The 225,914-nt window shown below is 61.1% G+C and carries 216 protein-coding genes, 2 tRNA genes and 2 pseudogenes (1 of these 220 running past the window's edge); 91 read left to right on the forward strand and 129 right to left on the reverse strand.

Going from position 1 to position 225,914, the window contains the following annotated elements; genetic code table 11:
• Positions 1-53 precede the first annotated feature (53 nt).
• The 4 genes from NPS47_RS00005 to NPS47_RS00020 all read right to left on the reverse strand — a co-directional run bounded on the left by NPS47_RS00005 (position 54) and on the right by NPS47_RS00020 (position 2,659).
• Positions 54-821 (reverse strand): FecR family protein, encoded by a 768-nt coding sequence (locus tag NPS47_RS00005; protein WP_274293094.1) that lies wholly within the window; start codon positions 819-821, stop codon positions 54-56.
• 167 nt (positions 822-988) lie between these two features.
• The gene (locus tag NPS47_RS00010) at positions 989-1,324 is read right to left on the reverse strand and encodes a DUF2790 domain-containing protein (protein WP_274293095.1); all 336 of its coding nucleotides are present in this window, start codon (positions 1,322-1,324) and stop codon (positions 989-991) included.
• Positions 1,325-1,400: 76 nt separating this feature from the next.
• Complete coding sequence (locus tag NPS47_RS00015; protein ID WP_274293096.1) at positions 1,401-2,153, reverse strand: anti-sigma factor family protein; 753 nt, start codon at positions 2,151-2,153, stop codon at positions 1,401-1,403.
• Positions 2,150-2,659 (reverse strand): sigma-70 family RNA polymerase sigma factor, encoded by a 510-nt coding sequence (locus NPS47_RS00020; RefSeq protein WP_274293097.1) that lies wholly within the window; start codon positions 2,657-2,659, stop codon positions 2,150-2,152. Before NPS47_RS00020 ends, NPS47_RS00015 begins: the two co-directional genes overlap by 4 nt.
• A gap of 131 nt (positions 2,660-2,790) precedes the next feature.
• Here NPS47_RS00020 and NPS47_RS00025 point away from each other — a divergent pair, with 131 nt between their 5' ends.
• From NPS47_RS00025 to NPS47_RS00040, 4 genes are all read left to right on the forward strand, one after another.
• Positions 2,791-3,837, forward strand: a complete 1,047-nt coding sequence (locus tag NPS47_RS00025) for a catalase family peroxidase (RefSeq protein WP_274293098.1) — start codon at positions 2,791-2,793, stop codon at positions 3,835-3,837.
• The gene (locus tag NPS47_RS00030; RefSeq protein WP_274293099.1) at positions 3,834-4,388 is read left to right on the forward strand and encodes a cytochrome b; all 555 of its coding nucleotides are present in this window, start codon (positions 3,834-3,836) and stop codon (positions 4,386-4,388) included. Before NPS47_RS00025 ends, NPS47_RS00030 begins: the two co-directional genes overlap by 4 nt.
• Before the next feature lie 68 nt (positions 4,389-4,456).
• Positions 4,457-5,689: an MFS transporter gene (locus tag NPS47_RS00035; protein ID WP_274293100.1), complete on the forward strand. Its 1,233-nt coding sequence runs from the start codon at positions 4,457-4,459 to the stop codon at positions 5,687-5,689.
• Between the two features lie 58 nt (positions 5,690-5,747).
• Positions 5,748-6,296: a helix-turn-helix domain-containing protein gene (locus NPS47_RS00040; RefSeq protein WP_274293101.1), complete on the forward strand. Its 549-nt coding sequence runs from the start codon at positions 5,748-5,750 to the stop codon at positions 6,294-6,296.
• A 42-nt stretch (positions 6,297-6,338) separates the two neighbouring features.
• Here the strand turns inward: NPS47_RS00040 and NPS47_RS00045 are convergent, their stop codons facing one another.
• Positions 6,339-7,829 (reverse strand): DASS family sodium-coupled anion symporter, encoded by a 1,491-nt coding sequence (locus tag NPS47_RS00045; RefSeq protein ID WP_274293102.1) that lies wholly within the window; start codon positions 7,827-7,829, stop codon positions 6,339-6,341.
• A gap of 363 nt (positions 7,830-8,192) precedes the next feature.
• Between NPS47_RS00045 and NPS47_RS00050 the strand changes: the two genes are divergently transcribed.
• Both NPS47_RS00050 and NPS47_RS00055 read left to right on the forward strand, forming a co-directional pair.
• On the forward strand, positions 8,193-8,525 hold the full coding sequence (locus tag NPS47_RS00050; protein ID WP_274293103.1) for a hypothetical protein: 333 nt from the start codon (positions 8,193-8,195) through the stop codon (positions 8,523-8,525).
• 111 nt (positions 8,526-8,636) lie between these two features.
• Positions 8,637-9,059, forward strand: a complete 423-nt coding sequence (locus tag NPS47_RS00055; RefSeq protein ID WP_274293104.1) for a group II truncated hemoglobin — start codon at positions 8,637-8,639, stop codon at positions 9,057-9,059.
• On the opposite strand, the gene NPS47_RS00060 is transcribed toward NPS47_RS00055, so the two are convergent.
• The 3 genes from NPS47_RS00060 to NPS47_RS00070 form a co-directional block, all read right to left on the reverse strand.
• Positions 9,050-9,352: a hypothetical protein gene (locus NPS47_RS00060; RefSeq protein ID WP_274293105.1), complete on the reverse strand. Its 303-nt coding sequence runs from the start codon at positions 9,350-9,352 to the stop codon at positions 9,050-9,052. The two genes, NPS47_RS00055 and NPS47_RS00060, sit on opposite strands and share 10 nt — an antisense overlap.
• Positions 9,353-9,494: 142 nt before the next feature.
• A complete protein-coding gene (locus NPS47_RS00065) occupies positions 9,495-9,683 on the reverse strand; it encodes a hypothetical protein (RefSeq protein WP_274293106.1) in 189 nt (62 codons plus the stop codon).
• 163 nt (positions 9,684-9,846) lie between these two features.
• Positions 9,847-10,167, reverse strand: coding sequence for a YbjQ family protein (locus NPS47_RS00070; RefSeq protein WP_038611801.1), 321 nt, complete (start codon positions 10,165-10,167; stop codon positions 9,847-9,849).
• A gap of 183 nt (positions 10,168-10,350) precedes the next feature.
• Here NPS47_RS00070 and NPS47_RS00075 point away from each other — a divergent pair, with 183 nt between their 5' ends.
• Positions 10,351-11,781 (forward strand): MFS transporter, encoded by a 1,431-nt coding sequence (locus NPS47_RS00075; protein WP_274293107.1) that lies wholly within the window; start codon positions 10,351-10,353, stop codon positions 11,779-11,781.
• Between the two features lie 78 nt (positions 11,782-11,859).
• Positions 11,860-12,531, forward strand: a complete 672-nt coding sequence (locus tag NPS47_RS00080) for a helix-turn-helix transcriptional regulator (RefSeq protein ID WP_274293108.1) — start codon at positions 11,860-11,862, stop codon at positions 12,529-12,531.
• 84 nt (positions 12,532-12,615) lie between these two features.
• On the opposite strand, the gene NPS47_RS00085 is transcribed toward NPS47_RS00080, so the two are convergent.
• From NPS47_RS00085 to NPS47_RS00100, 4 genes are all read right to left on the reverse strand, one after another.
• Entirely contained in the window at positions 12,616-13,506 is an 891-nt protein-coding gene (locus tag NPS47_RS00085; RefSeq protein ID WP_274293109.1) for an EamA family transporter, read from the reverse strand.
• Between the two features lie 108 nt (positions 13,507-13,614).
• Positions 13,615-14,631: a cytochrome d ubiquinol oxidase subunit II gene (gene cydB / locus NPS47_RS00090; RefSeq protein ID WP_274293110.1), complete on the reverse strand. Its 1,017-nt coding sequence runs from the start codon at positions 14,629-14,631 to the stop codon at positions 13,615-13,617.
• A 13-nt stretch (positions 14,632-14,644) separates the two neighbouring features.
• Complete coding sequence (locus tag NPS47_RS00095) at positions 14,645-16,036, reverse strand: cytochrome ubiquinol oxidase subunit I (protein WP_274293111.1); 1,392 nt, start codon at positions 16,034-16,036, stop codon at positions 14,645-14,647.
• A 102-nt stretch (positions 16,037-16,138) separates the two neighbouring features.
• Positions 16,139-18,463 (reverse strand): FdhF/YdeP family oxidoreductase, encoded by a 2,325-nt coding sequence (locus NPS47_RS00100; RefSeq protein WP_274293112.1) that lies wholly within the window; start codon positions 18,461-18,463, stop codon positions 16,139-16,141.
• 364 nt (positions 18,464-18,827) lie between these two features.
• Between NPS47_RS00100 and moaA the strand changes: the two genes are divergently transcribed.
• The gene (moaA, locus tag NPS47_RS00105) at positions 18,828-19,859 is read left to right on the forward strand and encodes a GTP 3',8-cyclase MoaA (RefSeq protein ID WP_274293113.1); all 1,032 of its coding nucleotides are present in this window, start codon (positions 18,828-18,830) and stop codon (positions 19,857-19,859) included.
• A gap of 10 nt (positions 19,860-19,869) precedes the next feature.
• Positions 19,870-20,769, forward strand: coding sequence for a bestrophin family protein (locus NPS47_RS00110; protein ID WP_274293114.1), 900 nt, complete (start codon positions 19,870-19,872; stop codon positions 20,767-20,769).
• A gap of 54 nt (positions 20,770-20,823) precedes the next feature.
• Here NPS47_RS00110 and moaB read toward each other — a convergent pair whose 3' ends face one another.
• Positions 20,824-21,369 carry a molybdenum cofactor biosynthesis protein B gene (gene moaB / locus NPS47_RS00115; RefSeq protein ID WP_157192985.1) on the reverse strand — a complete coding sequence of 182 codons (546 nt, stop codon included), beginning with the start codon at positions 21,367-21,369 and terminating at the stop codon, positions 20,824-20,826.
• A 240-nt stretch (positions 21,370-21,609) separates the two neighbouring features.
• Between moaB and NPS47_RS00120 the strand changes: the two genes are divergently transcribed.
• From NPS47_RS00120 to NPS47_RS00135, 4 genes are all read left to right on the forward strand, one after another.
• Positions 21,610-22,497: a LysR family transcriptional regulator gene (locus NPS47_RS00120; RefSeq protein ID WP_274293115.1), complete on the forward strand. Its 888-nt coding sequence runs from the start codon at positions 21,610-21,612 to the stop codon at positions 22,495-22,497.
• A gap of 135 nt (positions 22,498-22,632) precedes the next feature.
• Positions 22,633-24,054, forward strand: a complete 1,422-nt coding sequence (locus NPS47_RS00125; protein ID WP_274293116.1) for a purine-cytosine permease family protein — start codon at positions 22,633-22,635, stop codon at positions 24,052-24,054.
• A gap of 125 nt (positions 24,055-24,179) precedes the next feature.
• The gene (locus NPS47_RS00130; RefSeq protein WP_274293117.1) at positions 24,180-24,812 is read left to right on the forward strand and encodes a hypothetical protein; all 633 of its coding nucleotides are present in this window, start codon (positions 24,180-24,182) and stop codon (positions 24,810-24,812) included.
• 13 nt (positions 24,813-24,825) lie between these two features.
• Positions 24,826-25,446 carry a helix-turn-helix transcriptional regulator gene (locus NPS47_RS00135; protein WP_274293118.1) on the forward strand — a complete coding sequence of 207 codons (621 nt, stop codon included), beginning with the start codon at positions 24,826-24,828 and terminating at the stop codon, positions 25,444-25,446.
• On the opposite strand, the gene NPS47_RS00140 is transcribed toward NPS47_RS00135, so the two are convergent.
• A complete protein-coding gene (locus tag NPS47_RS00140) occupies positions 25,441-25,656 on the reverse strand; it encodes a TOBE domain-containing protein (RefSeq protein ID WP_010227092.1) in 216 nt (71 codons plus the stop codon). The genes NPS47_RS00135 and NPS47_RS00140 overlap by 6 nt on opposite strands.
• Before the next feature lie 460 nt (positions 25,657-26,116).
• Between NPS47_RS00140 and fdnG the strand changes: the two genes are divergently transcribed.
• The 5 genes from fdnG (at position 26,117) to NPS47_RS00165 (ending at position 31,962) form a co-directional block, all read left to right on the forward strand.
• The gene (fdnG, locus tag NPS47_RS00145) at positions 26,117-29,167 is read left to right on the forward strand and encodes a formate dehydrogenase-N subunit alpha (protein WP_274293119.1); all 3,051 of its coding nucleotides are present in this window, start codon (positions 26,117-26,119) and stop codon (positions 29,165-29,167) included.
• Between the two features lie 16 nt (positions 29,168-29,183).
• Positions 29,184-30,074: a formate dehydrogenase subunit beta gene (gene fdxH, locus NPS47_RS00150; RefSeq protein ID WP_274293458.1), complete on the forward strand. Its 891-nt coding sequence runs from the start codon at positions 29,184-29,186 to the stop codon at positions 30,072-30,074.
• Entirely contained in the window at positions 30,071-30,715 is a 645-nt protein-coding gene (locus NPS47_RS00155) for a formate dehydrogenase subunit gamma (RefSeq protein WP_274293120.1), read from the forward strand. The genes fdxH and NPS47_RS00155 overlap by 4 nt, the downstream gene beginning before the upstream one ends.
• Positions 30,712-31,623 (forward strand): formate dehydrogenase accessory protein FdhE, encoded by a 912-nt coding sequence (gene fdhE, locus NPS47_RS00160; protein WP_274293121.1) that lies wholly within the window; start codon positions 30,712-30,714, stop codon positions 31,621-31,623. The genes NPS47_RS00155 and fdhE overlap by 4 nt, the downstream gene beginning before the upstream one ends.
• 111 nt (positions 31,624-31,734) lie before the next feature.
• Positions 31,735-31,962 carry a hypothetical protein gene (locus NPS47_RS00165; RefSeq protein WP_038611853.1) on the forward strand — a complete coding sequence of 76 codons (228 nt, stop codon included), beginning with the start codon at positions 31,735-31,737 and terminating at the stop codon, positions 31,960-31,962.
• 10 nt (positions 31,963-31,972) lie between these two features.
• On the opposite strand, the gene NPS47_RS00170 is transcribed toward NPS47_RS00165, so the two are convergent.
• A complete protein-coding gene (locus NPS47_RS00170) occupies positions 31,973-32,707 on the reverse strand; it encodes a transglutaminase-like cysteine peptidase (RefSeq protein WP_274293122.1) in 735 nt (244 codons plus the stop codon).
• A gap of 207 nt (positions 32,708-32,914) precedes the next feature.
• Here NPS47_RS00170 and NPS47_RS00175 point away from each other — a divergent pair, with 207 nt between their 5' ends.
• Positions 32,915-33,265: a hypothetical protein gene (locus NPS47_RS00175; protein ID WP_274293123.1), complete on the forward strand. Its 351-nt coding sequence runs from the start codon at positions 32,915-32,917 to the stop codon at positions 33,263-33,265.
• A gap of 85 nt (positions 33,266-33,350) precedes the next feature.
• Here the strand turns inward: NPS47_RS00175 and NPS47_RS00180 are convergent, their stop codons facing one another.
• Positions 33,351-33,959 carry an RNA polymerase sigma factor gene (locus tag NPS47_RS00180; RefSeq protein WP_274293124.1) on the reverse strand — a complete coding sequence of 203 codons (609 nt, stop codon included), beginning with the start codon at positions 33,957-33,959 and terminating at the stop codon, positions 33,351-33,353.
• A gap of 436 nt (positions 33,960-34,395) precedes the next feature.
• Between NPS47_RS00180 and NPS47_RS00185 the strand changes: the two genes are divergently transcribed.
• Together NPS47_RS00185 and NPS47_RS00190 are read left to right on the forward strand one after the other, a co-directional pair.
• Positions 34,396-35,010: a LysE family translocator gene (locus tag NPS47_RS00185; RefSeq protein ID WP_274293125.1), complete on the forward strand. Its 615-nt coding sequence runs from the start codon at positions 34,396-34,398 to the stop codon at positions 35,008-35,010.
• Positions 35,011-35,022: 12 nt separating this feature from the next.
• Positions 35,023-36,546 carry an FAD-dependent monooxygenase gene (locus NPS47_RS00190; protein WP_274293126.1) on the forward strand — a complete coding sequence of 508 codons (1,524 nt, stop codon included), beginning with the start codon at positions 35,023-35,025 and terminating at the stop codon, positions 36,544-36,546.
• Between the two features lie 10 nt (positions 36,547-36,556).
• Here NPS47_RS00190 and NPS47_RS00195 read toward each other — a convergent pair whose 3' ends face one another.
• Positions 36,557-37,732: a sugar transporter gene (locus NPS47_RS00195; RefSeq protein WP_274293127.1), complete on the reverse strand. Its 1,176-nt coding sequence runs from the start codon at positions 37,730-37,732 to the stop codon at positions 36,557-36,559.
• 260 nt (positions 37,733-37,992) lie between these two features.
• On the opposite strand from NPS47_RS00195, the gene NPS47_RS00200 reads away from it, so the two are divergent.
• The 3 genes from NPS47_RS00200 to NPS47_RS00210 all read left to right on the forward strand — a co-directional run bounded on the left by NPS47_RS00200 (position 37,993) and on the right by NPS47_RS00210 (position 39,119).
• A complete protein-coding gene (locus tag NPS47_RS00200) occupies positions 37,993-38,217 on the forward strand; it encodes a hypothetical protein (protein WP_038611868.1) in 225 nt (74 codons plus the stop codon).
• Between the two features lie 106 nt (positions 38,218-38,323).
• Positions 38,324-38,590, forward strand: a complete 267-nt coding sequence (locus tag NPS47_RS00205) for a PepSY domain-containing protein (RefSeq protein WP_274293128.1) — start codon at positions 38,324-38,326, stop codon at positions 38,588-38,590.
• 1 nt (position 38,591) lies between these two features.
• Positions 38,592-39,119, forward strand: a complete 528-nt coding sequence (locus tag NPS47_RS00210; protein WP_274293129.1) for a cytochrome b/b6 domain-containing protein — start codon at positions 38,592-38,594, stop codon at positions 39,117-39,119.
• A 25-nt stretch (positions 39,120-39,144) separates the two neighbouring features.
• Here the strand turns inward: NPS47_RS00210 and NPS47_RS00215 are convergent, their stop codons facing one another.
• From NPS47_RS00215 to NPS47_RS00225, 3 genes are all read right to left on the reverse strand, one after another.
• Complete coding sequence (locus NPS47_RS00215; RefSeq protein ID WP_274293130.1) at positions 39,145-41,259, reverse strand: TonB-dependent receptor; 2,115 nt, start codon at positions 41,257-41,259, stop codon at positions 39,145-39,147.
• A 162-nt stretch (positions 41,260-41,421) separates the two neighbouring features.
• Positions 41,422-41,901, reverse strand: coding sequence for a copper chaperone PCu(A)C (locus NPS47_RS00220; RefSeq protein WP_274293131.1), 480 nt, complete (start codon positions 41,899-41,901; stop codon positions 41,422-41,424).
• Positions 41,901-42,512, reverse strand: a complete 612-nt coding sequence (locus tag NPS47_RS00225; protein WP_107023880.1) for an SCO family protein — start codon at positions 42,510-42,512, stop codon at positions 41,901-41,903. Before NPS47_RS00225 ends, NPS47_RS00220 begins: the two co-directional genes overlap by 1 nt.
• Before the next feature lie 286 nt (positions 42,513-42,798).
• Here NPS47_RS00225 and NPS47_RS00230 point away from each other — a divergent pair, with 286 nt between their 5' ends.
• A complete protein-coding gene (locus NPS47_RS00230) occupies positions 42,799-43,578 on the forward strand; it encodes a TSUP family transporter (RefSeq protein ID WP_274293132.1) in 780 nt (259 codons plus the stop codon).
• On the opposite strand, the gene nudC is transcribed toward NPS47_RS00230, so the two are convergent.
• Positions 43,546-44,376, reverse strand: coding sequence for an NAD(+) diphosphatase (nudC, locus tag NPS47_RS00235; RefSeq protein ID WP_274293133.1), 831 nt, complete (start codon positions 44,374-44,376; stop codon positions 43,546-43,548). The two genes, NPS47_RS00230 and nudC, sit on opposite strands and share 33 nt — an antisense overlap.
• A 33-nt stretch (positions 44,377-44,409) precedes the next feature.
• Entirely contained in the window at positions 44,410-45,222 is an 813-nt protein-coding gene (locus NPS47_RS00240) for a crotonase/enoyl-CoA hydratase family protein (protein ID WP_274293134.1), read from the reverse strand.
• A 158-nt stretch (positions 45,223-45,380) separates the two neighbouring features.
• Here NPS47_RS00240 and nhaB point away from each other — a divergent pair, with 158 nt between their 5' ends.
• On the forward strand, positions 45,381-46,883 hold the full coding sequence (gene nhaB / locus NPS47_RS00245; protein WP_274293135.1) for a sodium/proton antiporter NhaB: 1,503 nt from the start codon (positions 45,381-45,383) through the stop codon (positions 46,881-46,883).
• Between the two features lie 68 nt (positions 46,884-46,951).
• On the opposite strand, the gene zwf is transcribed toward nhaB, so the two are convergent.
• Positions 46,952-48,451 (reverse strand): glucose-6-phosphate dehydrogenase, encoded by a 1,500-nt coding sequence (gene zwf / locus NPS47_RS00250; RefSeq protein ID WP_274293136.1) that lies wholly within the window; start codon positions 48,449-48,451, stop codon positions 46,952-46,954.
• Positions 48,448-49,440: pseudogene (gene gnd / locus NPS47_RS00255) on the reverse strand (phosphogluconate dehydrogenase (NAD(+)-dependent, decarboxylating)); the annotation flags it as partial. The pseudogene gnd and the gene zwf, both read right to left, overlap by 4 nt.
• A 189-nt stretch (positions 49,441-49,629) precedes the next feature.
• On the opposite strand from gnd, the gene NPS47_RS00260 reads away from it, so the two are divergent.
• The 9 genes from NPS47_RS00260 to NPS47_RS00300 all read left to right on the forward strand — a co-directional run bounded on the left by NPS47_RS00260 (position 49,630) and on the right by NPS47_RS00300 (position 63,157).
• Complete coding sequence (locus NPS47_RS00260; RefSeq protein WP_274293137.1) at positions 49,630-49,797, forward strand: DUF6026 family protein; 168 nt, start codon at positions 49,630-49,632, stop codon at positions 49,795-49,797.
• 398 nt (positions 49,798-50,195) lie between these two features.
• Positions 50,196-51,755, forward strand: coding sequence for a glycogen synthase GlgA (glgA, locus tag NPS47_RS00265; protein ID WP_274293138.1), 1,560 nt, complete (start codon positions 50,196-50,198; stop codon positions 51,753-51,755).
• Positions 51,756-51,771: 16 nt separating this feature from the next.
• A complete protein-coding gene (gene treZ / locus NPS47_RS00270) occupies positions 51,772-53,550 on the forward strand; it encodes a malto-oligosyltrehalose trehalohydrolase (protein ID WP_274293139.1) in 1,779 nt (592 codons plus the stop codon).
• On the forward strand, positions 53,543-55,612 hold the full coding sequence (gene malQ / locus NPS47_RS00275; RefSeq protein WP_274293140.1) for a 4-alpha-glucanotransferase: 2,070 nt from the start codon (positions 53,543-53,545) through the stop codon (positions 55,610-55,612). Before treZ ends, malQ begins: the two co-directional genes overlap by 8 nt.
• Positions 55,609-58,377 carry a malto-oligosyltrehalose synthase gene (locus tag NPS47_RS00280; protein ID WP_274293141.1) on the forward strand — a complete coding sequence of 923 codons (2,769 nt, stop codon included), beginning with the start codon at positions 55,609-55,611 and terminating at the stop codon, positions 58,375-58,377. Before malQ ends, NPS47_RS00280 begins: the two co-directional genes overlap by 4 nt.
• An 18-nt stretch (positions 58,378-58,395) precedes the next feature.
• A complete protein-coding gene (locus tag NPS47_RS00285) occupies positions 58,396-58,638 on the forward strand; it encodes a DUF2934 domain-containing protein (RefSeq protein ID WP_274293142.1) in 243 nt (80 codons plus the stop codon).
• A 121-nt stretch (positions 58,639-58,759) separates the two neighbouring features.
• Positions 58,760-60,904, forward strand: coding sequence for a glycogen debranching protein GlgX (gene glgX, locus NPS47_RS00290; protein ID WP_274293143.1), 2,145 nt, complete (start codon positions 58,760-58,762; stop codon positions 60,902-60,904).
• Between the two features lie 63 nt (positions 60,905-60,967).
• Complete coding sequence (locus NPS47_RS00295) at positions 60,968-61,762, forward strand: endonuclease/exonuclease/phosphatase family protein (protein ID WP_274293144.1); 795 nt, start codon at positions 60,968-60,970, stop codon at positions 61,760-61,762.
• Between the two features lie 312 nt (positions 61,763-62,074).
• Entirely contained in the window at positions 62,075-63,157 is a 1,083-nt protein-coding gene (locus tag NPS47_RS00300; protein WP_274293145.1) for an autotransporter domain-containing protein, read from the forward strand.
• 125 nt (positions 63,158-63,282) lie between these two features.
• On the opposite strand, the gene NPS47_RS00305 is transcribed toward NPS47_RS00300, so the two are convergent.
• From NPS47_RS00305 to NPS47_RS00315, 3 genes are read right to left on the reverse strand one after another with little or no spacing between them, the layout of a single operon-like run.
• Positions 63,283-64,365 (reverse strand): NAD(P)-dependent alcohol dehydrogenase, encoded by a 1,083-nt coding sequence (locus NPS47_RS00305; RefSeq protein WP_274293146.1) that lies wholly within the window; start codon positions 64,363-64,365, stop codon positions 63,283-63,285.
• A 46-nt stretch (positions 64,366-64,411) separates the two neighbouring features.
• Entirely contained in the window at positions 64,412-65,869 is a 1,458-nt protein-coding gene (locus tag NPS47_RS00310) for an acyl-CoA reductase (RefSeq protein ID WP_274293147.1), read from the reverse strand.
• A gap of 3 nt (positions 65,870-65,872) precedes the next feature.
• The gene (locus NPS47_RS00315) at positions 65,873-67,303 is read right to left on the reverse strand and encodes a hypothetical protein (protein WP_274293148.1); all 1,431 of its coding nucleotides are present in this window, start codon (positions 67,301-67,303) and stop codon (positions 65,873-65,875) included.
• Positions 67,304-67,706: 403 nt separating this feature from the next.
• Here NPS47_RS00315 and NPS47_RS00320 point away from each other — a divergent pair, with 403 nt between their 5' ends.
• Together NPS47_RS00320 and NPS47_RS00325 are read left to right on the forward strand one after the other, a co-directional pair.
• On the forward strand, positions 67,707-68,861 hold the full coding sequence (locus NPS47_RS00320) for an iron-containing alcohol dehydrogenase (protein ID WP_274293149.1): 1,155 nt from the start codon (positions 67,707-67,709) through the stop codon (positions 68,859-68,861).
• A gap of 470 nt (positions 68,862-69,331) precedes the next feature.
• A complete protein-coding gene (locus tag NPS47_RS00325; RefSeq protein WP_274293150.1) occupies positions 69,332-69,634 on the forward strand; it encodes a DUF6124 family protein in 303 nt (100 codons plus the stop codon).
• 55 nt (positions 69,635-69,689) lie between these two features.
• Here the strand turns inward: NPS47_RS00325 and NPS47_RS00330 are convergent, their stop codons facing one another.
• Genes NPS47_RS00330 through NPS47_RS00340 form a run of 3 tightly spaced genes read right to left on the reverse strand, consistent with a single transcriptional unit; the run spans position 69,690 to position 72,270 of the window.
• A complete protein-coding gene (locus NPS47_RS00330; protein WP_274293151.1) occupies positions 69,690-70,631 on the reverse strand; it encodes an electron transfer flavoprotein subunit alpha/FixB family protein in 942 nt (313 codons plus the stop codon).
• Complete coding sequence (locus tag NPS47_RS00335) at positions 70,631-71,380, reverse strand: electron transfer flavoprotein subunit beta/FixA family protein (RefSeq protein ID WP_274293152.1); 750 nt, start codon at positions 71,378-71,380, stop codon at positions 70,631-70,633. Before NPS47_RS00335 ends, NPS47_RS00330 begins: the two co-directional genes overlap by 1 nt.
• Positions 71,381-71,406: 26 nt before the next feature.
• Positions 71,407-72,270 carry an MBL fold metallo-hydrolase gene (locus NPS47_RS00340; protein WP_274293153.1) on the reverse strand — a complete coding sequence of 288 codons (864 nt, stop codon included), beginning with the start codon at positions 72,268-72,270 and terminating at the stop codon, positions 71,407-71,409.
• Positions 72,271-72,608: 338 nt separating this feature from the next.
• Here NPS47_RS00340 and NPS47_RS00345 point away from each other — a divergent pair, with 338 nt between their 5' ends.
• On the forward strand, positions 72,609-73,145 hold the full coding sequence (locus tag NPS47_RS00345) for an autoinducer binding domain-containing protein (protein ID WP_274293154.1): 537 nt from the start codon (positions 72,609-72,611) through the stop codon (positions 73,143-73,145).
• Between the two features lie 37 nt (positions 73,146-73,182).
• Here the strand turns inward: NPS47_RS00345 and NPS47_RS00350 are convergent, their stop codons facing one another.
• The 11 genes and pseudogenes from NPS47_RS00350 to NPS47_RS00400 form a co-directional block, all read right to left on the reverse strand.
• Entirely contained in the window at positions 73,183-77,736 is a 4,554-nt protein-coding gene (locus NPS47_RS00350; RefSeq protein ID WP_274293155.1) for an NEL-type E3 ubiquitin ligase domain-containing protein, read from the reverse strand.
• Positions 77,737-77,832: 96 nt separating this feature from the next.
• Positions 77,833-78,717 (reverse strand): DUF6216 family protein, encoded by an 885-nt coding sequence (locus tag NPS47_RS00355; protein ID WP_274293156.1) that lies wholly within the window; start codon positions 78,715-78,717, stop codon positions 77,833-77,835.
• A 221-nt stretch (positions 78,718-78,938) separates the two neighbouring features.
• Positions 78,939-79,670, reverse strand: a complete 732-nt coding sequence (locus NPS47_RS00360) for a ribonuclease T2 family protein (RefSeq protein WP_274293157.1) — start codon at positions 79,668-79,670, stop codon at positions 78,939-78,941.
• A 910-nt stretch (positions 79,671-80,580) separates the two neighbouring features.
• The gene (locus tag NPS47_RS00365) at positions 80,581-83,094 is read right to left on the reverse strand and encodes a hypothetical protein (RefSeq protein WP_274293158.1); all 2,514 of its coding nucleotides are present in this window, start codon (positions 83,092-83,094) and stop codon (positions 80,581-80,583) included.
• 204 nt (positions 83,095-83,298) lie between these two features.
• Positions 83,299-91,032, reverse strand: coding sequence for an RHS repeat-associated core domain-containing protein (locus NPS47_RS00370; RefSeq protein WP_274293159.1), 7,734 nt, complete (start codon positions 91,030-91,032; stop codon positions 83,299-83,301).
• Positions 91,033-91,347: 315 nt separating this feature from the next.
• A pseudogene (locus NPS47_RS00375) lies at positions 91,348-91,455 on the reverse strand (Arm DNA-binding domain-containing protein); the annotation flags it as partial.
• A gap of 228 nt (positions 91,456-91,683) precedes the next feature.
• A tRNA-Gly gene (locus NPS47_RS00380) sits at positions 91,684-91,759 on the reverse strand.
• A gap of 62 nt (positions 91,760-91,821) precedes the next feature.
• Positions 91,822-92,382 (reverse strand): CDP-diacylglycerol--glycerol-3-phosphate 3-phosphatidyltransferase, encoded by a 561-nt coding sequence (gene pgsA / locus NPS47_RS00385; protein ID WP_274293160.1) that lies wholly within the window; start codon positions 92,380-92,382, stop codon positions 91,822-91,824.
• 32 nt (positions 92,383-92,414) lie between these two features.
• Positions 92,415-94,238, reverse strand: a complete 1,824-nt coding sequence (gene uvrC / locus NPS47_RS00390) for an excinuclease ABC subunit UvrC (protein ID WP_274293459.1) — start codon at positions 94,236-94,238, stop codon at positions 92,415-92,417.
• A 4-nt stretch (positions 94,239-94,242) separates the two neighbouring features.
• A complete protein-coding gene (gene gacA / locus NPS47_RS00395; RefSeq protein WP_274293161.1) occupies positions 94,243-94,881 on the reverse strand; it encodes a response regulator transcription factor GacA in 639 nt (212 codons plus the stop codon).
• A 78-nt stretch (positions 94,882-94,959) separates the two neighbouring features.
• The gene (locus NPS47_RS00400; protein ID WP_274293162.1) at positions 94,960-95,367 is read right to left on the reverse strand and encodes a helix-turn-helix domain-containing protein; all 408 of its coding nucleotides are present in this window, start codon (positions 95,365-95,367) and stop codon (positions 94,960-94,962) included.
• A 652-nt stretch (positions 95,368-96,019) separates the two neighbouring features.
• Between NPS47_RS00400 and NPS47_RS00405 the strand changes: the two genes are divergently transcribed.
• The 11 genes from NPS47_RS00405 to NPS47_RS00455 all read left to right on the forward strand — a co-directional run bounded on the left by NPS47_RS00405 (position 96,020) and on the right by NPS47_RS00455 (position 110,309).
• Positions 96,020-97,327 (forward strand): nucleotide sugar dehydrogenase, encoded by a 1,308-nt coding sequence (locus NPS47_RS00405; RefSeq protein WP_274293163.1) that lies wholly within the window; start codon positions 96,020-96,022, stop codon positions 97,325-97,327.
• Positions 97,328-97,483: 156 nt separating this feature from the next.
• On the forward strand, positions 97,484-99,007 hold the full coding sequence (locus tag NPS47_RS00410; protein WP_274293164.1) for a glycosyltransferase: 1,524 nt from the start codon (positions 97,484-97,486) through the stop codon (positions 99,005-99,007).
• A 15-nt stretch (positions 99,008-99,022) separates the two neighbouring features.
• Positions 99,023-100,186 (forward strand): PilZ domain-containing protein, encoded by a 1,164-nt coding sequence (locus tag NPS47_RS00415; protein ID WP_274293165.1) that lies wholly within the window; start codon positions 99,023-99,025, stop codon positions 100,184-100,186.
• Positions 100,187-100,206: 20 nt separating this feature from the next.
• Positions 100,207-101,658, forward strand: a complete 1,452-nt coding sequence (locus NPS47_RS00420; RefSeq protein ID WP_274293166.1) for a tetratricopeptide repeat protein — start codon at positions 100,207-100,209, stop codon at positions 101,656-101,658.
• Positions 101,655-103,112 carry an alginate export family protein gene (locus NPS47_RS00425; protein ID WP_274293167.1) on the forward strand — a complete coding sequence of 486 codons (1,458 nt, stop codon included), beginning with the start codon at positions 101,655-101,657 and terminating at the stop codon, positions 103,110-103,112. Before NPS47_RS00420 ends, NPS47_RS00425 begins: the two co-directional genes overlap by 4 nt.
• 14 nt (positions 103,113-103,126) lie before the next feature.
• Positions 103,127-104,554, forward strand: a complete 1,428-nt coding sequence (locus tag NPS47_RS00430) for an MBOAT family O-acyltransferase (protein WP_038612292.1) — start codon at positions 103,127-103,129, stop codon at positions 104,552-104,554.
• 9 nt (positions 104,555-104,563) lie between these two features.
• On the forward strand, positions 104,564-105,658 hold the full coding sequence (locus NPS47_RS00435) for an alginate O-acetyltransferase (RefSeq protein WP_274293168.1): 1,095 nt from the start codon (positions 104,564-104,566) through the stop codon (positions 105,656-105,658).
• 19 nt (positions 105,659-105,677) lie between these two features.
• Entirely contained in the window at positions 105,678-106,322 is a 645-nt protein-coding gene (locus NPS47_RS00440) for an alginate O-acetyltransferase AlgF (protein ID WP_274293169.1), read from the forward strand.
• 8 nt (positions 106,323-106,330) lie between these two features.
• Positions 106,331-107,725 carry an alginate O-acetyltransferase AlgX-related protein gene (locus tag NPS47_RS00445; protein ID WP_274293170.1) on the forward strand — a complete coding sequence of 465 codons (1,395 nt, stop codon included), beginning with the start codon at positions 106,331-106,333 and terminating at the stop codon, positions 107,723-107,725.
• Positions 107,716-108,831, forward strand: coding sequence for a polysaccharide lyase (locus NPS47_RS00450; RefSeq protein WP_274293171.1), 1,116 nt, complete (start codon positions 107,716-107,718; stop codon positions 108,829-108,831). The genes NPS47_RS00445 and NPS47_RS00450 overlap by 10 nt, the downstream gene beginning before the upstream one ends.
• Before the next feature lie 17 nt (positions 108,832-108,848).
• The gene (locus NPS47_RS00455) at positions 108,849-110,309 is read left to right on the forward strand and encodes a right-handed parallel beta-helix repeat-containing protein (protein WP_425313466.1); all 1,461 of its coding nucleotides are present in this window, start codon (positions 108,849-108,851) and stop codon (positions 110,307-110,309) included.
• Here NPS47_RS00455 and NPS47_RS00460 read toward each other — a convergent pair.
• Both NPS47_RS00460 and NPS47_RS00465 read right to left on the reverse strand, forming a co-directional pair.
• Complete coding sequence (locus tag NPS47_RS00460) at positions 110,287-110,733, reverse strand: GNAT family N-acetyltransferase (protein ID WP_274293461.1); 447 nt, start codon at positions 110,731-110,733, stop codon at positions 110,287-110,289. The genes NPS47_RS00455 and NPS47_RS00460 overlap by 23 nt on opposite strands.
• A gap of 122 nt (positions 110,734-110,855) precedes the next feature.
• Complete coding sequence (locus NPS47_RS00465; protein WP_274293172.1) at positions 110,856-111,257, reverse strand: DUF488 domain-containing protein; 402 nt, start codon at positions 111,255-111,257, stop codon at positions 110,856-110,858.
• 112 nt (positions 111,258-111,369) lie between these two features.
• On the opposite strand from NPS47_RS00465, the gene NPS47_RS00470 reads away from it, so the two are divergent.
• Positions 111,370-112,986: an inorganic phosphate transporter gene (locus NPS47_RS00470; RefSeq protein ID WP_274293173.1), complete on the forward strand. Its 1,617-nt coding sequence runs from the start codon at positions 111,370-111,372 to the stop codon at positions 112,984-112,986.
• Between the two features lie 84 nt (positions 112,987-113,070).
• Here NPS47_RS00470 and NPS47_RS00475 read toward each other — a convergent pair whose 3' ends face one another.
• The 4 genes from NPS47_RS00475 to NPS47_RS00490 all read right to left on the reverse strand — a co-directional run bounded on the left by NPS47_RS00475 (position 113,071) and on the right by NPS47_RS00490 (position 116,645).
• Complete coding sequence (locus tag NPS47_RS00475; protein WP_274293174.1) at positions 113,071-113,481, reverse strand: hypothetical protein; 411 nt, start codon at positions 113,479-113,481, stop codon at positions 113,071-113,073.
• A gap of 18 nt (positions 113,482-113,499) precedes the next feature.
• A complete protein-coding gene (locus NPS47_RS00480) occupies positions 113,500-114,345 on the reverse strand; it encodes a hypothetical protein (protein WP_274293175.1) in 846 nt (281 codons plus the stop codon).
• Between the two features lie 135 nt (positions 114,346-114,480).
• Complete coding sequence (locus NPS47_RS00485; RefSeq protein WP_274293176.1) at positions 114,481-114,975, reverse strand: DUF934 domain-containing protein; 495 nt, start codon at positions 114,973-114,975, stop codon at positions 114,481-114,483.
• Entirely contained in the window at positions 114,963-116,645 is a 1,683-nt protein-coding gene (locus NPS47_RS00490; protein ID WP_274293177.1) for a nitrite/sulfite reductase, read from the reverse strand. Before NPS47_RS00490 ends, NPS47_RS00485 begins: the two co-directional genes overlap by 13 nt.
• A gap of 236 nt (positions 116,646-116,881) precedes the next feature.
• On the opposite strand from NPS47_RS00490, the gene NPS47_RS00495 reads away from it, so the two are divergent.
• Together NPS47_RS00495 and NPS47_RS00500 are read left to right on the forward strand one after the other, a co-directional pair.
• Positions 116,882-117,697 (forward strand): carbon-nitrogen hydrolase family protein, encoded by an 816-nt coding sequence (locus tag NPS47_RS00495; RefSeq protein WP_274293178.1) that lies wholly within the window; start codon positions 116,882-116,884, stop codon positions 117,695-117,697.
• A gap of 37 nt (positions 117,698-117,734) precedes the next feature.
• A complete protein-coding gene (locus NPS47_RS00500; protein ID WP_274293179.1) occupies positions 117,735-118,838 on the forward strand; it encodes a polyamine ABC transporter substrate-binding protein in 1,104 nt (367 codons plus the stop codon).
• Between the two features lie 6 nt (positions 118,839-118,844).
• Here NPS47_RS00500 and NPS47_RS00505 read toward each other — a convergent pair whose 3' ends face one another.
• Positions 118,845-119,432 carry a DUF4174 domain-containing protein gene (locus NPS47_RS00505; protein ID WP_274293180.1) on the reverse strand — a complete coding sequence of 196 codons (588 nt, stop codon included), beginning with the start codon at positions 119,430-119,432 and terminating at the stop codon, positions 118,845-118,847.
• A gap of 221 nt (positions 119,433-119,653) precedes the next feature.
• Here NPS47_RS00505 and NPS47_RS00510 point away from each other — a divergent pair, with 221 nt between their 5' ends.
• A complete protein-coding gene (locus NPS47_RS00510; protein ID WP_274293181.1) occupies positions 119,654-120,154 on the forward strand; it encodes a DUF1772 domain-containing protein in 501 nt (166 codons plus the stop codon).
• A 7-nt stretch (positions 120,155-120,161) separates the two neighbouring features.
• On the opposite strand, the gene NPS47_RS00515 is transcribed toward NPS47_RS00510, so the two are convergent.
• Both NPS47_RS00515 and NPS47_RS00520 read right to left on the reverse strand, forming a co-directional pair.
• Positions 120,162-122,522: a DNA polymerase II gene (locus NPS47_RS00515; RefSeq protein WP_274293182.1), complete on the reverse strand. Its 2,361-nt coding sequence runs from the start codon at positions 122,520-122,522 to the stop codon at positions 120,162-120,164.
• Between the two features lie 42 nt (positions 122,523-122,564).
• Positions 122,565-123,770, reverse strand: a complete 1,206-nt coding sequence (locus NPS47_RS00520; RefSeq protein WP_274293462.1) for an MFS transporter — start codon at positions 123,768-123,770, stop codon at positions 122,565-122,567.
• A gap of 123 nt (positions 123,771-123,893) precedes the next feature.
• On the opposite strand from NPS47_RS00520, the gene NPS47_RS00525 reads away from it, so the two are divergent.
• Entirely contained in the window at positions 123,894-124,808 is a 915-nt protein-coding gene (locus NPS47_RS00525; RefSeq protein WP_274293183.1) for a LysR family transcriptional regulator, read from the forward strand.
• Here NPS47_RS00525 and NPS47_RS00530 read toward each other — a convergent pair.
• On the reverse strand, positions 124,805-125,725 hold the full coding sequence (locus NPS47_RS00530; protein WP_274293184.1) for a LysR substrate-binding domain-containing protein: 921 nt from the start codon (positions 125,723-125,725) through the stop codon (positions 124,805-124,807). The two genes, NPS47_RS00525 and NPS47_RS00530, sit on opposite strands and share 4 nt — an antisense overlap.
• Positions 125,726-125,838: 113 nt before the next feature.
• Between NPS47_RS00530 and NPS47_RS00535 the strand changes: the two genes are divergently transcribed.
• From NPS47_RS00535 to NPS47_RS00555, 5 genes are all read left to right on the forward strand, one after another.
• Entirely contained in the window at positions 125,839-126,456 is a 618-nt protein-coding gene (locus NPS47_RS00535) for a LysE family translocator (RefSeq protein ID WP_274293185.1), read from the forward strand.
• Positions 126,457-126,611: 155 nt separating this feature from the next.
• Entirely contained in the window at positions 126,612-127,313 is a 702-nt protein-coding gene (locus tag NPS47_RS00540) for a sel1 repeat family protein (protein WP_274293186.1), read from the forward strand.
• Between the two features lie 104 nt (positions 127,314-127,417).
• Entirely contained in the window at positions 127,418-128,116 is a 699-nt protein-coding gene (locus NPS47_RS00545; protein WP_274293187.1) for an AzlC family ABC transporter permease, read from the forward strand.
• Positions 128,113-128,436 (forward strand): AzlD domain-containing protein, encoded by a 324-nt coding sequence (locus NPS47_RS00550; protein ID WP_274293188.1) that lies wholly within the window; start codon positions 128,113-128,115, stop codon positions 128,434-128,436. Before NPS47_RS00545 ends, NPS47_RS00550 begins: the two co-directional genes overlap by 4 nt.
• Entirely contained in the window at positions 128,433-129,284 is an 852-nt protein-coding gene (locus NPS47_RS00555) for an AraC family transcriptional regulator (protein ID WP_274293189.1), read from the forward strand. The genes NPS47_RS00550 and NPS47_RS00555 overlap by 4 nt, the downstream gene beginning before the upstream one ends.
• Before the next feature lie 80 nt (positions 129,285-129,364).
• On the opposite strand, the gene ahpF is transcribed toward NPS47_RS00555, so the two are convergent.
• The 7 genes from ahpF to galU form a co-directional block, all read right to left on the reverse strand.
• Positions 129,365-130,927, reverse strand: coding sequence for an alkyl hydroperoxide reductase subunit F (gene ahpF, locus NPS47_RS00560; RefSeq protein WP_274293190.1), 1,563 nt, complete (start codon positions 130,925-130,927; stop codon positions 129,365-129,367).
• A 121-nt stretch (positions 130,928-131,048) separates the two neighbouring features.
• Positions 131,049-131,612 (reverse strand): alkyl hydroperoxide reductase subunit C, encoded by a 564-nt coding sequence (gene ahpC, locus NPS47_RS00565; RefSeq protein WP_038612379.1) that lies wholly within the window; start codon positions 131,610-131,612, stop codon positions 131,049-131,051.
• 134 nt (positions 131,613-131,746) lie between these two features.
• Positions 131,747-134,293, reverse strand: a complete 2,547-nt coding sequence (locus tag NPS47_RS00570; protein ID WP_274293191.1) for a fimbria/pilus outer membrane usher protein — start codon at positions 134,291-134,293, stop codon at positions 131,747-131,749.
• A 20-nt stretch (positions 134,294-134,313) separates the two neighbouring features.
• A complete protein-coding gene (locus NPS47_RS00575) occupies positions 134,314-135,054 on the reverse strand; it encodes a fimbrial biogenesis chaperone (RefSeq protein WP_274293192.1) in 741 nt (246 codons plus the stop codon).
• Positions 135,055-135,115: 61 nt separating this feature from the next.
• Positions 135,116-135,643 (reverse strand): fimbrial protein, encoded by a 528-nt coding sequence (locus NPS47_RS00580; RefSeq protein WP_274293193.1) that lies wholly within the window; start codon positions 135,641-135,643, stop codon positions 135,116-135,118.
• 195 nt (positions 135,644-135,838) lie between these two features.
• Complete coding sequence (gene gorA, locus NPS47_RS00585) at positions 135,839-137,197, reverse strand: glutathione-disulfide reductase (RefSeq protein ID WP_274293194.1); 1,359 nt, start codon at positions 137,195-137,197, stop codon at positions 135,839-135,841.
• A 94-nt stretch (positions 137,198-137,291) separates the two neighbouring features.
• Positions 137,292-138,131 carry a UTP--glucose-1-phosphate uridylyltransferase GalU gene (gene galU, locus NPS47_RS00590; RefSeq protein ID WP_130264976.1) on the reverse strand — a complete coding sequence of 280 codons (840 nt, stop codon included), beginning with the start codon at positions 138,129-138,131 and terminating at the stop codon, positions 137,292-137,294.
• A gap of 333 nt (positions 138,132-138,464) precedes the next feature.
• On the opposite strand from galU, the gene zapE reads away from it, so the two are divergent.
• Positions 138,465-139,568: a cell division protein ZapE gene (zapE, locus tag NPS47_RS00595; RefSeq protein ID WP_425313467.1), complete on the forward strand. Its 1,104-nt coding sequence runs from the start codon at positions 138,465-138,467 to the stop codon at positions 139,566-139,568.
• A gap of 37 nt (positions 139,569-139,605) precedes the next feature.
• On the opposite strand, the gene NPS47_RS00600 is transcribed toward zapE, so the two are convergent.
• Positions 139,606-141,495, reverse strand: a complete 1,890-nt coding sequence (locus NPS47_RS00600; protein ID WP_274293195.1) for a propionyl-CoA synthetase — start codon at positions 141,493-141,495, stop codon at positions 139,606-139,608.
• Positions 141,496-141,706: 211 nt separating this feature from the next.
• Here NPS47_RS00600 and NPS47_RS00605 point away from each other — a divergent pair, with 211 nt between their 5' ends.
• Positions 141,707-142,999, forward strand: coding sequence for a leucine-rich repeat-containing protein kinase family protein (locus NPS47_RS00605; protein WP_274293196.1), 1,293 nt, complete (start codon positions 141,707-141,709; stop codon positions 142,997-142,999).
• 68 nt (positions 143,000-143,067) lie between these two features.
• Here NPS47_RS00605 and NPS47_RS00610 read toward each other — a convergent pair whose 3' ends face one another.
• The 3 genes from NPS47_RS00610 to NPS47_RS00620 form a co-directional block, all read right to left on the reverse strand.
• Positions 143,068-143,775, reverse strand: a complete 708-nt coding sequence (locus NPS47_RS00610) for a YebC/PmpR family DNA-binding transcriptional regulator (RefSeq protein WP_274293197.1) — start codon at positions 143,773-143,775, stop codon at positions 143,068-143,070.
• 96 nt (positions 143,776-143,871) lie between these two features.
• Entirely contained in the window at positions 143,872-145,263 is a 1,392-nt protein-coding gene (locus NPS47_RS00615; RefSeq protein WP_274293198.1) for an FAD-dependent oxidoreductase, read from the reverse strand.
• Between the two features lie 20 nt (positions 145,264-145,283).
• The gene (locus NPS47_RS00620) at positions 145,284-146,600 is read right to left on the reverse strand and encodes an MFS transporter (protein WP_274293199.1); all 1,317 of its coding nucleotides are present in this window, start codon (positions 146,598-146,600) and stop codon (positions 145,284-145,286) included.
• Between the two features lie 279 nt (positions 146,601-146,879).
• Here NPS47_RS00620 and NPS47_RS00625 point away from each other — a divergent pair, with 279 nt between their 5' ends.
• Positions 146,880-147,749 (forward strand): LysR substrate-binding domain-containing protein, encoded by an 870-nt coding sequence (locus NPS47_RS00625; RefSeq protein ID WP_274293200.1) that lies wholly within the window; start codon positions 146,880-146,882, stop codon positions 147,747-147,749.
• Between the two features lie 102 nt (positions 147,750-147,851).
• Here NPS47_RS00625 and NPS47_RS00630 read toward each other — a convergent pair whose 3' ends face one another.
• Positions 147,852-149,135: a Zn-dependent hydrolase gene (locus NPS47_RS00630; protein ID WP_274293201.1), complete on the reverse strand. Its 1,284-nt coding sequence runs from the start codon at positions 149,133-149,135 to the stop codon at positions 147,852-147,854.
• A 32-nt stretch (positions 149,136-149,167) separates the two neighbouring features.
• Positions 149,168-150,655, reverse strand: coding sequence for an NCS1 family nucleobase:cation symporter-1 (locus NPS47_RS00635; RefSeq protein ID WP_274293202.1), 1,488 nt, complete (start codon positions 150,653-150,655; stop codon positions 149,168-149,170).
• Between the two features lie 325 nt (positions 150,656-150,980).
• Between NPS47_RS00635 and hydA the strand changes: the two genes are divergently transcribed.
• The 3 genes from hydA (at position 150,981) to preA (ending at position 155,174) form a co-directional block, all read left to right on the forward strand.
• Positions 150,981-152,426 carry a dihydropyrimidinase gene (hydA, locus tag NPS47_RS00640; protein ID WP_274293203.1) on the forward strand — a complete coding sequence of 482 codons (1,446 nt, stop codon included), beginning with the start codon at positions 150,981-150,983 and terminating at the stop codon, positions 152,424-152,426.
• A gap of 106 nt (positions 152,427-152,532) precedes the next feature.
• On the forward strand, positions 152,533-153,900 hold the full coding sequence (locus tag NPS47_RS00645; protein ID WP_274293204.1) for an NAD(P)-dependent oxidoreductase: 1,368 nt from the start codon (positions 152,533-152,535) through the stop codon (positions 153,898-153,900).
• On the forward strand, positions 153,897-155,174 hold the full coding sequence (preA, locus tag NPS47_RS00650; protein ID WP_274293464.1) for an NAD-dependent dihydropyrimidine dehydrogenase subunit PreA: 1,278 nt from the start codon (positions 153,897-153,899) through the stop codon (positions 155,172-155,174). The genes NPS47_RS00645 and preA overlap by 4 nt, the downstream gene beginning before the upstream one ends.
• A 54-nt stretch (positions 155,175-155,228) precedes the next feature.
• On the opposite strand, the gene NPS47_RS00655 is transcribed toward preA, so the two are convergent.
• Positions 155,229-155,858 carry a LysE family translocator gene (locus NPS47_RS00655; protein WP_274293205.1) on the reverse strand — a complete coding sequence of 210 codons (630 nt, stop codon included), beginning with the start codon at positions 155,856-155,858 and terminating at the stop codon, positions 155,229-155,231.
• 141 nt (positions 155,859-155,999) lie between these two features.
• On the opposite strand from NPS47_RS00655, the gene NPS47_RS00660 reads away from it, so the two are divergent.
• Complete coding sequence (locus NPS47_RS00660; RefSeq protein ID WP_274293206.1) at positions 156,000-156,377, forward strand: DUF2784 domain-containing protein; 378 nt, start codon at positions 156,000-156,002, stop codon at positions 156,375-156,377.
• Positions 156,378-156,386: 9 nt separating this feature from the next.
• Here NPS47_RS00660 and tam read toward each other — a convergent pair whose 3' ends face one another.
• Positions 156,387-157,151: a trans-aconitate 2-methyltransferase gene (gene tam, locus NPS47_RS00665; RefSeq protein ID WP_274293207.1), complete on the reverse strand. Its 765-nt coding sequence runs from the start codon at positions 157,149-157,151 to the stop codon at positions 156,387-156,389.
• A 123-nt stretch (positions 157,152-157,274) separates the two neighbouring features.
• Between tam and NPS47_RS00670 the strand changes: the two genes are divergently transcribed.
• Positions 157,275-157,754, forward strand: coding sequence for a GNAT family N-acetyltransferase (locus NPS47_RS00670; protein ID WP_274293208.1), 480 nt, complete (start codon positions 157,275-157,277; stop codon positions 157,752-157,754).
• 97 nt (positions 157,755-157,851) lie between these two features.
• Here the strand turns inward: NPS47_RS00670 and NPS47_RS00675 are convergent, their stop codons facing one another.
• Positions 157,852-158,472 (reverse strand): TetR/AcrR family transcriptional regulator, encoded by a 621-nt coding sequence (locus NPS47_RS00675; RefSeq protein ID WP_038612464.1) that lies wholly within the window; start codon positions 158,470-158,472, stop codon positions 157,852-157,854.
• A 160-nt stretch (positions 158,473-158,632) separates the two neighbouring features.
• Between NPS47_RS00675 and dkgB the strand changes: the two genes are divergently transcribed.
• Positions 158,633-159,436, forward strand: coding sequence for a 2,5-didehydrogluconate reductase DkgB (gene dkgB, locus NPS47_RS00680; RefSeq protein WP_274293209.1), 804 nt, complete (start codon positions 158,633-158,635; stop codon positions 159,434-159,436).
• Here dkgB and NPS47_RS00685 read toward each other — a convergent pair.
• Entirely contained in the window at positions 159,433-159,675 is a 243-nt protein-coding gene (locus NPS47_RS00685; protein ID WP_274293210.1) for a DUF2790 domain-containing protein, read from the reverse strand. The two genes, dkgB and NPS47_RS00685, sit on opposite strands and share 4 nt — an antisense overlap.
• Before the next feature lie 165 nt (positions 159,676-159,840).
• Here NPS47_RS00685 and NPS47_RS00690 point away from each other — a divergent pair, with 165 nt between their 5' ends.
• Both NPS47_RS00690 and NPS47_RS00695 read left to right on the forward strand, forming a co-directional pair.
• Entirely contained in the window at positions 159,841-161,271 is a 1,431-nt protein-coding gene (locus NPS47_RS00690) for a PLP-dependent aminotransferase family protein (protein WP_274293211.1), read from the forward strand.
• Between the two features lie 102 nt (positions 161,272-161,373).
• The gene (locus NPS47_RS00695) at positions 161,374-161,811 is read left to right on the forward strand and encodes a carboxymuconolactone decarboxylase family protein (RefSeq protein WP_274293212.1); all 438 of its coding nucleotides are present in this window, start codon (positions 161,374-161,376) and stop codon (positions 161,809-161,811) included.
• A gap of 113 nt (positions 161,812-161,924) precedes the next feature.
• Here the strand turns inward: NPS47_RS00695 and NPS47_RS00700 are convergent, their stop codons facing one another.
• The 3 genes from NPS47_RS00700 to NPS47_RS00710 form a co-directional block, all read right to left on the reverse strand.
• Complete coding sequence (locus NPS47_RS00700) at positions 161,925-163,355, reverse strand: short-chain fatty acid transporter (RefSeq protein ID WP_274293213.1); 1,431 nt, start codon at positions 163,353-163,355, stop codon at positions 161,925-161,927.
• Between the two features lie 143 nt (positions 163,356-163,498).
• Positions 163,499-164,155, reverse strand: coding sequence for a CoA transferase subunit B (locus tag NPS47_RS00705; RefSeq protein ID WP_274293214.1), 657 nt, complete (start codon positions 164,153-164,155; stop codon positions 163,499-163,501).
• 36 nt (positions 164,156-164,191) lie between these two features.
• A complete protein-coding gene (locus NPS47_RS00710) occupies positions 164,192-164,890 on the reverse strand; it encodes a CoA transferase subunit A (protein ID WP_274293215.1) in 699 nt (232 codons plus the stop codon).
• A gap of 137 nt (positions 164,891-165,027) precedes the next feature.
• Here NPS47_RS00710 and NPS47_RS00715 point away from each other — a divergent pair, with 137 nt between their 5' ends.
• Positions 165,028-165,933 carry a LysR family transcriptional regulator gene (locus NPS47_RS00715; protein ID WP_274293216.1) on the forward strand — a complete coding sequence of 302 codons (906 nt, stop codon included), beginning with the start codon at positions 165,028-165,030 and terminating at the stop codon, positions 165,931-165,933.
• The gene (locus NPS47_RS00720; protein ID WP_274293217.1) at positions 165,921-166,742 is read left to right on the forward strand and encodes an aldo/keto reductase; all 822 of its coding nucleotides are present in this window, start codon (positions 165,921-165,923) and stop codon (positions 166,740-166,742) included. The genes NPS47_RS00715 and NPS47_RS00720 overlap by 13 nt, the downstream gene beginning before the upstream one ends.
• Before the next feature lie 83 nt (positions 166,743-166,825).
• Here NPS47_RS00720 and NPS47_RS00725 read toward each other — a convergent pair whose 3' ends face one another.
• From NPS47_RS00725 to lexA, 4 genes are read right to left on the reverse strand one after another with little or no spacing between them, the layout of a single operon-like run.
• Positions 166,826-169,933, reverse strand: a complete 3,108-nt coding sequence (locus NPS47_RS00725) for an error-prone DNA polymerase (protein WP_274293218.1) — start codon at positions 169,931-169,933, stop codon at positions 166,826-166,828.
• Positions 169,909-171,324, reverse strand: a complete 1,416-nt coding sequence (locus tag NPS47_RS00730) for a Y-family DNA polymerase (protein WP_274293219.1) — start codon at positions 171,322-171,324, stop codon at positions 169,909-169,911. Before NPS47_RS00730 ends, NPS47_RS00725 begins: the two co-directional genes overlap by 25 nt.
• A gap of 6 nt (positions 171,325-171,330) precedes the next feature.
• Complete coding sequence (imuA, locus tag NPS47_RS00735) at positions 171,331-171,948, reverse strand: translesion DNA synthesis-associated protein ImuA (protein WP_274293220.1); 618 nt, start codon at positions 171,946-171,948, stop codon at positions 171,331-171,333.
• A complete protein-coding gene (lexA, locus tag NPS47_RS00740; RefSeq protein ID WP_274293221.1) occupies positions 171,948-172,568 on the reverse strand; it encodes a transcriptional repressor LexA in 621 nt (206 codons plus the stop codon). The genes imuA and lexA overlap by 1 nt, the downstream gene beginning before the upstream one ends.
• Before the next feature lie 77 nt (positions 172,569-172,645).
• Between lexA and NPS47_RS00745 the strand changes: the two genes are divergently transcribed.
• Positions 172,646-173,311, forward strand: coding sequence for an HAD family hydrolase (locus NPS47_RS00745; RefSeq protein WP_274293222.1), 666 nt, complete (start codon positions 172,646-172,648; stop codon positions 173,309-173,311).
• A gap of 75 nt (positions 173,312-173,386) precedes the next feature.
• Here NPS47_RS00745 and NPS47_RS00750 read toward each other — a convergent pair whose 3' ends face one another.
• Positions 173,387-173,737, reverse strand: a complete 351-nt coding sequence (locus NPS47_RS00750) for a hypothetical protein (RefSeq protein ID WP_274293223.1) — start codon at positions 173,735-173,737, stop codon at positions 173,387-173,389.
• 160 nt (positions 173,738-173,897) lie between these two features.
• On the opposite strand from NPS47_RS00750, the gene NPS47_RS00755 reads away from it, so the two are divergent.
• From NPS47_RS00755 to csrA, 7 genes are all read left to right on the forward strand, one after another.
• Complete coding sequence (locus tag NPS47_RS00755; protein WP_038612501.1) at positions 173,898-174,200, forward strand: DUF1883 domain-containing protein; 303 nt, start codon at positions 173,898-173,900, stop codon at positions 174,198-174,200.
• Between the two features lie 3 nt (positions 174,201-174,203).
• A complete protein-coding gene (locus NPS47_RS00760; RefSeq protein ID WP_274293224.1) occupies positions 174,204-174,374 on the forward strand; it encodes a hypothetical protein in 171 nt (56 codons plus the stop codon).
• A 28-nt stretch (positions 174,375-174,402) separates the two neighbouring features.
• A complete protein-coding gene (locus tag NPS47_RS00765; RefSeq protein WP_274293225.1) occupies positions 174,403-175,476 on the forward strand; it encodes an NAD(P)H-dependent flavin oxidoreductase in 1,074 nt (357 codons plus the stop codon).
• 81 nt (positions 175,477-175,557) lie between these two features.
• The gene (gene modA, locus NPS47_RS00770) at positions 175,558-176,316 is read left to right on the forward strand and encodes a molybdate ABC transporter substrate-binding protein (protein ID WP_274293226.1); all 759 of its coding nucleotides are present in this window, start codon (positions 175,558-175,560) and stop codon (positions 176,314-176,316) included.
• Positions 176,316-176,996, forward strand: a complete 681-nt coding sequence (gene modB / locus NPS47_RS00775; RefSeq protein ID WP_274293227.1) for a molybdate ABC transporter permease subunit — start codon at positions 176,316-176,318, stop codon at positions 176,994-176,996. The genes modA and modB overlap by 1 nt, the downstream gene beginning before the upstream one ends.
• A gap of 3 nt (positions 176,997-176,999) precedes the next feature.
• Complete coding sequence (modC, locus tag NPS47_RS00780) at positions 177,000-178,088, forward strand: molybdenum ABC transporter ATP-binding protein (RefSeq protein WP_274293228.1); 1,089 nt, start codon at positions 177,000-177,002, stop codon at positions 178,086-178,088.
• 355 nt (positions 178,089-178,443) lie between these two features.
• Positions 178,444-178,644 carry a carbon storage regulator CsrA gene (csrA, locus tag NPS47_RS00785; protein ID WP_274293229.1) on the forward strand — a complete coding sequence of 67 codons (201 nt, stop codon included), beginning with the start codon at positions 178,444-178,446 and terminating at the stop codon, positions 178,642-178,644.
• Between the two features lie 72 nt (positions 178,645-178,716).
• Here csrA and NPS47_RS00790 read toward each other — a convergent pair whose 3' ends face one another.
• The 3 genes from NPS47_RS00790 to NPS47_RS00800 are packed head-to-tail and all read right to left on the reverse strand — an operon-like array spanning position 178,717 to position 181,720.
• Positions 178,717-179,088: a response regulator gene (locus NPS47_RS00790; protein ID WP_274293230.1), complete on the reverse strand. Its 372-nt coding sequence runs from the start codon at positions 179,086-179,088 to the stop codon at positions 178,717-178,719.
• Positions 179,089-179,107: 19 nt separating this feature from the next.
• A complete protein-coding gene (locus NPS47_RS00795; protein WP_274293465.1) occupies positions 179,108-180,553 on the reverse strand; it encodes an ATPase domain-containing protein in 1,446 nt (481 codons plus the stop codon).
• A gap of 12 nt (positions 180,554-180,565) precedes the next feature.
• Positions 180,566-181,720, reverse strand: a complete 1,155-nt coding sequence (locus NPS47_RS00800) for a two-component system sensor histidine kinase NtrB (RefSeq protein ID WP_274293231.1) — start codon at positions 181,718-181,720, stop codon at positions 180,566-180,568.
• A gap of 252 nt (positions 181,721-181,972) precedes the next feature.
• Here NPS47_RS00800 and NPS47_RS00805 point away from each other — a divergent pair.
• Both NPS47_RS00805 and NPS47_RS00810 read left to right on the forward strand, forming a co-directional pair.
• A tRNA-Leu gene (locus tag NPS47_RS00805) sits at positions 181,973-182,057 on the forward strand.
• A 117-nt stretch (positions 182,058-182,174) separates the two neighbouring features.
• Positions 182,175-182,588 carry a DoxX family protein gene (locus NPS47_RS00810; protein ID WP_274293232.1) on the forward strand — a complete coding sequence of 138 codons (414 nt, stop codon included), beginning with the start codon at positions 182,175-182,177 and terminating at the stop codon, positions 182,586-182,588.
• Positions 182,589-182,603: 15 nt separating this feature from the next.
• On the opposite strand, the gene NPS47_RS00815 is transcribed toward NPS47_RS00810, so the two are convergent.
• Complete coding sequence (locus NPS47_RS00815; protein ID WP_274293233.1) at positions 182,604-182,822, reverse strand: hypothetical protein; 219 nt, start codon at positions 182,820-182,822, stop codon at positions 182,604-182,606.
• 55 nt (positions 182,823-182,877) lie between these two features.
• Here NPS47_RS00815 and NPS47_RS00820 point away from each other — a divergent pair, with 55 nt between their 5' ends.
• The 3 genes from NPS47_RS00820 to NPS47_RS00830 all read left to right on the forward strand — a co-directional run bounded on the left by NPS47_RS00820 (position 182,878) and on the right by NPS47_RS00830 (position 183,921).
• The gene (locus NPS47_RS00820) at positions 182,878-183,120 is read left to right on the forward strand and encodes a hypothetical protein (RefSeq protein ID WP_274293234.1); all 243 of its coding nucleotides are present in this window, start codon (positions 182,878-182,880) and stop codon (positions 183,118-183,120) included.
• Positions 183,121-183,325: 205 nt separating this feature from the next.
• Positions 183,326-183,577, forward strand: a complete 252-nt coding sequence (locus tag NPS47_RS00825; protein ID WP_425313468.1) for a YceK/YidQ family lipoprotein — start codon at positions 183,326-183,328, stop codon at positions 183,575-183,577.
• A gap of 104 nt (positions 183,578-183,681) precedes the next feature.
• The gene (locus NPS47_RS00830) at positions 183,682-183,921 is read left to right on the forward strand and encodes a hypothetical protein (RefSeq protein WP_274293236.1); all 240 of its coding nucleotides are present in this window, start codon (positions 183,682-183,684) and stop codon (positions 183,919-183,921) included.
• An 83-nt stretch (positions 183,922-184,004) separates the two neighbouring features.
• Here the strand turns inward: NPS47_RS00830 and NPS47_RS00835 are convergent, their stop codons facing one another.
• Positions 184,005-184,427: an acyl-CoA thioesterase gene (locus NPS47_RS00835; protein WP_274293237.1), complete on the reverse strand. Its 423-nt coding sequence runs from the start codon at positions 184,425-184,427 to the stop codon at positions 184,005-184,007.
• A 113-nt stretch (positions 184,428-184,540) separates the two neighbouring features.
• Complete coding sequence (locus NPS47_RS00840) at positions 184,541-186,022, reverse strand: PLP-dependent aminotransferase family protein (protein WP_274293238.1); 1,482 nt, start codon at positions 186,020-186,022, stop codon at positions 184,541-184,543.
• Positions 186,023-186,125: 103 nt separating this feature from the next.
• On the opposite strand from NPS47_RS00840, the gene NPS47_RS00845 reads away from it, so the two are divergent.
• Together NPS47_RS00845 and NPS47_RS00850 are read left to right on the forward strand one after the other, a co-directional pair.
• Positions 186,126-186,596, forward strand: a complete 471-nt coding sequence (locus NPS47_RS00845; RefSeq protein ID WP_274293239.1) for a GNAT family N-acetyltransferase — start codon at positions 186,126-186,128, stop codon at positions 186,594-186,596.
• A gap of 621 nt (positions 186,597-187,217) precedes the next feature.
• Positions 187,218-187,871: a hypothetical protein gene (locus NPS47_RS00850; protein WP_274293240.1), complete on the forward strand. Its 654-nt coding sequence runs from the start codon at positions 187,218-187,220 to the stop codon at positions 187,869-187,871.
• A 223-nt stretch (positions 187,872-188,094) separates the two neighbouring features.
• On the opposite strand, the gene NPS47_RS00855 is transcribed toward NPS47_RS00850, so the two are convergent.
• Positions 188,095-188,523, reverse strand: coding sequence for a lysis system i-spanin subunit Rz (locus NPS47_RS00855; protein ID WP_274293466.1), 429 nt, complete (start codon positions 188,521-188,523; stop codon positions 188,095-188,097).
• An 86-nt stretch (positions 188,524-188,609) separates the two neighbouring features.
• Positions 188,610-189,230, reverse strand: a complete 621-nt coding sequence (locus NPS47_RS00860; RefSeq protein ID WP_274293241.1) for a glycoside hydrolase family 19 protein — start codon at positions 189,228-189,230, stop codon at positions 188,610-188,612.
• A gap of 137 nt (positions 189,231-189,367) precedes the next feature.
• Between NPS47_RS00860 and NPS47_RS00865 the strand changes: the two genes are divergently transcribed.
• On the forward strand, positions 189,368-191,248 hold the full coding sequence (locus tag NPS47_RS00865) for an acyltransferase family protein (protein ID WP_274293242.1): 1,881 nt from the start codon (positions 189,368-189,370) through the stop codon (positions 191,246-191,248).
• Between the two features lie 116 nt (positions 191,249-191,364).
• On the opposite strand, the gene NPS47_RS00870 is transcribed toward NPS47_RS00865, so the two are convergent.
• The 9 genes from NPS47_RS00870 to NPS47_RS00910 all read right to left on the reverse strand — a co-directional run bounded on the left by NPS47_RS00870 (position 191,365) and on the right by NPS47_RS00910 (position 200,802).
• On the reverse strand, positions 191,365-191,718 hold the full coding sequence (locus tag NPS47_RS00870; protein WP_274293243.1) for a hypothetical protein: 354 nt from the start codon (positions 191,716-191,718) through the stop codon (positions 191,365-191,367).
• The gene (locus NPS47_RS00875) at positions 191,715-192,602 is read right to left on the reverse strand and encodes a pyocin knob domain-containing protein (protein WP_274293244.1); all 888 of its coding nucleotides are present in this window, start codon (positions 192,600-192,602) and stop codon (positions 191,715-191,717) included. Before NPS47_RS00875 ends, NPS47_RS00870 begins: the two co-directional genes overlap by 4 nt.
• 22 nt (positions 192,603-192,624) lie before the next feature.
• Positions 192,625-193,686, reverse strand: a complete 1,062-nt coding sequence (locus tag NPS47_RS00880; protein ID WP_274293245.1) for a hypothetical protein — start codon at positions 193,684-193,686, stop codon at positions 192,625-192,627.
• A gap of 4 nt (positions 193,687-193,690) precedes the next feature.
• A complete protein-coding gene (locus NPS47_RS00885; RefSeq protein ID WP_274293246.1) occupies positions 193,691-197,203 on the reverse strand; it encodes a host specificity protein J in 3,513 nt (1,170 codons plus the stop codon).
• A 56-nt stretch (positions 197,204-197,259) separates the two neighbouring features.
• Positions 197,260-197,844, reverse strand: coding sequence for a tail assembly protein (locus tag NPS47_RS00890; protein ID WP_274293247.1), 585 nt, complete (start codon positions 197,842-197,844; stop codon positions 197,260-197,262).
• A 393-nt stretch (positions 197,845-198,237) separates the two neighbouring features.
• The gene (locus tag NPS47_RS00895) at positions 198,238-198,711 is read right to left on the reverse strand and encodes a superinfection immunity protein (protein WP_274293248.1); all 474 of its coding nucleotides are present in this window, start codon (positions 198,709-198,711) and stop codon (positions 198,238-198,240) included.
• 132 nt (positions 198,712-198,843) lie between these two features.
• Positions 198,844-199,650 (reverse strand): KilA-N domain-containing protein, encoded by an 807-nt coding sequence (locus NPS47_RS00900; RefSeq protein WP_274293249.1) that lies wholly within the window; start codon positions 199,648-199,650, stop codon positions 198,844-198,846.
• Positions 199,647-200,660: a BRO-N domain-containing protein gene (locus NPS47_RS00905; protein WP_274293250.1), complete on the reverse strand. Its 1,014-nt coding sequence runs from the start codon at positions 200,658-200,660 to the stop codon at positions 199,647-199,649. The genes NPS47_RS00900 and NPS47_RS00905 overlap by 4 nt, the downstream gene beginning before the upstream one ends.
• Entirely contained in the window at positions 200,647-200,802 is a 156-nt protein-coding gene (locus NPS47_RS00910) for an Arc family DNA-binding protein (RefSeq protein WP_274293251.1), read from the reverse strand. Before NPS47_RS00910 ends, NPS47_RS00905 begins: the two co-directional genes overlap by 14 nt.
• A gap of 63 nt (positions 200,803-200,865) precedes the next feature.
• Here NPS47_RS00910 and NPS47_RS00915 point away from each other — a divergent pair, with 63 nt between their 5' ends.
• Complete coding sequence (locus tag NPS47_RS00915; RefSeq protein ID WP_274293252.1) at positions 200,866-201,165, forward strand: Arc family DNA-binding protein; 300 nt, start codon at positions 200,866-200,868, stop codon at positions 201,163-201,165.
• A gap of 92 nt (positions 201,166-201,257) precedes the next feature.
• Here NPS47_RS00915 and NPS47_RS00920 read toward each other — a convergent pair whose 3' ends face one another.
• From NPS47_RS00920 to NPS47_RS01025, 22 genes are all read right to left on the reverse strand, one after another.
• A complete protein-coding gene (locus NPS47_RS00920; RefSeq protein ID WP_274293253.1) occupies positions 201,258-201,578 on the reverse strand; it encodes a hypothetical protein in 321 nt (106 codons plus the stop codon).
• Positions 201,579-201,746, reverse strand: a complete 168-nt coding sequence (locus tag NPS47_RS00925) for a hypothetical protein (protein ID WP_274293254.1) — start codon at positions 201,744-201,746, stop codon at positions 201,579-201,581.
• A gap of 176 nt (positions 201,747-201,922) precedes the next feature.
• The gene (locus NPS47_RS00930; RefSeq protein ID WP_274293255.1) at positions 201,923-202,678 is read right to left on the reverse strand and encodes a C40 family peptidase; all 756 of its coding nucleotides are present in this window, start codon (positions 202,676-202,678) and stop codon (positions 201,923-201,925) included.
• Between the two features lie 2 nt (positions 202,679-202,680).
• Positions 202,681-203,430 carry a phage minor tail protein L gene (locus NPS47_RS00935; protein ID WP_274293256.1) on the reverse strand — a complete coding sequence of 250 codons (750 nt, stop codon included), beginning with the start codon at positions 203,428-203,430 and terminating at the stop codon, positions 202,681-202,683.
• A 9-nt stretch (positions 203,431-203,439) separates the two neighbouring features.
• Positions 203,440-203,778 carry a phage tail protein gene (locus NPS47_RS00940; protein ID WP_274293257.1) on the reverse strand — a complete coding sequence of 113 codons (339 nt, stop codon included), beginning with the start codon at positions 203,776-203,778 and terminating at the stop codon, positions 203,440-203,442.
• Positions 203,778-207,134, reverse strand: coding sequence for a phage tail tape measure protein (locus tag NPS47_RS00945; RefSeq protein WP_274293258.1), 3,357 nt, complete (start codon positions 207,132-207,134; stop codon positions 203,778-203,780). Before NPS47_RS00945 ends, NPS47_RS00940 begins: the two co-directional genes overlap by 1 nt.
• Before the next feature lie 3 nt (positions 207,135-207,137).
• A complete protein-coding gene (locus tag NPS47_RS00950) occupies positions 207,138-207,398 on the reverse strand; it encodes a DUF1799 domain-containing protein (RefSeq protein ID WP_274293259.1) in 261 nt (86 codons plus the stop codon).
• Between the two features lie 53 nt (positions 207,399-207,451).
• Positions 207,452-207,835, reverse strand: coding sequence for a phage tail assembly chaperone (locus NPS47_RS00955; protein ID WP_274293260.1), 384 nt, complete (start codon positions 207,833-207,835; stop codon positions 207,452-207,454).
• Positions 207,836-207,844: 9 nt separating this feature from the next.
• The gene (locus NPS47_RS00960; RefSeq protein ID WP_274293261.1) at positions 207,845-208,498 is read right to left on the reverse strand and encodes a phage tail protein; all 654 of its coding nucleotides are present in this window, start codon (positions 208,496-208,498) and stop codon (positions 207,845-207,847) included.
• A 67-nt stretch (positions 208,499-208,565) separates the two neighbouring features.
• Positions 208,566-209,138, reverse strand: a complete 573-nt coding sequence (locus NPS47_RS00965) for a hypothetical protein (RefSeq protein WP_274293262.1) — start codon at positions 209,136-209,138, stop codon at positions 208,566-208,568.
• An 11-nt stretch (positions 209,139-209,149) separates the two neighbouring features.
• Positions 209,150-209,572, reverse strand: coding sequence for a phage tail terminator-like protein (locus NPS47_RS00970; protein WP_274293263.1), 423 nt, complete (start codon positions 209,570-209,572; stop codon positions 209,150-209,152).
• Complete coding sequence (locus tag NPS47_RS00975; protein WP_274293264.1) at positions 209,569-210,246, reverse strand: hypothetical protein; 678 nt, start codon at positions 210,244-210,246, stop codon at positions 209,569-209,571. Before NPS47_RS00975 ends, NPS47_RS00970 begins: the two co-directional genes overlap by 4 nt.
• A 2-nt stretch (positions 210,247-210,248) precedes the next feature.
• Positions 210,249-210,632, reverse strand: coding sequence for a hypothetical protein (locus NPS47_RS00980; protein ID WP_274293265.1), 384 nt, complete (start codon positions 210,630-210,632; stop codon positions 210,249-210,251).
• A gap of 1 nt (position 210,633) precedes the next feature.
• A complete protein-coding gene (locus tag NPS47_RS00985) occupies positions 210,634-211,002 on the reverse strand; it encodes a hypothetical protein (RefSeq protein WP_274293266.1) in 369 nt (122 codons plus the stop codon).
• Positions 211,002-211,598, reverse strand: coding sequence for a hypothetical protein (locus NPS47_RS00990; protein ID WP_274293267.1), 597 nt, complete (start codon positions 211,596-211,598; stop codon positions 211,002-211,004). Before NPS47_RS00990 ends, NPS47_RS00985 begins: the two co-directional genes overlap by 1 nt.
• A gap of 43 nt (positions 211,599-211,641) precedes the next feature.
• Positions 211,642-212,595, reverse strand: coding sequence for a major capsid protein (locus tag NPS47_RS00995; RefSeq protein WP_274293268.1), 954 nt, complete (start codon positions 212,593-212,595; stop codon positions 211,642-211,644).
• A gap of 20 nt (positions 212,596-212,615) precedes the next feature.
• Entirely contained in the window at positions 212,616-213,356 is a 741-nt protein-coding gene (locus NPS47_RS01000) for a DUF6651 domain-containing protein (RefSeq protein WP_274293269.1), read from the reverse strand.
• Positions 213,357-213,507: 151 nt separating this feature from the next.
• Positions 213,508-214,584, reverse strand: coding sequence for a hypothetical protein (locus NPS47_RS01005; RefSeq protein WP_274293270.1), 1,077 nt, complete (start codon positions 214,582-214,584; stop codon positions 213,508-213,510).
• Positions 214,584-215,963 (reverse strand): DUF4055 domain-containing protein, encoded by a 1,380-nt coding sequence (locus NPS47_RS01010; protein WP_274293271.1) that lies wholly within the window; start codon positions 215,961-215,963, stop codon positions 214,584-214,586. The genes NPS47_RS01005 and NPS47_RS01010 overlap by 1 nt, the downstream gene beginning before the upstream one ends.
• Before the next feature lie 2 nt (positions 215,964-215,965).
• A complete protein-coding gene (locus NPS47_RS01015; RefSeq protein ID WP_274293272.1) occupies positions 215,966-217,240 on the reverse strand; it encodes a terminase large subunit domain-containing protein in 1,275 nt (424 codons plus the stop codon).
• Entirely contained in the window at positions 217,227-217,688 is a 462-nt protein-coding gene (locus NPS47_RS01020; RefSeq protein WP_274293273.1) for a DUF2280 domain-containing protein, read from the reverse strand. The genes NPS47_RS01015 and NPS47_RS01020 overlap by 14 nt, the downstream gene beginning before the upstream one ends.
• Positions 217,689-217,720: 32 nt before the next feature.
• Positions 217,721-218,344 (reverse strand): putative metallopeptidase, encoded by a 624-nt coding sequence (locus NPS47_RS01025; RefSeq protein WP_274293274.1) that lies wholly within the window; start codon positions 218,342-218,344, stop codon positions 217,721-217,723.
• Between the two features lie 128 nt (positions 218,345-218,472).
• On the opposite strand from NPS47_RS01025, the gene NPS47_RS01030 reads away from it, so the two are divergent.
• Positions 218,473-218,697: a hypothetical protein gene (locus tag NPS47_RS01030; protein ID WP_274293275.1), complete on the forward strand. Its 225-nt coding sequence runs from the start codon at positions 218,473-218,475 to the stop codon at positions 218,695-218,697.
• Positions 218,698-218,746: 49 nt separating this feature from the next.
• Here NPS47_RS01030 and NPS47_RS01035 read toward each other — a convergent pair whose 3' ends face one another.
• The 14 genes from NPS47_RS01035 to NPS47_RS01100 all read right to left on the reverse strand — a co-directional run.
• On the reverse strand, positions 218,747-219,175 hold the full coding sequence (locus tag NPS47_RS01035) for a proteasome subunit beta (protein ID WP_274293276.1): 429 nt from the start codon (positions 219,173-219,175) through the stop codon (positions 218,747-218,749).
• A complete protein-coding gene (locus NPS47_RS01040; protein WP_274293277.1) occupies positions 219,172-219,387 on the reverse strand; it encodes a hypothetical protein in 216 nt (71 codons plus the stop codon). The genes NPS47_RS01035 and NPS47_RS01040 overlap by 4 nt, the downstream gene beginning before the upstream one ends.
• An 8-nt stretch (positions 219,388-219,395) precedes the next feature.
• Positions 219,396-219,626 (reverse strand): DUF7681 family protein, encoded by a 231-nt coding sequence (locus NPS47_RS01045; RefSeq protein ID WP_198792931.1) that lies wholly within the window; start codon positions 219,624-219,626, stop codon positions 219,396-219,398.
• A 61-nt stretch (positions 219,627-219,687) separates the two neighbouring features.
• A complete protein-coding gene (locus NPS47_RS01050; protein WP_274293278.1) occupies positions 219,688-220,095 on the reverse strand; it encodes a hypothetical protein in 408 nt (135 codons plus the stop codon).
• Positions 220,096-220,740: 645 nt separating this feature from the next.
• Entirely contained in the window at positions 220,741-221,568 is an 828-nt protein-coding gene (locus NPS47_RS01055) for a putidacin L1 family lectin-like bacteriocin (RefSeq protein ID WP_274293279.1), read from the reverse strand.
• Positions 221,569-221,584: 16 nt separating this feature from the next.
• Positions 221,585-221,764 (reverse strand): Com family DNA-binding transcriptional regulator, encoded by a 180-nt coding sequence (locus NPS47_RS01060; protein WP_274293280.1) that lies wholly within the window; start codon positions 221,762-221,764, stop codon positions 221,585-221,587.
• Between the two features lie 341 nt (positions 221,765-222,105).
• On the reverse strand, positions 222,106-222,651 hold the full coding sequence (locus tag NPS47_RS01065) for a hypothetical protein (RefSeq protein WP_274293281.1): 546 nt from the start codon (positions 222,649-222,651) through the stop codon (positions 222,106-222,108).
• Entirely contained in the window at positions 222,648-222,794 is a 147-nt protein-coding gene (locus NPS47_RS01070; protein WP_274293282.1) for a hypothetical protein, read from the reverse strand. The genes NPS47_RS01065 and NPS47_RS01070 overlap by 4 nt, the downstream gene beginning before the upstream one ends.
• Positions 222,791-223,054, reverse strand: a complete 264-nt coding sequence (locus tag NPS47_RS01075; protein ID WP_274293283.1) for a hypothetical protein — start codon at positions 223,052-223,054, stop codon at positions 222,791-222,793. The genes NPS47_RS01070 and NPS47_RS01075 overlap by 4 nt, the downstream gene beginning before the upstream one ends.
• Positions 223,051-223,644, reverse strand: a complete 594-nt coding sequence (locus NPS47_RS01080; protein WP_274293284.1) for a recombination protein NinG — start codon at positions 223,642-223,644, stop codon at positions 223,051-223,053. Before NPS47_RS01080 ends, NPS47_RS01075 begins: the two co-directional genes overlap by 4 nt.
• Positions 223,641-224,087 (reverse strand): recombination protein NinB, encoded by a 447-nt coding sequence (locus NPS47_RS01085; protein WP_274293285.1) that lies wholly within the window; start codon positions 224,085-224,087, stop codon positions 223,641-223,643. Before NPS47_RS01085 ends, NPS47_RS01080 begins: the two co-directional genes overlap by 4 nt.
• Entirely contained in the window at positions 224,080-224,646 is a 567-nt protein-coding gene (locus tag NPS47_RS01090; RefSeq protein WP_274293286.1) for a hypothetical protein, read from the reverse strand. Before NPS47_RS01090 ends, NPS47_RS01085 begins: the two co-directional genes overlap by 8 nt.
• On the reverse strand, positions 224,643-225,398 hold the full coding sequence (locus NPS47_RS01095; RefSeq protein ID WP_274293287.1) for a replication protein P: 756 nt from the start codon (positions 225,396-225,398) through the stop codon (positions 224,643-224,645). The genes NPS47_RS01090 and NPS47_RS01095 overlap by 4 nt, the downstream gene beginning before the upstream one ends.
• Positions 225,395-225,914: the 3' portion of a DnaT-like ssDNA-binding domain-containing protein gene (locus tag NPS47_RS01100; protein ID WP_274293288.1), read on the reverse strand. 263 nt of this gene lie beyond the right edge of the window; 520 of the gene's 783 nt are visible here — the last part of the coding sequence; its start codon lies beyond the right edge, outside the window; its stop codon occupies positions 225,395-225,397. The genes NPS47_RS01095 and NPS47_RS01100 overlap by 4 nt, the downstream gene beginning before the upstream one ends.

Below are 225,914 nucleotides of genomic sequence, written 5' to 3' on the forward strand. Positions count from 1 at the left end.
TGGCGGTTTTTCAGTCACATCGCCTCGCGGGGCAAGCCCGCTCCCACCGCCGCTCACACCGGCATTTGCCGTGAAACCAACGTGACCCAGTAACGGCTCCGCGATTGCACCGCCAGTGGCAGGCTGGCGGCCAACAAGGCAAGAATCCGGTCGGTGTCGTTCAACTGGAAAGTGCCAGTGACCTTCAGTGACTCCAGCTCCGGCGCCCAGCGCAGAATGCCCGGACGATAGCGGGCGACTTCACGCAGGAACAGGCCCAACGGCTGGTTGTTGACACTCAACACACCGTCACGCCAGTCAGGCATATGCGGATCGAAGCGCCCCATGGCGCCGCTGCCATCGGCGTACAGGGTCAGTTGATCGCCGTAATGCAACGCCAGCTCCATACCCTGCTCCGGCTGCACCTGCACCGTGCCAGAGAGCACCGAAATCCGGCAGCTGTCGGCGTCGTGGCGCAGCCAGATGTGCGCTTGCCCCGTGCTCACCCGGCCCAGGCCAAAGTCGACGTCAATCGGCTGCGCGCGATTGACGCTGAGGGCAATCTCGCCTTCGATCAGGGTCAAGCGATGGTCAGCCATCTCCAGATCCACAGCCGTCGCCGTGTTCAATTGCAATACGCTGCCATCGGTCAATCGCACGCCGCGCCGCTCACCCACAGCGGTGTGCAGATCAGCGCAGCACAACGCCAGTGGTCGCTGTTGACTGAGCAACCAGCCACCGGGTACCAGCACGGCCAAGGCCAGGCCACGCTTGAGCAAGGTGCGGCGATTGGCCTGCGCATGGGGCTGTGGGTGCAGCTCGGGGCTACTCGTACGCTTCATCGTGCGCAACGGACTACTGCTTCACTCATCCACGCACCTGCACGGGAAAAGAATCAAATGAGATTGATACTAATTAATACCCATGAGCAAGCCAAGTGCCATCAACGAATCTGCGCGCTTTATTTGATGCCAGGCAACGACGCTCCCTCGCCGCTGCCGGTGGAGTATCAACGCGTGGCCTGAAACCGCGGGCACTGTCCTTCGAGCCGATAACGCAGGGTTATCAACTGCCCGGATGCATTCTCATAGGTCATCAACATCGGCGCCGCTTCGCAGCCGCGGGCCATAGGGGTCTGTTCGATCAGCCGGGCGACATCGATCGATGTGCCGTAGCGGAAGTCCTGAACAGCCGGGACGGTTTTGCCGGTTCTTGCCGCATAGGCCTGCACTGCCTGCTCATGGGCAACCAGACGCGCATCCTTCACTTCTGGTGCCGAGGCCAGCGCGCTCTGGCCGGTCAGCAGCACCAGGGCTGCCACTACCAAACCTTGCTTGCGCTTCATTTCGCCTTACCTCACAGGTGATGGAACGAACTGCCGGGTCAAACAGTTCGAGCTTACGCCTGCTGGTTACGACCGGCTACAAAGCGATATCCAGCGCCTTGCGCAGTTGAGCGCCGCGGCTGTCGGCTGCCGCGCTGATCAATGCATAGTTGTAGTCGCCGTGAGACCAGTAACGGGCCTGCAGCTGGCCATCGGTGCGCTCACCGCTGGGCATGCGCGCGAACTGTTCGCTCGGCGAGCGCAAGAACAGACTGACGCGTTGGCCCTGAGCATCTTCGAACACCAGCAACGCGGCGGGCCCCTGCTCGTTACTGAGCAAGCGTGCGCCTAACGGGGTAAAGCCATAAGCCGACAGGTCCGGCAGGTTGCCGACATGCCGAAAATGCTGGCCCAGCCACGCCTGCAAACGTGCCGGGTCGCGCGCGCTAAGGTCCAGGGCGCTGGCATCGGCGAACAACCGATGGGCCTGCACGGCATCGGCCATGGGCAAGCTGCTGGCCACCAGGCTGCTCTCGCGCACCTGCCAGCCACCCAGCCCACCGATGCCCAGGGTCACCAGCAGCACTGCGGCATTGGCCCAGCGCCGCTGCCGGCGCCGGCGCAGTTCACGACGGACATGGGCCGGATCCAGGCGCGGATTGGCTGCCTGCCCGGCAAACCCTGACAAGGCAGCGCGTAGTTGCCGGGCATCACGGCGCCAGCCTTCGACCTGCATGGCCAGTTCGGGGTTGGCCGCCAGGTACAGCTCCACCGCGCGCCGACGCTCCGGGTCCAGGCACTCGTCGACATAGGCGTGCAGTTCGTCTTGCGACGGGATCAACTGACTCATTTCAACCTCCGCAACGCCGGGGACGCGCTAGTGCCCTCGGCCAGTTCGCGCAGCGCCACACGCGCCCGCGACAAACGCGACATCACCGTGCCAATCGGCACCCCCAAAGCCTGGGCGGCTTCCTTGTAACTCAGGCCCTCGACACTGACCAGCAGCAACAGGGCACGTTGCTCGGTGGGCAAGCGGGCAAAGGCGGCCAGGCCTGACTGCGCCAGGACGATGTCTTCGGTAGCGTTGCCGGCCTCCTCGCCGCGGCCGAACCAGGCCAGCCAGCGGGCATGACGACGCTCGCGGCGTTTACCATCGATAAATTGCCGGTAGAGGATCGAGAACAGCCAGGCCCGCAGACTGTCTTGCTCGCGCTGTTGGCCGCGACGGCTGAGGGCGCGCTCGACAGTGGCCTGGACCAGGTCGTCGGCGCTGCTCGCCTCGCGGGTCAGCCACAAGGCGAAGCGGCGCAGGCGCTCGAGCATCTCGCGCAGTTGGTGGTCATCTAGTTCGTTCATTGCCAGGGTCTTGGCCTGTAAGCGATCAGTGTACGAGGCAGACGCTGCAGAGAAAAAATTATTCCATGGGCCAGGAATAAATTTCTGCCTGGGGCGTCGTACCGGCTCATTCACTGACCCGGATCGCCGCCATGAGCACTCCGTTACACGGTCGTCCCCGCGCCTTGCGCCTGGCTGCCATCGGCTTTGGCCTGAGCGCCCTGGCTGCAGGCTTTACCTACGCCGCCGGCTGGATCGGCAGCGAACGCCTGACGCCGAAGCGCATCATCGACACCTTCGAAGCCCAGGCCGGACACTACCCCGGCTACCGTAAGAATCATGCCAAGGGCCTGTGCGTCAGTGGCTACTTCCTCAGCAGCCACCAGGCCCAATCGTTGTCCCGGGCACGAGTGTTCAGCCAGCAGCGGGTGCCGGTGATCGGCCGCTTCGCGATTGGTGGCAGCAACCCCTACAGCGCTGACACCAGCGTGCCGACTCGTAGCCTGGCGTTGCAGTTGAGCAGCGACGATGGCCAGGTCTGGCGCACCGGCATGAATACCCCGCCGGTGCTGGCAGTGAGCACCCCGGAAGCGTTCTACCAGCAGGTGCTGGCGATGACCCCGGATCCGGACACCGGCAAGCCGGATCCGGCGCGGGTCCAGGCGTTCTTCGCCGCGCACCCGGAAAGTGCTGCGTTCCGCCAATGGGCCAAGGACTACAAGGCGCCGGACAGCTTTGCCAATTCCAGCTTCAACAGCATCAATGCCTTTGCCCTGATCGACGCTGCCGGCAATCGCCAGTACGTGCGTTGGAGCCTGTTACCACAGACGCCGTTCGCTGCCTTGCAGGGCCAGGTCGATGACCGCGACTACCTGCAATATGACCTGCGACAGCGCCTGCGTCAGGGCCCCTTGCGCTGGACCCTGCGCCTGAGTCTGGCTGACGCCGCCGATGCCGTCGATGACCCGAGTCAGCCCTGGCCCGCAGAGCGGCGCAGCGTCGATGCCGGCACCCTGGTGATCGAGCAGGTCGACGGGCCCGAGCAAGGCGCCTGCCGCGACCTCAACTTCGACCCGCTGATCCTGCCCAGCGGCATCGAGCCTTCCGCCGACCCGATACTCGCCGCCCGTTCGGCGGCGTACGCCGAGTCCTTCAACCGCCGCAGCCGTGAAGCGGCCCAGCTGGGAGCACGACCATGAACACCGTCCCTGTTGTCTTCCATCCCCTGGCGCGCCTGCTGCACTGGCTGATGGCGGTGCTGATCCTGGCCATGCTGTTTGTCGGCGTGAGCATGATCACCGACCTGTCGCCGCGCCACACCTGGCTGCTTAGCCTGCACAAGGCTATCGGCCTGGCCTTGCTGCTGTTGGTGCTGGTGCGCATCGTGTTGCGCCTGACCCTGCCACACCCACCATTGCCCGCGGATCTGCCGCCAGCGCAGCGCCTAGCTGCCGGGGCTTCGCATCTGCTGCTGTATGGGCTAATGCTGGCCATGCCGTTGATTGGCTGGGGCATGCTGTCGGCCGGTGGCTATCCGCTGCCATTCCAGCTGCCGGCCTTGCTACCCCACGACCTGCACCTGTATGCAGTGCTGCGCCAGGCCCATGGTGGGTTGGCCTACGTTCTGTTTGCGACCGTGCTGGTGCACTTGGGCGCAGCGCTGGTGCATGCCCTGGTGCGGCGCGACGGGGTGTTGCGCAGCATGTGGCCGGCACCCTTGCGTAACCGCCAGCTCAACGATCAGAGCTAACGATTCGGGTGCTGTCGGCGCGCCATTTGCGGCACAATGCAACGCTTGCCTCTAAGCCTTGGATAGCCATGAACAGCGCACAGGACCCTGCCCAACCCGCCCCGCTCGCCGCCGCCACGCCGGGCAGCTTCGACCTGCGGCCGCTGTTGTTCGCCAACATGGCCTGCACCATGGCGATGATGGCCTTCGTTTCCTTGATCGGTCCGATTGCCCGCACCCTCGGCCTGGCCACCTGGCAGGCCGGGGCGGCGGTCACCGTTGCCGGGGTGATCTGGATGTTGCTGGCACGGCCGTGGGGCCAGGCCAGTGACCGCCTCGGGCGGCGACGGGTGCTGTTGCTGGGCACCGCGGGTTTTACCCTGGCGTACTGGGCCTTGTGCCTGTTTATCGATACCGCCTTGAGTCTGCTGCCCAGCGCCACCCTGGCCTTCGTTGGCCTGATGCTCGGGCGCGGTCTGATTGGCGCTTTCTACGCCGCCCTGCCGGTGGGTGGCGCCGCGCTGATTGCGGACAACATCGCGCCACAGCATCGCGCCCGCACCCTGGCTTCACTGGGCGCGGCCAACGCCGTCGGTCTGGTGCTTGGCCCGGCGCTGGCGGCGATGCTGGCGCGCCACAGTCTGAGCTTGCCGTTCTATGCAATGGCGCTGTTGCCGATGCTGGCGTTTGTAGTGCTATTGCGCAAACTCAAGCGTCAGGAGCTGCACCTCAAGCAGCCGCCACGTCCGGTGCGCCTGACCGACTCGCGCCTGCGCCGACCGCTGCTGGTGGCCTTTGTCGCCATGCTCAGTGTGTCAGTGGCGCAGATAACCGTCGGTTTCTTCGCCCTCGACCGCTTGCGGATGAACCCCGCGGACGCGGCGCAAACTGCAGGCATCGCCTTGACCATGGTTGGCGTGGCCCTGATTCTGGCGCAACTGCTGGTGCGCAAGTTGCAATGGCCGCCATTACGGATGATCCGCGTTGGCGCCAGCCTTTCGGCCCTGGGCTTTGCCGCTGCCGCCTTCGCTGCCAGTGCCGAAATGCTGTGGGCCAGCTTTTTTGTTTCGGCCTGCGGCATGGGCTGGGTGTTCCCGGCCTTTTCGGCCTTGGCCGCCAACGCCATGGATGCCTCCGAACAAGGCGCCACCGCCGGTTCCATTGGTGCGGCACAGGGCTTGGGGGTCGTCATCGGCCCCTTGGCCGGGACCTTGATCTACGCCGTCGACCCGCGCCTGCCCTACCTGATCGTTGCCGCGTTGCTGCTATTGGTCGGACTGTGGCCACAGCCGCGTCAGTCGTCCATACAGGCGGGCCGCTAAAGCATCACGGAATGTGCTTTAATGCTCCGCCAAAAAATTTTCGATATATAAGGCGGCTATGGACACGGGGACACGACTCAAACTGGTGCGTGAACGCAACAAACTCTCCCAGCGGGAGCTGGCCCGTCGTAGCGGGCTGACAAACTCGACGATTTCCCAGATCGAGCAAAATCGCGTCAGCCCCTCGGTCAGTTCCCTGAAAAAACTGCTCGAAGGCATTCCCATGTCCCTCGCGGAGTTCTTCAGCTTCGACGAGCCGCCACGCGAGGAGCGTTTCGTGTTCCGCTCCACCGAACAGCCCGACCTGGGTAACAGCGGCTTGCGCTTGCTGCTGGTCGGCGCCAGCGTCGAAGGTCGGCAGATGCGCATGCTGCGTGAACTGTACGCACCGGGTGCCGACTCCGGCGATGAGCCGATCGTCCATGCCGAAGGCGAAGAATGCGGCCTGGTGACCCGTGGCACCATCGAACTGCGGGTGGCTGGCCAGGTCAGCATCCTCAACTCCGGTGACGGCTACTACTTCCCGACCACCCTGCCCCACAGCTTCAAGAACATCGGCCAGGACGAAGCGGAAATCATCAGCGCCAACACCCCGGCGAACTTCTGACAACTGGCGCTTGTAGGAGCGGATTCATCCGTTCCTACAGAGTTACATCCACCCCAACCAGTGCCACCAGGTCGCCGCAAACACCAGCATCAACAGATAACCGATCACCGTCACCAGAATCCCTACCCGCGCAAACTGCTTGGCACTGAACGTCTCAGTCCCCAGACACACCATGTTCTGCGGCGCATTGATCGGCAGAATAAAGCCATAACTGACCACAAAGCCCAACGCCATGGTCATCCCCAGACGACTGAAGTCCCCCGGCAAGGTCTGTAGCACTGCGATCAAAATCGGCAACAGCGCCGAGGTCAGCGCCGTTGCACTGGCAAAGCCCAGATGGATCAGAATCAAAAACGCCGCCAGGATCGAAAACACCCCCAGCGTGCCCAACTGATCCAGCCCGGTATTGGCCACCACCTGCGCCCCCAGCCATTGCCCTGCCTGGGTCGTCAGCAAGGTAGTGCCCAGACTGATCCCGACCCCGAAGACAATCACCGTGCCCCATGGAATCCGTGCTTGCACATCTTTCCAGGTCATCACCCCGAAGCGCGGCAGCAACAGGATCACCAGCCCGGCATAGGTGGTCGAAGTGGTATCGAAGCTATGCAGCTTGCCCTCGGTGGCCCAGGCCAGCAGCAACAGCAATGACACCCCGAGCAAGCGCTTCTGCGCCCCGCTCATCGGCCCCAGCTCAGCCAGGGTCTGGCTCACCGCCGCCTTGCCACCCGGAATGCTGTCACTCTCTGGCGGCAACAGTTTGAGCACGATGAAAATCAGCACCGCCGACATGATCACCGCCCACGGCGCGCCCGCGATCAGCCAGTCGATCCACGACACCCGGGCACCGAGCATCTTGTCCATGAAGCCCACGGTCAGCAGGTTCTGCGCCGCCGCAGTCTGGATACCGATGTTCCAGATGCTGGTGCCCTGGGCGACGATGATCATGATCCCGGCGGCAATGTTGGAGCGTTTGTCGACGCCAAACGCGGCAATCACCCCCATCATGATCGGCACCACACAGGCACTGCGCGCAGTGGCGCTGGGTACCACGAGGCTGAGCAGGATGGTCACTGCCACCGCACCGAGCAGAATACGCCGGGTACTGACACCGACACTGGACAGCGTCACCAGGGCGATACGCCGATCCAGCCCGGTGTGGGTCATGGCAGCGGCAATGAACAAAGCACCGACCACCAGCGCCAGGGCGCTGTTGGAAAAACCGGTCAGGGCCATGCTGATGGCCGCGGAGGACCCATAGGTTACCGAGGGATCGGTCACCGTCGGCGCCGTGCCGAGCAGAAAGGCCATCAACGAAGTGATCATGATCGCACTGGCTTCGTACGATACCGCCTCGCTGATCCACACCACCACGGCAAAGGCCAGGATCGCCAGAACCCGCTGCCCGGCCACCGGCAAGTCGGCCGGCAGCGGCAGCAACAACACGCCAATCAGGGCAGCAATCCCCAACAACAAACCGATCGGAATCTTGACCCGGGTGGAGGGTGCATCCGGTGCGCTAGCCGACGAACTCATGAGAATCTCCCTGCGATACATGTACGAACATGATCGGACAGTTGCCATGACAACGAACTGATACGTATCAACAGCGGCGAATCCAGTATTGTCGGACAAGAATGTAGTGCCATGAAAAAATCACTACAAAACCTATTGACGCCATTCGTCGGCCCTTGCATGATGAGGTCGTCTCCCCGATCGGGGACACTGGCAAGGGTGTTCCAGGCAGCTCGAAGGATCCATGAGCTGTATGCGGATGGGTACTGCCCAAAAGGCAGCGTGTAAAAGCCCCCAGTTGTGACGCTGCTGTAGCAGCTTTCTTTCTACGCTACATGACGTGCGCCGAGTTTGAACTCAACTACGAATGGTCAAGGGGGCTTTATGATGAATCTGAACAATCAACCGACTGTTGACGAACTGGCCCGGCTGTTCGCCGCGCGCAAGGACACACTCGACAGCCACATTCTCTGGGTTTGCGAAGCCGGTGAAGTGCGCCTGGACAAGCTGGGAGCACTGACCGATGAAGCGCAGTTCGAGCAACGCACGCCGAACATGCGCGCCCGGTTGAAGATGTACCGTCGCGGCCAGGGCTACGTCGGCAAGAAAGCCGCCGCTGACACTCAGTATGTCGGTCGCGTTCTGCAGACCCTGCAACATGAGTGGGCCGAGCTGCAGGACAAACCAGGCGTTGCGGTAATCGACCGTCTCTGCTGAGAACAACAAAAGGCAACAGGCAATACATTGAAGCCCGATTCGCAAGGATCGGGCTTTTTTCATTGGCGCCCTACCCGGCTACAATGTCCCCTTTTGCCCAAGAGCCCAGCCATGAACACTTCCGCATTCGGCACCGGCGATGCCTCCTACCAGGCCGCAGGCGGCATTGATGGCCTGCGTCGGCTGGTCGATGACTTCTACCGTTTGATGGACCAGACCCCGAGCGCCCGCGCGGTGCGTCAGATGCACCCGGACAACCTCGACAGCTCGCGGGACAAACTGGCCTGCTTTCTCAGTGGCTGGCTCGGCGGCCCGGCGTTGTTCAGCGAGCGCTATGGATCGATAGCCATCCCGGCTTTCCATGCCCGTTGGCCGATTGATGAATCCCACAGTGAGATCTGGTTGAACTGCATGGCGCAGGCCATCGCCCTGCAAGGTTACTCACCGGCGTTTGCCGAGTACTTGCTGCGCCAGTTGCGCGTGCCGGCCCAGCGCATTGTCCAGGCCAGCCGCAACCGTCATGCTCAGGCCTGACGCCGCAATGGCGCCTGCTCCATGGGGAAGTCCCCGGTGAGCAACGCCCGCGCCCGGTCCACACCCCAGACCATGGCGCGGGTCATGGTTTCACCCGGGCGATTGGCGTAGTACTCCTCCACCATCGCCTTGCCATGGCGGGCGTATACGCCGATGAACAATTGTGTAGCGCCGGTGCGCGACAACCTGACCTGTACATCAATGCTGGTACCGTCACTGAGCTGTTCGTCGTGGCTGCGGCTGTGCAGCTGCGCGTCCGCCCATCTCCAGTAAGTTTCTTCCCTGATGCGCATCGGTTACCCCTTGTATTGATAGCAGCCGGACAAGTAAGACATACAAGTGCGCTGCAGGCGAGCGCCCATGCCTTAACCATTGAGCAAGGTCAATCAATGCAGAAAAAACCCCGCAACACTGTGCGGGGTGATGTGAACCGGTTCACTTTTTCACCGGAACCCTGGGCATGAAACGGCCTTTCTTGGCACGCTGCAGGTGGCTCGGCCTGGCCTGTTCGGCGTCGTCCTGGGTCATATGGGCAAAGCCCAGACGGAAAGCCGCCTGACCGCAACGCACCTGGCTGTTGATGGGGAATTCGTCGCCGTTGTCCTCAAAGTAGAACTCACTCATGTCCAGTCTCCCTCTGACAGTGAACCGATACCGGCAAGCAGATGATTGCCCAGAAAAGTATCGACCCAAGCGCCCCTGAGACTAGCCGGTCATTTACAGACCATACAGGCAAAAAAACAAAAAGCCCGACCAATGGCCGGGCTATTTTGTCGCACCCGGTCCGTTACCTGAGCTTGACCGCAGTCCCGGTGACGAACACCACGACCATCCCGCCACGGGCCGACGGCATGCTGATCTCGTAATCCAGGCCGACCACGGCATCGGCCTGCAGGCTGCGGGCACGGGCCTTGATTTCATCGGTGGCCTGCTCGCGGGCTTCTTTCAAGGCGCTTTCCAGGGTTTGCGAACGCCCGCCGAAAAAGTCGCGAAAGCTGGCGAATACGTCGCGCACCACGTTGATACCCTGGACCGATTCGGCGCTGACCACGTCCAGGTAGGCGGCAATTTGCCGTCCCTCGACAGTGCCTGTAGTGGTGATAATCATGCTGCTCTCCTTCCCTTCGGTCTTGCAGGTTGTACGCCGAGCCCATCCGGACCACGGCAAAAAAAAGCGATGGTAACAAATGCTGAAGATCGTCCATCGGCTATTTATCCAAGCAATCATTTGTGTAATACAGCAGGCGCACCTAGACTTCCAGGCACTCATCACCTTGCGAAGGAACCGCACATGCCCTCAACGCCTACGCCGGCAAATGCCTCCTGGGCCGAACTGCTGCATGGCCGCAATGCTCTGCGATCGATTGCGCTGGCCGGCGGGGTAGCGCTGCATGCGATCAACGTCTACATCGTCACCACCATCCTGCCGACCGTGATTGCCGACATCGGTGGATTGGCCTTCTATGCCTGGAGCACGACGCTGTTCGTGGTCACCTCGATCATCGGCTCGACCCTTTCGGCGCGGCTGCTCGAAGGCCTTGGGCCACGGCGCGCGTTCCTCCTGGCATTGGCCGTGTTCGCGGCAGGTTCAGCGCTCTGCGCGGCAGCCCCGAGCATGCCGGTGCTGCTGGCTGGCCGCAGCGTCCAGGGCCTGGGTGGCGGTATTCTGTTTGCCCTGAGCTATGCCCTGATCCGCCTGGTGTTCGATGCCCGCCTATGGCCGCGCGCCATGGCCATGGTTTCCGGAATGTGGGGCCTGGCGACCCTCTGCGGCCCGGCCATCGGCGGCGTGTTTGCCGAGAGCGGACATTGGCGCTGGGCATTCTGGACCTTGCTGCCAGTGATTGCGCTGCTGGCGGTGATCGTCATAACGCAACTGAACAACACCCTCGCCGGCACCTCCAGCAGCTCACGCCCACCCTATGGTTTGATCGCCTGCCTGGTGGCCTCGGTGCTGGCTATTTCGGCGGCCAGCCTGTCCAGTCACCTGCAGTGGAACCTGCTCGGCATCGCTGCCGGTCTAGCCATCGCCGTGCTGATCGCCCGCCTTGACCGAGATCCCGAACGTCGTCTGCTGCCCACCGGGGCCTACTCATTGGCCACCCGCCTGGGCGTGCTGTATGGGGTGATGTGTCTGTTGATTGCGGCCATGACCACCGAGATTTTCGTGCCCTATTTCCTCCAGCAGATCCATGGTCTCGGCCCCCTCGCCGCAGGCTACATGACCGCCGCCATGGCCGCTGGCTGGACCCTCGCCGCCCTGCTCAGCGCCAGCCGCACGGGTGATGCGGCCGAACGGCTGATTCGCCTGGGGCCGCTGGTGATCGTCGCGGCACTGCTGGCGCTGGCCTGGATGACCGCGCAGATCCACTGGCTGAGCAGCGTGCTCGGCGTTGCCAGTTACTGCCTGGCCCTGGCCGGGGTTGGCTTGGGTATTGGGCTTGGCTGGCCGCACCTGTTGAGCCGGGTCTTGAGCGCCGCACGTCCTGGCGAAGAAAACCTCGCTTCGGCGTCGATTACCACCGTGCAGCTATATGCCACGGCCCTGGCTGCGGCGTTGGCCGGACTGGTGAGCAACAGCGCCGGGTTGGTCGATCCCGGTGGCGTGGTCGGTGCCCAGCACGCAGCGTTGTGGTTGTTCGGCGTATTTGCCCTGGCACCCGTGCTGACCCAGATACTGGTTCGGCGCATCACCGGCAGCCGTGGCCTGGCCCTGGCCTGATGCGCGGCGCAGAGCGGCATTTTCAGCGCTCATTCAATACACTCCTGGACTTTCCATGTGCATGACGACCGCCCTTCCATGACCCCGACCGCCACCGACGCCAGCAACTCCACCGCCGAGCGCATCCTGTTTCTGCTCAAGACCCGCGGCGCGCTGAAGACCACCGACCTGGCCAGCCTGCTGCAGATCAGCTTCGAGGCCGCGCGCCAACACATTCAGAAGCTGCAGGCGGCGCAGCTGATCAGCGGCATCAGCGCGCCAGCCAACGGCGCCGGTCGGCCCTCACAGAAATGGTTACTGACCGAGACCGCGCAACGGCGCTTCCCGGATGCTCACAGTGTGCTGACCCTGCAACTGATCGAAAGCGTCGAGCAGGTGTTCGGCAGCGACGGTGTCGAGCAACTGATCCAGCGTATGGAAGCGACCCATCGCGCCGAATACCAACAGGCCTGCAGCCAACTGCACAGCCTGGAAGACAAGGTGCGCACCCTGGTGCAGTTGCGCGAACAGGCCGGCTACATGGCCGAAATGCAGGCCTGCGACAACGGCTGGCTGATCATCGAGAACCACTGCCCGATTTGCGTCGCCGCCAGCCGCTGCCAGGGTTTCTGCCGCTCGGAGCTGCAGGTGTTTCAAGCGGTGCTCGGCGACCAGGCGCTGGTCGAACGGTGTGAACATCTGCTGTCGGGCCAACGCCGTTGTGTGTATCGGGTCAGCCCGCGGCATTGCCTTACGCCCAAGGCAGGTTGAATACCACAAAGGCCAGGGCGCCATGGCCAAGTTTGAACCTGGATATCAGGACTGCACCGGGCAATGCACACGCTATTGCCCTGTTCAGGCGTTGCCTTGCGCCGCGTTTCGGGCAGCCAGCAAACGCGGGCCAAAGACATTGATCAGCAACCCGGCCATGACCAGCAGCGCACCCCAGCCCTGCATGGGCGTCAGGCGCTCATCGAGCAGCAGCGCCGATGAACTCAAACCCACTACCGGTACCAGCAACGAAAACGGTGCCACCTTGCCGGCCGGATAGCGCGACAACAACTGCCCCCACAAGCTATAGCCAAGCATGGTGGCGATAAAAGCCAGGTACGCAAGAGACAGGATCGAACTCCAGCCAATCCCCTGCAGGGCACTTTCGATCAGCGCCGGCCCTTCCAGCCACCAGGACAAGGCGAAGAACGGTAGCGGTGGAATCAGCCCGCCCCAGATCACCAGGGCGACCAGATCGATATTGCCGAAGCGCCGGGTAATGATATTGCCCATGGCCCACATCGACGCTGCACACAGCGTCAACAGCAACGCAAAGAACGGCACGCTGGCGCCGTTCTCGCTGCCGATCAGGGCCAATCCACCTGCCGCGACCAGCAGCCCCAGGACGCTGGCCGCACGCAGTCGCTCGCCCAGAAAGACCGCGGCAAAAAACAGGGTGAAAAAGGCCTGGGACTGTAGCACCAACGAAGCCAGCCCCGGTGGCATGCCATTGTTCATTGCCTCGAAGAGAAAGGCGAACTGCCCCAGCGAGATCGTTGCGCCATAGGCAATCAACCAGCGCCAGGGCAACTGTGGGCGTTTGACCAGCAACACCGCCGGGAACGCTACCAAGGCGAAGCGCAATGCCCCCAGCAACATCGGCGGCAGGCCGTCCAGCCCCACCTTGATCACCACGAAATTGACGCCCCAGACCACGATCACCACCAGTGCCAACAGCAAGTCCTTTAGCGGCATGTTCCCCATCCTGCTTTGTAATATTTCGCAACAGGGTAGACTTTTTCAGGTGGGAGCGCATGCCTCTGTGGGCGGGCTTGCCCCGCGATGCGAAGGCCCTGAACGACCTCAGTGATAGGCGTCCCCCACCTTCACCTTGCCGCGGAACACGTGGTAGCTCCAGAAGGTGTAGACGAGGATGACCGGAATGATGAACAGCGCCCCGATCAAGGCAAACAACTGACTCGACGCTGGCGATGCGGCCTGCCACAGGCTGATCGCGGGCGGCACGATGTTCGGCCAGATGCTGATGGCCAGTCCCAGATAGCCGAGGAACACCAAGGCAACCACCGCGATGAACGGCCAGTGCGAGTGACGTTTGCGCAAGCTCTTCTGGATCACCAGCACTGCGGCCACGGCCAGCACGGCAATGGCAGCAGAACGCAGCCAGTGACTGCCAGCGAACCAGCGCTGGGCGATGTCGTCATGGATCAATGCCGTCCAGCCACAGATGATCGCAATGACCAGCGCCAGCAGGTACGCCAGCGGACGGCTGTAGTGACGCATGCGCGACTCGAGCATGCCCTCGGTCTTGATCAGCAGCCAGGTGCTGCCCAGCAGTGCGTAGGTCAGGATCAGGCCCAGGCCACAGAACAGCGGGAATGGCGCCAGCCAGTCCAGGGCGCTGCCGGCAAACTGACGGTCCACCACCGGGATGCCACTGATGTAGGTACCAATCGCCACCCCCTGAAAGAAAGTCGCCAGAATCGATCCACCGATAAATGCCTTGTCCCACCAGTGGCGCTTTTGCGCGCTCGCCTTGAAACGAAACTCGAATGCCACGCCACGAAAGATCAGCCCGGCCAGCACCAGCACCAAAGGCAGATAGAGCGCCTCGAGGATCACCGAATAGGCCAGCGGAAACGCTCCGTACAACGCCGCCGCGCCGAGCACCACCCAGGTCTCGTTGCCATCCCAGACCGGCGCGACGGTATTCATCATCACATCCCGCTCGCTGGCGTCGCAAATCAGCGGGAAAAGGATGCCCAACCCCAGGTCAAAGCCATCCATGATCACGTACATCATCAGGCCGAAGGCGATGATGACACCCCAGATGATCGACAGATCGATACCTTGAATTGCCATGTTCCAGTCCCTCTCAGTCGGCGGCAGACAGCGGTCTGCGGGAAGTTGCTAGCAGGGTCTCGGCAGGCGTGGCGTCATGCGCCGCACAGGCCTTCGGCCCCTTGCGGACCAGGCGCATCATGTAGCCAATGCCAACGGTGAATACCGAGAAGTAAATGACCACGAACAGTGCCAGGGTCACGCTCATCTGCATGGCACTGTGATTGGACGCCGCTTGCGTGGTGCGCAACAGGCCGTAGACCACCCAGGGCTGACGCCCGACTTCGGTGGTGAACCAGCCGGCCAACAGGGCAATCAGACCGGAGGGCCCCATCAACAAGGCAAACCACAGGAACAACCTGTTGCGATACAGCGCACCGTTGCGCCGCAGCAGCAGAGCCAGCAGTGCGCAGCCAAGCATCAACATGCCGAGCCCGGCCATGACCCGGAAACTCCAGAAAATGATGGTGGAGTTGGGCCGGTCCTGTTTGGCAAAGCTCTTGAGCGCCGGGATCTGTTTGTTCAGGCTGTGGGTGAGGATCAGGCTGCCCAGGTAGGGGATTTCGATGTTGTAGTGGGTAGTCTCGGCGTCCATGTCCGGCAACCCGAACAGCACCAGCGGTGACGGCTCGCCGGGCGTGTTCTCCCAGTGGCCTTCGATCGCCGCGATTTTCGCCGGTTGATGCTTGAGGGTGTTCAGACCATGGGCATCACCGACGACGATCTGCACCGGCGTGGCAATCAGGATCATCCACATGGCCATCGACAGCATCTTGCTGATCTGCGCCGAGTCGTTGCCGCGCAGCAGGTGCCAGGCCGCCGAGGCGCCGACAAACAACGCGGTGGACAGAAACGCCGCCAGCGCCATGTGCATCAGGCGATAAGGGAACGACGGGTTGAAGACGATCTTGAACCAGTCCACCGGTGCCACCCGGCCATCGATGATCTCGATCCCCTGTGGTGTCTGCATCCAGCTGTTGGACGACAAGATCCAGAACATCGAGATCAGCGTACCGATGGCCACCATCACCGTGGCAAAAAAGTGCAGGCGCCGCCCCACCCGGTCCCAACCGAACAGCATCACCCCAAGGAAGCCGGCTTCGAGGAAGAACGCGGTGAGCACCTCGTAGGTCAGCAGCGGCCCGGTGACACTGCCGGCGAAGTCAGAGAAGCGCGCCCAGTTGGTGCCGAACTCGTAGGCCATGACCAGCCCCGAGACCACGCCCATGCCGAAATTGACGGCAAATATCTTCGACCAGAAATGGTAGAGGTCTTTGTAGACCCGGTTATTGCTCTTCAGCCAGCACCCTTCGAGCACGGCCAGAAAACTGGCCAGACCGATGGTGATGGCCGGGAAGATGATGTGGAACGAGACGGTGAACGCGAATTGAATCCGCGCCAGGTCCAACGCACCCAGTGTGTTCATGAGGAAGTCCTTGCAGACGCGCGCACGCCCGGACACGGCAGCCCGCTGGAGCTGCCGTGGGCGCTCAACGCTTCAAGTCAAATAACGCAAACGGCGTAACGATCAGAGGTTCGCCGACGCAATCCGGTTGTTGTCCCGCGCCTTCTCAAGCTTGATGGCGATGAACTTCGAGGTTGGCGTGAATGTGCGGTCGCCGTAGCTTTCCAGCGGCACCAGTGGATTGGTCTCCGGGTAGTACGCTGCGGCCTGGCCGCAGGGAATGTCGTAGGCCACCAGGGTAAAGCCGCTCACGCGGCGCTCGCGGTCATCCTCCCAGAGCGACACCAGATCGACTTTTTCACCGGGTTCAAAGCCCAGGCGGCGAATGTCCTGCTCATTGGCAAAGATCACTTCACGCAAACCAAACACCCCCCGATAACGGTCATCCAGACCATACAAGGTGGTGTTGTACTGGTCATGGGAGCGCAAGGTCTGCAGCACCAGATCGGGCTTGTCGCCACGCGCCAGCACCGCCTCATTGATCAGTTGCTCAGGCAACAGGCTCGGGGTGAACCGGGCCTTGCCAGACGCGGTATTCCACTGCCGTTCGGCGGCGGCGTTACCCAGATGGAAGCCACCGGGATACTGCAAGCGGGCGTTGAAGTCTTCAAAGCCGGGAATAATGTCGGCAATCAGGTCACGGATGCGGCTGTAATCGGCCACAGTCCAATCCCAATCGATTGGCCGGTCACCCAGGGTGGCCTTGGCGATACCGGCGATGATCGCAGGCTCCGAGCGCAGCAGCGACGAGCGCGGTTTGAGCTGGCCGTAGGAGATATGCACCATGCTGAAGGTGTCTTCCACGGTAACGCCCTGCGGGCCTTCAGCCTGCACATCGATTTCGGTGCGTCCAAGGCACGGCAGAATCAACGCATCACGGCCGGTGACTAGATGCGACCGATTGAGCTTGGTGGCGATGTGCACAGTCAGCTCGCAGTTGCGCAAGGCGTCGTGAGTGCGCGGCGTATCCGGCGTGGCCTGGGCGAAGTTGCCGCCCAAGGCGATGAACACCTTGGCACGTTTTTCCTCCATCGCCTGGATCGCCAGTACCGCGTTATGGCCATGCGCGCGTGGCACCTGAAAGCGAAAACGCTGCTCCAGGGCATCAAGCAGCCGCGCGGGCGGTTGCTCGTCGATGCCCATGGTGCGGTCTCCCTGTACGTTGCTGTGACCGCGCACCGGCGACAGCCCGGCCCCCGGTTTGCCGACGTTGCCGCGCAGCAGTTGCAAGTTGATGATTTCCTGCACGGTGGGCACCGAATGGCGGTGCTGGGTAACGCCCATCGCCCAGCACATCACCACCCGCTCGGCACGCCGGTACATGCGCGCCGCCAGCTCCAGCTCGGCCAGGCTCAGGCCGGATTGCTCGACGATGTGCGCCCAGCGGGTGGCATCGACCTGCGCCAGGTACGCATCCACGCCCGAGGTATGCTCGGCAATGAAGGCATGGTCGAACACCGCCGGTTCGCCATTGACCTGGGCCTCACGCTCCCACTTGAGCAGGAACTTGGCGATACCGCGCATCACCGCCATGTCGCCGCCCAAGGCAGGCCGGAAGTACGCGGTGTTGGTCGGCTCGGAGCCATTGCTGAGCATTTCGAAAGGATGCTGCGGATGCTGGAAACGTTCCAGGCCGCGCTCCTTGAGCGGGTTGAAGCAGACCACCTGGGCGCCACGCTTCACCGCTTCGCGCAGAGGCTCCAACATGCGCGGGTGGTTGGTACCGGGGTTCTGGCCGATGACGAAAATCGCATCCGCCTCCTCCAGGTCGTGGAACACCACAGTGCCCTTGCCTACCCCGAGGGTTTCGCCCATCCCTACGCCACTGGCCTCGTGGCACATGTTCGAGCAGTCGGGGAAGTTATTGGTGCCGAAGGCCCGCACGAACAGCTGGTAGAGGAACGCCGCCTCGTTACTGGCGCGACCGGAGGTGTAAAACTCAGCCTGGTCGGGCGAGTCGAGGCCGTTGAGGTGTTGAGCGACCAGGGTAAAGGCCTCCTCCCACGAGGTTTCGACGTAATGATCGGTGACCGCGTCATAGCGCATCGGGTGCGTCAGGCGGCCCTGGTATTCGAGCCAGTAGTCGCTCTGCCCGGCGAGCGCGCTGACGCTGTAGCGGGAGAAGAACGTCGGGTCGACAGCGCGACCGGTGGACTCCCAGTTGACCGCCTTGGCACCGTTCTCACAGAACTTGACCATGCCATCTTCAGGCGACTCGCCCCAGGCGCAACCCGGGCAATCGAAGCCGCCGTTCTGGTTGGTCTTGAGCATCACCCGCAGGTTCTTGAAGGCATTCTCACTGCCCAGCCAGCTCTTGGTAACGCTTTTCAGCGCGCCCCAACCGGCTGCCGGGGCATTATAGTTTTTGATGTGTTCGTCTTGACTCACCAGGGTACTCCTCGATATGCACGCAGAGATTAATTAATCTCAAGGCAAGGACAGCGCTACGGCAAAATAAAACCGGGATATAAACAACCATTCGCCGGACACTATCTGCCTTCCCGTTTTATTTACCCTTTCAGGCTATTGAGCCTGTTCCGACGCGTCCAATCGAAAGTAATTACAAACCGATCAAAACCGTCTATCACCGCCAGAAGCCACAGAATACGGGGCTCACAGCAGTGATAGACGACACTTATCAATTAGTCACTAAAAGCAATTTGACGTCACTCCCGCAGCTCCCTATGCTCGATACAAGGCACCATGATTATTTAATTTATTTGCACCCCATGCGTTCACCGCAATAACCGACATGAAATTAAAAGAGGTAATCGCAACCGTGAATGCAAACGACACTACATTGGTCGATGGCTTCAATAGAAAGATTGATTACCTGAGGATGTCGGTGACTGATCGTTGCGATTTCCGTTGCGTCTACTGCATGGCTGAAGACATGCAGTTCCTGCCGCGCCAACGCATTCTGACCCTTGAAGAGCTGTATCAAGTGGCCGAGCGCTTCGTCGCCATGGGCACCCGCAAGATCCGCCTGACCGGCGGCGAGCCGCTGGTACGCAGCGGCATTGTCGACCTGTGCGCACGCGTCGCTGCCTTGCCGGGCTTGCGCGAGCTGTGCATGACCAGCAATGGCTCACAACTCGGTCGCCTGGCCAAACCCTTGTTCGATGCCGGGCTGTCGCGCCTGAACATCAGCCTCGACAGCCTCGAACCGCAGCGCTTCAAAGCGCTTACCCGCACCGGCGATCTGCACCAGGTCATCGCCGGTATCGACGCCGCACGCGCAGCCGGCTTTCGCCGCACCAAACTCAATTGTGTAGTGCTCAAGGGCCGCAACGACGGCGAGATCAATGACCTGGTACGCTTTGCCATCGACCGCGAACTGGACATTTCCTTCATCGAAGAAATGCCCCTGGGGGTCATCAGTGAGCACCAGCGCAGCGAGTCCTACTGCTCGAGCGATGAAGTCCGCGCGCGCATCGCTGAGCAATTCACCTTGATCGAATCGGCTGAATCCACCCAGGGCCCTTCACGGTACTGGCGCCTGGCCGAAGCGCCGCAGATTCGCATCGGCTTCATTTCGCCCCATAGCCATAACTTCTGCGGCAGCTGCAACCGCGTGCGCCTGACGGTCGAAGGCCGTTTGTTGCTGTGCCTGGGCAACGAGCACGCCAGCGACCTGAAGCAGGTGATGCGCGCGCACCCCGGCGACAGTGCCCGGCTGGACAAGGCCATTCGCGACGCCATGACCCTCAAGCCCTACCGTCACCACTTCGACGTCAATGGCGACGTGCAGATCCTGCGCTTCATGAACATGACCGGCGGCTAACGGAACCCTGATGATCGTTCACCCCAAACCCAACCTGCTCAATGTCCTGATCTCCCTCAAAGGCTCGATAGCCAAGCGCATCGCCCGGCGCACAGTCATGGTCACCGCGCTGGCGTCGCTGATCGTCCTGATCGAGAACCAGCACCCGGCGCTGTTTTCCCGGGTCAACGCCACGCCCTTCACTTTGCTCGGCATCTCTTTGTCGATTTTCATGAGCTTTCGCAACAACGCCTGCTACGAACGCTGGTGGGAAGGCCGCAAAGCCTGGGGGCAGGTGATCATCGAAATACGCTCGTTCATTCGCGAAAGCTGCATCATCACCGATCGGCAACTGCGCGAAAGCCTGCTGCTGAATCTGTGCGGTTATGCCCATGCGCTGAACGCCAGGTTACGGGGCGAAGACGAACAGCACGTCGCGCGCAAATGGGTGCCTGATGTATCTGCCCTGCCCGCTCACAACATCAGCGATGCAATCCTGCAAGAGACAGGCAGGATCTGTTCGCGTCTGGCCGAAGAAAACACCATCAGCGAATGGCGCTACATGGCACTTGAGCAACGCTTGCATGGGCTGTCCGAGGCCCAGGCCGTTTGTGAGCGGATCAAAAGCACACCCTTGCCCTTCCCCTACACCTTGCTGCTGCACCGCACGATCTACATCTTCTGCGTGCTGCTGCCGTTCGCCATGGCCCAGCCGCTGGGTTGGCTGGCGCCGATCTTCACGGCGATTGTCAGCTACACCTTCTTCGGCCTGGACGCCATCAGCGATGAGCTGGAAGACCCGTTCGGACACGATGAAAACGACCTGCCTACCGATGCCATGGTGCGTACGATCGAACGGGAAATTCTCTCAGCGGCAGGTCACACCGACCTGCCTGCGCCCCTGCAGCCGGTGGATTTCGTCCTCAGTTGACGGTATCGGGTAGCAGCAGCCCGCTCCCACCGGCAAGCCTGCACCCACTATTGTTCATTGACCCTGGCGCGACCCGCACAGATTGCCGGGCTTGAGGTGGGCAACAAAGTTGCAGGGACGGTGACGGGCATCGAGCTGCTCAGCCAGGATGCCTTCCCACGCCGTGCGGCAGGCACCGGTCGAGCCCGGCAGGCAGCACACCAGCGTGCCATTGGCCAGCCCGGCCAAAGCGCGGGTCTGCACCGTGGAGGTGCCGATGTCGAGGATCGACAAGGCGCGGAACAACTCGCCAAATCCGTCAATATGCTTGTCGAGCAAACAGGCCACCGCCTCGGGAGTGCTGTCGCGGGCGGTAAAACCGGTGCCACCGGTCACCAGCACTACCTGCACCTGATCGTCGGCGATCCAGGTCGCCACCTGCGCACGGATTTTGTAGACATCGTCCTTGAGCAACTCACGAGCCACCAGGCGATGGCCCATTTCCACCGCGCGAGTCGCCAGCAATTCGCCAGAGGTGTCGGTGGCAAAAGTGCGGGTATCACTGACGGTCAGTACGGCGATGTTGATCGGTACGAAAACCGCATCCATTTTCACACTCATGTAATAGCCTCAGGGTCGAAGAGTAATCTTCGGGGAAACTAGTGACTAAAACAAAAGCCGTCCAATCGATAGTTCACAACATTCTATCGACACCCTCTATTGGCAAAACACCACAACCACCCGCTTGATCGACCGCACTTATCAACCAGTCACTCATACTCATTGGACGCACTTTTGCCCTGCGAGTAGGGTTGCGTAACCGCACTATGCTCAACCCCATACCACTTGCCAGGCCGCGCCATGGACATCAAACAACTCAAGTTTCTCATCGCCCTGGATCAGACCAGACACTTCGGCCAGGCCGCTGCGCTGTGCCACATCACCCAGCCGACGCTGTCCATGCGCCTGCGCAACCTGGAGGACGAACTGGACCTGGTGCTGGTGACGCGCGGCCAACGCTTTGAAGGTTTTACTGAAGCCGGTGAACGCATCCTGGCCTGGGCCCGGACCCTGCTGGCGGCCTACGACGGCCTGCAGGCCGAAGCGGCCAGCTGCCGCGGGCAGATTGTCGGCAACCTGCGCCTGGGGATGGTGCCGCTGTCGAGCATCAACCCCATGAGTTTTCTCACGCCCCTGGCTCAGCGCTATCCAGAGCTGCATTTCCAGCTCTCGTCGCTGAGTTCGGAGCAGGTCATCGATGGTTTGAGCCGCAACCAGCTCGACCTCGGCATCTGCTATCTGGACCAGATCAACACCAGCTTCTTCGAGGTCATCGAACTGGGCGCTACCAGCATGGGCCTGCTGTACGACACGCGCCACTACCACTTTGACCAGCCCGAACTGCCGTGGGAGGCAGTCAGCGATATCCCCCTGGGTATGCTGTCCAAGGGCATGCACTACCGCCAATCCGTCGACCTGAGTTTCAGAAGCCGCGGCCTGCACCCGCAACCGGTGCTGGAGAGCGACTCCACCTACCAGCTGATCCAGGCGATCTGCGCCGGCATCTGCTGCGCGATCATGCCCCTGCAAAGCGGCCTGGATGAGTTAAGCGAGCACATCCGCATCGTGCCGATTGTCAGCGCCAGCGTGCATGCACCAATCGGCCTGTTGCTGCGCCGCAGCGAACCGCGTTCGGCCCTCGCGGAAAAGTGTTTTGCCGAAGTAAAAGCACTGCTCGACAGCCACTGACAGTCTTCACTGCCAAGTGATGCATACACTTGACTGTATTTGTATATACATGCTCATATCTGCTGACGTCGCCCGCCCTGCGTCCGGCCGGTGACTCGACCGCTCGACAACAACAATATGCGGAGATCCTCAGCAATGACCCAGGCCAGCGCCTCGCGCAGCAAGCCCCTGATCGAGCGGCGCTCGATCGACTATATCCCGGAAAACGAACGACACGGACGCCTGTACAGCCAGTTCACCCTATGGCTGGGAGCCAACCTGCAGATCACCGCAATCGTCACCGGGGCCCTGGCCGTGGTGCTCGGCGGCGATGTGTTCTGGTCGTTGATCGGCTTGCTGATCGGCCAGCTGGTCGGCGGCGCGGTCATGGCCCTGCACGCAGCTCAAGGGCCCAAGCTAGGCCTGCCGCAGATGATTTCCAGCCGGGTGCAGTTCGGGGTCTATGGCGCGGCCATCCCGATTGCGCTGGTGTGCCTGATGTACCTCGGTTTCACCGCCACCGGCACGGTGCTGTCCGGTCAGGCGATTGGCCAGCTGCTCAGCGTCAGTGACAGCACCGGAATCCTGATCTTCGCCGGGGTGATCGTCCTGGCCACGGTGTTCGGCTACCGCATGATCCACTGGATCGGCCGGGTGGCCAGCGTGCTGGGGATCATCGCCTTCGTCTACCTGTTCAGCCGGATCATGGTCATCAGCGACATCAGCGTGCTGCTGCAGAACCGTCACTTCACCTGGGCCTCATTTTTGCTTGCGGTGTCATTGTCAGCGTCCTGGCAGATCTCCTTCGGCCCCTACGTAGCGGACTATTCACGCTACCTGCCAAGCCGCACCTCATCGTTCAAGACCTTTCTCGCCGCAGGGCTTGGCTCGGTGGTCGGCTCCCAGGCGTCAATGGTGCTCGGGGTGTTTGCCGCGGCCATTGCCAACGGCCAGTTCTCCGGCCGGGAAGTGGCCTACATCGTCGGCCTCGGTGGCACCGGTGCCACTGCGGCGCTGCTGTATTTCAGCATCGCTTTCGGCAAGGTGACCATCTCCACCCTCAACTCCTACGGCAGCTTCATGTGCATCGCCACCATCATCAGTGGCTTTCGCGGGCATATTGAAGTCAGCCGCCGCCAGCGCCTGTTGTTCGTCCTCGCCATTGTCGGCGCTTCGACCCTGATCGCCCTGCTCGGCCAGCACTCGTTCCTCGCGGCATTCAAGTCGTTCATCCTGTTCCTGCTGACCTTCTTCGTGCCCTGGAGCGCGGTCAACCTGGTCGATTACTACTTCATCACCAAGGAACGCTACGACGTGCCTGCGCTGGCCGACCCCAATGGCCGCTATGGACGCTGGAACATGCCAGGCATCATCGTCTACACCATTGGCGTGCTGGTGCAGATGCCGTTCATTTCCACCAAGCTCTACACCGGTCCGATGGTTGCCCACCTGGGCGGTGTCGATGTGTCGTGGATCATCGGCCTGGTGGTACCGAGCGTGCTGTATTACCTCGTAGCCCGTGGCAAGGCGGCCCAGGCACCGGCACGGATGATCCTGCCCGAAGCGACCCACTCCTGAGCCGAACCCTCGGTTGCCCACTGTCCTTGCGGTGGGCAACAACCGTTCGGCGCCCCAATCAATAACGACATATTTTTATGCTGTAATTGATCTTGTAGGCCACTTCACCTGTCGAGGGTACTGCCATGAAGATCAGACTGTCGGTTGTGCTGCTGCTTGCAGCCTTGTGTGCGCTTCCTACCTTGAGCCCCGCGGCTCAATACGCTACTCCGCCAACCGAATCCGCAGCCCTGAGCACCCGCCTGGCCCTGCGTGACCTGTGGGTGGAGCATATTTTCTGGATTCGCAATTACGCCATCGCCAATCAGGCCGGTAATCGCCAGGCGGCCGATGTTGCCAGCCAGGAAGTGGTCAGCAACGCTACCGCGATTGCCAATAGCATTGCCCCGCTGTACGGACAGCCCGCTGCCGACCAATTGCTGAAACTGCTTGCCGGGCACTGGGGCGCGGTCAAGCAGTACAGTGATGCCAGTGTCAGCCAGTCGGCCTCCGCCAAGCAGACGGCGGTCAACGACCTGACCAGTAACGCCAAAGCCCTGGCCAAGTTTCTCGCCACGGCCAACCCGAACTTGCCGGAAGCAACACTCAACACCATGCTCGCCGCCCATGGCGGTCACCACATCGCGCAGATCGACGAACTCGGGAAAAAGGACTACAAGGCAGAAGCCGCTACCTGGAAACACATGCGTGAGCATATTCTCGGCCTGGCCGACGCCTTGACGGCAGCGCTGGTCAAGCAGTTCCCGGACAAGTTCTGAGCGAGGTCTGTCGATGTTCGAAGGGCTTGGACGTACCCAACAGGATCTGCTTTCGGCCCTGCTGTACACGGCTGCCGGCATGAGCATCGAGGAACTGGCCAGCCAGCTGTCGGTGACCCGCACTGCGGTGCGCCAGCACCTGGCGGCACTGGAACGTGACGGTCTGGTGGTGCGCGGCGATCTGCGCGCCACTGGCCGCCGCCCCGAGCAGTTGTATCGCCTCAGCGCGCATGGCAGGGAGCTGTTCCCGCGCCACTATCACTTGCTGGCCAACCTGTTGATCGATGAAGTCGCCGGCCTGATCGGCCACGAGGCGCTGGTGCAGTTGATGCGCAGTCTGGGCGAGAAAATGGCGGCGGATCTGAGCACTACCCGGCTCGATGAACAGCAGATTGCCGCGCAGATGAAAGATGTCGGCTATGAGTCCGAAGTGTTTTTCCGCTCTGGAGGGGCGCCTGCGCAAATCGTCGCGCACAACTGCGTGTTTCATCAGCTGGCCGAAGCTCACCCCGAAGTCTGTGAGCTCGACCTGGCGCTGATTGGCAGTCTGGGTGGGGGGACGGTGCAGCACCTGGAATGCATGCTGCGCGGTGGACAGGTGTGTCGCTTCGAGCTGACGCGCAAGCCTTCATAGCTTGGCGATCGACACCTCGGTGGATTTGACGAAGGCAATCACTTCACTGCCGACCCGCAACTCCAGCTCGTGCACCGAGCGGGTAGTGATCACCGAGGTGACGATGCCCGCGGAGGTCTGCACATCGATTTCCGAGACCACCGGCCCTTCGATGATCTCCTTGACCGTGCCCTTGAACTGATTGCGTACGTTGATCGCCTTGATGGTCATGCTCTGCTTCCTCGTTCCGGGGTGCACTGCGGCGCAGTGCTTGAAGTGCAGAGTGCACGCTCGGGGGAAAAACAAAAAAGAATAATTAATCATTTTATTAGAACAATAAGAAATATAAGGAGCGAGCTCCACCCGTTCTCTCACCTCGCCCGCCTGCTACTTTCGTCTAATCCCCAAAAGCATCGCACCGGGCAGCCCAGGCCCGAGGCGCGCAGGACAAGGCTCGGCCAAGGTCAAACCGTTGACGATAGAGGCGCTCGATAGCGCCATCAACACCCTTGATTAGTCCTACATTCCATACGGGAATACACTACCGTTCATCCGCGTTATCCGAGCCCTGCAGCAGATAGGGCCTGCAACCAATCGTGATCTCACCACAGCCAACTGCGCTTGCGACGCCTTGTTGCCGGGCATGCCTATGCCCGCTGCTTTGTGCAGCCGATAGAATAAGGAGATAACCATGGGACTTGGCAGACGTCAGTTCTTCAAGCTCTGTACCGCCGGGGTCGCCACCGCCACCTGCGCGACCCTGGGTTTTGCCCCCGGCATGGCCCAGGCCACTCAATCGCGCCAGTACAAGCTGTTGCGCGCCAAGGAAACCCGCAACAACTGCACCTACTGCTCCGTAGGCTGCGGGATCCTCATGTACAGCCTGGGTGACGGCGCGAAAAACGCCAAGGCGCGCATCTTCCACATCGAGGGCGACCCGGACCACCCGGTCAGCCGCGGCTCGCTGTGCCCGAAAGGCGCAGGCCTGGTGGACTATGTGCACAGTGAGCAGCGCCTGCTGTTCCCCGAATACCGCGCGCCGGGCTCGGATAAATGGCAGCGCATCAGCTGGGACCACGCCATCGAGCGCATCGCCCGCCTGATGAAGGACGACCGTGACGCCAACTTCATCGAGAAAAACGCCAAGGGCACCACGGTCAACCGCTGGCTGAGTACCGGCATGCTCTGCTCGTCTGCCGCCAGCAGCGAAACCGGCTCGCTCGACCAGCGCTTCACCCGCGCCCTGGGCATTCTCGGTACTGACAGCCAGGCGCGCGTCTGCCATGCCCCGACCGTCTCGGCGCTGGCACCGACCTTCGGCCGTGGCGCGATGACCAACAACTGGGTCGACATCAAGAACGCCAACGTCGTGCTGATCATGGGCGGCAACCCGGCCGAAGCGCACCCGGTGGGCTTCAAATGGGTGATCGAGGCGAAGATTCGCAACGGCGCCAAGGTCATCGTCGTCGATCCACGTTTCAACCGCAGCGCCGCCGTGGCCGACATCTACTCGCCGATCCGCGCCGGCTCCGACGTCACCTTCCTGATGGGCGTGGTCAATTACCTGATCAGCAACGACAAGGTCCAGCACGAGTACGTACGCCACTACACCAATGCCAGCCTAATCGTGCGCGAGGACTACCATTTCGACGACGGCCTGTTCAGCGGCTACGACGAGAGCAAGCGCAGCTACGACCGCAGCTCCTGGACCTACGAGCTGGACGAAAAAGGCTACGCCAAGCGCGACCTGACCCTCAGCCACCCGCGCTGTGTGTGGAACCTGCTCAAGGCGCACGTCAGCCGCTACACCCCTGAAGTGGTCACTAACATCTGCGGGACGCCCAAGGATGATTTCCTGCAGATCTGCGCGATCCTCGCCAGCACCTGCGTCCCTGACCGCACCGCCACCTTCCTCTACGCCCTGGGCTGGACCCACCACACCAACGGCGCGCAGATGATCCGCGGCTCGGGCATGATCCAGCTGCTGCTGGGCAACATCGGCATGGCCGGTGGCGGGGTCAACGCCCTGCGTGGCCACTCCAATATCCAGGGTTACACCGACCTGGGCCTGCTGTCGCTGCGTCTGCCCGGCTACATGAACCTGCCGTCCGACCAGCAGACCACACTGGCCACCTACCTCAAGCAAACCACGCCGACGGCGCTGCTGGAGGATCAGGTCAACTACTACAAACACACGCCAAAGTTCTTCATCAGCCTGATGAAAAGCCTCTGGGGTGACAAAGCCACTGCCGACAACGACTGGGGCTTCGACTGGCTGCCCAAGTGGGATGACAGCTACGACGTGCTCAACTACAGCAACCGCATGTACGAAGGCAAGGTCAACGGCTACATCGCCCAGGGTTTCAACCCGGTGGCCGCGTTCCCGGACAAGAACAAGGCGCAGGCTGCACTGGCCAAGCTCAAGTTCCTGGTGATCATCGACCCGCTGGCCACCGAGACCTCGAGCTTCTGGCAGAACCACGGCGAGCAGCACGACGTCGATACCGCTTCGATCCAGACCGAAGTGTTCCGCCTGCCCTCCTCCTGCTTTGCCGAAGAAGACGGCTCGATCGTCAACTCCGGGCGCTGGCTGCAGTGGCACTGGGCCGGTGCCGCACCGCCCGGCGAGGCCTGGCACGATGGCAAGATCCTCGGCCATCTGTTCATGAAAATCCGTGAACTGTACGAAAAAGAAGGCGGCGCCAACCCGGCACCGATCCTCAACATGGCCTGGGATTACGCCGACCCGTACGACCCCAAGCCCGAGGAAGTGGCCAAGGAGTCCAACGGCCGCGCCCTGACCGACCTGCACGACGAGCAAGGCAAGCTGATCCTGCGCAAGGGCCAGTTGCTCGACGATTTCTCGCAGCTACGCGATGACGGCAGCACCCAGTGCTTCAACTGGATCTTCGCCGGCTCCTGGACCGAACAGGGCAACCAGATGGCCCGCCGCGACAACGCCGACAGTGGCCTGGGCTGCACCCCGGGTTGGGCCTGGGCCTGGCCGCAGAACCGGCGCATCCTCTACAACCGCGCCTCGGCCGACCCGCAGGGCAACCCGTGGGACCCGAAACGCAAGCTGATCGGCTGGGATGGCCAACGCTGGAGCGGTGTCGACGTGCCCGACTTCGCCGTCACCGCCGCGCCAGGCGGCAAGGTCAATCCGTTCATCATGCTGCCTGAAGGCCTTGGCCGGCTGTTCTCGGTCGGCGCCCTGAACGACGGTCCGTTCCCGGAACACTACGAACCGACCGAAAGCCCGCTGGCGCATAACCCGCTGCACCCGAAGGTGACCTATAGCCCGACGGCGCGCGTGTACGAAAGCGACCGCAAGCGTATGGGCAAGCGTGAAGACTTCCCTTACGTGGCGACCACCTATTCGATCACCGAATTGTTCCGTCACTGGACCAAACACGCCCGCCTGAACGCCATCGTCCAGCCCGAGCAGTTCATCGAGATCGGTGAAAAGCTCGCCGACGACAAAGGCATCGTCCAGGGCGACACGGTCAAGGTCAGCACCCAGCGCGGCTACATCAAGGCCAAGGCGGTGGTGACCAAACGCATCCGCCGCCTCGCGGTGGATGGCCAGGATGTCGACACCATCGGCATTCCGTGCCACTGGGGCTATGAAGGCGCCACCCGCAAGGGCTTTCTGGCCAACACCCTGACCCCGGGCGTCGGCGACTCGAATACCCAGACGCCGGAGTACAAGGCGTTTCTCGTGAACATTGAAAAGGTCTGAGGGCGAAACCATGTCCATGCAATCCCAAGACATCGTCCGCCGCTCGGCCACCAGCGTGCTGACCCCGGCGCCGCACACCCGCGACCACCAGGCCGAAGTCGCCAAGCTGATCGACGTCAGCATCTGCATCGGCTGCAAGGCCTGCCAGGTGGCGTGCAATGAATGGAACGACCTGCGTGACGAGGTCGGTCACAACGTCGGCGTCTACGACAACCCCGCGGACCTGTCCGCCGAGACCTGGACGCTGATGCGCTTTGACGAAGTCGAAGACGAGAGCGGCAAGCTCGAATGGCTGATCCGCAAGGACGGCTGCATGCACTGCGCCGACCCCGGCTGCCTGAAAGCCTGCCCGCAACCGGGGGCGATCATCCAGTACGCCAACGGCATCGTCGACTTCCAGTCCGAGCATTGCATCGGCTGCGGCTACTGCATTGCCGGTTGCCCGTTCGATGTGCCGCGCATCAGCCAGAAAGACAACAAAGCCTACAAATGCACCCTGTGCGTCGACCGTGTTTCGGTCGGCCAGGAGCCGGCCTGCGTCAAGACCTGCCCCACCGGCGCGATCAACTTCGGCAGCAAGCAGGACATGCTGCACCAGGCCGAGGAGCGGGTGACCGAGCTGCAGGGCCGGGGTTTTGCCGGGGCCGGGATCTACGACCCGCAAGGCGTCGGTGGCACCCACGTGGTGTATGTATTGCAACATGCCGACAAGCCGCAGCTGTACCACAAGTTGCCTACCGACCCGCGCATCAGCAGTGCCATCCAGGGCTGGAAAGGCTGGATGAAACCGGTGGCCGCGGCGGCATTCTTCGCCACCCTGGCCGGCACCCTGTTCCACTACATCGGCGTCGGCCCCAACGAGGTCGACGAACAGGACGAGAAACGCGAGGAGGACACGCACGCATGAACACCGACAAACTGATCCTGCGCACCCGTTTCATCGACCGTGCCTGCCACTGGTTCATGGTGATCTGCTTCTTCGCCGTGGCCTTGTCCGGGCTGTCGTGGTTCTTCCCCTCGTTCAACGGCCTCAACGCGGTGTTCGGCACCCCGCAGCTGGCGCGCATCCTGCACCCGTTCTTCGGGATCGTGGTGTTTGTGCTGCTGATGTTTCTGTTCGTGCGCTTCGTACGCTACAACCTGCCGGAGCGCGAGGACCTGCAGTGGTTCAAGAACGTCAAGCAGGTGCTGGCCGGCAAGCATGACCCGGCGTTGAACATCGGCAAATACAACGCCGGTCAGAAGGTGCTGTTCTGGGGGATCATGAGCCTGATCACCCTGTTGCTGCTCAGCGGCGTGGTGATCTGGCGCCCGTACTTCGCCCCGCTGTTCTCGATCCCGACCATCCGTATCGGCTTGTTGGTGCATGCGATTGTCGGCATCAGCCTGATCCTGCTGATCATCGGCCATGCCTACCTGGCGTTCTGGGTCAAAGGTTCGATTCGCGGGATGGTCACCGGCTACGTCAGCCGCGCCTGGGCCAAGACCCACCATGATCGCTGGTACCGGCAGATCAGCAAGCAGGACAAGACCGGGAGCAAACCATGAGCAGCATTCAGATGACCCCGGTGCAGACGCCTACCGGTGGGGTCAACGAGATCGTGCCGGTGCTACTGCCGTCGCTCAAGGACCGCTACAGCAAGCGCGCCACGCGCCTGCGCCAGTTGGCCGAGGGGCATGCCATGGGCGATTACCTGGGTTTCTGCGCACAGTTGGCCCAGGCCCAGCAACAGTTGCTTGAGCGTCTGCCATTGCCTCAGAAGCTGGCGGACGGGCTGGCTGAGCGACTGGGCAGCGGCCAGGCGCCGCTGGCGAGTAGCGACTACCCGCGTGACCGCTACTGGCAGCAACTGCTGCAGGGTTTGATCGAGCAGCTGTACGCGGATGCCAACCCGGCCGTACGCGCGACGCTGGACGGCCTTCGCGCACTGGATTCAGCGCAACTGGAACACCTGGCCAGCAGGTTGCTTGCTGGCGACTATGAAGCGGTTGGCAGCGGCCAGGCCTTGTTCCTCTGGGCGGCACTGTCGCTGTACTTCACCCAGTTGGCCAATGCCCTGCCGGCATCGGCCAGCGCCGCGCTCGGTGAGCAGCGCCAGCACTGCCCGGTGTGCGCCAGCGCGCCGGTAGCCAGCGTGGTCATGACCGGTGCCCAGGCGGGCTTGCGCTACCTGCAATGCAGCCTGTGCGAGTGCCGCTGGCACATGGTCCGGGTCAAGTGCAGTAACTGCGAAGCCACCGGCGCACTGGACTACTGGTCGCTGGAACGCCAAGATGCCGCGGTCAAGGCCGAAAGCTGCAACGATTGTCACAGCTACCTGAAAGTCTTTTACCCGGAAAAGGACCGCGACCAGGAACTGCTGGCCGACGACCTTGCCTCCCTGACGCTGGATGCCGAGGTGGAGCGTGAGGGGTTTGGCCGTAGTGGGGTCAGTCCGTTTCTGTTTCCTGGTTGAAGAACCCATCGCGGGGCAAGCCCGCTCCCACAGGTATCACCTTCCCCTGTGGGAGCGGGCTTGCCCCGCGATGAGGCCGCAACATCCAATGCACACACCCCGGAGACCCCCATGGGCCTGAAAAAATCCTCCGCCGAGCTCAAGCGCGACCTCAAGAGCGTCGCCTCCAACCTCGAACGCACCGCCGGTGAGATCAGCAAACTGGCCGAGCGTATCGACGGCGTCGATGTGGTCGCCGTGCTGCACCTGATGAACCGCCTGTACAAGGACTCGGACAAGCTCCATGCCTATGCCGACGAGATCAAGAGCGGGCGTATTGTGCGGGCCAAAGCCGAGTGAATGAGGGTGTTCAGTGCGCCTGACTTACAGCCGCAAGAAGCAGCCTGGACTGCGCGTCACTTATAGCCGCAATGGTTAAATCCGACGCTTCACGCCTGGCTCTTTGCACGACCGGCAGCCAGTTGGGCAACTGGCCTACACCGCCAACCCACTGTAATGCGTCGTGATCAAACCGATAGAGATTGAGCTCGTCAAAGGCAAATTCTGTTTTTAAATCATGACGTTGTGCAACTGGACGAATGCCGTCTTCAAGATTGTCCAGCACGACGGGCTCCGTTCCTGCGTCCGCCCAATAGCCGAGCACCATATGCGCCTGGTTGGTTTTCGACTGGGTGGCATAGACAAGACGCAAGCTGTCTTCAGGAATCCCCAGCAAGCGCAGGGTGAAGTATTTTGCCAAGGCAAAATCCTCACAGTCACCCCTGCCCTTTTCCAGTGTTTCAAGGGGAGAGGCCCAATAGTCAGCTTGCTGCCATACATCGACATCTTCGCCATAACGGATCGTACGATTGAAAAACGCATTCACTCGCTGGAGCTTTTCGTGATCAGGAAGCTGAGTCGATTCGGCGACCAAAGCACGCCAGTCGCTGACGCGTTGCGCGCCCGCCTGGCTCTGCTGGATATCCTGGGACTGCGACGTGGCGTAAGCACCCGCGCACATGACGCCCCAACCGAATACACAAGCAGCAAAAACCTTCAATTGCCGTCTAAAGCGTTTGGAAATAAGGATATTCAGTTTTATCAAGCAGTACCTCACTTAATAACAATTGGTTCCTACAGACCAGCCTCCTAATGCGGCCAGCACCTTAAGGCATCGGCATCGCGCAGACAAGGTACGTCCGTCGGATGGCAGAAGGATGCCATCGAAGCGGAATTACCTGTAACAAACCGCCTCTGCTGTTCGTCTATGAAATGCAGGCCTCAAGTTCGTGAGTATTCTGAGGAAAAAATCATGAAACTGACATTCAAAATGTCGGGACTGGTTGCGGCTGCCATTTTTAGCACCGTTACCGCTGCGGCGACTGAATATACAAAAAACATACAAATCGACAACGAATCATCGCCATTACTACTTGCCGAAGGTGGTAGTGACCGAGTAATGGAATATCACTTACAAAATTCGTTGGCAAACAATAAGCCAGACCAACCTTCCGGCGAACGCTATGTACAAATGTTAAAAGAACAACCCACTGCGTCCGGCACAAACCCAACGGGCGAGTCACTTCAACAAACGACTGACCCGGAACCCAACTTAACTTCCCCCATCAACAGAGACAGAGAAGAATATCGAAGCGCCCACTGAGCCTGCGCGCTTATTCATAGTGTAGTTTATCCAATGCACAGGGACGTGCTCTGACGCACCAGCAAGACGAAAGTTGCGTAACGACTCAACAGTTGCCTTCTTCTTGAAAATGACTGAGCATCGCCTGCATGCGCTGGCGCCCACGATGCAGTAACACGCGTACATTCACCTCCGTCAAGCCTAAGGTAGTAGCAATTTCCTTGTACTCGAGCCCGCCAAGGTCACGCATGATCAGCACACTTCTCTGCGCCCCGGGCAAGCGATACAGATGTTTACGAATACAGTCATGCAGTTCTACTTCGGCCAACAACGCTTCAGGACCGTCGTAATACCATTGCCTGGGCGCCAACACCCAAGCACTATCATTCATGTCAACATTAGCCAGCGTCACTGAGCGGTGATCCTCATCCCACCAATCCAGAGAAATCTCTCGCCCCTTTCTTCGGTTTATTGAATGCGCTTCGTTAATGGCAATTCTCGCCAGCCAAGTCCGAAACTTTGAACGTCCCTCGAACATATCGACTGCCGCGACGGCTTTCAGCCAGGTTTCCTGAGCGACATCATTTGCAGAGTCTGGACCCACCAAGGGTGTTGCGAGCGTAACAAGAAACGCATGGTGGGTTTTGATCAAGCGCTCCAATGCAAGCGCATCACCATTGCGTAGCCGCTCTATTAGCGCTCGCTCATTGTCCATAACCGCTCTCCTCAGTGCTCCGGCATCGCGTTGAATTCAAACAAGACGCATTCCATCGAGCACTTGCGAAACATCTCCACACAAAAAACACAACGATAGAAACACACCAACAGCAGTAATCGCTATTGATTCCACGGAAACAACAGATTTTACCAATACTCTGTAACACTGACTTTACAGTGATGGCACCACAACAGCGGAGAGCGAGAAGATGTACCACGCCATTAACATTGGATCCTAGATCAATTTCCACGTTAGGCAAGCAGCGTCGACCTACGGTTTAAACACCCTTTACATGCCTGATCAAGGTATTAAAAATACTGTTTTAATAGCCTGCTTCAGAATATTGCCTTCACCCGACAGCGGTTCGTACTATGCTTTTCTGATCGGCGGAGCCGGTCTTCAACTAACCCATGACTGCACGGAGCGCGCCACAATGCCGAGCCTGGATTTTCTCATCACTTCATTGATCGTCGTGCTGATTCCCGGCAGCGGCGTGATCCTGACCATTTCCACTGCGCTGGTAGCCGGCAAGCGCGCCAGTCTGTACACAGCCCTGGGCTGCACGGCCGGGATCATCCCGCACCTGCTGGCTTCGATCCTCGGCCTTTCGGCGATCCTGCACACCAGCGCCCTGGCCTTTCAGGGGCTGAAATTTGCGGGCGTCGCCTACCTGTTGTACCTGGCCTACGCCACCTGGCGCGACCGTTCGGCGTTCGCCGTCGACAGCAACACCAAGGTCGGTAGCGCTGGCAGCCTGATGCTGCGTGCCGGTCTGTTGAACATCCTCAACCCCAAACTGACCCTGTTCTTCCTCGCCTTTCTGCCTCAGTTCATTACCCCCCAAGGGGGTTCAGTCAGCGGGCAGATGCTGAGCCTGAGCGGAGTGTTCATGCTCATGACCTTTGTGGTGTTCGTGCTGTACGGCCTGCTGGCCAACCTGTTCCGCCGAGCGGTGATTGAGTCGCCGCGGGTACAGGACTGGTTGCGTCGCAGTTTTGCGGCATCCTTTGCCGGCCTGGGTTTGAACCTGGCGTTCGCCCAGCGCTGAGGAGCGCGTGCGATGAAGCGCTGTGAGGTGTTGATCGTTGGCGCCGGCCCTACCGGGCTGGTACTGGCCTTGTGGCTGAGCAAACTGGGCATCAAGGTGCGCATCATCGACAGGACCAGCGGCCCCGGCACCACCTCGCGGGCCCTGGCGGTACAGGCCCGCACCCTGGAGTTGTACCGTCAACTGGACCTGACCGCGGCCGTTCTCGAACGCGGCCACCGGGTACCGGCGGCCAACCTCTGGGTAACCGGCAAGGTCGCAGCGCGCTTGCCCTTCAGCGTCATTGGCGCCTTCGTTACACCCTACCCGTTCCTGCACATCTTCCCCCAGGACGAACACGAGCAACTGCTGATCGAGCGCCTGCAAGGCTTCGGTGTCGAGGTGGAACGTGAGACCGAGCTGATGGGGTTCAATCAGGACAGGCACGGTATCAGTGCCCAACTGCGTCATGGCGACGGCCTGGAAGAACACTGCCAAGCGAGCTACCTGGCCGGTTGTGACGGCGCCCGCTCCACCGTGCGCAAGGCCCTGGGCATCAAATTTCCCGGCGGCACCTACCAGCAGGTGTTCTATGTCGCCGATGTCCAGGCCTCAGGCCCTGCCCTCAATGGCGAACTGCATGTCGACCTCGACGAAGCGGACTTTCTCGCTGTCTTCCCCCTGGCGGGCAGCGGCCGGGCGCGGCTGATCGGCACCGTACGCGACGAACGGGCTGAACACCCGGAACAGCTCCGCTTCGAAGACGTCAGCCAGCGCGCCATCGAACACCTCAAGGTCGAGGTCCTGCAGGTCAACTGGTTTTCCACCTTCCGCGTGCACCATCGGGTAGCAGAGCATTTCGGTCGCCAGCGCGCCTTCCTGCTGGGCGACGCCGCCCACGTCCACAGCCCGGCGGGTGGCCAGGGCATGAACACCGGCATTGGTGACGCCATCAACCTGGCCTGGAAGCTGGCCAGCGTCCTGCGCGGCAAAGCGCTGCCGAGCCTGCTCGACACCTACGAAATCGAGCGGAGTGCCTTTGCCCAACGGCTGGTATCCACCACCGACCAGGTGTTCAACTTCGTCACCGCCGATGGACGCGTCGCCGCCCTGATGCGTACCCGCTTGGCACCGCGGCTGATCCCCCGGCTGGTAGCGTTCAAGTCGGCCCGTGAATTTCTCTTCCGGACCATCTCGCAGGTCACCCTCAACTACCGCTACATGCCCCTGAGCACCGGCAATGCCGGCCATGTTCAGGGCGGCGACCGCCTGCCCTGGGTGGCGGAAGGCGGGCGCGACAACTTCAGCTGTCTTAATCGAATGTGCTGGCAAGTGCAGGTATACGGCGCCGTCAGCGCCAGCCTGGTGCAATGGTGCAGTGGTCATGGCATCCCGGTGGACGTCTTCATCTGGAGCGAGGCTCATGAAGCGGCGGGACTGATGCGCGATGCCGTCTACCTACTGCGACCGGACGGTTACATCGCCCTGGCCCGCAGTAACGCGGATGCGCAGGTACTTGAAGAATACTTTGGAGAACGCGGGCTGAACCCGGGATAACCACCGCGGATCAACCCATCCTGGAAAACCGGTAAGTCGTCACCCCACACAGCACCAACCCAACCAGCGCCAACGCCCCGCCGACCAGCCCGATATCACCCAGCCCCATGTGCACACTGACCAGGCTACCGATCAACGCCCCTGCGCCGATACCAATGTTATAAATCCCGGAGAACATCGCCATCGCCACATCCGTCGCATCGGACGCCAGCATCAACACCTTCGACTGCAGCGCCAGACTGAAACACATGATCGAAATCCCCCAGAACACACTCAGGGCACCGAGCCAGGCAAAGTCCCCCGACAACGGCAGCAGCAACAACAGACAGGCCGCCAGCATTGCAATGGCGGCCAGCAGAAAGCCGTTGGGAAAACGCTCACTGTAGCGACTGAACAGCACCGACCCGAACACCCCGGCCCCGCCAAACAGCAACAACAGCACCGTCGTCAGCTCGCCGCCGATCTGCGCGACATTCAAGGCAAACGGCTCGATATAACTGTAAGCGGTAAACTGCGCGCCGATCACCAACGCCACCAGCACATACACCGTCACCAGCGCCGGGCGTTTGAACAACACCGGCACACTGCGCAACGACCCTGAATTCTGACTCGGCAACAACGGCAGCGACTTGACCAGACAGATCAAGGTCGCCAAGGCCACCCCGGCAATCGCCAGAAACGTGATACGCCAACCCAGCGCCTCGCCCACCACCCGCCCCAGCGGAATACCCATCACCATCGCCAGCGTCGTACCGGTCGCCAGCAGCCCCAGCGCCTTGGCCTGCTGCCCTGGCGGTGCCACCCGCACCGCCAGGGACGCAGTGATCGCCCAGAACACCGCATGCGCCAAGGCAATCCCGATCCGGCTGAACAGCAGCATGGCGAAACTCTGCGCCATCCACGACAGCAAATGGCTGACGATAAACAACACAAAGACAATGATCAGCAGCTTGCGTCGCTCGACATTGCGCGTCAGCAGCATCATCGGCAAGGACGCCAGGGCCACCACCCAGGCATAGATCGTCAGCATCAGGCCGACCTGGGCAGTGGACATGTCGAAACTGCTGCCTATGTCACTGAGCAAGGCCACCGGCACAAACTCGGTGGTATTGAAGATAAAAGCCGCCAGGGCCAGGGCGATCACACTGAGCCAGCTGCCGGCTCGCGCATCCACGGGGGTATTCATCGGTGGGGGTGTTACTCCAGATCGATTGCAGACGCCAGGCGCAAAGTCGCGCCCAGCCTGAAGCACCCATGCCCATCGGGCCTGAGTGGAAGCGTGTGCGCTGAGGAATTGGTTATAAGTATGCGGGGTATCGCTTGCTGCCAAGGATAGTACGTCAGGCCCCGGTCCGTCACAACCGCGCCGCTGACGATTGGCCGGGCACACCAGGGCAGATTTCACCGGCACTGCTACACTGAATTCGCCGAAAGGAGGATTGCACCATGTCCGAAAAAGACATCACCACGCTGCTGACCCTGATCGACCACCGGCAAGCCACGCTGGCCTCGGCCTGCAAGGAAATAGCCGACTGGATCGACCGTCAGGGCGACGTACCGGTCGCCGGTCGCATCCGCGCCAGCCTCAAGGCGGTGGAAGCCGACGAAGCACTGGTCAAGAAAACCCTGACATCGCTGAAGGTCGATCGCCCCCTGCCACGCTTTCGCTGAGCAGCGCCCGCAAGTTCGATCGGATTGGCGTCAGCTGCGCTGACATAAACTCAATCAGGCTTCACCGCTGTGCTGCCACGTGTTCCCACTCTCACGAGGACCCGCAATGCGTAACCTATTGCTTGTTGCACTGCTCGTCGCCAGCCCCCTGGCACTGGCCAAAACCGAATGCACCACTGCCGACAAGGGGCAATGGCAGGATCAGGCCAAGTTTCAGGAAAGTCTCAAGGCTCAAGGCTATGACATCAAGAAGTTCAAAGTCACCGATGGCAACTGCTACGAAATCTATGGCTGGGACAAGGACAAGAAAAAAGTCGAGATCTACTTCAACCCCGTCGATGGCAAAGTTGTGAAGTCAGAAATCGAGGACTGAGGTGAGCGACGACACCCTGCGCCTCTGGGATTCGTTAGTGCGGTTCTGTCACTGGTCGCTGGTGCTGGCCTTTGTCGGCTGCTATTTCTTTACCGAAGAAGGCGATGGTTGGCACCGCTGGCTGGGGTATTACGCCGTGGCCATTGTGCTGATTCGTACGGTCTGGGGTTTTGTCGGTTCGCCAGCGGCACGCTGGAAGGACTTCTGGCCAACCCCGGCACGGCTGAAATGGCACCTGCACGCCCTGTTCAACGGCAAAGACTACCACCGCCTGGGCCATTCCCCTCTGGGCGCGCTGGTCATGCTGCTGATGCTGGCGCTGATGGTCGGCCTGGGCCTGAGCGGCTTTCTGCTGGAGGAAGTGGATTACTTCTGGGGCGAACAGTTGCCGCGCGATATCCATGAGTACATGGCCAACACCTTGCTGACGCTGGTCTGTGTGCATATCGCCGCGGCCGTGATCGAAAGCTTGCGCCTGAAGGAAAACCTGCCGTTGTCGATGGTCACCGGCAGGCGGCGCAAGCCCTGATCACACTAAACACCACCGCCCAATATCAGAAGCGGTAGCTGGTGCTCAACTCCAGGGTCCGTGGCGCGCCCGGCGTGATCAGGTCAACAGAACCATGGGCCGAGGCGTAGTAGTCGCGGTCAAACACGTTGCGCAGGCGCAGCGCCGCATCCCACTTCGGCTGGTTGTACAGCAAGGCCGCATCCACCGTGGTGTATGACGGCATCACCACCACGTTGTCCAGAGCGGTGTAGCGCTCATCCACATAGTTGGCCCCCATGCCCACCCGCCAGGTTTCGCTCAGCGAACGTACCAGCCACAGGTTGGCGCTGGTGCGCGGGGTCAGGGTCGGCGTCTGGCCTTCGTTCGGCACACCATTGGTTTTGCTGTTGGACTTGGTGATCTCCGCATCGAGGAAGGCGAAGCCACCGTACACCTGCCATTTGTCCGTCAGCTGACCACTGACCGTGGCCTCGAACCCATCGGTACGCTGCTCGCCGGCCAGCACCAGATTGGCCGGATTGGCCGGATCGGCGGTTTTCATATTGGTGCGTTCCAGGCGGAACAATGCAGCAGTCACCGCCAGGCGACTGTCGAGCAGATCCCACTTCGCACCCACCTCATAGTTGGTGGTTTCCTCGGGTTCCAGCCCCTGGTTACCGGCGCTCAAGGCGAACACTTCGGAAGACGGCTGGTAAGAACGGCTCACCGACACGTAGTAGGACTGGATCTGATCCGGCTGGTACACCAGACCGACGCGTGGGCTCCAGGTGGTGTCGGTACGCGACAGCTCGGCGCCCTTGAGGTCGTCGTCATACTCCTGGTCGAAGACGTCGTAGCGCACCCCGACCAGGGCCTTCCACTGCGGCGCCAGTTCGATCAGGTCCTGCACATAGAAACCCGCAGTATCCTGGGTAGTGGTGCCCTTGGCGGTCTGCTTGTTGGCCTGAAACGGCACATCCACCAGGCCATCACGGAAGACCGGGACCTGGGCAACGTTGTTCTGGCTGAACACCGACTGGTCTTTGACCTGACGGCCCAACTCCACACCGTACAGCAGGTTGTGGTTCATCCCGGCCAACTGCGCCTGCTGCTTGAGTTCGGTCTGGTTGAACCAGCCGTCTTCGGTGCGTTGCACGTTGCCACGGTTCAGCTTGACCAGCAGCTCTCCGTTTGAGCCGGTGACAAAGCGTGTAGGGCTGGAGTCGGCCAGGGTGTTGTTGCGGTCCAGATCGTAGTGGTAGTAACGGCTGGTGTTGCTCAGGGTGAAGTCGTCGTTCAGACGGTAATCGACGCCCGCGGTAAAGGAGAAGACTTCGCTACGGGCATAGTCATCGTCTGGATCGGCTGCGCCAAAACGCTTGTCGCGGTCGACATCGACCGGGCGATTGCCCAGGGCTGGGATACCGAAATCGATCAGGCGCTTGTCGTACAGGTAAGTCGCCCCCACGGTCAGGTCGAGGTCGTCGGAGAGCTTGAAGTAGGCAGTCGGCGCAATGGCCTTGCGATCGATGTAGCCGTCATCGCGGAAGGTGTCGCTGTCTTCCAGGGCCCCGGTAATACGAAACGCTTTGTCGCCTTGCTGCTGGTCGGCCCAACCGGCATCGAACTGGGTGCGGCGTTTGCCTTCGCTGTCGAAGTTCACCCCGACTTCCTGCACCGGGCTGAAGTTGGGCTTTTTGCTCACGCTATTGATCAGGCCGCCGGACGATCCACGTCCGTACAGCACCGCCGCCGGGCCCTTGACCACTTCGACCCGTTCGACGTTGGAAAGGTCACGGTAGTACAGCGCATCGTCACGCAGGCCATCGACATACATGTCACCAATGGCACTGAAACCCCGAATGGTGACCTGGTCGCGCTGGCCGTCACCGTTGGACAGGCCAATGCCGGGCACGTTCTTGAGCACGTCTTCCATCGACTGCGCGCCCTGATCTTTGATCACACTTTGCGGCACGACGTTGACCGTCTGCGGAATGTCGCGCAGCGGTGCGTCGATTTTCAGTGCGCTTTTACTCTCACTGGCCTTGTAGCTTTGCTCTTCGTAACTGCTGTTGACCGAGGTCGCCGGAATGGCCAGGGTTTCGGCCTGCAGCGCTGGAGCAACCAGCACGCTCAGTACAGAAAGGGAAGCCGGGCGAATACGCGAAAGTGCCACCATGTGTTCCTTGTTTGTAAAGATTGTAAAGAAGGACGCAAATGGTAACGATTTGTAAATGAGAAGAGAATACTAATGCGACGCAATATTTTGATGGCGCGCACAAAAAAGCCAGACTGCCGTCCTTGACTGCAGCCTGGCTTTGGTAAGCCGCTTAGCGCGCGATCAATGCATGTGCTCGTGACCGTGCATGGCTTCGGCATTCAGGGCACGTACTGGCGCCTTGACTTCGAGGGTCTGCTTCTGGCCCTTGGCGTCTTCGATCACCAGGGTCAGGGGCACCTGCTCGCCTTCCTTGATCTGCTGCTTGAGCTTCATCAACATCACGTGATAACCGTTAGGGTCAAGGCTGACCGCCTTGCCGGCGGGCAAATCAACGCTGTGCACCTGCTTCATGCCCATGACATCGTTGTCCATGGTCATCTGGTGCACCTGGACAATCTCGGCAACTGGCGATTGCACATCCACCAGCTTGCTGTCGCTGCTGGCGGTGAGGGTCATGAAGGCGCCGGTCGATTGCTGGTGCGGCACGGTGGCGCGAACCCAGGCGTCGCTGACGCTGGTGTCGGCCATGGCCGGCAACGCCAGACCAATCAGGGCCAGCGCGGCCAGGGTGCGTTTGAACGGTTGGGCAGGGTAACGCATCAACATACCTCCATGACCGTGAGCAGATCTTCAGTGCACTCTTTGGCGGTCAGTGAATGGGACAGTCCCAGGCGCAGCTGGCCACGGGAATCGAAGACGTAACTGGTCGAGGTGTGCGAGATGGTGTAGGTGTCGCCACTGGGCACCTTCTCGTAGAACACACCGAATTCCTTGGCGGCCGCGGCGGTCTCTTCGAGGGTGCCGGACAGCGCCACGAACGAAGGGTCGAAGGCTTTGACGTAGGCATCGAGCACCTCGGGGGTGTCGCGTTCAGGGTCGAGACTGATGAACACCACCTGCAGGAAACCACCATCGCGGCCCATCAGCTTCTTGATCTGTGCCGCGCGCGCCAACGTGGTCGGGCACACTGCCGGGCACTGGGTAAAGCCGAAGAACACCATCGGCATCGAGCCCCAGAAGCTGGACAGCGTGCGTGGGTTGCCCTGGGTATCCTTGAGTTTGAAGGAGCGGCCGAGGATCTTGTTGCTCATGTCCTTGCCGTATTTGAAATCGAGCGCACCACCGGAGCGGGGGTCGCAACCTGCCAGAACACCAAGGCTCAGCAGGCTGATCCCGGCCATGACCTGGCGCCGGGTCAGTAAATCAGTCATGTAACCATCCTTTTGGGAAGGTGTTGCGCCTCGCGCACGAGGCCTGTCGAGAAAGCGCGGCATTTTGTCATGGGGGTCCGCCAAGGTTCCAGCGTCTATCGCCCCGTACGTCTGTATCCCTTTATTTTCGGGGTGCGGCCGGTTGTCGCAGCATGTGACAAGAAGCGCAAACCGACGCAGGTGTCCTCGGCGGCGTGCAGCATGGCCTGACAGCCCACTTCATCTCCATTACCATATCGGCCTTCGGGCGCAGCCCCTTCTGTGCCCAACCGATTAAGCCCATGCCATGCCTTTCGAACTTAGCGTAGATCTGACCACCCTCGCCATTCTCGCCGCTGTTGCCTTTGTTGCCGGATTCATCGACGCCATCGCCGGTGGCGGCGGCCTGTTGACCACCCCCGCCCTGCTGACCGCCGGCATGCCGCCGCATCTGGTCCTGGGCACCAACAAACTCAGCTCGACCTTCGGCTCGGCCACCGCCGGCTTCACCTATTACCGGCGCAAACTGTTCCACCCGAACCAGTGGCGCCATGCCCTGGGCGGCACCTTTGTCGGCGCCCTGATCGGCGCGGTGGTCGCGCACTACCTGCCAGCCGAGTGGCTGAACAAGATGCTGCCGGTGATCGTCTTCCTTTGCGGGGTCTACCTGCTGTTCGGCGGCACGCCCAAGGCGCCGCTGGATGCCGATGTGCCGGTGAAGAAGAAATGGCAACTGCCTCAGGGCCTGACCCTGGGTTTCTATGATGGGGTGGCCGGGCCGGGCACCGGTGCGTTCTGGACCGTCAGCACCCTGCTGCTCTACCCCATCGACCTGGTCAAGGCCAGCGGCGTGGCGCGCAGCATGAACTTCGTCAGTAACGCTGCGGCCTTGTCGGTGTTCATCTTTTCCGGTCAGGTCGACTGGCTGGTCGGCCTGTCGATGGGTTCGGCACTGATGGTCGGCGCCTTTTTCGGCGCGCGTACCGCCATCAGTGGCGGCAGCAAGTTCATCCGCCCGGTGTTCATCACCGTGGTCCTGGCCCTGACCGTGCGCCTAGCGTGGCAGCACTGGTTCGGCCAGGCCTAAGCGCCGCGCCACGTAGAGATCGATCAGGTAGCGGGCAATCGAGCGCCCCGCCGGCAACGGCGGCAGCGCATCGACCCGGAACCACTGGGCATCCTCGATCTCGTCGGCCTGCATGACAATCTCACCGCCGGCGTATTCGGCATGAAAGCCGAGCATCATCGAATGCGGGAACGGCCAGCACTGGCTACCGACGTACTGGATGTTCTGCACCTCGATCGCCACCTCTTCGCGCACCTCGCGCACCAGGCAGTCCTCGGCCGACTCGCCGGGCTCGGCAAAACCCGCCAGAGTGCTGTAGACCCCGGTGACAAAACGCGGTGAGCGGGCCAGCAGAATTTCGTCGCCGCGGGTGATGAGCACGATCATGCTCGGCGAAATACGTGGATAGCTGCGCAGGTCGCAGGGCTGGCAGTACATCGCCCGCTCCAGGTGAATCTGGGTCATGGCCTGGCCGCAGCTGCCACAAAAGCGGTGCTCGCGGGCCCAGGTGGCGATCTGCGCGGCATAGCCGAGAATCTTGTAGGTGTCGAAGTCGCCTTCGAGCATGAACTGGCGTAGCCCGCGCCAACTGCAACCGGCCACCGCCTGCGGCTGGCGCAGTTCAAGCAGGTACACCGGCTGACCATCGAAATGGCCGATGCCGTGCTCGCACAGCACGTCCAGTTCCTGACGCTTGAGCCAGTCGCGCGGGAACAGCGCGCCGTTGCCATCAACCAGGAAACCCTCGCTGCAGCGCGCAACCGCCCAGCCGCCAGCGAGGTTTGTGTCCAGTACCGCGGTGGTCCAACGCACAGCCATGTTCCGGTTCCTTGCGCGGGCCCGCCGCTGCAATCAGTCGGCGAACTCGGGTTTCTGTTTGCTCATGTGGGCAGCCACGGCCACCCGCAGATCGGTGGATTGCAACATGGCGGCGTTCCAGGTGGCAATGTACTCCAGGCCATCGTCGATACGGTGATCGCGCATATAGCTGAGCATTTCCTTGGTGCCGGCCACGGCAATGGGGGATTTTCCCGCAATTTCAGCAGCAATGGCAAAGACTCCTTCGAGCAATGCCTGATGGTCATCGTAGACCCGGTTGACCAGGCCGATGCGCTGCGCCTCATCCGCTTCGACCGTACGCCCGGTGTAGGCCAGCTCGCGCATGATGCCGTCGCCGATGATGCGCGGCAGGCGCTGCAAGGTGCCGACGTCGGCCGCCATGCCCATGTCGATTTCCTTGATCGAGAACTGTGCGTCCTTGCTGCAGTAGCGCATGTCGCAGGCCGAGACCAGGTCGATGGCGCCACCGATGCAGTAACCCTGGATTGCTGCCAGTACCGGCTTGCGGCAGTTGTCCACGGCATTGAAGGAAGCCTGCATGCGCAGGATGGTGCGGCGCAGCAGGCGCGCGTTACGGCCGACATCCTTGCCCAGTTCGTTGGCCACCGAAGCCAGCAACATCAGGTCGATACCGGCGGAGAAGTGTTTGCCTGCGCCGCTGATGACCACCGCGCGTACTGCATCGGTGTCATCGATCCATTTGAAGATCTCGACGATTTCGCTCCAGAACGGCGCATTCATCGCGTTGTACTTTTCCGGGCGGTTGATCTGCACGTGGGCGATGTTGTCGTTGAGTTCGACCTTGAATGCCTGGTACTCGGTCACAGTGCTCTCCTTGAAGGCGGCGAGGATAATCGCAGGACTATATCAAGGCATACGCGTGCGCAAAGGCCGCGCTTGTGCCAAAACCGGGACTTTTACCTTGATCTGAAGGCCTGTATCCGGCACCTTGCGCTCCTGTTGAATTATTAGGATACATTTTCATGTCCCGCTCCCTGGCCGGCGCCCTGGCCCATAACTTCCTCGGGCAATCGCCCCGCTGGTACAAGGCCACCCTGTGCCTGTTCCTGCTGCTCAATCCGCTGCTGCTGTTCACCCTCGGGCCGGTGGTCACCGGTTGGGTGCTGGTGATCGAGTTCATCTTTACCCTGGGCATGGCGCTCAAATGCTACCCGTTGATGCCGGGCGGCCTGCTGGTGGCCGAAGCCCTGGTGCTGGGCATGACCACGCCGCAGGCGCTGTATGACGAGCTGCAGCACAACTTCCCGGTGATTCTGCTGCTGATGTTCATGGTCGCCGGGATCTACTTCATGAAGGATCTGCTGCTGTTCGTGTTCTCGCGGATTCTACTGGGGGTGCGCTCCAAGGCATTGCTGGCCTTGATGTTCTGTTTCCTTTCGGCCTTTCTGTCGGCGTTTCTCGATGCGCTGACCGTTACCGCAGTGATTATCAGCGCAGCGGTCGGCTTTTACTCGGTGTACCACCGGGTCGCTTCGGGGACCAACCCGCGCGAAGACTCGAACCTGGCCAGCGATCAAGACATCGCTCAACTGCAGCGCGACGACCTGCAACAGTTTCGCGCCTTCCTGCGCAGCCTGCTGATGCATGGCGCTGTCGGCACCGCGCTGGGTGGCGTCTGCACCCTGGTCGGCGAGCCGCAGAACCTGCTGATTGGCCACGAGATGGGCTGGCACTTCGGCGACTTCTTCCTCAAGGTCGCCCCGGTGTCCCTGCCGGTGCTGGCCGCCGGCCTGGTGACCTGTGTATTGCTGGAGAAATTGCGCTGGTTCGGCTATGGCACCCTGCTGCCAGATAACGTGCGTCAGGTGCTGGCCGCCTACGCCGCCGAAGACGATGCCCAGCGCACCTCGCAGCAACGTGCTGCGCTGCTGGTGCAAGGGCTGGCCGCACTGATCCTGATTGTCGCCCTGGGCCTGCATATCGCTGAGGTGGGCCTGATCGGTCTGCTGGTGATCGTGCTGATCACCGCCTTCACCGGCATCACCGACGAGCACCGCCTGGGCCGTGCGTTCCAGGATGCCATGCCGTTTACCGCGCTACTGGTGGTGTTCTTTGCGGTGGTCGCGGTGATTCATGACCAGCAGCTGTTCACCCCGCTGATCCAGTGGGTGCTGGCGCTGCCGACCGAGCAGCAACCGGGCATGCTGTTCATTGCCAACGGCTTGCTCTCGGCCATCAGCGACAACGTGTTTGTCGCCACCATTTACATCACCGAGGTCAAACAGGCGTTCCTCAACGGCCACATGAGCCGCGAGCACTTCGAGACCCTGGCCGTGGCAATCAACACCGGCACCAACCTGCCGAGTGTGGCGACCCCCAATGGTCAGGCAGCGTTCCTGTTTCTGCTGACCTCGGCGATTGCGCCGCTGATTCGCCTGTCGTACGGGCGGATGGTATGGATGGCCTTGCCTTACACCGTGGTGATGGGCGGCTTGGGTTGGTGGGCGGTGACTTACTGGTTATAGCGGTCTTATCGCGGGGCAAGCCCGCTCCCACCGGTGGGAGCGGGCTTGCCCCGCGATGCTTTCCACACTCACCCGATCGGATGCCACACCCGCCGATCCCGGGCCAGCAACTCATCAGCCGCCGCCGGCCCGTCCTCCCCGGCGGCATAGGGCTGAACCTCCCCACCCTCCTTCCACGCATCGAGAAACGGCTGCACCGCCCGCCAACCGTTCTCGATGTTGTCGGCGCGCTGAAACAGTGTCTGATCCCCGGTCAGGCAGTCATAGATCAGGGTCTCGTAGCCCGTCGAAGGCTGCATCTTGAAGAAGTCCTTGTAGGCAAACCCCAGCTCGATGTTCTCCATCGCCAACGCCGGCCCCGGGCGCTTGGCCTGCAAGTCGAACCACATCCCTTCGTTGGGCTGGATCTGGATACGCAGGTAGTTGGGCTGCAACCGCTCGACCTCGGTATCGCGAAACTGCGCATACGGCGCCGGCTTGAAGCAGATGGCGATTTCCGTGTCGCGCACACTCATGCGCTTGCCGGTGCGTAGATAGAACGGCACACCGACCCAGCGCCAGTTATCGATCATGACCTTCAGCGCCACGTAGGTTTCCGTCTGACTCTGCGGATCGACCCGCGGCTCCTCGCGGTAGCCGGGCAGCTGCTTGCGCCCTTGCTTGCCTGCGGTGTACTGACCACGCACCGAGTGCTTCAGGGCCATGGTCCTGGACCAGGGCCGTATGGCGCCGATGACCTTGGCCTTTTCACTGCGCACCGCGTCGGCACCGAATGCCGCCGGTGGCTCCATCGCCACCATGGCCAGCAGCTGGAACAGATGGTTGGGTACCATGTCGCGCAGGGCACCGGTGCTGTCATAGAAGGCGCCGCGGCTTTCCACGCCGACGGTCTCGGCGGCGGTGATCTGTACATGATCGATGTAATGGTTGTTCCAGAACGCTTCGAAAATACCGTTGGAGAAGCGGCTGACGAGGATGTTCTGCACCGTCTCTTTGCCCAGGTAGTGATCGATACGGTAGATCTGCTTTTCGCTCATGACCTTGAGCAGGCAGGCGTTGAGCGCCTCGGCGCTGGCAAGGTCCGAACCAAAGGGTTTTTCCACCACCACCCGGCGAAATCCCTCGCTTTCATCAAGTAGCCCGGCTGCGCCCAGGCGCTGAACGACTTCGCTGAAAAAGCGGGGTGAGGTGGCCAGGTAAAACACCGCGTTGGCGCTGGGGTTGCTCTCGATGCGCCGGGCAATGGCCTGATAGGTGGCGTCGTCGAGAAAGTCGCCGGTCTGGTAGCCGATGCGTTTGGCCAGACGGCTCCAGCGTTTCTCATCCAGACAGTTGGCGCCCTGGCTGGCGTTGTCGCGTTCACGCATGAAGGCTTCCAGGCGTGCGGCGAACTCGGCGTCGCTGGCGGCGTTGTGGTCCACCCCGACAATCCGCAGGTTTTTATCCAGTAGTCCGTCGCGGCTCAAGTTGTAAAGGGCCGGCATCAACAGGCGCTTGACCAGGTCGCCATTGGCGCCGAACAGAAAGAGCGTACAAGGTGGCGCAGCTTCAATCGATGTATTGCTCATTCGGCTTTCTTCTCGACGTGACCACCAAAGCCAAAGCGCATGGCCGACAGCATCCGGTCTGCATAGGTGCCCTGTTGCTGGCGCGAGCGAAAACGCGCGAACAAGGCGCTGGACAGTACCGGTACGGGAACGGCCTGCTCCACCGCGGCATCGATAGTCCAGCGCCCTTCACCACTGTCGGCCACCGAGCCGCTGTAGTCGCTGAGCTGCGGGTCGGCCACCAGTGCGTCAGCGGTCAGGTCCAGCAACCACGAGGTGACCACGCTGCCACGCCGCCAGACTTCGGCGATCTCGGCCACATCCAGGTCAAAGCGCTGCTCAACCGGTAAGGCCTCGCTGCCCTTGCTCTTGAGGATGTCGAAGCCTTCGGCATAAGCCTGCATCAAACCGTATTCAATGCCGTTATGGATCATCTTCACATAATGGCCAGCACCGGCCGGGCCGGCATGGATGTAGCCCTGTTCGGCGCGTCCGGCCGGGCCCTGACGACCGCGGGTACGGGGAATGTTGCCGAGCCCGGGGGCCAGGGTGGCGAACAGCGGATCGAGGCGCTCGACCACGGCTTTCTCACCGCCGATCATCATGCAATAACCCCGATCGAGCCCCCAGACACCGCCCGAGGTGCCGACATCAATGTAGTGCAACTGACGTTTGCCCAGCTGCGCGGCGCGGCGGATGTCGTCCTTGTAGAAGGTATTGCCGCCATCGATGATCACATCGTCGGCATCGAGCATGTCCGCCAACTGGGCGATGGTCTGCTCAGTCGCCTCGCCGGCAGGCAGCATGACCCACACCGCCCGCGGTTTCTTCAGTTTGGCCACCAGCGCGCCAAGATCGTGGGCGCCATTGGCGCCCTCCTCCTCCAGTGTTTTCACGGCACTGTGGTCGCGGTCATGCACCACCGTGCTATGCCCGCCGCGGATCAAGCGTCTTGCAATATTGCCGCCCATGCGGCCCAGCCCCACGATTCCCAGTTGCATGTGCCGATGCTCCCGTAGCTGATGAAAACTGAACGTTCAGGCCTTCAAGGTTAGTCCAGCCTGCGCCTGCCTGGTTCATTGACGAACGGCAAGACAGCGCCAAACAAAAAAGTTCCCATGGTGGGAAAAAGAATTCAGAATCGCGTCCGACCGAGCGGCTACGCTTGTAACAACGACCAGCCCTTCGCGAGGTATGCAATGGCCACCCTTCTCCCAAAAATGCCGCCCCAGACCCTTTACGTTACGGTTCACCGGGATGAGCTACGCCGTTTGCGCGAAGAACGCGACCGCCTCCAGCAGCAAGTGGCGCAGCTGAGCCAGCAATTGCAGCAAGCCCAGGCGGGCACCCCAACCACACTCGCTTGAACCCTCCATAAGGCGGTCTGGTGCGCTTTGCCGGCAAACGGCGAGGCGCCAGTGCGCTTACCTGAAAGTAAAGTGACCAGCGGGTCACATTTTTCACACTATCTCTCCTACACTCAGTATTCGGCCACGAGATTGTCCGGAAAATACGACAGAAAAAAGTCGAACTTTCTGAAATCGCAGTAGGTCAGCAAGTAATGAAGCCTACGTTTGCGGACATCCGCGCGAGGCCCCAACACCCCATTTCGCTTCACCACGCCGTCGGCTGGATCGCCGCATCGCGTAGCGCTTGCGCGCAAGATTTACGGGCATGGATGCAAGGTTGCTTCCCACACAGAGAGACGCTTAGCAGACACACAACAACGGGTGCCCACACCCGCCACATAGGGACGGAGAGAAGTATGATCAGTGCCGCTGTCGAACCTCATGTAGAGCATTTCACCCCGGACAACCGTGCGTCTGTGACCACGGACTTCAACACGACAGCCAAGGCACCCGGCGCCGATTCCCGGCACAATCCGAACAAGCGCAAAGTCTTGTTCGTCACTTCGGAAATCGCCGATCTGGTCAAGACCGGCGGCCTGGGCGACGTCTCCGCCGCCCTGCCGCGGGCGATGCGTCATCTGCATGATGTACGCGTGTTGATCCCCGGTTACCCGCAGGTACTGGAAAGCGAAAACCCCATTCACCTGGTCGGTGAACTGGGCGGGCATGCGGCCTTGCCGCCGTGCAAGATCGGACGCATGGACCTGGCCGACGGCCTGGTCATCTATGTGCTGATCTGCCCGGAGCTGTATCAACGCGAAGGCACTCCCTATGGTGCCAACAACGGCCGTGACTGGCCGGACAATCACATCCGCTTCGCCCGCCTGGGCCTGGCTGCCGCCGAGATCGCCGCCGGTGAAGGCATGGTCCACTGGAAGCCCGACCTGGTCCATGCCCATGACTGGCCCGCCGGCCTGGCCCCGGCCTACATGCACTGGCGCGGCCTGCAAACCCCGACCCTGTTCACCATCCACAACCTGGCGTACCAGGGTGTGGTCAGCCGCGCCTGCTGCCCGGAACTGGCGATTCCCGCCCACGCCCTGCAGCAGGAGGGCATGGAGTTCTACGGCAAGCTGTCGTTCCTCAAGGCCGGCCTGGCCTACTCCAGCCATATCACCACGGTCAGCGCCACCTACGCCCGGGAAATCACCACCCCGGCCTTCGGCTGCGGCCTCGATGGCTTTCTCGGCAGCAAGGCACAGCAAGGCCTGCTCAGCGGCATTCCCAACGGCATCGACGAAAGCTGGGATTCGGCCAGCGACCCGCATCTGGCCCACCCATTCAGCCTCAATGACTGGGACGGCAAGGCGGTCAACAGCCGTCAGGTGCGTGAGCTGTTCGAGCTCAAGCCGTCCACCGGGCCACTGTTTGCCGTAGTCTCCCGGCTGGTCTACCAGAAAGGCCTGGACCTGACCCTCGGGGTGGCTGACTACATCGTCAGCCAGGGTGGCCAGATCGCGATCATCGGCCGTGGCGAGCCGGAAGAAGAACAGGCCATGCGCGAACTGGCCCTGCGTCACCCCGGGCAGATCGGCGTGCGCATTGGCTTCAACGAAACCGATGCGCGGCGCATGTTCGCCGGCAGTGACTTTCTGCTGATGCCGTCGCGCTACGAGCCCTGTGGCCTGAGCCAGATGTATGCGCAACGCTTCGGCTCGCTGCCGGTCGCGCGCAACACCGGCGGCCTGGCCGACACCATTGAAAACGGTGTCACCGGCTTTCTGTTCGATGAGTCGACGGTTGAAAGCTACCGCGAAGCGCTCAGCCGGGCGTTCTATGTGTACGGCAAAAAGGACCTGCTCGGCGCCATGCGCTGCCTGGCCATGACCCAGCCGTTCAACTGGTGCCAGGCGGTGGAACCCTATGCACGGTTGTACGAGGAACTGGTCGAGCGGGCGCAGGTGACAGGACGCTGAGCACGAGGTGGCAGGTATGCCCTTGAGGTCAGATCACTTCGCGACCCACGGGGCCGTGATGCTCGACAGCAACACCGTACGCTTCGCGCTGTGGGCACCCGATGCCCACAGCGTCGAGGTGTGCCTGCTGCCCGACCAGCGCCTGGCGTTGCAGCGCGGGGCCGATGGCTGGTTTCGCGGTCGCTGCCCGGCGACTGCTGGCAGCCGCTATCGCTATTGCATTGACGGCGAACTGCAAGTGGCTGACCCGGCGTCGCGCTTTCAACCCGAAGGCGTGCACGGCCCCAGCCAGGTCGTCGACCTTGCTGCCTACCCTTGGCAGCACCGCCATTGGCAAGGCCGCCCTTGGCATCAGGCGGTGATCTACGAACTGCATGTCGGTCTCATGGGCGGCTACGCGCAGGTGATCGAGCAGTTGCCACGGCTGGCGGCACTGGGTGTGACCGCCATCGAGCTGATGCCCCTTGGCCAGTTTCCCGGTGAGCGCAACTGGGGTTATGACGGCGTGCTGCCCTTCGCCCCGCAACACAGCTACGGCACGCCGGAGCAACTGTGTCAGCTGATCGACCAGGCCCATGGTCTTGGTCTGATGGTGCTGCTGGATGTGGTCTACAACCACTTCGGCCCGGACGGCAATTACCTCCATCACTATGCCAGCGCGTTCTTTCATCAGGAGCGGAGTATCCCTTGGGGCGCCGCCATTGACTTTCGCCGCCGCCAGGTGCGTGACTTCTTTATCGAAAATGCATTGATGTGGCTGCATGACTATCGCTTCGACGGCTTGCGCCTGGATGCGGTGCACGCCATTGATGATGCGGATTTTCTCCATGCCTTCAGCCAGCGTGTGCGTCGCACCATCGCGGCGGGTAGATACGTCTGGCTGACAATTGAAAATGAGCACAACCAGGCAAGCCTGCTCGAAGGCGTGTTCGACGGCCAGTGGAACGATGACGGCCATAACGCCTTGCACGTCCTGCTGACCGGGGAAGATGAAGCCTACTATGCCGACTACAGCCAGGCGCCGATGCACAAGCTGGCCAGATGCCTGAGTCAGGGTTTCGTCTTCCAGGGTGAGCCTGACCGCAATGGCCGTCCCCGTGGCGAAGCCAGCGCCCACCTGCCGCCCAGCGCCTTCGTGCTGTTCCTGCAGAACCACGATCAGGTCGGCAACCGCGCTCTAGGCGAGCGCCTGACCCGGCTCTGCCCGCCTCAAGCGCTACGCGCTGCCACCACACTACTGTTGCTGTCACCGATGATTCCGTTGCTGTTCATGGGCGAAGAATGGGGCAGCGAACAGCCGTTCCTGTTCTTTACCGACCATCACGATGCCCTGGCCGATGCCGTACGCGAAGGACGGCGGGCCGAGTTTGCCGGGTTCAAGGCCTACGCCGACGCTGGGCAAAGGGCGGCAATCGCCGACCCTAACGCCCTGGCCACCTACTCTGATTCGCGCCCGCGCGTGCCCGACGATCCACATCCCCCCTGGCAAACGTTCTACCAACAGTTGTTGCACCTGCGCCATCTACACATCACTCCCCACCTGCCCGGCTGCCGTGCCCTGGGAGCAGAAGTGATAGCTGACAAAGCCCTCACCGCGCGCTGGCGCCTGGCCGATGGTCGCGAACTGCGCATCGACCTTAACCTCGGCGAGTCTGCGGTGCCGTGCAGGCTGCCCGATGCCTCGACACACCTGTACTACTGCGCAGACGAATCAGCGCAAAGCCACCAACTGGGCGCTTACTCCACCCTGGTCAGCCTGCTACCTCCCCATACGCCGGAGCGTGTCCATGACTGATGCCCTTTTGCAGCAACTGGCCGAACTGGCAGGTGTTGCCGTGAACTGGATTGACGCCAACGGTCGGGCGCAACGCGTCAGCGACCCGGCCTTGCGCCAGGTCCTGGCCGGGCTCGGTCATCCAGCCGACGACACCCAGCGCATTACCGCCAGCCTGCAAGCGCTCAAAGTTGCCCATGATGCCCGGCACCTGCCGCCGCTGTTTACTGTCGATGTGCAGCAGGCACTGGACCTGTCGGCCTACTTTGCCGCTGCCAGCGCTTGCCGGGTCGTGCAGGAAGACGGCACCGAACAACAGCTGCAACTGGATGCCGACAGCGCGCTCCCTGCGGGGCTACCGATCGGCTACCACCGGCTGGAGATCGGCGACCGGCACTTTACCCTCGCTGTCGCCCCGACACGCTGCTTCAGCCTGCAGGATGCCCTCGGCTCCCCAACACCCCGCTGCTGGGGTATCAGCGCGCAGCTGTACAGCCTGCGCCGTGGCGGTGATGGTGGTTTCGGCGACTGCCTGGCGCTGGAACAACTGGCCCGCAGCGCCGCCGAACGGGGTGCCGATGCATTGGCCATCAGCCCGCTGCACGCCATGTTCGCCAGCGATACCCGGCGCTACAGTCCGTATTCGCCGTCCAGCCGCTTGTGGCTCAACAGTGTCTACGCCAGCCCCTCCGCCCTGCTGGGTGAACGCGCCGTGCGCATGGCGATAGAGACCCTGGGGCTGGAGGCGCAACTGCGGCAACTCGAACAACAACCCCTGATCGACTGGCCGACGGCTGCAGCTGCACGCTACCAGGTGCTGCGCCTGCTGTTTGAAGACTTCATCGATGGCGACGATCCGCTACGGGCCGACTTCGACAGCTACCGCGAAAAGGCCGGCGCCGCCCTGGAGCGCCACTGCTATTTTGAAGCACTGCTGGAGCAGGCCGAGGGCCGGGGGCTAAGCCCGGACTGGCGGCAATGGCCGGCGGCCTGGCACGACCCGCACAGCCCCGAAGTGCGCATTTTTGCCGAACAGAATGCCCAGCAGATCCAGTTTCATGCCTTCTGCCAATGGTTGATCGAACGCAGCCTGCAGCGTGCCCAGGACGCCGCTCGCAGCAACGGCATGGCCATCGGCCTGATCGCTGACCTGGCGGTCGGTGCCGACGGTGCCGGCAGCCAGGCCTGGAGCCGCCAGGATGAACTGCTGGCTGAGCTCAACGTTGGCGCCCCGCCCGATATCCTCAATCGCTCGGGGCAGAACTGGGGGATCTGCGCCTTCTCGCCCGAAGGTTTGCGGCGCAGTGGCTACCGCGCCTTTATCGAGATGCTGCGGGCCAACTTTGCCCATGCCGGTGGCTTGCGCATCGACCATGTCATGGGTTTGCAGCGCCTGTGGCTGATTCCCCAGGGCGCCCATGCCAGTGAAGGCGCGTACCTCAACTACCCGCTGGACGATCTGTTGCGCCTGCTGTGCCTGGAGTCGGTGCGCCACCGCGCCATTGTGCTCGGCGAAGACCTCGGCACCGTGCCGGAAGGCTTGCGGGAAAAACTCGCCCAGCGCGCCATTCTCGGCATGCGCGTGCTGCAATTCGAGCAGGACCCGCCCGGCCACTTCAAGCCCATCCTCGACTGGCCGGACAATGCCCTGGCCACCTCCAGCACCCATGACCTGCCGCCCCTGGCCGGCTGGCTGCAGGCCCGCGACATCGATTGGAACCAGCGTCTGGCGCTGATCGACGCCATCACCGAACGGCACTGGCGCGACACCCGTCAGCAGGAGCGTCAGGGCCTGCAACAGACCCTTGAGCGCAATTACAGCGTACAACCCGACAGTGATGGCCTGATCGATGCCTGCATCCGTTACCTGGGACATACCCGCGCGCCCCTGGTGCTGATACCGCTGGAAGACCTGCTGGGCATCGACGAACAACCCAACCTACCCGGCACCGTCGACACGCATCCGAACTGGCGCCGACGGTTTTCCCTGCCAGCCAGCGCACTGCTGGACGATGCCGATGCCGCGAGGCGCCTGGAGCTGCTGGCCCAGGCCCGTGAGCAGGCCTGGGAGCGCGACCGTTGAACGCCTTGAATGCCACCCTGCGCCTGCAGTTTCATGCTGGCTTTACCCTCGACGATGCGCTGGCGCTGGTGCCCTACTTCGCCCGCCTGGGCATCAGCCACCTGTACGCCTCGCCGCTGCTCAGTGCGCGACCCGGCTCGCTGCATGGCTACGACGTGATCGACCCGACCCGGGTCAACCCGGCACTCGGCGGCGAAGCGGCACTGATCAGGCTGGTAGCGGCATTGCGCCTGCATGGCATGGGCCTGATACTCGACATCGTCTCCAACCACATGGCCGTTGGCAGTGACAACCCCTGGTGGCAAGACCTGCTGAGCTGGGGCCGGCGCAGCCGCTACAGCACGTTCTTCGATATCCAGTGGCACTCTGCCGATCCCTTGCTCGAAGGCCAGCTGCTGTTGCCGTTCCTCGCCAGTGACTACGGCGCAGTCCTGCAGGCCGGCGACATTCCGCTGTGCTTCCAGGCCAGCGCGGGCAGTTTCCACATCCGTCACCATGAGCACCGCTTTCCGGTCTGCCCGGCCGACTACGGACAGATCCTCTGCCTGAGTGACAACCCTGCAGTGCAAGCCCTGGGCACGCGCTTTGACGCTTTGCACAGCGATACTCAGGCCACTGAAAAGGCCGTATTGCTGCAACAGGAACTGCTGGCGCTGGCCACAACGGTTTCGCTCGACAGCCTGCTCGATGCCTTTGACGGGCGCACAGCGACAGGCTTCGAGCGCCTGCACCGCCTGCTCGAACAGCAGGCCTATCGCCTGGCCAGCTGGCGCACCGCCGCCGACGACATCAATTGGCGGCGCTTTTTCGACATCAACGAACTGGCCGGCCTGCGGGTCGAGCGCAGCGAGGTGTTCGAAGCCACGCATCAGAAGATTTTCGAGCTGATCCGCACGGGCCTGGTCGATGGCCTGCGCATCGATCATATCGACGGTCTTGCCGATCCCCGTGGTTATTGCCGCAAACTGCGCAGGCGCGTCGATGCCCTGTTGGCTCAGCGGCCGCTGGGTGCCGCGCTGGAACACCTGCCAATCTACGTCGAGAAGATCCTCGGCGCTAACGAACAGTTGCACCGTGACTGGGGGGTGGATGGCACCACCGGCTATGAGTTCATGAACCAGGTCAGCCTGCTGCAACACGACCCGCAAGGCGAAGACATCCTCAACGAAGCCTGGACTGCCCTCAGTGAACGCCCGGCGTTTGCCGAAGAGCTGCGTCTGGCCCGCCAGCAGGTGCTCACCACCAGCCTGGCCGGAGACTTCGAATCGGTTGCCCAGGCCTTGCTGCAGGTCGCCCGCGACGACCTGATGAGCCGTGACCTGACCCTGGGCGCGATTCGCCGGGCACTGCAGGCACTGGTCGAGCATTACCCGGTGTACCGCACTTATCTGCATGCTGGCGGACGCAGCGACGACGATCTGCCGTTCTTCAACCATGCCATGGCGGCTGCCCGGCAGAATCTGAGCGAAGGCGACTGGCCTGTGCTCGACTCGCTGCAGCGCTGGCTTGGCGGCCAACCCTGGCGCAGCCTGCCACCCGGCCCGTCACGCAAACACCTGCGCCACGCCTGCATCCGCTTTCAGCAACTGACCGCACCGACCGCCGCCAAAGCCGTCGAAGACACCGCTTTCTACCGCTCGGCCTTACTCCTGTCACGCAATGACGTAGGCTTTGATGCCGAGCATTTCAGCGCACCGCTCGCGGCCTTTCACCAGGCATGTGAACAGCGCCAGCAACAGTTCCCGCACAACCTGCTGTGCACCGCCACCCACGATCACAAGCGCGGTGAAGACAGCCGTGCGCGCCTGGCAGTGCTGAGCGAACGTAGCCGCTGGTTGGTCAGCCGGGTCGAGCACTGGCGTGAACTGGCCGCGCCGCTGCGCAGCACGCTGGCCGATGGCGAGGCGCCGAGCCCGGGGGATGAATGGCTGCTGTACCAGACCTTGCTGGGCAGCTGGCCCCTGGACCTGAACGAAGACGATCCGCTGGCGCTGCAGGCTTATGTCGAGCGGCTGCTGCAATGGCAACGCAAGGCCCTGCGTGAAGCCAAATTGCGCAGCAGCTGGAGCGCGCCGAACGACGTCTACGAACACGCGTGCCAGGCCTTCATCCGTGGTCTGCTGCAAGACCGGCAGAACCAGCAACTGCGCCACTCCCTGGCTCAGGCGGCGCAGTCCATCGCCTGCGCCGGCGCCTTGAACGGCCTCGCCCAGTGCCTGTTGCGCATGACCGTCCCCGGCGTGCCCGACCTGTACCAGGGCAATGAGTTCTGGGACCTGAGCCTGGTCGATCCGGACAACCGTCGCGCGGTGGACTTTACTGCCCGGCGCCAGGCGCTGGACGACAGCACCAACACCGCGCAGCTGCTCCAGGATTGGCGCAGCGGGCGGGTCAAGCAGGCGCTGATCAGCCAGGTGCTGCAACGGCGCCAGCAGTACCCCGAACTGTTCAGCCAGGGCCGCTACCTGCCACTGCAGGTGCAGGGTAGACACGCCGCACAGGTACTGGCCTTCGCTCGCATCGGTGACGCGGCGCGAGCCATCGTGATTGTGCCGCGCCTGGCCTGCGGCTTGCTTGCTGATACCCCGATTCCGTTGATCCCGGCACACCACTGGGAAGATACCCGGCTGCTGTTGCCGTTTACCTTGTCACCTGCCCATTGCTCGGGACTTTTTGCCGGTAGCGTAGTCACAGCCTCAAAGGAGCTGTTACTCAGCGCTGCACTCAAGGAGTTTCCGGTCAACCTGTTGATTGATCATGCCTAAACCCTCAGGAGCGTCGAGATGAGTATCGAAGAAAAACGTGTCCGTGAATTTGCCTACCAGATCTGGGAATCGGAGGGTAAGCCCGAAGGCCAGGAATCCCGGCACTGGGAAATGGCACGCAAACTCGCCGAGGCCGAAGCCCTGGCGCCCAAGGCGACGCCGCGCAAGGCCAGGGCCAAACCGGCTGCACCGGCGTCGCCGCCGAGCAAACCGGCCGCGGTGAAGAAGCCGCGGGCGAGCAGGAAGCCGCCGGTTGCATGAGCCTTTTCGCGGGGCAAGCCCGCTCCCACCGAGAACTGGTGGGGGCAACTGACTTGTAGGAGCGGACTGCCCTGTGGGAGCGGGCTTGCCCCGCGATTAACCAGACCGATCAAGGAGCACCATGAAAAAGCCCGCCCCTGTCGTCGAACCCTCACGAATCCGCGAAGGCCTGCCCTTTCCGCTGGGCGCCACGTGGGACGGCCTGGGGGTCAACTTCGCGCTGTTCTCCGCCCACGCCACCAAGGTCGAGCTGTGCCTGTTCGACGCCAGCGGCGAGGTTGAACTCGAACGCATCGAACTGCCGGAATACACCGACGAAATCTTCCACGGCTACCTGCCCGATGCCCATCCCGGGCAGATCTACGGCTACCGCGTACACGGTCCCTATGAGCCGCAGAACGGTCACCGCTTCAACCCCAACAAGCTGCTGATCGACCCTTACGCCAAACAACTGGTGGGCAGCCTGAAATGGTCCGAAGCGCTGTTTGGCTACACCATTGGCCACGCCGATGGCGACCTCAGTTTCGATAAGCGCGACAGCGCGCCGTTCGTGCCCAAGTGCAAGGTCATCGACCCGGCTTACACCTGGGGCCGCGACCAGCGTGTCGGGGTGCCCTGGGACCGCACCATCCTCTATGAAGCCCATGTACGTGGCATCAGCATGCGCCATCCGGCGGTGCCGGAGAGTAACCGCGGCACCTTTGCCGGATTGATGTGCGACGATTTGCTCGAGCACATCAAGCAGCTGGGCGTTTCTTCCATCGAGCTGTTGCCGATCCATGCCTTCGTCAACGACCAGCACTTGCTGCAAAAGGGTCTGAACAACTACTGGGGCTACAACAGCATCGCCTTCTTCGCCCCGCATCCGCGCTACCTGGCCAACGGCAAGATCGCCGAGTTCAAGGAGATGGTCGCGCACCTGCACAATGCCGGCCTGGAGGTGATCCTCGATGTGGTCTACAACCACACCGCCGAAGGCAACGAACTGGGCCCGACCCTGTCCATGCGTGGTATCGACAACGCCTCCTACTATCGCCTGAGACCCGACGACAAGCGCTACTACATCAACGATTCGGGCACCGGCAACACCCTGGACCTGAGCCACCCCTGCGTGCTGCAACTGGTCACCGACTCGCTGCGCTACTGGGCCGGCGAGATGCATGTGGACGGTTTTCGCTTCGACCTGGCGACCATCCTTGGCCGTTACCACGAAGGCTTCGACGAGCGTCACAGCTTCCTCGTGGCCTGTCGCCAGGACCCGCTGCTCAGCCAGGTCAAGCTGATTGCCGAGCCCTGGGACTGCGGCCCCGGCGGCTATCAGGTGGGTAATTTCGCCCCCGGCTGGGCCGAGTGGAACGACCGCTTTCGCGACACCGTGCGCGCCTTCTGGAAAGGCGATGAAGGCCAGCTGGCCGACTTCGCCGCACGCATGACCGCCTCTGGCGAGCTGTTCAACCGTCGCGGACGGCGGCCCTACGCCTCGATCAATTTCGTCACCGCGCACGACGGCTTCACCCTGCGCGATCTGGTTTCGTACAACGACAAGCACAACGAAGACAACGACGAAAACAACGAGGATGGCAGCAATCACAACATCTCCTGGAACCACGGCGTCGAAGGCGCCACCGATGATCCCGACATCAACGCCCTGCGCCTGCGCCAGATGCGCAACTTCTTCGCCACCTTGCTGCTGGCCCAGGGCACGCCGATGATCGTCGCCGGCGACGAGTTCAGCCGCACCCAGCACGGCAACAACAATGCCTACTGCCAGGACAGCGAAATCGGCTGGGTCAACTGGCAGCTGGATGACGAGGGCGCGGCGCTGCTCAAGTTCGTCAAACGCCTGACCAAACTGCGTCTGGCTTACCCGGTGTTGCGCCGCTCACGCTTTCTGGTCGGCGACTACAATGAGGCAATCGGGGTCAAGGACGTCACCTGGCTGGCGCCAGACGCCAGCGAGATGAGTGTCGAGCAATGGCAGGACAGTCAGGGCCGTTGCCTGGGCATGTTGATGGATGGTCGCGCCCAGGTCAGCGGTATCCAGCGCCCGGGGGCGGATGCCACCTTGTTGCTGATCGTCAATGCCCATCACGACGCGCTGGCCTTCACCCTGCCACAGGTGCCTGAAGGTCAACACTGGAACTGCCTGATCGACACCGATCGGCCACAATTGCGCAAGGGTGAACGGCATGGCTTCGACAGCCCGTTGCAGGTGCAAGGACGTTCGCTGGTACTGCTGGAGCTGCACCCCGAAGACGACAGTTGAACAGCGGGAACCGACGCCTTCGGAGCCGGTCCCATGCAGTAGGCTTGGTCACCAGGAGCAACCGTGAAACTCGAACCGGACCCCACTCTCCTTACAAGCACCCAAACGGCGCCGGCCGTGCGCCGGCTGCAGGTACTGACCGTCAACACCCACAAGGGTTTCACCGCCTTCAACCGCCGCTTCATCCTGCCCGAACTGCGCGAGGCGGTGCGCAGCACCCAGGCCGACATCGTGTTTCTTCAGGAAGTGCTCGGCAGCCACGACCGCCATGCCGCCCGCCACGCCAGGTGGCCGCAAACCTCGCAATACGAGTTCCTCGCCGACAGCATGTGGAGCGACTTTGCCTATGGGCGCAATGCCGTGTACCCCAATGGCCACCATGGCAATGCGCTGTTGTCCAAGTACCCGATCATCGAGCACCGCAACCTTGACGTCTCGATCACCGGCCCCGAGCGCCGCGGCCTGCTTCATTGCGTGCTGGATGTGCCGGGCCAGCCGCACGTCCATGCCGTCTGCGTGCACCTGTCGCTGCTGGAAAGCCATCGGCAAAAGCAGTTGCAGCTGCTGCGCCGCTTGCTCGACTCGCTGCCCGCCGACGCGCCGGTGATCATCGCCGGCGACTTCAATGACTGGAAGTTGCATGGCAACCGTACCCTGGGCTTGCACCGAGGCCTGCATGAAGCGTTCGAGCGTCATCACGGTCTGTTGGCGCGCACCTATCCGGCACGCTTGCCATTATTACGCCTGGACCGTATCTACCTGCGCAATGCCATCAGCCATGCGCCACGAATTCTCGGTAACAAGCCCTGGAGTCACCTCTCCGATCATCTGCCGCTGGCTGTAGAAGTACAGCTTTAGCAATGATTCGGCATAGCCGTGATGGCTGAAATTGCCATCACGACTATCGAATGTAAATAATTGTTTAATTTCAGCAGATTGCCCCATCCAATAGCTTGACAACTGTTACATAACACATTCTTGACGCCCGCCCGCTCCTCTCCTTAGCTACATGTAATGCAGCATTGCAAGACTCCTTTCCGGGCCTCTAGCTCGCGCCTTTCAGCGCGCGAAAGAGACCGGTCTTGCTGGTTTGGGTCGCCCTCTGGTTTTGCCTTACAGCCCGTGACATCAGGCCAGAATCCTTGGCTGTTACAACAGAGGAGATCCGCCATGAAAAAAACTCTGAATCCTGCTGGCTTTGAGTATGTTTTCTACGCGGTTTCCACGTCGCTGCTTCTTGCAACCCCGTTGGAAACCCATGCGTTGGGCCTGGAGGATATCGACCCGTACAACTCTCTTGTGCAAGCGCAGGTGCACACGTTGCCGGGACTATCGCTGACACCTGTCAGTGCCAGTGGCCTGGGCCTGACCACCCTTGGCGCGTTCTCCGAGCGCCTGGCCGAGCGCCACGCGCCGGCAGCCTCCGACACCATCGCCAGCCAGTGGGCGCCTTTCTTTCCGGCCCCGACCAGAAACGGTGCGCCTGCACCCGCGCGTCTGGAAATGAACAACCAGAGCCTGCAGATCAGCCCGGACCTGTTCATTCGCGAAACCAGTGGCGGCAATACTCACCGTGCCGGTTTCTTCGTCGGTCACAGCAACCTGCAAAGTGGCTTCGATGGCATGCGCAAACCCCAGGTTGGCGACAAAAAATCCAACGTCAGCCTCGAAGGTGAAAGCCTGGGTATGTACTGGAGCATGACCCACGATCAGGGTTGGCATGTGGATGCCGTGGCCATGGGCACCCGTTTCGACGTCAACGGCCGTAGCGAAAACGGCCAGCGTCTGGATGGCGACGGGCATGCGCTGACCTTGTCGGTCGAAGGTGGCTTTCCGATCAAACTGGGCGCCAACTGGACGATCGAACCGCAAGCGCAATTGATCAACCAACAGTACTTCCCCGGCAGCCAGACCCAGACCGACACCCAGCAAGCCTTCGATCAACAGCCCAACTGGACCGGCCGGGTCGGCGCCAAATTGTCTGCGCGCTACAACGTGCGTGGCATGCCCGTCGAACCCTTCCTGCGTACCAACGTCTGGCACGACTTTTCCAACGCCGACACCGTCAGCCTGGACAAGGTCGACAAGATCAGCAGCGGGCGCAACTCCACCACCGTTGAACTGGGCCTGGGCCTGGTGGCACGCGTCACCCCCAAAGTGGCATTGTTCGTCAGCGCCGACTACAGCAGCGATGTCGATGACAATGACTTGAACGGGGTGATCGGCAACCTCGGGGTCAGGGTCAGGTGGTAACTGGCGGTAGGCAATTGTGTGAATAGCATCGTTCAAGGCGGCGATAGTACGGAGCCTTTGCGTGTATGCGCCGCCAGAACCAATGCGTAGCCCACTAGAGATGGCTGCGCACCTGTACAGGTTTTTTACCTTGCACGCTCCCCCGTGTCCTGGATATCGACGGACTTGAGCGACGCCATGTCGATCACGAAACGGTACTTCACATCATTATTGTGCATGCGCGTGAAGGCCTGGTTGATGTCCTGAATCCCGATCATCTCGCAGCTCGGCAGCACCTGGTGCTCGGCGCAGAAGTCCAGCAGCTCCTGGGTCTGTTGCAGGCCACCGATCAACGAGCCGGCAATCGAGCGGTTGTTGAGCGCCAGCAATGCACCATGAATGGGTTCCAGCGGTTCCAGCGCCCCCACCAGCACCAGCGTGCCTTTACGGGCCAGGAGCATCAGGTAGGGGTTGACGTTGTGGCTGCGCGGGATGGTATCGAGCACCAGGTCAAAGCTGCTGGCCGCCACTTTCATCGCCTGCGGCTCACTGGACAACAAAACATGATGGGCGCCGAGCGCGCGGGCATCATCAGCCTTGCCGGGCGAGGTGGTGATCACCGTCACCTCGGCACCGAGGGCAACCCCGAGCTTGACCGCCATATGGCCGAGGCCGCCCAGACCGACGACGGCCAGGCGCGTGCCGGCCTTGACGTCATGCTCGCGCATTGGCGTCCACACGGTGATGCCCGCGCACAGCAGCGGGCCGGTAAAGCGAGGGTCGAGCGTCTGCGGTACACGCAGCACAAACTGCTCGCGCACGACGATGTGCTGGGCGTAGCCACCGCGGGTCACTTCGCCGCTGATGCGGTCCAGGCCGTTGTAGGTCGGGGTCATGCCCTGGGTGCAATGCGGCTCCTGGTGATCCTCGCAGGCCTCGCACTGCTGGCAGCTGTCGACCACACAGCCGACCGCGACAAGATCGCCAGCCCGGTAACGGCTGACGGCGCTGCCCACGGCGGAGACCCGGCCAACGATTTCATGGCCTGGTACACAGGGAAAGCGCGTGCTGTTCCAGTCGTTGTGCACATAGTGCATGTCGGAATGGCAGACGCCGCAGTAGTCGATGTCGATGGCGACATCGTCGTCACGCAACGCCCGACGGTTGAAACGCACAGGTTCAAGCGGCGCGTTGGCTTCATGGACGCCGTAGCCGATACAGGTGGTCATGGTGTTTCCTCAAGTTATAGGGCAATAACAGCTGTGGATCTGTCCACTAGATCGACTGACGCAGCCAGGGTGCAGCGCTGGTTTCGGGGGCGGCGATCTGGTTGGAGATCCATTTACCCATGCGCCGCATCGGTTCGATGGAGTCCTGTGGCGCGGCGAATTTCATCGCCGCGGCATAGCCCAGCGAGACGATGCGTTGCGCGCCATACAACGGCAACACATCCTTGAGCTGGTCCTTGATGCTTTCCGGATAGACACCGACGGTCTGGGTGTAGGCATCGACCGCATTCATCATCTCGCTCAAGTCGTCGACCGGCACCAGGTTGGCGGTACGGTCGTCGAGGCTGGCGGCAAACGACACCGGCTCCGGCAGCTGCGAACAGATGATCGCGCCCTCACCTGCCTTGCCGCCGATGACCTTGTACCACTCGTCATCCAGGCGCAGCGCATCGACATGGGCTTTCAGGCCCTGGTCATAACGCTTGGGCGTGGTACTGAGGGTGTTGGGCAAACCGAGCATGGCCTCGTAGACGTACTGGCCAAAGACGTTAAGGCGTTCCAGCCCCTGCTCATCCGTGCCGCTCTGCACGTACACCACCCGCGCACAAACACAGCCCTTCTGATTGATCGCACCGATATCGGCCGCCAGGCGCACGGCGGCTTCGCGCATGTTCGCTTCGCTGTCGAAGGTCGCTTTGCCGATGATGCTGGCGCTGCGTTTGGGGTCCAGGGAAATCAGTTCCAGACCGGGCTGGATATAACGGGTGACATGTTTCATCGAGGCAAAACCGCCCCAGGCGACAATTTTCTCGAGGTTCTGCGGCTGGTACAGGCGCTGCTCGAACGCCTCGTCGCCACCTTTCCAGTAGGCGACACTCAGGTGCCGGGTCAACGGGTGGTCGGGGGCCATTTCGACCATGGTGCGGGCGATGGCCAGTGCGGTGAACGGGTCATTGGACGGCGCCTTGATGATCGCATCGCTGCGCAGGACCATGTTGCGGATGATGGTCCACAACGACAACGACACCGCGTTGCCGGCGACGATGTGCAGCGTACGCGCACCGAAGCAGCGCACTTCAAGTTGAGTGCCGTCGAGCAGGGTTTGCGGCACCCAGCCTTCCAGGTAATTGATACCGACCGTACTTTCGGCCATCTCCCTGATCAACTCACGCGACAGCAGGTGCTTCAGGCCCATGTAGGACCCCTTGACGATGCTCGGGGTGGTCGGCGCCGTCAGGTACGACAGCTCACAGGCTTCCTGCAGGTACGGGTTGTTGTCCAGGGCCAGGCGTTCGCCGAGCGCCACGGCGTAATCGAGAATGTCCTCGAAGCTCAAGCGGTACAGATCCGCCAGCTTCGCCGGATTGCCCAGCGGCAAGCGGTCGATGTACTTGTTGGCATCGGGGGTGAGGAAGCTCAGGTCGCCACCGCGGCCACCCACTTCGATCAGGTTGTCGGTGATCACTTGACCGCGAATGATCATCGGCGCAATGGGGTGGGTCATGACTCAGCCCTCCAGGGTGTTGAGAAAGTCCATCGCTTCACGATGGGATTGTTCGGAGGCCGCGCAGGTGATCTTGTCGTCGCCGCCGTTCTTTTCGCTGTAACGCTGGATTGCCCCGACGACATAGCGACTGTGGCGTCCGCACTTGCAGGGTTCATCCCATTCGATGGTGACTTCGTCGCCGGTGATGAAACCGCCCCAATGGATGTCCGCGCCCAGATCGAAGAACGCCGCACGCCCGGTCTGGCGCCCTCGGCGCGGCAGCGGTTTGCTGGTCTCGGGGTCGAGCAGAAAGGGGATCGCGGTGTGCGAGAAGTGGTAGTTGCCGTGCTCGCATTTCAGGTGCGAGCCGCTGACCACTTCCGACATGGCATAGGATTCATGCAAGCCCTTCACCCCGGTAAAGCGCATGACCTCCTCGCGCCAGTTCGGCGGCGGTACCACGCCTTTGGCACCCCCGGTGGTGATGATGTAGGAGTCGGGATCGAACACAGATTCCAGGCCGCGCTCCAGACCGGCCTTGGCCATGTTGTGCAACAGGTTCCAGGTGCCGCCGATGTACACGCGCTTGCCCCTGAGGCGGGTGGCGATGTCATCGAAAAACCTGGCCAGATGCTGCGGCATCTCGGCCTGCTGCTGATCGAAGGCTTTTTTCTTGGCCAGCAGCTCTGGCGCTACCACCAGGCGATCCAGGGTGCCATTGTTGTGCGCTGCACGCAGTCTGGCACCCAGGCGCAGCACATCGCTGGACAGGGTGGACGGATAGGCCGGGTGGAAATGCGCAAGGTCCGGCAACAGCACGCGCGTCAGCGAGCCTATGCCGCGCAGATGGCTGAGGTAGCCCTTGCGGTAGTACGGGTAGGCCGTGTGCATAGCCGGGTCGGGGGTATCCGGCCCGGTCATGTTCCAGGCATAGAGCTTGCGCACTTCGGAGGCTTTGTCGAACTCGCGGGTGCTGCACGGCAGAAACGACAGCGTACCGGAGGTGCCAGAGGTGTGGCTCAGGCACAGCTCGGGGACGTTCTCGTCCATGGTTTCGAACCAGTCGTCCAGGCCTTTACAGGCACTGACGTCAACGGCGGCAATCTTTTGCGCCAGTGCCGGAATCACCAGCTTGCCCAGCCACTTGTTGAGGGCGGCGAAGTTGTTGTTTTCCAGCAAGGATGGCGGGTATGACTTGAACAGGGTGTGCTCGAACAGCAGCGGCACCACATCGTCGAGTTGCTCGATGCGCTCGACACCTTCGGCGTCCGCCAGTTTCTTTAGCACTGCAATCTGCTCGCGCATTTCGCCAAAACGGCGCTTGAGGCCCGCCAGCTGCAGCCCATCAATCTGTTCGACAGGCATCTGCTTCCAGTTCTGCAGGCTGTGCCCGACCAGGGCCACCGGGTCGCTCAGCAGCAGTTCGACCTGTTCTTCTGTTGTTTTTTTCAAGGGACAGTCTCCTGGAATTCACTCGATCACGCCCTGGCCGCTACGCTGCAACGGCCTGTTGGGCAGTCCCAGTTTAGGGCGCTTGAGTGCGAAATCATTTCCGGATTCAGCAACCTGAAAAAACATCGCAACCTACTGTTTTTACGGTGTTTTCCCGAAGGCAACCGATCACCTGAGCGGGTTATTCCGGGTCCGTGCCCGAAGCGAAGCGGTCTGCGCCTGACAGGCAAGATTGGCTTTTGCTGCAACGGGCGGCCTGCCCCCCCCGTCAAGGGAGGAGACTAGGCGTTATTGCATCCCCTACCCTGAACACTTCTGACCGGAAGGAGCAACCCCGGCTGTTGCCGCCGGGCTTCACGGGACGCCGCCGGTCCAACGGATTATCAACGGGGAAGACCACACCATGACGCGCCGCCTGCTGTTCAACACCACCCGCTCCATCATCATCGAACGCGGCGCCGCTGCCCGCCTGGCCGAACAGGTCCAGAGCATGGGTCACCGCTCCGTGCTGTTGGTTACCGACTCAGGGGTATTGGCTACCGGCCTGCTGGCCCCGGTGCAAAAAAGCTTCGCGGAAAAGGGCATTGCCCTGCAGGTGTTCAGCGAGGTGCAGGCCGATCCGCCGGAATCGGTGATCCTCGACGCGGTGCAAGCGGCCTGGCAGTGCAGCGCCGATTGCGTGATCGGCTTTGGCGGCGGCAGCTCTCTGGATGCGGCCAAACTGACCGCATTGCTGTCCCGCAGCGAAGAATCGCTGGCCGATATCTACGGTATCGAACGCACCAACGGCCGCCGCTTGCCGCTGATTCTGGTGCCGACCACCGCCGGCACCGGCTCCGAGGTCACCGCCGTATCAGTGATCACCACTGGCGAGGGCCAGAAGAACGTGGTGATTTCGCCCGCGCTGCTGCCTGACATCGCCTTGCTCGACGCGGACCTGACCCTGGGGCTGCCCAAGGCCGTGACCGCCGCTACCGGCATCGACTCGATGGTCCACGCTATTGAGTCCTACACCTCCAGGCACTTGAAGAACCCTATTTCCGACTGCCTGGCCCGCGAGGCGCTGCGCCTGCTGGGCGACAACCTGGAGCGGGTGTGTGCCAACGGCGCTGATGCGCAAGCGCGTGAGAACATGTTGCTCGGCGCCTGCCTTGCCGGCATGGCCTTCGCCAATGCCCCGGTCGCGGCGGTGCATGCCCTCGCCTATCCGCTGGGCGCACGCTTTCATGTGCCGCACGGCCTGTCCAATTCGCTGGTACTGGCGCCGGTGATGCGCTTCAACCTGGAGGCCGCAGCGCCGTTGTACGCCGAGCTGGCGGACATTCTTCTACCCCATGGCCGTGGTGCAATCCTTGAACGGGCAATGTCGTTGATTGCCCATTTGCAGGCCTTGCCGGCTCGCCTGGGGTTGCCGACGCGACTGCGTGAAGTGGGCGTCACCGAGGCTGACCTGGAGACCCTGGCAAAGGACGCAAGCCAGCAAACCCGTCTGCTCGGCAACAACCCGCGCGAGCTGACCGTGGAGGACATTCACGCCATTTACCAGCAGGTCTTCTAAGCAGCAGAGCAGTACGTACATGGAGGTCGTCGCCAAACGCGGAGCCCGCCTGCCGACGGCCACTTTTCTCAGGTTATTTTCCTTGTATTCCAACACGTTGAGCGCATCGCGGGGCGTATGAGATCGCCAGTGGGAGCGGGCTTGCCCCGCGATAGCGCCCACAATCAACATCGACAAATCGCGAGCTTGTAGGTGTTTTCTGTCAGACCGTTCTGAATCATACTCCCGGCGCCGTTGCTCTGTTGTGCCAAGCCCTGCATGGACATAGGCTGCTGCCGTCGTTGGAAAATCCAGCGATCGGATTTAGCAGTCCGGATATGACAGAGATCTACTGGCACCGCTGTTATGGCGGCTGTACGTGGGGCACCTTCGGGTGCGCCGGGTTCTCTGTCACCGGTCTGCTAACCCGCGTACAGCTGCCACCTTCGTTTAGCAGCGAAGGATGGTTGCTTCACTGACAGAGGTTACCCATGAAAAAGCTCGTCCCCGATCCCCCCAGTCTCGACCTTTCCAACGCCACCACCGCCAACACCCCGTTCGGCACCAATCGCATGTTCACTGTCCGCGCCGGTATTCCCGCCGAAGAAGCGCTACTGCATGCCTGCCATCTGCTGCAATGTGCCGAGGCTACGGTCAGCGATGCGGTCGATCACCTCACGCTCAACGACCGCTCCCTGGTGTGCGGCGCAGGTCAGCACATCGAGACGGCACGTGCACTGATCGACGCGGTGCTTGATGGCGTTGGCGTGCAACGGATTTTCTCGCCCCATTAGCCAATTGCTGCGAGCTTATCCACACAAAATGGATAAGCTAGCAGCCCCAGGTATCTCAAAGCTGTTGTTCCAGCTCCGGAACAGCCTCGAACAGATCCGCCACCAGACCGTAATCAGCCACCTGGAAAATCGGCGCTTCCTCATCCTTGTTGATCGCAACAATCACTTTCGAGTCCTTCATACCCGCCAGATGCTGGATCGCACCGGAGATCCCCACGGCGATGTACAGCTGCGGCGCAACGATCTTGCCGGTCTGACCGACCTGCATATCGTTGGCGACAAAACCGGCATCAACCGCAGCACGGGAAGCACCAACACCAGCACCCAGCTTGTCAGCCAGGCTATACAGGTGTTTGAAGTTGTCGCCGTTCTGCATACCGCGCCCACCGGAGACAACGATTTTGGCAGCAGTCAGCTCAGGACGATCGGACGTGGCCAGCGCTTCGCCAACAAACGCCGAAATACCCGCATTGTGGCCAGCAGCGACCGCCTCAACCGCAGCCGAGCCACCCACAGCGGCAACGGCATCGAAGCCGGTGGCACGCACAGTGATGACCTTGACCGCAGCGTTTGACTGCACCGTAGCAATCGCATTTCCGGCATAGATCGGCCGCTTGAAGGTGTCCGCCGACTCCACCGAGATGATCTCGGAGATCTGGTCAACGTCCAGCATCGCGGCAACCCGGGGCAGGATGTTCTTGCCGTTGGCGCTGGCCGGCGCCAGGATGTGGCTGTAGATCACGCTCTGGTCGATGACCAGGCTGACCACCAATGGCGCGACATTCTCCGGCAGTTGATGAGCATAGGCCGCATTGTTGGCCACCAGCACCTTGCTGATACCCTCGATGCCTTGCGCCGCAGCAACGGCACCGTCGAGATCAGTACCGGCAACCAGCAGATGAACTTCATCGCCAATCTGCTTCGCCGCAGCGACCGTGTTCAATGTGCAGGCGGCAAGCTGGGTGTTGGTGTGTTCGGCAATTACCAGAATAGTCATCAGATTACCTTCGCCTCGTTCTTCAGTTTCTCGACCAGTTCAGCCACCGACTTGACCTTGATACCGGCGCTGCGTACAGCGGGTGCTTCGACGTTCAGGGTTTTGCTGGTGGAAGCAGTGGAAACGCCCAGCGCTTCAGGTGTAACGGTTTCCAGCGGCTTTTTCTTGGCCTTCATGATGTTCGGCAACGACGCGTAGCGCGGCTCGTTCAGGCGCAGGTCGGTGGTGACGATGGCCGGCAGGTTCAGCGCAACGGTTTGCAGGCCACCGTCGATTTCACGGGTAACCTTGACCTTGTCGCCAGCCACTTCAACCTGGGAGGCGAAGGTGCCTTGCGCGAAGCCGGTCAGCGCCGCCAGCATCTGGCCGGTCTGGTTGTTGTCACTGTCGATCGCCTGCTTGCCGAGGATCACCAGCTGCGGCTGCTCGTTGTCGACCACCGCCTTGAGCAGTTTGGCCACGGCCAGCGAGCCCAGCCCTTCAGCGGATTCGATCAGGATGGCACGGTCGGCGCCCAGGGCCAGGGCGGTACGCAGTTGCTCCTGGGCCGTGGCCGGGCCAACCGTCACCACCACGACTTCTGTGGCGATCCCTTGTTCCTTGAGACGCACCGCCTCTTCCACGGCAATTTCGCAGAAGGGGTTGAGCGCCATTTTCACGTTAGCGAGGTCGACGCCAGAGCCGTCCGCCTTGACGCGGACTTTGACGTTGTAATCGACCACGCGCTTTACTGCAGCCATTACTTTCATGGAGCACTCCTGTTGAGTGGGTTGTTTCAACTGTCCAGCCGATGCAGGACGGCTTGCTGGTCAAAAGGTTGATAACGCGATTGCCGGTCACGATTGACCTTGATCAGCGCAACATTCGGATCGCGGGGCAGAAACAGTCGCCCACCGATCGCCACCAGGTGGTCGAGCAGGCGTTCTTTTTCATCAATCAGGCATTCCGGGTTGCGGTCAAAGGCCGTGGTCAGATCAAGGGTGAGCCACTGCAGCGCAGGTACCAGGTCGCCGGCGAAGATCAACGGACCACCGGGCATCTGGATTTCCGGTAACAATTGCCCCGGGGTGTAACCGTCGCTGAGATGAAAATGCCAGCCATCACCCAACACGTCGTTGGCGTGCTCATCCAGCAGGCACAAACGTCCACTGCTTTGCAGCTGGCTGACGATCTGTGCCACAAACAGGGTTCGGTCCCGCGGGTGCGGTTGGTTGGCGCGGATCCAGTGCTGGCGGCCAACCAGGTAACGGGCAGCCGGGAACAACAGCCGCGGACAATCACCGTCGCTGACCGCCCGACGCACGTCCGGCGCAAGCATCGCATGCAGGTGCGTGAGCACCACGGCGTGTATCTGCCCTTCTGCCACCCCCAGATGCGCCAGACTGTCGAGCAGGCCCTGCGTTGGGCGCTGACAGCGGCAGGAGGCTGGCAACGGTGCCAACAACGCCTCGGCGCCCGCCATCACCAGGATATTCACCCCGTCTTGTTGCACCAGCAAAACCCGTGATGCCATCTCGACCTGATTGTCACTGTCAGGGCTCAACCACTCGCTCCAGGCGCGCCGCGGCGTGGTCCCGAACAGCGCGCCGCCATCGAGCTTGCGCGGCCTGCCGGTCACTGAAAATAGCTTGCGATACACCACATCCACCTCTCTGCATGCACGTGCAGCCACTTTATGCAAAGAAAGGTGAAAGGTACCCCTCCCGTGATGGGTGGTCTGGGCATTTGAATGTCAGGGGGGCTGTCGCCGTACGGCTCTATCAGTCGCAGCGCTGCGGTACAAAAAAACAATGACCAGTAATGCGCACTACGCCCGGCGCGGCTATACACTGCGACCAATGCCGCTTACCTGGCTGAGCCTTGTACGAATATTCGTCGTTGAAATTGAAGCGTGACAGTTGGCACATATACCCCCTGGGAACTTCTACCAGGCTGCGATGTCTGCAGTAAAATTCGATTCATCTACATGGAGGTACGATGAACAACCGGACATCAGTGCAACAGCAGTGCCTGCTCGACTTGCCTCATCTACTCGAGCGCCTGCCGTTGCACATAAAAAAGTTAGGGTTTCACTTCTTCGCATTTACCTATATCAGCCCTAGCCGATGCGATAACACGAGCAACTACCCTGAGTCCTGGTTCAAGCACTACGACCGGCAAGGCTATGCCGCTCGGGACCCGGTCCCCGTTTATTGCAAGAGGTCCAGTGTTCCCTTGCTGTGGAGCCTTGCAACCTACAACGACACACCCGATATCTGGGCACTGGCCCAGGCCTGCGGTCTATGCCACGGCTGGGTTCAGCCCATCCATGGCGAACAAGCGCAGAGCAGCTTGAGTATCCTGCGCCCAGACACCAGCGTCTCGACCCAGGAGCTTTACCAGAAAGCGGCACAAGTAATGTGGCTGGGTGAACAGTTGCACCGGGCCTCAATTGAATTTTTCGCCCAGCAGCACCCCAATCGCAACCCCGGCGCACCGAAATTGTTTGGGGTGATACCCAAGGACGAGGGGTAATTCCCTATCGCCTGCAACCTTCACCCTGCCCTGGTTTTCACTGCAGAGCGCTGGCGGAGTGCCCCGCTGCCGGGCGCAACAATGCTAGCGTGAGTTCAAGACTCAACGCCTGCTGAGCCTCCAGCCATGCGTCCCGAACGCGATTGACCTGCGCTATACGCTCACCTTCGGGAACTGTTTGCGCCGCCATCAACTCGGCAGTGCGCTCATGAAATGGCACATTGAGCGCATCGAAACGTGGCCGCTGCGCGCTTGACAGATGCTCCTGCCAGAACGCCCGGGCCACCAGTGAATGTGCCAGACGCTCCGGAGTTTCAGCCGCCTGCACCCGGGCTTGGGCACGTGCGATGCGCTGGCTGTCCAACCCGGCCACTTCGCCGAACAACATATCGCTAGGCTGCGCCGGCAGATCGAGGACGTCGCGCAGGGCCAGACGGTAGGCCAGAACGACCTCGATCTCATCCGGATCACTCCCCGAAGCCCGCCGGGCCTGAATGTCCTCCAGTGCAATACGATCGACTTCGTCCAGGCGCCATAACTGTCGTCCCAGATGAAGCAGCGCATCCTGCGGGTTATCCGCCGTAAACTGCGCCCGCCACACCAACATGTGCAACTCCAGGTTGCTGAACCTCAAGGTAACACTGTCTTGACAGGTCAGGTCGCGGGTGACTTGTACCATCAGTTCATTGCGCAGGCCGGCATGCTCGTTCATCGCCCTGATCATGGTGAACACCCGGTTGGCCAGGGCTTGGCCGCCGCGCTGGAAATCGGCGGTTTCCAGCAGTCGCCCCAGCAAGTCGAAAAAGTCGCTTGTTCCCGGTATGTTTTCCAAGTCCTCCCAGTACGCCGACAACTCGTCTCGCATCAGGCTATCGGCCGCATCGAGCCAGCGCTGGCGAGTAGTCACCAAGGCTTCGGCACCAACGCCATGAGGCTGATTTCCACCTGCATCCAACAGCGATGCCTGCAAGCGTAGGGCTTCTTGGGCAGACAACGGATTGTCCGCGAGCATGACAATGCGTCTGAGCCATGGCGCAGATTGATAGAACTGTTCCGGCAACTCAGTGATCTGATTTTCGCGCAGGTCGGCCAACAGCAGGTCAGGACAAGCCATCAGGGCATTTGGCAGCCCGCTGATCTGCGTTTGACGCAAATGCAAACGGCGCAACCTGTACAACCTGCTCAGAGAAAAAGCACGCCCCAATGGATTGAAGGACAGATTGATGTACTCAAGGGATTCACAATTGGAGAGGACCATAGCCTGCGGTACATCGAGCGCGATCTGATTGTTGAACAGATCCAGCTCCCGCAAGTGTTCGAATTGCCCCAGGTTGGGCGGCACCCGGGTCAGCCGATTACCGGGAGCTTCCAGTACCCGCAGGTTAGTGAACGCCCGTGTGAAACCATCGGGCAACTCCTGCAGCCCCATCCCCAACAGTGCCAGCTCATAAACGTGGTTAAAGCTGACCTGCGCCGGCAGCTCAGGCAAAGCCCCGATCTCCGCGCCGTACAAGGTGAAGCGATAGTTCACATTATGTGCACTGCTACTGGGCCCAGCGCTTGCCGTGCGCTGCCAGCAATTGACCAGAGACTCCATGAAGTATTGGCGGTCATCTCGCACCCCGGGATTATCGGGCTCACTTGACCAATGTTGCAGAGTGCGGTTCAGTGTTTCCAGTTCCTGGCCAAGCCTGGCCAGTTCAGTTTCGACGCGTACACCCGAATCCTGCACATCGCGCATCCAGGCAACGACCTGCGCATCGGTAAAGCTTGGGTATATCGCGCGAACCATGGCGAATAACGACTGTGGCCTGCCCCGCCGCGAACGGCCCGCGGCACCGCGACCGCTCAGCGGATAGCCGATCCGGCCATCGTCCAGGCGCTGCGGCACGTGGAACCAGCCAGTGCCCTCGCGCCTGCTCAGCAGCGTTGAGGCCTCCTGGCGCCGCTGCAATGCCTGGCGTGCGAGCAGCACGCGCAGGTTATGCGCAAAGGGCTCAGCAATGCCCATGGCGTCACGTTGACTATCGTCATACGCCATGGCCATGACCTCGAACAACTCCCCCGGATCGCCGACGAGCGAATCGTGCGCATCCAGCAGCTGGAACGCTCCATTGTGATGGATCAAGCCAAAAGATTGGCTGCCTTCCCCGGTCAATAGCAGCTCGGGCCCCTGCGCGTAGCCTTCGACCAGACGCCAGTGTACGCCTGTGGCTCCAGGCAGATGCTTGAGCATTCCCAGAGCGACACGCGCCATATCGGCATTTTGCGGCGTATCGATCAACAATGCCTCATAAGCCCTGGCCAGGCGAATCTGCCGGGCACAGGCTCTGGCAGCCTCGGCCAGACGCAGCGGTACCCTCCCGGTGTCGAGCAACCGCTGGCGATCAGTAGCGCCGGCGCTACGCAGTAATACCTCTGCCGCTCTGATGTGCAGGTGCGGAAACATCCGGCGAAATGTCTCGATACCCGGCCCAACACTGTCCTGCATGCTGTCATACAAGCGCTGAAACAGATGCCGACGCTGGACCCAGGCCAGCTCTGCCAGGTGCTGATCGGACAATCCGCCAGCACCCGACAGGCCCTGAGCATGGTGCAGAACGGTGATGTCCTCGACCGCCTCGCCGCTGCGCAAACCGTCAATCACCGCGCGAATCCTGCGGTCCAGCCTGATACGCATCACACTGTCCAGCAACTGCGCAGAGGGCGCTTGTGCATAGACATGCAAGCCCCGCAGATAATCGGCGCCCAGGCCATGTACGCTCAGCGCTTGATCGATTTGCTCAGCATCAAGCTCACGGAAAACCCCGCCCAAGCGGCGGAACATGCGATGAGTATCGTCCCACTCGGCCGGTTGCTCGCTCCACAAGCGCCAGGCACCGGCACCGTTGTGACGCAACAGCGGACTGTGACCGTCTCTGGGCAGCAGTTGCCACTGGTTATCTGCGGCCCGCTCGACCACGGCATAATGGTGACCGTCCATCTCGATCCACGCCTGCCCGGCGAGCCGATGTACGCCCAGCGCGTCAGGCGCTGCTTGAGACACTGGCGCTGCTTGAGACACTGGCGCAGCCCTGCGAAAGGGCGTCAGGTCCTGGTTCCACAGCGCTGTTGTGCCATCCTCCAGCTGGGCTGGCAGCAAAGCATCCACCACCGTTGAGCGCGTCCACAGCCTGCGCGCCACACTGACACCGGCGGCCGTAGCAGCAATTACTGCAAGATCGATGGCGACATTCAGCAAATGGTCGAAGGCTTCGCTGCTATCGCCCTCCTTCCAGGCCTCGACGCCATGGTAGACCTCGCCCAGCAACTGCCAGGCGGTGACCGCCAGCAACGCCGCACCGATGACCGGTACGAAGAACCCGGCCAGGTTGAGCAACGCCCACCCTTCGGCGGCCAGACGCTGGTCGTGTTGACGCTGGACTTCACGATCCAGTTCGGCCACCGGCATCGCGATCATCGCCGCGTCGTCCTTGATCTGGCGGATACGTGCCTCAGCCAGTTTCTCGAACAAGGGCCGCCGATAAGCGAGCAGGTGTTCTTCGAGGTCAATATTGGCCCAGATCGCCAGATCCGCGTAGGCAGGGATCACCACCGAGAAAAAACGCTGGCTGTCGCGCCGCCGTACAAAGCGGCTGAAAAAGCGCTGATACTGGCTTGAGCGCAGGCGCCGGCCCAGTTCATTGGCGAGGTAACGCAGGTTTTTGCAGATACTCCAGGGCCCGTTCGGATCGCCGGGTATATGCACCAGCACCTGCTTGGTAGTGTTGCGCAGCAAGCCTTCATCGAAAACGTGGAGCACGACAATCTGCTCCAGCCTGCAGCCGAGCAGGCTCAGTTGCATGGCCACCACAGGATCGCCATCGAGGCGCGGCAAACGATCCGTCTTGCACAGCCCGACCACCAGTTGCAGTTCGCTCTCGCTTAGTACGCCCTTGAGCCTGGCTTCATAGGCATCAGTCAGCATGCCGTAGCGATGCGAACGGGCCAACAACCCCGCGACGTTATCGGCGGTGCCCGACCCGGCTTGCGGCTGGAGGACACTGTCCAGATGGCGTTGATACTGTCCCCCCACGTCGGTGTCACGGCACAGCCTGGCAAACTCGATGGCACTGGGCGGCTTGATATTGCCTACCCGAGCGCTGCTCAATCGATTGCCCTTTGGCTGCCCGCCAGCCACGCATTGATCGGCGGTGAAATTGCGTAGCGCCGCCTCGAGCAGTGGAATTTCTTCATACACAACTTCGGTGAGATGAGCGCCGACGGGCTGTTGATTGATCACCGGCTCCCGGTGCCCGACGATAAAACTCCACCTTCGTACGTTGTAATCATCGGCGAAACGCTCTTTCAGGGCGTTTTCCAGCGTGGCGACAGCGAAACCGTCGATACTCTCAATTCGCGCCAACGCCTTGCTCAGCCGCTGACGGACAACCAGGCTCTGGCGCATCGCATCGCCAAGTGCGCTCAGCTGTTCGGCACTGGCCTTACGCAGCCAGGCCGGTAGGCGTTTACCGATGATGCTGTCTTGATAGGTTTGTTCTGCGGTGAGCGTGGCTGCGGTCGCGACGTCCTGACTGTGGCTGGTTTCCATGGCCTGTGCCTTCTGTAAGACTGAAAGCGCGAGCCTAAGCGTTGAGGGTTATCAGGCGTGCTTAGATAGCTACTACCCGGCAGGAGAGTCGCTCACTCAACGGGTCGCCTGATTCCCCTGCACCCCATGGCCCGACGCCGCCACCGTGCCCTGACTCAACCGATGCAGCTTGCTGGCCCGCTCCATGCGGGCGATCTTGAGGACAATCAGCAGCGTGCCTGCCATGCAGAACAAGGCGAGCCCGAGCAGTAACGAACGCTGTTCACGCAGACCCTTTCTTACATGCTCCACGTAGCTCGGGTCCATGAAGAAGGAACAGATCTGGTCTAGCCGTGTTTCTGGCAAACCCTCGCGGATGAAGGGTTGCAGCGTCGTCGAAGCGCGACATTTTTCAACGGTCAGGAAGTCGTCGGCGAACCAGTCGAATTTGATGTCGTTCTCGGACAAATAGAAACCGGGGGCGTCTGGCGCATTCTTCAATGAGACCGCCAGGTATTTCTCCTCGGTGAGCGTAGGCAAGGGTGCCAGAACGAGTAGTAGCAAGATGAGCAGTGAGCCCCAGAGTTTGACCTTGAGGGGTGAAAAACGTTTGATCTTGAAGGCTGGAGCATTGAAGTCGCTCCAGTCGATGTAGCGGCGAGAGCGCCCGACATCGGCGGGTGCCAAGCGATTGGTGATGATCCACCGTTGCGCCAGCTCGGCGTCGCTCAATGTGCTGGCAGGAATGTTGAATTCATAGCGGAACAGCTCTACTTCGCGCATTTCCCTGCGCATCGTGTTGAGCTGTGGGTTGTTGTCGAATTCTGTCTTGCCACCAAAACTGCGCCAGATCAGGTCACGCAAGAAGAACAGCGACCCGGCACGGTTGTAGATGAACCAGAGCAACCAGACGAACAGGAGCACCGTGGCGATGCCGCCAAGCGAGGCGATTGACTCCGCGCTCCATGTCAGGGGGATGGTAGCTGGGGAAGGTGTTGTCATGAACGATCCTTATTCGAACGGCTATGCAATACAGCTGGCCGCGGCAATGCGGCGAATCCGACTGCAAGAGAAAGAATCCGGAATGATAAAAGAGGCGTTACAGGGTTGTCCGCAGCGAAAATTCTGAATGCGGTGTAGGAAAAGTGCAATCGGACCGCTGAGGCGCAGTGAGCCTCCTTGCATCGCCCAGCTCGCGGATAATTTGAAACACAATCCAGCACTCAGCCGGAAGCCGAAACCGGCTTGAACTCACCCGGGATGAACGTCTCTCTCTCCTTGCAAGAGGTTCCGATCTGAAGGTTCCGGTCCTTCAGGTATGGCTTGCCATCTGAATCAATCAGATAGAAAACCTCGTGCAAGTACTGTTTATCGTTCTGGACAAAGCAGCGGAAGGAAGTGTTATCCGGGAATGCCACCTTAAATTTGGAAAACAGCACGCTCTTGCCAATCCATTGATTGAACATTGGCCCATTGAAAGCGACAACTTTCCAGAGGGTGGCGATATCAGCAAAATATTCCGCCTCGCTCTTCCCTGCGCAAGTACCGTGCTTTCGCCATTCGTGTTTGAACATATCTTGCGGGTTGACCGTCACCCGTTCGGCAATTTCTGGAATGAGCGAAATTTTCTCCAAGGTATCTTTTTCGATCTCGCATTCGGTCTTGTCTTCACAACTGGGCGCGGTATTGCAGAACGCCGGATGCCGATTGGTTTTCTGTTCAGTACTGTTGTTGTAGGGCCATATCCCATGCACCAGGAATCTTGCAGGTGGACCATCGCAGCCTGACGTTTCGGGTTTCAATTTACAGAAACTTGGTTGCCAGGTAACAGCATAAATCAGGAAGTCGTAGGGAGTTGTACTCGGTGTGATCTCCTCGTTGGCATCCAAGGCAAACACGCTGTGACTGACGGTGGTAAGAGCAAAAATTGCTGCGATGCCTGTTGAGAGTCTCATGCGACCTACTCCTTTGGGCTTGAGTTCAGCACGCTCCCCTGAGCAAAATCGTAGAATCCGCTCAATGTGGCGCGAACGAAAATAGTACCGCGACAATCTCTAACAACATCTGAGTCAAGGCCTGAAGCTGTAATGACGCTACCGCCATGGAACAACGGCTGTCTACTGACAGAATTGATAGTTTCGCCAAAGGATGTATTTCATTACGCTGAAATCGGCAATGCCATGGCTCGCTCAGCTTCTGGGGTAAGGAAGGTGAGCTGGATGCTCTCGTTGGACTCGGTGCTTTTTCGCTAGTGGACTAGCGCGAGACCGATTCGGTCGGCATGCTGATATTGCTTTGATGTCCTGCCACGCCATCGAGAGGTTCCGGATTTCATGGGCTAGAAACGTCCGGATGCCTAACAGGGGTACTTGTACTTTCCAAGCATCTCGAAATTGGAAGTGTCGTTTGCTGAACTCATTGGCCAGCCCCTTTGTTGAACAATCCGTGCTGCCTGATTAAGGCCAGTCACTGAACTCTAGTTAACGTAGCAACTAGCGGCCAAACATTCGCTTACATCCAAACACTCGACAGGGAACCATCTCCCAGTACATCGTGATTTTCCGGCAGTACGCACTTAAGTGCGTGACTTGTTTAATGCCGACGAAAGCGATAGCGAATTTTGCTACAAACCCTCATCGGTGCGCCCTGTGCTGAAACAGCGCCGCAACTGACCACGCTGTTTGCAGTGTCATATCTGTGGAGGGAGCGCCGACAGTTGTTGGCTGCTGCAGGAAAGGTGCGTCTGTAAAACATGATAACCAGGGCTTTGCCCTGGTTATCACAATCATCAGCGGCTGAAAGTCGGGCAGTGTTGAGCCGAAAGCCGGTTCAGGTCAGTTGCGGGATAACTTGCTTGGAGTTTCCCTAGACAGGTTTCATTGCCATGGCGCCTGGGACAGTCGTGTTATAAGTATTCGCATAACATATTGTCTTTGTTGCCAAGTGATAGAAAGACCCTGAGCCCGGGCCGCCATTGAAGCCTTCAGGAAAAAGCCTGTGGCCTGTCCAGGTATGACGATTTAATGGCAGAGGTGCCCCATATAACACATGCAGATCCGGGATCAAGTCGTTGTTCACAGGCAGGGCCGACTCCGCTCTGACAAAATTCTCCGCACTGACCAAATTGTAGCTACCTGGGCCGACCAGCACCCTGAAGCAATAAGACACCTGCACCGGATAGCTGATGGTTTTTTTCGCCGCATCGGTGATCGTAATTGTCACGACGCCATTGCGTAATGGCCAGACACGCCCGTCGGCATCGACCCGAGCAATGCCTGGGGTACTTGAAGCATAGGTATACGGAGGGGTGCCGCCCGTGGGCAATCGCTGTTGGGACCTTGCGACATTGCCATTGACGTTGGTCGGGAAAACGGTCCAGGCATTGGCCACCATTTGACACATCTCGATGGCCCCTCCACGCAGCACCATCGGGGCTTGGCTGACATCCAACGGGGCCACCAGCATCGCAGGCGTTGCGATTGTAAATTCCAGGTCCGCAGACGCACGATCAGGCGTGTTAGCCTGGGACACAATGTAGTAAACAACGACATCAATCGGGTTTCCATTGAGCTTCAGTTCAGCGGCAGGCACTTGGAACAAGGTCGGGGTATCGCCTGCGTCTATGTCTTGCGACTGCTCGTGATACCCCCCTTCCGAGGTTTCCCAGATCATTTGAAGCGTATAATCCCCCTTCACTGCGCTTAGATCCGGCAGCGTGATATAAACACCATGTGCAAACTCCTTCCGGCCAGGATCCAACACATTATTGGAATGGGAAAGATCGGTTTCAGTGGTGGGCGCCGGCAGCGTCTCGGCAAGATAACCGACGTAGAATCGCTGGTATAACGACTTGACCTTGTTCTTGCCCCGCTTCACGGTGTAGTAGATATCCACATAGCCACCCTCCAAGGGCTGCAGGAATTTAGGCCCGTCCAAGCGTAACCGTAATTCGCTGCTGGCCTGGACTTGGGTGACACGATGCTTTCTGGGTTTGAATACCAGGCTACGACCGTCGGCAGCAACCCCGCGCATCACGACGTCAACAACATCACCCGCCATCAGATTGGCCAGTTGAGGAATGACCAGGTCAGCCACCACAAGATCAGAGTCGGTCCACCAGCCATTATCCACACTTTCGGCGCCGTCTATCGACACTGCGGGCAATGCGCTGGATGCACGCGTGCCGATGAAATTAATCGCGGCTGACTGTGACAACGTGACCATATTATTGCGTTTTACTTCGTAATAAGCGCTGCCCGAACCATTGGCGAGGCCCCACAACTCCGTGTGGGGCAGTGCAAAGGTAAGCACTTCGCCAACAGCTGTTATATCCACAGTACCCAGATCGGTTGCTTGAACAAGCCCCGCTTCGGTAGTGGCTTTCCATTTGACGGTTACAGTATCGCCTGGCTGGAAATTGCCTGGGTCAGCTTTAATTTCCAGGCCCTTGCTGCCATATATGTCCAGATTGAAAGGTTGGACAATAGTGCGTTTCAGGTCTTCCAGATCACTGAGGGTGGGTGCAGCAAACTTGAGCTTCGATACGGCTACCTGTACACGGGTGGTTACCGACCATTCGGACTCGTTCCCAACCTCATCAACTACGTAGTAATCCACTTCAAGGTCTTTGCTGTCTCCTGCTGCCAGTACTGTAGCCTCCGGCACGGTGATGACAATCGGGTTGCCCACCTGTGTCGCTTGCACGATATGCTCAACGGTTTCATGGCCCCAATAAAGTACGACCGTATCGAAGGCCGCCATGCGCGTGTAATCCGCAATCGTCACTTGCACGCCGCTCTTGGCGTCGCTTTCGCCTACCGGCCCCGTGGCCGGCGTTGTCAGGGTGGGAGCATTCAACTGCACAGGCGCTGCGTTACCCACATGCCCCGGTTGGCCGAATCGCACCTTTACAATCAACACCTGTGAAGTGCCCACAGTGCCATAGAGGCCAGCGCTGCCTTTGCGTGTAACGTAATACTTTACTTGCGCGTCATCTTTTTCCTTGATGAAGGCACTGGGCACGATCACTGTCAGGTACTGGTTACTCACGTCCCCCGCTACGACCTTCGCCGGTACTCTCTTGCCGCTCCAGTCTGCGATGATCCAATCATCCACTGCCATGCCCTTGTAGCTAGGGATGACTACCACCACGCCGTCGTCAGGGTCCCAAACTTCCTCGTGGTTGATACCCACATCAGCGATTGAGACAGGCCACGTGGCACCGATGACCATAGGCCTTGGGTAATCTGAAATCGCCTCTTTCGGATAGCGGCTCTTCAGGTGAAGATCAAACTCGATGCGCAGATCGTCAATGCCAGCAGGGCTGCTTGGCACAATGCTATTCGGATTAACGGGGGGGCTTATCATTGTTGAGCTCATTTTTTCAATCCTTCGATGCAGTTGGAGCCGCAATTAAAACAAGCAAAAGCAGCTATGGACGCCCCGCCCAGACCTCTTCCAGAGTAAGGAAACAGGCGCGTAAGTGCGTTCAGCAAGGTTACGCACACGGGAACGCTTCAACACCTGGCAAAAGTGATAGTTTGAAAGTGCCGGGCACTGCATCAACTAGGCTCCGTACCAACTCTAAGCCGGTAAAATCCCTAATCCGGTGCGCTTAGCGCCCCCATCGGCGACGTACAAAGCAACTGCTGAATCAGTCGCCTCTGCAGCCCACTTCGCGGACGCTGGCAACTCCTTGACCGCATTGTTCACAAAATGCACCCTGGCCTTCCAGCCGGTCAGTAATCGGAATTTCTCTCCTGTCAACATTTGTTGCAGCGCGTCATTCTCAACGATGGCGAATTTCGGTGTTGTCAGCTCGCCCAGAACGTCCGTCACCTTGGCCTGTTTAGCCGCAGCCAGGGCTTTCGCGCTCGCCCGAGAGGCTTTGGCGGCCTTGTAGGCGTTACGCAGAAAACGACCTGTTCGCACAAACCCGCTGCTGCCCCATACCAGGAGCGTTTTCCACGCGAAGCGCAGGGCATTTCTGGCCATGCGCGCTGCCACCGTGGCCGCGGTGCGCAGTACCGTAGCGGCTTGCTTGAAGGCGCTGGCAAAGTTGCCGATGGACAACACCCCCACCACCGTTGCGGCAGTCGACAGTTTCTTCGAAAGCTCAGGGTTGCTGTCCTCCAGCAGAATCGAGGCAACCTCCAGCCCCAGCGACACGACACTCAGCGCGGTCAGTGCGGCAAATACGAACATCGATGCCGTGCCGCCGGTCAGGATCGAGGCCGCGACACCAACCACCGTAATTATGACGGCGGTGCCAATGCGCCGCCAGCGATCGCCCACCGGGAAGGGCTGGGTATCGCGCAGGCTTCGCTGAAGGCTAGCCAGCATCTGCGATTGGCCCCAGCGGCTGACCATGATCGCACCACTCGGGTCGTGCAGGTTCACAGGGTCCGGGCAATGCACGTAGTCGTTAATGCCGCCCTCGCCGAACGGGCTCAACCAATCTGGCTGGGCGTGACGATACAGGCACGGGTCATAGCAGCGGTAACCATTGCCGGCATGATAGCTGCCAGTCACCGGATCGCGGCGCATGCCGTTGTAGCCTGAGCTGATGGCGGTCGTGACCTTGCCCTCACCGAATGGCAGCAACGGTGTCAGCTGCAGCGTCGCGTTGCTGTAGTAACCGGCGACGCCGCATTGCGGGTCATCGATCAGCCAGTTGACGTTGTTGTCTTCATACTCGGCCAGCCCCGGGTTGATGCTGCGTTGGCGGCTTAACCCGCCATCGGCAGCGAACCAGTCTTCGCCGATCAATGTGTCCCCGGCGTAGCGCAGCTCGCAGGTTGCCTGGTTTTTGGCCACGTATTGGGCGGCCAGGCGCTGGTAGCCATCGTAGGCGTAACTCGCCTGCACGTTGTTGGCGGCGTCGCTGACCTGGGTCAGCTGCCCACCGGCATTGTAGGTGAGCTTGCGGGTCTTGCCATCCTCTGTCAGATAGCCGTTCGCGTTGTGTGTCACCTCCACAGCCTGTTTATCGGTGCTGACGGCCTTCAGCCGTGTAGGGTTGCTGGCATCGTAGGTAAACGCCTGGGTGCGTTTTTTGTCGTCACTGTAGGTGGTGACACACGTTTGCAGGTTGCTCAGTGCATCCCAGGTGAAAGACTGCGCCTTGACCGGCTTGCCCTGCTCATCGCACGGGCGGTACTTGCTGTCTTGGGCATCGCAGGTGTAGTCAATCAAACGGTCCAGAGCGTCATAGGCAAAGCGTTCACTGCGCACCAGCTTACCGGCCTCCAGGCTGTGTTTGGCGAGCAATTGGCCGTCACCACGCCACTCCAGCTGTTGGGCGAACACTGCCTGGCCGTTGTGGCTGAAGGTGCGCAGGGTTGCCTGGCCGAACACATCGTGTTCGCTGGTCACCTGCCACTGCGCGCCCGAGCGCTTGGCGTGTACCTGGCGCTCCACCAGGCGGCCATGATCGTCATGGCGGTGCAATACGTCCTCATGGTCATGCCAGCTGCGCAACGGGCGACCCTGATGGTCTGAGAACACCCGCTGCCAGTGCCCGTCAGCCCGCAACGTGGCCACCGTCAGGCCGCGCAGCGATTGCCAGATGCAGCCACTGCTGGTTCTGCGCGGCGTGGTTTCGTCAAGCTGTTGCTGACCCGGCAGCAAGCTGGCGGTCAGGCTGTGTTGCCAGCGGCCGACTTTGAGGTCGCTGCCCTGCGCAGCACCGCTGCCACTGGCCAGGGTGGTGATCGAGCCGCTGCGGCTGACGCTGGACAGGTTCAGCGGGCCCGCCTGGTAGTCGCCTCCGTTGCTCGTTTCGGCCAGGGTCAATTGGGTATTGTCCGGGAGGGTCACGTTATCGCCCTGGAACTTATACTCGCGGGTGCCGACCTTGCGTGTGCTCAGGGTGGAAATGTCTTTGACTGTCTGGGTTGCGACGACCTGGCCAGCAGTAGCGGCCTTGCTGTCCTTGAACACCTTCAACTCGGTGACATGGGTGCTCATCTCGTGGTAGGTGCGCTGCACGACGCTACCGTCCGGGCGGGTCTGGCGGGTCACACGGCCAAGGCCGTCCCGCGTCAGCAGGTGCTTGCGCGCCGTGCCATCGACTGTTTGTGTGAGCTCGATCAAGCGACCGTTGGCGTCGAACTCACGGACGACGCAGGCCCGGGCGATGCCGGCGGTGCTGCACAGGGTTTCGCTGCGCGTCAGGTGGCCATTGGCGAGGGTTTCGAGGGTGCTGGTGCTGCGTAGCAGCGTCTGTACCCCAAGGCCTTGCTCGACCGTGCCAGCGGCGTCCAACAGGTCGCGGCTCCAGGCCAGTCGCCCGGGCATTTCCACCTCTTGCAAGGGCTCGCAAAGCGCCTGGCCACCGGGCAGGTAATCCCACTGCTGATCCACCACCCCGTCGTCATCGCCGGCGCCGCGCAGGTCCTTGCGGCTGAGGGGAATGAAGGCGTCTGTGGCCGCGCGCCGCCAGTCGCTGCGCACCAGCCGCTGCAGGCCGTCGAGCCAGTCGCGTTGCTGGCTGCCATTGGGGAAGGTGGTCAAAGCGCGCAGGCTGCCTTGCTCGATGGCGTAGCTTGTAATCACGACGCTTTCCGGGCTGGTTGCACGGTCGCCATTGGCCTTGAAGCGATAGCGTTGTTGTTTGCTCACCCGGCCCAGGCCGTCGTGTTCAAACTCGGTTTGCACGCCGTCGGTGGTTTTACTCAGGCAGCGGCGGCTGAAGCGTGAGCGGGTCTCGCGGCTGACTTCCTGGGTACCTGCTACGGTTTTGGCACGCGTGGTGACCTTCAGGCCAGCAGCGGTTGGGTTGTCCTCGAACGTCTGTTCGGTGGTCATGGTCAAGCGTTGGTCGCCCAGTACGGTGGTCTGCTCATCGGTGATGGACCAGACCCGTACATTGCCTTCATTAGGGGTCTTAGGGCCCGGCTCACTGCTCGAAGTGCTGCGCACCCGCCAGAGAATATCGCCTGGTTGCGCCGTCCAAACCACTTTCATCGCGCCCTTCTCGTCCTTCGCGTCGAGACGGTCGCCGGTCAGCGTGGCCTTGACACCCTCCAGCGTCACGATGCTGGTCGCTTCCAGCAGTTGGCGGGCATTGCGGGTGACCAACCGGTAGCCGTAGAGCGTCAAGCCCAGCGGGTTGCCGTGGGCATCGCACTGGTACTCGGCCATGAGGGGGGGAGTTACATCTTGAGGGACAGCGGGGCAGGACAAGTCAGGGAAGCCTGTGAATTTTTCGACCAGATCACTGGGCGTGATGGGGTTGGTGTTGGTGTTGGGGTCGCTTAATGTGGCGGGGTAATAGCAGCGGTAACTGGTGTTATTGTCAGGCGTTGTCATTTTCCGGACTGTGTGATCCGCGCTGTATTCGATCTGTTGTTTGAGCACACTGAAGCGACCTGAAACAGCAGCATCATCGGTTAATGGGCCCAGGACCTTGGCCAGGTTGGCATCCATGAACTCACCACCACGGAGAACCTCAGCAACCGCGTGAATTTCTCCTTTACCCCATGATGGATTTTCAGCCACGTAAAGAGTGCGTCCTACGGCCCTCAACAATTGATAAGTAGCCACCGCGAACTGCATTTTTTCAACACTCACCCGCTTAGCCACATCCAATCCATTTAACACGGCGAATAGCTTGCTTTCTTCACGCTCATCCAGCCGCTGCAGGTAGCACTCGGCACTCAACACTGAAACAAGCAGTGCAATACTCTCTTTGCTAGAACTGATACGATCCCACTTCAGATCAACTATTTCCTTCACCGAGCTAACGAACATAGCCACAGTGAGAAAATCCCTATCAGCATGTGCAGCCCAAGACCAAGCCTCAGCCCCAAACTTAACTTTAGCCGCAGCCTCAACCCAAGCCTCAGCCTCAGCCTCAGCCCAAGTCCAAGTCCAAGTCCAAGTACTGTCCTCAGCCGTGTCCTCAGCCCTGACCTCAGCCCAAGCCTCAGCTCTGACCTCAGCCCAAGCCTCAGCTCTGGCCTTAGCCTTAGCCTCAACCTCGGCCCAAGCTGTAGTAGTCCAAGCAAAGGGAGCAGTCAATTTCGCCTCAAGCTTCTGACTAGGCTTAAATTGGGAATACCCTGACACACCCCTAAAAACTTCATGAGCCGCCCTCAGACTCATGGTACAACTCACAACCTCGCCGTTTGATTTACTGCCTCCCTGACAATTAAACTCAACACATTCCCCAGCTGATCGGATGCCGACCAGCATATCGCCATTTTTTCCGTACTGTTTAAACTCATGCACTTTCTGAATTTTCGAAACAATTTCAAATGAAGTACCTTCCTCAGCATAACTCCCCGCATAGCTAAATTCAGTCACCACATTCTCCGCCCCGCCCCCCGGTATCAATACATGGCGAGTCACCCTGGGCAACGCCGGCCGCCCATCCTTGAACGTCACCGCCTTCGCCTCATAGTCCACCCGCTCCACCGAGCCATCGAACTCCTGCAAGCGGTAAAGCACTCGATCAAGGGTCGGGTCATCTTCATAGTCACAGTCGACCTGCTGCAGCAGGTTTAGCGCAGGTTCTTCGCCTTGCGTACGTTTGAGGGTCCTGAGCAGATGATCTTGTAGGGTCAGGGTGACCCGGGATTTTTCCAGGTCGCTGGTGGGCCAGACATTCATTTCCACCTTAACGTCCGTGTAACTGGCGTTAAACAGTTCAACCTCACCACTCTTGACCTGGCGCAACAAAAACTGCCCCGCCTTGCGCTGCCAGCTCAAGGCCAACGTTTCACCATAAGGCGAGACGATAGTTGACGGCAGCAACTGCAATGAGGGCCTTTGGTAATACGCAATGCGCGCGTCCAGTTCCTTGGTTTTATCACGCCACTTTGCTAATGCCTCAGCGTAGTCGGCATTAGCAGCGCCGGAGTAACCCGCCGGACAGAGGATCGCCAACGCCCACTGGGTCCAATGGGATGGCGTGCTTGGAAACACAGGGGTGGATTTGGCCTTGATCGCTTTGAGCAAGCGGATAATTTCCTTGCGGAACTCATCATTATGCTCGGCCGTATCACTGCCTGGCGCGGCGGGCTCGCTGAGGACCTCCTGGCGCCCACTGGGCAGGTCGAGGGTGAAGACGCTGCGTTGCGGGTTGCTGCTGATGTAGACAGCCTTCTTGGTCAAGCGGGTGCCCTTGGCCAGCTTTTCCCACTCCTTATCGGTAAAGGTGATGGTCATGCCGTCCGCCAGCGTCAGCCGCCGATCGCGGGTTTCCAGGCTGGCGAAGCGCCAGGCCCAGCCATCACCCAGCCCGGCCTCGTTGCCGCGCAAGGCCGAGTAGTGCAGGGTCAGCTCGCAGACCGGGCCACGCCCGCCGAGGCCTTGCAGCGTCGCCACCGGATAGTGGGCATGAAACAGCCCGGTGCGCGGCTCGACCCCGGTTTCACTGGCGCCGCCGGCGTCGAACACTTCCGAGCCCATGGTGTTGCCGTAGTCTTCGCACAACGGGCTGCTGGGTTTGTAGGCCTCGCGGGCGGCGGGCGGGGTGAATTTGACTTCGGTCACGTTTTGCCACAGGTAGTGGTCGTCCAGATAACCCACATGGCCGAGCGTCAGTTCTTGGGCATCTCGGCAAGCATCCGGGTAGTCCAGCTCCAACTTGAAGGCAGACTTCTTACTCCCCTTGCCCCAGATAACCGTGTCGCTACTGAACGCTTTCACCGCGATGTCGCTTTCAGCGAATACCGAGATGTAATTTTTGTCGGTTTCCCGATAGCAGTCCGCCACCCGATAACCTTTAGCCCGCGCTTGATCGCTGAGACGAAAGACCAGTTCATTGCCGGAGCTGTTGATGTACAGCAATGCCGAGCCCTCACGATAGGAACGGGTAGACGCCTCGACGCTGGACCCATACCTCAAACTCACAGTCGATGCACTGCCCGACAACGCGTCGGTAGCCAGCAGGTACTTGCCCATCTGACCAGCCGTCCACTGGCTGCTGTCGCCAAGGTTCTGCAGTTCGAGCAACAGCCCGGCAAAGCGTGGCTGCCACAAGCGCCAGGTACCCTGCCCTTGCCCCGCGCGGTCGAGGCTGCCGTCAGCGCCTTCACGGCCAGCCAGCAGCTCTGGCCAGTTCTTGCCAGCCACGGCCGCAGCCAACGCCGCTTCCCAGGCGCTCTGGTCGGTCAGCCCTGTGGGCCGAAACACTTCATGCCCCAGCAACTGCTGACTGTACGGATGGCGCACCGTCACCAGCACCGCGTCGTTCACGCTGCCCCAGACCGAGTCCAGGCGTGGCCCGGCCACCCAGTTATCTCCCGCCGCTAGCGAGGTGAACAGGCGCACGCCCTCGCCGCGTTGCCACAGGGTCAGTTGTGTGGCATTAGCCACCCCCGTCGCGGCGGGCGCCGGTCGCGCCGCGCTGGCGAGCAACCAGCTGCCCAAGGAGGAGGCATTGAGCGCCGTTGCCCAGGCGCCCAGCCATTTGCCCGCTGCGCATTGGGCCGCTGTCGGGGTCCAGCTGAAGCTGTCCAGCAGGCGATGTGAGTAAGCATCGTAGGCCCAGGCCTGCACGGCCTGCCCGGCCGTCAGCGCCTGCGCGCCTTGCACCACCTGAGCCGGCCACCAGTCCACCTCGGCCAGGGTCACGCTCAACCCGGCGCATTGCGCCACCCAGAACGCATTGCCCTTGGCCGCAGGCGTCACGGTGCCGGCCTTGGCGTCCAGCACACCGGCGCGCAACAGCTGGCTGTCCCGGTTGAGCTGCGTGCACAGCGCTTCGGACCAGGCCTTGCCTGTCTGGCCGCTGCCCAGGGTGAAAACATGCTGTTCGTACAAGTGCTGGGTGGTGAGGTCGCGTACCTGCAGGCACAGGCTCTGCCCGCTCGCCAAAACGTACTCGTCATCGCAGGCCAGCGCCTGCACCAGGTTGTTGGCAAACGGCGCAGTACTGAAGGCACGGTAGGGGTTGCGGCACCACAGGCGCAGTTGCACCGCCCCCTCGCAGGTGAGCGCACCCTGGTCGTTCCAGCCACCAGCGCTGAGTCCCTTGCCGGCTTCGACGATGTACTGGGCGAAGGCTTGCGGCCATTGGTCGGCCTTGAGTACGCCTTGGGTGGCCGTGTAGTCGACACGCACCATCTCGCCGTCGCGCTCGCGGACCAGGCAGGCACTGATCACCTCGCCTTCGACCAGGTCACGCCCCGCGCGAATCGGACAGACGCTGTGCCAGCCCCTTTCCAGCGAACCCAGACGCTGCAGCTCGAAGCCGTCCATATCCGGCAAGTGGCCGTCGGGCTGGGTGGTGATTTTGAAGGGGACGGGGGTAGACGGGATGTGCTTCAGGGCAGAGGTGGCGGTGGAGGCAGCGTTTGCAGTGGCCATGGCGAGTCTCCTTGACTGGTCAGCGAGGCGGAACCGGCGCCAAACAGCAAACAAAAGCGTCAGGGTCCATTCGATGGCCTATCTCATACGGCTGGCGAAAAACGCACAACTGGCAAAAATGCTAGGGCGTTTGATTCACAGTGGCTGCGCAGCCCCCATTGGCCATAACGTGGGGCACAACCTCGGCCAGCGCCTTGACCTTCCCGCTCAGGTACTGTGCCGCCCACGCCTGCAGCAGCAACTGCCGGACGATGTCTTTAGCCTGCTCGGACAAGGGCACGGTGTAAGGGGGAATATCCTGGTTGCGCCGGCCCTCTTGCCGCCAGCCGCTGTCACGCCGAGTGACAGGCCATCGCTATCGCCGAGGGTGTAGTCTTTACCAGTGGCCTTGGCCTGGCGAACCGTTGCATCCGAGAGTGCCATGTACGAGCGCCTGAACATGAATTCAGGGCTAGATGCTCGTGACGCTCAACGCTCCTCTCCAGCAACAAACCGGCACCTTGGGTGCCCGGATTTCATGGACTGATGTCTGGACTAGAAAGGCCCGGATGCCCACGGATCCTGATGGATCTGACTGAAACGAAAAAAGACGCCTAAGCGTCTTTTTTTCAGTGACCTACAGAATTCCATGAAACTCTGTAGACCGATATCTGGAGCGGGAAACGAGACTCGAACTCGCGACCCCGACCTTGGCAAGGTCGTGCTCTACCAACTGAGCTATTCCCGCATTTGGTGACGGCCATTCTATAGGATCATGAATCGCCGTCAAGCCCTTGATTCAAAAAAGCTTTATTTTTGTTCCGAACCTTCGCGCAGGTGCGGCCAGGCGGCGCGCAGGTAGTGCACCATCGACCACAGGGTCAGGCCGGCAGAAATCATCAGCAAGGCGTAGCCGAGGATCACCCAGAAAGTCAGCACCGGCGGGTTGGCCAGCAGGATCACCAGCGCCAGCATCTGTGCCGCGGTTTTCCACTTGCCCAGGTTCGATACGGCCACCTGCGCCCTCGCCCCCAGTTCGGCCATCCACTCGCGCAGCGCCGACACCACGATCTCGCGGCCGATGATCACCGCCGCCGGCAAGGTCAGCCAGAAGTTCGCATGCACCTGCACCAGCAGCACCAGGGCCACGGCAACCATCAGCTTGTCGGCTACCGGGTCGAGGAAGGCGCCAAAGGGCGTGCTCTGCTGCAGGCGACGGGCCAAGTAGCCGTCAAGCCAGTCAGTGGCCGCCGCAATGGCGAAGACGCTGCTCGCTGCGATATAGCTCCAGTGATACGGAACATAAAACAGCAGAATGAAGATCGGAATGAGCAGGACGCGAAGAACGGTAAGTAGATTTGGGATATTCATCGGCACAACTGGCTGCAAAGTGAGCGTGCATTCTACTCGCTATGCAGGTTGGCATAAATCGACTCGGCAAGCTTTTTACTGATTCCCGGTGCTTTGGCGATTTCTTCGATGCTGGCGCGGGTCAGCTCCTGCAATCCACCGAAGTGTTTGAGCAGGTCACGACGGCGTTTTGGTCCCACGCCTGCCACGTCTTCCAGACTGGAGGTACGCCGGGCCTTGCCACGTCGGGCGCGGTGGCCGGTGATGGCAAAACGATGTGCTTCGTCACGGATCTGCTGGATCAGGTGCAGCGCCGGCGAGTCGCCCTTGAGGGTGAACTCGTGAGCGGCGTCGTTGAGGTAAAGGGTTTCGAAACCGGCCTTGCGCGTAACACCCTTGGCCACACCGAGCAGGATCAGGTCGGGAACGGCCAGTTCCTGGAGCACTTCGCGGGCCATGTTCAACTGGCCTTTGCCGCCGTCCACCAGCAAGACATCCGGCAGCTTGCCCTCGCCGTCCTTGATCCGCCCGAAGCGTCGGGTCAGGGCCTGGTGCATGGCGGCGTAGTCATCGCCGGGGGTAACGCCTTCAATGTTGAAGCGCCGGTAGTCGGACTTCAACGGGCCTTCCGGGCCGAACACCACGCAGGAGGCGACCGTCGCCTCACCACTGGAGTGGCTGATGTCGTAGCACTCCAGGCGTTGCGGGGTTTCATCCAGGGCCAGGACCTGGGCCAGGGCTTCGAACCGTGACGCCATGTGTTGGCGGTTGGCCAGGCGTGCACTCAATGCCTGCTCGGCGTTGGTCACCGCCAGTTGCTGCCAGCGTGCCCGGGTGCCGCGCACGCGGTGGCTGATGCTCAGTTCGCGCCCGCGCAGGGCCTCAATGGCCGCGGTGATCGCAGCGAAGTCTTCGTGCACCACGTTGACGATCAGCTCGCCCGGCAAGTCGCGCTCGGCGTTGCCGATGTAGTACTGGGAAAGGAACGCGGCCATCACTTCGGCCACCTCCTCTTCGATCCCGACCTGCGGGAAGAAATTCTTGCTGCCCAGCACCCGCCCACCGCGCACGCTGATCAGGTGCACGCAGGCACCACCCGGGTTGGTGAACGCGGCAACCACATCGACATCGCCACTGCCGCCTTCCATGCTCTGCTGATCCTGCACCCGGCGCAGCAAGGCGATCTGGTCGCGCAGCTCGGCGGCCTTCTCGAATTCCAGGGCCATGGCTGCCTGCTCCATCTCGGCATTCAGCTCATTGGTCAGTTGATGACTGCGGCCTTCGAGGAACATCACCGAGTGCCGTACATCAACGGCATATTCCTCAGGTTCGACCAGGCCGACACAAGGCGCCTTGCAACGCTTGATCTGGTATTGCAGGCACGGCCGGGTGCGGTTGCTGTAATAGCTGTCTTCGCATTGACGGACGAAGAAGGTTTTTTGCAGCAGGCTCAGGCTTTCGCGAATGGCCCCGGCGCTGGGATACGGCCCGAAATACTTGCCCTTCTGTTTCTTCGCCCCGCGATGAATCCCCAGCCGCGGGAATGCCCCGTCGGAGAGGAACACATAAGGGTAGGACTTATCGTCGCGCAGCAGGATGTTGTAGGGCGGCCGCCATTCCTTGATCAAAGTCTGCTCAAGCAGCAGCGCTTCGGTCTCGTTGGCGGTGATGGTGGTTTCGACCTGGGCGATGCGCGCCACCAGGGCAGCCGTTTTCGGCGCCAGGCCGGTCTTGCGGAAATAGCTGGCCAGGCGCTTCTTGAGGTTCTTCGCCTTGCCGACATACAGCAGCCGGGCTTCACCGTCGAACATCCGGTAAACACCCGGGCGACCGCTGCAGGTCGCCAGGAAAGCACTTGAATCGAACACAGAGGTCATGAGTTCAGAGACTGGCGTCAACCATGCCATGGCGGACCGCCAGCAGCGTCAGCTCGACGTCGCTGGTGACCGAGAGTTTTTCGAAGATCCGGTAACGGTAAGTATTGACCGTTTTCGGTGACAGGCACAGCTTGTCGGAGATGATCTGCACCTTCTGGCAACCGACGATCATCAGCGCGATCTGGATTTCCCGCTCCGACAGCGCATCGAACGGCGAACCTTGCGGCTGGAACGACTTGAGTGCCAGTTGCTGGGCGATCTGCGGACTGATGTAGCGCTGGCCGCCAAACACCAGGCGAATGGCCTGGACCATTCCATCCAGGCCTGCACCTTTGGTCAGGTAGCCAGCGGCGCCTGCCTGCAGCAGGCGCGTGGGGAACGGGTCTTCCTCACAGGCGGTCACTGCCACCACTTTCACATCTGGATGGCTGCGCAGCAGCTTGCGCGTGGCCTCAAGGCCACCGATCCCGGGCATCTTCACATCCATCAGGACCACGTCGGGTTTGAGCTCACGCGCGACCTTCAACGATGCCTCGCCAGAGTCGGCCTCGCCCACCACCTGCAAACCGTCGATATCGGCCAGCATGCGGGTGATGCCCGTACGTACCAGATCGTGGTCATCGACCACCAGGACCCTAATCAAGCAGACACCTCACACTGCGGCGGCAATTGGATCCCGCCACCTTAGCAAAAAACCAGGCGCTAGAGCTAACGGAACACGTCATCGCATCGCTGCTATTTCACGCTTGCCCGCCGCACGGCCAAAAACACCCGAGTCGCGCCCGGAAACCTTCGCACACGCCCTTGGCAGCGCATTGGCAAGACTGCCGAGCAATTGCAGGGTGGCGGCCTGGTCGGCCGCAGGCAAGCCGCGAAAAGCCGCCAGCATGCCTTCCTCCTCCGGGCTCAGACTGCCCTGCAGCGCAGGCGTACGCGTACCACTCAACACATACAAGGCATCGACGCCACGCGCTGTCAGCGCGGCCAGGTAATCGGCCTTGGGCGTTCGCTCGCCACTCTCGTATTTACCCTGGGCATTGGGCTCGACCCCGCCAATGTCACCGAACACCCGCTGGGTCAGGCCCAGACGCTCCCTTTCTTCCCGTAGACGGGCACCGATTCCGTTCATTGCACTTCATGTCCTTGATGCATCACCCAGAGCGGGCAACCACGCAAGACCTACAGGATAGGCCAGTTGCACAGCACTATGCACAGGAACACCAACACTGCACAAGCCAGCTGATGCAGCGCCTGCCTGTAGTTGTCGGCACAGGGTCTTCTCCGGGCACGGCAGGTCTGACAACCAACTATCGGCGAGGAAATTTTCAACCACAAAAGGATGGCACTTTAGTGCTAATTACAACTAGCCAACTACAATTAAAGAACACAAATCGAACCCGTAAAAAACGTAATAACAACAGAAAAAACCGGCAACAAACCCGCCAGAACACCGTCGAAAACCCCAGAAAATACATTTTATTGACGCCATTATACTGGCAATCAAGGCGAGACTGATTTTTGACACGCAACTTATTGGCAAGTTTAAGCTATTGATTTTTAACAGTTTTTTAAACTTAACAAACAAATATCAAATAGTTTTGAATTAACGACAACAGATTGCTTGCGTAACTAAAAATTTCCCCCTTAGGATAGAAATAAGACAACGAACAACACGGCCATCGCCTGTTCAGCGCGCGATACGTTTATGCGTGCTCGCCTCGTCGACATCACCGATTAACTGAGTAACCGAGTCAGCCTTGCTGAACCCGGAAGAGGGAACTATGAACATCAGTATTTTTGGACTGGGTTATGTGGGTGCTGTATGTGCCGGCTGCTTGTCTGCCCGCGGCCACCAGGTGTTGGGAGTCGACATCTCTCAGGACAAAGTCGACATGATCAACCAGGGCAAATCGCCGATCGTCGAGCCTGGGCTTGAGCAACTGCTGCTCGATGGCGTGAACCAGGGCCGCCTGCGCGGCACCACTGATGTTCAGGCCGCCGTCCTGGCGACCGAGATGTCGCTGCTGTGCGTCGGTACACCGAGCAAGAAAAACGGCGACCTGGACCTGGTCTACATGGAAGCGGTGTGCCGCGAAATCGGCATGGCCCTGCGCGACAAAGGCAGCCGCCATACCATTGTGGTGCGCAGCACGGTTCTGCCAGGCACGGCAAAGAATGTGGTCATCCCGTTGCTTGAGAAGGCCTCGGGCAAACGCGCCGGGGTCGACTTCGGGGTTGCCGTGAACCCCGAGTTCCTGCGCGAAAGCACGGCGATCCAGGACTATGACTTCCCGGCCATGACCGTGATCGGCGAGCTGGACCAACACTCTGGCGACCTCCTCGAGTCGCTGTACAAGGGCCTTGATGCACCGGTGATCCGCAAGTCGATCGAAGTCGCCGAAATGATCAAGTACACCTGCAACGTCTGGCATGCGACCAAGGTCAGCTTTGCCAACGAAATCGGCAACATTGCCAAGGCCTCCGGTGTCGATGGCCGCGAGGTGATGGATGTGGTCTGCCAGGACTACAAGCTCAACCTGTCGCGCTACTACCTGCGCCCAGGGTTCGCCTTCGGTGGCTCGTGCCTGCCCAAGGACGTGCGCGCCCTCACCTACCGTGCCGGGCAGCTGGACGTTGAGCACCCGCTGCTGGCCTCGATCATGGACAGCAACCGCAATCAGGTGCGCAATGCCTTCGAGCTGATTGTCCGCCAGGACAAACGCCGCATCGGTCTGCTCGGCCTGAGTTTCAAGTCCGGCACCGACGACCTGCGCGAGAGCCCGTTGGTGGAACTGGCCGAGATGCTGATCGGCAAAGGCTACGAGCTGAGCATCTACGACGCCAACGTCGAGTACGCGCGGGTTTTCGGCGCCAACCGCGAGTACATCGAGTCGAAGATCCCGCACGTGTCGTCCCTGCTCTGCAGCGACCTCAGCCAGGTGATCAACGGCGCCGACGTGATTGTCCTGGGCAACAACGACGACCGCTTCGCCCAGGCCCTGGATGTCGCCGATGGCAAACAGGTGATCGACCTGGTCGGCTTCATGCCCCATGGCAGCAACAGCAGCCAACAGGGTATCTGCTGGTAACGCCTGAAGCTCCGTAGCGAGCACCCGGCAAGCATCCCAGGCCTGCGCCTGAACGAACTGAACACCTGCCTTTGTCTGCCTGCCGCACCGTGGCCGGGCCCGGCAAGTGCGCGTTTCGCTCAGGCCCAGGCGCCTGTACAACGGAGCAACGGTTTGATGGAACGACAGCAACAACCGCCTTCGGGCGCACAGCGGGCAGCCATGAGCTTATGCGCCTGGGCCTGCCTGTTCGGCCTGATCGCCCTGGCCTCGGAGATGATCGCCCCGGCGTATCTGGACCCGAGCCACCACAGCTTCATCTTCATCATCGGCACCCTGGGCATGTGGCGCTATGGCAATGCCATCGTCCACTACCTGCGCGGCATGTACTTCCTGCACTGGAAGTTCCCGCGTATCCGCAAGGCGGTCGAGCGCATGGGTGATGCGGCGCTGCCCGCGCACATGTTCATGGTGGTGACCAGTTTTCGCATCCCCACCCACACCACCTTCAAGGTCTACCAGTCGGTGTTCCAGGAGGTGCAACGGCTCAAGGTGCCATGCACGGTGATTGCCTCGATCGTCGAGAAAGGCGATGAGCAGTTCATCAAGCAGATCATGCGCAACGAGGTCAGGGACCGCGACGACATCAAGCTGGTGATCGTTCGCGCCCGTGGCACCGGCAAGCGTGATGGCCTGGCCCACGCCTTCCGCGCCCTGTCGCGACAGATGCCGCTGGAGGATTCGGTGGTCGGTGTGGTCGATGGCGACACCATGATGCTGCCCGGTTGCGTCGAGCGCGCGGTCAAACTGTTCGCCTACCTGCCCAAGGTCGGCGGCCTGACCACCAACGAGTTCTGCGAGGTCGAAGGCAGCAACCTGATGCGCCAGTGGCACTCGATGCGCTTTGTACAGCGGCACATCAACATGTGTTCCATGGCCCTGTCGCACCGGGTGCTGACCCTGACCGGACGGCTGTCGTTCTTTCGCGCCAGCGTCATGACCAACCCGGACTTCATTCGTGACGTCGAAGCCGACTTTCTCGAGCACTGGCGTCTGGGCCGTTTCCAGTTTCTCACCGGTGACGACAAGTCCTCGTGGTTGAGCCTGATGCGTGCCGGCTGGGACACCTTCTATGTGCCCGACAGCAACACCCTGACCGTCGAGCATCCACCTGACAACAGCTTCTGGCGCGCCACCCGCCAACTGATGTTCCGCTGGTACGGCAACTCGCTACGGCAGAACTTTCGCGCCACCGCCCTGCTCGGTCGTGCGCGCCTGGGCCTGTTCACCCTGTACGTGCTGCTCGATCAGCGGGTGTCGATGTGGACCTGCCTGATGGGCCTGACCGCTTCGGTGGTCGCCGGCCTGGTGTTCGGCATCCAGTACCTGCTGGTGTACCTGTTCTGGGTGCTGCTGTCGCGCAGCATCGTCACCGTGCTGTTCCTGTTCGCCGGCCACCCGGTGAGCCCGGTGTACCCCTTTGTTCTTTATTACAACCAGATTGTCGGCTCGGTGATGAAGATCTACGCGCTGTTCCACATGGACCAGCAGCGCTGGACCCGGCAGAAAACCACATTAAGCAACGGCAGCGTCAACTTCGATGCCGCCCTGAACCGCTGGTCCTCCAAAGCGATGCTGTTTTCCTCCATCGCGATTTTCTTCGGAGTCATCTCGGTTCTTCTCGAACTCACGCAACGTTAAGGAAAGGCGCCTGCCATGAGTAGCTCAAGTACACCTACAGTTCCCGCTAAAGCCGCAGCCAATGTCGTCCATGAAGCGATCGACGAACGCCAGTACGTGCGTACCCGGATCAATGCCAGCGTCACCCTGACAGCGGCCGGCCAGCCGACCGTGGAAACCAGCCTGCAGGACATCTCCCTGGGCGGTATCGGCCTGCGTCACAACCAGCCGCTGACCATCGGCAGCCTGTACAACGCCTCGATCCGCCTGCGCCTGAACCAGGTCGACCTGAGCCTGGACGGCAAGGTGCGCATCGTCTCCCAGCGTGGCGAGGAAGTCGGTGCCCAGTTCGTCGACCTCGATGCACAGAAACGCGACATCCTGCGCTACATCATCAGCGCCTACCTGTCGGGCGAGATTGCCGACATCAACGGCCTGTTCAACGTGATGCAGCGCGAGAACTACATCAAGGAACGCAAGCAACAGCACGCCAGCGCACGCAGCAGCAGCGATCGCCTCCGGGCCGTGACCGGCACCCTGCTCTACGCCGCGGCCGGCCTCGCCGCCCTGGGCTTTGTGGCCTACAAAAGCTACCTGTTGTTCTTCCGCATTCCGGCGGTGCAGGCCCAGGTCTCGGCCAATGCCCAGGTCATCAGCATGCCCGACAACGGTTATGTGAAGTTCCTCCTGCAGCCCGGCCAGACCGAGGTCAAAGCCGGTCAGCCTGTGGCCAATATCTCCACCCAGCTGGCCACCAGCTTCACCAGCCCGGCGGACATGAAAGCGCTGGCCGATCTGTCGCCAGGCGATTTGCAGACCCTGCTCGGGCGCGCCAGCATCGAGACGGTGATCAACAGTCCGTGCGACTGCGAAGTCTATTTCCCCAACAAACCCCTGGATGGCTTTGGCTACAAACAGGCGCCGCTGATGCATTTGCTGCCGCGCGATGAGGGCCTGTTCGTCACCGCCAACGTGCCCTTCGACAAGCTGGCCGATATCTCCCGGGTCACCTCGGTGAACCTGAAAGTGTTCGGCCTGGACGAGCACTTCAGCGGCAAGGTGGTCGACTCGCGCGTCGATGAAGCCAACAAGAACCTGGCCCTGACCATCGCCCCGGACACCCCGTTGCCACGCCAGGCCTATCAGAAGCCAGTGGCGGTCGACCTGTTCCTCGGCCTGCCGTTCACGGCATCGCGTTGAACGCAAAGGAAGGATTGGCGATGAACGCGATGATGCCCTCCCGTCTGCTGCTGGCAAGCCTGTGCGTAGCCTGTGCCGGCGCCGTATCGGCCGGCCAGAGCCTGGAGCAGATCCGCTATGCGCTGTACAAGGACCCCAGTGCCAATGTCAGTGGCGATCTGCGCTTGCTGTCCGAACGGGGCGACCTGGCCTCCAAGCTGCTGCTCGGTGACGTGCTGGCCAACACCGACGGCGCCAGCCGTCAGGAAGTGCTTGGCCTGTACAAGGAAGCATTCGCTGACGGCCGCGGGCAGATTCCGGCATTGGCGTCGCTGGCGCGTCTGCTTGATCGCACCCCGAGCCTGCAACAGGGTCAGCGCGATTGGGTAGCCCAGGCCTTGACGCGCTACCCGGCAACCCTCGACCCGCGCAACGCCAGCACCACCCTTGAGGTGTATCTGGTCTACCCGCAACTGGTCTCCACCGATCAGGCGCAGCAACTGCTGGCGCTGTACCAGCAATCGTGCCTGCTCAACTGCCGCCCCGAGCTGTACCGTGCGGTCCTGGCTGAGCGCCAGGGTGACCGGCAGTCGGCTGAGCACTGGTACCAGCAAGCGGTGCGCGTGGATGTGCGCGCCGTCGATCGCTACTACCGCTTCCTCGGCGACGACCAGGACCGCGCCTTCCCGGCCTTTGCCCGCAGCCTTGAAGCCCAGCGCCCGACCCTGGCAGTCGATATCGTGCACCGCATCGGTTCGCTGCTCGACAGCATCAACAGCGTGCAGCGGGCCGACCTGGAAAGCGACCGCCAGGCGCGTCAGGTACGGGCCATGGGCACTGTCCAGGTGCAACCTGACGCCGCGCAACTGGCGCGGGAAAAAGCCCGCACAGAAGAACTGGAGCTGGCCCGCGGCGAGGCCCTGCGCTGGCGCGACAATGCTGTCGAGCGCGGCTATGTACCGGCGATAGCGTCCAAGGCCAGTTACATGATCTCCGACCCCACCGCGCATAACGCTGAAGAGACCCAGGCCCTGATCAACCAGGTGCAAGCCCATGAGCCGACCCGCGCCAAGGCCCTGCAAGCCTCGTTCTACATGGTCAACAACTGGCTGACCCTGGACCCGCAAAAAGCCCGCGCGCTGATCGATGAATTGATCGCCAGCCACTACCCCGACGCCCAGTTGCTGCTGGCCGATTACTACAGCAAAGGCGTGGCAGACGAGCCGGACCAGGACAAGGCGCTGCAGATTTTCCAGGCCCAGGCCCAGGCCGGTTCGACTACCGCCTGGTACCGCATGGCCACCCTGCACGCCTACGGCCGGGCCATCTGCCATGACCCGGTCAAAGCCTACACCTATGCCCAGGTGGCGCTCGAGCTGGGCGAAAGTGGCGCCCGCAGCCTGATCAAACGCCTGGAAAAGACCCTGAAAAAGGATGACATCGAGCGCGCCCTGGCGGCGCGCGCCGATCTGTTGAAGGAGGCAACCCTGTGAAAGCGCATCACTCCCTGTTCGGTGCCCTGCTGGCCCTGACACCGCTGTACCCGGCCATGGCCGCCGAAGAAGTCACCGGCCCCGAAGCAGACAGCAACGAACCGGTGCGGGTGTTGCCCAGCGACGGTAGTGTGCCGGTGATCACCTCGGAGTTCTTCAACAAGCTGACCGTGCAGACCGGCTACGGCCCGGAAAACTCCGAAGTCGGCCGCAGCCGCGAGATGTTCTACAGCCTGCGCTACGAGCCGTCCTTTGCCTGGTACTCGCCGGAAAAGCGCTGGGCCAAGTGGATGGTCTATGGCCGCCTGTGGCTGAACTACGACTCCAGCCAGTCGATCAGCACGCAGAACGAAAACAGCAACAGCTTCGACCGCGAACAGCCTGAAGGCTGGTACGCCGAACTGCGTGAGCTGTATGTCAAACGCAACCTGCTCGGCGATGACCCGCGCTTCTCGCTGTCGGTCGGTCGCCAGCGCTACTTCGATGACTACGGCATCTGGTGGGACGACAGCCTGGAGTCGCTGCGCTTCAACTACAACGACACCTTCTCGCGTGGCTTTTTTGCCGTGGGGCAGAAGTTCTACAACTACAACAGCGACGTCAACAGCCTGGCCGACAGTGAAGAACGCACCACCTACCTGATGGGCGAGTACGCCTACCGCTGGAGCGAACGCAACTGGGCCGGTGTGCGCCTGATGCACGAGAACGACCACAGCGGCCACGACCCGGAGGATCGCTACGACTTCAAGGGCATGCGCTACGGGCTGTTCTTCAAGGCCGACGACCTGGATGTCAGCCCGCTGTTCAGTGACTACCACCTGGAACTGGCCGGCCTCGATGGCAAGGTCGACAACACCGATGGCAACGGCACCACCAGCACCGGCAACCATGCCAGCGGCTGGGCAGCGCTGGGCGAAATCGGTAAGCGCTTTCACGACCTGCCGTGGACACCACGGGTAGCCCTGCGCGGTGGCCTGACCGACAAGCCGAGCAACGACAACGACGGCTTTCGCCTCAATGCCATCCAGTCCGACCGCATCACCCGCCAGGGCAGCTACAGCACGCGCCTGGCCAGCTCCTTCGTCAGCCTCGACCTGCGCAACCTGAGTTACTACGGCATCAGCCTGGAAACCAATCCGACCCCACGCAGTGCCCTCGACCTGCGGGTGACCGAGCTGAAGCTGCGCGACGCCGACGGCACCCTGCCGGTGCGCATCGACGGCGACCAGCGCAGCGAACGCAACCGCGCCATCGCCCAGGGCAACCACGGCGGCGGCAAGGATGTCGGGCAAATGTACGACCTCAATTACTACTGGAAGATGTTTCCCGTGGCCATCGACGGCAAGCACCTGGACGTCAACGCCCTGGTCAGCGCCAGCTACCTCAATGCTGGCAACGCCCTGGACAGCGGTGACGACTACCAGCTGAGTGTCGGCGTGGTGATCAGCTACTAAGGACGGACCCTTCGATGATCTTCGCCTCCAACGTGTTTTTGTTCCTCTACCTGCCGTTGTTCCTGGCCGTGTACTTCCTCGCCCGGCCGCAGTGGCGCTCGACCGTGATCGTTGCCGCCAGCTACATCTTCTATGCCTGGTGGCGCCCGGACTTCTTGCTGCTGTTCGTCGCCATCACCTACTGGAACTACTGGTTCGGCCTGCGCATCAAGGCGCGTCTGGATGCCGGCGACAAGCGCTGGGCCCTGCGCCTGCTGTGGATCGGTATCGTCGGCAACCTGTCGACCCTGGGCTACTTCAAATACGCCAACTTCGGCGCCGAAGTGCTCGCCGCCCTGCTCGCGCCGCTGGGTATCAACACCTGGAGCCTGGAGACCATCTTCCTGCCGCTGGGCATTTCCTTCTATGTGTTCCATGCCCTGAGCTACATCGTCGACATCTACCGCAAGGACGCGACGCCGACCAACAACTTCATCGACTTCGCCGCCTTCGTCGCGCTGTTCCCGCACCTGGTCGCCGGCCCGATCCTGCGTTACAGCCAGCTGGCGCCTCAGCTGCGCCAGCGCACTCACTCCCTGGAGCTGTTTTCCCTGGGTGTGTGTCGTTTCATGCTCGGCTTCATCATGAAGGTGCTGATCGCCGACCAGCTGGCGCCGATCAACGTGCTGTTCATCAGCGAAGGCACCCTGCAGCTCAGCGACGCCTGGTTCGGCCTGGTGGTCTCGACCCTGCAGCTGTACTTCGACTTCGCCGGTTACAGCCATATGGCCCTGGGCCTGGCGCTGATGATGGGCTTCCGCTTTCCGGAAAACTTCAACCAGCCCTACGTCTCGCAGAGCATCACCGAGTTCTGGGCACGCTGGCACATGACCCTGGCGCATTTCCTGCGCGATTACGTGTACATGCCGCTGGTGCGCAAACGGGTGGCCGGGGCGCTGCCGGCGCTGGTCTACACCATGCTGCTGTCGGGGCTGTGGCACGGCGCCAGCTTCGCCTTCATTTTCTGGGGCCTGTTCTTTGGCCTGGGGATGGTCATCGAGCGCAAATACAACCTGGCGACCAAAATCACCACGCCTTACCACCTGGGCCGCAACCTGCGCACCTTCGTGCTGATCATCCTGAGCATGCCGCTGTTCTTCACCAACGACCTGCGCCACAGCCTGGACATCTACCAGGCGCTGTTCGGTTTCAACGGCCTGGGTTCGCTGGACCTGTATGTGCTTGGCGCCTCGAAGATGGCCATGTCGTTCGCCGCCGTCGCCCTATGCTGGCTGGTCCTGGCTGGCAGCAACAACGTGCGCTACTACGCCGGCAACAAGGAGCAGTACTTCATGCGTCATGTCGGCGGTCTCAAGGCCGTGCTGCTGTGGGCCGGTTTCGCCCTGGCGCTGAGCAGCCTGGCGGCGAACTCCTTCTCACCCTTTCTGTACTTCCAGTTCTAGGAGACGGCCATGTACCCGGTCATGAATTCGGCGAGCAAGGTCAACGGCATTCTCTTTGGCGTAGTGCTGGCAGGGATGTTCGTCTATTCCCTGCCGCCGGTGTTCAGCTTCGCGAAAAGCCAGAGCGATGCCTGGAACCTGTTCGTCGATGGCAAGTTGCTGCGCAAGTTCGAGCAGGTCTACGACAAGCGCTTCTTCCTGCGCGAACCCTCGGTTGAACTGTGGGCCAACGCCCAGTACCGCTTGTTCGATGAAGGCACCAAAGGCGTGGTGCTGGGCAAGGACGGCTGGCTTTACACCAACCAGGAATACCGCGTACCGAACAACCTGCAAGCCAACCTCGAGGGCCAGCTGGCGCAGATCGCCGAGGTCGAACAAAAGCTCAAGGCACACAACAAACGCCTGGTCCTGCTGCCGCTGCCGATGAAAGTGGATGTCTATGGCACATATGCCGAACGCGCTGTCGACCCACGGGCGATCAGCCTGTACGACCGCTTCGTTGCCGGCCTGCAGGCGCAGAAAACCGAGGTCACGCCGGTGCGTTCGGCCTTCCTCTACAACAGCGCCGGCCCCGCGCTGTTTCTCAAATCCGACACCCACTGGAGCCCGGAAGGCGCACGCCTGACCGCCTATGAACTGGCACGCCAGCGCCCGGACCTGGTCGGTGATGAACGCTATGTGTCGCACAAGGTTGCCGAGAAAACCGTCAAGGGCGACCTGATGAACTACATCCAGTTCAACCACGCCCAGTTGGCCCCGCAGTATGGCCCCAGCCAGATCGCCCTGTACGAAACCCTCAAGGCCGAACAGAACACTGACGCGCTGTTCGCCGACGAGCAGCAGAGCCTGCTGCTGGTCGGCACCAGCTACAGCAAGATCGACGACTGGAACTTCACCGGTTTTCTCAAAGAAGCACTCAACCGCGACCTGCTCAGTGTCGCGGTGGAAGCTCGCGGCCCATTCGAAGCGATGAACCAGTTCCTCGCCAGTGACGACCTCAAGAACCCGCAGATCGATACGGTGATCTGGGAGTTCCCGCTGCGCACCCTGCTCGCCCACCGCTTGGGCTCCCTGAGCCGTCCCGGCCAGACCCAGCATTTCTGACATTTTCAAGGAGATCACCATGAATCGTTCGCTCAAGTGCCTGCTCACCGCCAGTACCCTGCTGCTGGTCAGCACCCAGGGTATTGCCGCCGAAGGCAATGCCGACCTGTACGACGCCGTGGCCCCGGCCGACTCCGCCTTTGTGCGGGTGCTCAACCTGTCAGACAGCAACATCGACGTGACTTTGAGTGGCAAGGTCAACCCGCAGCGGGTCGCCGCCGGCCAGCTCAGCGGCTACCGTTTCACCCCGGCCGGTAGCCACAAGATCGCCGTCGGCGCCAAGGCTATCGAACCGCAGCTCAAGGCCAATGCCGCGAGCACCGTGGTCTATGACGGCAACAGCCTGACGCTGATCGCCGACAAGTACGTCAACGAGCCGAAAAAAGCGCAGATCGCTTTCTACAACCTGACCCCGGCCAAGGCTTCACTGAAAACCGTTGATGGCAAGAGCGTGGTGGTCGATACCCTGGGCAAAGACCAGACCGGCAGCCGCATGGTCAACGAAATCAAGATCGGTTTCGCCGCTTTCGACGATCAACAGAAAATCGCCCAGTTCGACGAACTGTTCCTCAAGAAAGGCCGCTCCTACAGCTACGTGCTGCTGCCTCAGGGCGCCGGCTATCGCAGCATGAGCCTGGCCAACAGCATCGACCCGAGCGAGTGAGCGGCGCCATGAAAAGCCTTTTCGCCCTTGGCCTGGCCGTTGCCGGCGCGCTGTTCAGCGCGCACGGCACTGCAGCCGACACCACCCAGACCACCTGCAAGGGCCTGGAATGCCTGATGTGCCCGGGCCTGAGCAATCCCCAGCATTACGCCGAAGGCCGCATGAAGCTGATGCGCGAAATCGTTCCGGGCAAGGATCGCTGGCTGTTTCGCTCGGCCGTCGACCTGACCAACGACTTCGGCATTCCGGCGCCCATGCGCCCGGAGTTCGCGCGCCTGATGGACACCTTCCATCGTCAGGGTATCCAGGTGGCCATGGCCATCCAGCCGACCCGCGGCCTGATGCACCGCGACAAGCTGTACGCCGACAAACTGCATGGCTTCGACTTCGCCCGCGCCAGCGGCAACCTGAGCAGCTACCTGCAGCAACTGCGCAACGGTGGCGCCATCGTCGCACCGATGATGCAGCTGGTGCAGAACCCGCCCGAGGGCGAGTTCTTCTTTCGCCGCGATCACCACTGGACGCCGAGCGGTGCCGAGGCCACCGCCCGCCTGGTGGCCGAGGAAGTGCGCCGCCAACCGTTCTATGCCTCCCTGGACAAGAAGCAGTACCGCACCGAGCCCGGGGTGATGGTGCCCAAGGACGGCACCCTGAACCTGGCCCTGAGTTACATCTGTGGCAACAACTACGGCTTTCAGTACGTGCGCGGCTACCAGACCATCCCGCAGGACCAGGGCGCCGAGGCCTTGTTCGACGACGCACCGGACCCGCAGGTGATTCTGGTCGGCGACAGTAACGCCGCCGCCCGCGAAGACGAGAGCAAGCAGTTCAACTTCGACGGCTACCTCAAGCAGTACCTTGACGTCGACATCCTCAACTACGCCCTGCCCGGCGTCGGCCAGGACGGTTCTCTGCTCGAATACCTGCTGTCGGAAAACTACAAGCCCAAGGCGCCACCCAAGCTGATCATCTGGGAGCTGCCGGCCAACTACCAGCTGGAATCCGAGCTGATGTACCGCCAGTTGATACCGGCGATCAAAGGCGGCTGCCCGGTGTCCACCGAGGTCATGGCCAACCGCTTGCAGCGTCCGGCGCTGAAGGTCAACGAACGCATCGAGCTGCTCAGTAACGCAGGCGAAGCGCGCAAGACGGTGAACGGTGGTTTTCTCGATATCCGTATCGGCGACAAGAACGTCAAGGATTTCTACGTGATCGTCTATTACGACAACGGTGCGCGCGACAAGGTCTGGTTCCGCCGCGAGGCGGTGGTGACGGGTGGCCAGTACTACCTGGAACTGAGCCGTGCCAAGGAATTTGCCGGGGCCAATCTGCTCTCGGTGTTCATGGAGCCGACCAAACCCGGCAGCGCCGCCACCCAGGTGGAAACCCGACTATGCCTGTGAAAACCTGGAGTGCACTGGCGCTGGGCCTGTGCGCCAGCCTGCAACTGGGCCACAGCCTGGCCGCCAGTTCGATCTGGCCGCCACGGGCCACCGCGCAGTCGGCGATGATCGCCGACTACCGCACCCTGCACTGCAGCAAGGAGCCACCAGCGCCCTACACCGGCAGCTTGCAGATACAGAGCAAGTACGACCAGCGCGATGCCAGCAAATCGACCCTGCGCAGCCGTCCCGATGCCAACAGCGAAAAGATCGGCAAGCAGGTCAAGCAGTTCATCGGCGGCCTGATCTATGCCAGCAAGCGCTTTCAGCGGGCGAAAACGCCGCAGCAGGCGAACATGGCCCTGGCCTGCCAGGACCAATGGCTGCAGCACTGGGCCGAAGCCCGGGCGCTGCTCAACCCGGACGCCAGCAGCACCGGTATGGCCGCACGCAAGTGGGCGGTCGCCGCCATGGCCTCGACCTTGTTGATGACCCAGGCGGCCAGCGACGGCAAGCTGCAACTGTCGGCGCAACAACGCGAGTGGTTCACGCAGTTGGGCGAACGGATCATTGCCGAATACCAGCCGCGCAGGGCCCAGGGTTTTGCCTGGTTCAACAACCATGACTACTGGGCGGCCTGGGCGGTGGCGGCGACCGGCATGCTGATCGAGCGTGACGACTTCATCCAGTGGGCCGACGGCAACCTGCGCCTTGGCCTGCAACAGGCGGTCAAAGCCAGCGACGGCAGCTATGCCTACCTGCCGCTGGAAGTCGCCCGCGGCAAGCTGGCCGCCACTTATAGCCAGTACGCGCTGGTGCCACTGGTGTTGCTGGCCGAGTCGGCGCGGGTCAATGGACTGCCCTGGAGCGCGCAAGACCAGCAGACCTTGGAACTGCTGGGTAATTTCGCCGCACGCAGCATCCTCGATGCCGACGACCTGCCCGAACTCAAGGGCCAATCGCAGATCGCCGTGGCGCCTTACAAGCTGGCCTGGCTGATCCCCTTCCTGCAGCGCGCGCCAGAGCATCGCCTGGCGCGCCAGCTGTACGACAGCGAAGACGGCGACGTCGACAACTACAGCCAGATTGGCGGCCCGCTCAAGCCGCTGTACCCCAAACTGCCGTAACCCAAGGACGAATCGCCATGGCCATGCGCCCGCTTTCCCTTTGCTGCCTTGCCGTCCTGCTCTGCGCAGGCACGGCCCAGGCCGCCAGCCAAAGCCTGCCGATGCAGCAGTCGCTGAACGAGATCAGCAACACCGAACATCAGGCACAGTTGCAGCAGCTGCAACAACAGGTTGCCCAGGCCGTGCAGCTACAGGTCAAGGAACGCCCGCGCCCGGCCGGGCGTGCCAGTGTCAGCCTGCAACCGATGTTTTCCTCGCAGACCGGCAGCTGGCCGTTCGAGCCGTTCGTCAATAACGGTCTGTTCCGCGCCATTGCCGGTTACCAGGCGCATCACCCGCAAGCGGTATTGATACGTGGCGGCAGCATCACCCTGGGGCAATTGCATACTGCCCTGAACAACCCGCGGATCCTCAAGCCCTACAAGGACGGCTACCTGCTCAGCTACCCGCTGATGATCGGCAGTGATGGCGGCCTGGTGCTGGAAGGCACCAGCCTGTACCTGTACAGCTACTCGGGCACGGCACTGATCAACCAGGGTTGGCTGGGCCTGAACCAGTCACGCCTGGCCAGTGTCGCCGGTGACAAACCGGGCAGCACCGAGCGCGCCTGGCGCCCCTTCGTGGTGGCCTGGGCCGGCAGCCACACCCAGGTGACCGGCTCGACGTTGGAGCGCCTGGGCTACAACGCCAACCTGTCCCGTGGCCTGACCACCGCCTTGAGCAGCCAGCAGGCGCCGGGCACGGCCCAGGCTACGTTGCTCGTGCGCAACAGCCGGTTCAACGAGCTGTCCAGCGCCGTCGAGTTGCAACACACACAAGCACAGATCAACGACAGCCGTTTCGAGCAGTCCCAGCAGTACGCCATCGACGTGCGCGACAGCCAGGTCAGCCTGGTTAACAATCAGCTGCGCGGCATCGACAACAACAGTGGTATCCGCCTGCGCGGGCAGACCGTGGCACGGATCGAGCGCAACCTGATCCTTGGTGCGCACAAGGCCGCCATCGAGATCAACGAGCAGCGCGGCGCCCTGCTGCTCAGCGCCAACCTGATCGGTGACAGCCGCGGCAACGGCCTGCAACTGCGCAATCTGGCCCCTACAGCGCAAGCCCCCCTGCTGATCGAGGACAACCTGATCGGCAACAGCCAGGGCAGCGCCGTAGACGCCAGCGAGGTAAGCGGCGCAATGCTGGTCAATAACCGCATCGGCAACACCCCGGAATATGCCATCAGCCTGCGCAACGCCGCGCCATTGGCGGGTCCACTGACCCTCAGTGGCAACACCCTGGGCAAGGCAGGCAAGGCGCTGGTGCGGGTCGAAGGACTGCAGCAGGTGGTGCTCGGGCACAATCGTTTCGAGGGCAAGCCGCTGCTGCAGAACCTGTTGATCGGCGACCTGCTGGATGTTCAGGGGCCGCTGCTTGATGCGACCCAGCGCCAGGACCGCGTGGTGCGCGTCAACCGCAGTGCAGGTCTATAGCTCGCTGCATGCGCACGAAGCATTCATCCTCCCCCACTGCTGCAAAGCCCTGGCGCCGGTACAACGCCTGCGCCGGGTTGCTTTTGAACACGGTCAGACGCATCAACGGTAAACGCCGCTCCGCCGCCCAGCCGGCCAGTTGTTCCAATACCTGAGTACCGATGCCCCGCCCACGGGCATTCTCGAGCAGATGCAACTCGCGGATGTACAGGGCCTGGCGGTCCTGGCTGAGGCTGCAGAAGCCCACTACTGCGTCGTTTTCGACGATCAACCATTGCTCACGCCAGCCCCAGGCCTGATCGAAGGCTTCTTCAATCCACAGCAGGTCGAACTCGTGGTAGTAACGCAGCATGGCGCGGCGGGTCAGGTCGCGGGCGAAGGCGCAGTGCTGGTCGGTGGCGGGGATAAGGTGCAAGGGTAAGATCCTTGAATTAACAGTTCACTGCGGCGCAGGGAGAGGGTTACGGTGGGAGCGGGCTTGCCCCGCGATGGCGGTCGATCAGTCAACCCACATCGCGGGGCAAGCCCGCTCCCACCACAAGCCGCCTAAAGGGGCTTGATCTCCCCGGCATAACACACCGGCGAACTCATCGGCCCCTGCCGGTCCAGCTCGTCTTCCAGCCACTGGGCCAGCACCAGGGCATTGTTGTGTTCAGTGTCTTTGCCCGCATAGAGCAGGGTCAGGTCGCCCTTGCCGGCCACGCCCAGCAATGACCACCAATGCTCGGGCCGCGCCGTCAGCTCCTGACGATAGCGCTCGGCAAAGCCGGCAAAATCCACTTCGCCTTTATGAAAGGCCTGACGCAATGCTGTCGACGGCGCAACTTCAGGCAACCATAGCGCCTGCAACTGCTGCTTGCGCTTGTTGCGCGGCCACAAGCGGTCGACCAGCACACGCTGGCCGTCGTCGGCCGCCACGGGATCATAAACGCGCTTGCAGCGAATCATCGGCATCTCTGCATTATTTTGTATCAGCCTAGACGTTTCATTGATCAGGATCAGGTCCGTTTCGCTCAGATTTTTTAAGCTTGCCGCCTGAGGTAACCACCCCGGAGTCATCATGACTACCCCGACGCTGGCCAGCAGTCCATCGCTTGCCACAACCGATCCACGACCACAGCTCAACCACAAGCCCGGTCGCGGCACCCTGATCCTGTTCTTCGGCCTGTTGCTGGCCGGCTTGCTTTACACGGCCTGGAGCCTGGCGCACGACATCGATGCCAGCGGCACGGTAGTCACCACCTGGACCCCCTTCCTGTTGCTTGGGGTGGCGCTGGTGATCGCCCTGGGCTTCGAGTTCGTCAATGGCTTTCACGACACCGCCAACGCCGTGGCCACGGTGATCTACACCCATTCCCTGCCCGCCTCGGTGGCGGTGGTGTGGTCCGGCTTTTTCAACTTCCTTGGCGTGCTGCTGTCCAGTGGCGCCGTGGCCTTCGGCATCATCGCCCTGCTACCGGTTGAGCTGATCCTCAAGGTCGGCTCCTCGGCCGGTTTTGCCATGGTCTTCGCCCTGTTGCTGTCGGCGATCATCTGGAACCTCGGCACCTGGTGGCTGGGCCTTCCGGCCTCCTCCTCACACACCTTGATCGGTTCGATCATCGGTGTCGGCGTGGCCAATGCACTGATGCATGGCCGCGATGGCAGCAGCGGCGTGGACTGGGCCCAGGCCAGCAAGGTGGGCTATTCGCTGCTGTTGTCACCGCTGGTCGGCTTTGCCTGTGCAGCGCTGTTGTTGCTGGTGCTGCGCCATCTGGTCAAACGCCGCGATTTGTATCAGGCCCCGGTCGGCAACACGCCGCCGCCCTGGTGGATTCGCGGTTTGCTGATCCTGACCTGCACCGGCGTGTCCTTTGCCCACGGCTCCAACGACGGCCAGAAAGGCATGGGCCTGATCATGCTGATTCTGGTCGGTACCCTGCCGATGGCCTACGCCCTGAACCGGACCATGCCCGCCGAGCAATCCCTGCAGTTTGCCGCAGTGGCCGAGGCTACCCAGCAGTCGCTACAGCGCGGCGCCCCGCAATTGTTGAGCGCCGATCCGAGGAAGACCCTGACCGAATTCATCCGCCAACCGGCAGCCAGTCCTGAACTGGTTCCAGCCCTCGCCGCCCTGACCGGCGCCATCGGCCGCGAAGTCGAAGGCTATGGCTCGCTGAACCGTGTGCCGGCCGAGGCCATGGCCAACGTGCGTAACGACATGTACCTGACCAGCGAATCCATTCGCCTGATCGACAAGCATCAACTGGTCAGCTTCGACAGCGATACCCAGGCCAACCTGCAACTGTTCAAGCGCCAGCTGGACGATGCCACCCGCTACATCCCCCTGTGGGTGAAGATTTCCGTGGCCATCGCCCTGGGTCTGGGCACCATGGTCGGCTGGCGGCGGATCGTGGTCACCGTCGGTGAAAAGATCGGCAAAACCCACCTGACCTACGCTCAAGGGGCCTCTGCGGAGCTGGTGGCAATGTGCACCATTGGCGCTGCGGACATGTACGGCCTGCCGGTATCGACAACCCATGTGCTGTCTTCCGGGGTGGCCGGGACTATGGTTGCCAATGGCTCGGGCCTGCAAATGCGCACCATCTTCAACCTGCTGATGGCCTGGGTGCTGACGTTGCCAGCGGCGATTATGCTGGCAGGCGGCTTGTACTGGTTGTTGCGGCACGTCTTCTAACGGCTACGGGCCGATACGTGCTGGAGCGGCCCGCATCAAGACTGCACAAACGCATTCCTGCGAATAAGGCGTCAAAGCACCGGTTCACTGAGCGGGGAGCGCTGCAATATCATCCTTTATCTCCTTGAGAGCACCCACGATCGGGGCCGGTTTGGCAGCGTAAATCGCTGCGGCCAATAGCAACAGGTCGGCTACCAGATCGATAAAAACGGTGATGTTCTGCACGGTTTTGATGGTCTTTTTTGCGGCATTGATGGTTGCGGTCACCGCCGCCTGGCTCTGCGACAGATCGGCGACCACGCAATTGATTGCGTCGATGTAAAGGCTGTTGCATTGCTGTCGCAACAACACCTCGTCATTGAAGATCAGCTGTGCCTCGCGCTGCTCAATTTCCTCGTCAATAATGGCTTTCATCAGCCGTTCATGGATGGCATCCGCCGTCTTACGCAACACCTCGGCGATCTGTTCGATTTCTTCTTTGGTTTGCAGTGCCATGTGCGTGCTCCTGGCCGATCAAGACTCAAGGCCGTCGAGTTGTTTGCGAACCGCTTTGATTTCTTTGGTCATTGCATCGATCGCCACACGCACTTCCTTGGCCGACAGGTGATCAGCATCCTCCCGCAGTCGCGCATGCCCGGCCTTGATCCGGTCCAGCGCTTGCTGCGCGGCGGCATACTCGCCGTCAACGTTTTCATATTCCTGCCGTTTGGCAATCATGGCTTCGGTGCCCAGACTGGCAACCAGCCACATGTTTTGCCGTTGGTAGAACGGGATCTCTGACTCGTAGCGGCCAATCACCGTGCTCTTCTCATTGGCACTGGTGGCTTGCGCATAACGCAGCACATCCTTCATTGCGCTTAGTAGCACCTGCAGGTCGCTGTCTGCAGCAGTAACCATATCCCGCACTGCTGCCTGCTGAGCAGCCGCTGTCAGGCCTTTGGCAATTGTCTTGGCCAGGGACGAATAGGCCGCCACCTGTTGCTCGTTGATCCCGAGTTCAGGATGTTTACCGAGACTCTGCGCCAAGCCATCGAGCGATTTGGACACATCGAACGACTCATCACCCGCCAGGCGGGCCAGGGTCTGCATGTAACTGGCAACCCCATAGTTCAAACGACGCACATCGGTCAGCTGCTTTTGCCGACGTGCGTCATTGTCGCTTGCCAGAGCCTTCTGGGCGGGGGTGGTCAGAAACGGAGCTTCACGCGCAAAGGTGCTTTGATAGTGATCAATCAGTGTTGTGTCGCTGGCAAATTTTGCTGACTCGTTAGCGAACTCCTGGACTTCCTCGAGGTTGCTGCAACCAACCAACGCCAAGGTAATCAGCACAAAACCGCAGTTACGCGTGAATGAGGCCATGGGGGTAGTCCTTGCTCGGGCAAGCGGCGATTAATCGAACACCATTGCCGACCACATTGCTGGCACCTTGATGTTAGCCCAGGCACAGGATTCCAGCTAACCGCCAGCGCAGCGCGCAGGCACCGCCAGGTCTGCTTAACGGCGTCGAAACAATGGCCGCGGCTCGATCACCGAGCGCCCATACAGCACACTCATCCCCGCCAGGCCCTTGAGTGCGTCCTCTGCGCTCTTGTCCTCACGCACGGCAAAGCTGTCGAAACCGCACTGGCGCATATGGCTCAGTTGATCGCGCAGTACATCGCCGATGGCGCGCAATTCGCCGTGCCAGCCCAACCGGGTGCGTAACAGGTAGGCCTGGCTGTAGCCACGCCCATCGCGAAAACTGGGAAAATCGATCGCGATCAGTGGCAATTGCGCCAACCAGGGCTGCAACGGCTCTACCTCGTCATCCGGCCCCAACCACAGGCCATCACCACCGCCAGGGTGCGACGCCTGACGCGCCAGCCAGCGATCGAGCGGCAAAATCAGCAAACCTTCAGGCAGCGCCGCTTCACTGTCGCGCACCAGCTGCCAGCCATCCTCGGCAAGCAGCTGCGGTTCGCCGTTGCGCAGGGCAATCACATTACGCATATCAGCTCCTCGGGGCGTTTGGCATAGACCCGCTCTTTGAAGGGCTCCAGACCAACCCGGCGCACGGTGTCGACAAAGGGCTCGTCCAGCTCGCGATAGGCGCAGTAGGTGGCAATGATCTGCTCGATGACCCGCGGGATTTCGTCGGCACTGAACGATGGGCCGATCACCTTGCCCAAGGTGCTGTGCTTGCCCTGAGCGCCGCCGAGCGTCACCTGGTACCACTCGCTGCCGTTCTTGTCGACGCCAAGGATGCCGATGTTGCCAATGTGGTGGTGACCGCAGGCATTGATGCAACCGGAAATGTTCAGGCTCAGCTCACCCAGGTCGTGCAGGTAGTCCAGGTCCTCGAAGCAGCGCTGGATCGACTGGGCAATGGGAATCGACTTGGCGTTGGCCAGGGCACAGAAATCGCCGCCGGGACAGGCGATGATGTCGGTGAGCATGCCGATATTGGCGGTCCCCAGGTCGCGCTCGCAAGCCAGACGCCAGAGTGCGTGCAAGTCCTGCTTGCGTACGTCCGGGAGGATCAGGTTCTGTTCATGGGCGATACGGATTTCACCGAAGCCGAACTGCTCGGACCAGTCTGCCACCGCCTCCATCTGCGCCGCGGTCAGGTCGCCCGGTGGCGACGACACGCCAGGCTTGGTCGACAGCACCACACTGGCATAGCCCGGCACCTTGTGCGGTTTCACGCAGCAGGCCACCCAGCGCGCAAACCCGTGGTCCTGCGCCAGGTGGGTTTCGAACTCAAGCTCGCTGTCGACCACGCTGGCATAGGCCGGCGGTTCGAAGGCGGCGGCCACGCGCTGGAACTCATCGAGCGTGAGCTGCGCCGGACCGTCCTTGATGTGTTGCCACTCCTGCTCCACTTCGCGGGAGAACGCCTCGATCCCCAGCGCCTTGACCAGGATCTTGATCCGCGCCTTGTACTTGTTGTCGCGCCGACCGTGGCGGTTGTAGACCCGCAGGATCGCTTCGACATACGACAACAGATGCTGCCACGGCAGGCCCTCGCGGATCTGCAGACCGAGAATCGGCGTCCGCCCCAGACCACCGCCGACCATGACCCGCAAGCACATCTGGCCCTGGCCGTCGCGGTACAGGTACAGGCCGATGTCATGCATCATGATCGCCGCGCGGTCTTCAACGGCCGAGCAGATGGCGATCTTGAACTTGCGCGGCAAGAACAGGAATTCCGGGTTGATGGTCGACCACTGGCGCAGGATTTCGGCGAGCGGCCGTGGGTCGAGCAACTCATCGGCAGCGACGCCGGCGAAGGCTTCGGTGGTGATGTTGCGCACACAGTTGCCGGAGGTCTGGATGGCATGCATCTCGACCTCGGCCAGGTGCTGAAGGATGTCGGGCACCTGCTCCAGCTCGATCCAGTTGAACTGAATGTTCTGACGGGTGGTGAAATGCCCGTAGCCACGGTCATAGTCGCGGGCGATGCGCGCCAGGGTGCGCATCTGGCGGGCACCGAGGGTGCCGTAAGGGATCGCCACACGCAGCATGTAGGCGTGCTTTTGCAGGTACAGGCCGTTTTGCAGGCGCAGCGGCAGGAACTCTTCTTCACTCAGTTCGCCAGCCATGAAACGCTGCACCTGATCGCGAAACTGCGCCACGCGCTCGAACACCAGCGCACGGTCATACTCGTCATACTGATACATGGTTCGGACCTCATCACGAAGGCCGTTACTATGGCGTTGAGGTGTACTGAGTTACAGATTCAGGTTTATTGGATTTATACGGATCAGTTGAGTGTCCGCCGGCTGATATCGCCCTGTTCAGCATCGACACTCGACCGGCGCGCGGCCATTAACCACTGAGGGTTACCCCATCGCAGTAATGTCCGGCCCGCAACGGGCCGCGCATACTCGGTTCCAGCTCAGGACAAGGAACCGCGATGAAGATCGAACTGATACAGATAGATGGCCGCGACGGCGATACCGCCTACAACCTGCAACGCACCCTGGAGGCGATTGCCGGCTGCAAGGCCGACACCGACTTGCTGGTGTTTCCGGAAACCCAGCTGATGGGTTTTGCCAGCACCGGGCAACTGCCGCGAGTTGCCGAACCGCTGCAGGGCCCTAGCCTGCAAGCGGTCCAGCAGGCGGTGCGCGAACACGATGTGGCGGTCGTGATCGGGATTGCCGAACAGGCCGACGGCGCTTACTACAACACCTCGGTGCTGATCACCCCCGAAGGCATCGCCCTGTCCTATCGCAAGACTCACCTGTGGCCGTCCGAGCGTGGGCTGTTCCAGCCCGGCGACCGCTACGCAACCGCGTACTGGAAAGGCCTGCGCATTGGTCTGCTGATCTGCTACGACATCGAGCTGCCGGAGAGCAGCCGCGCCCTGGGCCAGTTGGGCGTCGACCTGATCATTGTCAGCAACGGCAACATGGACCCCTACGGCCCGGTACACCGTACCGCGATCATGGCCCGCGCCCAGGAAAACCAGGCCTTTGCCCTGATGGTCAATCGCGTCGGCCCAGGTGATGGCGGGCTGGTGTTCGCCGGTGGCAGCGCGGTAGTCGATCCGTTCGGCCGCGTGAAGTTCGAGGCCGGTCGCGAACCTTGCCGCCAACAGATCGAACTGGACCTTGAGCAACTGCAACTCGCCCGCCGCGACTACGACTACCTCAAAGACCGCCGCCTGCTGCTACCGGGTACGCGAATCGAGCACCCCGACGGGCGCCGCGAGCTGTTGATCCCCTAACACTACCTGCCAACAACAAGAACCCTGGAGTGTCCCCATGAAGCCGATCCGCTGCTTACCCCTGGCCCTGACCGCGTTGCTGTGCGCGGCAGGCGTTCAGGCGGGAGAAACCGCCACACCCAGCGTGCACATCTACAACTGGTACGACTACATCGCGCCGAACACCACCAAGGAATTCCAGCAGGCCTCGGGCATCGCCCCGGTTTATGACGTGTTCGACAACAGCGACGTGATGCAAGGCAAGTTGATGGCCGGGCGCAGCGGCTATGACGTGGTGTTCGCCAGCGGCGACCTGCTGCCCAACCTGATCAAGGCCGGCGTGCTGGCCGAGCTGGATCGCAGCCAGTTGCCCAACTTCCCCCACCTCGATCCGCAGATGCTCGCCAAGCTGCAGAGCAACGATCCCGGCAATCGCTACGCCGCTCCGTATATGTGGGGCACCACCGGCATCGGTTACGACCAGGACAAGGTCAAAGCCTTGCTCGGTGAGCAGGCGCCTGTGGACTCCTGGGCATTGATCTTCGATGAAGCCAACCTGGCCAAACTGAGCGAATGCGGGGTGGCCATGCTCGATGCCCCCAACGAGATCATCCCCATCGCCCTGCACTACCTGGGCCTGCCCTACAACAGCAAGAACCCGGACGACTACCGCAAGGCCGAAGCGTTGCTGCTCAAGCTGCGCCCGCATATTCGCTACTTCGACTCCTCGCGGTTCATCTCCGATCTGGCCAACGGCAATGTCTGCGTGGTACTGGGGTGGTCTGGCGGGGTGTTCGAGGCCAAGCTCAGCGCCGAGAATGCCGGCAACGGCCGCCAGCTGCGCTACAGCATTCCCCGCGAAGGGGCGCCAATGTGGCTGGAGAACATGGTGCTGCTCAAGCAAGCGCCGAATCCGCAGCAAGGCCTGGCATTCATCAACTACATGCTCAGGCCCGAGGTCATCGCCGCCTCGACCAATTACCTGGGCTACCCGAATGCCAACAAGGATGCGACCGATCTGGTCGATACCAACATCCGCGACAACCCCACGGTATACCCGCCGCAAGCGGTGCTCGACACCCTGTTCCCGCTCGAGCCCTTGCCGCTCAAGCTCGAGCGGGTACGCACCCGGGTGTGGAGCCAGGTCAAGAGCGGCAGTTGATCAGCCTCAGTCTTCCAGTGGCTTGGGCGGTGGCAGCGGCTTGGCCGGCTTGGCCGGCTTGGCCGGTTTGGCGGGTTTTGCCGGTTTGCCATCTTTAGCCGGCGTGGTGGCGGCCTGCTTCTGCTCCGCCACGGTTGGCGCGACGATGGCTTTTTCTTCAGCCGGCAAGGCGTCTACCGCGTCGAAAATCGCCTTCGGTTCGACGGTACCGGTGTGTGCGATCCGATGCTGTACGCCATCCTTGCCCACCAGCACCACCGGCGTAACGACAGTGTCGGCGGCACTGAACCTGAACTGACGGATCAGCGCCATGGTGGTCTGCTGGTCGAGGTCCTTGCCTTCGCGTTTGCCCATCATCCCGGCAATGCTGTACAGCACCAGGTTGCGCTCCTGGAACGCCGCCTTGGTGGCCGGATCTTCCAGCGCCTTGTTCAGAGCGCGCAGGGTCGGGTCCGCAGTACTGGGCGCAATGACAATCAAGGGACGGGCCTTGTACAGATCCAGGTCCAGCGGTTGGGGATCACTGTTGTCGGCGAAGACGGGGCCGGCAACGATGGCCAGCAAGGTGGCAAAGGTCAGTGACCGTACGCGCATGCGCATCTCCTTCAAATTCCATGCATCAAAGACTACAGATCGCGACGAAAGATCCGAGGTGCGAGCCTAAACTACAGGACGAAATCCGTGGACAGCTCAAAGGTAACTTCCCATTTCCATGTAAGGCCTTGGGCGTGTCCAGAACAGGCTGACATCTGAATCTGAGGATAGCTGAAGGCTGTCAGCCACGCCTGCCCCTGCCGCTACTGAAGGACCGGACCATGAGCGTTGTCGATACCTTGCTGTTGTTGCTGATCCTGGCCACGGCCCTGGGTTGTGGCCTGATGGGAGGGCTGTTCTTCGCCTTCTCCAACTTCGTCATGAAAGCACTGGAACGTATCCCGGAGAACAGTGCCGTGACGGCCATGCAGTCAATCAATCAGGTGGTGCTCAACCGCTTGTTCCTGGCCTTGTTTCTTGGCACGGCGCTGACCTGCGTCGGTTTGCTGATCTGGGCTTACCAGCGCTGGCCACTACCCGGCAGTTTGTGCATGGCAATTGGTAGCGGCCTGTACCTGGTAGGCAATATCGTCGTGACGATGCTGTTCAACGTGCCGAAAAACCAGGCGCTGGCCCGCCTCGACCCGGCCAGCAGCGAGGCGGCAGCAGCGTGGCACCGTTATGTACCGAGCTGGAATCGCTGGAATCATGTGCGCACGGTCACCGCGATTGCTGCGGCGGCGTGGTTGATGCTGGCGTTGGGCTTGATTCGCGGCGGGTAGGAGCGGGTTAGAACAGGCCCATCTGCTTATCGATCAACGCTGTAAAGTCATCCTGCACAAACGGCAGGATGGCATCGGCCACCGGCTGCAGTTGCCGGGTCAGGTAGTGGTCGTAGTCGATGGCTGAATGCCGGGTCTCCAACGGCTCGGGGCCGGCCACGGTGATCACATAGCTGATCCAGCCACCGTTCTGGTACTGCCGGGGCCGGCCCTGGCGCTGATTGAAGTCGTCAGCCATGCGCGCCGCCCGTACATGCGGCGGCACGTTGCGTTGATAGTCGGCCAGTGGCCGACGCAGACGCTTGCGATAGATCAGCAACTCATCCAGCTCCCCGGCCAGGGTTTGGCGCACAAATTCACGCACATAGGCCTGGTAGGGCTGACGCCGAAAGATCCGCTCGTACAGCGCCTGCTGAAACTGCCGGGCCAGCGGCGACCAGTCGGTGCGCACACTTTCCAGTCCCTTGTAGACCATCTCTTCGTGTCCGTCGCCACGCTGGACCAGCCCCGCGTAACGCTTCTTGCTGCCCTCTTCGGCGCCACGGATGGTCGGCATCAGGAACCGTTTGTAGTGGGTTTCGTACTGCAGTTCCAGGGCACTGTCGAGGTCGTAGCTGTCGCGCAAATGCTCACGCCACCACTGGTTGACCTGCTGCACCAGACGCCGGCCGATGGCGTCGGCATCGGCCTCGCTGTGAGCGCCCTTGAGCCAGACGAAAGTGGAGTCGGTGTCGCCATAGATCACCGCATAGCCCTGGGCCTCGATCAGCTCACGGGTGCGGCGCATGATCTCGTGGCCACGCAGGGTGATCGATGAAGCCAGGCGTGGATCGAAGAAGCGGCATCCGCTGGAACCCAGCACGCCGTAGAACGCATTCATGATGATCTTCAACGCCTGCGACAGCGGCGCGTTATGTTCGCGCTTGGCCGTCTCGCGCCCTTGCCAGACCCGCTCGACAATCGCTGGCAGACAGTGATGGCTGCGGGAAAAGCGCGCACCGCGAAAGCCGGGTACCGATGTATCGTCACCCGGCTCGCGCAGGCCCTCGATCAAACCCAGCGGGTCGATGAGGAAGGTGCGGATGATCGAGGGATACAGGCTCTTGTAATCCAGCACCAGCACCGACTCGTACAAGCCCGGCCGCGAATCCATGACAAAGCCGCCGGGGCTGGCTTCATCGGGCCGCTCGCCCTGGTTCGGCGCAACAAAGCCCTGACGGTGCATCAGGGGGATGTACAGGTGGCAAAATGCAGCAACCGAACCGCCGCTACGGTCGGCTGGCAGGCCGGTGACCGTGGCCCGCTCCAGCAGGAAGGTGAGCAGCTCGGTCTTGGCAAAAATGCGCGTGACCAGTTCGCAGTCCTTGAGGTTGTAGCGCGCCAGGGCCGGCTTGTCCTCGGCGAACATGCGGTTGATTTCGTCCATGCGCTGGTACGGCGTGTCGATCGCCTTGCCCTCGCCGAGCAGGGTCTGGGCGACGTTCTCCAGGCTGAACGAAGGGAAGCTCCAGGTCGCCGAGCGCAACGCCTCGATACCGTCGATGATCAAACGCCCGCTGGCCCCGGCAAAAAAGTGCGCACGGCTGCCATGCTCGCGCCATTCCATTGGCTCACCTTCACGTCCCAGGCACAGCGGGACCTGCAGTTGCTGGGCGTGTGCCTGGAGCACGCGCAGGTCGAACTGCACCAGGTTCCAGCCAATGATCGCATCGGGATCGTGCAGCGCCAGCCAGTGGTTCAAGCGCTCCAGCAATTGCGCGCGGGTGTCGCAATACTCAAGGTCGAAGTCGATACCAGTGGCGTCGCCGTTGGCCGGGCCAAGCATGTATACCTGGCGCTGACCACAGCCTTCCAGGGCAATGGAATACAACTCGCCGCGCTCGGTGGTTTCGATGTCCAGCGACACCAGTTTGAGCTTTGGGCGGTAGTCGGGAGCTGGTTTCAGCTGGGCGTCCAGCAATACACCCTGTTCGTCCGGCGTGCCACTGAAGCTGACCGGGGCGGTGATGAACCGCTCCATCAGGTAGCGCTCGGGCGGACGGATGTCAGCTTCGTAAACCTGCACCCCGGCAGCGCGCAGGCGCTTCTCCAGCTGGATCAACTGGCGATGCTGACGGCAGTACAGGCCCAGCACAGGTCGTTGCTCGAAGTCGCGCAACTCAAGTGGCCGCAGCTCGACTCCACGCTCACCCCGCAGCACCGCCTGTGCTTGCTGACGGTAGGCTACGGGGATAAAGGCTACAGAGGTTTGCAGCGGCAAGCGCAGGCGACGTGGGCCCTGATCGGTGGCCAGCCAGAACTCGACGCAGGTGCCTGCCGGGGTATCGCGCCAATGCCGGGTCAGGACAAAGCCCTGCTGTAACTCCACCGCTGCAACCTCGAAATATCCTGTCTGAGCAGCGATTCTACCTTAGCCAACCACCCGCGCGCCCGGCACAAAACCATGACGATGGGCGCGACTGGCAATCAGCAAGGCCACGCTGATCAACAGCAACACTACCCAGGTGAAACTGCCCACTCCCCAGAAGTTCAGCAACAACCCACCGAGCAGGCCGCCCGCGGCGATGGCCAGGTTCCACACGGTCACGATCAACGACTGGGCGACATCGGCCCCCTCTCCTGCGGCGTCGGCGCTGGCGGTCTGCAATAAGGTTGGTGCACCACCGTACGTCAGGCCCCAGAGCGCTACGCTGACAAACACCAGCAGCGCCGACTGACCGACCAACCCCAGCACCAGTGCCACCGTGGCAAAACCGACCAGGCTCCACAGCACCAGGCTGCGCAAGTGCCGGTCGACCCAGGTCCCCACCAGAGCGATACCGGCCAGGGCGGCGATGCCGAATGTCAGCAGCACCAGGTCGGTACTCGCGGCCAACCCCGCAGCAGCAAGAAACGGCACGATATAGGTGTACAGCACGTTATGGGCCAGGACCCACGTGAGAATCACCAACAGAACCGCCACTACTCCTGGCGTACGCAACACCTGGCTGACACGCGGGCGCTGGCCCGGCTTGTGGCCGTCAAAGTCCGGCACCTTGCACAGCACCCAGGCAACCAGCCCTAGAGTTGCAACCGAGACCAGGGCAAAGGTATTGCGCCAGCCGATCAGTTCTCCCAGCCAGGTACCGGCCGGCACCCCCAGCGACAGGGCGACTGGCGCACCGATCATTGCCACCGCCATGGCCCGGCCTTGTTGCGCCGGGCTGACCATGCGCCGCGCATGCCCGGCGATCACCCCCCAGGCCAGGCCTGCGGCGACGCCGGTCATGAAGCGCGCCGCCAGGGTCAGCAGGTAGGACTGCGACAAGGCCGTCAAGGTGTTGAACAGTAAAAAGCCGACAATCGCCAGCAACAACACCGGACGCCGCCAGCCTTGAGTCAGGGTCACCAGCGGAATGGCGGTGAGCAACGAGCCCAGGGCATACACCGTGACCAATTGCCCGGCCATGGCCTCGCTGATCTGCATACCGGCCGAGATCTGCCCAAGCAGCCCGGCGGGCAAGGTTTCGCTGAGGATGGCAATGAAGCCGGTCATGGCCAGGGCCAACAAACCACTGAGCGGTAGCGGTTGCTCGACAATTTCCGGGGCTGGCGGGGCGGCGGCTGTGCAACTCATCTGAGTCATGGTGAAACTCCTGGGTAAAAGACCAGGGCAACCTTACGGGCGGCGGCTACTACGGATAAAGACGGGTAGTATTCCGCACATCCAGGACACAGATGTCCGCAATAGGAGTGCCAGGTGGATAGCCTCAATGGATTCGTAGTGTTTGTCCGGGTTGCCGAAACCCGCAGCTTCGTCGCCGCCGCCCAGTCGCTGGGAGTAAGTGCCTCGGCCATTGGCAAACGCGTGGCGCGTCTGGAAGCGCGCCTGGGCGTGCGCCTGTTTCACCGCAGCACCCGCAGTATCACCCTCACTGCCGAGGGTATGATGTTTCTCGACCGCAGCCAGCGCATCCTTGCCGAAATCGAAGCCACCGAGCTTGAGCTGTTGCAGGCCAATCAAACGCCGCGCGGCCGCCTGCGGATCAGCTTGCCGCAGGTCACGGCCCTGGTGATGCCGGCCTTGAGTGAATTCATGGCGCTGTACCCGGAGATTGAGCTGGACCTGGATTTCAGCGACCGCATGGTCGATATCATCGGCGAAGGGTTCGATGTGGTAATGCGCGGTGGTACGCCGTCGGACTCACGCCTGAAGGCGAAATTTCTCGGCCATTTCCACCATCTGCTGGTGGCGTCGCCCGGCTACCTGCAACGCTGCGGTACCCCACTCCACCCTGACGAGCTGAGCCGCCACACCTGCCTGCACTATCGCTTCCCCAGCAGCGGCAAGCTCGAGCGCTGGCCGCTACGCCGTGAAGAGCCCGAGCGCGACTATGAGATCCCGGTGTCGATGGTCTGCAACCATGTCGAGACCCGGATCTGCTTTGCCATGCGCGACCGTGGCATCACCTGCCTGCCGGATTTCACCGTGCGTCAGCAATTGGCCAAGGGTGAGCTGGTCACCGTGCTCGACGATTACCTGGAACGGCGCGGTAGTTTCTACCTGCTGTGGCCGTCCGGTCGGCAGATGCCGCCACGCTTGCGGGTGTTCATCGACTTCATGGCCGAGCGGCTGTTTGCTGAACACGAGCGCTACACGCCGCACAGCTATTAGTCATACAAATAATCAACTCCGTGCAAGGGTGCTTGCGGCACCCGGGCACACAGAAATTCCCCCAGCGCCCGCACCTGCCGAGCCTGGGGGCTGGACCTTGGCCAGGTCAGGTAGTAGCTCTCTGCCGTGGCCACAGCCTGGGGAAAGGGCATGACCAACCGACCGCTGTCGAGCTCGCCCTGCGCCAGCAGCAAATCGACCACGGCGATGCCCGCACCTTGCCGGGCAGCGCTGATACCCTGGTCGAGGGTGTCGAACAGCTGGCCACGGTCGATCGTCACCTGCGCTGCACCCAGGCGCGTCAGCCAGCGCCGCCAGTCGCGACGGTCCGCCGAGGCATGCACCAGCTCAAAGCGGTTCAAGCTGTTCAGGTCCTGCGCAGCAACAGCCTGGTGGTCCGGGCTGCACACCGGTACCAACCACTCATCAAAAAGCCTGAGGCTATCGACCTCAGCGGCAAATCGCCCGTCAGCCAGGAGAATGGCGGCCTCGAAAGGTTCACTGTAGAAATCGACGTGATCGATATCCATCCACACACTGGACAACTGAACACGGCTGGCTGCGTCCTGCAGGCGAAACTGCTCAAGCACCTTCAGCAACCAGCGCATGGTCAGGGTCGATGGCGCCTTCAGGCGAATGCAATTGCGGTCCTGTTTAAGCAGGCCGCAGGCATTTTCGATGATCTTGAACCCGACTTTCAGTTCCTGAGCCAGCAAGCGTCCCGATTCGGTGAGCGACAGTTTCGGGCCGCGGCGCTCGAACAATGCGCAGTCGAACAAGTCCTCGAGTGTCTTGATGTGGTGGCTGATAGCCCCCTGAGTCAGCGCCATTTCCTGGGCCGCCCGGGTAAAGGAGCCATAGCGCGCCGCCACTTCGAAAGCCCGCAGGGCCTGCAGCGCTGGAATTCGTTCGGACATGGTCATTCGCAAGCATGAGTAGAACTAATAGAAAGCCATAGCAACAGGCGTTTTACAAGGCTGGGAGGGCTGTCGAGAATGCCCGGCCACCTCCCTGTTGCTGAGCGCTATCGATGAACACCGCACTGCTTTTGACCTATGCATTGACCGTCACGCTGTTGATCGCCACGCCGGGGCCGGTGGTCGCCCTGGTCGTCAACACCGCCGCAAGCGCCGGTCGCCGCCAGGCCCTGCTGACCGCCATCGGTACCAACGGCGCTTCGCTGGTATTGATTGCCCTGGCTGCCGGCCTGATTCTCACCAGTGCAGCCATCGCCCCGCAGGTGCTGACCGCGCTGAGCCTGGTGGGCTGCCTGTTCATCGGCTACCTGGCGATTGCCAACCTGCGCCAGACACTGTTGCAAAGTGCCGATAGCGCCGAGACATCCAGCACTCGGGGCAGTCTGTGGAAAGGTTTTGCCATCGGTCTGTCGAACCCGAAAGACATCCTGTTCTTCGTGGCATTTTTCCCGCAATTCATCCAGGTCACGACGGATACAAGTCACAGCCTGTTACTACTTTCCCTGCTCTGGACCGTAATGGATCTGGCCATATTGAGTCTATACATCCTGTTGACCAGCAAACTGACAACCCCGCGGCGCCAGCGCATGATCAGCCTGACCAGCGGTGTTGTGCTACTGCTGATCGCCGCAGCGGGACTGCTTTACAATCTCCATGCACTCTGGACCTGAGGCTTCGTGGCTTTCGAGACCGGTCCTACAACGGTTAGAATGTCCGGCTTTCTCCCAGGCCCCTTCGAGCCCCACTATGGATAGTCGGATTGAACCCTGAACATCACCAGCCTGCCATTTGCTTGATGCGCAACCGTCAGATATCGCTCCTCCGTATGTTCCCCCTGCTGCCCACACGCTTTCTGGGTGTACTGCTGGCGGCACTTGCTCCTGCCTGCGCCTCGGCTGACAGCCCGCCAATCGACCCCCACGCCGACCTGCTGTACCGTCAGGCGTTGACCCTCCTGGATCAAACCGACCACCAGATCAGCGGCTTGAGCCTCAAGACCAGTACCACCGACCAGGACCTCGCGCAACAGGGCCAGGCCATGGGCCGCAGCCTGGCTCCGGCAGTGAGCCTGTTGAACAAAGCCGTGGAGCTGAATCACCCGGTGGCCCGCTACCGCCTGGCTCTCTATTACATGACCTACCTGCCCGCTGAACAGGTTCCGCCGGTGGCCTGTCCGCTGCTGCAGACCAGCTTGGCCCAAGGCTTTGCACCTGCCGCCCTGGGGATTGAGGCCTGGTGCACGGACTACCGCCAGAGCGCTGCGTTTGTCAGGGCTCTCGAAAACATCCCGAACGTGGCCAGCCGCTTCGCCGCCTACTATCCGCAACCTGCCGAGCGCTTGCTGTGCAACCGCGAGCAGCCCCAGGGACTGGCGATGCAGTGGGGACGCCAGCGTGACTACCAGGCGGAAATCTACCGCCTGCAGGGCAACAGCAACCCCGATCAACGTCAGCGTTACTGGCAGAAAGCCGTCGACCTCAACGGTTGCTTTGCGGTCAACCAGCGCTTGCTCAGCAGCCAGTATTAAACCTTGCGTAGCTCCCGGGCAGAGCCTGAACAGCAAGATCGTTCAAGTCACCCGCGCGTAGCTCTGGCATGCTGTGCAACCTTGTTCAGTAACCGCATATTTCCATGTCCAGTCCGCCGTTCGCCCGCCAAGCCTTTATCCAGGGCGCCATTGCCATCCTGCCCTTGTCCCTGGCCGTTGCCCCCTGGGGGCTGCTGGCCGGTTCCATGGCCATCGAAGCCGACCTCACACCGTGGGAAGGCCAGGGCCTGTCAGCCATTGTGTTTGCCGGTGCCGCCCAGCTGGTGGCGATCGGCATGATCAAGGGTGGCGCCAACCTGTTCTCGATTCTCTTGACCACCCTGCTGCTGACCTCGCAGCACTTGCTCTACGGTTTGTCGATGCGCCCGGTACTGTCGGGCCTGCCCACGCGCTGGCGGCTGGGCCTGGGTTTTCTGCTCACCGACGAGTTCTTCGCCCTCACCAGCCAGTATGACCAACAGCAGTTCAATCGCTGGTACGCCCTGGGGGTGGGCCTGACGTTCTATATTGCCTGGAACCTGTTCACCCTGGCCGGCATCATCCTCGGCCAGAACATCCCGCACCTGGATCAACTGGGCCTGGACTTTTCCATCGTCGCCACCTTCGTCGCGCTGATCGCGCCACTGGTGCGCAACCTGCCCACCGTGGTCTGCGTCGCGGTGTCGTTGTTCAGTTCGGTGCTGTTCAGTTTCTGGCATTGGGAAACCGGTCTGGTCGCGGCCGGCCTGCTGGGCATGAGCGCCGGCTTCATCTGTCAGAAGTTCAGCGGAGCACGCTCATGATCTTTGCCTTGATTGTCGGTATGGGCTTGCTGGTGTTTCTCAACCGTTACGCCTTTCTCGAACCGCGCCTGCCGCTGCGCCTGAGTTCCAATGCGCGGCAGTTTCTGGGCTTTGCCGTACCGGGCATGCTCACGGCGATCTGCGGGCCGATCATTTTCCTGCCCGGCCACCAACTCGACCTGAGCCTGGCCAACCCTTACCTGCTGGGCTCGATAGTCGCAGTGGTGCTGGTCCTGTTGACCCGCAGCACCCTGATCAGCATGCTGGTCAGCATGGCTTTCTTCTTTGTCTTTCGCTGGTGGTTGAACGGCAGCCCATGAACCTTGCACCGCAGGAACAGACCCGCTTCTGGCAAGCGCCGGCACTTGGCGATATCGAGTTGCTGCACGCCACGTATTTCCAGCAACGCTTTGCTCCGCATGTGCATGAAGGCTATGTCATCACCATCATCGAGTCCGGTGCCCAACGCTTCTGGCATCGCGGCAGCGAACACCTGGCGCCGGTGGGCAGCATGGTGCTGATCAACCCCGATGAACTGCACACCGGTGCCAAGGCTCACGAACAAGGCTGGCGTTACCGCGGCTTCTACCCGGACAGCGAACGCATCACCGGGGTGCTGGACGAACTGGAGCTCAAACGCGACGGTTTGCCCAGCTTCGAGGCCAGCGTGCTGCACGACCCGCAACTGGCCAAGGCCTTCAGTTGGTTGCACTACTCGGCGGAAAACGGTGCCAGTGCCCTTGAGCAGCAGACTGCCTGGCGCGAGGCGGTGCTGTTGCTGGTGCAGCGTCATGCCCGTGTAGGCGGCGCGGCCAGCATCCGTCAGCCGGGTAACGAACCCTGCGCCGTGGCCCGGGCCAAAGAGCTGATGGACAGTCGCCTGGCGTACCCGCCGTCGCTGCAGGAGCTGGCCGAGTCGGTCAACCTCTCACCCTTTCACTTCGCCCGGGTGTTTCGCCAGGCCACCGGCCTGCCACCGCATGCCTGGCTCAAGCAGCGGCGCCTGAGTCGGGCGCGGGAGTTGCTGAAGAATGATTGCCTGCCATTCAACGTGGCCTTTGCCCTGGGGTTTGCTGATCAGAGTCATTTGAACCGGCAGTTCAAGCAGGCTTATGGGGTGACGCCTGGGGAGTATCGGCGGGCCTGTGTCGGGGAGCGTTCGGCTTGAGAATGCAATCGCGGGGCAAGCCCGCTCCCACAGGTCTTACCTAATCCTGTGGGAGCGGGCTTGCCCCGCGATCTGGCTTATCAGGCCGGCGCCGAAGTGCGGATCAGATGATCAAAGGCCGCCAGTGAAGCCTTGGCACCCTCGCCCACCGCAATCACGATCTGCTTGTACGGCACAGTAGTCACGTCGCCTGCGGCAAACACGCCGGGCAGGTTGGTCTGGCCACGGGCATCGACAATGATCTCACCACGCGGCGACAGTTCGAGCGTACCTTTGAGCCAGTCGGTGTTGGGCAGCAGGCCGATCTGCACGAAGATCCCTTCCAGCGCGATGTCATGCAGCTCGTCGCTGTTGCGATCCTTGTAACGCAGGCCATTGACCTTCTCACCGTCACCCAGCACCTCGGTGGTCAGTGCACTGGTGATGACTTTCACGTTCGGCAGACTGTGCAGCTTGCGTTGCAGCACGGCATCGGCGCGCAACTGGCTGTCGAACTCGATCAACGTCACCTGGGCAACGATACCCGCCAGGTCGATAGCGGCTTCCACACCCGAGTTTCCGCCACCGATTACCGCCACACGCTTGCCTTTGAACAGCGGGCCATCGCAGTGCGGGCAGTAGGCCACGCCACGGCTACGGTATTCCTTCTCGCCTGGCACGTTCATTTCGCGCCAGCGGGCACCGGTAGCGAGGATCACGGTCTTGGCCTTGAGCGAGGCGCCACTGGCCAGACGTACTTCGTGCAGGCCGCCGTCGGTGCCCGGAATCAGCGCTTCACCGCGCTGCAGGTTCATGATGTCGACGTCGTACTGTTTGACGTGCTCTTCCAGGGCCATGGCCAGTTTCGGGCCTTCGGTTTCCTGTACCGAGATGAAGTTTTCGATGGCCATGGTGTCGAGTACCTGACCGCCGAAGCGCTCGGCCGCCACACCGGTACGAATGCCTTTACGTGCAGCGTAGATCGCCGCTGCGGCACCGGCCGGGCCGCCGCCCACCACCAGGACGTCAAAGGCGTCCTTGGCGTTGATCTTCTCGGCCTGGCGCTCACCGGTACTGGTATCGAGCTTGGCGAGGATCTCTTCCAGGCCCATGCGGCCCTGGCCAAACACTTCGCCATTGAGGTAGACGCTCGGCACGGCCATGACCTTGCGCGTTTCCACTTCGGCCTGGAACAGTGCGCCATCGATGGCGACATGGCGGATATTGGGGTTGAGCACCGCCATCAGGTTCAGCGCCTGGACCACGTCCGGGCAGTTCTGGCAAGACAGCGAGAAGTAGGTTTCAAAACTGAACTCACCCTTGAGTGCACTGATCTGCTCGATCACTTCCGCGCTGGCCTTGGACGGATGACCGCCAACCTGCAGCAGGGCGAGCACCAGCGAGGTGAATTCGTGGCCCATGGGGATACCGGCAAAACGCAGGCCAATGTCCGCTCCCGGGCGGTTGAGCGAGAACGACGGGCGACGGGCGTCGTTGCCATCTTCACGCAGGGTAATCAAGGTGGACAGGCTGGCAATTTCTACCAGCAGGTCGCGCAATTCGCGGGATTTCGCGCCGTCATCGAGGGAGGCAACGATCTCGATCGGCTGAGTGACCCGCTCCAGGTAGGCTTTCAACTGAGTTTTAAGCGTGGCGTCCAACATACGGGCGATTCCTTTTTCAAACGGTAGAAAATAAAACGCCCGGGCGAAAGCGCCCGGGCGTTTTGCGGGGCGGTGACAACGTCAGGTGCGGTAGGCCACCGCCCTCGGCTGGCTCACGGTCTTAGATCTTGCCGACCAGGTCCAGCGATGGCGCCAGAGTGGCTTCGCCTTCTTTCCACTTGGCCGGGCAGACTTCGCCTGGGTGGGCAGCAACATACTGGGCAGCCTTGATCTTGCGCAGCAGTTCGCTGGCGTCACGGCCAACACCGCCGTCGTTCAGTTCAACGATCTTGATCTGGCCTTCAGGGTTGATCACGAAGGTGCCACGGTCAGCGATACCGGCTTCTTCGATCAGCACGTCGAAGTTGCGCGAGATGACGTGGGTCGGGTCACCGATCAGCGGGTACTGGATCTTGCCGATGGTGTCCGAGGTGTCGTGCCAGGCTTTGTGAGTGAAGTGGGTGTCGGTCGACACGCCGTAGATTTCTACACCCAGATCCTTGAACTCGGCGTAGTTGTCGGCCAGGTCGCCCAGCTCGGTCGGGCAGACGAAAGTGAAGTCGGCCGGGTAGAAGAATACGACGGACCATTTGCCCTTGAGGTCGGCTTCAGACACTTCGACGAACTTGCCCTGGTGGTAAGCAGTGGCTTTGAACGGTTTTACCTGGCTGTTGATGATAGGCATGAGTGACTCTCCTTCAGGGGGTTGAAAAATCTGATGGGAGAATCGTAGCTAATACATTCCCTCAATGCTCATTGGTAAAGCTCATGTTGCTGATTGGTTTTGGCTATAAGCGCCGGGGCAGATAGTTTGAACCCTCATAACAACGTTTCCGGCCGATCATCACCGGGAGGCTGCTCACAGGTTGCAATCAGTAGCATCGGTGCGCTGCCGGCCGGTTTGATATCGGGCATCTGATAGTTCAGCAGACACTTTTGCTGCGCACTGTCCCCCCAACGTACCTGTAAACGCCCCTGCTGGTTGACACCCCGCACATGCAAGCGGCTGCCCTGCCCGACCATTCCCAGCTCATCGCCAGACTCATCCAGCACCTGGGCAGCGAACGGTAAGGCGCCACCGTCGGCCAAGCGTGCGTCGATCACGGCGCTGCGACCGCTACGGGTGGGGTAATACAGCAAAGGGGCTGCACCGGCGCGCGGCACGACTTGCTGGCTGCTGATCTGCAGCTCGACATCCTGCGAGGTGCCTTTGGGGTCCAGCTCTACGGTATTGAGGCTGTAGGGCGTCAACTGCGGCAGCACGCCATAGCCACGCCTGTCGAGCCGTACCTGCGGCGCCTGTTTGAGCCGTGCATGCGCTGCCCCCGGCGCATGCACAATGGCAAAGCTCTCGCCAAGTGACGGTGCCGCTGTCAGTCCTCCAGCGTGGCCGACCAGCCCACCACGAACGCCCAGCGAGGCCTGACGGTAGTCGCTATGGTGGGTTAACGCGCCGCTGATTTCAGCAACCGGCCCAGCGTAGAGTAAGTTGGCATCCAGGCCAGCAGTGCTGCGCCGTTCGTCCTGTCCGCTGGTCAAGCCCAGGCCGTAACCCCATTCGCCGTACTCCCCCGCCGTGCTGCTGAGCCGCGTGCTGGTCGTACGCTGGCCTTGACCATCGCTGTTCAGGCTACTGCTCAATGAGCTGCGCCGGGTTTCACCGAGCGGCAAGCTCAAGGTCAAGCCGACATGATTACGTCGCCCCGACGATGAGTACTGCTCACGGCTGGCGGTAACGCCATAGCCCAGCGAGCCATAGTGATTGAAGTAGCCGAGCGAGTAACTCAAATCGCTCCCCGCTTGCCGCCAATATTGTGTACGTGTGGTCTGCAGCCTCAGGCGGCCACCTTGCCCTCCCACCCCCTGACTGACGGCAAGGCTTGCGCGCAGGCGCGCACGTGCCTGATCGTGCAGATTGCGCCCGCTGTCGCGCTGTGCGCGGGCAACGTCGTTGAAAGCGTAGTAGTCCAGGTCACTGCTGGTCAGATTGGCGCTCAGGTCGGTCATCGACGCGGTCATCACCTGGCGCCAGCTCAGGCGCAGTGCCTGACCGCCGGACGGCTCGTGCCAGGCCAGGTCTGTGTGTGACTGCAACAGGGTCAACGCCACGGCTCCCAGGCGACTGTTCATGGTGGCCCCCAGCGCACCCGACTGGTAACCCTCGGCGCCAAGCAGGCCGGCATGGACACTGAAACGATTGTTCAGACCCTGTTGCCAGCTGCCCTGCACATGTTCCGGCCCGGTATCGCCCAAACCATCGCGCCAGCGCCCGAGGCTGAAATCAAAGCGACTGGCCCCCGGGCGCAGCGCCAAGGGCGCCACCTGATAAGGCACGGTGAAGGTTCGCTGGTTACCATCGGCCTCCCTGAGGGTTACCTGCAGATCATCGCTGAAGCCATTGGCATACAGGTCACTGATTTCGAACGGGCCGGGTTGCACGGTCGACTCATGTATCACCACCCCGCGCTGGCGTATGGTCAGCAACGCCGTACTGTAGGCAACACCGCTGACCGTCGGCGCAAAGCCACGCTGCGAGGCCGGCAACATGCGTTCGTCGCTGCCAAGCCCCAGGCCCAGATAGGCGATACTGTCGAACACTTCACCACGGCTGTAGGCCTGCCCAAGAGTCAATTGCGCGTGCCACGCCGGGACATCGCGCTGTACGTAAGTGGCCACGGGCTGGTAGTGCCGCTCGATGCCCTCCCCGGCCTGCAGGTTGCCTTCGTGACGCCAGTACCAGGCGCCGGTGTTGACGCCGCTGCGCACCCCTAGAAATGATTGGTTCCAGCGCTGCTCATCCGTTCGGCTCTGTTGACTGAAAAGATTGAGGCGATAGTCGATGAAGGCCACGCTCACACCACTGTCCCATTGCTCAGGAGGCAGATAATCACGTGGTGTATGCAGCAGCGCCTGCTGAGCAATCTGCAGGGTCAGCCGCAGTCCGGCAAAATCCAGGCGCTCGCTGGCTTCAAGCCCCAGCGCCGACAACGGCAGGCAGCTATCGGCAGGCTGCAACTGTTCGCGAACGGAAGCCGCAAACTGAGCCGAGTCTACGGCCAGGGCTTGAAGCAAGGCGCCGGTGTAGCAAGGGCTGGCCTGTAAATCTTCACCGTGCCGACGCAAGGGCACCGACCAGCGCCCACTCCAGTTCTCATTTATCACCACATCCAGGGACTGATCGCCCTCAGGCACCGCATCAGAATGCTGGAATCGACTGACATCGGTCGCAGGAGCGCTTTCTCCCTGCAAGAACCTGGCATCGAATTCCAGGGCCGTTGCCTGAGCCTCACATCCGGCCAGCGCTATTACTACGCACAGCAGAACCCGGACCGGCAGCCGCTGTGGGCCGGTAGAAAAAGTAATCATTGACGTCGACTCCAGCGCGTTCAGTGCGGGCGCACGACCTCGGCGGGCTGCTGTGCAGGCAGCACAGCGCCATAGTCATTGACACTGGCAAAATGCACCGTCGCCGTCGACGCCTCGGCCCGCTCCAGACCTGGCAGTGCAAACAGCCGTGTCGACAAGGGGTCGATATGGCTGCTGGTTGCCTCATAGTTGCGCCCACTCAAGTGCACGGACAGTTCAGCGAGATTGACGTAGAAACCGCTGGGATTGCTCGCCTCCAGCGCCCAGGCGTCATCACCCTTGAGCAAACGCCAGGTCAACGCTTGCGGCGCCTGCTGGGCGTTGCCCGCAAGCCCACGAGGCCGGTACAGCAACTTGATTCGAGAACGCACGGCAACCTGTAGGGCATTGCCCTCGCCTTTGGGTGGAATGTCCAGCACGTTGAGCCAGTAGAGGCTCTCACGATCCTGAGCAAAATCATGCTGTCCCTGAAACAGACGCAACGCCTGTCCCTTTCCCGGATCGAGCCGAAACAGTGCCGGTGTCAGGCTGAAAGGTACCCGCAGTTGCTCCACAGGCACATCCGCTCGGCCATCATCGACCCACACTTGCACCAGCGAGGGACGCTCGCCCTGGTTACTCAGACTTACCGTAACTTCCGCTTCCTCACCGGGATAAATCACCCGGGTCGTGGCAATCACCACGCTGGCGTTGGCCGCTCCACTGAACAGACAGGCAGCCAGCAGCCACCCGCGCCAGAACGGCAGGCAGGGTCTTTTCATGAAAATTTCCTGGATCGACTGCACACAGAGGAAGGCAGCCCATCACGGGCTGCCTGAGGTGTCACGGGTATATCAGAGTGTATTGCACGCGGGTGTTCACCAGCCCTGGGGTGCTGTTACCCAACGAGTAATATTCGGCCGAGTAGTTGAGTTCCGCCTGGCCGTTGGTGATACCGACGATTTGGGAGTTCTGGCTGCCTTGGGCGCCCGCCAGGTTCATCGGTATATTGGTTGAGTTGCGCAGTTGAACTTCGACATTAGCACTTCCGCCCGCATCCACGATCAGCCGCCCTTGTGGATTGACGGTGGGTCCGGGTTCAAAATAGGTGGAAACGCGATTCAAGCCAGGCGAACAGTTGCTCAACCTCAAGGCGAACGGCGTGTTGCCAGTGACCTGACCGGGATTGACCAGAAGGCGTGCCTGTACTGGGGGCAGTGTGACCGCCACGTCGTTCTGGCCGCCATTGACCTGGCAGGTACTCGCCAGAACGCTGCCGCTGAAACTCATCTGACCATTGGCTTGCGCCAGTCCCGCACTCAGAAGAAGGCTGCAACCCAGTGCAAGCAGATGCTTTTTTGAAGGTTTCATAGTGACATTCTTGTGGGAAATGATTGGGACAATCAGGCCCTGACCTGACTGTGCGCTGCGATGCAAGGCCCGGTCAGTATCTGGAATGTCGCTATCGGCGAATGTCAGCTGCAGTCAATCGGAGGAGTCCGTTTTCGTCACAGCTCAGGTAGGAAAAAACACCACCCCTGCGCCGTAACCGCGCAGGGGCGTGATTCAACGTGAAACCGGCGTACGCAGGGTAACGAATTCTTCGGCAGCCGTTGGATGCACACCGATGGTTTCGTCGAACTGCTGCTTGGTCGCCCCGGCCTTCAGCGCAATGCCAAGGCCCTGGATGATTTCGCCGGCATCCGGGCCGACCATATGGCAACCCAACACGCGGTCGGTGTCGGCGTCGACCACCAGTTTCATCAGGGTCTTTTCCTGCACCTCGGTCAAGGTCAGCTTCATCGGCCGAAAGCGACTTTCGAAGATCTGCACCTTGTAACCCTGTTCCAGCGCCTGTTCTTCGCTCAGACCCACGGTGCCGATGGGCGGCTGGCTGAACACCGCCGTCGGAATGTTCTGGTAGTCCACCAGGCGATAGTGCTCAGGCTTGAACAGGCGCCGGGCCACGGCCATGCCTTCGGCCAGGGCCACCGGCGTCAGCTGCACACGGCCGATCACATCGCCAATGGCGAGAATCGACGGTTCGGTGGTCTGGTACAGCTCATCGACGCGAATGAAGCCGCGCGGATCGAGCTCCACGCCGGTGTTTTCCAGGCCCAGGTTGTCGAGCATCGGCCGCCGCCCCGTGGCGTAGAACACACAGTCTGCCAGCAGCTCGCGACCATCCTTGAGGGTCGCCTTGAGGCTACCGTCGTCCTGTCGCTCGATACGCTGGATATCGATGTTGAACTGCAGGTCCATGCCGCGTTTTTCCAGCTCTTCCTTCAGGTGCGTACGCACCGCGCCGTCAAAGCCGCGCAGGAACAGGTCACCGCGGTACAACAGCGAGGTTTTCGCCCCCAGGCCCTGGAAGATACCGGCGAACTCGACGGCGATATAGCCACCGCCAACCACCAGCACGCGCTTGGGCAGGTCCTTGAGGAAGAAGGCTTCGTTGGAACTGATCGCCAGCTCCTTACCCGGAATGTCCGGGATCTGCGGCCAGCCGCCCGTAGCAATGAGGATGTGCTCGGCGCTGTAGCGCTGGCCGTCGATCTCCACTTCATGGGCACCGGTCAGCCGGGCGTGGCCTTCGAGCAGGGTCACACCGCTGTTGACCAGCAGGTTACGGTAGATACCGTTGAGCCGCTCGATCTCGCGGTTCTTGTTGGCGATCAACTGACCCCAGTCGAACTGGGCATCTTCCAGCGACCAGCCAAAACCTGCGGCCTGCTCGAAGTCATCGGCAAAATGCGCACCGTAAACCAGCAGTTTTTTCGGCACGCAGCCGACGTTAACGCAGGTACCCCCCAGGTAACGGCTTTCGGCAACCGCCACTTTTGCACCAAAGCCCGCGGCAAAACGCGCAGCGCGCACACCGCCGGACCCGGCACCAATCACGAACAGATCAAAATCGTAGGCCATTTCAGTCTCCTTGCCAGGCCGTCAGCATACCCCGACTGACAAGTCGGAAACAAAAAAGCCACCCGAAGGTGGCTTTTCATACAACACCGAAGACTCAGTAAGCCTTGCCGGTCTTGTAGAAGTTCTCGAAGCAGAAGTTGGTTGCTTCGATGTAACCTTCGGCGCCACCGCAGTCGAAACGCTTGCCCTTGAACTTGTAGGCAATAACGCAACCATCCTGGGCCTGTTTCATCAGGGCGTCGGTGATCTGGATCTCACCGCCCTTGCCCGGCTCGGTTTCTTCGATCAGCTTGAAGATGTCCGGGGTCATGATGTAACGGCCGATGATCGCCAGGTTCGACGGGGCATCTTCAGGCTTTGGTTTTTCGACCATGTTGCGTACACGGTACAGGTCGTCGCCGATCAGGTCACCGGCGATCACGCCGTACTTGCTGGTTTCCTGCGGGTCGACTTCCATGATCGCAACAATGGTGCAGCGGTACTGTTTATACAGTTTGACCATCTGCTTGAGTACGCCGTCGCCGTCAAGATTGACGCACAGGTCATCCGCCAGCACCACGGCGAACGGCTCATCGCCGATCAGCGGACGACCGGTGAGGATCGCATGGCCCAGGCCTTTCATTTCAGTCTGACGGGTGTAGGAGAACGAGCACTCATCGAGCAGACGGCGGATGCCGACCAGGTATTTTTCCTTGTCGGTGCCTTTGATCTGGTTTTCCAGCTCGTAGCTGATGTCGAAGTGGTCTTCCAGGGCGCGCTTGCCACGCCCGGTGACAATGGAAATCTCGTTCAGCCCAGCGTCCAGCGCTTCTTCAACACCGTACTGGATCAGTGGCTTGTTCACCACCGGCAGCATTTCCTTGGGCATGGCTTTGGTAGCAGGCAGGAAGCGAGTGCCGTAACCGGCTGCCGGGAACAAGCATTTCTTGATCATATACGTCCTTAACAAGGGCTATGCGTACTAAATTCGGCGCAGTCTAATCAGGCGGCGGCCACCTTACAATGCCCTACCGCATGCCGACCGGTGCCATGATAGAGAAATCCTAGTGTAGATAGTTCCCACGATTCGTAAATATTGCGTCCGGCACTGACCACTGGCAGGCGTCTCAGGTCCGACCGTAGCACACGCCAGGCCGGATCCTGATACAGGCGATAAGGGATGGGCCGGTCCGAAGGCTCGGCGCTGGCAGCCCTGATACATATTGGTTAAATTAGCCGCGCTCACTCAAGTCGGTCCTTGAGTCGCGTTAACCTCAAGGAGCCCAGATTGCCTGCTTCGCCAACCTCCTGGATACGTTCGCCGCTCCGTGCCCTGCGCCGACGCCTCGGGGCTGTGGCGCAGGACGATGCCGGCTGTGCTGACAGCGTTCGTCAGTATTTTCGCACCAAGGCCACTGCACAAGGCTATACCCTGAGTCGCGGCCAGTTGCAGGTCATCGAACACATGGCAACCCAGGCCGCCCGCCTTGAAAGCGGCCAGGCCCGCAGCCTGTACCTGCACGGGGCAGTCGGGCGCGGCAAAAGCTGGCTGCTCGATGGTTTTTTCCAGGCCTTGCCCCAGACGCACAAGCGTCGCTTGCACTTTCACGAGTTCTTCGCCCGTCTGCATCAAGGCATGTTCGAACACCGCCATCAGGACGATGCCCTGGCCTGTACCCTGGATCAATTGCTCGAGTCCTGCCAGGTGTTGTGCTTCGACGAATTTCACGTCCACGACATCGGCGACGCGATGCTGATCACCCGGCTGTTCCAGGCCTTGTTTGCCCGGCGCATCTTTGTCCTGGTGACGTCCAACTATGCGCCTGAGGGACTGTTACCCAACCCGCTCTATCACCAGCGTTTCAAACCGGTCATTAGCCTGATGAACAGCCAGATGCAGGTACTGCAAGTCGATGGCGAGCAGGACTACCGCAGCCTGCCCAACGCCGCCAGCCAGCAACGTTTTACTCAAGGGCACTACCTCTGCCCGGGCAGCCCGGAGCAACGTCAGGCCCTTCGGCTGCCGTCGTTTGCTGAAGCCTCGATGCCCCTTCAGGTAGGCAAGCGTCAGTTGCAGGCGCGCTTAATCCGCCAAGACACCGTAGGGTTTGATTTCGCCCAACTTTGCGAACGGCCCACGGCAGTCATCGACTACCTGGAACTGGCCCGGCGTTTCGATCACTGGATCCTCGAGGGCCTGCCATGCCTGGAGGAGTGCTCGATCGCCGAGCAACAGCGCTTCATCAACCTGGTGGACGTGCTGTATGACCAGGACAAGCACCTGGTGCTGATCGGCGCAGCGGCGCTCGACCAGAGCCTGCAAGGCTCGGCCAGCGATCTGGCACGGACGCGCAGCCGCCTGGGCCAACTGCGCCAATCCGCTGCTGAATAATTGCCCGCTTTCACCGAAACCCGCCCGCTCCCACCGCTCAACCGACGCGAGCGAAACTGGCCAGCACCGCTTCGATTTCCCCCAGCACGGCTGGATCATCCAGGGTCGAAGGCGGCGTGTAGGCCTGCTGGTCGGCAATCTTGCGCAGTACTGCACGCAGGATTTTGCCCGAGCGGGTCTTGGGCAAACGCTTGACCACCCGCACCTGATTGAAGCACGCCAGGGCGCCGATCTGCTCACGCACGCTCGCCACCAGCTCGCTCTGCAAGGCGGCCTCGTTGATACCCTGGCCGTCCTTGAGCACCACCAGGGCCAACGGCACCTGGCCCTTGATCTCGTCGTGCACGCCAATCACCGCACACTCGGCCACCGTCGGATGACGGGCAACCAGGTCTTCCATTTCACCGGTCGACAGGCGATGCCCGGAGACGTTGATGACGTCATCGGTGCGCCCCATGATGTAGACGAAACCATCGTCGTCCAGGTAACCGCCGTCGCCGGTGTGGTAGTACCCCGGATAGGCTGACAGGTAAGCATCCAGGTAGCGTTGGTGGTCGCCCCACAGCGTCTGGCTGCAACCGGGCGGCAACGGCAAGGCAATGACGATGGCGCCTTGCTGGTTGGCGCCGAGCAGTTGGCCGTCGTCGTCCAGCACGCGCACGTGGTAACCCGGCACTGCGCGGTTGCTTGACCCTGGCCGCGCCGCGCTGCCGTCCAAGCCTACGCATGGTGCGGTAACGGGCCAACCGGTCTCGGTTTGCCACCAGTGGTCGTGGACCGCTTTGCCGCTGGTCGACTCCAGCCATTGATGGGTACTGGAGTCGAGTTTCTCCCCCGCCAGGAACACTTGGCGCAGCGAACTCAGGTTGTAGCGGCGCAGCAACTCGCCATCAGGATCTTCCTTGCGGATTGCCCGCATGGCGGTCGGTGCGCAGAACAGGCCGTTGACCCGGTACTGCTCGACCACCCGCCAGTAAGCCCCGGCGTCCGGGGTGCGGATCGGCTTGCCCTCGTAGAACACCGTGGTGCAGCCGTTCATCAACGGGCCGTAGACGATCAGTGAATGACCGACCACCCAGCCGACATCGGAAATCCCCCACCACACATCACCGGCCTGCATGCCGTAGATATGGCGCATGGCAAAGCCCAGGGCCACGGCATTACCGCCGTTTTCGCGCACTATACCCTTGGGTTTGCCGGTGGTGCCGGAGGTGTACATGATGTACAGCGGGTCGGCGGCCGCCAGCTCCACCGGTGGCACCGGGCTGGCAACGGCCACAGCGCTGTGCCAATCCAGATCGCGACCCTCAACCAGGGTCGCCTGCGCTTGCGGTCGTTGCAGCACCAGCACCCGCTGCGGCTGATGTTTGGCCAGTGTCAGGGCGCGATCAACCAGCGGCTTGTATTCGATCACTCGATCGAATTCCAGCCCGCACGAGGCCGTCAACAGCAGCTTGGGGCGGGCATCGTCGATCCGCAGCGCCAGCTCGTTGGCGGCAAAGCCGCCGAACACCACCGAATGCACGGCACCGATACGGGCACAGGCGAGCATGGCCATGGCCGCCTGCGGCACCATGGGCATGTAGATGATCACCCCGTCCCCCTTCTGCACCCCAAGTTCGCGCAGCAAACCGGCCAGTCGTGCGACCTCATCGCGCAGTTGCACATAGGTGAACTGCTGCTGGCTGCCGGTCACTGGCGAGTCGTAGATCAGCGCGGTTTGCTCACCACGCCCCTGTTCGATCTGATGGTCCAGGGCCAGGTAGCAGCTGTTGAGGCGACCGTCGGCAAACCACTGATGGGTGCCGTCGGGATTGTCCGTGAGGGTGTGCAGGGGCTTGCGATACCAGGCCAGCGCATCGGCCTGTTCGGCCCAGAAAGCGGCAGGATCGGCGATGGAGCGGGCATAGCTGTGCTGATAAGTCATCGATACTGAACCCTGAACTTGTTGTTATTAAAAAGGGCGAATGTCGAGTATGGACCCACGTGACGAGGCTGCCATATGACTTAAGTCTCATCGGATGTGCACAAATGCATGCCCCAGCCCCTGTGGATGACTGGTCGGCGCTCAAGTCCCCTGCTGCGCACCGATTCCGCTATCATGGCGACCGCTTTTTTACCGGATCCGCGTTTTTCTCATGCACACCCTCACCGACCTCAAGATGGGCCGACTGGCAGGCATTACCCGGCTCGATCTGAGCGACGAGCTTGAACACTTCCCGCGGGAAATCTTCGACCTGGCCGACAGCCTGGAAGTCCTCAACTTGAGCGGCAACCGCCTGAGCGCACTGCCTGATGACCTGGGGCGCCTGCATCGGCTCAAGGTGTTGTTCTGCTCGGACAACCACTTTACCCATGTGCCTGCAGGTGTCGGCCAGTGCCCAGCACTGGAAGTCGTGGGTTTCAAGAGCAACCGCATCGAACAGCTCAGCCCCAACGCCTTGCCCAAGCGTCTGCGCGCCCTGATATTGACCGACAACTGCCTCACGGCGTTGCCCGAGGCGCTGGGTGACTGCGCGGACCTGCAAAAGCTCATGCTGGCCGGGAACCGCTTGCAGTCGCTACCCGCCAGCCTCGCGCGTTGCGAGAAGCTTGAGCTGATGCGCATTGCCGTCAACCAGTTGCAGGTATTGCCGGACTGGTTGCTGCAGATGCCGCGCCTGGCCTGGCTGGCGTATGCCGGCAATCCTTTGCCGGCGTCCTTCTGCGCGCCTGAAGATCCGGGGCATTGCCCACGCATCGATTGGCAGCATGTACGCCTGGCCCAGGTGCTGGGTCAGGGTGCCTCCGGCGTGATCCATCAGGCCCGCTGGCGGGAGCAGGATGAGCCGGTGGCGGTCAAGTTGTACAAAGGGCAGATGACCAGCGATGGCTCACCCCTGAACGAGATGGCCGCCTGCATCGCTGCTGGCGATCATCAGCAACTGGTGCGACTGGCCGGGCGTATCGACAATCATCCCGAACAGCTGCCCGCGCTGGTGATGCAACTGATCGACCCAAGCTGGTTCAACCTGGCCGGGCCACCGAGCCTGGACTCTTGTACCCGCGACACTTATCCGCCTGAACGGCGCCTGAGCCTGTCATCGGTCAGACGACTGGCGAAGGCGATTGCCTCGGTGGCTGCCCATTTGCACGGGCATGGCATTACTCACGGCGACCTGTATGCGCACAACATTCTGTGTGATGAGCAGGGCGACTGCCTGCTGGGCGATTTTGGTGCAGCATCGTTTTATCCGCAGGATGGCAGCCCTGCAGCGGCAGCCTTGCAACGGATCGAAGTGTTGGCGTTCGGGGTGTTGCTGGAGGAATTGCTTGGATGCTGCGAGGAGGATTGCAAAGAATTGCGCGTGGTGCAGCGGTTGTGCATGCGGCCTGAGGTCATGCAGCGGCCCGGATTTGCGGCGATCAGCCAACAACTTCGCGGTGTCTGAATCGCGGGACAAGCCCGCTCCCACTGTGGGAGCGGGCTTGCCCCGCGATAAGTGGCTGAATGTTTAAATCAGCCCGCCAGACCTACATAAACGTTCTGTACGTCATCGTTGTCATCGATGGCATGCAGGAAGGCTTCAACTTCAGCCATCTGCTCATCGCTCAAGCCGCTGACCGGGTTCTTCGGGGTGTAACCGATCTTCGCCGAAACAACGGTGAAACCTTGAGCAGGCAGGGCCTTCTGCACAGCATCCAGGTCGGTGGTGTCGGTGATGAACAGGGTCGCACCCTCTTCTTCACCTTCTGCGAAATCCTGGGCGCCGGCTTCGATGGCTGCCATTTCCGGATCGGCGTCAGGGCTGTTCGGGGTGGCTTCAATCAGACCGACGTGGTTGAAGTCCCAGGCTACCGAGCCCGAAGCACCCAGCTGGCCTTTGCGGAACAGTACGCGGATTTGCGCCACGGTGCGGTTGACGTTGTCGGTCAGACACTCAACGATCAGCGGCACCTGGTGCGGGGCAAAACCTTCGTAGGTCACCGCATTGTAGTTCACCGCATCGCCATCAAGCCCAGCACCCTTGCGAATCGCCCGCTCCAGGGTTTCGCGGGTCATCGAGGCCTTTTTCGCCTGCTCGACCGCCAAACGCAGGCGTGGGTTCATGTCCGGGTCAGCGCCAGCCTTCGCGGCGATCTGGATCTCTTTGGACAGCTTGCCCATGATCTTGCCCTTGGCGTTGGCTGCTGTTTCTCTATGCTTGGCTTTCCACTGTGCGCCCATCTCGACTCTCTTTGTTTCAGGTGCCGGTTCAGGTAGCGACCGGCAAAGTGGGTGCAGTTTATACGTCCTCGTGGTGGCAATCGACAAAAAAACCACTCAAGCCTTGTCGGCTTTGCCCGCCGCCGCGGCAAAGCGCGCCAGGCGTACGTCCAGGCGGCGCGGGCGATGACCGTGATCTTCGGCCTGCTCCTTGCGACGAATGGCATTGCGCACAATCAGCGAACCCAGGTAGCGGATCGGTTCAGGCGGGAAATAGCCCAGCGGACCGTTGACCAGTGGCGAGCGGGTCCAAGGGTTGTCCAGCCCCAGCGCCAGCGAGGACAGAATCTGCCCGCCCATATGGCAGGGGCCGACACCGCTGCCCGAATAACCGAAGCCATAAAACACGTTGCCCTGAGCACCCAGACGGCCGAAGAACGGCAAGCCGGTTACCGAGCGATCGGAAGGCCCATTCCAGGTAGCCGCCACCGGCACCTGGGCCAAGGCCGGAAAGAATTCGCCCAGGCTACGCCGCAACAACGGCTCATAGGGCGACGGCTGGTCGAACACCGGCAGCATCCGGCCACCGTAGGCGAAGGTATTGCCACCCTTGCCGAGCATTAGCCGGCCATCGCTGGTGTTGTGGTAGTAATGCACGAAAATCCGCGAATCCAGCACGCTGACACCGCTGGTCAAGCCGATCTGATCCAGCAGCTGCGGCTGCGGTTCGGTGATGATCATGTCGCTGGAGACAATCGCCACGCTGCGCTCGAACTGCGGGAAAGCCCGCGCCATCCAGGCATTGAGGGCCAGCACCACACGGCCGGCGCGCACCGTGCCGCCGGCGGTTTCCACCCCGGCCTGAGGCCCTTCCTGCAAACCGGTCATGGCCGTACCCTCAAAGATACGCACGCCTTTTTGCAAGGCAACCCGGCGCAGGCCACGCACCAGCTTGGCCGGTTGTACCGTGGCTGCGGCCGGTGAGAACCAGCCTTCCAGGTGCTTGGCCGAGCCCGCCAGGCGCTGCACCTGGTCCACCGGCAAGCGCTGGAACGAGTTGATGCCCTGGCGCTCCAGCGCCGCAATCACGCCATCGGTTGCGCCCATCTGGGCACGGTTGGTGGCCGTGTACAAGGTGCCGTCCAGACGGTAGTCGGCATCGATGCCATGGGCCCGGCAAAAATCACCGATGGCATGGATGCTCTGTTCCGACGCCTTGACCAGGCGCACCGCCTCCTGCATCCCGAACAGGCGTTCGAGGGTGAAATATTTGGCCGACCATGACAAGGCACAACCGCCATTGCGCCCACTGGCCCCGGCACCACAGATGTCCGCTTCGATCAGCACGACGTCCAGCGCCGGGTTGTGTTCCTTGAGCATCAGCGCGGTCCACAGGCCGGTGTAGCCACCGCCAACGATGCACACATCACAGTCGGTGTCAGCGGTCAGTGCCGGGCAGGCACTGGCGTGTTCCTGATCCAGCGCCTGTTGCAGCCAGAAGGGTCTCATGATCGGCTTCCTTGAAGGTTTCAGGTGCGCAGCGGTTTGATGGCCATGGCAGTGTTCGGGGCGACGGCCGGGGTATGCTCGGCGCTTGCCGGGCGGCTGTTCCAGTGCGGCACCAGCACCAGCGCCGAGAACAATGCGCAGCCAGCAAACACGATGAACACCGTGACCCCGTCGAAATAACCCGGCAGCAGCCCACCGAGAATCGCCCCCACCGAACCGCAACCGTTGACGAAGCCGGCTGCCGTGGCACCGGCCTTGGCGGTGCCGAAGTCGATGGCCGCCGCGCCGCTGATCATCGAGTCCGGTCCGTACAGGGTCAGGCCCATGACGAACAGCAAGGCCACCACCAGCATCACACTGCCGCTCTGCATCGCGCCCATGAACAGCGCCAACACCACCGTGAGCACAATCAGGCTGATCACGCAGGCCGGCATGCGCCGGGCGCCGAACAGTTTGTCCGAGGCCAGGCCGATCATGATCGGCCCCAGCAGGCCGGCCAGTTCGAAGGCGGTGGGGATGATCGCCGCACCGACTTTGCCCACCGTAGGCATCTGTTCAAAGACGATCACCGGCCCCCACAGCAGGATCGCGTAGCGGGCCGGCTTGAGCAGGAAGTACGCCAGGCCCAGAGTCAGCACGGTACGGTTGCGCAGAATCTCGCGCAGCGGTGCCCAGACGCTGCAGATCGTTTTGCCTGGGACCATGCTTTCCGGTTCCGGCTCCACCGCAGGCAAGCCGACGTCTTCAGGCTTGTTGCGCTGCAGGAAGAAGAACAGCACGGCCACCAGCGCCACCACTGCGGCACTGGAAAAGAACGCCGCATGCCAACTGCCGATCAGGGTGTAAGCCCACCAGCCGGCAAACGGCGAGGCGACCAGACCGCCGAAGGCATAGCAGGAACTCCACAGCCCCAGCACCCGCCCGCGTTGCGAGGACGGAAAGAAGCTGCCGATGTTCTTGCACAAGCCTGCCCAGCCGGTGGACTGCGCCAGACCTTGGACCAACATGCAGGTGGCGAAGATCGGGAAAGTGGCGTAACTGCCCATCACCAGGGCTGCCGCCGCAGAAATCACCAGACCACCGAGCACCACCACCCGCGGCCCGAAGCGGTCGGCGAGCATGCCCCAGGTGAACTGCCCCACCGCGTAGGCCGCCAGATAGATGGCATCGAGGTTGGCCATGGCCATTTTATCGAGGGTGAAACTTGGGTCTTCGCCAATGCCCAATTTGGCCACGGAGAAGGCTTTGCGGGTGAAGTAGAACGCAGCGTAGGCAATCCAGGTAATGGCAAAAATCTGCACGCGCCAACGCTTGATATCTGCAATGTGTTTATTCATGGTGACCCTGACCTCGGAGCTTGAGTGTGCCGGCAGAATTTAAAAAAACGCCTGTTTTGTTCTTGTGTTGCGCACTGCGTGACGGCCGGTCAGGACCGTCACCTGGTCAGATGGAATCGGCAGCAAGGGGTGTTGTTATGCCTTGTCAGCCAGCTCCATGACCCACCGGTCACTGCAGGTGACGTGGCGGGCTGGGTGAGATAGAAACAATTACTGACTGATAAATAAAATCGATTTATCGTATTTCACAAATAAGCTCAGCTTGTAACAGGTGCTGCGATGTCGGTTTCCCATGCTCAGTTGAAAGCTTTTCATGCCGTTGCCCTGCACGGCAGCTTTACCCGCGCCGCCGAACGGTTGTTCCTGACCCAGCCGGCCATCTCCGATCAGGTGCGCAAACTGGAGGAACGCTTTGGCGTCTTGCTGTTTCACCGCAACAAACGCTCGGTGCAATTGACCGATCTGGGTGAACGTTTGCTGGGCATTACCCAGCGTCTGTTTGCCGTAGAGGCCGAGGCCCATGAGTTGCTTCAGGACTCACGCGCCTTGCAAACCGGCACCCTGGTACTGGCGGTGGATGCGCCGGTGCATGTCTTGCCGCAAATCGCCCAGTTCTGTCAGCAGTACCCCGGCATCAGCGTCAAGATCGAGACCGGTAACACCGATGAGTCGCTGCTACGGTTATTCAATTATCAGGCCGACCTGGCCCTGCTCGGCCGTGATGTGGATGACGAGCGCCTGCTGTGCGTGCCAATGCGCAGCGATCCGATGGTGGCCTTCGTCTCGCATAACCACCCTTGGGCCAGCCGCGGCTCGATCAGCCTGGCCGACCTGGATGACATACCGATCGTGCTACGTGAGCCGGGCTCGGTGACCCGCCAGACCCTGGAAGAAGAGATGCAACGGGCGGGCCTGCGCATTCGACCGGCGATCCAGGTCGAAGGCCGGGAAGCTGCGCGCGAGGCGGTGGTGGTGGGGATTGGCGTGGGCGTGGTGTCGGCGGCCGAGTTCGGTGCCGATGCGCGGGTGTGTGCGCTGCCGATCGTTGATTGCCAGCGGCGCTTGACTGAAACCCTGGTGTGCTTGCGCGAGCAGAGTTCACGGCGTCTGGTGGCGACGTTTTTGCAGATGGTGCGCGACAGTCTTTGAGTTAGCGGTGCAGCCATCGCCGGCAAGGCCGGCTCCCACAGTTGGTTGGTATACATCCATCCTTGTGGGAGCTGGCCTTGCCAGCGATGAGGTCCTCAAGCCCTACGCCGCTTCCCTCCCCCGCGCCACCGCCTGCGCCGCCGCCAGCATCGCGCGCAATAGCACGGCACAGCCATCAGCCAGGTCCTCGGGCGCGGCATTCTCGATTTCGTTGTGGCTGATGCCCCCTTCACAAGGCACGAAAATCATCCCTGCCGGCCCCAGCTCAGCGAGAAAAATCGCGTCATGCCCGGCGCCACTGACGATATCCATGTGTGACAATCCCAGGCCCTGAGCGGCACTGCGCACCGCCTCGACACAGCCCTGCTCGAAGTACAGCGGCGGGAAGTCCGCCGTCGGCGTCAGGGTATGGCTCAGCCCATGCTGCTGGCAGGTAGTGCTGATCACCTCACGCACCTGGTCGATCATCGAATCCAGACGTTTCGGCTCCAGGTGACGGAAATCCAGGGTCATGCGCACTTCACCCGGAATGACGTTGCGCGAGCCCGGATACGCCTGCAAACAACCGACCGTGCCACAGGCATGCGGTTGGTGCTCCAGGGCCACACGGTTGACCGCCGCCACCACCGCACTGGCGCCGACCAGGGCGTCCTTGCGCAGGTGCATCGGTGTCGGCCCGGCATGGGCCTCGACACCGCGCAGGGTCAGGTCGAACCACTTCTGGCCAAGGGCGCCGAGCACTACGCCAATGGTCTTGTGCTGGTCTTCAAGGATCGGCCCCTGCTCGATATGCGCTTCGAAATACGCGCCCACCGGGTGACCGCTGACCGCTCGCGGCCCGGCATAGCCAATGGCGTTGAGCGCCTGGCCAACGCTGATACCTTCGGCATCGGTCTTGGCCAGGGTCTCCTCCAGGGTGAATTTCTCGGCGAACACCCCCGAGCCCATCATGCACGGGGCAAAGCGCGAGCCCTCCTCGTTGGTCCAGACCACCACCTCCAGCGGCGCCTCGGTTTCGATCTGCAAGTCATTGAGGGTGCGCATGACTTCCAGCCCGGCCAATACGCCAAAGCAGCCATCGAACTTGCCGCCGGTGGGCTGGGTGTCGATATGGCTGCCGGTCATCACCGGCGGCAATTGCGGGTTGCGGCCCGGACGGCGGGCGAAAATGTTACCGACGCCGTCGATGGTCACAACGCAGCCCGCCTCTTCGGTCCACTGGACGAACAGGTCGCGGGCCTGGCGATCAAGGTCGGTCAGCGCCAGGCGGCACACCCCGCCTTTGACTGTAGCGCCGAGCCGGGCCAGGTCCATCAACGACTGCCACAAGCGTTCGCCGTTGATATGCCGATGGGTCGATTGCAGAACGTCCTGTGCTGTTTGCATGCTGTTCTCCTGGCCTCTGCGGGCCATAGGCGCTACACGGTGGGTTTGAGGTTGGCCGCGCGGGCGGTCTTGAACTGGCCAAGCGCGTAGTAGATCAGCCCGCCCAGAGCGGAACCGGTGAACCAGCCAAAGTCGTAGAACCAGCTGAACGCCTGGCTCTGCAGCGACAACAGGGTCAGCGCCACCGGTACCCCAAAGGCGATGAAACCGGCAGTGTTCCAGGCCGGATAGACGTCATCACGGTACAGGCCGGCCAGGTCCAGGGTCTGTTTGCGGATCAGGAAGTAGTCGACCACCATGATCCCGGCAATCGGCCCGAGCAGGCTGGAGTAACCCAGCAGCCAGTTGGAATAGACGCTTTCGAGGCTGACGTCGCTGACGATCAGGCCAAGCTTTTTCAGCAGCTCATGGGCCATCAGCAACAAACCGACCAGCCCGGTCAGCAGCACCGCCTTGGTCCGCCCGATCCACTTGGGCGCGAGGTTCTGAAAGTCGTTGGTGGGCGAAACGATGTTCGCCGCGGTGTTGGTCGACAAGGTGGCGATGATGATCAGCGCCATGGCCAAGGCCACCCACACCGGGCTCTGGATATGCCCGATCAGGCTGACCGGATCGGACACCGTCTGCCCCACCAGCGACGCCGAGGCGGCAGTCAGCACCACCCCTAAAGCCGCGAACAGGAACATGGTCAGCGGCAGGCCGAAAATCTGCCCGAGGATCTGATCTTTCTGGCTTTTGGCGTAGCGGCTGAAATCAGGAATGTTCAGCGACAGGGTGGCCCAGAAACCCACCATGGCGGTCAGCCCGGCAAAGAAGTAGCCGTAGACACTGGCGCCTTCCGGGCGTTTGGGTGGCTGGGCCATCAGCTCGCTGATCGAAACGTTGGGCAAGGCCCACACCAGCAACCCGGCGCCGACCAGCACCAGTAACGGTGCCGACAGGGTTTCCAGCCACTTGATCGACTCGGCGCCGCGCAGCACCACCCACAGGTTCAAGCACCAGAACAGCATGAAGCCGATCACCTCACCGGTGCCGCCCAGGGCCTTCCAGTCCGCCGACAACGAGCCGAGGAACAGGTGAATGGCCAGGCCACCGAACATGGTCTGGATGCCAAACCAGCCACACGCCACCAAAGCCCGGATCAGGCATGGCACGTTGGAGCCTTTGATCCCGAACGAAGATCGCAACAGCACCGGAAAGGGAATGCCGTACTTGGTCCCGGGAAAGGCATTGAGTGTCAGCGGAATCAGCACCACGGTGTTGGCCAGCAGAATCGCCAGCAACGCTTCACCCACCGTCAGGCCGAAGTAGGCAGTCAGCACCCCGCCCAGGGTGTAAGTCGGCACGCAGATCGACATGCCGACCCACAGCGCGGTGATGTGCCACTTGTTCCAGGTGCGTTCGTGCACCTTGGTTGGCGCGATGTCGTGGTTGTACCGGGGGCTGTCGAGGACGTCGCTGCCGGCGTCGAGTTCATACAAGCCATCACGTTCACGCACTTGCGATCGGGTCTGCTGCATGGCCACTCCACTGTTTTTGTGTTTTTGGAGGTACTTGCGCTGGCATCAGGGCAATCACGGCTGCCCATGAGAAATCTTGACCATTTCCACAACCTGTCAAGAACGACAGGACCACTGGTCGTTTTCTCCGAACAGAAAAATTAAAGATAACTCATTAAATATCAATGAGTTAAACAAGATATAAGCTTATAAATTAATTATTTGCCCTATTCCTGATGCCCTACTAGATTCAATTCCTGACAGCGATGACAGGTTCTGACCTACGCTGCAAAAAGAACAAAACCTAGAACCGGTAACAACCGGTCAAGCCTGCGAGGAGCCTCTGATGACGCTGATGATTCGTGGTGCCACCCTGATTACCCATGAGGAAAGTTATCGTGCCGACGTGCTCTGTGCCGACGGTGTGATCAAGGCCATCGGCACCGACCTCGACCTCCCCACCGGCTGCGAGATTGTCGACGGTAGCGGCCAGTACCTGATGCCCGGCGGCATCGACCCGCACACCCATATGCAACTGCCCTTCATGGGTACCGTGGCCAGCGAGGACTTCTACAGCGGCACCGCTGCAGGCCTTGCCGGTGGGACCACCTCGATCATCGACTTCGTCATTCCCAACCCGCAGCAATCCTTGCTCGAAGCCTTTCATCAGTGGCGCGGCTGGGCTGAGAAATCGGCCGCCGACTATGGCTTTCACGTTGCCATCACCTGGTGGAGCGAACAGGTACGTGAAGAAATGGGTGAGCTGGTCCGCCTGCATGGCGTCAACAGCTTCAAGCACTTCATGGCCTACAAGAATGCGATCATGGCCGCCGACGACACCCTGGTCGCCAGCTTCGAACGCTGCCTGGAACTGGGCGCGGTGCCCACCGTGCATGCCGAGAACGGCGAGCTGGTCTATCACCTGCAACGCAAACTGCTGGCCCAGGGCATGACCGGTCCCGAAGCGCATCCGTTGTCGCGCCCCTCCCAGGTCGAGGGCGAAGCCGCCAGCCGCGCCATCCGCATTGCCGAAACCCTCGGTACACCTGTGTACCTGGTGCATGTGTCGACCCGCGAAGCGCTGGATGAGATCACCTATGCCCGCGCCAAGGGCCAGCAGGTCTACGGCGAAGTTCTGGCCGGGCACTTGCTGCTGGACGACAGCGTTTACCAGCATCCCGACTGGCAAACCGCCGCCGGCTACGTCATGAGCCCACCCTTCCGGCCGCGCAAGGACGGCCACCAGGAAGCCCTGTGGGGTGGCCTGCAGTCGGGCAACCTGCACACCACCGCCACCGATCACTGCTGCTTCTGCGCCGAACAGAAAGCGGCCGGCCGCAATGATTTCAGCCGCATCCCCAACGGTACTGCCGGTATCGAAGACCGCATGGCAGTGCTCTGGGACGAAGGCGTGAACAGCGGCAAGTTGTCGATGCAGGATTTCGTCGCGCTGACGTCAACCAACACGGCGAAGATCTTCAACCTGTTCCCGCGCAAAGGCGCCCTGCGCGTGGGGGCCGATGCCGATCTGGTGCTCTGGGACCCGCAAGGTACGCGAACCATTTCCGCGACGACGCATCATCAACAAGTCGACTTCAACATTTTCGAAGGCAAGACCGTGCGTGGCATCCCCAGCCATACCATCAGCCAGGGCAAGCTGGTCTGGGCCAATGGTGACTTGCGGGCCGAGCGTGGTGCCGGGCGCTATATCGAACGGCCGGCTTTTCCTGCGGTGTTCGATCTGTTGAGCAAGCGCGCCGAGCATCTGCGTCCGGCTGCGGTCAAGCGCTGACAGCATCGCGGGGCAAGCCCGCTCCCACCGAGGTTGAGTAATCCCGGTGGGAGCGGGCTTGCCCCGCGATCAAAGCCCCGACAATAAGAAACATGAGGAAACCACCGTGATCGAGTCCCTCAACCACCTCCCCCGCCCGTCCACCGACAATGCCGACCTGGCCGAGCAGTTCAGCGACCTGGCCCCACCGCTGAACGCCCGTCAGGCCGCCGTCGAAGCCGCACGCTGCCTGTACTGCTACGACGCCCCGTGCGTCAACGCCTGCCCCAGCGACATCGACATCCCCTCGTTCATCCGCAACATCCACCAGGAAAACGTCCAGGGCGCGGCAGAGAAAATCCTCTCGGCCAACATCCTCGGCGGCAGTTGCGCACGGGTCTGCCCGACCGAAATCCTCTGCCAGCAAGCCTGCGTGCGCAACCATCACCAGGAGTGTGCTCCGGTCCTCATCGGCCTGCTGCAGCGTTACGCCCTAGACCACGCAGAGTTCAAAGAACACCCCTTCCAGCGCGCCGCCAGCACTGGCAAGCGCATTGCCGTGGTCGGCGCCGGGCCTGCAGGGCTGTCCTGTGCCCACCGCCTGGCCTGGCACGGCCACGACGTGGTGATTTTCGAAGCCCGGCCCAAGGCCGGCGGTCTGAACGAATACGGGATCGCCAAGTACAAGGTGGTCGACGATTTCGCCCAGCGCGAAGTGGACTTCGTGATGCAAATCGGCGGTATCGAGATCCGCCATGGCCAGGTGCTGGGCGACAACCTCAGCCTGGCCGAGCTGCAACAGCAGTTCGATGCGGTATTCCTCGGCCTTGGCCTGAACGCCAGCCGCCAACTGGGCCTGGCCGACGAAAGCGCCCCCGGCATGCTCGCTGCCACCGAGTACATCCGTGAACTGCGCCAAGCCAGCGACCTGAGCACCCTGCCCGTGGCAGACCGCTGCATCGTCCTCGGCGCGGGCAATACTGCCATCGACATGGCCGTGCAGATGGCCCGCCTCGGCGCTCGCGACGTCAACCTGGTGTACCGCCGCGGTTGCGAGGACATGGGCGCCACCGAGCATGAACAGCACATCGCCAAGGAGAACCAGGTGCGCCTGCTGACCTGGGCCCGGCCTGAGCAGGTGCTGCTCGACGATCAGGGCCGGGTACGCGGCATGCGCTTTGCCCGCACGCAGATGGTCGACGGCCGCCTGCAGGCCACGGGAGAAACCTTCGAACTGGCCGCCGATGCGATCTTCAAAGCCATCGGCCAGGCCTTTGACAATCAGGCGCTGAGTGACAGCAGCGCACAGACCCTGGCCCGTGATGGCGAGCGCATTCGCGTCGATGAACACATGCGCACCAACCTGCCCGGCGTATACGCCGGCGGCGACTGTACCCACCTGGGCCAGGACCTCACCGTCCAGGCCGTGCAGCACGGCAAGCTGGCCGCCGAGGCCATGCATGCGCACCTGATGCTCAATGAGGAGGCTGCATAATGGCTGACCTGTCGATCGAATTCGCTGGCATCAAAGCGCCCAATCCATTCTGGCTGGCCTCGGCGCCGCCCACCGACAAAGCCTACAACGTGGTCCGCGCCTTCCAGGCCGGCTGGGGCGGCGTGGTCTGGAAAACCCTCGGCGAAGACCCGGCCGCGGTCAACGTGTCGTCGCGCTACTCGGCCCACTACGGGGTCAACCGCGAGGTCATGGGCATCAACAACATCGAGCTGATCACCGACCGCTCGCTGGAAATCAACCTGCGTGAAATCACCCAGGTGAAAAAGGACTGGCCCGACCGCGCACTGATCGTGTCGCTGATGGTGCCCTGCGTCGAGGAGTCGTGGAAAGCCATCCTGCCGCTGGTGGAAGCCACCGGCGCCGACGGTATCGAACTGAACTTCGGTTGCCCCCACGGCATGCCCGAACGCGGCATGGGCGCGGCAGTGGGTCAGGTGCCGGAGTATGTCGAACAGGTGACCCGCTGGTGCAAGACCCATTGCTCATTGCCGGTGATCGTCAAACTCACTCCCAACATCACCGACATCCGCCAGTCCGCGCGCGCCGCTCATCGTGGCGGCGCCGACGCGGTGTCGCTGATCAACACCATCAACTCGATTACCAGCGTCGACCTCGAACGCATGGTCGCCCTGCCGATTGTCGGCGACATGAGCACCCACGGCGGCTACTGCGGCTCGGCGGTCAAACCGATTGCCTTGAACATGGTCGCCGAAATCGCCCGCGACCCGGCCACTCGCGGCCTGCCGATCAGCGGCATCGGTGGCATCGGCAGCTGGCGTGACGCCGCCGAGTTCATCGCCCTGGGCTGCGGTGCCGTGCAGGTTTGTACAGCGGCGATGCTGCATGGCTTTCGCATCGTCGACGACATGAAAGACGGTCTCTCGCGCTGGATGGACAGTCAGGGCTACCGCAGCCTGCAGGACTTCAGCGGCCGCGCTGTGGCCCACACCACCGACTGGAAGTACCTGGACATCAACTACCAGGTCATCGCCAACATCGATCAGGACGCCTGCATCGGTTGCGGACGTTGCCATATTGCCTGCGAAGACACCTCGCACCAGGCCATCGCCAGCCTCAAGCAGGCCGATGGCAGCCACCGCTACGAGGTGATCGACGCCGAGTGCGTGGGCTGCAACCTGTGCCAGATCACCTGCCCGGTGCAGGACTGTATCGAGATGGTGGCGCAGGACACCGGCAAACCCTTCCTCGACTGGCAGCATGACCCGCGCAACCCCTACCGCGAAGCCTCCTGAGACGCGGCCACAAACAACGAGGGAGGATCAGTGATCCTCCCTCGTTGTTTGCACTCAGTGCATATCGTTGCGTCGATACAGGCTCAAGCCCACCGCCAACGCCGCCAGCATCCCGGCACAGCTGCGGTTGATCCATTGCATGGTGCGCGCCGAAAACCGCCGCATGGCATGTCGCCCACCATAGGCGTAGACCGCCATCATTACCCCGTCGAGGGCAGCGCTGGTGATCGCCAGCACCAGGTACTGTTCGGCCACCGGCTGATCGGGGCGGATGAACTGAGGCAGGAATGCCGAGAAAAACAGCAGCCCCTTGGGATTGGACAGGCCGACGAACAGCGCCCGCAGAAAGGCTGAGCGACCACTGGCGCCGGCATTCATCGGCACCCGCTCCAGGGCATTGCTCGGTGCGCGCCAGAGCACCCAGGCCAGATACAGCAGGTAAACCGCCCCGACCCATTTGACCAGGCTGAACAACTGCTCGGAAGCCTGCAACAAGGCGCCCAGGCCACAGCCTACGGCAGCGATCAGCAGCAAGTCGGAGAGCATCGCCCCGGCCATGCCGAAGCCGGCCACGCGCATGCCGTGAGTGGCACCGTTATTGAGCGCCAGGAGCATGGCTGGACCGGGAGTGATCATCACCGCACCGGCGGCGATGATGTAGAGCAACAGTGTGGAGGCGTCCATGGCGGATTCCGCAGACAGAAAGGCGCCAGCATGCCTGTTCGATGCGCTCAGGACAACGCCTGTGATCAGGCGGCAACGACCCTCGGCGGTTTGCCTCTATGATGGTGCGTACAAGGAATATTGACCTCGAGGAAGCCACACATGCTGTACCGCCTGAGCGCCGATGGTCTGGTGCTGTTTCACCTGTTGTTCATTCTGTTCGTGCTGTTCGGCGGCTTGCTGGTGCTCAAGTGGCGCGGGGTCCTGTGGTGGCACCTGCCGGCAGTGTGCTGGGGCATCGCGGTGGAGTTCTTTCATCTGTTCTGCCCGCTCACCGACTGGGAGAACCACTTGCGTCAGGCAGCCGGCCAGGCCGGTTACGAGGGCGGTTTCATCGAGCATTACATTCTGCCGGTCATCTACCCGGCGGGGCTGACGCCGGGTATACAGGTGCTGCTGGGCTCGGTGGTGGTGGTGGTCAATGCCCTGGTTTACCTGCAGGTGATCCGCCAGTGGCCACGCAGGCAGCCCAGCCGTTGAAGTCTGCCTTCAGCGCGTGGCGACAATGAACAACCGCGGGAATGGCAACAGCACCTTGCCGTCGGCCGCTGCCGGGTAGTCTTTCTCCATGGCGTGCAGGTAATCCGTGAGGAAGCCCTGCTGTTCATCGCCGTCCAGTGCCGCCAGGTACGGACGCAAGGCCGAGCCCTTGAACCACTCCACTACCGCCTGTGCCCCGCCCGCCAACGGATGGTAATAGGTGGTGCGCCACACTTCGACCTGGCGGCAATGGGGGCTGAGGATGTCGTAGTACTCAACGGCGGTAAGTCGTGGCGGGTGCTTGATTGCAGCGATCTTGTCAGCCCAGGAGCCGTGGCTGGCAATCTCGCGGGCGCGGCGATGGGCCGGTTCGTCGAGGTTGTCCGGGGTCTGGATCGCCAGGCTGCCGCCCGCGGTCAGTTGCCTGACCAGGTGCGGGTACAACCCGGCATGATCGGGCAGCCACTGCAGCGAAGCGTTGGCGAGGATCACGTCGACGCCATGGGGCGCCGTCCAGCTGGCAATGTCGCCCAAGGCAAAGTCGATAGTTGGCAGGCGCTGGCGTGCAGCCCGGATCATGTCCTCGGAGCTGTCGATGCCACTGACTGCTGCCGCCGGATAACGCTCGGCCAGTACCTGGGTCGAATTGCCCGGGCCGCAGCCCAGATCGACGGCCGTGCGGATATTCTGCTGTGGCAATGCCGCCACCAGGTCGCGCACCGGCCGGGTGCGCTCGTTTTCGAAGGTGCTGTACTGCGTCGCGGACCAGCTCATTGTTGAGTCCTTGTTCGTCAGTGAAAAGTCGCAAGCAAGCATAGAATGCCCGGCACAATTCGCCTATTGCCTCCTGCTTGCCGTTAACATGAGCGCCATCAGTCCACCTGCCGGAAGCCTGCCATGACCTTGCACATCCGCCCTGCCCACCGCGACGACGCGGCCCAGATTCTTGCCTTCATCACCGAGCTTGCCGATTACGAACGCGCCCGCCACGAAGTGATCGCCAGTGTCGCCGACATCGAACGCACCCTGTTCGACGACGGCGCCAAGGCCCTGAGCCTGATCTGCGAGCGTGACGGTAAAGCCATCGGCTACGCGGTGTACTTCTACAGTTACTCGACCTGGCTGGGACGCAACGGCATCTACCTCGAAGACCTGTACATCACCCCCGACCAACGTGGCGGCGGCGCGGGTAAACAGCTGCTCCGGCATATCGCCATCGAGGCTTGCGAGAACGGCTGCGGCCGCCTGGAGTGGAGCGTGCTGGACTGGAACGAGCCGGCGATTCAGTTCTACCGCTCGCTGGGTGCCCAGCCGCAGGACGAGTGGGTGCGCTATCGCCTGGAAGGTGACGGCTTGAAGGCATTTGCCCAACAGTAATCCGTGGTGGGAGCGGGCTTGCCCCGCGATGCGATGTGACTGTCAGCCCGCAATCGCGGGGCAAGCCCGCTCCCACAGTATGCCCCCGACACTGGCCTTATGGCTCCAGACCGATCCCGCGCAAGATCACACTGGTCACCGTCTGCACTGCCCGCTCGAACTGCAGGTCGGTGAGCGGCTGGTGGTCGTTGAGCAAGCCAACCTGGTGACTGAAGTCGGCATAGTGCTGGGTCGACGCCCAGATCATGTACAGCAACCCCGAGGGTTCCACCGCGAGGATGCGGCCATCGTCGATCCACTGACGGATCTTCGCTTCCTTCATCTTGGCCCAGTCGTACAGCGGGTCGTCCAGCGCCGCGCCGAGGTTGGGCGCGCCATGGATGATCTCGTTGGCCCAGACCTTGGAGCCATAGGGACGGGTGCGCGAATGGTTCATCTTGGCGCGGATGTAGCTGCTCAGCACGATGCGCGGATCGTCGTAAAGTTCGAAGCACAAGGCATCCTGCTTCCATACTTCAAGCAGACCGAACAACACCGCCTGGTACAGCTCGGCCTTGGTGCTGAAGTAATAGTGCACATTGCTGCGCGGCAACTGCGCCGCCTCGGCGATGTCGGCCATGGCAGTGCCAGCGTAGCCCTTCTCAGCAAAGACCTGCTCGGCGGCCAGGAGGATGTTGTCGACATTGCGTTGGCGAATGCTGAGCTTGTGCTGGGTCATGACCAGGTCCATTGCGACTGACGCTGCAAGGCTACCACCAGGCTCTGCCGATTCGTGCGTCGGCGGCAAAAAAGTTGTGTCGGCGCAGGGATGTTTCCTGACGCACGCAGTCGCAATACTGCACGCCTCTTTTCCAGCAGCCCTTCAAAGGAGCCCTCCCATGTCCATTCCCCTGCTCGGCCTCGGTACCTTTCGCCTCAAAGACCAGGTGGTGATCGACTCGGTCAGCCAGGCCCTGGAACTCGGTTACCGCGCCATCGACACTGCGCAAATCTACGGCAACGAAGCCGAAGTCGGCAACGCTGTCGCTGCCAGCGGCATCCCCCGTGGCGAGCTGTTCCTGACCAGCAAGATCTGGACCGAAAACCTCAGCGCCGACAAGCTGATCCCCAGCCTCAAGGAAAGCCTGAGCAAACTGCGCAGCGACTACCTGGACCTGACCCTGATCCACTGGCCATCGCCCAAGGGCGCCGTCCCGGTCAGCGAGTTCATGAGCGCCCTGGCCGAAGCCCGTAACCAGGGCCTGACCCGCCAGATCGGCGTGTCCAACTTCACCATCGATCTGCTGCGCCAGGCCATCGAGGTGGTCGGCAAAGACGCCATCGCCACCAACCAGATCGAACTGCACCCCTACCTGCAAAACCGCAAGCTGGTCGAGTTCATGCACAGTCAGGGCGTCGCCGTGACCTCCTACATGACCCTGGGCTACGGCAAGGTACTGCAAGACCCGGTGATCCAGGCAATCGCCGGGCAGCACAACGCCACCCCGGCGCAGGTCACCCTGGCCTGGGCCATGCAGCTGGGCTATGCGGTGATCCCGTCCTCGACCCGCCGCGAGAATCTGGCCAGCAACCTCAAGGCCCGCGAGCTCAAGCTCAGCGATGCGGACATGGCGAAAATCGCCGCACTCGACAGCGGCCTGCGCCTGACCAGCCCGGAAAGTCTGGCACCGGCCTGGGACTAACCTTGATCGCTGCAGGCCTGGGCCAGCTTCAGGTACTGCAAGGTGTGTTGCTGGCCGGCCGAGTCGAGATAGACCATGCTGGCCTGCACCACATCGCAGATCTCGGTATCAGGCTCGCTCATGGCGAGCACCCGGGCAATATCCAGCGGCATGCCGTAGTGATACACGGCGGTTGATTCGGCGGCTTGAACACTGGCTGTCAGCAACAGCCCCAGGCCTAACAGAGTTCGCAGGTACATGGCGACGCTCCTGTATGCGCAAGAGGTTCGCCGACGTGCCGGAGAACCCCGACTTTTAAAGTGTGGCGCGCCTGCACCAAGACGTCGGCCGAGGGGATCAACGGCAGCTTCAGGGTAAATCGGGTAATCTCGCTGCCAGTCAACGGCGCACGGATTCACCCCAGCATGGAACTTCACATCAGCCTGCAAGGCCGCAAAGGCCTGGCCGAACAGCTCTACCAGCAATTGCGCGAGGGTATCGACAGCGGGCGCCTGGCCGCCGGCACACAATTGCCGCCAACCCGGCTGCTGGCCGAACAGCTGGGGGTGTCGCGCAAGACCGTGGCCGAAGCCTATTCGCGCCTGACCTACGACAACCTGCTCAGCGGCAAGGTCGGCAAAGGCACGTTCATTACCCCGGCCTCGACCCGGATGCCGCCCGCGGGCCCCGCCATTCCGCTGGCAAGTGCCCCGACCCTGGCCAAATGGCGCTCGCGGTCCAACCTGATGGCTGACCTGGCGCCAAGTACCTTGCGCTACGATTTCATCGGCGGTGCGTCGAGCAAGGCCCAGTTCCCCTTCGATGACTGGCGCCGTTGCAACCAGTACGCGCTACGCCAGATCCGTCGCGGCAGCGCCCGCTATGCCGCGCATCAGGGGTTGCCGGAGCTGCGTGAAGCCATTGCCCGGCATATCGCCTTCGCCCGCGGCGTGCGTTGTCACAGTAGCGACGTACTGGTGTGCAACGGCGCCCAGCAAGCCCTGGACCTGATCGCCCGGATCCTGATCGAGCCTGGCTGCCGGGTGGCTATGGAAGACCCTGGCTACACCCCGGCACGCCAGCTGTTCCTGTCTCAGGGCGCGCAGTTGCAGTACGTGCCCGTGGATGACCAGGGCCTGTGCGTGGAGCAGATCGCCGAAGGCACCCGGCTGATCTACGTCACACCGTCGCACCAGTTTCCACTGGGCATGCCGATGAGTCTGGCACGGCGCCAGGCCTTGCTGGAACGCGGCGCGGCCTTGGGCGCGATCATTATCGAAGACGACTACGACAGCGAATTCCGCTACGAAGGACGGCCTACCGATTCGCTGCAAAGCATGGATCGCCATGGCCTGGTGGCCTATGTCGGGACCTTCTCGAAAACCTTGTTACCGGAGCTGCGCCTGGGTTACGCCATCGTTCCCGAAGCCCTGCGCGAAGCCATCTGTGTCGCCAAGCAACTGAGTGACTGGCACACCCCGACCCTCAGTCAGTGGGCCCTGGCGCGCTTTATCAGCGAAGGTGCGTTGCTCAAACACATCCGCCGTGTGCATGAGGTGTATGCCGCACGGCGCGAACGGATCCTGCAGCGCTTGCACGGCGACCTGGCGCCCTGGTTCGAAGTGATTCCGGCCACCGCGGGTTATCACCTGAGTGCCCTGACCAAGGGCGACCTGGAGGTGGAGTTCCTGATCAACATGGCGCGTAAGGTCGAGGTCGGGCTGTACTCGCTGGCGCCCTTCCATGCCCAGGCGCCGGTACGTTCCGGGCTGTTGCTGGGCTTTGGCGCGATCGAACTGCTGGACATCGACCCGGCCCTCGACCGGGTGCGCGACACCCTGCAGACCCTTGGCTGATTGGCCTCCTGAGATTTGCCGCAATTGGCTATTCGAGCCTCACCGCAGCGGCGCTAAGGTAGTGCCATCGCCGCCTGATGCGGAACTTACCGGAGAACAGAGATGAGCAATCGTATCGAATGGGCCAAGCACTCGCCCGAGGCCTACAAGGCCATGGTCGGTCTGGAAATGGCCCTGGGCAAGTCGGGGCTGGAAACCTCGCTGCTGGAGCTGATCCGCTTGCGCGCATCACAGATCAACGGCTGCGCCTACTGCGTCAACATGCACGCCAATGATGCGCGCAAGGCCGGGGAAACCGAGGCGCGCCTGCAAACCCTGAGCGTCTGGGAAGATACCGCGTTCTTCACCCCGCGTGAGCGTGCAGCCCTGGCCTGGACCGAAAGCCTGACCCGCCTGCCTGACCGCCATGCGCCGGAACACCAGTATCGCGCCCTGCTCGAACACTTCAGCGAAGCCGAAGTGGTCAACCTGACCCTGGCCATCGCTACCATCAACGCCTGGAACCGCTTCGGCGTCGGCTTTGCGATGATCCCAAGCTGACAAGTGAGTGCCCCCCGGTGGGAGCGGGCTTGCCCCGCGATACGATGTGACTGCCCGATCGCAATCGCGGGGCAAGCCCGCTCCCACAGCAGCCCGCTCCCACCGAGTACCGATCAACCGGCCGGGGTCGGCATCACCGGCGGCGTGTATTGCAACGTGGTACCGAGGAACCACAGCAGGAACAGCACCAGCGGTACATGCACCAGCAACTGCACGAAAGAGAAGCCGATCAGGTCGCGCGCCTTCAGGCCCAGCACGCCCAGCAGCGGCAGCATGTAGAACGGGTTGATCAGGTTCGGCAGTGCCTCGGCGGCGTTGTAGATCTGCACCGCCCAGCCCAGGTGGTACTGCAGGTCATTGGCTACCAGCATCACGTAGGGCGCTTCAATGATCCATTTGCCGCCACCAGACGGAATGAAGAAGCCCAACACGGCCGAGTACACGCCCATCAGCAGCGCGTAGGTATCGTGGGTGGCGATCTGCACAAAGAAGGTCGAGATGTGATGGGCCAACGTTTGCGCATCGCTGCCTTGAACCTGGGTCAGGATTGCCGCGATCGAGCCGTACAATGGAAACTGGATCAGCACCCCGGTGGTGGTTGGCACCGCGCGGGTGACTGCGTCGAGGAAGCTGCGCGGACGCCAGTGCAGCAAGGCACCGAGCATGATGAACAGCAGGTTGTAAGTGTTCAGCCCGGAAATCGCGGTGATCGCAGGTTTGGTCGAGAACTCGTTGTACAACCAGCCCGCCGCCAGTGCCACCAGCAACAGAATCAGGATCGGGCTGTATTCCAGCCACTCGCCCGGACGGGTGCGTTGTGGTGGCGCCGGGATCGAAAAGCTCGGATCGACGCCGCAGTCAGCGGCGCTGCGGGCACTGCCCGGCCCCGGTGCGGTGGCGTAAGCCACTACCAGGGATACCAGCACCAACGCGACGAGCATCACGCCCGACTGCCAGAGGAAAATGGTTTCGGTAAACGGGATCACGCCAGTGATCGCCAGAATTGACGGTGGAAGGCTGGCCGGGTTGGCCTGCAACTGCGCCGCCGACGACGACAGGCCCAGGGCCCAGACAGCACCCAAGCCCAGGTAAACGGCAGCGCCCGCGGCGCGATAGTCCATGCGCAGGTCGGTGCGCCGCGCCAGGGCGCGTACCAGCAAACCGCCGAACACCAGCGACAAGCCCCAGTTGAGCAATGACGCCAGCATCGAAATCAGCGCCACCCAGCACACCGCCGAGCGACCGTTTTTCGGCAGCAGTGCCAGACGATCGATCAGTTTGACCGCCGGTGGCGAACTGGCCACCACATAACCACCGATGACCACAAAGGCCATCTGCATGGTGAACGGAATCAGACTCCAGAAGCCGTCGCCAAAGGCCTTGGCGGTATCGGTGGGCTTGGCGCCCATGGCCAGGGCGGCGACGGAAACCAGTACCACCGCCAGGGCGGCAAACACCCAGGAATCGGGGAACCAGCGTTCAGCCCAGTTTGAGCAGCGCAGGGCAAAGCGAGCGGAGCGGCTGTCTTGGATATCAGCGGCCACGGGGTTTTCCTTTTTTTGATTTTATCGGAACGACACAAGGCCCCATCGCTGGCAAGCCAGCTCCCACAGGTTCGGTGTACAGAGGACCTTGTGGGAGCTGGCTTGCCAGCGATGAGGCCAGCAAAATCTACAAAAAACTCAGATCAGAAGGTCATCTCTTTCACATCATCCGGCACGATCAATTTGCCGGCAGTCTTCTCGATGATTTCTTCGACCGTCACCCCCGGCGCAGTCTCGCGCAGGATGAAGGCGCCGTTTTCGATTTCCAGGTAAGCCAGGTCAGTCAGCACCTTGCGGATGCAACCGGCACCGGTCAGCGGCAGGCTGCAGCGCGGCAGCAGCTTGGACTCACCGTCCTTGGAGGCGTGGGTCATGGTGACGATGATGTTGTCGGCACCGGCCACCAGGTCCATGGCGCCGCCCATGCCTTTGACCAGCTTGCCGGGAATCATCCACGAGGCGATGTTGCCCTCCACGTCCACTTCGAAAGCGCCCAGCACCGTGAGGTCAACATGACCGCCACGGATCATCGCGAAGGATTCTGCGGAGCTGAAAATCGACGCGCCACGGCGGGCGGTCACGGTTTGTTTGCCGGCGTTGATCATGTCGGCGTCGAGCTGCGCTTCGGTCGGGAATTCACCCATGCCCAGCAGGCCGTTTTCCGATTGCAGCATCACGTCCATATCGGCCGGGACGTAGTTGGCCACCAGGGTCGGAATGCCGATGCCGAGGTTGACGTAGTAGCCGTCCTTGAGTTCGCGGGCGACGCGCTGGGCCATTTGTTCGCGGGTAAGTGCCATGGTCAGGATCTCTTTGTTGTTCTGTTCGGGGACGGTTCAGGCTTTGAGGGTGCGTTTTTCGATACGCTTCTCGAAGGTGCCGACAATCACCCGGTCGACATAGATACCCGGGGTGTGGATCTCGGTAGGCAGCAGGACACCCGGCTCGACGATCTCTTCGACCTCGACCACGGTGATCTTGCCGGCGGTCGCGGCCAGTGGGTTGAAGTTCTGCGCGGTGTTGCGGTACACCACGTTGCCGTAATGGTCAGCCTTCCAGCCTTTGACGATGGCGAAATCGCCGGTGATGGCTTCTTCGAGGATGTACTTGCGGCCATGGAACTCGCGTACTTCCTTGCCCTCGGCAACCGGGGTGCCGTAGCCGGTAGCGGTGAAGAACGCCGGGATGCCGGCGCCGCCAGCGCGCATTTTCTCGGCCAGGGTGCCTTGCGGGGTCAGTTCGACTTCGAGCTCGCCACTGAGCAACTGGCGCTCGAATTCGGCGTTCTCGCCGACATAGGAGGCGACCATCTTGCGAATCTGGTGATCTTCCAGCAGCACGCCCAGGCCAAAGCCGTCGACGCCGCAGTTGTTCGAGACCACGGTCAGGCCTTTGACGCCGCGGCGCTTGATCTCGTTGATGAGGTTTTCTGGGATGCCGCACAGACCGAAGCCACCGGCCAGTACGGTCATGTTGTCGGTCAGGCCTTCAAGAGCCTGTTCATAGGTTGCTACGCGCTTGTCCAGTCCGGCCATGCTGATCCGCCTTTTGTAGTTGTTGAACCGACAGGGGTGTCGGTAAGCGTTTGACGCATCTTCACCCCAACTGACTTATTTGTTAATTTTGTTTTTATGATCGTTTGATTAATTTTTCAAAAGAATAGACCACAGCGATGAACGTCAAGCAGTTGCGCGCCTTTGTCACCGTTGCCAAATACCAGAGCTTTGCCCAGGCCGGCGAGCACCTGCATCTGTCGCAACCGGCCCTGAGCCTGACCATCAAGGCCCTGGAGGACAACCTCGGCGGCGCCCTGCTCAGCCGCACCACCCGCAGCGTGAGCCTGACCCCGGAGGGCGAAGTGCTGCTGCCCCTGGCCCGGCAGTTACTGGCCGACTGGGACAACACCGAAGAACTGCTGCGCCAGCGCTTCACCCTGCAACTGGGACGGGTGTCGATCGCCGCGATGCCGGCCTTCGCCGGCAACCTGCTGCCGGCGGTGCTGAAGGTGTTTCGCCAGCGCTACCCGCGGGTCAATGTCACCGTGCATGACGTGATCAACGAGCAGGTGCTGGAGCTGGTGCGCCATCGCCGCGTCGAACTGGGCATCGGTATCGAGCCCGAGGCCAGCGCGCCAATGCTGTTCAAGCCGTTGTACCTGGACCGTTTCGTCGCGGTGGTGCCCACTGATTCACCTTTAGCACAACAACCCCAGGTCAGCTGGCGCGAGCTGCTGGATGAAGACTTCATCGCCCTGCAGCGACCGTCGGCCGTGCGCCTGCTGCTGGAGCAGGCCCTGGCGGCCGAGCATGGCAAGCTGGCGGTGGCCTTCGAGAGCCATCAACTGTCGACCATCGGCCGCATGGTTGCCAACGGCCTGGGGGTGAGTGCCGTACCGGCCTTGTGCATCGGCCAGATGCAGGAGCTCGGCGCCCGCTGCGTGCCGCTGGTCGAGCCGATCATCGAACGCCGCATTGGCGTCTCCCTGCTGGCAGACCATAAACTCTCAGCGGCAGCTCAGGCGCTGCTCGATGTACTACAGGAACAAGCCCGCCCCCAGGAGATGACATGCGTACAGTGAAGTTTGCCGAGCAAAACGTTCCCACCATCGGCCAGGGTACCTGGTACATGGGCGAAGACCCGGGCCAGCGCAGCCGCGAGGTGGCGGCCTTGCAGCACGGCATCGAGCTGGGCCTGACGCTGATCGACACGGCCGAGATGTATGCCGAAGGCGGTGCTGAAGAGGTGGTCGGCCAGGCCATCGCCGGACGCCGTGACCAGGTCTTCGTGGTCAGCAAGGTGTACCCGCACAACGCCAGTCGCAACGGCATCCCGGCCGCCTGCGAGCGCAGCCTCAAGCGCCTGGGCACTGACTATATCGACCTGTACCTGCTGCACTGGCGCGGCCAGTATCCGCTGGAGGAAACCGTCGAGGCCTTCGAGCGCTTGCGTGAAGCGGGCAAGATCGGCCGCTGGGGGGTGTCGAACTTCGATACCGACGACCTGCGCGAGCTGCACAATCCCGACTGCGCCGCCAATCAGGTCCTGTATAACCCCGCCCAACGCGGTATTGAGTTCGACCTGCTGCCCTGGAGCCACAAGCGCCAGCTGCCGACCATGGCCTATTGCCCGCTGGCCCAGGCCGGGCGCTTGCTCAAGCACCCGACCCTGAGCGAGATTGCCGAGCGCCATGGTGCCACCCCGGCCCAGGTCAGCCTGGCCTGGGTAACGCGCCAGGACGGTGTGATCGCCATCCCCAAGGCCGTGGACCCGGAACATGTGCGCCTGAATGCGGCGGCGGCCAGCCTGACCCTCAGCAGCGAAGACCTGCGCGCCATCGACCGGGCCTTTCCGGCGCCGACACGCAAGCAGCCGCTGGCGATGGTTTGAGCGGCCTTGCTGTGGGAGCGGGCTTGCCCCGCGATTGCGACCTGTCAGTCACATCGCATCGCGGGGCAAGCCCGCTCCCACAGCTAACGAAAATCCCGACTGCGCACATCCAGCCCTTGCAACAGCGGGCTGAGGTCTTCCAGTCGCTGAGCAATCAGATGGCGTACCCCGCTTTCACACTCAAGCCGCCCGCTCACCCGTAACAATTGTGAGCCGACCAGGGCCCGGCGCTGACGCTCGGCCAGCTCGCGCCAGACCACCACGTTGACATTGCCGAACTCATCTTCAAGGGTGACGAAAGTGACTCCGCTGGCGGTCTGCGGGCGCTGGCGGCCGGTCACCAGGCCCGCCACGCTGACCTTGTCGCCATGCCCGGCGCCCTCCAGTGCCTGTGAACTGCGACAGCCTAGAACATCTAGACGGCGGCGCAGCAAAGTCAGCGGGTGCGGGCCCAGGGTGGTGCCGACACTGGCATAGTCGGCGAACATGTCCTCGCCGATCGACGGCTGCGGCAAACTCACAGGCGCCTCCTCAGGCGCATCGACCCCAGCGAATAACGGCAGCTGCGCCTGCACCGCCGCCACGCTCCAGCGCGCCCGGTAACGGTCGCTGGCCAGCCCGCGCAAGGCCCCGGCATCGGCCAGCAGTTCACGCGCCCGGGCATCGAGTTGCGCGCGCAGGCAGAGGTCAGCGACATCACGCCAGCCACGCTCGGCACGGGCCTGCTCGATGCGCCGGGCATCGTTCTGGCGAAAGCCGCGGATCTGCCGCAACCCCAGACGAATGGCCAACACCTGCCCTGCCCCCGGTTCCAGGCTGCAGTCCCAGTCGCTGTAGCAGACATCCACCGCACGGATTTCGATGCGGTGACGGCGGGCATCCTGAAGAATCTGGTCGGGGCTGTAGAAGCCCATCGGCCAGCTGTTGATCAACGCACAGGCATAGATCGCCGGTTCATGGCACTTGAGCCAGCAACTGGCGTAGGTCAGCAAGGCGAAACTGGCGGCGTGGGATTCGGGAAAGCCATAACTGCCAAAGCCCTTGATCTGCTCGAAAATACGTTCGGCGAATTCGTTGCTGTAACCGTTGGCGAGCATGCCGCTGATCAGCCGTTCACGGTGCGGCTCCAGACCGCCATGGCGCTTCCAGGCCGCCATGGCCCGCCGCAGCTGATCAGCCTCGCCCGCCGAATAGCCGCCCGCGACCATGGCCAGTTCCATCACCTGTTCCTGAAACAGCGGCACGCCAAGGGTGCGTTCGAAGACTTTTTTCAGCGCTGGCGACGGATAGCTCACCTCTTCCAGCTTCTGGCGCCTGCGCAAGTAAGGATGGACCATGTCACCCTGGATCGGCCCAGGCCGAACGATAGCCACCTCGATCACCAGATCGTAGAACTCCTTTGGCTTGAGCCGCGGCAACATGGCCATCTGCGCCCGCGACTCGATCTGGAACACGCCGATGGTGTCGGCGCGGCCGATCATTTCATAGGTGGCCGCGCAATCAGCGGGGATCGTCGCCAGGCTCAGTTCACGGCCGCGATGGCGGTACAGCAGGTCAAAACAGCGGCGCAAGGCGCTGAGCATGCCCAAGGCGAGGATGTCGACCTTGAGCAGGCCGACCAGGTCGAGGTCGTCCTTGTCCCACTGGATCACCGTGCGCCCCTCCATCGCTGCGTTTTCCACCGGTACCAGGGTGTCCAGCGGCTGCTCGGAAATCACGAAGCCGCCCGGATGCTGAGACAGGTGGCGGGGAAAGCCGATCAACTCTCCGGTCAGCGCCAGCACCCGGCGCAACAATGGGCTGTCGGGATCAAAACCGGCTTCACGCAGTTGCTCGGGCGGCGGCAAGCGATCGCTCCAGCGTCCGCAACAATCGGCCAAGGCGTTGATTTGCGCCACCGGCAAGCCCAGCACCCGGGCGATATCGCGCACCGCACCGGCGGCGTGGTAGGTACTGGCCACGGCAGTTAAAGCTGCGCGGTGACGGCCGTAGCGGCTGAACACGTACTGCAGGACTTCTTCACGCCGCTCGTGCTCGAAGTCGACATCGATATCCGGGGGCTCATCGCGCTCGCGCGACAGAAAACGCTCGAACAGCAGGTGACTGTGCATCGGGTCCAGCTCGGTGATGCCCAAAACGAAACACACCACCGAGTTGGCCGCCGAGCCACGGCCCTGGCAGAGAATGCCCTGGCCGCGGGCAAAGTTGACGATGTCGTGAACGGTGAGGAAGTAGCTCTCGTAGTTCAGTTCGGCAATCAGTTCCAGCTCGTGTTCCAGCGCCTGACGGGCCTTCTCTTCCAGGCCGCCGGGCCAGCGCCAGCGGTGCCCCTGCTCGCACAAGTGACGCAACCAGCTGCTGGCCGTCTGCCCGGCAGGCACCAGCTCGCGGGGGTACTGGTAGCGCAGCTGGCTCAGGTCGAAGCGGCAGCGGGCGGCGATGCGCAGGGTTTCATCGAGCAAGGCCTGCGGATACAGCTCGACCAGTTGCGTCAATGGCCGCAGGTGACGCTCGCCATTGGCGAACAGACGCTGCCCGGCCTCGGCCACCGTGCAGTGATGACGGATCGCCGTCATGCTGTCCTGCAAGGCGCGCCGCCCACGGGCATGCATGTGCACGTCGCCCGCCGCTACAGCGGGCAGTTGCAGAGACGTAGCCAGAGCCAGCAACTGTTGCAGGCGCCGCCCATCGTCGACACCGCGGTGCAGCTCGACCGCCAGCCACAGGCGCTCGGCGAAACGCTCACGCAACCAGTGACCGACAGCCAGGTCCTGCTCGCCGTCATCCGGCACCCACAGGGCCAGCAGCCCTTCCAAAGGCGCGTCGAAGTCTTCACGCAGCAGCTGGTAGGCGCCCTTCTGCGCCCGTCGCCGACCCAGGGTGATAAGCCGGCACAGGTGCTGGTAACCGCGCAGATTCTCCGCCAGCAGCACCAGCTTGGGTCCATCGTGCAGACGCACTTCGCTGCCGACGATCAATGGCAGCTCCACCGCTTTCGCCGCCTGCCAGGCCCGGACGATCCCGGCCAAGGTACACTCGTCGGTGATCGCCAGGGCCTGGTAGCCCTGCTGGCGGGCGCGGCGGAACAACTCCTGGGCGCTGGAAGCACCGCGCTGGAAGCTGAAGTTCGACAGGCAGTGCAGTTCGGCGTAAGCCGCTGGCGTGCTCATGCAAACCAACCCTGCAGCCACAACGGTCCCTCTTCGCCAAGGTTGCGGTAGGCCCAGGCATACAACCCGTTCGGGGTTTGCACCCGGTAGTAATCGCGACGCACATCGCCACCATCCCACCAGCCGGATTCGATCCGCTCGGCATCGGTCAGCAATTGCACGCCCACGCCCGGCAAGGCCCGGGGCTCGACCAGTAACCAGCCCGGACGTAGCGCTGCGGGCGCAGGCGGCGCCAGCGTGATCGGGTTATCCAGACGCCAGGCGCATTCCGGGCGATGATCGGCCTGGGCCGACAGGCTGTGCACTGCGCTATCGCCCAGGCGCGCGCGCAGGCGTTCGCGCAGTTGCTCCCAGGGCTGGTTCTGCTGCGGGCGTGCCTCGAACAGTTCGCGGTGCTGCGGGACAAAAGCCGGCAGGTCTTCAGCCTGCAAGCGCAGATTGCGCACCGGCGCCCTCAGTTGCAGTTGCTCAAGGCGTCCACGGGCCAGCTCGAACAGCATCAACGGGTCCCGCTCGGCGGCCAGCAGGCCAACGGGCACATCGGTATCGGCGCCTTCGGCGTGCTCCAGGTGCAGGGTAAAACGCTGCACGCCACTGTCACGGCCCGCCAGAAATGCGGCCAGATCGTTGAGCAGACGGCGCAGCGGAAAGAGCAAGGCCTGGTGCGACTCGACATCGAAATTCAGCTCCAGGCGGGCATCGAAGCGGTCCGGCGGCAGGTAGAACGTCAATGCCATGGGCCGCAAGCCCAACAGACGGTCCAGGTGCAGTTGCACCGCTGCGGCAAAACGCCGGGCCAACGCCTCGCGCGGCAGCGCCATGACCTGGCCGAGCCGGCGCAAGCCCATACGGGCGAAGGCGCTGGCCGCCTCCACTGGCAGACCGACCCGCTCGATAGGTAATTGCTCAAGCGCGGCGCGGGTCTGCTCGGGACAATCGAGCGCCAGGCCATCGTGACAGTTGGCGAGCATGCGCGCGGCCACCGGGTTGCTGGCCAGGACGATACGGTGGCGAAAGCCCAGGGCGTTCAGCTCGGCGCGCAACCGCGCTTCGAAGGCAGGCCAGGGGCCAAACAGACCGAGACTGGATTCGACTTCCAGCAACAGGACCCGCGGGTAATGCAGGCTGACCTGGGAACTGAACTGGTAAGCCCAGGCAGCGAGCAGTTGCTGCAAGGCGTCGATGGCCGCCGGGTCATGGTCGACGCAGGTGAAATTGCCCGCCAGCGCCTGAGCCGTGGTCAACGGCTGCCCGGCACGCAGGCCAAGGGCCGCCGCTGCCGGGTTGACCGCCTGCAACAGGCGACGCTGGGGCGGACCACTGAGCAGCACCAGTGGCGTGTCGGGGTCGGCGCGCCCGCGCAGCACAGCGTCGAGCGCCAGCTGCGGCAGCAGGATACAGGCCCAGAGCATGAGCCATCAGCCTCGCCCGGGACAGGCGATAGGCGTCGCCGGGACCAGACCGCCGCGGCATTTGAGTACCCGCCACTGCGCCGGGCGGGCATCAATGGCAATGCGCAACGCCGCCGGTGACGGGTTCAGCGCCGCCTGCAAAGGGCGCAAGGCAAAGGCCAGGGTCTGGCCGCTTTCGGCGGCTACCTGCAGACGACGCAAGGCGCGGTCGTCGGCCTTGTGCGGCCAGCACAGCACCGCGCCGCAACTGCCTGAACGCAGGCATTGCTCAGCAGCCCAGAGCACGTCGGCCGGCGCCGTCTCGACCAGGGTCAGCCACTGCAGGTCGACCCCCGCCGCCTGCCAGGCCGGTGCGTAGGGAATAAACGGCGGCGCAATCAGCACCACCCGCTCACCGCTGGCGCTCAGGCGAGCCAGGCTGGGCCAAAGCAAGTGCAGCTCGCCGCAGCCCTCGACGCTGAGCAACAGCTCGGTGAGCGCGCCAGGCGGCCAGCCACCGCCGGGCAGTGCTGTGTCCAGCGCGGCATGGCCGGTGGGCTGCAAACCCTGGGGCTGTGCCTGGGGCCGCCCCTTCCAGATCCGTTGCTGGTCGAGCAGGCCGTCGAGGCTGAGCACCGCGCCCATCAGCCGCGCCTCACCAGGCCACAGAACACGCCCTCGATGACAAAGTCCTGGCCGGGACCGACCTCAATCGGCGCATAGGCCGGGTTACGCGGCAGCAGACGGTACTGCTGGGCACTGACCCGCTCGAAACGCTTGATGGTCACCTCGCCATCGAGGCGGGCAACGATGATCTGCCCGTCACGGGCTTCGGCTTGCTGTTTGATACCGACCAGGTCGCCGTCGAGAATGCCGTCATCGAGCATCGAGTCGCCACGCACCTTGAGCAGGTAGTCGGGCGAACGGCTAAACAGCTGGGCGTCGAGCATGAGCTGCTCGTGAATATCGACATCCGGGCCGATGGGCCGCCCTGCGGCCACCTGGCCCAGCACCGGAATTTCCAGGACCTCGGGCCGGCGCAAGGCCCCGGCCAGGCGAATGCCCCGGGCCTGGTTGCGGGTGACCTCGATGAAACCGGCCTCGGCCAGGGCCTGGATATGCTTGCGCGCCACGCTGCGCGAAGCAAAGCCGAAGGCCGTGGCGATGTCGGCCAGGCTCGGCGGCTGGCCATGATCGGCAATCCGGTCACGGATAAAGGTGAGGATGGCGCTGCGTTTAGGCGATAGTCTGTTCATGGAGTACATTTGTACTCTTTTCGACGCGCACTGACCAGCCCCTGTGATCCGGTTATGATGAGCGGCCACTGCAACGGATGCCCGGAATGCTTGAAGCCTTGCTGTTCGATCTCGACGGTACCCTGACCGATACCGACAAACTCCACCTGCTGGCCATGCAACAGCTCTTGCTGGAAGAAGGCCGGGTGTTGACCGAGGCGGAGTTCGATGCTCACGTCAGCGGTCGGGCCAACGCTGATCTGTGCCGCTACCTGTTCCCCGAGCGGTCGCTGGCCGAGCACCAGGCTTTTGCTGATCGCAAGGAGGCGCGTTTTCGCGCACTGTCACCGACGCTGCAGCCCACTGCCGGACTGATCCGGCTGCTTGAGCACGCTGAACAGGCAGGCATTGGCATGGCCGTAGTAACCAATGCGCCACGGGCCAACGCCGTGCACATGCTCAATGCCATGGGCCTGGGCGAGCGTTTCAAGCATGTGCTGGTAGCCGAAGAGCTGCCGCGAGCGAAACCGGATCCACTGCCCTACCTCGCCGGCCTTGAATGCCTGCAGGCGCGGGCCAGTCATGCCCTGGCGTTCGAGGATTCAGTGCCTGGGGTGACAGCGGCCAGCCAGGCCGGAATCTTTACCGTTGGTCTGTCCACCAGTCAGGCACCCGACGCCCTGCTCGCGGCAGGTGCGCAACTGGTAGTGGCGGATTTCGAGGATCCGCGGTTGTGGGCGTTGATTGAACAAATGAGTAGGGTAACGTTCTGACTTAGACATCGCGGGGCAAGCCCGCTCCCACCGAGCCGGTGGGAGCGGGCTTGCCCCGCGATGGCATCAACAGACTCACCCGGAAATGCAACGTGTCGCCGCAGTCTTCACGTCACCCAGGCGCAGGGGAAAGTTGTTCAGGCGCTCGTACAGCTTGATGCTGCTGCCACTGCCGCGTTCATTGATGTCCACCAAGGCAGCCGGCCCGGCCCCGAGTTTTTGCGGCACGACCAGGCGCAGGCCATCATGATGCGGCTCAACCTCAAGGGGGCCACGGGTTTCAGCCAGTTGCTGCTGTACGCAGGTGGCGTACTCCTGGGGCTTCTTGCCGGAAATCACGTTCAGGGTTTCCGGCGAGCTTTCAAGCTCCGACACGCTGACGCAACCACCCAGCGTAACTGCCAACGCTGCTACAACCCACTTCATCAAGCTACACCTCCACCACGGAAAAAGACTCTGACCGCGCCCAGACCATTTTGCTCCCTTGATTGGCAGATTTATCGTGGGTCGGGCACGAAGGGCGACAGTGTAACCGTTGATCATGGTATCGTTTTGATTTGCCCAAAGATCCATTGCGGAGAGCAACATGAAATTCGTACACCAGCGCGAACACCTCAACGAAGACGACATCGTCGTCATCGAGTGTTCCCAGCGCTGCAACATCCGCCTGATGAACGACGCCAACTTCCGCAGCTTCAAGAATGGCGGGCGCCACACCTATCACGGCGGCGCTTTCGTCGACTTCCCGGCGAAGATCACCGTGCCCAGCACCGGCTTCTGGAACATCACCATCGATACCGTCGGTCCGCGCGCGTTGTCGGCAGTGACCAAGCCGACCTTCACCCACAAGATCAAATTCATCCGCCGTTCGTCGTCGAAGCTGAGATAAGCCATGAGCCAGACCACCAAGTACGTCATCAAGTACAAGCTCGAGGGTGAGCGTCGTTTCGACTTCGCCCTGATGAGCAGCGACGCCCCGCAGGAAGTGCAAGCCGCCCTGGAGAAACTCCACGGCGAAGACGCGAAAAAGATCACCGACATCAAGGTCAGCAAAGCCCTGTAACGGACACAGCGCAGAAGGAATCCCTGGCATGAGCCGATGGCCGGACACCCGTCTTCTTGATCTGCTCGGCATCGAACTGCCGATCCTCCAGGCCCCGATGGCCGGCGCCAGCGGCTCGGCCATGGCCATTGCCGTGAGCAATGCCGGTGGCCTGGGATCGCTGCCTTGTGCAACCTTGAGCCTGGAGCAGATCCGCGCCGAGCTGCAAACGTTCAAGCAAGCCAGCAACGGCCCGCTCAACGTCAATTTCTTCTGCCACCAGCCACCGCAGCCGGACCCGGCGCGCGATACAGCCTGGAAGCTGGCGCTCAAGCCCTACTACGAAGAGCTGGGCGCCGACTTTGATGCACCGACGCCAGTGTCCAACCGCGCACCGTTCGACGACGCCAGCTGCCAGCTGATCGAAGCCTTCAAGCCAGCCGTAGTCAGCTTCCACTTCGGTCTGCCAGAGGCAAGCCTGCTGGCACGGGTCAAGGCCACGGGCGCGAAGGTGCTGTCCAGCGCCACCACCGTAGACGAGGCGATCTGGCTGGAGCAGCACGGCTGCGACGCGATCATCGCCATGGGTTATGAAGCTGGCGGGCACCGCGGGATGTTCCTCGGTAGCGACCTCAATTCCCAGGTCGGCACCCTGGCGCTGGTGCCGCAAATCGTCGATGCGGTAAAGGTACCCGTGATTGCCGCTGGCGGTATCGGCGACCATCGCGGCATTATTGCCGCCCTGGCCCTGGGCGCGTCGGCGGTACAGCTGGGCACCGCCTATCTGTTCTGCCCGGAAGCCAAGGTCTCGGCGGCCCATCGCCAGGCGCTGCACAGCGCCAAGGAAAGCGACACGGCCCTGACCAACCTGTTTACCGGGCGCCCTGCCCGCGGCATAACAACACGGATAATGCGCGAACTGGGCCCGATCAGCGCGTTGGCGCCGCCCTTCCCGCTGGCCGGCGGCGCGCTGATGCCGCTGCGGGCGATCAGCGAGCCACAAGGTAACAGCGATTTCAGCAACCTCTGGTCAGGCCAGGCGCTGCGTCTGGGGCAAGCCCTGCCGGCCGCCGAGCTGACCCGCAAACTGGCTGAAAACGCCCTCGCCCAGCTCAAGCGCTGAAGCAGTGCTTTCCGTTTGTCGGGTAATCGCTATATATTCACGTATATAACGACTACCCCTCAGCCCATGGAGCTGTGTTTCATGAGTAAGTGCGCACCGCGTTTTGCCCTGGCCGCCCTGGCCACGTTCATGACCTTCAACAGCGCCTGGGCCGAAGAGGTTCAGGTGGCTGTCGCCGCCAACTTCACCGCACCGATCCAGGCCATCGCCAAGGACTTCGAGAAAGACACCGGTCACAAGCTGGTCGCCGCCTACGGCGCCACCGGGCAGTTCTATGCCCAGATCAAGAACGGCGCGCCGTTCGAAGTCTTCCTCGCCGCTGACGACAGCACCCCGGCCAAACTGGAAAGCGAAGGTGATAGCGTCAAAGGCTCGCGCTTCACTTATGCCATCGGCACCCTGGCCTTGTGGTCGGCCAAACCTGGCTACGTCGACGCCAAGGGTGAAGTGCTGAAAAAAAATGAGTTCAAGCACCTGTCCATCGCCAACCCGAAAGCTGCGCCTTATGGCCTGGCGGCTACCCAGGTGCTGGACAAGCTCAAGCTGACCGAGGCCACCAAGGCCAAGATCGTCGAAGGCCAGAACATCACCCAGGCCTTCCAGTTCGTGTCCACGGCGAATGCCGAGCTGGGCTTTGTCGCCCTCTCGCAAATCTACAAGGACGGCAAAGTCAGCGAAGGTTCGGCGTGGATCGTCCCGGCCAGCCTGCATGAGCCGATCAAGCAAGATGCGCTGATCCTCAACAAGGGCAAAGACAACCCGGCAGCCAAGGCCCTGGTGGACTACCTCAAAGGTCCGAAAGCGGCTGCACTGATCAAGTCTTACGGTTACGAAATCTGATGCCACTGGATGCCAGCGACCTGGGTGCCATCTGGCTGACCTTCAAACTGGCCAGCCTGACCACCTTCATCCTGTTGCTGGTCGGCACGCCCATCGCCTGGTGGCTGGCGCGCACGCGCTCCTGGCTGCGCGGGCCGGTGGGCGCGGTGGTGGCGCTGCCGCTGGTGCTGCCACCGACGGTCATCGGCTTCTACCTGCTGCTGGCCCTGGGGCCCAATGGCTGGATCGGCCAGACCACCGAGGCGCTGGGGCTGGGCACTGTGGTGTTCAGCTTCAGCGGCCTGGTGATCGGCTCAGTGATCTACTCCATGCCCTTTGTCGTGCAACCGCTGCAGAACGCCTTCAGCGCTATCGGCGAACGCCCGCTGGAAGTAGCCGCCACGTTGCGCGCCAGCCCCTGGGACACGTTTGTCCATGTAGTACTGCCGCTGGCCCGGCCCGGCTTCATCACCGCCAGCATCCTCGGCTTTGCCCATACCGTGGGTGAATTCGGCGTGGTGCTGATGATCGGTGGCAACATCCCCGACAAGACCCGTGTGGTCTCCGTACAGATCTTCGACCATGTCGAGGCCATGGAATACCTGCAAGCACACTGGCTGGCCGGCGCCATGCTGGTGTTCTCGTTCCTCGTGCTGCTGGCGCTGTACTCCAGCCGCCAGGGCAAATCGGCCTGGAGCTGAAGCATGCACAAGATGATTCATGCCCGGCTCAAAGTCGCTCGTGACGGTTTCGACCTGGACGTCGACCTGCAATTGCCCGGTCGCGGCATCAGTGCCCTGTTCGGCCACTCAGGCTCGGGCAAGACCACCTGCCTGCGCTGCCTGGCCGGCCTGGAACGGGCGTCCGAGGCCTATATCGAAGTCAACGGGCAGATCTGGCAAGACTCACGCCGCGATCACTTCATCGCCCCGCACCTGCGCCCGGTCGGCTACGTGTTCCAGGAGCCCAGCCTGTTCCCGCACCTGACCGTGCACGGCAACCTGACCTTTGGGTGGCGCCGCATTCCGGCCCAGGCGCGCAAGGTCAGCCTTGAACAGGCCTGTGCGCTGCTGGGCATCGAGCACTTGCTCGAACGCAAGCCCGCCACCCTGTCCGGCGGTGAGGCGCAACGCGTGGGCATCGCCCGGGCCTTGCTCAGCAGCCCGCAACTGCTGCTGATGGACGAACCCCTGGCGGCCCTCGACGGCCCGCGCAAGCGCGAGATCCTGCCGTACCTGGAGCGCCTGCACGCCGAGTTGGACATCCCGCTGATCTATGTCAGCCATGCCCAGGATGAAGTGGCCCGCCTGGCTGACCACCTGGTGTTGCTGGAGCAAGGCAAAGTCCAGGCCAGCGGCCCGATTGCCGCCACCCTCGCCCGCCTCGACCTGCCCCTGACCCAGGGTGACAATGCCGGGGTGATCATTGAGGGCCAGGTCAGCAGTTACGACACCTGCTACCAGTTACTCGGTCTGCAACTGCCAGGCAGCAGCCTGGAGCTGCGCCTGGCCCACGAGCCACTGGCACTGGGTACCTCATTGCGACTCAAGGTGCAGGCCCGAGATGTCAGCCTGAGCCTGGTCGAAGATACCCACTCAAGCATCCTCAACCGCTTGCCGGTAAGGGTCATGGGGTATCAGGCAGCGGATAACAGTGCCCATGTACTGGTCAGCCTCGACGCTGCCGGCAGCGTATTACTGGCCCGGATCACCCGCTACTCGGCCGACCAGCTGGGCCTGCACAGCGGCCAGCAGCTGATAGCGCAGATCAAGTCGGTGGCCTTGCTGGGCTGACCGCGCATGACACAAGGGGCCGTACGCTGAAAAAAGGTGCCTGATATTGATCCTGTAACGCCGTTAGCCCCTTGAAAGTCGATACAAAAGACCTCAGTTCTCATATCATGCAGAGAAATTTCCCATATTCGCTCAAGCCCCCTATGCTTGCCGGTGTGAGCGGCGTTCGCTGCTGTGGAACGCTCAATCGCCCTACCGGCACCTGCGACTAAAGACTCACTACAGATTCTGTGTTCGGCGGAATTAATATTTCCCGAAAGCGTCTTTAATGAAGGAAAAGAGGAACGCGTTCCGCGTGTTCCCGGCTTGTGCGGGCGCGGCCTGCAAAGCAAATTACGTTACCAAGGAGATATACATGCTGATACTCACCCGCAAGGTTGGCGAAAGCATCGTCATCAACGATGACATCAAAGTCACCATTCTGGGCGTCAAAGGTATGCAAGTGAGGATCGGCATCGATGCACCGAAAGATGTTCAGGTGCACCGCGAAGAGATTTTCAAGCGCATTCAGGCTGGCAGCCCGGCACCGGCAAAAGGAGACGATCATCAGGAGTAACGCTCGCTGATTCAAGCCGCACGGATGCGCTTGACCCTGCCCCGTCAGCTCTGATGGTGGGCCGCAATGGCCTTATGACGACTCGGGAGGGCCGACCAGCTCCTCGACCTTGGCGATCATCGTGAAAATATCGAAGGGTTTGTCGAACACCGCCACGAACAAGCCAGGATTGCCCCGCGCCTCGTAAGCCTGGGCCGCGCTCATCAAAATCAATGGCAGGTTCTGCCACTGCGGGTCTTCACGTATGGTGTTGGCCAGTTCCTCACCGTTTTTCTGCGGCATCATATAGTCGGTAATGACCAGATCCACAGGTTTGTCCTTGAGGATATCCAACGCTTTCTGCCCATTGCTGGCCGTTTCCACCACGTAGCCCGCATCTTCCAGGGCGTAACCCAGTATCTGGGCAATGAGGTACTCGTCGTCAACGACCAGAATCGTCCTCATGACTGCACAGCCTGCAGGCTCACGTGCCCGCCACGGGCACCGGCGTGCCAGACAGCACTGCGGTGGCCTGAGTAAACGCTTTTTTAAGATCGATGCCCCGATTGCTGATAATCAGCTCCAGCAACGCTGGGTCGTAGTCACTGTCGCGCACCTTGAGAATTGACAGCATGCGCTTGAGCTGCGAGTCCAGTTCGACAAAGCGCATCAACAGCAAGTTGTCGACAATGCTCGACAGGTCCGGCGCTGGCGCATTGATTTCCGAGCCGAAGATATCGCGCATCTCCCAGGTCGCCATGACACTGACATCGTGAGCCCGCAGTTCTCCGGTCAGAGCCCTGAAAAACTCGTTGAGCCGCGCCGGATGGTTGGCCAGGCGCGTGAAGGCGCCAAGGCTATCGATCAGCACCCGCCGCACACCGTGTTCCTTGACCTGATGCAGCAGCCTGGCGCCCACCTCATCGAGCACCCCCTCGGTGGTCGGCTGCCAAGCGACATGCAACGCGCCACTGCGCTGCATGGCCGCAAAGTCGTATCCCAGGGCACTGGCTTTCACGCGCAGGCGCTGAGGTGTTTCATAAAAGCCAAAGTGCAAGCCCGGCTCCTTCACCGTCGAGGCGGCCAGGAAGTTCACCCCCAAGGACGTCTTGCCAATCCCCGAAGGCCCCATCACCAGGGTCACCGAGCCGCCGGGCAAACCACCGCCCAAAAGCTCATCAAGTGCTTTTACGCCGCTGCCGACCCGACTCAGTTCACCGCTGCCCATACCACTGGGGTGGCTGTACAGCGACTCCAGACGCGGGTAGACCTGCAGCCCGTCTTCAGTGATCTGGCACTCATGCAGCCCCGACAAGGCAGCGCTGCCGCGGGTTTTGCGCAACTGAATACTACGCACTGAATGGCTCCCGGTCAGTGCTTCACCCAGTTCGATCACGCCATCGACCATGGTATGTTCAGGGCTGCCGTCATCCAGTCGCGAACTGGTCAGAAACAACACCGTGCAGCCGGCGAATGCCGCATGACCTTGCAGTTCGGCGATGAATTTCTTGGTATCCAGCGAAGTTTCAGCCCGTGACCTGGCCGTGAGCAAACCATCGACGATCAACAACGAAGCCTGGTGACGACTGATTTCGCCGCGCAGCAACTTGACCAGCTGATCCAGCCCCTCACGCTCGAGGGTATCGAAAGCGCTGATAAACTGGATTTCCTTGCCGACCAGACTCGGGTCGTAGAAGCTCAAGGTCGAAAGGTACTGGAACAAACGCTCATGGGACTCGCTCAACAGGGTCGCAACCAGTACTCGCCCGCCCAGACCGACATGATTGAACGCCAGCTGATTGGCCAGAATGGTCTTTCCCGACCCCGGTCGCCCCTGAACGATATAAGAAGCGCCGGCGATCAGTCCGCCCTTGAGCAGTGCGTCCAGTCCTTCGATGCCGCTGGCAAGACGTTTGAGTGATTCCACGATACACGCACCTGTTCAGTTCGATGTAGTGGTGTCCGGCTGAAACACCGGCAGGTACAACGTCATGCAAGTACCCTGGCCAGGTTCGCTGGTGACGCTGACTGCGCCATTGCTCTGCCTGGTAAAACCATAGACCTGGCTCAACCCCAATCCAGTTCCCTTGCCAAAGGCCTTGGTGGTGAAAAAAGGTTCGAAGATCCGTGGCAACACATTGGGGGCAATGCCGCGGCCATTGTCGCTGACCTCCAGGCGCACAAAAGCCCCGTGCAAATCTTCAACCTCGCCATTGAGCTGGCAGTTACAGGCCGACAGGCGAATCACACCCTCGTTACCTACAGCATCGCGGGCATTGAAGATCAAATTGAGCAGAACCATCTGCAACTGCCCGCCATCCACTTCGATATCCTGCAAACCCGGCTCCAGCTGTACCTGCAGCTCGACACCTTTGGGTATTACATGGACCAGCAACAGGCGTATCGACTCGACCAACACCGAGACCTGGATCCGCGCCGACTTCAGCGCCTTATGCCGAGCAAAGCTGAGCAATTGCTGGGTCATTTGCGTACCCCGCTCACCGGCATCGAGAATGTGCTCAAGCAAGCGCTGGCTGCGTTGCGGGTCTTTGCTGTTGAGCGCCAGCCTCGCCGAGCCGATGATGATGGTCAGCAGATTGTTGAAGTCATGGGCCATGCCGCCGGTCAACTGGCCGAGGGCTTCGAGTTTCTGCGCCTGAAACAGCTGCGCACGCATTGCATCAAGCTGCAGGGCGGCCTCGCGGCGATCGGTGATGTCACGGGTGATCTTCGCCAGGCCGATAATCTCGCCATCCGCTGAGCGGATCACATCCAGCGCCGCCAGCGCCCAGAAGCGTGTGCCATCTTTGCGCACACGCCAGCCCTCATCCTGTGCAACACCGGTGGTCAAGGCGCGCTCGAGCAGCAACGCGGGTTTACCTTCAAGACGATCCTGTTCGGTGAAAAACTGCGAGAAGTGCTTGCCAATCACTTCGTCGGCAGTCCAGCCCTTGATTCGCTGGGCACCGGCGTTCCAGGAGACCACATGACCGCCCGGATCGAGCATGTAGATGGCGTAGTCCACCACCGCCTGCACCAATTGTTCGTAACGATTGGCGTGCATGGTGTGCAGATCCGGGCGATCGGAAGAATTCATAACAGCTCCACGCAAACGGCCGACGTAATCAAGCATAGACAGCCAGCACTGCGTGCAAATTCCGGGGGGGTTGGCATTTCTCTTGAAAGCGCCTGGTGCGCGCGGCGCAGAAGGCCGGTCCAGACCCTTGCTCTGCGGTTGACTCAAATATAACGATGAGTTATAAAGCTCGCTTGATTGCGGAGGAAACGCATTTTCTCCAGGGCTTCGATCCAACAGCACGCCCCGGTCGCCAGACCCTTTCAAACCTGTGCGAGTGTGGTGGAATTGGTATACACAGCAGACTTAAAATCTGCCGGCGTGAGCCTTGCGGGTTCGAGTCCCGCCACTCGCACCATCTTCTGAAAAGGCGCCTTGCAGGCGCCTTTTTGCTGCCCGCGATTCACCCTGCCCCAGCGCAAAGGCGGCAAGCAGCTGCTAAGGTAAAATGGCCCGATAACAAAGGAAGGTGGCCATGCGTTATACCTTGTTCGACAATCAGCGTGATGTAATCATTTTGCTCGCCCGTATCCTGCTGATGATCCTGTTCATCATGTCCGGCTGGAGCAAACTGACCGGCTTCGACGGTACCGTCAGCTACCTGACCTCACTGGGCGCGCCCATGCCCACCGTCGCGGCCGCCGTTGCGGTGATCATGGAGTTCTTTGTCGCCATCTTGCTGATCGTGGGTTTCTACACCCGCCCGCTGGCGTTTCTGTTCGCCTTGTTCGTGATCGGCACCGCAGTGATCGGCCATCCTTTCTGGTCCATGGTCGATCCGGAACGCGCGGCCAACAGCACACAATTTTTCAAGAACCTGAGCATTTGTGGTGGCTTGCTGTTGCTGTCGGTGACAGGCGCTGGCAAATTCTCGGTGGATGGACGATAGCGCAGCGACTTGCGCTTACAGGTCGTCGAGCGGATCGACGCCCTCGTCCCAGTCGGTTTCATCCAGGGCGTCAGCTTGTTCGTCGTCGTCCTGCGGATCGAACAACGGGTCCACCTCGTCCTGCTGGACAGGCTCGCCGTCATAGAACTCATGATCGAGCAAATGATCGTGTTCAGGCTCGTGAATATCCGGCTCGTCGTGCATCATCAGTTCCTGCAGCAGCGCTTTTGGCAATAAGGGACGCCTGTATAAGCCAGGGGCTGCAAATCGTCAACGCCAGGGAGCGCCAATGAAATATCTGCTGATTTTCATCCTCAGCCACGTCGCGACCTACTGTGCCGTTGGCGCTGTTATTGACGCGCGCCTTCAGGGCCTGGCCGAAGACCTGCGCCATTATCCCCACGCGCCTATCCAGGCCCAGTACTTTGAAGACGTGCGCCTGCATGCGCGGCATTCGAAGATCGAATACTGCACGGTGCTGGGCACGCTGCTGGCGGCGCTGGTATCCCTGCTGGTATGGGCGTTGAGCTGATCAGCAGGCACCCCAGGAGCAGCAGCAAGGCAGCATTGGCCTGATGCACCATGACCAGCCATTCGCTGGCACTGACCGAACCTGCTCGCACAATCGCCACTGAATCAAGCATGGAGGCGTAAAAATGAAATCAATAGGCACGTTGTTGTTAGCGATCTCACTAACAGGCTGCGGGACGATAAACACCGTATTCAGGGACGACAGTGTGGCAAGCAGCAAGCTTGCCCGGTGGCAGTCGCATTGCGACACCATCCCACGAGTCTACAGTGGCGCCGCCCTGGACTTCTGCGCATTGCACGCCGAACCCCGGCAAACCACCGACATCAGCGGACAACCTTCCGCAATGCTGATGCTGCTGGACCTGGCATTGTCGGGCGTGGCCGACACCGTAGCGTTGCCCTACACACTCTACGTGCAACACAGAGACGGCAACATTCCCAAGACACGATTGCAGTAGTGGCGAGGTCATTTACCTACCTCTGGTCGCCTGCCTTACAGCTTTGTTGCAGCTACCCGAATGGATGACTAATAGTTAGTTGTCTGCCTGGGGAGGCACAAAAAATGCAACCAAGATTCGTTATCGTTCCGGCGGTGCCAATAGAGCAGGAATCCTTCCGTGCTGGCAGCCGCTACTACGCTACAACCGTGTCAGGCGGCTTCGACATCTACGACAACCAGGAAAAAATGCGGCTCAAGCCAAGCTACCAGGGCAAGGAAGAAGCAATGGCGCATTGCGCCCGAATGAACGCCGAGGACAGCTCAAGCCCAGTGAACTGTCCCGCTTACTTGATGCAAACCTAGCCGAACAGTACCCAGCGTCACGAAGCCGCGAGTGCGAGCATCATGGCGCTGGGTTGTTTGCTAATGCCTGCAAAATTCGACTATCAAACGTTGCACACGTCTGGGACAAGTAACGCCCTAAGCGCTTCAGGAACCTCAATAATTTCTCTGGTAACCGGTGAAACGCAAACGTGTGTCAGGCTAGCGGTAAATGCCTTGATAGCTGGCGCTAGATTGCCTTCGACGAGAAATGTGAACGCGTGAAGCGAAACGCTGACAACACTTACCTTCATGGAAAGTTCGTCATCCCAGGTGACCGGATGAAGAAACTCCAGCGAAAATGCCCTTGCCGGCGGCAGTAAATCAAAGCCTAACAGGGTTCTTAATCCAGGACCGGACAGCCACACGCTGAGCGCATCATGAACGGCTTCAATAACGAAGTAGGAAAACCTGGGTGTGTAGACAATCCCTTCCGGGTCACAGTCACCGAACAATACCCTTCTTTTGACAATCACTGAGTTCGGCACAAGATTAATCCTTAATATTGAGTGCAGCGCTCTAACAACCGCCTCACAAGGCCTGGTTGACCAGGGTAGACGATATCTCCCTCTCATCTCCATTGCATATGGCCGGCAGCAAACTACTTGAGCAGGCCCGCAAACACCTTCGCCAGCTTCTCCACCGAGGCACGCATCTCGTTAGGCGTCTGTGCCGCGAACCCCATTAACAGGCCAACATCATTCCTCGGCGTCGCATACAAACTGCCAAGTCCAAGCAGGTCGATACCCACCGTTCTTGCCGCCGTGACCACGGCATCTTCCGGCAGGTCCTGGACGAAATGGCAGGGCATCTGCAGTCCTCCGGCCGGGATGCGCGGCGCCAGAAACGCCCCCAGACGCTTGCGCACAAGTTCAGCCAGTACGTCCCTTCTCTCGGCATACAGCGCCCTCATGGTTCGCACATGAGCCGTGTAGTGCCCGCCCTCCATAAACCTTGCCAGGGTCAGCTGGGCAATGGACGCCGTATGCCCATCCTGCAGCGTGCGTGCGCTGGTCATCGGGGCGACGAGAGAGGGGGGCAACAGCAGGTAGCCAATACGTAATCCCGCGAACAGCGACTTGGTGAAGGTGCCAATGTAGAGAGTCCGTTCATGCGGGTCTAAGCCCTGCACGCAGGCAGTCGGCCGGCCTTCGTAGTGGAATTCGCTGTCGTAGTCATCTTCGATGATCCAGGCACGCTGCTGCCTTGCCCATTCGATTGCGAGCAACCGCCTGTCGAGTGACAACGTCGCACCGGTTGGGTATTGATGAGAAGGCGTAAGAAAAACCGCCCTGGCATTGGCGGCCAACGAGCCCATGCCCTCCACCTGCATGCCGCTTTCATCCACCGGCACGGGAACGCACTTGAGGCCTGCGGCGGCGATAGCTTTACGGGTGCCCTGGTAGAGCGGGTCTTCGACCAGCACCTGGTCGTCCGCATCCATGAGTATCTGCGTACACAGGCCAAGCGCCTGCTGTGAGCTGGTGAGAATCAGCACCCGATCGGCAGACGCCTGCGCCCCTCGTTCGAGATTGAGGTAGTCAGCAATTGCAATCCGCAGTGAGGCCATGCCCTGGGGCGCACTGTGCTCCAGAGCATGGGTGCCATATTCCTTGTACACCTGACGCTCCAGCTTTTCCCAGATTGCCAAGGGAAAGTGTCGGGTCTCGGCTACTCCAGGTGCGAAGGGGCATGACGCTTGGAAGTTGTGCACGCCCCCGCTCTGAAGAACGCCCATTGCCCTGCGGCTAAGCTGAGGTGGGCCATCGCAGACAGCCTCGCGTTGGCGCTTTCGTAATGGCAGGTGCCGAGCGCGTTGCGACACGAAACTTCCACTTCCCACGCGGCGCTCGATGTAGCCCTCTGCATGCAACTGGCTGTATGCCGCCTCCACGGTATCCCGCGAGACGCCCAGAGAGTGGGCCAACGGGCGTGAAGCCGGCAGCGGCTTACCGACCCGCAACGCACCATCAAGAATCAATTGACGAATCGCCCGCTGGATACGTACATGCAGCGACAACGCCCCATGGGAGGGGTCGCTCATCCAGGCTTTGACTGACTGCAATTGTGAGTGCTTGAACATTGGTCTGGTTCACTTGAAGAAAGTGGCGGGGCAATCACCACCATTCTATCGCTATAAATGCACCTGTTTTCCGACCATTTTTCACACTGAAAGGGGTTTCACGATGACAGCTGCACAACAATTCGTTTCCGTTCGCAACTTGGAACAGAGTGATTTTCAACAATGGTCCGTCTACTGGGACCAGTATCAGGCGTTCTACAAGGTGGGGCTGGGCAAAGACACAACTGAGCTGACCTGGGCTCGTTTCTTCGACCCGGCAGAGCCCGTGCACTGCGCCGTTGCCACAGACGGTGAGCGACTCCTCGGCTTCGTCCATTTTGTTTTCCATCGCTCGACCTGGGCGCGTAACGACTTCTGCTACCTTGAGGATCTGTACGTCTGCCCAAATGCCCGGGGGCAAATGGTCGGCAAGCAGTTGATCGAGTTTGTTCAGGGCCAGGCGCAGGAGAAACGCTGCGATCGGCTCTACTGGCATACCCAGGAGACTAACCAGACCGCACAGCGGCTGTACGACTGGATAGCCGAAAAGCCGGGGGTGATCGAATACCGGATGGCGCTGCCTGCGCAGGACTAAAGGGAACACCACGCAGCGCTTGAAAGTAGCGCTAAATAACCCTTTTGCACGCAATAAAAAAGGCTGCCAATTGGCAGCCTTCTCGATGTCACCCCCGCGTGGCCGAAACCACCTCGATTTTTTTGCCAGCTCAAGGTGGTTAGCCCGTGCTGATGCAGAAACGATGCCTTTTAATGCGGAAATGATTGGCTTTTCGAGCGCGCAAAGAAAAACCCCGCAGACGTTAATCTGCGGGGTTTTCAGTAATGGAGGCCGAGGTCGGAATCGAACCGGCGTAGACGGATTTGCAATCCGACCTGTATTTCCTTGTATTTCAGTAGCTTGCGTGAATATCAGTTCCGCATAGCAGCATTTCTAGCCCGGCCGCAGCCCTGTAAAATCAAGGGGTCTAACAGGAGTTGCGGAATTGATTCTGACGCCTGGTCAGCGGTTTTCAAGAACGTGGTATAAGCGCCCAACCCATGCGGCATCAGTGGCAAATTCGATTCCAAAACAAAGACGAAACGGCACGGCTACAAGCCGCATACTGCAAGGGTCGCCGTTTCGGTTTTGGAACCGATTTTCACGCTTACGTGGTAGCCTACGCGGCCAACACACAACGCAATAAAAGGACGATTTTTGATGAAATGGATAATGCTCGCCGCTGGCGTGCTCATCCTCAGCGGCTGCAGCTACAACAAGACCAATGTGCGCAACGAGACCGAGGCAGCTAAGTACGATCCCGCGACCACCGCACGCATCCGCATTTACTCCTCACCGGAGAAGCTCGCCGGCTTCGCCCCCGGTAAAACCTGCGAGGCATATTACAACCATCCTGTGAATGGCGCCTTGCAGGGGATGATTTGGTCTCGAGAGCATGATCGCAATCAGCGTTACATCCTCTGGCGCGACACGGACTTGCTTGGCATGAAAGCCGAAGACTATCGGAACCGCGTGATCGGCATCCCCGCCTCCGCGCACACAGAAGCCGTAAAAACCGATAGGCTGGGATACGATGAATTCGTCATTCCTGCAAACCAGCCGGTTCTGGTCAAGATCATGTACGTTGAGCAAAATGGTGGCTATTGCTACCCACCCGATATCCAATTCGTACCAAAAGCCGGACAGGATTACGAGGCAAGCCTCGAGTTCCATAAGCAGAGCTTCATCTCTTCCAAGTGCTCCATCGACTTGGTCGCACTTAGCGGCGCAGGATCCCAACAGGAAACCAGCCCTGTCTCGACTAGCTTCTGCGGGAATGATGGCCACGGACGCTACTTCACCGTAACTCCCTGACCCGCGTTCGCTTGGGCAGCAGCCACAAGCTCAGGCTCCAGTAATGCAGCAGTATGGGTAAAGATCAGATCTAGGCCTTGCCAGCCGTGGCGTATGCATTGCAAGTGTCTAATATGCATTCGCCATTTTCGACGGTTTTCGGCCAGCAAATAGGCCATCTACACCGGCAGTTTTAGACAGAAAAACACCCTCCTCCGGCGTCCTGCCGATCGAACACAAACACTTATTTATGCACTTCTCGCACATACGCTTGGCAAGCCTGTAGCGCCTTCAATCCTTCGTCACCGTCACCGGCGATGGCGACAATTCGTTGAGCAGCCGCTGGGTCAAGTTCGCCTCGCGCGGCTCCATGAACCACGCCGCCGGTGCCGGTGGTGGTTGGCATCCCACCGCCACCACCCGGGGCGGCGAGTAGGACTGACAGCCGGAGATCAGAAGTAGCGAGGCGATCGCGCAGGCGAGCCTGGTCTTTTTGAGCATTCGTCAGCTCCTGGTAGTAGATTTTGTCGTTGGCCTGCAACTGGTCCTCAAGGGCTCGGCGCCGAGCCTGCTCGGTTTCTTGCCAGTCGATCACCGCGACAGCGGAAGCCTCTCGCTCTCGCTGGAATGCGATGGCCTGCAGGGCGCTCTTCGCCTGCCACTCGGCATCCATAGTCGTGCGGCCGTGCTGGTAAGCTCCCCAGAAGACAGCGAGAACCAGGGCCAGCGACACAGCCGCACCGATTGTGCGCCACGAGATCACGCCAGCACCTTCAGCGCACGGTCATACAGTGCTTTTCGTTCAGCGACACCATGTGGCACACGCCCGGGCTTGCCAGTGTTGATCACGCTGCCTATGTCCTGAAAGCGGCCGGCATCAGCCATCTCGTTCAGGTCATGCTTTGCCCACCACCAGGCGGCAGACATCGCGGCATGCTCAGGCTGTTCGAGCAGTTCCGGCTGTTCTTCCAGCGGCAGGGCCAGGCCGGCGCCGGCAGTACCGTAGTTCGCTCGGCCGGTGAGTTGGATCAGGCCACGTCCACGGTACCGCCAGCCGTCATCCGGGCGAATGTTTCCCATTCGCCCGCTGTAGACGATGTTGGCGATCTTCTCCGGCTGCCGCGCGCAGGCGGCCGCCGACTCCACGGTGAACCGGCTGGGCCAGGTGCGCACCAGAGCATCAGCGCTGTAGCTCAGGTTTTCGACCAGGTTGCGCAGCTGACCTGACTCATGGCCGACCTGAGCAAGGAAAGCAGCCACACGCACCGGGCTGTCGATCTTGTAGCGCGCCATGGCCCGGTTTAGCGCAGGCAAAAAAATACCCGCAACAGGGCGGGCATTAGGGAGGATCTGCAGCAACTGCTGCTCGGTGATCAACATCTTTTCTCCTCAGATCCGCAAAACGCAGACGGGTTGTGAAAAATTCGTGGCTTTAGCAGAAAGGCAGGTTCAAAAACGGCTTTTCAAGGCTACAATCCGCCGCCATAAAACACACACAGCAGGGATCTCATCAGGGCATGAAGTACCGTTCAGATATCGATGGGCTCAGAGCGATAGCCGTACTGAGCGTCGTGATTTTCCATTTAAATGTCGGCCTTCTGCCTGGCGGATTTGTCGGTGTCGATATATTTTTCGTTATTTCTGGCTATTTAATTTCCAAGATTCTTTACTCAGAGATCAATAGCGGAACATTTTCGATAACCATTTTTTACGTTCGTCGCGCAAGAAGAATAATCCCCGCCTTCCTATCCGTACTGATCGTAACTTCAATTGCCGCTTACCTTCTACTGTATCCGAGCGAGCTTGCAAGTTACGCAAAATCAGTAGTAGCGTCTGCGTTGTTTTCTGCGAACATCTATTTCTATGCCACGCTCAACTACTTCTCGCCAGCAGCTGATGAAATCCCTCTTCTTCATCTTTGGTCTCTAGGCATCGAGGAACAGTTTTACATCTTCTTCCCGCTTATCCTTATCGGTCTTTCCAAGGTATCGAAACGCTTGATACCAGCAGCCATTGTCATAATGCTTGCTGTTTCTCTATTTTTCTCGCAACGTCTGCTTTCCGCAAATCCTCTGGAGTCGTTCTACCTTCTACCATTCCGGGCATTTGAGCTGCTGATCGGTAGCCTGATTGCACTCCCGGCAATGCACATGAAGAATACCCAAGCTGTTTCGAGCAGCATGTTTGCCATAGGTCTTGCAGCTCTGGCCTACCCGATCTTCTTTTACAGCAGCCAAGCTCCGTTCCCCGGCGTTGCTGCTGCGCTACCTTGCCTGGGGGCAGCGCTGATCATAATGGCCGGAGAACAAGGTGGCCGATTCTCCATGGTTCTGGGTTCTGGCCCGATGGTATTCGTGGGGAAGATCTCGTACTCGCTGTATCTCGTTCATTGGCCTCTGGTGGTATTTGCCAAACGCGCCTTTCCCAATGAAAGCAAAGAACTAGTAGCGTTTGGTGTATTCGTCGCTGCACTGGCTCTTGCCTGGGTCAACTACAAACTCGTTGAGCAGTCATTCAGGTATGCGAAGAAGGAGTGGGCTCCGTCACAGATATTGTCGGCAGCCTCTGTTTCTCTGTGCGTGCTCATCGCTGCCGGGTGGTACGTATCTCACAATAATGGCTTCCCATCGTCCTCTCAGAGCCGTGTAGAAAATGTCATTGCGTCGATGTCTTACAATCCAACACAGGACTATCGTACCCGCGAGTGCTTTATGGATTTTGACCAAGATGCAGCTCTCGTAGACCTGGAAAAATGCCTACCCTCGGGCGGCCATAGAAAAGCAATCCTGTGGGGCGATAGTCATGCCGCCCATCTGTACATGGGGTTGAGCAAAACACTTGCAGAACACGACATCTCACTTGGACAGCTTACAGCTTCCGCGTGCGCGCCAATCCTTGGCAGGGATGCGCCGTCTCGACCATTTTGTAGAGCTGCAAATGATATCTTCATAAAAAAAATTGAAGAGGCAAAACCGGACATCCTAATCATTAGCTCAAACTGGCTTATCAGCCCAGATGACGTTAATGAGCTAGACAAAACACTAAGCAAAGTTGACAGCATCAACTTGAAAAAAGTGGTGATCATCGGCGAATCACCTTTCTTCAAGCGCAATGTCCCCCTCATCATGATTGACAAGATCAAGCACAAGTTCATCGAACTTGAGTCCTCTGATGAGGTGGAAATGGAAGCGATGCTTAGATCAGAGAAATATGTCAGCGAAGTGGTATCCCATCACAAGGGTATGATCTATGTCTCTCTCATCAATGCCGTCTGTCCAAAGGGTGCCTGCCCACTGGCTTCTCCTGATGAGAAACCGCTAATTTACGACATTGTGCATCTGACGCCTGAAGGCTCTGCCTTGTACTCCAAGGAAATAACGCCATCAATAGTCAACTGACGCCAAAAACCTGCTGAAAAGCCGTGATTGTTTGTACTCACGCTCCGGGGCGCAGATCGAATCTGAGTCCCGGGCTTCTCCAGGCAAAACCGTCAGTAGGCGATAGAATGTCGGTGCTACGGTCTGGTCAACCTGGGACGGGCTGGACGGCTGACTTCTCGGGGAAAGCCTTCAGCACCTTCTTTCCAGGCCCGCAGCGCTACGCGATAGTCGCGCCACTCACGAGCGGTACCGGGTAAAGCCGTGGGGTCTTCGTCTTCAAGCATCAGTAGCTGATTGGCGACAACCTGCATTTCCGCCGCAGCCCAGCCGAGTTCGCTCCCCTTCTGGACTTCGAGATCCATGGCATCAATGAATGCCGCGTACTCCGCATCGGAGAGGGGCGACAGCCCTTCCTTCAAGTACTGTTCGAGTGTGTCTTCGTTGTAAGCGTAAATATCCCCGTTGACCGGGTCTCTGTAATACTTCACCGCAGTTCCCTCCACAGGCCGACTGTTGCCGTGCCGTTCTTGATCTCGACTCTGTAAGTTGACCCCGGCGGGATGATTGCTGACGAACTGTTTACAAACGTGTTCGCAGAAGCTGATGGGCTCCCTGGCACTTCTACACCATCAACAGTGATGCCTACGTACACGTTTGCCCCCGATACCGGGCCGGCTGACACGAGGATCTGCATCGGCCTGCCGGTATCGTTTGTGTAGGTGACGTTCACAGCCCGGGCGGTGGTGAGATCGACCCACTTCCCCCAGCCGGGTGACCACTCACCCCAGGTGCCGTTGACCTTGTGTCGAGTTGCCGTGTCGTGGCTGGTAAGGGACACAGCGAACTGCACCTCCTCTACGGGGCCGCGAACGCCCACCCAGACCACACCATAAACGAAGGACGGTCCATTGGCTGGGCCATTGAATCCGAATACCCCACCCGCGGGAACCGCATTCATATCTGTGACAAACGCGCCATATTTGGCACCTATGCCAAAGTCGCCGGGCTTCAGTAGATGCCTTGGGTCGGTATCCACCTGCGACTCGGTTACATCCATTGAAGCCGCAGTACCCAGGCCGGCGAGCGTAGAGCCCCACTGCTGAATGATCTGCTGTGCTTGATCTGCCAGGTGCTTCACGTAGCCCTGCAGCGGCGCCAGCGTGTAAAAGGCGCCGCTGGTAGTGCCCCCCGAATAGGCAGGGAACACCGACAGCACGGTGTCCGATGCAATGTTGGTGACTTCCCGCACCACGCCATCCGGACCAATGAACGCATCGCCGACGCGGGAGTTTGCGGCAAAGTTGGTGTTGGTCCCTGTGATAGTGGTACTGCCGTTTGTTACAGCGACAGTGCCGTCTCGATACCAGGACATAGCGTCTCCACTGAGTTTGAAATTAGAGGGGCCGCATAGGGCGCGAAGCGAACAGGGTTCGGCCATTCGCAGTCAGCGGATTGATGCCCGAGCCGTTGTCGCAATACATCTGCAGGATCGACCGGTTACCCGGAAGAAAGCCGCCGAAGTTCGCACGGATGGGCTGGGTGGTCTGAATGATGTTTGTGCTAGAGAACAACGCATTGGCCAACACGTAGTCGTCGTAGCTTCCAGTCCACGGCATCTGCTGGCTGGGCGCGTAATAGCCGCCAATGCCGGTAATGGGATTGCCAGCGCTTACAAAAGCGTTGATTGCTGGCTGGTTGTTCAGCAGCGACAAGTTGGCCGTGGTGACGAACGTCCGATTGCCAGCGGCATCCCTGACGGATGCACCGTACTGGCCTGCCGGGGCATTCGGAACCTGGTAGCTCGCGCAGTACCAGCGGATGTTCATGTAGTTATTTGCTGCAGCTCCATGTGCGTTGTGGTTTGCCCGCTGCTTTACCCTGAAACCAGTCCAGTTCCCTGGCCTCCCCTTTACAAAGAAATTGCCAACCATCATGTAGTCTTCCGCATTAAGGAAGATGAGCGGCCTTTCGTATGTGGTAATTGGGCTTGGAAAAGTGACATCACCCCACTCAATGATTTGAGCCTGCATGCCCGAACGCCAATAGACACCTATCTGGAATGCGCCGTTGTAATGAACGGTGAGCACTTTGTTGATCGCATCGATCTGGGTCCGCACGTTGTTGTTGAAGGTGCGAATGCCGTATGAACCGGGTGCAGAGAACGGCTCACCACCCTGCGACAGAATCATCACCTGCCAAGTGAGGTTCTGCGGCTGCCGGAGCTGTAATACACCGGGCGAGTACCAGGCTTGCGGGGAAAACGTGTATTCCCCGCGGTCCTCCAGCGTGTCAACGACCACGAACGACTGCGCCTGGATCTCGGGTATCGCGATGTACTGGTCAAAGCTGCCATTACCGGTGACCGTCATCATCTTCAGTGAGCGAATTGGGGTAATCGATGTGTCGAGCGTCACCACGCCCGACGCATCCCTGGTTCTAAGTCCGTAGAGATCCATAAGCTCACTCCCACATACCGGTGCTGTTCATGTAGTTCAGGCTGTAGACATACGGACCATTCAACCTCCCCACCGCCGTACGCTCGACATTGTTTGCGTCGTAAACATAAAGCCCTCCGTTGTTCAGCAAGGTCGAGCCGTTGGCGTCCTGTCCGCGCACAGTGAACGTACCGTTGACCATGTTCATCTCAATCAGCGGGCGCCCTTGCGAATCGACCGCCTGCGAACGTAGCGTCATGCCAAGGATGATTTGCTGGATGAAAGCCGTATTGATGAACGCCTGGTTGAGAAAGAGCTGCCCGTTCTGAAACACGAACAAGTTGCTCTCATCACCATCGATACCGTTGATGATCGCCACACGCTGTGCCGACAGCAGGATCTCACCGATCTCTCCATTACTACCCTGGATAATCCCGGTGGCCACCTTCTTACCGTTGACGTTGGTCTCGGTCTTCCATGAAGAGATTGCGGATACTCTCCCATCAAGCCCAACGACAACTTCGTCCATTCGCTGAACAGATGCGTTGGTCTGCCCAATCTTTGCGTTCAGAGTCTCCGTGCTGCGAGCCAGCGCCTCTGTCTCGGTGGTCCGAACCTTCTGCTCCCTAGCGATAGCTGCCGTCGATTCCCAAAGCTTCAGGGCGCCAGCGAGATCGCCTTCTGCACCATCATCGCGCGACGAGGCGCGTAGGGCCTGCACGCTTTCGGCCGTAGAGGTGACCTTGCCGTCAACCTCCTCGATTTTGACTTTGTTGGTCTGCACCTGCTGGGCCAAGCCGTTGGCCGCCTCAATGGACTGCCCCGCGTCGATCCAGAACGCCACGTTGGGCGGTGCGTTAGCGCCACCCGGGTCAGCCGGCACGTCGCGGGCCGCCTGATAGATCCGCTCATCGACGACGACCATCTGGTCCTTGGTGTAGGCCTGGTCCGGGTTGTACGCCTTCAGGCCGTCCAGCATGTCGATCTGGTCCTGTAACCCGTCGATCTCCCTCCCAAGTTCGGGGCCAAGATGCCCCTTCTCGATCTGCCCGGCGATCATCTCGAGAATCGGCGAAGCATCTGTGCTGGATATTCCCTGCACCGCATTCGGCGACACTGGAAACCACGGCCCGATGTTGCCGGTGCGATCCACCAGGCGTGCCCAGAAGAAGAACGACACACCAGCAGCCAGACCCTGCAGCTTGTAGTCGCTCTGCGGGTAGGCCAGATCGGTGAGCTTTGTGGCAGCCTCCAGGCTGTTGCTCGGGCTGTACCAAATTTCCGTGCGCTGGGTGTCCTCGGCGCCAGCAGGGAAGCCCCACTTCAGGCCAATGGCAAAGAGTTCGCTGGTGGCCGTGAGGAACGTCACCGCCGGTGGCAGGCCAGCCTTACCGGTAAGCTGGGTGAGGTTCGAACTCTTCCACACCGACGAGATGTCGAAGGCGCTCACCGCCCGCACCCGGGCCAGGTACGCGCCGGCGTAAATCCCGGTCACATCGACTGAAGTCGACCCGGCGCGCTGCAGCTTGATCCAGTTGCCGTTGTCCTTGCGCCACTCCACGTCGTAGGCCACAGCGCCGTTCACGGCTGGCCAGGCGATAGTCATGGTGCTGACCGCGATACCCTGGTCCACGGCGTAGTTCGAGGTCAGGGTCACGCTCACCGGTGGCGGAACGACGGTGATCGGGATCACGCTGATCGGCCGCTCTTCCAGGCGGGCGCCGGTATCGATGTGGGCGAACTTACTTGGGTTGAACTCGAGCGCAGTGATCTCGTAGTCACCCTCGGTGGTGCGCGCCGTCCTGAGCACGCGGAACAGCTGGATAGCTAGATCGTCTGCATCGATTGCCCACTGCAGCTCTGGTTCCGGCGCCACGCTATAGGCCGTGGTTACCGTAACCGCACGGCCATTGACCGACGCGACAGTGCGGCCCTGGGCACGACCGTTGGGCAGGTTGATGATTAGGCGGTCGCCGGCCTTGATCTGCGTATCGCGGTCAAGTGTGACGACTCTGCCCGCTGCAGCGGCAATTCGGCCTCCGTTCGGGCGCCCTGCGATCAACTCATCAGCCACAGGAATCACGTAACCAGGCAGCGGAATGCGCCCCTCCATGCCAGTCCTGAAGGTCACAGTGCGGTCTTGATCGTTGCTGAGCAGAATCCACTTACCCCGGCGCTGGGCTTCTGATGCCCGGGTGCAACCGATGGCCGAGATCTCGATCGGCCGATCACGGTACCGGCGCTGCAGGGCCAAGTCGGTGACCGGGATTACGTCGGTGTCGTAGTTGTTGGCCGGGTTGTCGTAGCTAACCAGGGCCCGGCTGTAGTGGGTGTTCTTCTCAGCGCCACCATAGGTGAACTCGCCGTCGATCACGTTGGATCGGGTGAAGACATAGTCGATGTCCTGCGAGCGCGGCATGTCGGCCTGCATGAACAGCGAACCCTGGGCCCAATAGACCATGCCCCGGTAGATCGCCGACAGGTCGCGCAGCAGCGTCCAGGCCTCGGCCCGGCCTTGCAGGTTCATATCGCACAGGAACCGCGGTTCCTGACCACCAATGCCGTCGGGTACCAACTGGTCGCAGTACTGAGCGATCCGGTACATCTCCCACTTGTCGACCATCCAGGGCTTGATGCGCTTGCCCAGACCAAAGCGATCCTCGACACACAGACCATAGGTTACGAATGCTGGATTATTGGTCCAGGCCTGCTTGAAGGTGCCATCCCAAACGCCGGTGTAGGTCCGGGTCAACGGATCATAGTTAGCCGGTACCGGCCACCTCCGGGCCTTGCACTTGACCGTGACGGCGGGGATGTTCTGGAACTGCTGGGCGTCGAACTCGATGTAAAGTAACGCGGTGTTCGGGTAACGCAGCTTGCGGTCAATGATCTCGGTGTAGCCGGCGATGGTCATCGTGTCGGCGACGGTGCCCGAGTTCTGGTTCGGGGTGATCCGCCGGACGCGGATCATCCAGCCGCTGGTGGCTTTCGGCAGGTCCACGCGCACAGAGCGTTGGTAACCGTTGGTGGTCTTACCATCCACCGCGCCCAGCTGCACCTGCTGATAGGCGCCGCCGTCGGTGGCGACATCAATGGCATACTCGATGCGGTAGCCATTGGTGTTACCGCTACGGTCTTGACTGGCCAAGCGCGGCCAGCTGAAGCGCAAGCGCACTGCAGATAGCTGGATGTTGCTGAGCGCCCGGGACCACGGGTTATCGCTGCGCAACTCGACGTTAACTGTGGTCTCGTTCTCGATCGCTGGGATACCCGGAATATAGGCCTGCTCAATGCTGCCGGGCCGCCAGTCCCACTTCACATTCGGGAAATTGATGTTGCCACTGGAGTCCTGAATGGGCGTGTTGTCGAGGTAGATATCCTTGGCGTTCGGCGTGCCTTCAAACTCCCCTTCACCCACTGCAATCAGGATCTTCGCCAAGTTCGTCGACTGCAGGCTGTCCGGCGCTTCGGTCGGCTGCTTCGGTTTGCTCCCGCCGCCCTTGGCGCCTTGGATATCCAGGTATTGTGCTGCGCCCATGCTTTCCTCCAGGCAATAAAAAACCGCCCGAAGGCGGCCTGCTCTACTCGTTCACGCTATGTCTTGTCCTCGGCGTAGATTGATGCCGAGATGATCGCACCGCCCCACCGGCGCTCACCGATGCAGATCGGCACCGGGTTACCGCTGGCAGTGGTGTTCTTGGCGCTGCCGAAGGCGTAGGACGGTAAGTTTTCTGGCGCTGCGCTTTGTGACAGACCTTTGGCCTGGGGGCTCAGCATCTGGATTACCCCGCCAGCGACCATAGCCACACCAGCAGGCGCTAAGGCTGGAAACCAGATACTTGCAACCAACAGAACCGCACCGACGATTGTCTGGAGAACGCCGCCGCGTTTACTACCTTCAACAACTGGGACTATCCGGACCTCCCTGGTACCAGCCAGGTCAAAGCCCTTAGCCCCGGTGTTTTTCCCATTCCGAAAGATCGCAAACCTCATCCCCAAACCATCGAGCCTTCGGATCTCCTCTTCGAACCCTTCAAGCGTGCTCTTCAGGGCTTTAAAGACCTCCCAGGATCGACCAGAGTCGAGCAGGCGTCGGTGCAGCCGGCCAAACTTTCTCGCCAGCGAGCCGGACAGCTTGATGGTGGTCATGGATTCATAGTGCGCTGCAGTCGTCGCCATACTTTTCTCCGGGCAATAAAAAGCCGCCCGAAGGCGGCTATAGAAAATCTTCTTAGAGGCAGGATCGAACGGCCGCCTCTATTCCGCTGCGACCTGGCATTGCAGACCACGCCATTCGCTGCCGAAGGGTAACTGAGCTGCCCGAAGCGGTCCTCCTGATATCGAGTAATTCGTCGGCCATGTTATTACCCGCTACCCACAGTCGATAACCATCCTCTGTTTCGGCCATCGAAGCGTCTGTGCGAGACGCCTGCCATTTAGGGAAAACGCATAGCGCGTACCGCTTTGGATCTTTCGCAGTGCTGGAAGCGATGCTCGGCTTGTTCTGCTCCAGGTCAGCAGTAGACACACACCCCGCCAGCAACGCCAGCCCGGCAACCAAAATCAGCGCTCTCATATAGCGCCTCCGGTAGGTTCGGAAAGATTACTACCGCAATGCTTGCACTTAATGGCAACGGCAAGAATCTCCTCACCACAGAGCGGACAGTCTTTCTTAGGTTTCGCAACGCTCGAAACATCTGATTCAGCAACAGGTTTGGAACGAGGAATGCCGGATGCCTCAGCGAACTCCACTGGTGTCGGCCTCTTGAACGCCCATACCAAGGCAGCCACCCAGCCAAGAAGACTCCACCCCAGGAAGAAATTGACTGCGGCGATCGCCGGTAGATTGTTGCTCTTGCGCAGCCACGCCTCAATCGTTGGAAGCATGTAGAAAGCTGGGATGAACACTATCCCGCTAAACACAACTAAATTGCCGAATGCATTGAGTCCGCCGCGCTCCATCCCCATCGAGTAGCTATAGAAGGCGAGAAACCCCAAAACGACTAGCCTGACGACGAACATCTGAACTCCTTGCTCAAGGGTCATGGCTCATCCATGACTGGTGACGGGATGCTATCACCATCCGAATCAGCTACAAAAATAGCAGCGCCAAAACCCCGCATGGGCGGGGTGGAAGCATGGCAGGTGTTTAATTGTGGCTCAGGATCACTTTTAAAATTACCGAGTGACACCGCCAGCAATTACCGCTGGAGTAGCAGACCGAAGCTTTTCAGCAAGCCGAGCGAGCATTTCTTGCACTGACTCCTTCCAGAGGAGCTGCTGAACAGGCTTCCCGTCGCTATGTTTCTTTCCGGTGTCGGTGATGACCGCAAACAGCTTGCCGTCGGGCGTAACTTCCCAGCGTTTCTGGCCGGGCTTATAGATCACCTGATGCTGAAGGCCGCATTCGGCCAGCAGTTTATTCATGCTGATCGCGCTCATGCCAAACTTTGCTCCAAGCTCAGTCGGCGTGAAGTTCAGTTCCTGTGATTCGTTTACCAGGCGCTTCACACCGGCCATTTCCATCAGGTCGATTCCAATAGCTGAGCGGACCATGCTGTTGGCACTCAATAGGGCCTGATTACCTTCCAGGCCGAAGCTTTCCGCGATTCGCTTGGCTGCGTCTAGGTTGTCGGCAGCAATTGGAAGCCGTCTCTCCTGCGGGATGCTAGCGTCATTGGCAGCTTCTGAATCGAATGTGCGGATCACATGCAGACTGAAGGTTGGGCTAACCCACATCGCATAGGCGTAGACCACCTCCTTGCAAGCATAAGTCCCAGGCGAACGGCCACCCCGAACAATCCTCAAAGCAGGAATTCCTGCTTTGCCAATTTCCTCAATCAGCTCTTGAGCCTGCTGATTCTCGGTCCACAGCGATGGCTTGTGTCGATTCTCGCCACCTGCAGCCTTATGGAAGTCGTTCAGACTGAAGCGGCCGTCCTGGTCTTGATGGATCTCGATACCTGCGATCATCAGCGCACTCATGCTGCTGCCCTCCCCTGGGGTGCATCCACCGCATAACGCTGGGGTTCTTCGACGACACGCCCCATCCCAGTCACGAACGAAGTGATTTCGCGCAGCTTGTTGCGATAGGTGCGAAGCTCCCACCAGGCGCCGCGTATGTCGAACCCGGCCTTTTCAAGTTCCCATAGCAGGCTTTCCAGCGGAGTGCGTACATCACGACTGTCACGGAGGTCTTGAAGCGTGACGTCCAGCCATGCCTGCTTGTCGTTCCGCACGGTCAGCATTCCATCGCGCAGAGCTGCCAAGGCTTCAATCGGATAGTGAATGTTCAGCGGAAGCTGAAGCAGTGGCGGCTCCTTGGCTATGAACTCGCCCTCCAGCACGCTGTAGGCCGCGATGAAGTTGCAAGCGGCTTCGAACTGGCCAGCTGGGATCAGTTCGGTGCGCGGCACATTGAAGCGGGTATGCAGACGATTGTGCATGGTCAGCGCGAAGCTTTGACGTTTGTCTGCTGCTACAGCCTTCCCCTTGTCCCTGATGAGGCCCTTAATGACGCTCAACTCGCTCATGCCGATCAGCTCGTCTATGAGGGTTGGCATTTTGACCCGGGTATCCTCGTAGCGACCTTGCTTACGGATCGCAGGCAAGACCTCTGCTGTGACCCATTTCTTAAAGCGTTTGGCCTCGTGCTTGCGACTGCGCAGGATAGCCGAGTACAGACCGGACTCGTTGATAGCCAGCATTTCCTGGGCTCCACCAAGGGTACTCACAATTTGAGTACCCTTTTCGTCCTCGTCGAGATTGCGGCACATATTGAAAGAGTCGCGGTACTGCAGGGCGGTCGAAATGTCGGCAGCGACGAACCATGGCTCACCATCCACCAGAAGAGTGCGAACCTGCTGCTTGCCGAAATTGAACGGGATTACGTTTGTGCTATTATTCGCCATAACGTTGTTTTCCTGAATGTTAACCGCGTTGATATCCAAAGCCCTGGTCGCTGCAACGACTGGGGCTTTTTCATTTGCGCTCATTGGGGCTGACCTCTCCTTTGGCTTGTTTGATGATTTCGACCAGTTGGGCATTCATGGATCGACCTTGCTCTTTTGCCTGCTGCTTGACCCAAACCATCAGATCTCCTGGAAAGCGTACTTGTGTTCTAGATAGTGCCTCCATAGTGCCTCCTTAGTGACTCACCGTCACTATACGAACCAGCCCTCGTAGTGTCAACATAGTGACATGACTGACGATATATACCGCTCCCAATTTCGCCTCCCGTATCCGCTCTATGAGCAGTTGAAGGCGGCATCCGATGAAAACCGACGATCCGTGAACGCGGAGCTGGTTGCTCGCCTGGAGGCTAGCTTCAGCCCGCTGACAAACGTGGATAGGCCGCTGCATGGCATCTCAGTTTCGGAGGATGGCACCGAAAGGACCTTGTACTCTGGGCCGGCACCCAAGGAAATGTTCCGCATCATCGGTGAATTGGCCGAACAGGTTCGGCTTCTCCGCGAGGAGCGCGAAGAACAGAAGAAGTAGGTTTGAGTTTTGAGAAGCCCGCCTCGGCGGGCTTTTTCTTGCCCACCAGATGCAAAAAGCCCAGCGCGGGGCTGGGCTTCAGTTCTGATCGTCTAATCTGCGGTCGCAGTCTTTTTTAGGCCAGACGGTGAGCACACCTCGCCGCCCACGAACAGCAATCCCACACCGCCGGCAAGAGCAAGAGAACCTGTAGCAGCAGAAGTAGCCGTACGTAGCTCCTCAGAGAAAACTGCTCCTATCATCGCGTAGAACGGGAAGATAGATGCACCGTTCAACAGCGCCATCACGAGCTGCTCTGCTCGTAGCGATCGCTTGTGCACCAACTGCTGAATCGCATTGACCACCACGCATGCGCCAGCAAGAATGATGGTCACCCCCTCAAAGCTGAGGGTCTGGCCTAGTACGGTGTACACTTAAACGATCGCAGTCAGCTTCATCAGGGCAAGCGCGCCACCAGCACCCACGAACCCTGCTACGATTTCACCAGGAAAATTCACGCCGAAGAATGCATTAGCTGCAGCAACGCCAAGCAACGCACCCGAAAGCACCAGTCGCACGGTTTTGAAACTGAGCTTTTTCATTCGCACTCCTATGCGGTTTGATCGATTACTGACCATTTAGCAGCCAGCTATATACGCAAGTGTATAAGCATTGCTCATATTTGATCAATCGAACCACATGAGAAAACTGGCGTTTTGATTTCGCAAGCTGCGTCGTAACGACTGCATTCGCCGACGCCCCCTGCGGCCTCGCCGCTTCACTTCGCGTCTCGATGACGCAACACAAGGCGCGTACGGTCGAGCCAAGGCCCGCCAAACACGATGATTTCTGATGGCTTGCTGTACAGGTGGTGCAGCAGGAACGGGCCCTGGCCGAACACTTGGACCTGTTCATCAGGCAGTTCCGGGTCGGTGCCCAGGTAAATCCCGGCATGGTTCGGGTGCTCCGTACGCCCCACCTCCATGACGATCATGTCGCCGCGCTGTGGGCGGTCGACCTGGTAGAACCCCGCTGCCTCATAGGCCTGCTCGTACAGACTGGGCCCGGCCGCCTGCTCCCACCACCCATCCTCCCGGGCGTAGACCGGGAACTCCAGCCCCCACTCCCGCTGATACCAGTCCGCGCAGACCTGCCAGCAGTCCCAGGCGCCATGCACGAATGGTCGACTGAGCAGCGGGGTGCTGCCGCTTGGGGTGATGGTGCGTAGATCACCCTCAGGCCAGGACAGAATGTGCCAGGGCAGTGCCGTGGCTTCGCACATGGCCAGGTCGCGCGGTGACGGCCGGCTGGTAGCGTCAGGGTGGGAGTGGACGATGCCGATCACCTCGCCCCGGTCTTCCGCTGCAGCGTACTCCTCCGGCGCGATCCGGAACTCTTCACCCGGGTCGCTCGCGGTATTGGTGCATGGCACGTAGATCTGTTTGCGGCCGATGGCCAGGATCAGACCGCAGCACTCGCGCGGGTACTCAGCCGCGGCGTGCGCTTGCACGGCGGTCAGGATGTGTTTACGCATGGTCAGCTCCGTGCGATGAGAGAAACGCCAGGGAACCCCACGAACGGAAGCTCGTTCTCGGCGCCCCAACGCGCTTCGCAGCCTGTTCCAAGACAACCACTACACACGTCCTTCACCGGATCATCGGTAGGGTTGCCCTCTTCATCGAAGTAGGGCCCGGTGTAACCACAGACAGGACCGCGATAGCCGCCGGTCATCGCCTCATGGCACAGCGTTGTCATCTGGCGCCCTATCGTCTCGCCGCCGACATCCCCCGGGCTTGCCAGCTCCCACACCACCATGGTGCCGTTCTCGCTGATCTTCTGGTCGATATACCAGACCTCGATCGCTTCCTCGGTGGGGTCAGCTTCGGGGTTGCCTCCGGGAAAGTTCTCAGCGTCCAGGTACCGGCCCAGCGTCTGCCGGATGGTCAGCTTGAACTCGACGAGGTTTTCGAAGGCAAGGCACAGCGCAGTAATGCGACCATTGACGTTGCCAACCGAAAGCACAGGTCGCACCGCAGTACCATCAGAGTTGGCTTCGATGCCCTCGATCTGCATAGGCCAGGCACCATACTCATTGCCTTGCCACCAGATTGACTTGGCCGGCAGCTGATCAGCATCGAGGCCAGCCACGACCAACTCTTCAGGGGTGTGCGGGATCGCATGCCCATGAAAGCGGAGAATGCCGGCACCGAAGTCCGAGCCATCCAATTCGAACAGCAGCACTTCACTACCAGGCGCAAGCGTCTGGATATCGCTGATAAGTGACATGGTGATTTCCTACGGGTGGAATGATCGCTCGAACGTGGCGGTGATCTTGAAGACCCCTCCGCCGACCGGGGTGGGCGCTGGGTCATTGCAGGTAAACAGCCCCAACTGCCCCATAGGAGTGGTCCAAAGGAATGCCTTTGTGCCAGCGTGACGGTCAAAGAAATCCATTACTGCCGAGGCCTTCTGCTTGGGCCCGGTGATCGTGACCGGGTAGGAGTCTTCCTTGTTGTTTGGTCCATCGCCGACGGCTTGCTTGTACCCACCGCCGAATCGCGACTCCCTTACCCGATATTTGATTTCAGGCTTCTCACCGCGCTCAGTCGCCCAGTTGAAAGTCTCGATAGCCATCAGCGCCTCACGGTTGCATTTCGGTAGCTAATGCCGCCAGGACGCCAGGACTCGGCCACAGCGCGCTCAGCAGCGGTCTTCATCTGCTTCTGCATGTTCTGCTGCAACAATTCCTGATCCAGTTCCATGCCTTCGCCACTGCGGTCTGGTACAGCGACACTCACCGGTGCGTTGATCTGGATCGTCGATCCACCCGCCGCTCCTGCCGCCGCAGCGGATACTGGCCCGGCCCCCAGCGGCGTGATCGTGCCGCCCTCGGCCCCCATCATCAGGTAAGTCTTACCTCCCTGATTCAGCAGCTCAGGGCCCAGCTCGTTGACCTGGTAGAGCGAGTTCGCCGCCACCGGGCCGCCAGCGGCACGCTGACCAGAGACAAAGCTGTCCATGATCTGCGGGCTGTAGCCGGCCTGAGTGGAGCCCGCTGAGGTAGGTGCGCTTCCGCCACTGAACCAGGCGCCCAACGCACTGCCGGCAAAGCTCGACAGCAGCCCTGAGGCAGCCTGCCGTGTGGCGATCCGTGCCATGTCCGCCAGGATCGACTTGGTGAAATCTGCAAACGAGCCTTTCCCCGTGATGGCGAAGTTAACGACAGAGTCTTCCATCGAGCTGAAGGCGTTGGTGAACAGGCTCTTGGCCTGGCCGGCGACATTACGAGCCGACTCCAGGTAGTTCTGGAAGGCCGACGAAGCGCCGGCGCTCCAACTGCCCTGAGCAGCAGTCATATCGTTGTAGTTGGCGATCGCAGTTTCCTGCAGGTCGCGCTGGGTCCTGTCGAGCGCCGCCAGCTTCTGGTTGTACTCATCGAGGCTCATGCCGCGGGAGCCGTCACCGTACTGGTTGGCCAGGTCCAGCTTCTGCTGATTGATCCGGTCGGTGATACCGTTTTGCTGGTCTTGTAGGTCGCGCTGCCGGTCGCCCAAGCCGAGACCTTCGGCAGATCGCTGTCCCTGTAAGCGCAGCGCCTTCACCTGCTGGTCCAGCGCGCTGGTGTAGGTCTGCACCGCCTGGGCTTGCTTGCGCAGTCGGCCCTCCTCGTTCGTGGCCAGCACGGCCAATTCTGAATCGGCGTCCTTCTGCGCCTTGACCATGTTGGCCCGGGCATCGGCGATCTTCTGGTCCAACTGGACCCGCTGGGCAGCCGTGGTGTCGGCCTTACCCTTGGCAGCTTCGAGCGCCGCGATCTCCGCCTGGTAGGCGTTGGTCACCTCGCCCTTCTGTTGCTCAATGATGGCTGCGCGCTGGGCCGCGTACGACTCCTGGGAGATAATTCCGGCCTTCTGGGCTGCATCCAGCTCCTTCTGGTTGTTCTTGTACTCAGCCAGGATGGAGTTGAGGGCGTTCTTCTGCGTATTGAAGCCGGAGAGGTCAACAGCACCAGTGCGCCCGACTGGGTCCTTGTACTGCTCGGCGATGTTGCTGCGAACCCTTGCGACAGCCTCAGGATTGAGTCGCGTGTCGGCTGGATCCTTCTTTCTGATGATATCCAGGGAGCGCTCGTACTCCTTGAGCGCCTCGCTGCGTTTCTTAGAGTTGGTCCAGGCTGACTTCTCCAGGGCATCGACCTTGGCCATGGCCTTGATGGTCTTCTCGTTGGCTTCCGCCTCCTGGCGATCGAATGCAGCGATTTCCTCCTGGGCTGCTTTCTTGTCCTTCAAGAACTGGAGCTGATCGGTGTAAAACTCGACCATGGTGTCGCGGTTCTGGAAGGCCCCAACATCGCCACGCTCTGCACCGGCCAAGTTGATCTCGGCCTGACGGATATCGTCATCGATGCTCTCCCGACCAATGTTTTTCAACTGATCGGCAGCCTTGGCGACCGCGTTGTAACCGCGCTCCCACCAACTCAGGTTCTCGATGATCTTCGGGGTGCGCTCGTTGATAGCGTCCGCGAAGGCTTCGGTGGCGAGCTTGACGGCGTCTGCGTGCTTCCCCTGCTGCTCGAGTGCGGCGATCTGCGAGTAGACCGAACTCGTCAGGTAGTTGTACTGGGTGTTCAACGCTACCGAGGCTTTGACTGGGTCGTCCGCCAACTTGACGAACTCGGCAATGGTGTCGGAAACCGCCTTGCCTGTAGCCTCCTCCATCGATACGGCTGCTTGGGCCACGTCCATGAAGCTGTCGCCAGCTATCTTGCCGCTACCGGCCAGGCTCGCCAGAACTGATGCAGCTGCCCCGGTTGTGCCAACAGTCGAACTCACCTGCTTGGCCATACTGCCCAGCTGGTCGGCAGTCAGCCCAGCGGAATTACCCGTCAAGATCAGGGCGTCGCTGTAGGCGTATGCCTCTTCGGAACCTTTGTAAAAGGCGTACCCCAGCGTCACTGCGGCAGCAGCCGACACGGTAAAGGGGTTGATCAGGCCAAGGATGTAGCCGCCCAAGGCGCGCGCTGCCGGGCCAAGCCCGCCGAACATGTCCTTGAGCTGCCCGCCCTGTTGCAAGGCAACCATCATGATCGGCTGACCAGCGACGATCGACGTGAAAATATCAGTGAACTGAGCCGGCACACCTCGCAGCGCTGCAGCGGTAGCCTTTGCAGTCATGCCAGTACTGCTCAGCGCGGCATCCGCACTGCCCAGGGCAGCCCTCGCCTGGTCAACCTTCCCCTTGTACTCAGCGAAAGTATCAGGGTCGAGGGCACCGCTGGCTTTGAACCCCTGCAGCTTCTGCTCCATCTGATCCAGACGGCTCATGGCTGCGACAGTAGGGTCGATTTTACCGAGCAGGTCATCGAGAGCCTGGCCCTGATCGCGCTGGGCGGCGGCTGCGGTCTTGGCGGATCCGGCCAGGCGCTCTTCTGTTGCCAGCAAAGCTTGAGCGCGGGTGTTGATGGCGGCCTGCCGGCCGGCGTTATCCGACAGCACGGCATTCGCCTGGCTGGTAACTTCGGCGGTTTGAGCGGTTGCACGGTTCAGCGATTGAACGTACTCACTCGCCTCCAGCGATGCCCGTGCCATGGTCAACAGCCGAGCCTGCTGCTCGTCAGCAGTTTCTGCAGCACGGCGGCTTGCCTGAGCGCCTGCATCAGTGGCAGTCGTCAGCGCGGCCTGGGCTTGCCCGGCCTGCTCAGCCCCGGTTTTGAATGCAGTCATGCCCGCCGCGGCGATGGTCACGGCACGGCCGACCGTGATCATCTGCTGTGCCAGCTCAGCCTGCTTGGCGTTCAGGGCCTGCAATTCCTGAACAATCTGCCGGGTATCGCCCTGCATCCCGCTCAGCGCTGATTCCCAGGCACGCCCGGTCTTGCCCGCCGATTCCTCGCTACGCTTGCCAGCGTCTGCCAGCTTGTCGAGGTCGCTTGCAGCCTCGACAGCATTGCCGGAATCAACCTTGATCCCGAGTTCGGCAATGGTGGTCATGATCTACTCCACGGATTCGGCCATGACGGCCAAGGCCTCGGCCTCCATTACGCGGAGGTCGGGAAAAATATCGGGCAGGTCGCGGCGCTTGATGCCGAGCATCGCCGCGGTGGCTGGGATGATTGAGTAATCAAGGCCCGAAGCACCGCCCATACCCGTCCGCCACTGGGTGGACATTGCCTCGAACAAGCGGAAGGCTGGCCAGGCGTCCGGCCAGACCTCTACCTCTTCTTCAGGAAGGTCGGCGCGGCTCAGGCCGAGCATCGCCAACTGCCCTTCGGAGGCCCCCTGCTCGTAGATAGCCCTGGCCGCGCTCTTCAGTTTCCCAGGCGGGCCGGGCTGTATGCGTTCTGGAACGCGTCGATGACAGCTTTTGGCGCGCCAGTGCAGGTTCGCACCAGGTCGAGAATGGCGTCGTCGCTGAACTCGTCATCGAGGTCCCAGCCGACCACGATGTCCTTCAATTGCTCAGCCTGAAGCCCGATCTCGGCGGCGGTAGCGTCTTTCCAGCTGACACCCTCTTGCTTCGCCGTGTCCGCCCAGGCATCACGCGCCTTGTTCCAGCGGTCGAACATCTCGGCCAGCGCAATACGGTCCAGGTAACGGAACTCGAAACCAACCTCCACCGGGTCGGAGCCGACCCGTGGAAGCTGTACCGCGGCGCCGAACGTTGGGTTCTGCGCGATTTTGATCTTCGCCATGGATCCCCCTTAGGCGTTGTAGCGGGTCGGGCGACCGGACAGGCCGATGCTGATGGTGCGGGTCATCAGCTGGTTACGGTCCATGGTCGGGGTGCTGGTGATGCTCACGTAGCCGGGCATCAAGATCTGGCGATTGCCAGGCAGCTTCAGGCGGACAACCGCAAGCTCCTTGGAGTCGTCATACCCCTCAACCACGCCGACATACCCGGCCTCAGGCTGATCCTCGACAGTGATCGAAACACTGATCGGGTTGCGGTTGGTGGGAAACTGAAGGTCGTCGTCGTTCTCCAGATAACCGACAGTGAGGAACTGCTGTTCACCACCGGACACTGCAAAGGCGGTGACCTTGGAGATCTGAGTCCAGCCAGAAACCGGCACGACAACCCCTGCCCCTGCGCCGGCGGTAAAGCGTTCTTCGTTGGTGGTATCGAGACCGTCCAGCGAGAATGCGTCGGTGGTAACACCGGATGCCTTGACGGCGCGATCGTTGATCAGAGCCCAGCCTGAGTTGATCAGCAAGATATCGCCAGCGTCGATGCCGTGCCCGACCGAGGCAGCCACCGGTGGCTTAGCGTTGGTCAGGGCTGTGAAAGGGACTGCAGTGCCGAGCACAGAAGCGATCTCGACAACGGAGCCGTTGGGCAGCGGAATGCGTGCGGCCATGGTGTTTTCCTCTTGGTAGAAACGAAAAAGCCCGCACGCGGCGGGTTTCAGGTGATATCTGGGAGATTCAGCGGCGGTGCAGGAGGCCGCCAGGGCGAAGCTCTTGGCGGATGACCTGACGAATCAATTCGGATAGCTCGTTGGTGCGGGACTTCAGCCCCTGGCCAAGCTGCGTATTGCAGATGGCATCACCGATGTAGTCGAGCACCGCGTCCGCCCCTTTAGCCTTTGCCTGCTCGAATTCGCTCAAGCCCAGGCCTATCCCGGCGCAGACATAGTCACCATTGCCGTTCCTGGCCATCTTCACTGCGAACCGTTCAGCCGAAACCAGGAATTGGGCCGGGCCTACCTTCCAGTCAGCCAGTGCGACTGCGAGCTCCTCGTCAGCACTCCGAACTTTAGTGGCGGCCTGATCGAGCAGCGCCCCATTGATGTACGTGACACCATCCACGACGATGAATGGCTCGCCAAGGTCCTGTTTGGCGAGCCAGGGAGCGGCCAGTTGCTCACTGGCAGGGCTTTCGTGTTGCTTCTCGATATCGCCGATGCGAACCGAGCCGTGAGGGCCTCCATTCATCTCGATCAGCCCTTTCTCGATTTTCCAGCCGGATATCCCCGGCACATAGTCGGCGCTCTGCATCGCTCATTCCTTCAAGTGGTGGGTTGGTCTGCGACACCCTGGTAGGTGAAGCTGGTCGGGACCGTATAGGTCGCCGGCTCGGTGATGGTGGGCCCCTGCTCCAGCGGCTCGACGATCAGGCCTTCGAAGCCGTTGCGGCTGAGCTCGGTGTTTACACGGAACAATGTGCTGAGCTCGTCGACCAGAGTCTCGGCAGTGGCCAGGGCCTGGCCCGCCGGGCAGACGATGCTGATCTGGTAGATGCCCCGGTATTCCAGGGCCTCTGCAGCCAGGTAGCGGGTCGTGGTGCTGGCCGGCAGCAGGAAAGCCCGGAGGTAGGTTTCGCCTGGGGCAGGCTTGAAGCCCTCCTCCATATGTGCAACCCGGATTGGGCGCGCAGCTGCCCAGGCCGCCAGCTTTATCTCAATCGCCTGGCGGGCGCGTGCGTGGCTCATACTCGATGTGTCCTGATGGCGTCTTCGACAAGTCGCTGGAAGTCCGCGACGGTGACTCGCACCATGCCTGCAGGCGCCTGGGTACTGTGGCCATACTCCAGAGGGATGGCATATGGCAGGTTGTTGACGATGTAGGCGACCTCGCCAACGGACAGATCGCCAGCGCCAGCAACGATCTTCGCAATCGTCTCGCCAGCGCTCTCGATCTCATCGATTTCACCGGCAGCGGGAGCACCAATGGTCAGCTGCCAGTTGCTGCGAAAACGCCCGCCAACGTAGCCCTGGCCTACCCTGCGCACGCCGGCTCCGTAGCCGTAATTCTCCAGCTGCTCGCGCTTGGACAGCGGTTTGCGGTACTTGATGCCGCGCTTCAGGCTGCCATTCTTGGTGTAGTTCGACGAGTCAGCAGAGATGGCAGCGTTGATGCTGGAGGCCTTTGCGTTGTACGCCGCCACCTGCTCCCCAGCCCTCTCCTGCGACTCGATGTTGATCTTCCAGATGTCGGGGTTACCGACAGGCGACATAACGATCAGGTTGCGCCCTACCGCGATCACAACCTCGCGGAAGGTCAGGTCAATCGCTTCCTTGGCAGCATCGGCAAACTGTTGGAGCTGAGCTGAGAAACTGCCATCTAGGTCGCCGTACCGCTCCTTCATGTGAGAGCCGCGTGGCATGGTCACTTCCTCAGTTGAATGGTCCAAGTAGCCTTCGCGGCGTCCTGGCTGACGTTGACCACGCGGTAGCCGCTGATGCGGTCGTTGATGGCCGGTACCGCGGCGATGACTGTGACCACGCCACCCTCTTGCATGAAAAGTTCGTTCTGGAGGGTCTTGAGGCGAACGTCCGAAGCCAGAATGCGCGCTCCGTCGATCTCCCTGGCCTTGTACTGCCCGAACACGCCACGCCCGGCGTAGAAGACAGTCGTCTCCGGGTTGCCACCGATCTCGGGGTCATAGGGCCCTTTCACCGCCCTGCTGCCTTCTACCGAACTCACGGCATCAGCCAGGTCAGTGTTGAAGGCCTCGGCCATGTCGGCCTGCAGCTCGTCTCGAAGGCCCATATCAGCCCCTCACTATCTTGGCCTGGCCGGTTCCCAGATATTGGCTCAGCAGCGCCAAGGCGAACGACTCCCCGGCGCTGATCTTTCGGGCGGACGCCGAATAGGTCTTGTTGCTAGACACGCCGTCAGCATCGACCGACTTGCTCAGCACCCCGGTTTCCTTGGCCGCGAAGATGTTGCCCTCGGCGGCTTCCCGGGCGACCTCGGCACCAGCCTGGATCACATCGTCCGGCACCGGGTCGAATGAAGGCAGCCCCAGGTTGGTCAGCCAGGTGTTGGCCATCAGCACCGCGCGCGGCTTCTTCTCTTCGGGCGCCCAATTGCCCCCCAACAGGCCATCCACCTGCACGGCGTTGATGTAGGTGGTCATTACGCAGCCTCGTCCAGCAGCTTCTGGAGATCTTCCAGGGTGGCGCCTTCAGGGACTTCCATTCCCTTAGCGGCAAGCTCAGCACGCACCTTTTCGACTTCAGCGGCGCTCTCTGCCTCTGCCCGCTTGGAGGCCAGAAGCGCGGCCAGCTCAGGCTTGCCGGCCTTTGGATCAAACGTCACGCCAAGCTCGGTGAGCGCGGCCCGAATGTCGGCAACCAGCATTTTTCCATCGGGATTCACGCTGGCCTGCGCGGCAACAGCAGCCGCGATCTCTTCCCGGGTGCTGCGCGGCGCAAATCCAGCCGGTGGATAGTTCGACGCTTGATAACCGGCCTCGACATATTCCGCGACGGTAGGCCCATCGTGACGCAGCGAGCCGGCCTGCCAGGAGCAGCCATCAGGCTCGTCAACCACGTCGAATTCGCTGGCATAGGCCTTCGGGACCATGCCGGTTACCGCATCGCAATCTTCCAGGCCGGAGCCTTCGCTGAAAGCCAGTGGATTACGGATGGTCAGGCCATTCGCCTTAGCCAGGGCCTTCAGGTCCGGTGTAGTTGCGCCCGGAATAAACCACAGGATTTTCTTCTTGCTCATGATCACCTCCACGGCGCCGGGCGAACCCGGCGTCGCTTATTCGTTAGAGGGTCTTCACCAGGACGCCAGCGGTGTCCTTGTTGGAGGTGGCCACCTTGTCCCAGTTGGCGGAGGTGCCGATGGCCGCGTCGGTTGGGGACTTGCCGCCAGCAGCGGTATCCCAGGCGTAGCCCTTCAGGCCGACGTTGTAGGTCCACTCGGCCTGGTAGGTGGTCTTGATGTTTTCGCCGCCCACGGTGTCCTGCAGCACCGCATGGAAATCGCCGTTCGGCTGCACAATGCCAGCCCCCTCGACCAGGCCCAGAGTGTTGTAGGTCGGGGTTTCACCAGCATTGACGAGGGCGTCGGAGTCGGTAACTACGAACAGGCGGCCGAACGCATCACGCATGACGTTCACGGTGCCGAAGCTGAACAGCTGCTCGGCGTTGGTCAGCGCGTTGTCGTACAGCGAGTGCAGAGTGGTCGAGTGCAGCACCCAAGCCCGCAATGCACCTGCACGATCACCGAACTTGCCTGCGCCCTTGTTCAGCACACGGAAGGTCGGAGCCGCGGCAGAACCATCGTGTACCACCGCGGCGTTGCCGGAGGTGGCGGCAACCAAGGCCCGGATACCAGCATTCAACTGGTCCTGCACTTGGGCGACAGCCAACTGCTCGCCGATCTTGATCGCAGCCAACTCAGGGTTCTGGAGGATCCAGGTGTACTGCTGCTTCTCGAACTCGATCGGCGGGGTGCCCGCGGCAACTTTCACCGATACGTTCAGCAAGTGCTCGAGCCGCTTGGCTGCGACAGTGCCTGAGCCGTAGGCGTTACGGCGACGAACCAGGCCGGCGATCTGCTTGAACGACGCCTCCATGGAGAAGTCGCCCTGGTTCTGGCCGGCAGTCAGCACCAAGGTGCCGCCGGATGCCTCGTTGAAGGCGTTGACCTGCTGATCCACGACTTCGGTCATGGCTGCGTAGGTCTGTTTGTTGAATACCTGAAGATCGAATGGCATATGGGCCTCTCAGTGATCGATCAAGCCAGCGACTGCGCCCACGCCACACGTTCGGCGTCGGATTTGCAGTCGGAAAGCTTCTTGGGAGTCTGGGTGTTGCCACCACCATTCGGAGCGCCGCCGCCATTGGCACCGGAACTCTTGAGGATGTGGTCGCGATGGGGGTACTGCGAGACGAGGGTTTCCAGTGCTTCGTTGAAGTCGGCCAGCTCACCAGGTCGGGAACGGCTGAAGATCTTCTGGCCCTGGGCGTCGTAAGCAACGACCCTGCCTTCCTCAATCTTGAAGCTGTTGCCGAAGGTGGCTTGAACCATGTCCGCCGGCACTGCCATCTTTTCGGCGATGAACTGCGAGCGGGCGAAACTGCCGCCGATCTTCTCGGCATACAGCTGCTGCTCGAAGGTCTGCGCCTTGCCGTTGGCTTCGTCCAGCTGGGTTTGGTAAGCCTTGCTGATTTCGCCCTTCACCTTCTCGATCTCGCCGGCATCCACCAGCTTCTTGGCGTCGAGGTTGGCGACGGTTTCCAGGGCTTTCTTGGCTGCACCGGCATCGTCGATGCCTTCGAACGCTTTCGCGATCTTCTCGAAGCCGTCGGCACGTTCGCGGTGCGATTTGGCCTCAGCGTTCAGCCGGGTGATGGTAGAACGGGTGCCAACAGCATCGAAGGCGACCTCTTTGCCATCGTCCTCGACATACACCGGTTTGCCTTCCTGGATCTCAGCGTATTGCTTGCCGTCCACTTCAACAGTCTTAAGTTTCATCTCGTCTCTCTGGGCCATCCGGCCAGTTGGTGAGCCATCCGGCCCCAGGGCGCCCCGTCCATCCGAACCGCAGGCATGAAAAAGCCCCGCACTGGGCGAGGCTCTTGAATTGCGCGCCACGAAATGGCGCTTCGATATTTTGTGGCGCGGCCTACAGCAGGCGCTCCCGCAGCTCATCGAGCGTCAGGAACTTGCCTTTGTCGTTGTAGAAGGCTTCCAGCTTCAGACCACCCTCGCGCATTAACTGCGCTCGCGTCGGCCCGAGAATCTCGTCCTGGCGTGCTGCAGGCTGCCGCCACAACCAGTCCGCGTATGTGGTCGATTGCGGCACTTGACCGTCCATACTGGCCCGCGTGGCGCTGTCGCTGAACCCAAGCCTGGATGCACTCTTCAGGATCGGTAGCTTGGTCGACCGGCAGCAGAAGTGAATCCGCCCGGGCCCGGCCAGCCATGGAATCTTGTGCCCGATCGGCTTGTAAGTGCCCAAGGTGTACGGCAGGCGGTCCCTAATACGGCAATCGCTCGACGTGCGCGTGTCCAGGGTGCTGAGCCATTCAACATGGCTGATGATGTCGCTGTTGGCCTCGTAGGCGGCGTCACTGGCCGTTTCAGCGGTGTGCGATATGGCGGACCTGACGACCGCCTCAACCTCGCGCCTGGGCTTCTGCAAGATGCCATCGGCGTAGTTCTGTGCCCGGGTACCCATGACGGTGCGGACGATATCAGCAGTCGTGCGCCCCTCAACTACGCCAGCACGGACGGTATCGCGAACGGCAGCGGCGCGGGCCGCCTCGATGCCGGCCATCCACTCCCTGAGCAGACGCCCTTGGAATGGCCTGGCTTGGACTATTGCTTTGACCCGGCTAAACGCTGGCGCAGCGATGGGGAAAGCCTCCTGCACCACCGCAGACAGAACTGCTCGCAGCGCGCCCTGCTGGAAGGCGAGCTCGTAGCTGATCAGGCTGTCCCTGGCCTGGTCCAGCACCTGGCGGATCTCGATGAACGCGGCCTGGTTGAGGCGAAGCACTTCAGCCAGCGCCCTATCCACTGCCGACGCCGACAGATCGGCACCGAGATTGTCGATTGCCTCAATGAGCGCAGCCCGCAGCTCGCCGTCCCTGCTGTTCTGGATCTTGATGATCGCCCTGACCTGGCCGTTGCTCAGCCTGGAAAGATCAACCTCATGCCCAATCAGCTCATCCAGCAGCCTCTCGTTGGCCGTCTTCATCACAGCGCACCGAGTGCAGGGCCTTGGGACTCGATTTTCTCAAGCTCTTCGGGCCAGTCGTATTCGTCACTGATCACACCGCGGCGCTGCATCTCGGTGAATAGCGTTTCCTTAGAGATCATGCCAGCGTTGGCCATCGACACCAGGGTCGGAAGCGACACCTCCGGTATGTAGTCCACGTCGAAGTTGCCGCGCATCTCGACGGCGCCGCCCTCGCCGAGGCCGCGATAGTCGGCCATGTACTGCAGCAGCTGCGCCAGGCAGTCGCCGAAGTGGTTCGCCATGCGCGCCAGCGGCGAAAGTTCTTGTGCAGCCTCCTCTTCGGCCTGGGTGGCGGTCTTGGTGGCAGCCTTCTCAGGGGTCAGCAGTTTGGCCCCGGCCATACGCATTTCGCCGATCAGGTCCTGCAGCGCCGTGCGGCCGGCCTCGACTGCTTGGCCAGTGTGCTCGACGTACTTGAGGTCGCCAGTGGCTGGTAGATCGGTAAGCGAGCCGGTGCCGACCTTGAACTCTGGCGGCACCGGCTGCCCCTGATCGTTGAACATCGGTTGTACACCGATGCGTACCAGAATCGGCACGCGAATTACATGAAGGATGTTGTCCTGGTCACTCTGGCTCTGCCAGTGTTTGACGTTGAGGTGGGCCAGTTCCAGTAACGGCGGCTTGGCAGTCATGAAGCCAGTGCGCCCGGTGTAGAACGTCACCCATGGGATGCTGGTCAGGCTGTTGGTGCCCTCGTCATGCAGCGCCCATCCACCGCCCTTCTCGGCGCGGCGGTAGGTCCGCCATTTGCCCGGTTCCAGAACGCGGATCTGGTCGACGCACTTGGCGCCGAAGTCGCCATCCTCCTCCTCGATCACTTCGATGTAGCGGATCATGGTGAGCACGCCGGCCTTGGAGCGCCAGCCCAGAACCTGCTCGGGCTTGACCATGACGACGTAAGGGCGCACACCGGCGGCCTGCTCTTCCGCTTGGGTGCGGACGCCCTCAGCTGGCGGATGGTCAACGAACGCATGACACAGTCCATGGCTCAGGCCGTCGCGGAAGAAACCCACAGCCCATGAGTTGAGGTCGTTGCCAGCAAGGTCGATGTCCTTGCACATCTCCTGGATGCCCTCTGGCACATCGTCACCGACTTGCAACGGCTCGGCGAACACCCGGGACGTCATATTGCCGACCGTCTCAGAATACGCCGGCAGCAGCGTCGAGAGGCGCAGACGCTCCTTGTAGGAGTCGTCATCCTCGGCTGGGTATTGCGGCAACAGGGCCTTGCCCGCCGCCCGCATGGCCATCGTCCCGCCCATGAGCGGCGTGATCACGGCCCAGTAGGCGCGCATGGCGTCGACCGCGGGCAGCGTGATGCTTGGGTTATCGCTCATGGTCACATTCTCAGGGACTGGGTTGTCGTCATTGGTTTGGAAATCGGGAACAGGAACGCCAGTGGGTAGCCGCCTGCATCGTTCAGGTGGTCCACACCGCTGGATTTATCCGGCATGCCGTTCTTGTCGTATGCCTGCTGCTCCAGGCCATCGGTAAGGTGCGGGCACCTGTTCGTGTTGATCTTCAGTCGTCGCTCGCCCTGGCCATTGAGGATCAGGGCATTCACGGCGTTCACTCGGTCGGCGATGGCGGGGTTCGTGCTGTTCACGCGAATGGAGAAACCCGCCTGCCGGAGGATGCTCAAGTCCGACTCGCTGGCGTTCTTGCTGCTGGAGTTAGCGCCCGACGCATCCGGAAATATCTGAATCGGGTGGCCCTTGCTCGCGTATTGGCGCTTGAGCAGGTCGGCCATATATGGCGTATCCCGCCCATCGGTGACTTCGGCCACTGCAATCGGCCAGCCGCCCCTGAGCACATACACCACGGCACTCATCTTCAGCCGGTTGAAGTCCATTCCGATCAGCAGTGGCTCCCGCTCCCGTTCCACCTCGTTGCTGTGATTCAGCCTACGGTCAAAGTCGGGGTAGACGGCGCCGGAAGTGAGGTTGACGAACTGGCCACGTAAGTAAGCCCTGATCAGCTGCGGCGGATAGGAATCCTCCAGGGACGAGATGTAGTCGTCCGGCAGGTTCGCCTCATTGTCGTACGTGCTGGCCTGGACCAGGCCATAAAGCGTCTTCAGTTCTGGCTTCTCACTGATCTGCTTCACGAACTGCTGGTAGGTGAACTTGAACCCCTCAGGCGTCGTGGCAACATCCACGCCGTTCTTCAGCCCATGCACCTTGTAACGCATCCGCGCGATGATCTTCCGCCAGGCCTGCTCAGCCTTGAGCTTGGCCATTACGTCCAGCTCGTCGACCAGGGCGTGACCAATCTTGAAGCCGACGATGGTCGCGGGCTTCTCCATCGACCTGCAGATCACAGTGCTGCGGTACTGTCCGCCGCTGTAGAAGTCGACCTCTTTGTCCGACTCCTTGATCTTGATCCGCAGCCCCCAGTCGAAGGCTACCTCTTCGATCGTGGGAAAGAAGATGTCCCGAATCTGCGGGTAAGTCGGAGCGAAGTAACCGGCGTTGATGCGCGGCCACTCCCAGACGTGCTGGCAAAGGCCTGAGCACCCTACCCACGTCTTTCCGGAGCCGAACCCAGCAACGAAGCCGCGGAACTTGTGAGGCATGGCAAGGAAGCGCGCCTGAGGCACATTAAGCGTCGGCATCCCGCTTCCTCGCGTCGACCACCTCTACTCGTACAGAGCTAGGTGGCACTGAATTCAATGAGTCGTCGACCTTGGCGGCCCGGTTGACGTAGATGTCGCCTACCTCCTTGGCCGCCTGCTCCAGCACCTGGATGGCAAGCGGCAGGTTCTTCATGGTCTCGGCGCGCTCTGCTATCCGGCCCAAGGCGCGAAGCCTGTAGGCGCGGTTCGCAATCGGGATCTCTGCCGTCTCCTCGCGAAAACGCTTGCGGGTGTCTTCGAAAACCGCCTTCCACTTCACGCCAAGGTCACGGCCAGCGTATTTAGTCGGATCGTACTGCTCACATTGCTGACGGGAGATTTCAAGGCCGTAAGTTTCCTTGACGGCCTGGACTACTTGAGTGGGCGTATCGAAGCAGGCAAGCGCCTGCACAATGAAGCGCTTCACCTCATCTTTCAGGGCTGCCATATGGGTCTATTCCGTCAAGGTCCTGTCAAGGATCAGGCAGACTTGAGCAGGCAGGTTCCGCAGGCCCTCGAAATGTTGATCTTGGCCACCTCAGGCGGCCGGCTTGCAGCGTCAATCAGCTGCTGAACGTCTTCCCCTGCTCCATAGCGGCGAACCACTCCGACAAACTCTTCAACGTCGTGTCCGCGCATCTGTAGCTTGGGGAGACCTTCTTGGGTGAACTTGGGCGCGCCGTACTGATCGGTCGCCTGGGCAATGTGGTAGAGCTCATGCTCGACCAGGGCGCAGAACTCAGCGTCGGTGCATTGGGCGCAGTAGTCAGCGGCCAGGGTGATCAAGTAGTCCGGCACTTCGCCAAACCAGTCCCACATCTGCTGCTCCTGGCGCGCCTTCTGCCAGCCCCCGGCGCGGAACATGACCTGCTCGGCCTGGCCCAGCACCACCCTTCCCTGCTTGGCGAATCCAGAGGATGCCCAGAGCACGCCGATGTTGGCGTCGAGCAGGTGAGCGTGGTCTTCGTTGTGGATGCTGCCGGTGTCGGCAAGGATCTCGGCCTGGAGCCATTCCCACACCTCAGGAGCAGGCGTCAGACGGATACCAAAGTCGGACAACCCAGATAACTCTAGGATCGAAGCTGGTGGTTGCGGCCTGCTCATGACGCTTTAACTCCTTAGAGCCCTCCAAAGCTGAAACAACCTGTCTCACAATAGGCAAAAGGTAGGGATTACAATGATGTCAATGTGCCGCATTCTATCTGATCCAAAAAATCTTACTGGAGTAGGTAATGGCACATTCTTGCGGCGATCCAGTTCGCCTCATTGCTCATATCGAGAATTCTTATCCTCGAGCTGTGAAAACTGGCCCAAACGCCATAGGCACGATCAAATTCACTTTCCCTGATGGGCTAGTTGTCAACGTCTTCGCTAACGGGACCGTTAACTTCCAAGGACAGGCCAGCCCGATCAAAGACGAAATCATCGCGCAGATCGAAATCATTAATCGGGGTTGATGAGCCGCCTTCTGGATCATTAACAGTGCCGCACTCACCTGCGGCACACCTACCCGCTTACGCGAATCGTCCTGATCTTCCCGCCGGTGTAGATATCCCGCTTCATCGCGGCACGCACCGCATCCTCAGCGCTTGCCCCCATGTCCATTGCAGCCAGGGCATATGGAGCGCCGCTGCCAATGGCGTCGGGGTTGGTCGGGTCGAGATCCTGCCTCCAGATGCCCGTCTTGTCGTCATGACCGACCAACATCAGCTTTCCGTCATCGACGGCATAGCCTGAGCACTCCACAGGAACTGCTGATGGAGTACCGAAGTAGGCGGCGATCAATGCCTTCTCATCGCATACGGCGCCAGACAGAAAGAAGCTGACGCCGTCGACAACCTGGCACTTCGGGGCATCATCAGAAACGATTGCACTGTTACGGGTCTGGCGAGAGTCGTAGGCGATCACGCCGTCCTTGTAGGCAATGGTGGTCATGTGTTGTGCCCTACCAGCGGCTGAGCAAAGGTGAACTTCACACCTTCGTCAGGGTAAAAGGTGAAATAACTAGCGTTCTGGAGAATCACTCCCTCACCCAGCACCTCCACCGCAGCATTGCCATACTTGGCGACCAATGCAGCCTTCAGGTCATCCACCGACAACGTCAGCGTGATGTCATGGAAGTGGATAAGCGTCTTTTTGATGCTCATCACTCACCTCAACTGAATGGATCAGCAGGCTTGGCAATCGAGCGCACAAACCACATGAAGCCCTGCTGCAGGTTGGTCTTGGCCAGCGCCAGGGTGCGCTGGTCCACGCCCTCGATCTGACCGATCTGCTTGAACAGCTCGCCGGCGTCCGCCTCCAGAGCCTTGATCGAGTTCATGCCGTCGATCTCGCTCTGACTCAGGTCGCGGTAGCCGGTGATCTTCTTGTGCTGGTTGTCCATAGCTCACTCCTCTGACGGTGTTCGCGCCACGAAGCGGCGCAGCTTAAATTTGTGGCGCGAGTTACTGATTCGCGCCATTCAGGTTCCGGCGAATCTCAGCCAAGTCCTGAGCAATCTCCCCCAGATCCTTGTCCCGACGCTTCTCAGCCCATTTGAACCAGGCGCGCACCAAGACCCAGGCGGGCAGGCCGCAGACGAAGATCAGGCCGCCGATAGCGATGATCCCCACGTCATCGTTGGCCCAGTCGCCAATCTCCAGCCAGCGGACAATGAAGGCGCCACCGCAGATGCTGGAGACAGTGGTACTGATCATGGCGACGACAAACTCGCGCACCGTCTTAGGCAAGGTCATAGCCATGACGACGACGGCAGCCAATACAGCTACGAAGCCGAAGGCGCCAAGCTTGTACAGCGCAATCCCACCAGCAGCAGTGAGCGGACCGGGTTCGGACATAGTGGTGACTCTCATAAGCACTCCCGGCCTGAGCCTGGTGGTGGCAGGGATAGATCCGGCCCCAGCAGCACTCCCAGCTCGGAGCAATGGGTGTGGCGGAGCCGAAAACAGAAAGGCCCCGATCAATGTCGAGGCCCTGAATAGGTGTGCGGTCTTTCCCGCCGTCTGCCAAAGACCATCTCGACGCTGGCACCCTACTGCACCAGTCTCGACGATCCGATTTCGCGCCACCCATGAAGCGTACACGGCATGGGTGCGCGGGCTGCCGGTGTTATTCCGTAGCACTGTACTACCGGCTTATCAGTGTCCAGGCCTTCCCTAAGGCTGCTCTGGCTGCAGGTAAATTTGAGGCAGAAAAAAGCCCCGCACTTGGCGGGGCAGAAAACATCAAACTCAGACTACAAATGCTTTGGGCATGGCTGGTTTCTGAAGAACAGCCACGTCGAATAAATGCTCATTCCGCTTTTCCCTCTCAAACCAAACGCACTTTGCACCCTCTTCAGGGCCAAGAGATCCATAATCGCCCAGATCAGAAATGGTCATCTTCGGACCATTCACCGAACAGTATTTTCGCGCGAACAAATGTATGCCCCCCATGAAAACTTAAGTAATCACGGGGGAGCATGGTCATATAAACGTTTTTAACCCGCCAACTTCCTGTCAGAAAGTGGTGACAATCTCGTCTCGGGTAGGCCACTCCTCTTTACTCCAATTAAACACGTGCTTGGGTTTGATCGAAGGCTTGTAGCCGAAGCGCGCCCAAACCGGGTTGTGCCGCATGATAATGAAGGAATCATCCTGAATCTGGATAAATGCCCCTTCTTGCTGAGCGGTCCGGCTATTCCAAAGTGCCTTGCCATTGTCGTTGTAAATCACAAGGTTACCATCACCCTGCAGGACCGCCTTCGTTGCACCTTTCCCCTGGGTGTAGGTTGCCCACAGCACGCTGTTGTTTGGTCCGTAAAGCACGAGATTGCCGTCGCCTTGGAATACCAGGCGGGCATTACCCTTACCGTAGAGTCGACCCGGTTCGAGGAACGTGCCAGGAGGAATGATTTCGTTATTTTTATTCAACTGCATGGCCGCGGAAGAATTGCTTTTCCACAGCGGCCGGTAGTCAACTTCAACAAGGTTTCCGTCATTTTGCAGAACCAGGTGGACCCGGTTCCACTGATCGTTATCAGTGAAGTCAGTAGGAGTGGTGATCCATTTGCGACCACGGGTTGGGTCATCGAGGAAGGCGCCATACTGGACGTATAGAGCCGTTGGCCCGCTGCCTTTGTAAGCCAGCGTGCTGCTGTACGGTGTATTGCCATCGGCAACCCAGACAGCGACATTACCGTCGTAGAGAGCTAGGTTCGAGTCTTCTTGAAGTACCAATCTGTAGCGCCCGTTTGGCGACTGCAGATATTGACCAATCCGCAGCTCTTGGTACGGAGGGAGAACGGCGGAGCCGCTATTCTGGAAAAGGGTGCGTGTGCGTGCCATGTGTTTACCTTGAATTTTAGTTACTCGGCTGAGGAGCCAGCTGGCTCCGTTCTTCGCTCTGAGGCGATGGCTCGAGACTCAAGGCCTTCACATGATTCAATGTCCCGCATCGAGAGCATTTGATCTGGAGCTCAGTGAACCCGCCCACCCGGGCGAGTAGTCGTTTGCATTTACCGCAACGAAATTCCTTCAACATCTGCAAAGCCTTTGGGTTTTCTGCTAGGCTCCGCCCCGCTCGCGCGAGCAGTGAGGGCCTTGGCTGGCTTGCAGGTCTACTCTGCGATCTGGCGTCTCCATTGGGTGTTTCCGCACCCTCTGGAGTCGCCCTCTCTTTTTCTCGCCGTACAAATGAAAAGCCCCGACTAGTTCGGGGCTTTTGCTTTCTGCGGGCATAAAAAAACCGGCGCAGTGGCCGGGACTCTTGAGGCCCTCTTCGGGCAATAAAAAACCCGGCACTTGGCCGGGTTCTTTGTGGTCACTCCTAAACGCGCAGGAATGACAGGATGGGTGCATATTGGCTCATTGGCTCAGTCGCAGTCAAGCGACATTTGCCACCAAAAGGCCTTCATGATCGAGAATGTGCTGCGCCTCGGTCAAAGCCTCATTGACCGCGCCCTCAAGAGCCTTGCGAATATCACGCCTCCAGCGCTCCTGAGTCTTGATCGGGTGCGGCTCGTTGCTCCAGTTATCCATCTCGTACCAGGCCGCCGGGAGCACGCTGGTGCTGCGCTTCCCGTCCACGCCCGGCAGCTTGGGCATGGCCCAGGTCAGGATGGCGCAGTGGCGGAATCGCTGCGGTGCAGGCGAGCGATGCGTGCGCGTGATTTCCTCGATCGCTGCGTGCTTGCGGTCGACGTGTGTCGAGTACTTCGCCACCAGGTGCCGCCAGTGCTCGGCGCTGAGGTTTTTGTGCAGGCGACTGAACACCATGCAGTCGAAGAGGAATGCGGCCTCCTTGCCCACGATAGCGCCCTTCTGCTTGGCTGCCTGTACCTTTGGCTCGTAGGCGCACCCACCCGCACTGTTGATCGTCTCGGCGGCCAGGGCCCGGACAACTGCGGAAACCACGTTCTGATAGTTCATTGCTTACCCCCGGCTCGCTTGTTCTTCTGCAAAATGAATTCTTCATGACTGCGCTTGCGGACAATCGTTGCGCCCCAAGCCAACACACCACCGGATGCCACCAGCATCGCGGCCAGAATGAAAAACGCCCATGCTGTGGTCATGCTGCAGCCCTCCGCGCCATCTGTTGTTCGCACTTCTTGCAGCGCGTCCAGATGCCAGCCTCAAACATCGGTACCTGGCGGCTGCTGTATGCATCAACCCCGCAAAGGGAGCGCCAGGCAAAGGAGTGGCCGCCATCGTCGTCAGGAACGGACTGCTCCTGTTCGAAGAAGTGCGCCTTCACTGCGAACGGGTATGCAGGCTTGAGCCAGCCGTTTTTGTCTGTGCTTGCCGGGCCGGTGATCATCACGACTTGATTCATGCTGCTGCCTCCTTGAGCTGTTTGATCTTTGCCCGGTATTCGGCCTTGATGGCCTTCAAGTCTTCGATGGTGTACTTGCGGACTGACTGGTCCCTTTCCAGGGCCTCTACTTCAGCCAGGCCGATGCGACGGATCAGGCCGACCCGGTAATCCGTGGCGTTGCCGGAGAGGTACCGGTTCTGCTCTTTACTTTGGGCGTGCACGTTGCGCTCATCGAATCGGAGATGCGGCGCGGCACCAACGCTGCGATAGTGCCCCGCATCTACCGCGTTGCCGTTCCAATCCAGCGGGCGACCACTTGAGATGCAGGCGTGACCGGCCAGCTGATCGCGCAGGCGGATGTAAGCGTTGAAGGCTTGTTGGGCCTCGCGCATGTAATCGCCGCGACTCTTGAGCTTTTCCTTGCGTACCTTGATCTCGCTGCGCTCGCATTGATCGATGGCCTTCCGGGCTTTGTCGTGATTCGCCGGGGCATGCGCCAGTGCGCACTTCGGACTGCACACCACCTGCGTGCTGTTGAAGCTCGGCCGGAACTTCCCGCCGCAGGACTTGCAGGTTTTCTGCTTCACTTCCTTGATCGAAGCCCTCATGAGGCCCTCCCCCGGCGCTCGCCGTAAATCGCCATCATCAGGTCCTCTGGATGCGGCAGGAGCAGCTGCAGGCTCTCGGCGCAGTAAGCGTCCAGCAGCTCCAGGTACTGAGTCATCTGCTGGGTGTTGAACTTGCGGGTCTTGGCCCGGCCAACGCGGTACCGGGTGCCGTCGGGCAGCTCCACCGGGTGAACCTCGGCAGGCCAGAGCTTGGCCACGAAGATCTCGTGCCACTCCTCGCTGCTGGCTGCCTGGCCGTAGGAGCCGCGGAGATGTTCCTGAATCAGGCCATTCCACATCCACAGCAGACGGTTCTGGGCGTCGCTGCGCTTGTTCCGCACCTCGACGATGGTCAGGCGGCGCGGCTTGGCCAGGTCCAGGCCAGTGAGGTAGCCGATTAGGCGGGCGCGATCTTGCTCTGTGCGAAGCATCAGGTCAGCCATGGTCGACATCCTCAAGCAGGTTGCGCGCGGCCATGACAGCCCAATTGTCGCCAGATGTTCTGCTCACTTCTGCGAGAAAGCTGCGCATCTTTTCGTTCTCGGCCTTGAGCTGGTCGCGCTCGACAATCAAGTCCGCAGTTACAACCGCACCTCGCGATGCAAGCGCCCGTAGCTGTTCGGCACGAGCGCGGATCTCTACCGCCCCCATACCCTCTTGCCAACCAAGTCGCTGTTTTACGCGACGCACCTTGCGGCTGATGTTTGGTGGCGTGCAGCCATTCGCCTTTGCCAATTCGATTTGTGACGCACCCTCGATAGACGCGATCAGCAGGTCTAGGTCGCCGTTATGAATTGCCGGGTAGTCACACAAGTTGAGCTTCAAACTGGCAGCGAGCCGCTCGTTCTCCGCCAGCAAACCAAGGGCGATCTCCTCCACCGTGCTTTCGCCAAGGAACTCATCCAGCGCGTCGGTTCGCAAATGAATATCCTGGTCACCCGCCTTCCATGCGCCTACCACTGCCCACAGCAGGGGCTGAAGCTTCGATTTATCGATGTTCATGGTCTGCCTCCTTGCGGCACGCGCTTGATCTTGAGCTGGGCCAGCAGTTGCGCACGCGCGGCTCCGCCCACGGTTGGTATGCCCTGGATTTCCAGCAGGCGCGCCTGGCGGTACTGGGCAACCTCTTCTGCCCGCTCCAGCTCGGTTTTCTGCCCGTCGTGCCCGATGCCGATCGCGATGTCTTCCAGCGGTTTTCCCTGTACCAGCAACCGGATGGTGATGTCGTAGGCCCGGTCGAAGATCCTGCTGGCCTTCTCCGATACTTGGTCAGCGAGGTTGTGCAGCTCGCACTGCAACGCGGCGTGGCGCACTGCTGGATGCGACCAGATGCGGTTACCGGCCCGGCTCGGGTGCGAGTTCTCCAGCGCTTCGCGGAATGCCCGATCGTGAGATGGGATACCCAGCATCTCCGGAGTCGGCTGGCACCACTTGATGAACTTACCAACGCTTGGGGCGAAGTCACCACCGAACTGGCGGCAGTTCAGAAGGCCATAGCGGATCTGCTCGAGCTGGTTAATTTCTGCTGCGATGAACGCCTTGATCCAGCTACGCTTGGCGGCCTTGAGGGCTTCGTCATCGGGCCAGGCCTGTTTCCACGCCGGGAAGATGGCCTGCAGCTCCTTGAACAGGGCGTTGACCACTTCGGCGGTGCCGGGCGGCAACTGCTTGGCAGTTACCGGGATCACTGGCGGCAGGTTGGTGGCTTTGGCCATGAGCTGGCTGGCACTTTGCGGTGGCTTTGGCTTGCTCATAAAGCCCCCAGGTCGTTAGCCCAGCTGGTGTCGTTGAAGTCAGGGCCATTGACCTGGCGCTTCAGCGGGAACTGGCGAACATTGCTCCCCGCAGCCTCGTCACGCTTCACCCACTTCACCAGCAGGCTCACCCAGGACGCCTGACTCTCTACGCGGCCAGACGCCGAGTAGTGGCAGACGAACGTGGCGGTGGCTTCATCTGTGAAATGGGCAACAGGGATGCCCATGCGGTGCGCATAAGCCTTCAGCAGCTTCTGGTCAGGTACCCACTCAAGGGTCATTTCGCAGGGTGCCTTTGGGTCGACGGATTTTTCCTGCTCCGCGCGTTGAGTGTTGTGTTGATCTTCTCCTATTCCCTTCCCTTCCCTTCCGGGGTCTACCGGTCGACTACCAGTCGACGACTCTTCGGCGAATTGTCGGCGACCGCTCTCCGACCCGTCGTCGAATTCCGATGGAGGCGCAGGGTATTTGAAGTTCTTTTTCTCGATCTTCTGGTGCTTCCAGCCGCAGACGTGG

Origin of the sequence: Pseudomonas putida (assembly GCF_028682475.1) — a bacterium.
Taxonomy (GTDB): domain Bacteria; phylum Pseudomonadota; class Gammaproteobacteria; order Pseudomonadales; family Pseudomonadaceae; genus Aquipseudomonas; species Aquipseudomonas putida_AG.

Coding starts and splice junctions, on each gene's coding strand:
- NPS47_RS00005 (WP_274293094.1), bottom strand. CDS start 821: ATGAAGCGTACGAGTAGCCCCGAGCTGCACCCACAGCCCCATGCGCAG.
- NPS47_RS00010 (WP_274293095.1), bottom strand. CDS start 1,324: ATGAAGCGCAAGCAAGGTTTGGTAGTGGCAGCCCTGGTGCTGCTGACC.
- NPS47_RS00015 (WP_274293096.1), bottom strand. CDS start 2,153: ATGAGTCAGTTGATCCCGTCGCAAGACGAACTGCACGCCTATGTCGAC.
- NPS47_RS00020 (WP_274293097.1), bottom strand. CDS start 2,659: ATGAACGAACTAGATGACCACCAACTGCGCGAGATGCTCGAGCGCCTG.
- NPS47_RS00025 (WP_274293098.1), top strand. CDS start 2,791: ATGAGCACTCCGTTACACGGTCGTCCCCGCGCCTTGCGCCTGGCTGCC.
- NPS47_RS00030 (WP_274293099.1), top strand. CDS start 3,834: ATGAACACCGTCCCTGTTGTCTTCCATCCCCTGGCGCGCCTGCTGCAC.
- NPS47_RS00035 (WP_274293100.1), top strand. CDS start 4,457: ATGAACAGCGCACAGGACCCTGCCCAACCCGCCCCGCTCGCCGCCGCC.
- NPS47_RS00040 (WP_274293101.1), top strand. CDS start 5,748: ATGGACACGGGGACACGACTCAAACTGGTGCGTGAACGCAACAAACTC.
- NPS47_RS00045 (WP_274293102.1), bottom strand. CDS start 7,829: ATGAGTTCGTCGGCTAGCGCACCGGATGCACCCTCCACCCGGGTCAAG.
- NPS47_RS00050 (WP_274293103.1), top strand. CDS start 8,193: ATGATGAATCTGAACAATCAACCGACTGTTGACGAACTGGCCCGGCTG.
- NPS47_RS00055 (WP_274293104.1), top strand. CDS start 8,637: ATGAACACTTCCGCATTCGGCACCGGCGATGCCTCCTACCAGGCCGCA.
- NPS47_RS00060 (WP_274293105.1), bottom strand. CDS start 9,352: ATGCGCATCAGGGAAGAAACTTACTGGAGATGGGCGGACGCGCAGCTG.
- NPS47_RS00065 (WP_274293106.1), bottom strand. CDS start 9,683: ATGAGTGAGTTCTACTTTGAGGACAACGGCGACGAATTCCCCATCAAC.
- NPS47_RS00070 (WP_038611801.1), bottom strand. CDS start 10,167: ATGATTATCACCACTACAGGCACTGTCGAGGGACGGCAAATTGCCGCC.
- NPS47_RS00075 (WP_274293107.1), top strand. CDS start 10,351: ATGCCCTCAACGCCTACGCCGGCAAATGCCTCCTGGGCCGAACTGCTG.
- NPS47_RS00080 (WP_274293108.1), top strand. CDS start 11,860: ATGACCCCGACCGCCACCGACGCCAGCAACTCCACCGCCGAGCGCATC.
- NPS47_RS00085 (WP_274293109.1), bottom strand. CDS start 13,506: ATGCCGCTAAAGGACTTGCTGTTGGCACTGGTGGTGATCGTGGTCTGG.
- cydB (WP_274293110.1), bottom strand. CDS start 14,631: ATGGCAATTCAAGGTATCGATCTGTCGATCATCTGGGGTGTCATCATC.
- NPS47_RS00095 (WP_274293111.1), bottom strand. CDS start 16,036: ATGAACACACTGGGTGCGTTGGACCTGGCGCGGATTCAATTCGCGTTC.
- moaA (WP_274293113.1), top strand. CDS start 18,828: ATGAAATTAAAAGAGGTAATCGCAACCGTGAATGCAAACGACACTACA.
- NPS47_RS00110 (WP_274293114.1), top strand. CDS start 19,870: ATGATCGTTCACCCCAAACCCAACCTGCTCAATGTCCTGATCTCCCTC.
- moaB (WP_157192985.1), bottom strand. CDS start 21,369: ATGAGTGTGAAAATGGATGCGGTTTTCGTACCGATCAACATCGCCGTA.
- NPS47_RS00120 (WP_274293115.1), top strand. CDS start 21,610: ATGGACATCAAACAACTCAAGTTTCTCATCGCCCTGGATCAGACCAGA.
- NPS47_RS00125 (WP_274293116.1), top strand. CDS start 22,633: ATGACCCAGGCCAGCGCCTCGCGCAGCAAGCCCCTGATCGAGCGGCGC.
- NPS47_RS00130 (WP_274293117.1), top strand. CDS start 24,180: ATGAAGATCAGACTGTCGGTTGTGCTGCTGCTTGCAGCCTTGTGTGCG.
- NPS47_RS00135 (WP_274293118.1), top strand. CDS start 24,826: ATGTTCGAAGGGCTTGGACGTACCCAACAGGATCTGCTTTCGGCCCTG.
- NPS47_RS00140 (WP_010227092.1), bottom strand. CDS start 25,656: ATGACCATCAAGGCGATCAACGTACGCAATCAGTTCAAGGGCACGGTC.
- fdnG (WP_274293119.1), top strand. CDS start 26,117: ATGGGACTTGGCAGACGTCAGTTCTTCAAGCTCTGTACCGCCGGGGTC.
- fdxH (WP_274293458.1), top strand. CDS start 29,184: ATGCAATCCCAAGACATCGTCCGCCGCTCGGCCACCAGCGTGCTGACC.
- NPS47_RS00155 (WP_274293120.1), top strand. CDS start 30,071: ATGAACACCGACAAACTGATCCTGCGCACCCGTTTCATCGACCGTGCC.
- fdhE (WP_274293121.1), top strand. CDS start 30,712: ATGAGCAGCATTCAGATGACCCCGGTGCAGACGCCTACCGGTGGGGTC.
- NPS47_RS00165 (WP_038611853.1), top strand. CDS start 31,735: ATGGGCCTGAAAAAATCCTCCGCCGAGCTCAAGCGCGACCTCAAGAGC.
- NPS47_RS00175 (WP_274293123.1), top strand. CDS start 32,915: ATGAAACTGACATTCAAAATGTCGGGACTGGTTGCGGCTGCCATTTTT.
- NPS47_RS00180 (WP_274293124.1), bottom strand. CDS start 33,959: ATGGACAATGAGCGAGCGCTAATAGAGCGGCTACGCAATGGTGATGCG.
- NPS47_RS00185 (WP_274293125.1), top strand. CDS start 34,396: ATGCCGAGCCTGGATTTTCTCATCACTTCATTGATCGTCGTGCTGATT.
- NPS47_RS00190 (WP_274293126.1), top strand. CDS start 35,023: ATGAAGCGCTGTGAGGTGTTGATCGTTGGCGCCGGCCCTACCGGGCTG.
- NPS47_RS00195 (WP_274293127.1), bottom strand. CDS start 37,732: ATGAATACCCCCGTGGATGCGCGAGCCGGCAGCTGGCTCAGTGTGATC.
- NPS47_RS00200 (WP_038611868.1), top strand. CDS start 37,993: ATGTCCGAAAAAGACATCACCACGCTGCTGACCCTGATCGACCACCGG.
- NPS47_RS00205 (WP_274293128.1), top strand. CDS start 38,324: ATGCGTAACCTATTGCTTGTTGCACTGCTCGTCGCCAGCCCCCTGGCA.
- NPS47_RS00215 (WP_274293130.1), bottom strand. CDS start 41,259: ATGGTGGCACTTTCGCGTATTCGCCCGGCTTCCCTTTCTGTACTGAGC.
- NPS47_RS00220 (WP_274293131.1), bottom strand. CDS start 41,901: ATGCGTTACCCTGCCCAACCGTTCAAACGCACCCTGGCCGCGCTGGCC.
- NPS47_RS00225 (WP_107023880.1), bottom strand. CDS start 42,512: ATGACTGATTTACTGACCCGGCGCCAGGTCATGGCCGGGATCAGCCTG.
- NPS47_RS00230 (WP_274293132.1), top strand. CDS start 42,799: ATGCCTTTCGAACTTAGCGTAGATCTGACCACCCTCGCCATTCTCGCC.
- nudC (WP_274293133.1), bottom strand. CDS start 44,376: ATGGCTGTGCGTTGGACCACCGCGGTACTGGACACAAACCTCGCTGGC.
- nhaB (WP_274293135.1), top strand. CDS start 45,381: ATGTCCCGCTCCCTGGCCGGCGCCCTGGCCCATAACTTCCTCGGGCAA.
- zwf (WP_274293136.1), bottom strand. CDS start 48,451: ATGAGCAATACATCGATTGAAGCTGCGCCACCTTGTACGCTCTTTCTG.
- NPS47_RS00260 (WP_274293137.1), top strand. CDS start 49,630: ATGGCCACCCTTCTCCCAAAAATGCCGCCCCAGACCCTTTACGTTACG.
- glgA (WP_274293138.1), top strand. CDS start 50,196: ATGATCAGTGCCGCTGTCGAACCTCATGTAGAGCATTTCACCCCGGAC.
- treZ (WP_274293139.1), top strand. CDS start 51,772: ATGCCCTTGAGGTCAGATCACTTCGCGACCCACGGGGCCGTGATGCTC.
- malQ (WP_274293140.1), top strand. CDS start 53,543: ATGACTGATGCCCTTTTGCAGCAACTGGCCGAACTGGCAGGTGTTGCC.
- NPS47_RS00285 (WP_274293142.1), top strand. CDS start 58,396: ATGAGTATCGAAGAAAAACGTGTCCGTGAATTTGCCTACCAGATCTGG.
- glgX (WP_274293143.1), top strand. CDS start 58,760: ATGAAAAAGCCCGCCCCTGTCGTCGAACCCTCACGAATCCGCGAAGGC.
- NPS47_RS00300 (WP_274293145.1), top strand. CDS start 62,075: ATGAAAAAAACTCTGAATCCTGCTGGCTTTGAGTATGTTTTCTACGCG.
- NPS47_RS00305 (WP_274293146.1), bottom strand. CDS start 64,365: ATGACCACCTGTATCGGCTACGGCGTCCATGAAGCCAACGCGCCGCTT.
- NPS47_RS00310 (WP_274293147.1), bottom strand. CDS start 65,869: ATGACCCACCCCATTGCGCCGATGATCATTCGCGGTCAAGTGATCACC.
- NPS47_RS00320 (WP_274293149.1), top strand. CDS start 67,707: ATGACGCGCCGCCTGCTGTTCAACACCACCCGCTCCATCATCATCGAA.
- NPS47_RS00325 (WP_274293150.1), top strand. CDS start 69,332: ATGAAAAAGCTCGTCCCCGATCCCCCCAGTCTCGACCTTTCCAACGCC.
- NPS47_RS00330 (WP_274293151.1), bottom strand. CDS start 70,631: ATGACTATTCTGGTAATTGCCGAACACACCAACACCCAGCTTGCCGCC.
- NPS47_RS00335 (WP_274293152.1), bottom strand. CDS start 71,380: ATGAAAGTAATGGCTGCAGTAAAGCGCGTGGTCGATTACAACGTCAAA.
- NPS47_RS00345 (WP_274293154.1), top strand. CDS start 72,609: ATGAACAACCGGACATCAGTGCAACAGCAGTGCCTGCTCGACTTGCCT.
- NPS47_RS00350 (WP_274293155.1), bottom strand. CDS start 77,736: ATGGAAACCAGCCACAGTCAGGACGTCGCGACCGCAGCCACGCTCACC.
- NPS47_RS00355 (WP_274293156.1), bottom strand. CDS start 78,717: ATGACAACACCTTCCCCAGCTACCATCCCCCTGACATGGAGCGCGGAG.
- NPS47_RS00360 (WP_274293157.1), bottom strand. CDS start 79,670: ATGAGACTCTCAACAGGCATCGCAGCAATTTTTGCTCTTACCACCGTC.
- NPS47_RS00365 (WP_274293158.1), bottom strand. CDS start 83,094: ATGAGCTCAACAATGATAAGCCCCCCCGTTAATCCGAATAGCATTGTG.
- NPS47_RS00370 (WP_274293159.1), bottom strand. CDS start 91,032: ATGGCCACTGCAAACGCTGCCTCCACCGCCACCTCTGCCCTGAAGCAC.
- pgsA (WP_274293160.1), bottom strand. CDS start 92,382: ATGAATATCCCAAATCTACTTACCGTTCTTCGCGTCCTGCTCATTCCG.
- uvrC (WP_274293459.1), bottom strand. CDS start 94,238: ATGACCTCTGTGTTCGATTCAAGTGCTTTCCTGGCGACCTGCAGCGGT.
- NPS47_RS00400 (WP_274293162.1), bottom strand. CDS start 95,367: ATGAACGGAATCGGTGCCCGTCTACGGGAAGAAAGGGAGCGTCTGGGC.
- NPS47_RS00405 (WP_274293163.1), top strand. CDS start 96,020: ATGAACATCAGTATTTTTGGACTGGGTTATGTGGGTGCTGTATGTGCC.
- NPS47_RS00410 (WP_274293164.1), top strand. CDS start 97,484: ATGGAACGACAGCAACAACCGCCTTCGGGCGCACAGCGGGCAGCCATG.
- NPS47_RS00415 (WP_274293165.1), top strand. CDS start 99,023: ATGAGTAGCTCAAGTACACCTACAGTTCCCGCTAAAGCCGCAGCCAAT.
- NPS47_RS00420 (WP_274293166.1), top strand. CDS start 100,207: ATGAACGCGATGATGCCCTCCCGTCTGCTGCTGGCAAGCCTGTGCGTA.
- NPS47_RS00430 (WP_038612292.1), top strand. CDS start 103,127: ATGATCTTCGCCTCCAACGTGTTTTTGTTCCTCTACCTGCCGTTGTTC.
- NPS47_RS00435 (WP_274293168.1), top strand. CDS start 104,564: ATGTACCCGGTCATGAATTCGGCGAGCAAGGTCAACGGCATTCTCTTT.
- NPS47_RS00440 (WP_274293169.1), top strand. CDS start 105,678: ATGAATCGTTCGCTCAAGTGCCTGCTCACCGCCAGTACCCTGCTGCTG.
- NPS47_RS00445 (WP_274293170.1), top strand. CDS start 106,331: ATGAAAAGCCTTTTCGCCCTTGGCCTGGCCGTTGCCGGCGCGCTGTTC.
- NPS47_RS00450 (WP_274293171.1), top strand. CDS start 107,716: ATGCCTGTGAAAACCTGGAGTGCACTGGCGCTGGGCCTGTGCGCCAGC.
- NPS47_RS00455 (WP_425313466.1), top strand. CDS start 108,849: ATGGCCATGCGCCCGCTTTCCCTTTGCTGCCTTGCCGTCCTGCTCTGC.
- NPS47_RS00465 (WP_274293172.1), bottom strand. CDS start 111,257: ATGATTCGCTGCAAGCGCGTTTATGATCCCGTGGCGGCCGACGACGGC.
- NPS47_RS00470 (WP_274293173.1), top strand. CDS start 111,370: ATGACTACCCCGACGCTGGCCAGCAGTCCATCGCTTGCCACAACCGAT.
- NPS47_RS00475 (WP_274293174.1), bottom strand. CDS start 113,481: ATGGCACTGCAAACCAAAGAAGAAATCGAACAGATCGCCGAGGTGTTG.
- NPS47_RS00480 (WP_274293175.1), bottom strand. CDS start 114,345: ATGGCCTCATTCACGCGTAACTGCGGTTTTGTGCTGATTACCTTGGCG.
- NPS47_RS00485 (WP_274293176.1), bottom strand. CDS start 114,975: ATGCGTAATGTGATTGCCCTGCGCAACGGCGAACCGCAGCTGCTTGCC.
- NPS47_RS00490 (WP_274293177.1), bottom strand. CDS start 116,645: ATGTATCAGTATGACGAGTATGACCGTGCGCTGGTGTTCGAGCGCGTG.
- NPS47_RS00495 (WP_274293178.1), top strand. CDS start 116,882: ATGAAGATCGAACTGATACAGATAGATGGCCGCGACGGCGATACCGCC.
- NPS47_RS00500 (WP_274293179.1), top strand. CDS start 117,735: ATGAAGCCGATCCGCTGCTTACCCCTGGCCCTGACCGCGTTGCTGTGC.
- NPS47_RS00505 (WP_274293180.1), bottom strand. CDS start 119,432: ATGCGCGTACGGTCACTGACCTTTGCCACCTTGCTGGCCATCGTTGCC.
- NPS47_RS00510 (WP_274293181.1), top strand. CDS start 119,654: ATGAGCGTTGTCGATACCTTGCTGTTGTTGCTGATCCTGGCCACGGCC.
- NPS47_RS00520 (WP_274293462.1), bottom strand. CDS start 123,770: ATGAGTTGCACAGCCGCCGCCCCGCCAGCCCCGGAAATTGTCGAGCAA.
- NPS47_RS00530 (WP_274293184.1), bottom strand. CDS start 125,725: ATGTCCGAACGAATTCCAGCGCTGCAGGCCCTGCGGGCTTTCGAAGTG.
- NPS47_RS00535 (WP_274293185.1), top strand. CDS start 125,839: ATGAACACCGCACTGCTTTTGACCTATGCATTGACCGTCACGCTGTTG.
- NPS47_RS00540 (WP_274293186.1), top strand. CDS start 126,612: ATGTTCCCCCTGCTGCCCACACGCTTTCTGGGTGTACTGCTGGCGGCA.
- NPS47_RS00545 (WP_274293187.1), top strand. CDS start 127,418: ATGTCCAGTCCGCCGTTCGCCCGCCAAGCCTTTATCCAGGGCGCCATT.
- NPS47_RS00550 (WP_274293188.1), top strand. CDS start 128,113: ATGATCTTTGCCTTGATTGTCGGTATGGGCTTGCTGGTGTTTCTCAAC.
- NPS47_RS00555 (WP_274293189.1), top strand. CDS start 128,433: ATGAACCTTGCACCGCAGGAACAGACCCGCTTCTGGCAAGCGCCGGCA.
- ahpF (WP_274293190.1), bottom strand. CDS start 130,927: ATGTTGGACGCCACGCTTAAAACTCAGTTGAAAGCCTACCTGGAGCGG.
- ahpC (WP_038612379.1), bottom strand. CDS start 131,612: ATGCCTATCATCAACAGCCAGGTAAAACCGTTCAAAGCCACTGCTTAC.
- NPS47_RS00570 (WP_274293191.1), bottom strand. CDS start 134,293: ATGATTACTTTTTCTACCGGCCCACAGCGGCTGCCGGTCCGGGTTCTG.
- NPS47_RS00575 (WP_274293192.1), bottom strand. CDS start 135,054: ATGAAAAGACCCTGCCTGCCGTTCTGGCGCGGGTGGCTGCTGGCTGCC.
- NPS47_RS00580 (WP_274293193.1), bottom strand. CDS start 135,643: ATGAAACCTTCAAAAAAGCATCTGCTTGCACTGGGTTGCAGCCTTCTT.
- gorA (WP_274293194.1), bottom strand. CDS start 137,197: ATGGCCTACGATTTTGATCTGTTCGTGATTGGTGCCGGGTCCGGCGGT.
- galU (WP_130264976.1), bottom strand. CDS start 138,131: ATGATCAAGAAATGCTTGTTCCCGGCAGCCGGTTACGGCACTCGCTTC.
- NPS47_RS00600 (WP_274293195.1), bottom strand. CDS start 141,495: ATGACTTATCAGCACAGCTATGCCCGCTCCATCGCCGATCCTGCCGCT.
- NPS47_RS00605 (WP_274293196.1), top strand. CDS start 141,707: ATGCACACCCTCACCGACCTCAAGATGGGCCGACTGGCAGGCATTACC.
- NPS47_RS00610 (WP_274293197.1), bottom strand. CDS start 143,775: ATGGGCGCACAGTGGAAAGCCAAGCATAGAGAAACAGCAGCCAACGCC.
- NPS47_RS00615 (WP_274293198.1), bottom strand. CDS start 145,263: ATGAGACCCTTCTGGCTGCAACAGGCGCTGGATCAGGAACACGCCAGT.
- NPS47_RS00620 (WP_274293199.1), bottom strand. CDS start 146,600: ATGAATAAACACATTGCAGATATCAAGCGTTGGCGCGTGCAGATTTTT.
- NPS47_RS00625 (WP_274293200.1), top strand. CDS start 146,880: ATGTCGGTTTCCCATGCTCAGTTGAAAGCTTTTCATGCCGTTGCCCTG.
- NPS47_RS00630 (WP_274293201.1), bottom strand. CDS start 149,135: ATGCAAACAGCACAGGACGTTCTGCAATCGACCCATCGGCATATCAAC.
- NPS47_RS00635 (WP_274293202.1), bottom strand. CDS start 150,655: ATGCAGCAGACCCGATCGCAAGTGCGTGAACGTGATGGCTTGTATGAA.
- hydA (WP_274293203.1), top strand. CDS start 150,981: ATGACGCTGATGATTCGTGGTGCCACCCTGATTACCCATGAGGAAAGT.
- NPS47_RS00655 (WP_274293205.1), bottom strand. CDS start 155,858: ATGGACGCCTCCACACTGTTGCTCTACATCATCGCCGCCGGTGCGGTG.
- NPS47_RS00660 (WP_274293206.1), top strand. CDS start 156,000: ATGCTGTACCGCCTGAGCGCCGATGGTCTGGTGCTGTTTCACCTGTTG.
- tam (WP_274293207.1), bottom strand. CDS start 157,151: ATGAGCTGGTCCGCGACGCAGTACAGCACCTTCGAAAACGAGCGCACC.
- NPS47_RS00670 (WP_274293208.1), top strand. CDS start 157,275: ATGACCTTGCACATCCGCCCTGCCCACCGCGACGACGCGGCCCAGATT.
- NPS47_RS00675 (WP_038612464.1), bottom strand. CDS start 158,472: ATGACCCAGCACAAGCTCAGCATTCGCCAACGCAATGTCGACAACATC.
- dkgB (WP_274293209.1), top strand. CDS start 158,633: ATGTCCATTCCCCTGCTCGGCCTCGGTACCTTTCGCCTCAAAGACCAG.
- NPS47_RS00685 (WP_274293210.1), bottom strand. CDS start 159,675: ATGTACCTGCGAACTCTGTTAGGCCTGGGGCTGTTGCTGACAGCCAGT.
- NPS47_RS00690 (WP_274293211.1), top strand. CDS start 159,841: ATGGAACTTCACATCAGCCTGCAAGGCCGCAAAGGCCTGGCCGAACAG.
- NPS47_RS00695 (WP_274293212.1), top strand. CDS start 161,374: ATGAGCAATCGTATCGAATGGGCCAAGCACTCGCCCGAGGCCTACAAG.
- NPS47_RS00705 (WP_274293214.1), bottom strand. CDS start 164,155: ATGGCACTTACCCGCGAACAAATGGCCCAGCGCGTCGCCCGCGAACTC.
- NPS47_RS00710 (WP_274293215.1), bottom strand. CDS start 164,890: ATGGCCGGACTGGACAAGCGCGTAGCAACCTATGAACAGGCTCTTGAA.
- NPS47_RS00715 (WP_274293216.1), top strand. CDS start 165,028: ATGAACGTCAAGCAGTTGCGCGCCTTTGTCACCGTTGCCAAATACCAG.
- NPS47_RS00720 (WP_274293217.1), top strand. CDS start 165,921: ATGCGTACAGTGAAGTTTGCCGAGCAAAACGTTCCCACCATCGGCCAG.
- NPS47_RS00730 (WP_274293219.1), bottom strand. CDS start 171,324: ATGCTCTGGGCCTGTATCCTGCTGCCGCAGCTGGCGCTCGACGCTGTG.
- imuA (WP_274293220.1), bottom strand. CDS start 171,948: ATGGGCGCGGTGCTCAGCCTCGACGGCCTGCTCGACCAGCAACGGATC.
- lexA (WP_274293221.1), bottom strand. CDS start 172,568: ATGTACTCCATGAACAGACTATCGCCTAAACGCAGCGCCATCCTCACC.
- NPS47_RS00745 (WP_274293222.1), top strand. CDS start 172,646: ATGCTTGAAGCCTTGCTGTTCGATCTCGACGGTACCCTGACCGATACC.
- NPS47_RS00750 (WP_274293223.1), bottom strand. CDS start 173,737: ATGAAGTGGGTTGTAGCAGCGTTGGCAGTTACGCTGGGTGGTTGCGTC.
- NPS47_RS00755 (WP_038612501.1), top strand. CDS start 173,898: ATGAAATTCGTACACCAGCGCGAACACCTCAACGAAGACGACATCGTC.
- NPS47_RS00760 (WP_274293224.1), top strand. CDS start 174,204: ATGAGCCAGACCACCAAGTACGTCATCAAGTACAAGCTCGAGGGTGAG.
- NPS47_RS00765 (WP_274293225.1), top strand. CDS start 174,403: ATGAGCCGATGGCCGGACACCCGTCTTCTTGATCTGCTCGGCATCGAA.
- modA (WP_274293226.1), top strand. CDS start 175,558: ATGAGTAAGTGCGCACCGCGTTTTGCCCTGGCCGCCCTGGCCACGTTC.
- modB (WP_274293227.1), top strand. CDS start 176,316: ATGCCACTGGATGCCAGCGACCTGGGTGCCATCTGGCTGACCTTCAAA.
- modC (WP_274293228.1), top strand. CDS start 177,000: ATGCACAAGATGATTCATGCCCGGCTCAAAGTCGCTCGTGACGGTTTC.
- csrA (WP_274293229.1), top strand. CDS start 178,444: ATGCTGATACTCACCCGCAAGGTTGGCGAAAGCATCGTCATCAACGAT.
- NPS47_RS00790 (WP_274293230.1), bottom strand. CDS start 179,088: ATGAGGACGATTCTGGTCGTTGACGACGAGTACCTCATTGCCCAGATA.
- NPS47_RS00800 (WP_274293231.1), bottom strand. CDS start 181,720: ATGAATTCTTCCGATCGCCCGGATCTGCACACCATGCACGCCAATCGT.
- NPS47_RS00810 (WP_274293232.1), top strand. CDS start 182,175: ATGCGTTATACCTTGTTCGACAATCAGCGTGATGTAATCATTTTGCTC.
- NPS47_RS00820 (WP_274293234.1), top strand. CDS start 182,878: ATGAAATATCTGCTGATTTTCATCCTCAGCCACGTCGCGACCTACTGT.
- NPS47_RS00830 (WP_274293236.1), top strand. CDS start 183,682: ATGCAACCAAGATTCGTTATCGTTCCGGCGGTGCCAATAGAGCAGGAA.
- NPS47_RS00840 (WP_274293238.1), bottom strand. CDS start 186,022: ATGTTCAAGCACTCACAATTGCAGTCAGTCAAAGCCTGGATGAGCGAC.
- NPS47_RS00845 (WP_274293239.1), top strand. CDS start 186,126: ATGACAGCTGCACAACAATTCGTTTCCGTTCGCAACTTGGAACAGAGT.
- NPS47_RS00850 (WP_274293240.1), top strand. CDS start 187,218: ATGAAATGGATAATGCTCGCCGCTGGCGTGCTCATCCTCAGCGGCTGC.
- NPS47_RS00855 (WP_274293466.1), bottom strand. CDS start 188,523: ATGGATGCCGAGTGGCAGGCGAAGAGCGCCCTGCAGGCCATCGCATTC.
- NPS47_RS00860 (WP_274293241.1), bottom strand. CDS start 189,230: ATGTTGATCACCGAGCAGCAGTTGCTGCAGATCCTCCCTAATGCCCGC.
- NPS47_RS00865 (WP_274293242.1), top strand. CDS start 189,368: ATGAAGTACCGTTCAGATATCGATGGGCTCAGAGCGATAGCCGTACTG.
- NPS47_RS00875 (WP_274293244.1), bottom strand. CDS start 192,602: ATGTCCTGGTATCGAGACGGCACTGTCGCTGTAACAAACGGCAGTACC.
- NPS47_RS00880 (WP_274293245.1), bottom strand. CDS start 193,686: ATGGATCTCTACGGACTTAGAACCAGGGATGCGTCGGGCGTGGTGACG.
- NPS47_RS00885 (WP_274293246.1), bottom strand. CDS start 197,203: ATGGGCGCAGCACAATACCTGGATATCCAAGGCGCCAAGGGCGGCGGG.
- NPS47_RS00890 (WP_274293247.1), bottom strand. CDS start 197,844: ATGGCGACGACTGCAGCGCACTATGAATCCATGACCACCATCAAGCTG.
- NPS47_RS00895 (WP_274293248.1), bottom strand. CDS start 198,711: ATGACCCTTGAGCAAGGAGTTCAGATGTTCGTCGTCAGGCTAGTCGTT.
- NPS47_RS00900 (WP_274293249.1), bottom strand. CDS start 199,650: ATGAGTGCGCTGATGATCGCAGGTATCGAGATCCATCAAGACCAGGAC.
- NPS47_RS00905 (WP_274293250.1), bottom strand. CDS start 200,660: ATGAGCGCAAATGAAAAAGCCCCAGTCGTTGCAGCGACCAGGGCTTTG.
- NPS47_RS00910 (WP_274293251.1), bottom strand. CDS start 200,802: ATGGAGGCACTATCTAGAACACAAGTACGCTTTCCAGGAGATCTGATG.
- NPS47_RS00915 (WP_274293252.1), top strand. CDS start 200,866: ATGACTGACGATATATACCGCTCCCAATTTCGCCTCCCGTATCCGCTC.
- NPS47_RS00925 (WP_274293254.1), bottom strand. CDS start 201,746: ATGAAAAAGCTCAGTTTCAAAACCGTGCGACTGGTGCTTTCGGGTGCG.
- NPS47_RS00930 (WP_274293255.1), bottom strand. CDS start 202,678: ATGCGTAAACACATCCTGACCGCCGTGCAAGCGCACGCCGCGGCTGAG.
- NPS47_RS00935 (WP_274293256.1), bottom strand. CDS start 203,430: ATGTCACTTATCAGCGATATCCAGACGCTTGCGCCTGGTAGTGAAGTG.
- NPS47_RS00940 (WP_274293257.1), bottom strand. CDS start 203,778: ATGGCTATCGAGACTTTCAACTGGGCGACTGAGCGCGGTGAGAAGCCT.
- NPS47_RS00945 (WP_274293258.1), bottom strand. CDS start 207,134: ATGACCACCATTGCCGAACTCGGGATCAAGGTTGATTCCGGCAATGCT.
- NPS47_RS00950 (WP_274293259.1), bottom strand. CDS start 207,398: ATGCTCGGCCTGAGCCGCGCCGACCTTCCTGAAGAAGAGGTAGAGGTC.
- NPS47_RS00955 (WP_274293260.1), bottom strand. CDS start 207,835: ATGGCGAAGATCAAAATCGCGCAGAACCCAACGTTCGGCGCCGCGGTA.
- NPS47_RS00960 (WP_274293261.1), bottom strand. CDS start 208,498: ATGGCCGCACGCATTCCGCTGCCCAACGGCTCCGTTGTCGAGATCGCT.
- NPS47_RS00965 (WP_274293262.1), bottom strand. CDS start 209,138: ATGCAGAGCGCCGACTATGTGCCGGGGATATCCGGCTGGAAAATCGAG.
- NPS47_RS00970 (WP_274293263.1), bottom strand. CDS start 209,572: ATGAGCCACGCACGCGCCCGCCAGGCGATTGAGATAAAGCTGGCGGCC.
- NPS47_RS00975 (WP_274293264.1), bottom strand. CDS start 210,246: ATGCCACGCGGCTCTCACATGAAGGAGCGGTACGGCGACCTAGATGGC.
- NPS47_RS00980 (WP_274293265.1), bottom strand. CDS start 210,632: ATGGGCCTTCGAGACGAGCTGCAGGCCGACATGGCCGAGGCCTTCAAC.
- NPS47_RS00985 (WP_274293266.1), bottom strand. CDS start 211,002: ATGACCACCTACATCAACGCCGTGCAGGTGGATGGCCTGTTGGGGGGC.
- NPS47_RS00990 (WP_274293267.1), bottom strand. CDS start 211,598: ATGAGCAAGAAGAAAATCCTGTGGTTTATTCCGGGCGCAACTACACCG.
- NPS47_RS00995 (WP_274293268.1), bottom strand. CDS start 212,595: ATGCCATTCGATCTTCAGGTATTCAACAAACAGACCTACGCAGCCATG.
- NPS47_RS01000 (WP_274293269.1), bottom strand. CDS start 213,356: ATGAAACTTAAGACTGTTGAAGTGGACGGCAAGCAATACGCTGAGATC.
- NPS47_RS01005 (WP_274293270.1), bottom strand. CDS start 214,584: ATGAAGACGGCCAACGAGAGGCTGCTGGATGAGCTGATTGGGCATGAG.
- NPS47_RS01010 (WP_274293271.1), bottom strand. CDS start 215,963: ATGAGCGATAACCCAAGCATCACGCTGCCCGCGGTCGACGCCATGCGC.
- NPS47_RS01015 (WP_274293272.1), bottom strand. CDS start 217,240: ATGCCGACGCTTAATGTGCCTCAGGCGCGCTTCCTTGCCATGCCTCAC.
- NPS47_RS01020 (WP_274293273.1), bottom strand. CDS start 217,688: ATGGCAGCCCTGAAAGATGAGGTGAAGCGCTTCATTGTGCAGGCGCTT.
- NPS47_RS01025 (WP_274293274.1), bottom strand. CDS start 218,344: ATGAGCAGGCCGCAACCACCAGCTTCGATCCTAGAGTTATCTGGGTTG.
- NPS47_RS01030 (WP_274293275.1), top strand. CDS start 218,473: ATGGCACATTCTTGCGGCGATCCAGTTCGCCTCATTGCTCATATCGAG.
- NPS47_RS01035 (WP_274293276.1), bottom strand. CDS start 219,175: ATGACCACCATTGCCTACAAGGACGGCGTGATCGCCTACGACTCTCGC.
- NPS47_RS01040 (WP_274293277.1), bottom strand. CDS start 219,387: ATGAGCATCAAAAAGACGCTTATCCACTTCCATGACATCACGCTGACG.
- NPS47_RS01045 (WP_198792931.1), bottom strand. CDS start 219,626: ATGGACAACCAGCACAAGAAGATCACCGGCTACCGCGACCTGAGTCAG.
- NPS47_RS01050 (WP_274293278.1), bottom strand. CDS start 220,095: ATGAGAGTCACCACTATGTCCGAACCCGGTCCGCTCACTGCTGCTGGT.
- NPS47_RS01055 (WP_274293279.1), bottom strand. CDS start 221,568: ATGGCACGCACACGCACCCTTTTCCAGAATAGCGGCTCCGCCGTTCTC.
- NPS47_RS01060 (WP_274293280.1), bottom strand. CDS start 221,764: ATGTTGAAGGAATTTCGTTGCGGTAAATGCAAACGACTACTCGCCCGG.
- NPS47_RS01065 (WP_274293281.1), bottom strand. CDS start 222,651: ATGAACTATCAGAACGTGGTTTCCGCAGTTGTCCGGGCCCTGGCCGCC.
- NPS47_RS01070 (WP_274293282.1), bottom strand. CDS start 222,794: ATGACCACAGCATGGGCGTTTTTCATTCTGGCCGCGATGCTGGTGGCA.
- NPS47_RS01075 (WP_274293283.1), bottom strand. CDS start 223,054: ATGAATCAAGTCGTGATGATCACCGGCCCGGCAAGCACAGACAAAAAC.
- NPS47_RS01080 (WP_274293284.1), bottom strand. CDS start 223,644: ATGAGGGCTTCGATCAAGGAAGTGAAGCAGAAAACCTGCAAGTCCTGC.
- NPS47_RS01085 (WP_274293285.1), bottom strand. CDS start 224,087: ATGGCTGACCTGATGCTTCGCACAGAGCAAGATCGCGCCCGCCTAATC.
- NPS47_RS01090 (WP_274293286.1), bottom strand. CDS start 224,646: ATGAACATCGATAAATCGAAGCTTCAGCCCCTGCTGTGGGCAGTGGTA.
- NPS47_RS01095 (WP_274293287.1), bottom strand. CDS start 225,398: ATGAGCAAGCCAAAGCCACCGCAAAGTGCCAGCCAGCTCATGGCCAAA.